Source organism: Parafrankia irregularis (assembly GCF_001536285.1).
In the GTDB taxonomy this organism is placed as follows: domain Bacteria; phylum Actinomycetota; class Actinomycetes; order Frankiales; family Frankiaceae; genus Parafrankia; species Parafrankia irregularis.
The window spans coordinates 57,672-288,357 of the sequence record NZ_FAOZ01000004.1 but is presented as its reverse complement, the minus strand read 5'-3'; the positions used below and the strand labels follow the sequence as shown (position 1 = coordinate 288,357).

Below are 230,686 nucleotides of genomic sequence, written 5' to 3'. Positions count from 1 at the left end.
ACGGCCTTGTAGCGCCATTCGCGGCTGAGGTAGTCCAGCGCGTTCTTCAGCGAGCCGGGGAAGCTGTGGTTGTACTCCGGGGTCACGATCACGAACGCCTGCGCGCGGGAGATCGTGGCGCTCCACCGCTTCGTGTGCTCGTGTACGTAGTTCCCGGTCATCGGGTGGTTCGGCTCGTTGAAGATCGGCAGATCGACGTCGACGAGGTCGACGACCTCGACGTCGAAGCCACCCTGCGCCCGTGCGGCGTCGGCGATCCACGCCCCCACCGCCGCACCGGCTCGGGTCGGGCGGGTGCTCGCGATGATGATCTGCAGGAGGGGCCTGGACATGGGGGATCTCCACTCTGGGCGAGGCTGTTCCGTTGAAGGCTCAACCGAATCGGGAAGGTCGCCCATTCCCGCCGACAGCCCTCACCTCGCGAGGCGAACCCCACACTCGTACAGAGCTTTACAGGATGTCAAGTAAACTTTCACACAGAAAGATCGGACAGCGTTACCGATCTTGACCGGGCCCGCCGGGATCCCACATCACCACACGGCACCAGCAATTCACGCCAATAGGTACAACCGGGGCGCGAAGTCGTTTGACAATCCGCAAGATGGGAGGATTTCGGTTGTCCTCGCAGCCGAAATCACCATCTCTTGCTCGGAAGCAGCTGCCGTGGCTGCGGTCCCGTGAGGTGTGTGTGCACGCCGTGGACCTGCGGCTCAGCGCCTCGTTCGGCGAGCTGTCCGCCTACTTCCTCGCCGCGCTGTGCGACGACGTGGTCGAACGACGCGGCGGTTCCGCGGAACCGCCACCCGCCGCAAGCTCGTCCGTCGCCGCCTCGTTCGCCGCCGCCTCGTCCGTCACTGCTGCCGGCGTGCTCGTCCTGGCGACGTCCGATGCCTCGCGGCGCTGGGAGCTGCCGGGAGCCGGCGAGGGTGGGCCGGGCCAGACCGTCGTGACCGGCCCACCCTCGCCGACAGTGCGCTGTGGCACGTCGACGGCGTCCCGCGGCTGCAGCGCAACGTCATCCTGCGGTCCCGCGACACCTACGACTACAGCTTCACCGACTGGATCCACGGCCCGACCGCCCTGACGCCGGAGCAGGAGCCGCCGATGTTCCGCACCATCCCGCTGAACTCGGTGGCACCGAGCTCGGTGCAGCCGGCCGAGTGCTCCCCTGGCCGGCAGCCGGCGCTGGCCGAACGTGGGGCGCTTGCGCGGAACCGCCCGGCTGTCAGCCGGTGGTCGGCGTGAGCGGCCAGCCCGGCAGGTTGCGGACGACCGTCCACGCCAGCGCGGCACCCGCGATGCCGTGCGCAAGCGGGCGCGGGAGGGGCGCGCGCACGCCGCGCTCGTAGGCACGGGCCTGCCGGACCACGAGCGCGGCCAGCAGCGGTGCGCACACCAGCAGGAACAGGTTGTCGTGCGCGGCGGCCGCCGGCATGCCGTGGAGCAGATCGTGGGCGAGCCGGAGGCCGCCGCAGGCCGGGCAGTCCAGGCCGGTCAGCGCCTTCGTCGGACACGTCGGCATCGCGGCGGCCGGGTCGTGCGGGTCGACGGCTGCCAGGTAGACCGCGCCCGCCACCAGGCACCCGGCCGCGCCGGTGAGAAGGAGACGCCGCCGGCGGCGCCCCGCGGGCCCGTCGGTGGTGCCCGCGTCAGTCACGCAGCGGGCGGCCGTACTGGTCCCGGACATCGCTGGTGAGGATGATGATGCCGTCGATCAGTGCCCAGATTCCGAGCCCGCCGCAGGTGAGCAGCTGGGCGATCGCGATGCCGTTGCTTCCCATGTACCACCGCCCCGCACCGACCCCACCGAGGAAGAACTGGAGCAGCCCGGCGACGAGCTTCTGCTTGTCCGAGAGGGGCTCACCAGTCACCGGGTGGCGTCCGTAGGGGGCTGTGGGGTCGAACCACCCGCCTCCGTAGCCCGGTGGGGGACCGTAGCCCGGCGGGGGCCCGTAGGCCGGCGGCGGCCCATAGCCCGGCGGCGGACCGTACCCAGGCGGTGGGCCGGGTGGAAATCCACCGGGTGGCGCGCCGGGTGGGAATCCGCCGGGTGGCGGGCCGAAGCCCGGCTCCTGTGGCCCCGTCTCACCGAAACCGTGTCCCTGCCTGCCCGGGTCCGGATACGGCGGCTGTCCTGGCGTGGTCATGGCACATCTCCGTCCGAACCGCCGGCCTGCATGGGAGTTCCGGCCGCGGCATGTCGAAATGGGGGCTTCGGACAGTATCGTCCGCCGGGCTCCCGAACGACCACGGACCACGGCGCAGACCGCGCGGGCGGGATTGTCAGCGCCCGGCCCGGCGGTAGCCGAGCCCGGCGCGGTTCCGCTGAACCGGACGGGTCGCCGTCGGGCGGGCTCCGCCCGCCCGGCACCGCCACGCCGGCGGACGGCCCAACCTCGGCGAATGCCTCTTCGTGTTCCGCCAGGACCATCCGGCCGCCGCATAGCCGCTTGCGCTCCGAAAGTCACGAGTTGACCGGACGGCCGGTTGAGACGTGAATTGTTCAGAGCGCCGACGGCGCGTGGAAGGAGCCGACTGATGGCCGATGAGCCCGCCCGGCAGTTCTTCTTCGATGTCAACCAGCTTCCGGGGCACACGAACGCCGAGCTCTTCGGTGATTCCGAAGAGGCACAGGAGTACCTCGACCTCTTCGGACGCGACCTTGTCACCAGGACGATCCTGCAGTCCCCGGAGCTGTCTGTTTTCCATGAGACAGCCGCTCCCGGCGAGAAGGTCAAGCCGCACCGGCACGGCACGCACCAGCTGAACTACGTCCTGCGCGGCGAGCTGATATTCGGCCGGCGCAGGGTCGGTGCGGGAATGGGATTCTTCACGCCCGATCTTCTTTACGCCTGGCGGGCCGGCGACGAGGGCGCCGAGTGGATCGAGATCCATTCCGGGCAGCCCGGCGTCTTCACCGACCAGCGGAAATCCTGACACAGAGTTCGGAGGATTCACCAATCATGACTGCTTCGTTTGAGGGCAAGGCGGCGCTCATCACCGGCGCAGGGTCCGGCATGGGCCGTGCGATCGCGTTACGGCTCGCTGGGCAGGGAGCGTCGGTGCTCGGCATCGACATCGACGAGGGCCGGCTCGCCGAGACGAAGACGCAGGCGTTGGCGCTGACGACCGGACGGTTGTCGGTGCGCCAGGCCGACGTCAGCGACCCGGCCGCCTGCGCCGAGGCGGTCGCCGCGGCCGTCGCCGAGTTCGGGCGGCTCGACGTGCTCGGCAACGTCGCGGGGATCTACCTGGCCGAGCACACGACGAAGATGCCGGTCGAGCAGTACCGGCGGGTCATGGGCGTGAACCTCGACGGCTGCTTCTTCCTCGCCCAGGCCGCGATCCCCCACCTGCTGGAAACCGACGGCACCATCATCAACATCGCGTCGAACTCCGGCCTGCAGGGCGTTCCCTACTCGGCGGCCTACAGCATGAGCAAGGGCGGGCTGATCGCGCTCACCCGGTCGCTCGCCGTCGAGTTCCTCAAGACGAGGCTGCGGGTCAACGCGATCGCGCCCGCGGGCACGAACACCAACATCGCCACCTCGGGCACCTTCCCGAGCGACATGGACCCCGACCTCGTCGGGCGGATGGCCGGCATGCGCGGGCTGGCCGAGCCCGAGGAGATCGCCGCCCTGTTCGCGTTCCTCGCCTCCGACGAGGCGCGTTCGATCACCGGCGCCGTCTACACCGTCGACAACGGCCTCACCGTGAGCTGACGGCCTCACCGTGAGCTGACAGTGGACGTGATATCCACGGCGCATGACTGCGACGGCACAGTCGACCGATAACACCACCACCGTCCCGGAGCTGGACCACGAGGCGCTCACGCGCCTCGTGGACTACTGGAAGGCCGCGAACTATCTGACGGCCGCCCAGATCTACCTGCTCGCGAACCCCCTGCTGCGCCAGCCCCTGCGGCGTGAGGACATCAAGCCGCGGCTGCTGGGCCACTGGGGCACCTCACCCGCGCTGAACCTCATCTACGCGCATCTGAACCGCCTGGTGCGGCTGACCGGCCAGGACGTCCTCTACGTCACCGGCCCGGGGCACGGCGGCCCGGCGCTGGTCGCCAACACCTACCTGGAGGGCACCTACTCCGAGATCTACCCGGCGGTCTCGCGGGACGTCGCCGGGCTGACCAGACTCGTGCGGCAGTTCTCGACACCTGGCGGCATCCCGAGTCATGTCAGCGTCCCGACCCCGGGGTCGATCCATGAGGGCGGCGAGCTCGGCTACGCCCTGGTCCACGCCTTCGGCGCGGCGTTCGACAACCCGGATCTGCTGGTCGCGGCCGTGGTGGGCGACGGCGAGGCCGAGACCGGCCCGCTGGAGGGCAGCTGGAAGGGCATCAGCTTCCTGAACCCGCGCCGCGACGGCGCAGTCCTGCCGATCCTGAACCTCAACCAGTACAAGATCGCCAATCCGACGGTGCTGGCCCGGCACAGCCGCGAGCAGGTGACGAACCTGTTCACCGGGCACGGCTACGACGTCCACTGGGTCGAGGGGTCGGACGTCGAGCAGGTCCACCGCGACTTCGCGGCGGCGCTGCGCACCGCCTACGGGCAGATCCGCGAGTTCCAGGTCGCGGCACGGCGGCCGGGGGCGACGGTGACCGACGCGCCCCACTGGCCGATGATCATCCTGCGTACACCCAAGGGCTGGACGGGTCCGCGCGAGGTCGACGGCGTTCAGGTCGAGGGGACCTTCCGGGCCCATCAGGTGCCCCTCGCCGGAGTCCGGGACAACCCGGCACATCTGGCGCAGCTCGAGGCCTGGCTGCGTTCCTACGAGCCGGAGCGCCTCTTCGACGCCGGCGGGCGGCTCATCGCGGACCTGGCCGCGCTGGCGCCGGACGGCGACAGGCGCATGGGCGCGGCGAGCTACGCCAACGGCGGCCGCCGGACCGAGCCGCTGCGCCTGCGCGAGTGGCGTTCCTACGCCCTCCAGATCGACCCGGCGCGCCGCGGCACGCTCCTGCACGAGACCACCCGGCCGCTGGGTGAGCTGCTGCGCGACGTCTACCAGGACAATCCGACCACATTCCGGGTCTTCAGCCCGGACGAGCTCAGCAGCAACCGTCTCGGCGCGGTCCTCGACGTCTCCGACCGCTGCCTGGTCGCCCCGATCGAGCCGACCGACGACCGGGTCTCCCCCGACGGCCGGGTGATGGAGGTGCTCTCCGAGCATCTGTGCGAAGGCTGGCTGGAGGGCTACACCCTCACCGGGCGCCACGGCCTGTTCGCCACCTACGAGGCGTTCGCGATGGTCTCGGCCTCCATGGTCGTCCAGCACACGAAATGGCTGCAGGAGGCGTCGAAGCTCGACTGGCGCGTGCCCGTGCCGAGCCTGAACGTGCTGCTGACCAGCACCTGCTGGCGCAACGACCACAACGGCTTCTCGCACCAGGGCCCGGGGCTCATCGACACGGTCGTGCCGCTGTCCCCGGGTGTCGCGCGGATCTGGCTGCCGGTGGACTCCAACACGCTGCTCTCCGTCGCGGACCACTGCCTGCGCAGCCGCAACCACGTCAACCTGATGGTCGCCGACAAGCAGCCGCACCTGCAGTACCTGACCGCGGACGAGGCGGCCGAGCACTGCGCCCGCGGCGCCTCGGTCTGGGAGTGGGCCGGTACCGAGGCCCGGCACGGGCGGGACCCGGACATCGTGCTCGTCGGCATCGGCGACGTCCCCACCATGGAGATCCTCGCCGCGGCCGACCTGCTCCACCAGTTCGTTCCCAGCCTGTCGGTACGGGTGGTGAACGTGGTCGACCTGATGGCCCTGCTGCGGTCCGACCTGCACCCGCACGGGTTCTCGAATCCGATGTTCCGTGCCCTGTTCACGAATGAGACGGATGTCGTGGTCGGGTTCCACGGATACAGCCGGGCCGTCCACCAGCTGCTGCACGGCCGGCCAAACCCGAGCCGTTTCCACGTGCGCGGCTTCATGGAGGAAGGCACCACCACGACGCCGTTCGACATGGTCGTGCGCAACGGCGTCAGCCGGTTCCACCTGGCCCGCCTCGCCGTGGAGTTCGCCCGCACCACCCACCCGGGCACCGACCGGCTCGTCGACCACTGCGAGCTGTCGATCGAACGGCACCACGCCTACGTCACCGAGCACTTCGAGGACCTGCCCGAGATCCGCGACTGGACGTGGCCCGGGCGCGGCTGAACCCGCCGTCAGGCTTCGGCCGTCAGGCGTCCCCGCCGGAGACTCGGACCGCGTCGAGGGTCAGCCTGAGCAGCCGAACGGCTTGGTCGTCGTCGGCGTCGTCGCCGCGGGAGGTTGCCAGCGCGACGCCGACGACGAGCTGGACGAGGTCGTCCGGGCGCAGGTCGGTGCGGGCCGCGCCCTCCCGCTGGGCACGGCCGAGGAGATCTGCCGCGGCAGCCATGATCACCTGGTGGCAGTCGACGGTGACCGCCTCGGATTCCTCGATCATGAACGTGCCGGCCAGGCCATGGTTGACCCGTGCGTGGGCGAGAAACAGATGCAGCCAGGCCGCCAGGGCGTCGTCCGCCGACCGGGTGGCCGACAGCTCCGCGGCCTGTCGGCACAGGGTCTCGATCCGGTCGGCGAGGACAGCGCTCAGGAGCGCCGCCCGGGTCGGGAAGTGCCGGTAGAGGGTTCCCTGCCCGACCCCGGCCCGCCGTGCGATCTCGACAAGGGACGCGTCCGGGCCGGCCTCGTCGAACGTCTCGCGCGCGACGGCGAGCAGGCGCTCCCGGTTACGCCGGGCGTCGGTTCGCCGGGGGCTCCGCACCGGAGCTCGTCCTTCCACCGCCGCCTCCTCACCTGGCCTTCACCTTCGTCCTCATCCTCGTACATGGACAAGCGGACAGCATGTCCGTATTTTGGCGAACGGAATCGGACAGCCTGTCCGGAACCAGGACCGGTGCAGACGAGCGGCAGCAGAGGAGCATGGTGAAGGACCCAGAACGCATGTTGGGCAACGTCGGCGTCTGGACGTTCGCCTTCGACGGCCAGCCCGCCAGCCGGGTGCGGGAGGCCGCGGCGGAGATCGAGGAGCTGGGCTACGGAGCCATCTGGTACGGCGAGGGCTTCGGTCGCGACACAGTGGGCCAGGCCTGGCTGCTGCTGTCGGCCACGCGGCAGGTCACCGTCGCGTCCGGCATCGCCAACATCGCCTTCCGTGACCCGATCACACAGGCGGCCGCGGCCCGCACTCTCGGGGAGGCGTTCCCAGGGCGTTACCTTCTCGGCCTGGGCGGGCACCGGGTTGACGACACCATTCACAAGCTCGACGGCTACCCCGTGCCGGCGGTGGCCAAAGCGGTTTCGACCATGAGCGACTACCTGGCGGCCATGGACGCCGTGCCTGCCCACAGCCCGTCCGCGCAGCCGGCCGTGCGCCGGGTACTGGCAGCGCTCGGGCCGAAGATGCTGTCGCTGGCAGCCGAACGGACCTGGGGGGCCCACCCGTACTTCGTACCTGTGGAGCACACCCGGCAGGCGCGCGCGATCATGGGCCCTGACGCGTTCCTCGGAGTCGAGCAGGCCGTCGTTCTGGACACCGATGCCGACCGAGCCCGCCAGATCGCCACGGCGCACGTCACCGCCTACGTCACCATGGCACCTCACCAGTTGGCGAACGTCCGGCGGATGGGCTTCGGTGACGACGACCTCGTCGGCGGACCGAGTCGCCGACTGGTTGACGCGATCGTCGCCCATGGCGATGCCGAGGTGATCCGTGGCCGTGTCCGCCAGCATCTGGAGGCGGGGGCCGACCACGTGGCCATCCAGGTCCTCACCGCCGACCCGACCGCGCTGCCGGACCGCGAATGGCGCGAACTCGCCCCGGCGCTGCTCGACGTCGCCGGCACCCGGCCACCAGCCGCCGGGCACCGGCGCTGAGCCCCGGTGCCCGGTTACTGGGCGCCCCCCGTTCGCGTGACGAGGTTACCCACGTAAGAGGTTGATCCCGGCCGGATTCGGTGGTGGCTGTCGTCCTGTGTGTCCCGTCCTGTCCTGCCGCCGGGCGGACCTGGGACAATCGCTGTGACACCAGGCGATCGACGCACGGCGCACGAAGGGACGACGACACTGCCACCGTCGGAGGGAGATCCCGGGACACCGGGCGCGGAACCAACGGAGATCTCGAACGACGAGGACCTTCGGGCCGCGGTGGTGCGTCTGCTGGGGACGTCCGACGATCGTGCGGTCGAGCGGCGCGTCGGGGTGTCGAAGACGACGGTGAACGACCTGCGCAACGGGCGTCGTCGGCTGACGCTCAAAACCCTCACGCTGATCGTGGCGGCCTACGACCCCGAGCACAGTGAAGCCTGGCTGGACATCTGGCACCGGCTGCACCCGAGGGTCGCCAGGAAGGCACCCCCGGCGCCGCCCCCGACTCCGCCGGCAGCGCCGTCGGCGGCGCCGTCGCCCGCGGCTGCCGCCGAGCCCCCGGCAGTCGCCGAAGCCCCTGCGCCTACCGAGCCCGCGGCGACTGCCGATTCCGCGGCGCCCGCCGAAACCACGGCGCCTGACGAAGTCCTGGCACCGCCGGTGCCGCCCGCGGCGCCAGCGCCGCCGGTGGCGGGCGGGCTCTCGCGCCGAGCCGCCCAGGCATTGACCGGCTCGGCGCTGATCGCCGCCGTGGCGGCCGTCGCTGCGATGATCTTCATCCTGGCCGACGGCGACACCCCCGCCGCGCCGGCACCGTCGGCCCAGTCGGCCCAGTCGGCCCAGTCGGCCCAGTCGGCGCTGTCGGCGCTGTCGGCGCTGTCGGCCCAGTCGGCTGGGCCGGTCGCGCCGAACGGGGCTCGGCTCGGTGCTGCTCAGCCCGGCGTCGCTGTGCCCGGTGTTGCCCTGCCCGGTGCGGCCGCGCCGGTGGGCGGGCCGGGCCCGCCGGCGAACGCGGGCCCGGCGCCGGCCGGCGGGCCGTCGGCCGGCAGCGGCTGCTACCGGCTGGAACTGCCGACGGAAGCGGCAGTCGTCGACGGCCCGAGCAGTGCGGCCACCGGGCTGCGGGTCACAGCTGGGGCCTACCAGTACTTCGCGTCGTGGAGCCCCTCCGCCGCGGTGGGCGGAAAGATCAGTGGCCGGCCCGCGGCTGGGCAGATGCTGATGGGGGCCTCCTGGGCGGACCCGGCGACAACGGACTCCACCGCGGCCCACAACCCCGGAAACGGCCTGTTCTACCCAGGCCAGGTGCTGGAGCTGACCACCGAGAACTGCTTCACGGTCCAGCCCTACAACCTCGGCTACGGCGGCTACACCGGGATCACGACACGCATCTACGTCCTGCTGGTGGACGCCGCCGAGGTTCCGGCGCTGCCCCGGGACGCGCATGACCGCGGCGGGCTGACCGAGCAGGACCTCGCGGCGCATGGCGCCGAGATCCTCGGCTATCTCACCATTCCGTCCCCATCCTAGTTTCTCCGCGAGATTTTTAGGTTAGGCCAACCTCACGTGCCGGCGCTATTCTGCGACACTCTCCTCCCGTCTTGACGAGACCTCGGGCCGACTCTAGGAAGTGCCCGAGAGGATTTCCTCTCGAGGTATTTCCACAAGGAGAGGCAGCCAATCATGGACCTTCCCGTCATCACGAAGTGTGCCGTCGACGCGTGCGCGTACAACGGCAAGCAGGCCTGCCACGCCCCCGCGATCACCGTCGGGGACTCAGGTGCTCTGGTGGCGCACTGCGACACCTTCTTCGTCGCTCCCTCGAAAGGCGGCAACCCGTCCGACAAAGGCCGCGTAGGCGCCTGTAAGGTCACCGACTGTCGGCACAACAAGAACTTCGTCTGTCAGGCCGACGGAATCAGCGTCGGTTTCAACCTGAACGGCGTGGACTGCCTCACCTACCAGAAGTGACACCCAGCGAGCGCACAGCAGTCGCCTGACGATCCGCAGGAAGTGAGGATTTTGGTTGTCCTCGCAGCCGAAATCCTCACTTCCTGCTCGGAAGCAGCAGCGGCAGTAGCAGGCCGGAGGTCGGGATTCCGCGACGGGCTCCAGACCACGGTGAGCATCCAACCCGAGCCGCCGGCCGGCCGGAGCACCCGCCGGCCGGCAGTCGGACCGGGTCGGCAGCCCGACCGGGTCGACAGCCCGACCGGGTCGACACGTCTCGTGTGTCGCTACCGGGCCACCGGGACTCGCCAGGCCACCATCAGGCCCGTGGCACGAGGCCTGTACCGGCGCCTGACCGTGATGGTTCTTCTGGCCTCGTTCATACTCGTGGCCCTGTCTCCGGCAGCGCCGGCGGCGCCCGGGCCGTTGCCGGCCGAATATCTCACCGGGCCCGGCCCGGTGGCGGCGGCGACCGAGGAGCTCTCCGGCGACGGCATCGTCGACGTGGCCGTCGTGAACACCGGGAACAACACCCTTTCGATACTGTTCGGCAACGGCGACGGAACGCTCGGACCGCCACAGATCTATCTCACCGGCTCCGGGCCGGCCGGGGTGCGGTCGAACTACCTGGACGGGGACGATTTCCGGGATATCGCCGTCACGAACCGATACGACGACACGGTGCTGGTGTACCTGAACAACGGCAACGGTACCTTCCGGCTCCCAATTCCCTATTTCGCCGGCAGTGGGCCGGGTGGCCTGCGGGCCGAGGACATCAGCGGCGACGGAATCGTCGATCTTTCGGTCGCGAACAGCTTCGACGGCACGGTGTCGGTGCTGCTGGGCAACGGTGACGGAACCTTCCAGCCCGCCGTCCCGTACCTCAGTGGCCCGAGCCCCGCGTCGCTGGGAGTGGGCGATTTCAACGGGGACGGCGTCGGCGACGTTGCCGTCTCGAACGCCGGCAACGGAACCGTGTCGGTGTTTCTGAGCAACCACGGCATCCTGCTCGGCCCGCAGGCCTATGTCACCGGGCCCGGTCCGGCCTCGGTGACGGTGGGGCTGATGAACGGCGACGACATCAACGACGTGGCCGTCGCGAACTCCGGGGACGCCACCGTGTCGGTGCTGCTGGGCAACGGTGACGGGACCTTCCGTCCGCCGGTGGCGTACTTCTCCGGTCCGGGCGCGACCGGGGTGGAGATCAGCGACCTCACCGCCGACGACGCGGACGACCTGGTCGTCGCGAACCAGGGAGACGAGACCGTGTCGGTGCTGCTGAACAACGGACACGGGGTGTTCGGGCCGCCGAAGGTCTACCCCGTCGGCCCCGGTCCGTCCGCGGTGAAGACCGCCGACCTGCTCGGCGACAGCGACGACCGGGCCGATGTGGTCGTCACGAACAGCCGCGGCAGCACCGTGGCGGTCCTGCTGAACCGGGGCGGCACCTGCTCCGGGCCGGCTTGAGCGCGACTATAGAGATTTAGAAGGACGACCGGTCATCATTCGGACCAGTTCACGCTGGGAAAGGAATGACATGACCGAGGTGGCAAGCGGCGACCGGGTTCAGGTAGTCATCCCGGAGCAGGATGCCCGCACTCCCCACAACAGGCTCATCCAGTTGTTCGACGCGGGTTCCTTCATCCCGTTTCCCGGCGGGGCCGCCAGCGGTGTGCTGGCTGGTCGCGGCCGGATCGACGGCGAGGCCGCCGTCGCCTTCTGCACTGACGGAACCCGGAGGGGCGGGGCGATCGGAGCCGACGGGGCCGCCCGGATCGTCACCGCCATCGAGGAGGCGGTGCGCCTGCGCCGCCCCGTCATCGGCCTGTGGCACTCCGGTGGGGCGAGCCTCACCGAAGGGGTGCAGGCCCTCGACGGCATCGGCCGCATCTTCGCCGCCATGATCCACGCTTCCGGCCGGATCCCGCAGATCTCGGTGGTGCTGGGGCCGGCCGCGGGTGGCGCGGCGTACGGGCCGGCGCTGACCGACGTCGTCGTCATGGCGCCGGCCGGCCGGGTCTTCGTGACCGGCCCCGATGTCGTCCGCAGCGTCACAGGCGAGCAGATCGACTCCGAAGGCCTCGGCGGCGCCGATGCGCACGGACGCCGGTCCGGTGTCGTACACGTGCAGGCGTCCTCCGAGAGCGACGCCTACCAGCGGGCACGGCGGATCACCAACCTGCTGGCCGGGTCCGGCCCGTTCGTCATCGATCCCGGGCGCACGGCGGAACTCGACGCCGACGAGCGCCGGCGGCCCGACCCGGGCACGCTGCTCCCGCAGCGGCCCCGCCGGGCCTACGACGTCCGGCCGCTGATCCTGCGGATCCTCGACGATGATCCGTACCCGTTCGAGGAGCTCCAGCCGCGCTGGGCACCGAACGCGGTGATCGGCCTCGGTCGCCTCTACGGCCAGCCCGTGGGAGTCATCGCGAACAATCCGATCCGCAAGGGCGGCTGCCTGGACTCGCTCAGCGCCGAGAAGATCTCGCGGTTCGTCCGGATGTGCGACTCGTTCGGGATCCCGCTCGTTGTGCTGGTCGACGTTCCCGGCTATCTGCCCGGTGTGCGCCAGGAGTGGGACGGGGTGGTCCGGCGCGGCGCCAAACTGTTGTACGCGTTCGCGGAGGCCACGGTGCCCCGGGTCACCCTGGTCACCCGCAAGTCGTTCGGCGGGGCGTACATCGCGATGAACTCCCGCTCGCTGGGGGCTACCGCCGTTCTCGCCTGGCCGCAGGCCGAGGTCGCCGTGATGGGCGCCGAGGCCGCGGTCGGCATCCTGCACCGGCGCACCCTGGCCGCGGCGTCCGAACAGGAGCGGCCGGCCGTGCTCGCCCGACTCGTCGAGGAGCACACCCGCACGGCCGGCGGGGTGGACCGCGGGCTCGCCCTCGGGGTCATCGACGCCGTCATCGAACCGGCCGAAACCCGCCGCCGAGTCGCCGAGGCACTGGCGGACGCACCCGCCCGGCGCGGCCATCACGGCAACATCCCGCTGTAGGAACGAAACGCCGGATAACACCGGCTGTCGCCATTGTAGAGTCGGTGAACATTGCCGACATCCGCCGACGTCAACTGCCGGCGGAAATGACGTCCGTGGTCAGTCGAGCGGTTTTATTACTGAATCGCTACCCGGGTGTTGCGAAAACGAGGAGCGGGATGCCCAGCGGATCAGTCGTCGTCACCGGCGGCGCGGCCGGCATCGGCAGAGCCTGCGTCGAGCTGTTCGCAGAGCGCGGGTTCGGCGTCGTCGCCGTCGACGTGTCCAAGGAGGGGCTCGACGAGTTCGCCGGCCACTCCGAGGTCGTCACTCTGGTGGGCGACGTGGCGGACCCGGAGACCAACGACGCGATGGTGGCGCTGGCGGTGGAACGTTTCGGCCGCCTGGACACCGCCGTCCTCAACGCCGGGCTCGGGGGCGCCCCGCCGATCGAGGCCGAGGGTGCCATCGAAAAGCTCGACGCGATCTACGCGGTGAACGTCCGCGGCCTGACGCTGGGAATCCGTTCGGCCGCACCGGCCCTTCGAGCCGCCGGCGGCGGATCGATCGTCGTGACGTCGTCCGGCGCCGGTCTTCGTGGCGACCCCTACACCTGGGCCTACAACACCACGAAGGCCGCGGCGAACAACCTGGTGCGTTCGGCCGCGCTGGACTACGCCTTCCAGGGCATCCGGGTCAACGCGGTCGCGCCCGGGCTCACCCTGACGCCCCGCACCGCCGGCCAGCGCGCGGACCCGGTTCTCTCCGCGGCGCTGACCCGGCGTATCCCGATGGGCCGCTGGGCCCAGCCACGCGAGCAGGCGGAGGCCGTCTGGTTCCTGGCGTCGCCGGCGGCTTCGTACATCACCGGGGTCACGCTGCCCGTCGACGGCGGGCTCACCGCCTCGAACGGGATCCTGCTGCCGCCCACCTATCCCGGCGAGCCACCCCAGTAGAAAGGATCGACATGAGCATCGAGATCCGCAAGGAGATCGCCCGCCGCCTCTACGAGGAGGTCGTCACCGAAGGCAGGACGGAGCTGCTGGAGACGTTCGTCGCCGAGGACGGAACCGATGGTTCCCGGCCGCAGGCCAGCTGGTCCAACGGCCGCAAGGGTTTCCAGGAGCACGTCGACGGACTGCGCACGTCGGTTCCGGACGTACGGGCCACGGTGACCGACCTCCTCGCCGAGGGCGACCGGGTTGTGGTGTTCTGGCGGATCGAGGGCACCCACGAGGGCGAGCTGTGGGGCGTGCCCGGAACCGGCCGGCGCATCGAGGCCGACAGCATCAGCCTCATCACCTTCCGCGACAACCAGATCGTCAACTATTCGGTGCTGCCCGACCGGCTGACCATCCTGCGCCAGGTCGGCGCCGTCGCCGCCTGAGCACCTGGTCAGCCGGTCAGACGATCAGCCACTCAGACCGTGACCCGGCGCATCGTGGTGAATCCGCCGACGAAGAGTGCCACCGTCGCGACGGCGAGGACGCCGGTCAGCCCCCCGGAGCTGAGATCGGTGAAGAAACGACCGATCGCCGCCCATGCGTCCGCCCAGGCCGCGAGCAGCACGCCGACGAGAAGCAGCGCCCCCTGACTTGCGATGAAAGCGGCCAGGCCCGTCACGTTCCAGCGGCGGTAGACGATGCCGAACCACATGCCGTAGACGAACAGCAGCCCCAGGCCGACGAAGGAGGTCAGCCAGGTGAGGTACCACGGCCCGTCGAGAAGGTAGGAGATCCGGAAGAAGTGCAGGTCGACCCACCAGCCGCCGCTGGCCCCCTCCAGGGCGTACAGCGCGGTGAGGGCGACGGCGTCGGCCGCCGAGAGGGCAACGGCGAGGCCGGCGGTCCCGAGGTAGTAGGAGCGCCGGCTGAGACCGAGGGCGAGCCCGAACGGCAGCGACCGGTGCGTCGCCAGCAGGCCGCCGACGAACATCCAGATGTACAGGGTGGCCAGCCCACCGGTGTGGATGCTGGTGGGAGTCACCGTCGAGATGATCAGGTTGATGAACAGGCTGAACACCGTCAGGGCCCAGGGCAGGGTCAGGTAGAACGGCTGCTGGGTGAGGTGGTAACGCCCGACGTTGACGATGGTGCTCCAGCTGGTCACGCGCTCGCCCTCTCGGATCGCTCGCTGTCGGATCGCTCGCTGTCGGATCGCTCGCTGTCGGATCGACCCGCGGCATGGACCAGGACCTGCTGCAGCGACAGGGGTTCCAGCCGCAGGTGCAGGTCGCGGGCGCGCTGCAGGTCGGCGCTGTCGAGCGGGCCGGCGAGCACCACCGACTCGTGGGCCGCGACCCGGCGCCGGTCCTGGCCAGGCCGGTCGGGCCGGTCGGCCAGCAGCTGCGCCACCGCGGCAGCCGGGCCGCTCACGGACGTGTACGCACCCCGCAGGTCATCCGCGGGCGCGTCGAGGACCACCCGGCCGCGGTCGACCATCACCACCCGCTCCAGCAGGGCGGCGGCCTCGTCCACCAGGTGGGTGGACAGCAGGATCGTCCGAGGATGCTCGGCGTACTCGGCGAGCAGCCGGTCGTAGAACAGCTGGCGGGCGACGGCGTCGAGCCCGGCATATGGCTCGTCGAACAGGGTGATCTCGGCCCTGGCCGCCAGGCCGATCACGATGCTCAGTGCCGAGCGCATCCCGCGGGAGAGCTTCTTGACCGCGCGGTCCGGCGGCAGGTCGAACTCGCCTGCCATCGCCGCGGCCAGGTCACCATCCCAGTTCGGGTAGAACCAGGACGCCGCTTTCAGCGCGTGCCGCACCTTGAAATCCGGAAAGGTCTGGTCCTCGCGGATGAGGACCAGGCGGCGCAGTATCGCGTCGTTTTCGAGCGGGTTCACGCCGAACACCAGAACCCGGCCCCGCGACGGCAGCTCCTGGGCCGCGATCATGCGCAGCAGGGTCGTCTTGCCGGCACCGTTACGCCCCAGCAGGCCCGTGATGGACGGACCGTCGATGTCGATCGTGACGTCGTCGAGGGCACGGTGGCCGCGGTAATGGCGAGTCAGCCCGCGGACCGAGATGGCGGCCGTCACAGCGAAACACCTCCCTGGACTCCGCTGGCCTCGCGGACCAGCTCAACCAATGACTCCCCATCGATGCCGAGGCGCTGGGCCTCGGCGACGAGCGGCCGCACGAAGCGCTCCGCGAAATCCCTGCGGCGGTCGGCCAGCAGCCGCTCCCGCGCCCCGGCCACCACGAACATGCCGATACCGCGGCGTTTCTCCAGCAGCCCGTCGTCGATCAGCACATTGAGCCCTTTCGCCGCGGTGGCCGGGTTGATCCGGTAGAAGGCCGCCATCTCGTTGCTGGACGGCACCCGCTCGCCCTCCGCGAGCGAGCCCTCGGCGATCTCGTCGGCCAGTCGTTCCGCGATCTGGGTGAACAACGGGGTCCCACCATCGAGCACTGCCACCCCCCACTCCGTCAGGACCATCGGTTCGTTACTCAACTAATGTACCGACGAAGTGAGGCCCGGTCCAGACCGCGGCGCCGCCGGCAATTGAGGCAAGACCCATTGCACTAAATGGGCTACGCTGACCCTGTCGATGTCCGACATCCACCAAATGCTCAACGCATCAGCAACTGGAGTGGGTTGTGACCAGTACCGTGCCCGTGCCCTCCGCGTGCCCGATCGACCCGGCGCGCGACGACCGCAAGTCGGCGGTGCTGGCAGCACAGCGGGTGCATGCCGATCCCGGGGCGCGGGTCGTCGGCAAATTCGCCTTCGGCCGCGAGATCCTGCGCAGCGGCAGCATGCTGCAGGCCGGAGCCGGCTCCGACCAGATGAAGGCCGCGGGCGAGTTCGCCTCGGTCTTCTTCCTCGACGGCGAGATCCACAAGCGCCGCCGCACCGCGATCGCGCGCTACTTCACCCCCAAGGCCATCAACACCCGCCACCGCCTGGTCATGGAGAAGACGTCCGACGAGCTACTGGGCAAGCTCCAGGCGGCCGGGGGCGGGAACCTCGACGAGCTCAGCTACGAACTCGCCGTCGCGGTCGCCGCGGAGATCGTCGGACTGACGAACAGCGACCAGCGGGCGATGGCGAAGCGCATCCAGGCGACGCTGCTCGGCACCCGGCTGCGGGGCATGCATCCCGCCGTCCGGGTCCCCGCGCAGGCGGTGACCGCCGTGCACGCGCTGCGGTTCTTCCGCAACGACGTGCGCCCGGCGGTCAAGGCGCGGCGGGCGGAGCGGCAGGACGACGTCATCTCGCACCTGCTCGACGAGGGCTACCCGGACAAGCAGATCCTCATCGAATGCATGACCTACGCGGTCGCCGGCATGGTGACCACGCGGGAGTTCATCGTCATGGCGGCCTGGCACCTGTTCGACCACGCCGAGCTGCGCGCCCGGTTCACCGCCGGTGACGAGGCCGAGCAGACCACGATCCTGGAGGAGATCCTCCGACTGGAGCCGGTCGCCGCCATGCTGCACCGGCGCGCCACCGAGGACGTCGAGCTGGGACCCGGCTCCGCCCGCCGCGACGAGGTGCTCGCCGTCGACATCCGGGCCGCGAACGTCGACCCGGAGACCGTCGGCGAATGCCCGTACGCCCTCGACCCGGACCGGGCGAAGCGCATGCGGACGGTCGGCACCTTCATGAGCTTCGGTGACGGCAGCCACCGCTGCCCCGGAGCCCAGGTCGCGATGGCCGAGACCCGGGTGTTCCTCGACCGGCTGTTCCGCCTGCCCGACCTGCGCCTGGTGCAGACCCCCGAGATGACCTGGTGCGACGGGCTGATGAGCTATGAACTGCGCGGCGCGAAGGTGACCTGCGGCAAGGCATGACCGACCGCCGCGAAGGTGATCCGCCCGCAGGAGGCAGGGGCAGGCAGCAGAATCCCGAGCTTCGGATTTTGGCTGCTACCGAGCAAGAGTGGAGGATTTTGGTCGTTCTGGCAGCCAAAATCCTCCACTCTTGCGGATTGCTAAACAGACCTGCGCCCCTTTTGGCTCTCTTGAGGGGAATTGCCGGCGCGGCGCGACGGTGCCTTCCCGGCCCCGTCTATTTCTATTGGCAGTGTTGACTTATATGTACCTCGCGGCTCGCCATCACCGCCGCACGCGCAGCGGATGTCAGCCCCCGAACTCCTGACCGGCGGCCGCGTGGACGATGATGACCTCCAGGGTGCGGGGGCCGTGGACGCCTTCGACCCGGTTGAGCTCGATGTCGCTGGTCGCGCTGGGGCCGCTGATCCAGGTGAGCGGGCGGGTAGCACCGGCGCCGTCCAGGTGGGCGATGGCGTCGGCGACGCTGGCCACGATCTGGTCCTCACGGACCACGACCAGGTGGTAGTCCGGGATCAGGGTGAGCGCGCGGCGCCCCTGGCCGGGGCCACCGTCCAGGACGATCGTCCCGGTCTCGGCGATCGCCAGCACGCAGCCGGTGATGACCCCGTCGGCGGCGTCGAGGTCGCGCACGGACAGCGGCGGGTCGTCGTCGAGCAGCTCGACCCCCTCAGGCAGCTCGGCCAGCTGCGCCAGCTCGGCCAGCCAGGAGGCGGGTAGCCCGGCCGGGCGGACGAGGCGGCGCACCCCCCGTTCGGCGAGGGCCGCGGCGACGGCTCCGGCCACGCTCGGCGGTTCCGCGGAACCGCCCGTGGCGAGCCCCGAGGGGCCGGCGGACGAGGCTGCCGTGGCGGCCGGTAGCCGACGTACCAGTGCGTGGTAGTCGAGGAGGCGGTCTATCAGCACCTGGACCGCGGTGCCCGGGGCGGCGCCGGCAGGCAGGCTCGCGGAGCCCTGGCCGGCCAGCCGGTAGTCACGCGACACCGGCGCCGGATCCGGCCGGTCGCCGAGAGCGGTACGCACCCGAGCCAGAATCTCGGCACGGGCCGCGGCGGTCGGACCGGTCGCGCGGGCCGCAGCGGCCGGACCGCCCAGGCGGGCCGCAGCGACAGGGCCGGTCGGGCCAGCGGGCAAGGCGCCTGATCCGGCGCTCCGGCGGCGCCAAATTCTCATCGGTCACCGCCCTCGGTCCGCCGGGCCCACCGCTCGCGGAAGGTCTCCGCCGGTGGGAGTGGAAGATCCCGGCTGGTGGTCCAGGCGGCGAGTGGCGGCGGGAGCAGCGTGATGCGGCCGCGCCGCCCACCGAGGAACCGGCCCAGCCGGGCCATGCGCAGGGCCACCGACCATCGGCGCGGGGAGGCCATCACCCACGCCGCCGTCCTCATCACCCCCCGTTCGACCGGATGCTCATGCCCCGCCTGCTCCACGGTCTGGCCGCGCAGATGGACCAGCATCGACGGGATGTCGATGGCGACCGGGCAGGCCTCGAGGCAGGCACCGCACAGCGTGGAGGCGTACGGCAGCGACGAGTTGTCGGCGACACCGGTGAGCTGCGGTGAGAGCACCGCCCCGATCGGGCCGGGGTAGATCGACCCGTACGCGTGCCCGCCGGTGCGCTCGTAGACGGGGCAGACGTTCAGGCAGGCCGAGCAGCGGATACACCGCAGCGCCGCCCGCCCGGCCGGGTCGGCGAGGGTGGCGGTCCGCCCGTTGTCGAGCAGGACGAGGTGGAACTCGCGTGGCCCGTCACCGGGGGTGATGCCCGTCCAGAAGGAGGTGTAGGGGTTCATCCGCTCGCCGGTGGACGAGCGGGGCAGCAGCTGCAGGAAGATCTCCAGGTCGCGCCAGGTCGGCACGATCTTCTCCACGCCCATCACGGTGATCAGTGTCTCGGGCAGGGTGAGGCACATCCGGCCGTTGCCCTCGGACTCCACCACTGCCAGGGTTCCGGTCTCGGCGACCGCGAAGTTGGCACCGCTGATCGCGACCCGGGTGCGCAGAAACCGTTCGCGCAGGTGGCCGCGGGCCGCCTCGGCCAGCTCGGCCGGGGAGTCGGTGAGGTCGGGGCTGGCCGGCACACCGCCCGCGGCGCCCATCCGGCGCAGGAAGATCTCGCGGATCTCGGCCCGGTTGCGGTGGATCGCCGGCACCAGGATGTGGCTGGGCCGGTCCTCGCCCAACTGGACTATCAGCTCGGCCAGGTCGGTCTCCCACGCCGAGATGCCCGCCTCGGCGAGCGCCTCGTTGAGGCCGATCTCCTGGGTGGCCATCGACTTGACCTTCACGACCTCCTGCGCGCCGGTGGCGCGGACGAGCCCGGTAACGATCGCATTGGCCTCGTTCGCGTCGCGAGCCCAGTGCACCGTGCCGCCCCGGGCGGTGACCTGCTCCTCCAGCTGGCACAGGTACTGGTCCAGATGGGCGAGGACGTCGTCCTTCACCGCCGCGCCGGCGGCCCGCAGCTCGGCCCAGTCGTCCAGCTCGCCGACGACGGCCGCGCGCTTGCGGCGGATCGTGCCGGTCGCATTGGCGATGTTGCGGCGCAGCTGGGTGTCGGCGAGCGCCCGGCGCGCGGCCTGCGGGAACGGCTCGTCACCGCGCAGCGCGCCGACACCGCGCGGCGCGGTCGGCATGCCGAGAAACGTCGAGGCCGAAGCCGGGGCCGCGGCCGAAGCCGGGGTCGAGGTCGAGGTCGAGGTCTTCATGCCACCTTCGCAGGCTCGCTCGCGAGGATCTCCGCCAGATGCACCGGCCGCACCCCGGCGCGCAGCCGGGACAGCCCGCCGCCGATGTGCATCAGGCAGGAGGAGTCGCCGGCGGTGATGATCTCGGCTCGGGTGTCGAGGATGCCGCGGATCTTGTCGGTGAGCATCGCGGTGGACGTGTCCGGGTTCTTCAGCGCGAACGTGCCCCCGAAGCCGCAGCACGACTCGGCCGCCGGAAGCTCCTCCAGCTGGATGCCCCGCACCGCGCGCAGCAGCCGCAGCGGGGCCTCGCCGACACCGAGCATCCGCAGCGAATGGCACGTCGGGTGGTAGGTGACCCGATGCGGGTAGTGCGCGCCGACATCCGTCACACCCAGGACGTTCACGAGGAACTCGGAGAGCTCGAACGTCCGGGCGGCCAGGTCCGTGGCTGCCGCGGCGAGGGCGGTGTCACCGCGGGCGGCGGCCAGCCCGGCGTACTGGTGCCGGACCGATCCGACGCACGAGCCGCTCGGCGCGACCACCGCCTCGTAGCCCTCGAACGCCGCCACGGTGCGGCGGACCAGGCGCAGCGCGTCGCGCCGGTAGCCGGTGTTGATGTGCATCTGGCCGCAGCAGGTCTGGGCCAGCGGCACCTCGACCTGGTGGCCGAGCCGTTCCAGCACGGCGACGGTGGCCTGGCCGACGTCCGGGAACATGCCGTCCACCAGGCAGGTGACAAGCAACGCGACCCGCATGGACTCAGTCTCCTCCCGGCCGGACCAGCACGGGGGCAGCGGCCGGCGCCGGGCGAGACCGCGCCGGGACGTACCGCGCCGGGCGGGTGGTCCGGCGCACCAGGGCGCGCAGCGCGTCCAGGCTGACGTCACCGCCCCGCCCGCCAGGGCTGCTCAGCGCGCCGTGCGCCCGGGCCTGCACCAGGATGTTGCCGATCGCGGTGGCCTCGGCCGGGCCGGCGAGCACCGGGCGGCCGAGCGCGTCGGCGGTGAGCTGGCACAGCAGCGCGTTGCGCGAGCCGCCGCCGACGATGTGCACGACGTCGACCCGGCGCCCGGACAGCGTCTCGGCGGTTTCGATGGTGCGCGCGTACGCGGCGGCGAGGCTGTCGAGCACGCAGCGGACGGTCTCCGCCGGCGTCACCGGCTCCCGCTGCCCGCTGGCTCTGGCCGCGGCGGCGACGCGGGCCGGCATGTCGCCCGGCGGGAGGAACTGTGGGTCGTCCGGGTCGATGACCGGCCCGCCGGATGCCAGCGCGCCGGCCTGGCCGAGCAGGTCGGCGAGCAGCGCCGGTCTCTGGTCCGCGCGGGGGGCCCACTGGCGTAGGCATTCCTGCAGCATCCACAGGCCCATCACGTTGTGCAGGTAGCGGATGCGGCCGTCCACGCCGGCCTCGTTGGTGAACCCGGCGCGGCGGCTCGCGGTGGTCAGCACCGGCGCGTCGAGCTCGACGCCGACCAGTGACCAGGTGCCGCAGGAGATGTACGCCCAGTTCTCGCCCTCGGCGGGCACGCCGACGACCGCCGAGGCGGTGTCGTGGGAGCCCACCGCGGTGACGGCGGTCGACGTCGGCAGGCCGGTCTGCTCGGCGATCCCCGGACGTAGCCCGCCGATGACCGTGCCCGGGGTGACAAGTGGTGCGAGCAGACCAGGTTCGATACCGGCCAGTCGGGCGAGGGCGGCGGACCAGGTCTGGTCACGGACGTCGAGCAGGCCGGTGGTGGACGCGTTGGTCAGCTCGGCGACCTGGGCACCGGTCAGCCAGTACCCGAACAGGTCCGGGACGAGCAGCAGCCGGGCGGCTCCGGCCAGGGCTGCCGAGGTGCGGGGGCCGGGTTTCCCGGCACCGACCCCCGCACCGGCCTCGGCGGCGAGCTGGTAAAGCGTGGTGAAAGGCAGGAACTGCAGCCCGTTGGCGCGGTACAGCTCGTCGGGGTCGCTGGCGGCGTGCACCGCGGCGATGACCGCCGGGCTCGTCCGGGCGTCCCGGTAGTGGTACGGGAGCCCGAGCAGCCGCCCGGCCGGGTCAAGAAGACCGTAGTCCACCGCCCAGGAGTCGATCGCGACGGAGCGGGGAACGTCACCCGCCGCCGCCACCGCACGCAGGCCCTCGACCACCTCCGAGTACAGATGGCCGAGGTCCCAGTGCAGTCCGTCCGGCAGCGCCAGCGGCGTGTTCGGGAAGCGGTGTGCCTCGGTCAGGTCAAGCCGGTCGGGACCCACCCGGGCGGTGAGCACCCGGCCGCCGGACGCGCCGATGTCGACCGCCGCGACCAGTGTCATCGGAGGAACGCCGCGGCGACGCCGGCGTCGACGGGGATGTGCAGGCCGGTGGTCTGGGCGAGGTCGCCGCCGGTGAGGGCGAAGACGGCCGCCGCGACGTGGTCCGGCAGGACCTCCCGCTTGAGCAGGGTGCGCTGGGCGTAGAAGGCGCCGAGCTCCTCCTCGGGCACCCCGTAGACGGCGGCCCGCTTCGCGCCCCAGCCGCCGGCGAAGATGCCGGAACCGCGGACGACTCCGTCCGGGTTGACGCCGTTGACCCGGATGCCGTGCTCGCCCAGCTCGGCGGCCAGCAGCCGCACCTGGTGGGCCTGGTCGGCCTTGGCGGAGCTGTAGGCGATGTTGTTCGGCCCGGCGAACACGCTGTTCTTGCTGGCGATGTAGACGATGTCGCCGCCGGTGCCCTGGGCGATCAGGGTGCGGGCGGCGCGCTGGGAGACCAGGAAGGAGCCGCGGGCCATCACGTCGTGCTGCAGGTCCCAGTCGGTGACGGTCGTCTCCAGCAGCGGCTTCGAGATCGACAGGCCGGCGTTGTTCACCACGATGTCGACACCGCCGAAGGCCAGGGCGCCGGCGGCGAAGGCCTCGTCGATCTGGTCGGGGCTGGTCACATCGGCGGTCACCCACACCGCCCGGTCGGAGGTGCCGATCTCGGCGGCGACCTTCTCGGCGGCGCTGCCGTCACGGTCCGCGACGACCACGCAGGCGCCCTCGGCGGCCAGCCGGTGCGCGATAGCCCGGCCGATGCCCGAGCCGCCGCCGGTGACGAACGCGACCCGGGTGGCCAGCGGGCGCGGCTTCGGTCGCCGGGCCAGCTTCGCCTCCTCCAGCGACCAGTACTCGATGCGGAACTTCTCGGCCTCGCCGATGGGCGCGTAGGTGGAGATGGCCTCCGCGCCACGCATCACGTTGATCGCGTTGACGTAGAACTCGCCGGCGACCCGGGCCGTCTGCGCGTCGGCGCCGAAGGAGAACATGCCGATGCCGGGGACGAGCACGATCGCCGGGTCGGCACCGCGCATCGCCGGGCTGTCGCCGGTGGCGTGCCGCTCGTAGTAGGCGCGGTAGTCCTCCCGGTAGGCGGTGTGCAGCTCCCCCAGCCGGGCGATGACGACGTCGAGCGGGGCGTCGGGCGCGGTGTCGAGCACCAGCGGGCGGACCTTGGTGCGCAGGAAGTGGTCCGGGCAGGAGGTGCCGAGGGCCGCCAGGGCCGGGTGCCGGTCGTGGGCGAGGAAGTCCAGCACGACGTCGGTGTCGGTGAAGCGGCCGATCTGGTGGCGGTCGGTGCTGGCCAGGCCGCGGATCACCGGGGCGAGCTCGGCGGCGCGGCGGCGGCGCTCGGCCGGTGCCAGCGCGGCGAAGGCGGGCACCGGCGCGCCGAACGGCGCCGCCCTGCCTCGCTCGGCGATGAAGCGGGTCGCCGTCTCGATGATCTCCAGCGAGTTCGCCTCACAGGTCTCGGAGGTCGGCCCCCACGCCGTGATGCCGTGCCCGCCGAGGATCGCGCCGATCGCCTGCGGGTTGTCCCTGGCGATCGCCGAGATGTCGAGGCCGAGCTGGAAGCCCGGGCGGCGCCAGGGGACCCAGACCACCCGGTCACCGAAGCACTCGCGGGTGAGGCGTTCGCCGTCGGCGGCCGTGGCCAGCGCGATTCCGGCGTCCGGGTGCAGGTGGTCGACGTGCGCGGCCTCGACGAGCCCGTGCATGGCGGTGTCGATCGACGGTGCGGCGCCGCCCCGCCCGTGCAGGCAGAAGTCGAACGCGGCGACCATCTCGTCTTCGTGCTCCTCGCCCGGGTAGACGTCCACCAGAGCGCGCAGCCGGTCGAGGCGCAGGACGGCGAGGCCGTCCTCGACGAGGGTGCCGAGGTCTCCCCCGGAGCCCTTCACCCACATCAGCTCGACGGGGCCGCCGGTGACCGGGTCGGTCGCGGCCCCCTTCGCGGAGGTGTTCCCGCCGGCGTAGTTGGTGTTCCGGGGGTCGGAGCCGAGCCGGTTCGACCGTTCCAGCAGGTCGGCGACCACGTCGGCGTGCTCACTCATGATCTTCGGGTTCCCTCCGCCAGGCGGCGGCTGGGCGGGTGACCCGCCGCCGCACCACCAGAATATGAAACGTTTCATGAGCGCTTTCGGTCAAGCGCCTGCGATCGGTTTCCTTGGGTCAGATCAGATCAGGTCAGGCGTTCCAGCCGGCCTGCTGGCCGCCCACCCGCTCGGCGACGACGCGCTCGCCGTAACCGGACCGCCGGTAGGCGCCGACCGGGTCGGGGTCCAGGCCGTCCTCCGTGCGCAGCTCGGCGAGCAGCGGGCGGACGTCGGTGTTGTAGGCGTCCATCAGCACCGCATTCGCGCCCAGAACGTCGCCTTCCAGCTGGGCGGCGCGCAGCGCGTCCCGGTCCACCAGAAGCGCCTTGGCGGTCGCTTCCTGGACGTTCAGAACAGAGCGGATCACCGCCGGGACCTTCGCCTCGATGTTGTGGCACTGGTCGAGCATGAAAGCGATGCCGCTCGACAATGCATCAGCCCGGACGATCTCGTACATGATGCGGAAGAGCTGGAACGGGTCCGCCGCGCCCGCCATCAGGTCGTCGTCGGCGTAGAAGCGGGAGTTGAAGTCGAAAGCGCCCAGCCGACCGGCCCGCAGCAGGAAGGCGACGATGAACTCGATGTTCGTGCCCGGCGCGTGGTGGCCGGTGTCGATGCAGACCGTGGCGCGCGGGCCGAGCTCCACACAGTGCGCGTACGAGGTTCCCCAGTCGGGGACGTCGGTCGCATAGAAGGCCGGTTCGAACAGCTTGTACTCCAGCAGCATCCGCTGGTGCGGGCCAAGCCGGTCGTACACCTCGCGCAGCGCCTCGGCGAGGCGGTCCTGTCGGTCGCGCAGGTCGTCCTGGCCGGGGTAGTTGATGCCGTCGGAGAACCACAGTTTCAGGTCCCGGGAGCCGGTGGCATCCATGATGTCGACGCAGTCGAGCAGGTGCCGCACCGCCTTGCGCCGAACCCGGGGATCCGGGTTGGTGACGCTGCCGAGCTTGTAGTCGTCGTCCTGGAAGACGTTCGAGTTGATCGCCCCGAGCCGAACCCCCTGGTCGTGCGCGTGTTTCGCCAGCTCGGTGAAGTCGTCCACCCGGTCCCAGGGGATGTGCAGGGCGACGCTGGGAGCGGAGCCGGTGAACCGGTGCACCTGCGCGGCGTCGGCGATCTTCTCCTGGGGCGTCCGCGGCACACCGGCCTGGGCGAAGACCTTGAACCTCGTCCCGGAGTTCCCGTACGCCCAGGACGGCGTCTCGATCTCCAGCGACCGCAGTGCGGCCTTCACATTCGCCGGGTTCGACATGGTCAGCACTTTCCTTGCGTCAGGGACATCAGTCGGGCGGTCGAGTCGGGAGCGTCGGGGGTTTCGGGAGCGTCGGGTGTTTCCAGGGGGTTGGTGGAGTCGAGGTGGAAGACCTCCGGAACGAGCTGCATCGCCTCGTCGGGCATATCCGTGCCGAGCTCGACGAAGAAATCAGCCATCTCGGCCTGCCAGCGGGCGTTGACCTCGCTCGCCGCCATCCGGGCCTGGGCCAGGGCCAGGTCGTCCGTCTCGACATAGCCGATGAGCAGGCCGTCCGGGCGGAGGAAAAGCGAGTAGTTGTGCCATCCGGCGGCGCTCAGTGCCGCGCGCATCTCGGGCCAGACGGCGCTGTGCCGGCGCGTGTATTCGGCCGTCCGTTCTGGTTTCACCTGCAGGCAGAAGCAGTAGCGACGCACTGGCGCAGCCTCCTTGGACGATCCGGGTTCCGCCGGGCCGAGAGGGCGGGCGGCCGAGCGGCCGGGCAGGGGCCGGCGCAGGGCAGGCTCACCGGCCCGGCGGAACCTGGGGCTCGGCGTGCCTCAGAAGTCGAAGTCGCCGATGTTGGTCGAATCGAAGATCGTCGGCAGGCCGAGAACGATCTCGCCCTTTGCGCCGATCGTGTACTTGCCGAGCCGACCAGCTTGGAACGTTTCACCTTCGGCGCCGGTGATCTGGCCGGACGCGAGCGCGACGCCGGCGTACGCGGCGAGGTAGCCGATGTCAGCCGGGTTCCACAGCGCGAACTGCTTGACCGTGCCGTCGTTGACGTACTGGCGCATCTGGTTCGGCGTGCCGAGACCGGTGATCACGACCTTGTCCTTGTAGGACGAGGTGCTCACATAACGCGCCGCGGCGGCGATACCGACGGTCGTCGGCGACACGATCGCCTTGAGGTTCGGGTACGACTGCAGCAGGCCCTGGGTCTGCTGGAACGAGGTCTGGTCGTCGTCGTTGCCGTAGGCGATCTTCACGAGCTTGATCTTGCTGTTCTCCGGCTTGGCCAGCTCGGTCTTCATCACGTCGATCCAGGCGTTCTGGTTCGTCGCGTTCGGCGTGGCGGAGAGCACCGCGATCTCGCCCTCGCCGCCGATCTGCTCGCTGGTCATCTTCACCAGGGTCTGGCCGATGCCCTCGGCGGTCGCCTGGTTGATGAAGACGTCCCGGCAGTCGGCCGAGGCGTCGGAGTCGAACGCCACGATCTTGATGCCGCTGTCGCGGGCCTGCTTCAGCGACGGGCAGACCGCGTTCGGGTCGTTCGCCGCGATCGCGATGACGTCCTGCTGCTGCTGGATCAGGGTGTTGATGTAGCTGACCTGCGACGACGCGGAGGCGTCGTTCGGGCCGACCAGCTTGTACTCGCCCTTGAGCTCGCCCAGGGCCTCCTTGCCGCCACCGGTCTCGATGTCCGAGTACGGGTTGTTGAGCTGCTTGGGCAGGAAGGCCATCCGGACGTCCGACTTCAGCTCGGCGTTCGGGTTGGCGGTCGCGGCGCTGCCACCGGCTGAGGTGGCCTCGCTGTCGTCCTTCGACGTGCCGCCACAGGCAGCTAACGCGACGGCCAGCACGGCCACCGCCGCGCTCAGGACCACCGCCCGTGACCTGCGGACGCCGCTGACGCCGCCGGCCGACGTCCGGCGACGCGACCGGAACCGGGACGACTCCGGTGACATGGATTCCTCTGACATGAGCTGTTGTCCCTTTTCTCAGTGAGGGAGCCGCGGACTGCGAACTCCGGAAGATCTGCGGGTCGCTCGGGCCGTCGGGGGCCGCCAGGGCTGTCGGGGAGCCGCTCGGGCTACCGGGGAGCGGCGGCCAGGGGCGGGCTGCCCGTTGGGTGGCTGTGCCGGCGCCGGAACCGGTCGGTGCCGGTGCGGACGGCCTGGGTCACGTTGGGCAGCAGGACGGAGGCGACGAGCAACGCGCCGACGACGATGTTGAGGGCCTCGTTGGAGACGTCCGACAGGCGCAGTGCGTTCTGGAGCGAGGCGAGCAGGACCACCCCGCCCAGCACACCCGGCAACGTTCCGCGCCCGCCGAAGATGGAGACCCCCCGAGCAGGACCGCGGCGACGACCGCCAGCTCCAGCCCCGAGCCGTTGTCGGCCCGTGCGCTGGAGTAGCGCAGCGTCCACAGCACACCGGCCAGGCCGGCGACCGCGCCGGTGGCGACGTACAGCCAGAACTTCAGCATCGGGATGCGGACACCGGCGAACCGGGCCGCCTGCTCCCCCGCACCGGCGGCGAACGTCCAGCGGCCGATCGGGGTCGCGTGCAGGAGCACGCCGAAGACCACAGCAAGCGCCACGATGATGATCGCGACGTTGGGTATCGACGTGCCGTCGATGGTCCCGGTGACCCATGAGGTGTAGCTCGACGGGAAGTCCGCGACCGCGGTGTCACCGAGCACCACGAACGCGAGGCCCCGGTAGAGGGCGAGCGTGCCGATGGTGACGGCCAGCGACGGCAGCCCGAGCGCGGTGACGAACAGGCCGTTCACCGCCCCGAGCGCCGCGCCCAGCAGTACGCACAGCGGGATGATGGTCTCGATGGTCAGGCCCTGGTTCCACAGGTAGCCCATCACCGCGCTGCTCAGGCCGAGCACGCTGGCCACCGAAAGGTCGATCTCCCCGGTGGCGATGACGAAGGTCATGGGCAGTGCGATCAGCGCGATCGGCAGCAGGTCGAGGACCAGGAAGGTGAAGTTCCGAGACGACCCGAAGTTGTCGACGAACACCGAGGCGAGCACGATGACGAGCGCGGCGAGCGCGATCACCGCCACGTCCCAGCCGGCGAGCCGGGCGAGCACCGCGGTAACCGGACGCACCGGGCCGCCCGGACGCACCGCACGTTCCGCACGCTCCGGCGCACCGGGCCGCCCGGGCCCGGAGGCGCCGGCGGACACGGGCACGTCGGCGGACACGTCAGCGGACATTCGAGCCCTCCTTCTTCAGCGCCGCCGCGACCCGCAGGGCGATCAGCCGGTCGATCCCGATGGCGAGCAGGATCAGCGCCCCGACGATGGCCTGCTGCCAGAACTGGTTGATGTTGAGGACGGCGAGCGCGCTGCTGATCGTGGTCAGCAGGAGCGCGCCCAGCGCGGCGCCCCAGACGGTGCCGACGCCGCCGGCGACGGCGACACCGCCGACGACCGCCGCGGCCACCACGTTCAGCTCGTAGCCGTTGCCGGCGGAGGCGTCGATCGTGCCGAACCGGGCGGCGAACAGGACTCCGGCGAGCCCGGCCAGGGTGCCGCTGACGACGAAGGCGCCGAGCAGCCGCCGGCCGACCGGGATGCCGGCCAGCCGTGCCCCCGGCGGCGAGGAGCCCATCGCGTAGAGCTGCCGGCCGACCGGGTAGTTCCGCAGGACCACACCGACGACCACCATCACGATCAACGCGATGACGACGAGGTACGGCACACCGAGCAGGCTCGCCGTCCCCAGCTTCAGGAACCCGCCGGGGAGCTCGTCGGCGTAGATCTGCTCGCCGTCGGCCCACAGGTAGGCGACACCGCGGAACATGTACAGCGTGCCGAGGGTGACGACCAGCGCCGGAACGTTGCCGAACCGGACGAGCAGCCCGTTGATGACGCGCAGCAGGCACCGACCGCCATCCCGAGCACGAGCACGACCGGCAGCCCGGGATGGTCGGAGAGCACCGTCCCGGCCGCGTAGGCGGACAGGCCCAGGATGGACCCGACCGACAGGTCGACACTTCGGGTGATCATGACCACCGTCTGGCCGACGGCGAGCACGGCCACGATCGCCGCGCCGAGCAGGATGTCCCGGATGCTCTGGGAGTGCACGAACGCCGGGCGCACCCCGGCCGTCACCGCGACCAGCACGGCGAGCGCGAAGACGATGCTGATCTCCCGGGCGGTCAGCACCCTGCGCAGCGCCGACCGCCGGGCGGCGGTCCGCCCGATCCGCGGATGAATGTCCTGCATGGTGGTCACCGCGAAACCTCCAGCTCCGGTGCCGGTTCCGATTTCCCCGTCGCTGCCGAAGCCGCCGTCGCCGCCGAAGCCGCTGTGGCCGCCGGCTGCGGCCCCTGGCCGACCGCGGCGAACATCACCGACTCCTCGGTGGCCTCGTCCCGGTCGAGCTCCCGTACCAGGCGACCCTCGCGCATGACCAGCACCCGGTCGGCCAGGCTGAGCACCTCGGGCAGTTCGGAGGAGACCACGACAACGGCCACACCGTCAGCGGCAAGCCCGGAGATCAGCCGGTGGACCTCGGCCTTGGTCCCGACGTCGATACCGCGGGTGGGCTCGTCGATGATCAGTACCCGGGGCATCGTCGCGAGCCACTTGGCGAGCACGACCTTCTGCTGGTTGCCACCGGAGAGCGTCGACACCGCGTCACTGAGCCGGTGGTACTTGGTCTGCAGCCGGGTGGTCCACTCCTCGGCCGAACGCCGCTCGGCTCCGCCGAGCAGCAGGCCCACCCGGGCGAGCGAGCCGGCCCGCGGCAAGGTGACGTTGCGCTGGATGGAGGCGTCCATGACCAGCCCCTGCAGGCGGTGGTCCTCCGGGACGAGCGCGAGCCCGGCGGCCATCGCGGCCCGCGGCGAGTTCGGCCGCAGCCGCTGACCGCCCACCCGGACGGTGCCGCGATCGCGACGGTCGACGCCGAAGACGGCCTGCACCACCTCGGACCGGCCCGAACCGACCAGACCGGCGAGCGCCACGATCTCCCCCGACCGGACGGTGAACGACACGTCCTCGAAGACACCGTCCCGGCCGAGCCCCTCGACCTGCAGCATGACCTCGCCGGGGGCGGCGGTCCGCTGTGGGTGCAGGGCCGACAGGTCGCGGCCGACCATGCGCCGCACGATCTCGTCGACGTCGAGGTCGGCCATCAGATCGGTGGACACGTGCTGGCCGTCGCGCATCACCGTCACCCGCGCGCACAGCGCGGTGATCTCCTCGAAGCGGTGCGAGATGAAGACGATGGCCGTCCCCTGCTCCAGCAGTGACCGGGCGACGGCGAACAGGCGCTCGACCTCGACGCTGGTCAGCGCGGCGGTCGGCTCGTCCATCACCAGCACGCGGGTGTCCATCGACAACGCCTTGGCGATCTCGACGATCTGCTGGTCCGCGATCGAGAGCCCACGGGCCGGCCGGGCCGGGTCGATCTCGACGCCGAGGCGGGCGAACAGGTCGGCGGCGGTGCGCGCGGCCCGGTGGCGGTCGATCATCCCGAACCGGCCGCGCGGCGGACGGGTCATGGCGATGTTCTCGGCGACCGAGAGGTCCGGGAACAGCGTCGGCTCCTGGTAGATGACCGCGATCCCGGCGGCCCTCGCGTCAGCCGGTGACCGCAGGTCGAGCGGCTGCCCGGCCAGGTCGATCGAACCGGTGTCGGGGCGGTGCACGCCCGCGAGCATCTTGACGATCGTCGACTTGCCGGCCCCGTTCTCACCGACCAGGGCGTGCGCCTCGCCGGCGTAGACAGGGATGGACACGTCGCGGACAGCCGCGACCGCGCCGAACGACTTGCTGACGTTGTGGACGTGCAGCAACGGACCCGTCGAGTCGGGAGGCATCTTTCCCCCGGTTAGTGAAAGGTTTCAAAGCGGTTGCTGCAAGCTAGCTGTAGTGCTAGATCTGTGTCAAGCGTCATACAAGGTCGGTTAGCTGGTAGCTTTGTGGTGCTTATAGCCATCTGTCGTTTACCTTCCGTGGCATCGTCCGACCCCCGACGGCGGAGCGATGGACTTGGGACGGTTCACACCGACTGGTATGTTTTGCACGTTTCAAGGAGGATGTCGTGGCGGACGAAGAGCCGACGCCGGTTGACCCGGCGGCCCCGGCGCGCCCGGCCGCCCGGCGGGCCCCCCGGCGTCAAGGACGTCGCGGCGGCCGCGGAGGTCTCGCTCGACACCGTCTCCAACGTCCTGAACCGGCCGCAGCTGGTCAGCCCGCGAACGCGGCAGAAGGTCGAGCAGGCCATGGCCGACCTCGGCTTCGTCCGCAACGAGTCCGCCCGGCAGCTGCGCGCCGGCCACAGCCGCAGCCTGGCCTACGTGATGCTCGACGCGGCGAACCCGTTCTTCACCGACGTCGCCACCGGCATCGAGGAGGTCGCCGCGGCGGCCGACCTGGTGGTCTTCCTCTGCAACAGCGGCGAGGAGGCCGGCCGCGAGGCGCGCCACCTCGATCATCTGCAGCAGCACCGCGTGCACGGCATCCTGATCACTCCGGTGAACGCGGCCGACGAACGGCTGAGCCGCCTCCAGGAGCAGGGCACCCCGGTGGTCCTCGTGGACCGCACCGCCGGGGCCTTCCACGGCTGTTCGGTCTTCGTGGACGACGTCCTCGGCGGCGAGCTCGCCGTGGCCCATCTGATCGAGCACGGCCACGAGCGGATCGCCTTCGTCGGCGGACCGGGCACGCTCAGCCAGGTGCGCCAACGCCGCGCCGGCGCACTGCGCGCGCTGGAGAACGCGGGCCTGCCGCCCGACCGCCTGATCGACCTGTCCACCAGCGCGCTCACCGTCGCCGAAGGCCGCGGCGCGGCCGAACGGCTGGCCGGGCTGCCGGCGCAGCGCCGGCCCACCGCCGCCTTCTGCGCGAACGACCTCGTCGCGCTCGGCCTGCTCCAGATGTGCGTCCGGCTCGGCATCGCGGTGCCCGACGACTGCGCCATCGTCGGGTACGACGACATCGACTTCGCCGCCGCGGCGACGGTTCCGCTGACCTCGGTACGCCAGCCGCGCCGGCTGCTCGGCTCCACCGCCGCCGAGCTGCTGCTCGACGAGGCGAACAACCCTCGGCATCAGCACCAGCAGGTGCAGTTCACCCCGGAACTGGTCGCCCGCGCGTCGACACTCGGTTATCCGGCGCGGTCACACATCGGCACGAACACACCCGCCGCCGTTATGTGATCAGTCGATCAGTCGTCAGATCTTGCTCGACAGCAGCAGCGGCCCGAAGCCATAGCTCGAACCTCGATCCTGCCCAGCAGCGACACCGATACGAGGCCACAGGTCAAGCTTTGGGCCTCCGCTGCCGGAGCTTCCGCGCCAGCGGAGCTTCCGCTGACGCAGAGCAAGAAGTGAGGATTTTGGTCGACTGGACAACCAAAATCCTCACTTCTTGTCGATTACCAAGCTACACTGCGCACCTTTTGCCGCTATTAATGTGATTTGCTGGCGCTGTGCGGCGCGGCGGACACCAGCCGGGGCAACGTCAGGCCAGGGCAGCGTCAGACCAGGGCAGCGTCAGACCGGGGACTGCTGCGGGTGGTGCGGGACGGATGGGCAGGCGGGCCGGTGGGCGTCGATCCAGGCGTCCACCACAGCCCACTGCAGGGTGAGCCAGTCCGTCCGTTCCGCACGGGCGGTCGGCAGCCTGCCGGCCGGGAACCACCACCAGCGCATCGTCATGGGTGTCGCCAGGGGCAGGGCCCGCCAGAGAAGCCCCGGGCTGACCAGACCGTCCAGGCCGGTGTGGGCGACCACCACCGTCCCGGCAACGGTGCCCGGGTCCAGCGCGGCGAGCACTCCGGCCGAGCGCGGCGGGAGCACATGGGTGAGGTTCTCCGCCACCTCCGCCCGCACGTTCTGCCCGCGCCGGCGCAGGCCCGCGATCACGCGGCGGCGACGCCGGACGGTGAAGTTCGCCCCCTCAGGGAAGATCACCAGGGCATCACCGGCGGTCAGCCCGCCCGCCAGGGTGTTGATCCGGGCCACCGCGGTGGCGTCGGCGCCATCGGCCCCGGCCCGCAGGAAACAGGCACCGAGCCGGCCGAGCAGGATGTCTATCCCCGGATCGAGCTGGAGCGTGGCGAGCAGGACGACCCGCGGCGTGCGCCGGTAACGGTTGGCGACCAGATCGATGAGCGCGAACGAGTCGCCGGCGCCGGCATGCCTGCTGGCGACCAGCACGGGTCGACCGGCGCAGTCGAACGACCCCGCGGGCGGCTCCTGCACCGCCAGCCGGAACCGCGTCAGCCGGCCCGCGGCCGCCATGAGAAGCGCCAGCGTCGCACGCAGCAACGCGAGATTGGCCTGCTCCCACCGCGCGCGCAGCAGCGGACGAACCAGCCATAACCCGAATCCGATGATGATCACGACCGTCTCGGCGACCAGGTAGACCGCGGCGAGCGCGGCGGCCCGACTCAGCCGCAGCCGCCGGTCCAGCGGAGCGCTGGCCAGGCCCAGCACCGCGACGGCGGCGCCGAGCATTGCTCCCACGACGGCGAACAGAACGAACAGGGGGTCGATGAGAAGGCGGCGCACAGCGCGCGGCGGCACCCTCACCTCGCGCTCACCTCGCGCTCTTCGCGTTCACCTCGGGCCGGCTCGGCGGCGGCCTGGGGCCGGCCGACCGGCGCGGGCCGTTCGAGGTAGGCGGCGGTGGCCTCCCGGGCCCGCTCGATCCGGCGACGGACACCGGAAGCCGACCGGTAGCGCAGTCCGAGCAGCGGTGCCCCGTTCCCGTCACCGACCGGCAGGACGTGCACCGTCACCCCCGCCGGCAGGTTGGCCATCGCATCGGCGAAGCCGCGGCGCCGGGCGATCTCGAAGGCGACCAGCCCAGCCTCCCACGGCCAACGGCCTGGTCGCAGCGGTCGCTCGATCCTGCCGACGTGCAGCACGTACACCGTGCGCGCGCCGAGCGACACCGCCCGGCCCACCGGCGTGCTGTCGATCAGACCCCCGTCGACGTAGTGCTCGTCATCGATCCGCACCGGCGGGAGCAGCGCGGGCACGGCACAGGAGGCCAGTACGGCATCGACCAGCGGCCCGGCACCGAACCAGTGCGCCGCCGCCCGTTCGATGCTCGCGGCCACGCATTGGAAGCGCACCGGCAGCTCCTCGAACGTGGCGGGTAGCTGCTGGCGCAGCAGCCGCCGCAGCGGGGCGTTCGAGTGCAGGTAGCCATGCTGGACGACCGTGGCCAGACGCTTCGCCGGACCGCCCGCGAAGATTTCCGAGCTGCCCAGGTCCGACCACAGCTCGGTCAGTCGATCGAGCGCGGCGACCGTCGGGTCGGCGGCGACCGCGGCGCCGTTGATGGCACCGACCGACGTCCCGACGAGCAGATCGGGCCGGCATCCGGCCTCCAGCAGCGCCCGGAGCATGCCGATCTCCGCGGCGCCGAGCATCCCGCCGCCGCCGAGCACGAAGGCGACCGGGCCCGTTGCGGCCGCCGGCAGACCCGCTGCGGCCGCGGGCGGAATGGTCGTCACCGAACGCTGCTACCCACGCGATCGCACGGCGAATCCAGAAACCACTTCGGGCCAGGCGTCACGCTCCCCTGCCGTAGCGGTCCCGCTGTGGCGCCGGACGGCACGCCATCCACCGCAGCCGCGCGAGGGTGCAGCGGGCCGGGGTGGCGAACATGGTCACCGCCCGCATGACGGACGGCTCCACGGCGCGGATCGGCTGCGTCCACCGGACGGTGACGAAGCCGAGCAGGCCGCCTTCGTCCGGCATGGGAACCACCATCGCGGAGCCGATCTTCAGCCGATCCACCCGCTCGTTCGGGATAAGCGGGGTACCCGCGGGATCCGGGACGAACAGCGGGGCCCGCAGCTTCGACAGCGCACGCAGCGCCGCCTCGTCGTCGGGCGTGGCCCGGGCCCCCACCTTCGTCATCGGCTCGGTTCCCGGTGCGACCGACCAGCCGGCCGCCTCGAACACGGTCGCGCCCGGAATCTTCGCCATCATCACTCCGACCGCGTCCGCGCCGACGAGGGCACGGATGACGTCGGCTATCAGGGTGGCCGCGGCGGGCAGGTCGTCGGGATGCCAGAACTGGTCGAGGCGTTCCAGCCCGCTCGCGGCCTGCTCGCTCATCATTCGGTCCCGGCGTGCCTCGCACAGCCGCATCGTCTGGGCGGCGAGGTTGCCCAGCGCATGCCGCTGGCCCGGGGCGAGCTGGCGAGGCATCCGGTCGGCGACGCACAGCGCACCCAGCACATGCCCGTCGGATGTCCGTAGCGGCGCCGCGGCGAAGAAGCGCACCGGGGCGGGCGGATCGGATTCGACCACGTGCGCGAAACGCACATCCCGCGCCGCGTCGGCGATTTCCAGGTATTCGCCGGACCAGACCGCATGGGCCGCCACACCCGACCGGCCGGGAATGCTGACGATCTGCCGGCCATGACTCGATTTGAACCACTCCCGGTCGGCGTCGACGAACACGACATAGGCGTTGGCGCAGTCCGCGATCTGGGCGGCGAGCACGACCACCTCGTCGAACTCGGGCTCCGCGGGCGTGTCCAGGATGTGATAGCGCCGCAGCGCCGCCAGCCGGGAGTCCTCATCGGCCGGGACGGGCGCGGGGAGACCGCCCAGCGCCCAGCGGTCCTGGAGGCTCGGTGTGACGCCTCGGACCGCCGCGTGTTCGTCACCGGCATCCGTCCTGGTTGCCGAGGTGGCCCGGGCTGGCTTCCCGTTCGGCGAGACCTGCCCGTTCCGGGAGGTCTGCCCGTTCCAGGGGTCCTGACCGTTCCGGGAGGCCTGCCCGTTCCGGGAGGTCTGCCCCTTCCGGGAGGTCTGCGCAGTCGGGCATGCCCGCCGGTCTGGGCTGTCCGGCCCAGGCCCCGCGGCCGGAGCCGAACGACTGCCGGCGGCGAGCAGTGGGGTCAGCTCCCGCGCAGGCAACGGCACCGACACCGCGTAGCCCTGCAGGACGTCACAGCCGAGCTCGGTGAGAATCCGCTCGCTCGACTCGTCCTCGATGCCCTCGCCGACCACACGCAGGCCGAGGCGGTGCCCCAGGTCGACCACCGACCGCACGATCGCCATGTCCGGGAGGCTGCCCTGGGCGTCCACGACGAAGCTTCGGTCAATCTTGATCTCGTCGAAGGTCAGCGCTTTGAGGATCTCCATGGAGTTGTAGCCGGTCCCGAAATCGTCCATCGACAGCTTCACGCCGGAGACCCGCAGCTCGCTGAGCATCGCGGCGGCCCGGGCCGGCTGGGATACCAGCGCGTTCTCGGTGATCTCAAGCGTGAGCACGTCAGGGGGGAGATCGTAGGCAGCCAGCCGCCCGGCGACCACCTTCGGGAGCGCGTCGACGACCAGTAGCCGGGGCGACAGGTTCGCGGAGACGGCCACCGGTATCCCCTCCGCCCGCCAGCGCGCGCACTGATGCAACGCCTCGTCGAGCTCCCACCAGGTCAGCTCGACGATCAGCGAGGAACGTTCGGCCATCGGCAGGAACGATCCGGGCGGAAGCAGCCCACGGGACGGATGGCGCCAGCGCATCAGCGCCTCGACCCCGACGATCTGCCCGGTCGCCGCCTGCGCCATCGGCTGGTAGTAGAGCTCCAGCTCGCCCTGGTCGATCGCGGAACGCAGCTCGGCGTGCAGCGCGAGCTCCCAGGGCCGCACCGCGGCCATCCCGGTCGTCCACACCCCGACCCGTTCGCCGCTGCGCCTGGCGTCAGCGAGCGCGGCGTCCGCGCACGACAGCAGCTCGATGACCCGCTTCCCGCAGGCGGGCGCCGACGTGAGTCCCGCCGTCGCCTCCACCTCGACGTCCACACCGCCGATCCGCAGCCGGCCGTCGAGTTGCCGCAGGACGTCCCGACCGAGGTCGGCGAGCGCTGGATCGGCTGTCTCCGGCCCGGGCGACACCCAGCCGGCTCCGGCCGCCCCGGGCGGAGCCGGCTCACCGGGCAGCAGCAGTGCGAACTTGTCCCCGCCCAGCCGGGCGGTGAGCAGCGGCGGCGGCCTGACCAGGCGGAGCCAGCGGCCGAACGTCCGCAGGACGTCGTCGCCCGCCTCGTAGCCGAACGCGGTGTTGATCTCCTTGAAGTGGTCGAGGTCGACGACCATCAGCACGGTCTGGCACCCCGCCGCCGATCTCCCGGCGATGAGCGGATCAGCCGCCTGGATCAGGCCTGGGCGGCTCGCCAGCGCCGTCAGGGAGTCGGTGAAGGTTCGGGTGCGCCCCCACCGGAAGGACCCATGGGCCAGCGGTCCTGCGGCCAGCACCCCCAGGACACTGCCCACCGCGGCGAGCGGGTACTCCGTGAGACGCCCGTTCACGCTGAAAACGCCCAGAACGAGGGCCGTCATGACGACGGCCTGCGCCATGACGACGCCGAGCCGGTTCCACGCGAGCCCGGCCTGGCCACCCGCCCATGGGAACCAGAACAGCAGGGTGATGGCCAGTTCGTCGGATCCCGCCATGGCCAGCATGGCCGCCACCACGGAGGTCATCCCGACGCACGAGGCCAGAGTCAGCCGCCGGAGCCACCGCGCCGGCGCGGCGCACGTCGCGGCCACGGTGACCGCCCCGAGGCTGGCCGCCGCCAGGGCGCCGGGTTGCAGATAGTCCGGGGAGCCGGGCATGACCGCCAGCAACAGCAGGAAGATCGACCCGATCAGCGGCGGACCGACGAAGAAGGCTCGATCGCCGGCGGCCCTGTCAGGAACCGCGCCGTGAGTCCACAGCCAAGCCACACACCCCCTCTACCCGGCACCGGCCCGGTAGAGCACGCCACCCCGCGCCCCTTCGACAACCCGTACCGGCGCCATTCGAACACGAAGCGCGATCGTCAGACCTGCGCGCTTTCTCCGGACCGGGCATCGTGGGAGGCCAGGTATCGAAGGAGGCAAGCCCTTGGAAGACGGGGGCATCGAGACACGATCAGGCCGAACACCGCGGATGGACGACTCGCGCAGAGCCGGCGCCGCGGGAGGCGCGAGCGCCGTCGCCACACAGGTCCGGCCGGTAAATGAGCGGACCTTCCATGTTCTGTTTGTGCCGGTCCTGACGTTGCTCGCGCTGTCGGCCACGGGCCAGCTGGCGCTGCCCGGCCAGCCGCGTCTGATCGCGCAGGCGGCCACCGTGCTCACCTGCAGCGTGGTGACGACGTCTCTCGCGATCATCGGAATCGTGCGCACCCGGGGGGTGGACCGGCGCTGGCGGCTGCTCGTCGCGGCGGGCCCGCTGTCCTCGATTCCCGCCGCCGTCGAGTGGACGATCCAGTACTCCTCCGGCAATCCGATGACGCTCCAGTTCACGCCGATCGAAGGCCTGTTCCTGCTCGCCCCGGTTCTCACGACCGTCGGCCTGATCTGCATGCCGGCGGCGCCGGTGGCCGACGGCCGGCCGACCCGAGCACCCCCGCAGCACGCCACCCGCTGGACCCCGCGCTACTCCCACACGATCATCACCCTGGACAGTCTCCTGATCGTCCTGTCCATGCTCCTGATCGCCTGGTACGCCCAGCTGCGGGACCTCACCCCCACGGTGGTCACCGGGACGTCGTTCATCATCGCTGTCGCCTTCATCCTCACCGCGGCGATGATGCTGGTCGTTCTGATCCTGGTGGCCGCGTTCCGCCAGCCCCACAACGGCCGCGCGCTCGCCCTGCTCGCCTGCGGCATCATCGCGACCGCGGTCTCCGAGACGGCGCTGGTCCGGCTCAGCCTGCCCGGCGAGGTCGACGTGCGGGCAACCGTGCAGCAGTGGATCGGTGCCGCCGCCGGCCCGCTCCTGGTCGCCTTCGCCATGATCGCCCCCGAGCGGGCGCCCGCGCAGCCACCGCTGCGGGGCCGTGGCACAGCGCCGACCAGTCGCCGCCGGCGGCGACCCGAGATCCGCCCCTGGCTGCACGCCTATCTGCCCTACCTGCCGCTCAGCCTCGCCGCCTCCCTCGTGCTGGCGACGGCGGTGCGCGACGGCGCGCTACGCGACCTCCCGCTGTACCTGGCGATCGGACTCGCCGCGCTGGTCAGCCTCCGGCAGATCGTCAGCGTCACCGAGAACCGCCGGCTCGTCGCCGACGTGAAGCTGGCGCACCATCGCCTCCAGTATCAGGCGGACCACGACGGACTGACCGGGCTCGCCAACCGCGCCCTGTTCACCCGGGAACTCGAACACGCGGTCGCCACCCATCAGGACCATGGCCGGCCGGTGGTCGTCCTCTTCTGCGACATCGACCATTTCAAGGCCGTCAACGACACCCACGGCCACCACGCCGGCGACCAGCTCCTGCGCACGGTGGCGGCCCGGCTGCACACCGCCGTGCGCCAGGACGACCTCGCCGCCCGCCTCGGCGGCGACGAGTTCGCCGTCCTGCTCGCCGACTCCGGCCCCGACCCGGACACCAGCCCGCGGGTCGCCGGCGAGCAGTGCGCACGACGGATCAAGGCGGCCATGGCCAAACCGGTGGCGCTCTCGGGCCACACCGCGCAGATCCAGATCAGCATCGGCCTCGCCCTGGCCGACGGCCGGCCCACCAGCGCGGAACATATCCTGCACCAGGCTGACACCGCGATGTACCACTCGAAGCGCCGCCGCAAGGAGAAGAACGGAAGCTCCCGGTCGGTACACCCTGGTTAGGTACGTCCCGGTCGCATCCCCTCAGGTACGCCCTCCGCAGGTACGACCTCGCCGGTACGTCCTCGCCGGTACGTCCTCGCCCGGCGACGCCTTCACCTCCGCGGGCGCACGTGGACATCCACGTAGTTCTACGGATGCGGGTCATCGGCCTTCTCATCGAAGCTGACCGGGAATCCAGGAGATCTTAAGGAATAGCCAAGCCTCGTCGCCGGCTCAGGCTCTTCCCTCAGGTCGACGGATGCGCAGAGTCGTCGCACGGTCGCGCGCCTCTACCACCAGCCAGCGTTTGGGAGGCAAGTTGATGAAAATCAGCGGATTATGGTCGGGCCGCCGTCGAGGTAGGCGCCTGATGGTCACCATCGGCGCGATGTGCACCCCGCTTCTGCTCCTCGTGGCTGCCCCCTCCGCATCCGCCACCATGGCGCCGGTATCGCTGCCGATCGACGAGGCCGCGCACCCTGACACCACCATGGAGTGGTGGTACTTCACCGGCCACCTCCAGGGCACCGACGTCTTCGGCAAGAAGCACGAGTACGGGTTCGAGGTCACCCACATCCGCCTCGACGCCCTCGCGACCGAGCCGGTGGCAGCCGCCTACAACGGGCACCTCGCGATCAGCGACATCACCCGTGGGACGTTCACGCAGAACATGTCAATGGTGGGCCTGCAGCCGGACGTCGTGCCCAGCGGCGGCGGTTTCAACAACACCGTCGGCACGACGCACATGGACGGCAAGAACGGTGTGAACCACCTCTTCGCCGGCTTCTCGGACCTCAGCTACTCGTCGATCAACCTCACGCTGACGCAGTCCACCCCGACCGCGTTGCACGGTGACGCCGGGGTGATTCCCTACGGCCCGTTCGGCGAGTCGGCGTATTACTCGCAGACCAACCTGAAGGTCAAGGGGACGCTGTGGGACCACGGCGTGCTGGTAAACGTGACAGGTATCGCCTGGCAGGACCACCAGTGGGGCGACTTCGCCCCCGGCACCGGCGGCTGGGACTGGTTCGCCATCCAGCTCTCGAACAACACGCAGTACATGCTGTACTTCATCAAGGACGAGAACGAGCAGATCGTCGAGACGGTCGGCACCCTCGTCAAGGCCGACGGCAGCACCGTCAAGCTCAACCCGACCCAGGTCAGTGAAACCCCGTTGGGCACCTGGACCAGCCCACACACGGGGTACACCTACGACTCGAAGTGGACCGTCACCGTACCCGGCGGAACGCTGACCATCACGCCCAAGCTTCTTGACCAGGAGCTGTCGATCTCGGGTCTGTCGAACGGGTCGTACTGGGAAGGCGCCTCCAGCGTCACCGGCACCATCAACGGCCAGGCCGTCACCGGCCAGTCGTACGTGGAGCTGACGCCGACCTACACCATGTTCCAGCGCGGCTTCGTCTTCGATCTGATCAAGGACGCGCTCGGCCTGTAGCTGCCGAGCAGCCGGGGCGGGGACACGAACCAGGCCGGACCGACCGTCACGGTCCGGCCGTCACGGACCCCCGCCCCGGCACATCGCGCTCACGCGCCGTCGACATCGAGAATGATCGTCTGCGGGCCGACGTTCACGCTTTCGACCAGCATGTGCGCGCGGAAACGACCCGTCTCGACCCGCGCGCCCAAGGCGCGCAGCCTCTCGACGACGGCCATGACCAACGGCTCGGCGATCTGCGCCGGCGCGGCGTCCTGCCAGCCTGGACGCCGGCCGCGGCTGGTGTCCGCGTAGAGAGTGAACTGGCTGACGACCAGTACGGGCGCGTCGATCTGCGCGGCCGACCGTCCGCCATCCAGAATCCGCAGATTGTGGATTCTGCTCGCGAGCTTCTCGGCGGTTGCCGTGGCGTCAGTGTGGGTGACGCCAACCAGAACCAGCAGGCCGTTCTCCACCGAGCCGACGACATCGCCGTCGACGGTGACCGACGCGCGGCTGACCGTCTGCACCACCGCCCGCATGACCTTCAGTCTGACATGTCCGCACCGAGGACCTCGTTGGCGAAACGGGTGTTGGCGGACAGTCCTTCGAACGGCGGGCTCGCGGCATCCTCGGTGGCCAGCAGATCGGGCTGATCCCCGAAGCGCAGCGGCGACACCGGATCGGTCGGCTCGGCGCCGGCCCCGACCGAGGCCAGTGCACCACCAGGCGCTCTTCCCACCGGGGCGCGCGCACGAGTGATGCGCCCGCCGGCGAAACCCGCCCCGAGCCCCGCCGCCAGCAGCAGGGCTGACCGGACCCGTCCGTTCCGACGGCCCAGGTCACTCCGACGGCCGACGTCACTCCGACCGCCGAGGTCACTCCGACGATCCGGGTCACTTCGACGGCCCAGGTCACAGGGCCTCCGCGGCCCAAAAGCCATCATCGGCGGAACCTCCCACGTCGCGGCCCGGCGTCCTGCACCTGACGCAGGTCTGTTCGGAAGTCCCCGGGCGTAAACGCAGCCCCACGGGAGACCGCTGATCAGCAGCCCGATGGCCCTGACCTGCCCCGATGGGATACCCCACGCCCCGGTCTGGTCGATATAGTCCGCGAACCTCGAACTGACAGTTCTGCGACCAGCATCACCAGGTGGGGGGCTTCCTGTGCACACGCCGCGTACCGCCGCGCCGGAAGAGGGGAACGGTGCCCGTAGTCGTACCGTCGGCACCGGCTCTCCTCGGGACCGACGACGAAGGTTACGCAGGTCGGTGACTGCCACCCTGCTCAGCGCGGCAGTGATGGTCGCGGGCGCCTGCACGGGCGGCGGCGCGGACAAGGACGGTGGCGAAGCCGCGCAGGCATGCACCTCACCGGGGGTGACACAGGATGCCGTCAAGGTCGGCGTCATGTACCCGGACACGGGGCCTTTCTCGTCGTCGTTCCAGGGATTTCGCGGCGGGATCACGGCCCGCTTCGCGCTCGAGAACTCCCGCGGTGGGGTCCACGGCCGCGAGATCAGCACCATCTGGGCGGATGACCAGGCGTCCGCGGACAGCAACCGCACCGAGGCCCAGCGACTCGTCGAGGGGGAACAGGTCTTCTCCGTCGTGGAGGCGTCGGTAGCCGAGGGCAGCTCAGCCCAGTACCTGGAAGAACAGGGCGTGCCGGTCACCGGAGTCGGGCCCTCCGTCGCCTGGACCCAGCACCGGAACATGTTCACCTGGAGCTCGCTGCTGAGCCAGGGCGCGGTGACCAGCGCGTGGGGCCAGATCGCCCACAACCTGGGTGGCACCCGGGCGGCGGTGCTCGCGGTGGTAGGAGTTCCCTCGTCGCAGGAGCTGGCCACCACCATCGCCGCCAGCATGCAGCGGGAGGGCATCCAGACCGTCTACCAGAATCTCCAGCTCGACCCGCTCCTGAGCATGACCACGTTGGCCAGGGCCATCGCCAGCAGCAAGGCCGACATCGTGACCGGTGTCATCACCCCTGAGATCTGGGCCGGGCTCGCACCGGCGCTCAGGGCACAGGGTGCGCAGATCACCGTCCCGCTGTTCCCCAACGGGTACGACAAGGAGACCCTGCGGTCCGGCGGCAGCGCGTACGCGGGCATGTACGTCGCGCAGGTGACCGCGCCGTTCGAGCTGCAGCTGCCCGCCCACCAGGAGTTCTACGCGGCGCTCACGCAGTACGCCCCCGAGGTCTCCACGCAGCAGGGCCAGCTGGCACTCAACGGCTGGCTGGCAGCCGACCTGATGCTGCGCGGCCTGAACGCGGCCGGGGCCTGCCCGACCCGGGACGGCTTCATCGGCGCGCTGCGCTCGGTCCTGCAGTACGACGCGGGCGGCCTGGTGCGCCCGGCCGCGAACCTGACCGACTACACGCTGCCGAGCGCCTGCCTGAACCTTGTCCGGGTGGACTCCAGCGGGCAGAACTTCGAGGTCGTCGGAGACGCCCCGATCTGCGGGCAGGTGCAGCCCGTGTCCTGACACGTCCGGTGTCCGCCCGGCCCCTGACCAGTACGCACCGGGCGGACAGCCTCAGCGGCGCGATAGCCCCCGCGTAGCCCTGGGTAGGTCCCGATGGATGGGAAACCCGGCGGGGCGGCGGGAGGAACAGTGCGATGGCGCAAGCTGGTCGACGACCTGCCGGTCGGCGTCGTAGTGGTCACCCCGCCGGACGAGCGCATCTCCTATCTCAACAACCGCGCGGTCGCCCTGTTCGACCGAGACCGGCCCGAACTGCTCGGCACCCCGCTGATGTCCCAGCTGTCCTTCGACGAGTGGGACGAGCTGCTCCCTCGCGACCAGCACTCCTCGCCAGACCGCCACGCCATGGTGATCCGGCGGCCGGGCGGCTCCGCGATGCCGGTCGTGATGACCAGACTGGCATCAGGGCCCGGACGCGCTGACTGCGCGTGCTTCCTCCAGGACCGCGCCGACGGCGACCTGCTGCGCGAGCAGGTGCAGACGATCCTCGCCCACAGCCCGGTCAGCTTCGCGTTGCTGGACGCCTCCGGGCGGGTGCTGATCGGTGGCGGTGGTATCGCCCCGGGAGCTGTCGCCGGGCTGGCACAGTCGACGGTCTCCTCCGTCTTCGAGGTCTTCGCCGACGAGAAGGAGCTCATCGAGCTTCTGCGCGACGCGCAGTCCGGCCACGTCGTCGCACGTACCACCGCCGCCGCCGTCGGCGGCCAGGTCGATGTCAGCCTCACCCCGTTGTTGGACGCCCACGGCAAGGTGACCCGGATGGTCGGGGTGGGGGTGGATGTCACGGCCCGTGAGCGGACCCGCACCCGACAGGCCGTCGTCGCGCGGTTCGCCCATCAGGCTCTTGAGACCGCCGACTCGGCCGCACTGTGGCGCCTGGCAGTGCGAACACTCGCCGGTTCACTGAACGCGCACGTCTCACTGTGGGATGTCGGCTGTACGGCTCCGATGGCCTGCACGGTGCCCGGAGCGGCGCTGGGCCCACCCCCCGGCTGGGCCAGCCTCGTGGCCGCCCACCTCGCCGGAACCAGTGACACCCCCGCGGCCGGCGACATCCGGTACGCGTCCGTCGTCCCAGGCTGGCAGACACTGGTGGCGGGCGCGGGGCAGGGCCGCCGGTCGGCACGGGTCGTCGTGGTGCAGCGGCCCAGCACCGGCGCCGACACCGACACCACTACCGACACCGCCGGCGCACCCGCGGACGTTGTGGACGTCGCGGACGACGAACAACATGTTCGGGCCATCGCGGACGTCCTGGTCTCCGCCACCACGCGGCTGGCCGCGGAACGCCAGCTACGGTACCGGTCCCAGCACGACGACCTGACCGGGCTGGCCAACCGCGCAGCGCTCCTCGACCACCTCGGCCAGGCCCTCGACCCCTCCCGCGGCCAGGGCCGTTCCGTCGCGGTTATCTTCCTCGACCTCGACGGCTTCAAGACAATCAACGACAACCACGGCCACACAGCCGGGGACGCCGTTCTGCGCGCCGTCGCCAACCGCCTGTCAGGGGCCGTCCGGCCCACCGATCTCGTCGGCCGGCTGGGCGGGGACGAGTTCGCCATCGTCTGCACCGAGGTGCGCGACCGCGGCCAGATGGAGCGGCTGGCCCGCCGGGTCATCGCCCGCCTGGGCGAGGCGATCTCGGTGGAGGGCGTCCTCCACACGGTGACCGCCAGCGCGGGAGTCGCCATCTCGGACGCGGGCCGCACCAGTCCGGACCGCCTGCTGAACGCCGCGGATATGTCCATGTACAAGGCCAAGCAGGCCGGGGGCGGGCAATCCGTCACCACCCACCAGGTATGACGACCGGCCTCAGGGCGCCCGAACCGACCGCGGCGATCCGGGATTTCCGAGTCGTCCACTCTCACCGAGCCGATGCGGTTTCACCTCGATCATCGGCGGACACCGGCGATCTTCTGAGGCTGTCGTCCGCCTGCGGAACCGCGCGCCGCCGACACCTGTCGGGATCTCCTGACGCTCCCACCCGCGGAGTCACTACACCCCAGCATCATCCCGCCATCGCGGGCGCACCCGCCGGACCCGGCGAGGCGGTGGATCGAAAAAATACCGTTCGCGCGGCAACCACCGAAACGGAGTCGGGAGAGCGGGGTATCGGCACGATGAGCGCGGGTGAGCGGTGGATCCTGGCCTACGAGTACGAGCCCGGCCGGTCGTGTGTGCCCGTCGGGCTGTCCGTCGAGGTCGGCCGAACACTTGTCGTCGGCCGCGAGGGCGAGCTCAGGCTCGGCGTCGAGGTCCTCAACCGGGGGATCTCCCGAAAGGCGATCGAGGTGACGGCCGCCGAGGACGGCTGGGACATCAACGTGCTCAACCTCAACGGCGCGATGCTGCACCCCTGGGGCCAGGCGCCGCAGCGCATCACCGGGCGCCAGTTCCTGCGCTGGCCGCGGCTCGCGATCCGCCTGCTCGGCGGGGCGAAGCGCCAAGGGCCCGACACCAGTGATCCGGCCCATCACTGGCTGCTGCTGGAAGCGGACACCGCAACGGTGACGACCCAGGGCCCGCGGGCCCAACCGCCCACGACCACCTGGACCGTCAGCCCCGAGCCTCCGCTGCCACTGTCCGGCCCGCAGGAGGAGGCGGTGCGGCTGGTCTTCAACGAGCTGCTGCAGTGGCCGCCGCGGCTGCCCGCACAGCCCATGCAGCTCGACGCCGCCGCCCGCCGCCTCGGTATCGGCGAGAGCGCGGTACGGGAACGGCTCCGACACGTCCACGAGCGGGCGGTACGGCTGGGCCTGCACCGCCGGGTGGGGCTGACCAACCCCGACTACCTCTACGTCCTCGTCCAGGCCGGCTACCTCGCACCGCCCGCGTTCGCGGCCTATCGCCGCACACCGGCCTGGTTGCGCTGACCGGACACTGCGCCAGCGCAGCCTTTCGGAACAGGCCACGAAAAGGTGTGATCGTAGTGTCCACCGACGGTGGTCCGGAGCCCGCGAGACTCGCTCCGCCTCGGCCGATCGTCCCGGCCTTCCATCAAGGAGTGTTCATGTTCCGCCCCGCGCACCTGGACAGCGCGTCGCATCCCGTCACCTCCGCCCCCGCCGCTGCCGCTGCCTCCGCCGACCGCGCCTGGCTGCGCAGCAGCTTCTGTCAGGGCGCCGCGGACACCTGTGTGGACGTGCAGCTCGAGCCGGGTGGTGTCGGCGTGCGCGACTCGAAGGACCTCGACGGGCCGGTCCTGCGCTTCACTCCCGAGGAATGGGAGGCGTTCCTTCGCGGCGTTCGTAACGGTGAGTTCGAGCTGCCGCTGATCTGAGTCACCTGAGGGCCGGCCAACCCGGCCGGTCGCACAGTTCATCCGGCCACGACCGGCATTTCGTTGAGATCGGTGGACGCATCCGCAATACTGCAGCTTGCAAGTTGCATCTCGCAAGTTGCGCGAGGCTTCCGCCTGGTCGGCAATCTGGCCAACCGCCACCGAGACGTCCGGCCGGACGCAAGGCTCGCCGCCGTCCCACACGGGGAGAGGGACGGCGGCGAGCCCAGGTACCCCCGGCGGGTCAAGAGGCAGGCCGCAGGTCAGCGCCGGTCCGTACAGGTCTGTGCAGACCGGCACAGCCCGGCGGGTCAGCGCAGCCCGGCGGCCCGCGCGGCGATCAGCTCGAGGGAGCGCTCCGGCGTCAGCGCGGCGCTGCGCGCGCCGGCAAGCGCGGTCCGGTAGCCGCCCGCCTCATCAGGGTCATCGATCAAGGTGCTCCGGCTCAGCTGCTCGGCGAAGACGACCGGAGTCATCACATCCTCCTCGCCGTCGAACTCGAAGATGATGAAACCGACGCCCTCCGCGGCGTGCGTGGCGGCGTCGAACGGCACCACCCGGAGGACCACATGCGGGGCCGCGGCACGCGCGAGCAGATGGCGGCACTGGCCAGCCATCACCTCGGCGCCACCGATCACCCGGCACAGCACGGCCTCGTCCAGGACGATGTCCAGCCGCGGGGGCTGTGGACGGTCCAGCAGGTGCTGGCGACGCAGCCGCAGCGCCAGGCGCCGCTCAACCAGGTCGGCGGTGATCCCCTCCACCGAGGAGATCAGTGCGCGGGCGTACTCGGGGGTCTGCAGCAAGCCGGGCACGATCGACGTGCTGTGCTGGCTGATGGCCGGCGCGCCGTCCTCGAGGCCGAAAAGCGTGGCCGACCCCTCGGGGACGATGTCGGCGAACTCATGCCACCATTCCCGACCTCGGGCCTGGCGCACCAGCTCGATCATCGCCTCGTGGTCGGCCGGCCCGAGCCCGAGCACGTCGGCGATCATTCGCAGGTCGGCGACGCGCACGCCGGTGCGCCCGGTCTCCATCCGACTGATCTTGGCTGGCGAGCACTCCATCCGGCGGGCCATCTCCTCCAAGGTCAGGCCGGCCCGCAGCCGCCGTTCCCGGAGGCTCAGCGCAAGTCGTCTGCGCGCGACGACGGCGTTGGTCGCCATGGCGGCCGCCTCACCTTCCCTGCCCTGGGTCGGTACTCATCCTGACGGATTCAACTCCACCGGGAGGCCGGATGCGCAATTTGCATACGACAAATTGCAGCGTGCCAGGAAGGGTGCCGGCGCGGCAACCGTTCGTGACGATACGTCCGCCCGACCCACGGGCGGCGCCCGCCCCACGCGGCCACACCCGACCCACGGCCACCACCCAACGATGATCCCGCCGCACCGCCGCGCAGCACCGACATTTCATCTCAAAAAGGGCAGAGATTCACTTGGTGATCCGCAAGAAAGAAGGATTTCGGTCGCCGGAACGACCCGAATCGTTCACTCTTGCGACTTGACAAACGGGCTACCGGGCTACCGGGCAGGCGTTAGTCGAGGAGCTCCTGCAGCAGGCTGGTAGTGCGGCGCAGGGAGGCGACCCGCGCCTCCCGGGTGTCTCCGACCGGGACGATGTTCACCCAGACCTCGGTGGCGCCGGCGCTGATCAGCGCTTCCAACTGCGCCCGGACGGAGGCCTCGTCGCCCACGATGGCGGCGTCGCTGGGGGTGTCGGCGCCACCGAGAGCGAGAATGCGCTGGTAGTTCGGCATGCCCGCATACCCGGCAGCGGTCGCGGCGGTGGCCTCCCGGGCCTCGGCAAGGTCATCGTGGACGGCCACGGGCAGGCCCGCGACAACGCGGGGAGCCGGTCGCCCGGCAGCCGAGGCCGCGGCGGACAGCCGGGGCACGATGTGCGTCTCGATGGCCTTCGGCGGGGCCATCCACAGCACCACGCCGTCGGCAAGCTCACCGGCGATGCGCAGCAGGCGCGGCGACAGGGCGGCGAGCAGGACCGGCACCGGATGGGTGAGCGGCGTCATCCGTCCCGCGCTGCGGGTTGACCAGTCCTGCCCCTGGAAGTCGACGTCCTCGCCGCGCAGGAGTGGGCCGAGGATCGTCAGGTACTCCTCGGTGCTGCGCCCCGGATGGTCGTAGGACATCCCGTACGCGTCGCGCACGACCGATTCGTGCGACGGCCCGAGGCCGAGCGTGAATCCGGGCCGGCCCATGGTCGCGACGACCGAGGCGGCCCGGTTCGCCTGCAGCAGCGGATGGCACGGGTAGGTCTGCAGCACGGCGGTGCCCAGCTCGATCCTGGACGTCTCCCGCCCGGCCAGCGCCATCGCGACGAGCGGGTCCCCGGTGACGACGCTGGCGTACCAGAGCGCGTGGAACCCGTCCCGCTCCGCCTGGCGGGCCTGCTTGACGATCTTGTCGGGCGTCGACGCGCCTCCGGTCAGACCGATACGCATGGCTGCCTCCCGGGGCCGGGCCGAGCGCGTTCGCGGGCCCGCGGTCTCATCGGAGCCCGCGAGCGCAAGAGAATCACGCTCTCAAAATCGTGGACGCATCCTTTTATACATGTGTATGGTCCCGATGTGCAGGGCTGAGGGCCCGCACCCCGCCGGAATCCCGCCAGCGACTCCGGCCATCGAAGGAGCGCGCATGCCCGACGACGAGCACGGCGAGAACGGCAAGCACAGCAAGCACGGCGAGAACGGCAAGCACGGCGAGAACAGCGAGCACGGCGAGAACAGCGAGCACGGCGAGCTCGACGGCCTCCGCCGTCAGGTCCAGTACCTGACCGACCGCACAGCGATCATCGACTGCATCGCCGACCATGCCCGTGGCTGCGACCGCCACGACCTCGACCTGATCTCGGGCACCTATCACCCGGACGGCGTCGACGAGCACGGCGCGAAGACCAACCCCGGGCCGGAGTACGGCGCCTGGGCGAACACCGTGCACGCGGCCACCTCACAGCAGCACCTGCACAACATCACGACCCACAGCTGCGAGATCGACGGAGACGTCGCGCACGCCGAAAGCTACGTGCTGGTCACCCTGCTCAGCCCCGACGGCCGGACCGCGACCCTGATCAACGGCCGCTACCTCGACCGCCTCGAACGACGCGACGGCACCTGGAAGATCAGCCTGCGGCGGTCGACCGTCGAGCTCATGCTCACGGCCGACGCCTCGGCGCTGCAGACGCCGGCGTTCCAACGGCAGGGCTACCTGAAGGGCACCCGGGACCAGCACGACCTGGCCTACCAGCGACCGCTCCGCCTCGACTCCCCCGCACCCGCGCGCTGGTAGCCGGCAAAAGCGGCGAGCGACGAACGGCGAAGCGACAGGAAAGCGGCGAAGCGACAAGCCGGAAGGAGCCCTGAAGAATGGCACGAGTCGAACCCATCCCGCCCCGGCAGTGGCCGGCGCGGATGCGGGACGCGCTGGCCGCGATGACCCCGCCCGAGCCTCGCCACCCGGCCACCTACCGGGAGGGTCGCCCCAGGGCGCTCAACTCGCTGGGGACGTTCGCCCATCATCCGGAGCTCGCGCGGGCGCTTTTCACCCTCAACGGCCACGTCATGCGGGGCACCACCCTCACCGCGCGGCAGCGGCACCTGCTCATCATCAGGGTGGCGGCCGTCCGCGGGTGTGGCTATGTCTGGGCCCAGAACGTTCCCGTCGGCCTGGACGCCGGCCTCACCGAGAGTGAGATCGGCCGTATCGCCCTCGGGCCCGACGCCCCGTTCTGGGAGCCCCTCGACGCCGCGCTGCTGCGCGCCGTCGACGAACTGATCGCCGGCGGCACGATCACGGACCCGACCTGGGCGGCCCTCGCGGCCGAGCTCGACACGCAGCAGCTCCTGGACGTCGTTCTCACCGTCGGCGCCTACGAGATCTCCGCATTCATGATGGGAGCGCTGCAACTCGATCTCGACGACGACCTGAAACCGGCATCCACCCCCACAGCGACGTGAAGGCGAACGCCGTCGGGGCTAGCTGTCCGACTGGCGGGGCTCGACTCGGTCGAGGTAACGCTCGACGAACTCGAGCGTCTCGGCATGGGACGTCGACATGCCCACCGACTGCTCGGTGATTATCGCCCGCGGGCTGCTGGTCACCAGGAAGACGAGCACCTCGACCGGGATGTTCTCCAGCGGAACCGTGTAGTCGTTCGACGATCTGGCCAGCGCCTCGAGCGTCAGCGCACGGACCTTCTCCCCGACCGCCGCCATCTCGGCCCTGATTATCTTGCGGTGGTTCGCCAGTGCCGTCAGCTCCGCGATCAGGGCTCCGGCCGTCCGGTTGTTCGAGAACTCCCAGAGCGCGCGTAGCGGCTGACCCGTCTGCAACGCCTCGACCAGCGTGCTCAGGGTCTGCTCCGTCCGGCGCCGGACCAGCGCGAGGAAAAGGTCGTCCAGCGTCGGAAAGTAGTACTGGACGAGGCCGGAGGTCACCCCGGCCCGGGCTGCCACGCCGCGGTAGGTGACCGCCGCGTACCCCTCGCCGAGCATGAGACGCTCGGCGCTGTCCAAGAGCACCGCGCGCGTCTTCGACGTCTCCGTGCCAACCCGGCGGGGTGTCGTCATCTGGAACCTCTCAGTGCCGTCTCAAGCCAGTGCCGCCTCAAGCCCCAGCCCACAATGCTATACGTGCGTAAAAGATGGGCGGGTCCGCGGACCATGGCGCCGCTGGCCCCAGTCTCGGACTCGGTCTCGGACTCGGACTCGGCCGGAGGCGGCGGCTCGATCTCGCTAAGGTGTGGCGAGGAGCCGATGATGACGATGAGAAGCAGAACCCACAGGCTTGCCGCCCCCGCTCGGCGAGGCCGGTCCGGCTCCCGCACCGGTTCGTCGGCGCCGGTGAGTACGTCGGCAGTGCGACCACAGTGAGCGTCGACCTCACCAGCACCGCGGACGCACCCGAGGTGCCGGCCCATCCGGCCTTGGCGGTGCGGCTCGACCAGCACGAGCACCACGACGACGGCACCGGGCAGCGGCGTCCGGTGCTTGTCTGGCGGTTCGCCGCGCCGGTGCGGATGATTTCCAGCGCGGTGCTCGGCGGCGGGCTCACCCGCGGCCAGTGGGTCATCAACGCCGAGGTGGCGCTGAACTACCGCCGTGACGACCCTGCCATTCATCTCGGCGAGATCGCCGCCGGGCTCGGCCTGCCGGCGGGAGCCGGTGCAGGGCTGATGACCGCCGCGAACACCCGGCAGATGACCAGTGCCAGTGACGGCGCTGTCCGCTGCGACGCGACGGTCGGGCTGTCGTACCCGACCTGGGCCGCCGCATCGGAAGGCCTGTCGCTGCCGGCGGCCAGATGGCGCCCTGGCACGGTCAACCTGGTCTGCCTGCTGCCGGTGCGGCTGAGCGACGCCGCGATGGTCAACGCCGTCATCACGGCGACCGAGGCCAAAAGCCAGGCGCTGCTGGAGGCCGGCATGCCCGGCACCGGCACCGCGTCGGACGCCATCGTGGTCTGCTGCCCAGATGGCCCAGGAGCCACGGACAGCCCACAAGTCACGCGTGCGAGCCGGGCGCAGGCCGAGTACTGCGGCCCGCGCTCCGAGTGGGGGGCACGGCTGGCCCGCGCCGTCCACGCCGCGGTCGCCGACGGCACCGCCCGCTACGCCGCTGCCGCTTCCACGCCAGGCTGACGCGCCAGGCTGAGCGGAGCCCGGCCCTGCGCGCGCGGTCTCCGATCGCGCCCCCAGCGCTCATGCTTCCAGGCGGGGGTGCTCCCTCACAGGCGGTGTTCGGCGAGCCAGGCGGCGACCCGGGCGCGGGTGGGGAGGCCGAGCTTGTTGAGGATCTGCTGGACGTGCGCCTCGGCGGTTCGGGGCGAGACCTTCAGGGTGTCCGCGATCTCCCGGTTGCTCAGGCCGCGGGCCAGCAGGTCGGCCACCTGGCGTTCCCGTGCCGTCAGCGGGGCGGTCACGGTCGGGGCACCGCCGCTGGTGACCGCTGGCACCGCGACGATGGGACTCCGGCCGCTGACCGCGTGGGCACAGGCCTCCTCCAGCTCCAGCACAGCGCCGCGCGCCCAGGCCGTTTCGAACGCCCGCCGGCCCAGCGACCGCCGGGCGGTGGCTTCGGCCCGCTGGCGGCAGCGGAACAGCCCGGGCAGGGCGGTGGTCGAGGTGCCCATCCGCTCCCACAGACTGTCCGCGGCGCCGAACAGCAGGGCGGCGGTGGCGTGCTCGTCGAGGCTGCTCTCGAACCAGGCCACGGCCTCCAGCAGCAGGACGATACCCAGCCTGTCGAGGCTGCCACGCCCGTCGGCGAGGGCTGCCCGCGCGATCTCGCGGGCGCACCGTGCGTCACCGGCCTTCCAGGTGGCGATCGAGTAGGCCCAGTCGGCGTACGAACGCAGCCGAGGTTCGTCCAGCGCGGCCGCGATGGTGGTCCATTCGCGGTGGTAGTCCTCCGCGTCGCCGGAGTCGGCGCCGAACGCGACCGCGAGCATGAGCAGGGACAGCGTCTCCTGCAGATGGTCGAGCTCGCCGTCCCGGCGGAACTGCGCCAGCGCGAGTGTCAGCGCCTCGATCGCTCCGGGCCGGCCGGAGTAGAGCGCGCCGAGCCCGTCGAGCTGGGTGATGAGCGCCTCGCCGCCGCTTTTGCCCTCGCGGGCGGACAGCCGCGCGGCGTCGAGCCGGAGCCGTTCGGCGGAGGTGATGTCACCGCGCATGGCGGCCAGCCAGCCCGCGGTGTGCAGGGCCTGCAGACAGCCCGGTCCCTCGCCCTCGGTCTGGTCGACGAAGGTGGTCAGCCATCGCTGGCCCTCGGCGAACCGGCCGTCGGCCACCCAGTAGCGGTGCAGCGAGCTGGCCAGCTCCAGCCCGGCGTCGCCGTCACCCGCGGCGGCACAGTAACCGAGGGCCCGGTCAAGGTTCGCGTGGTCCCGACGTAATCGGCTCAGCCACCGCGACCACCCGGCACCGGCACCCTCGTCCCTGGCCTGACTCACGACGGCGGAGAACCAGTCTCGGTGCCGGCGCCGCAACGCCTCCGTCTCGCCCTGCTCCGCGAGTCTGTCCTGCCCGTACTCCCGGTACATCTCCGGCAGCCGCAGGCGGCCGCGTTCCGGTCCCGGCTCGAACGTCAGGACGGATTTGTCCACCAGGGTGAAGACCAGGTCCAGTGGAGGCTCGGCAAGCCCGTCACCGCCGACACCTGCGGCCGCGTCGAGGTCGAAGCCGCCGGCGAACACCGACAGGCGAGCCCACAACTGCCGTTCCGGCCCGGTGCACAGTTCGTAGCTCCAGCCGGCGCAGGCCTGCGGGGAGCTCTGCCGGACGGTGGTGACGCCCCGGCCGTCCTGGCGCAGGATCCTGGTGTTGGTACCGGTACCGGTACCGGCCCCGGTGGCGGTGGCGGTGGCGAGATGGGCGAGGATCTCCGCCGGTGACAGCGCCCGGGTCCGTATCGCGGCGAGCTCGATGGGCAGGGGCATGCCCTCCAGCCGGCGGCAGATCTCCCAGACCGCGGCCCGGTTGCCGTCGGTGAGCTCGAAATCGGACCGGACCGACTGGGCCCGGTCCAGGAACAGCATCATCGCGTCGCGATCGGCGGCGCGGCCGGGCGCATGCTCCTGCGCGACGTCGAACGGCTTCACCAGGTAGGTGGCCTCGCCCGGGATCCGCAGGGACTCCCGGCTGGTCACGGCGAGACGCAGGTCGGGGCACCGGCCCATCAGCTCGTCAGCCAGGTGGGCACAGGCCGCCACGAGATGTTCGCAGTTGTCCAGGACCAGCAGCAGCCTGGACGCGAGGTGCTCGCTCAGCGCCTCCATGGCGGACGCACCGTCACGCGGCCGGCTGTCGAGCGCCGCCGCTACCGTGGGAACCAGCAGGTCGGGGTCGTGGAGCTCACCGAGCTCCACGGCGTGGACACCGCCCGGGTACGTCCGCTGGGCCTTCGCCGCCGCGCGCAGGGCCAGCCGCGACTTGCCCACTCCGCCGGGGCCGGTGACCGTCACCAGCCGGTGCCGCCCGAGCAGGCGCCGAAGCTCCGTGAGCTCCGGCCCCCGGCCCACGAAACTGGTGCGTTCCCCGGGCAGTGCGGGATTCAGCGGCCGTACGGGCATGGGTCATCCTCGGGCCCGCCGGCAGGGGCGTCAACTCACCGCGAACTACCTATCAGCCGTGCGGATCGTCCGTAGTTTCACTGAGGACTTCCCGCATCGCCCTCGGCATCCTGATCCCCACGTTCCGCACCGGCGGGGAAAGAGCGACATCCGCCGGCGGCCGGGACCGCATGCAGCGCGGGGCGACATGACCTCTCGCTCCCCTTTTCACCACCCTCCAGGGAGGCAGTAAATGAAACTGACCAAATTATCGCCCGGGCGGCGTCAGCGCAGGCGATTAGGGCTGGTCCTCGGCGCCCTGTGCACTCCGCTCCTGCTCGTGCTGAACAGCCAGAGCGCGACCGCCGCGATGCCCGCGGTCGTACTGCCGGCGGACGAGGCGGCGCACCCGGACTCGTCCATGGAGTGGTGGTACTTCACCGGGCACCTGCAGGGCTTCGACACCTTCGGCAAGTACCACGAGTACGGGTTCGAGCACACGATCATCCGCTCGGACGCGCGGGGAACCGAGCCGGCGACCGCCGACTACAACGGCCAGTTCGCCATCACCGACCTCACCCGCAAGACCTTCAAACAGGACATCATGACGGTGGCGACGCAGGCCGACGTCGTGCCGGCCGGCGGCGGCTACGACAACACCGTCGGCCTGCTGCACGCGGACGGCAAGAACGGCGTCAACCACCTGACCGGCAGCTTCGCCGACAACAGCTACGCCCTCGACATAACGCTGTGCCAGTCGACGCCCACCGCCCTGCACGGAACCGCCGGCGTGATCCCCTACGGCCCGTGGGGCGAGTCGGCCTACTACTCCCAGACGAACCTGTTGGCCCTGGGTACGGTCACCGACCACGGGGTGAAGGTGTACATCACCGGTATCGGCTGGCAGGACCACCAGTGGGGTGACTTCAACAACGGCATCGGCAACTGGGACTGGTTCAGCATCCAGCTGACGAACAACACCCAGTACATGCTGTACTTCATCAAGGACATGTACGGCCAGGTCGTCCAGGTTGTCGGAACAAAGGTCAACGCGAACGGCTCGACCACGAACCTCGCGCCGACGGCGATCAGCGAGACCCCGCAGGGCAGCTGGACCAGCCCCGACACCGGGGCCGTCTACCCGGCGAAGTGGACGGTCAACGTTCCCGGCGGCACGCTGACGGTCACCCCCCGGCTCGCCGGCCAGGAACTGTTCATCCCGGGTATTCCGCAGTCGTCCTACTGGGAGGGCGCGTCGACGGTCACCGGCACCATCAACGGCCAGTCCGTCACCGGCAAGTCATACGTGGAGCTCACGCCCGTCCACATCATGCCGACCCCGTTCGCCTGAGCCCGACATCCACAGCGGACTGCTGACGATCTGATCTGAACTGAACTGTCGGGGCGGTACGGAGAACGACGTCCCGCCCCGACACCTGTCCGTCAGAGCAGGTCTCTCTGTCAGAGCAGATCGAGGGTGCCCAGCTCGCGGATCGCGGCGGCGCAGTTCGTCGCCATCGACAGGAACATCTGGTCCGAGCTCTCCGTCGGCGTCCCCGGCGCGTACACGCAGCCGATCATCGCCGTCATCGGTCCGTGCAGGGTGCCGAGGCGGTAGTCCTCGAAGCAGGCGTCGAGCGGGTAGTCCGTGACGCCGTGCCGCAGGAGCCGCTCATGGTAGGCGGCCACCAGTGACGTCTCCTGTCGACGGCGCTGCGGGGCAGGGAGCGCCGTCGACAGGAAGTACGCGAGGTCGCGGCCGGGAAAGCCGGCCTCAAGGGTCTGCCAGTCGACCGTCACCACCTGACCGTCGGCCGTGAACAGGAGGTTGTCGAGGCGGTAGTCGCCGTGAATGAGCGACGTGCGGTGCCGGATCCGCCGGCCCCACCGCGCGATCTGGTCGGCGGTTCGGAGCAGTACGTCGGCGTCCGCCACCGAGAGGTCGGCACGGAAGCGGGCGACGAAGGTGTCGGCCGCGCTGACGAGCACCTCCCGCATGGAGCGCAGCGCCGTCTCACTCGTCCGCCGCAGCCAGGTCGCCTGTTCGGTGAGGGTGTCGTCGTTCCAGAACGGCGCGTGCAGGCCGGCGAGGTTGCGCACGGCAGCGGTCGCCTGGTCGGTCGTGCACCCCTGGACCTGTCGTCCCGGGCTCGCGGGATGGGCGTCCTCAAGGACCAGGGTGAAACTGAGCCCGTCGTCGGCGAGGCCCGCATACCAGCAGCGCGGCACCCGGATCCGGGCCGACGGGGCGAACACGCGGTAGAAGCCGGTCTCCTGCCGATAGGCCGTGGCGATCAGCGACCGGGTCCTGAGGTCACCGGCGGCCATCTTGATGACGACGGTGCTCGGGGCGCTCCCGTCCTGCCCGGGGCGGGCCTGCAGGTGGAAGCGGTAACTGGCGCCGAGCTGGCCGGTACCGATGGCCTCGTGACTGACAGCGATGATCTCGGCCTCGGTGCCGCCGGCACGCAGCGCCGCGGTCAACCACTGCGGGGTCACCGCGGCCGGATCGTCGACGACCGGCACCCGGTCGCCGGCGTTCCACCCGTGATTCGGCTCGTCGTGATCCGGCTCGTGATCCGGCTCGTGACTCGGCTCGTGACTCGTCGGCATGGTGGCTCAGGCCTCCGGGCGCGCCGGGGCGCCGTCGAACAGCTTCCGGAAGCCGCTGGGCGCGTGCGGACCGATGACGAGCTGTTCCAGCACGCCCAGCCCGGCCCGGTCACCCCACCTGGCCCGCATCACCTGCTGGACGTGGATGCAGTCGGGAGCGAGGGTGTCCAGCTCGGATTCCTTGTGCATCTCCGCGCCGACGACCAGCTCACCGTGCCACCGGCCGTGCCCCCAGACCGGATGCAGGTAGCCGACGCCCTTCATCCGGAAGGTGCGCAGCGGTTCCAGCTCCACCGCCTCGCCCGGCCCGAGAACCAGGGTGGCTCCTTCGGAACGGCGCAGGCCCGCCACCCACCGCACGTCATGCCGCACCCCGCGTAGCCGTCGGATGCCGAGGTCCGCCTCCGTCCCGAAGACCGGGCTGCCGTCGCCGAGCACGGGCAGTACCGCCGCCGTCTCCGTCCAGGGCCGCCCGTTCTCGTCCTCCATCACCGTGTAGTGCAGGCACTGGTCCGGGAAGTTGAGCGGAGCCCAGAGGAAGAACGTCTGGGGCTTCATGCGGCGGGGCGCGCCGGGAATGGGATCGCCCAGACCGCGGACGCCCCACGAGCGGTCCTTCGTCCCGACGACGCCGACCTCACCGTCACCGGTGCCCGCCGCGCCCAGCTGGATGGACTGCCCGCCGACAGTGAGCTGCCCGCTCCAGCTCACCATCTGGGTTGCCCGCGTGACGTCCATCAGCGGGTAGGTCCCGTCGTTACGGGTGGCCCTCGGCTCCTCGTAGGCGGCGGTGCGGGCGGTGGCGGTGAGGTCGGCGACCAACCCGTGCTCCGGCGCGTCGACCCGGATGCGGCTGACCCGCATCGGCTCCACGATGTCCACGGCGATCGGGCCCACGCTGGTCCGGGTCCGGTCGAGCGGGACCCGCCCCGAGGCGAACACGGACCGCTGAACACCATCGCGGACCACGCTGAAGGCCGCGTCGATGATCCCGCGGTTCGGGTAGAGCCCGAGCGCGACCGCGAAGAACATGTGCTCGTCGTAGCCGTTGAACCAGAAGCGGTCGTAGTGATCAGGATGCCCGCCACCGACGTGCGCGACCGGTTGGGCGGTCTGGTGCACGGGGTAGTCGTCGAACGGCGTGAGCATGCGGGCATATCCCTTCGGGAGGGCGGCCCTCCGGGAGGGCGGCGCGGGCATGGTGTCGCGCCTGCTGGCAGGCAGCCCCCCCTCCAGAGCTGTGCAGGGCGAGCTGTGCAGGGCCAGACACACGATGCACCGCAGCGCCACCCCAAGTCCTCCGTGAAACTACGGAGCGCCCCCTCCCGCGGATTGGTAGCAGTACGAGCGGCGGACGAGGCCGTCACCGAGGATCGCGCGGCCGAGGATGACGACGTCGGATAGCGGATGACGACCTCGGATAGCGGATGACGACGTCGGATAGCGGATGACGACGTCGGATGCCGGTGCCGGTGGTGTCACAGGTGACGAGACCCTGGCAAGCCCGGTTCCCACCGGAGACGCTGGTCTCCGATGGGAACCGGATGGTCTGTCCGCGTGCGCGGGTCACGAAGGGACTGGCTGTCTGGTCACCAGCCCAGCGGCAGGACGGTCCAGTTGCTGGTGGGAGTCAGGCCGCTGGGGGCGGCGGGCAGCTTCCGGTACGAGAGCAGCGGCAGGTTCACCACCGACCGATGATCGGCGGTCCGCTGGATCTGGTAGCCGCCACCGGTGAGGCTGGCCTGCTGCGCGGCGGTGTAGGCGCAGGGCTGCGGCGTGCCGAGGAGACCACCGCAGTCGTCGGAGCTGGCCTGGGTGCTCAGGACGAGCCGGAGAGAGTGCCCTGGCGCTACGCTCCACAGCGTCGGATTGATCTTGATGTCGTACCGGCCCACCTCCCCGGGCCGCACCGTCGTGTCCTCGGTGTACGGATGGACCGGAAGCGTCAGGTCGCCGTTGCTGTCACGCCAGGAGGAGTCCTCGTCCAGTGCGCTCATGCTGCCGACCAGCGATCCGGAGGTGATCCTGGTCGCGGCACCGCCTGGTGCGACGTCCTCCAGGGTGGCGATCAGGCCGATGTTCGCGTTGGTCGAGCTGGCGTAGATGCTGGCGCTGACGGGACCGGCCAGCGTGGTGCCGGCGGCGAAGGCCGCGGTCGTGTAGGTCAGCGTGTTGCCTGCCTGGTCCGGCTGGCCCCAGGAGACGGTGTCCGTCCCGCCGGATCCGGACGGCCTCGGAGTGAACCCGGACCGCTCGTCGAGGTAGTAGGGGCTGTAGTCGGCGACGAGCGGGTAGCTGGCGGCGTTGACCCACCGGTCGCTGCCCTTCTCGTAGAGGTGCAGGGGCGTCCGGGTGGCTGCGATGCCGGTGTTCTGGCCTCGCAGCCAGGTGTCGTACCACTCGAGCTCGATGCTCTTGTCCAGCCCGCTGCCGTGGCCCCAGTTCCCGACGAGAAGCTGGTAACGGCCCGTGGTCGGCTGGCCGGGCCGCATCGACGCATCAGCCGGGCGGCCTTGCGCGGCGTTCTGCAGGGCGGTCCAGAACTCCAGGGCGCCGGTGCTCTCGGAGGCCTGCCATCCGGTCCACAGCAGCGCCGGGATGCCGTTGCGGACAATCTGCTCGGCCATGTCGGCGGAGGTGGTGCGCTCCTGCCAGAAGGTCCCGTTGTAGGCGCGCGGGCCGCTGGCGCTGATCTCGTCGACGAGGGCCTCACCGAAGGCCGTGTTCTCGGGCAGGTGTTTGGAGCCGCCTATCGCACCCAACGCGGAGTTGGCGAAGAGCGGGACCGTGGCGGAGGGCACCCCGCCGGCGAAGTAGATGTCGTAGCCGTTCGAGGCGCAGGCGGGGATGATCGCCTTCACCGGTGAGTCCGGGCCCACCGCGGCGGCGGTGAACAGCTGGTTGATACCCAGCTGGGAGCAGCCGTACAGGCCGATCGTTCCGTTCGAGCCCGCCAGGTCATGGGCGGCCCAGTCGACCACCGCCGCGCCGTCCCTGGCGATCCGCGGGCCGAAGAGCGGGTTGACCAGCGGGCCGTTGTCCGGCGCCTGGGAGTTCGTCGTGCCCCGCACGTCCACCGAGACGAAGATGTAGCCCCGGCTCACGAAGAAGCTGTCCGGCTCCCCGCCGAAGATGTAGGGATTCTGCTGGACGAGCACCGGGAACCGGCCCGGCAGGCGCTTTCCGGTCAGCGGGTTCGCCGGGTACCCGATGTCGGCGGTGAGGACGACACCGTCGTCCATCCGCAGCGGGACGTCGGAGACCACGGTCATTCCGTACTGGGCCGGCCCGGGCTGCCAGCGGCCACCGGGCCACGAGGTGGCTGCCTGCGCCGGTGCGGCGGCGACCAGCCCGACCAGTGTCGCCGCCGCGAACGTCGCCCCGGCGGCGAGAACAGCCACCAGCGCGCGGCGGCGGCGGAGCTGCTGGTAGGGCCGCCGGTGGCGGCGGTAGTGGTGGCGCACCGACAGGTTCCGTCTCGTGGATGTCGCTGGACAGGCCCCGTCCGCGACCGGCGGTAAAGGTTTTCCCCTGGTGTGGAACATGGTCTCCTTCTTCGCTGTTCGCCTGCCTTCAGGAAGGCACATCGATGCACTGCGGGGGACGCTTCCGCCCGCAGCCGATCACCGGAGCAGTAATGCTGGGAGACGACGCACGGACGTTTTCTGCCCCGCCCCTGGCAGCCGTTCATCCGTCGCTTCGTCACGGCACAGAAGGGCGAGCCGAGAAACTTCCGAAGCACATCCGAGAAAGCATCGCGCCACATACGTTTCCGGGATGCCTACGACTGGCCCGAGACTTTTTGGAACGGCCGCGAACGAGTCGCCCCGCGGACACCTGGAAATCCTGTCCGTGTTCGTGTCAGCGTCGGCACCCACGCCCCGGCCCCTACGGACGTCCAACGCGAAGGAGGTGATTACTCCGCACGCGGCGGACTACGTTCAGGATGCTGACACCGGCAGCGCCAGGGGCACGGAGTTCCTTTGAGATGGATACAACAGCCTATCCGGCCGCAATACAAGTCGTCTGAAATTCCCGACCGACCGCGGCAGCACTGTCGCATCACGCCTCATCGGCTGGTGGGTGTACTGACGGGCCGCACCGACACACTGCAGAAAACCGCGTCCCGGTGAAGCGGGTCACCGCGTTCTCCGATATGTCCACCACGCCCTGGTCGGCTTTGGCCCGCGGCGGCTGTCGTCGGCAGAGACCGGCGCGATCCTCGTCGGCCCGATCAGGAAACCTGGCCATCGTCGCAGGCGGTACTGTCCACAGCCATTCCAATGGCTACCGGCTGGGCGACGACGTCTTCCCGCGCAGGTGGTCGGTATGCCGATCGCCCTCATCCACCGCAGCGCGCGGGATCACATTCCCATGACCCCCGGATTCGCCTACTGCCAACCGAGGATCGACGGCGAGTTCCGGCGCGCCCGAACAGCCACCGTCTATCCGTTCCACTGCCTGCCCCTTTTCCGCCCGGCGCATCGCATGGAGCGGTGCCCGAGGCCGAGGAACGCACCGCCGCAGTCTGGCGTACGGCTTGCTCAACCCGGCCCCGGGGGCGCCGAGGCAGGCGGCGGGTCAAGTCCGGGTTTGCCCCCGAATTCCGACGCGCTCCTGAAACAGTTCCTAGCCTCCGGCGGCGACCAGGCGGGCGGAGATTCTCCGCCGCAGCTCCGCCTTGATGATCTTTGCGGTGGAGGTGCGGGGGAAGTCGTCGACGGTGTCGAGATACTCCGGCAGCTTCTGGCGGCCCAGCCCGGCACCGAGGAGCAGCGCGCGGACTGCGTCGAGGTCGGGAGCGGGCGCCGCTGGCGTCATCCGCAGGACGGCGCCGACCTTCTCCCCGAAGCGCGCGTCCGGAACCGAGATCACCGCGGCTTCGGCGAGGCCGGGAACGACCTGCAGGAGCAGTTCCTCGACCTCGGCGGCGCTGATGTTCTCGCCACCCCGGATGATGATGTCCTTCTTCCGGTCGGTGATGGTCAGGCAGCCGGCGTCGTCGAGAACTCCGACGTCCTCGGTGCGGTACCAGCCTTCGGCGTCGAACGCGCGGGCGGTGATCTCGCTGTCGGTGTAGCCGACGCAGCAGTCCGGCCCGCGTGACCAGATCTCCCCGGGCGTGCCGGGCGGGACGGGCTGGCCGTCGTCGTCGAGCAGCCGGATCTCGACACCGGGCATCGGCCGGCCGTCGGTACGCAGCCGCGACCAGGCGTCGTGATCGTGCTTCGAACCGGTGATGGACGGGTGCTCGGTCGCGCCATAGCTGCGCAGCACGGAGATGCCCGCCGCCGTCGCCCGCTCCGCGACAGCCACCGGCACCGCGGAACCGCCCAGGCCGACGTACCGCATGAGGCTGAGGTGCTCGGGAGTCAGGTCGGGGTGGTCCAGCAGGCTGGTGAGGAAGAAGGTGGACCCGGACCCGGCCGACAGCCCCCAGGTGCGCATCGTGGACAGCACCCGGGCGGGGTCCCAGACATCGATCAGATGCACCGGCATGTCGTTCACAGCCGGCACGAGCAGCGCGCCAAGCATGCCCATGAAATGGCCGACGGGGGCGCCGACGAGGGACGGCAGTCCGCCGCCGGCGTTCATGTCGTCGAGCTGCACGATCTCGGCGCCGAGCGTGTTGTGGGAGTGCACGACCCCCTTCGGGTCCGAGGTCGTGCCCGAGGTGTAGGCGACGACCGCGGGCCCGTCCGGATCGGTGTCGACCGGGCCGGGCAGGGTGGGCCCCGTTTCGAGCCCCTCGAAGGGGATGGCACCCGCCGGCAACGCGAGACCGCCGGCACCGTCACCAGCACCGCCACCCTCACCGCCCTGGCCGCTGCTGCCGACCACGGCGACCACCCGCACCGATGGTGCGGCGTCGACCACGGCCGGGAGATCCGCCAGATAGTCCCGCCGGCCGAAGCGCGCGGCGGTGACGAACGCGACCACCTCGGTCCGGCGCAGGATGTACGACACCTCCTTGACGCCGTAGAAGTGCACGATCGGCACGACGACGGCGCCCAGGAACGAGGTGGCGTAGAAGGCGACGGCGGCCTCCGCCCAGTTGGGAAGCTGGAAGGCGACCGCGTCGCCCGGGCGGACTCCGCGCTGCGCCAACCCGCCGGCGACCGCCAGGGCGCGCTCCCTCAGCTCGCCGAAGGTCCCCTCCCAGGGCCGCTCCAGCGAATGGACGTGGAACCGCTGCTCGGGGTGGTTCCGCAGCGCCCTGTCGATCTTCACGCCGAGGGTCGTGTCGTCCCACAGGCCGGCTCGCCGCCATTCGGTGGTGACCTCGCTCGGCACGGGTCGGATGGGCCACCGGTGCGCAGACATCTGATCTCCTCAGGTAACGGCGGCGCCGGGTGAGACGGCGCGGCAAGGCCTCGTCGGGGTGGACCGCGCCGCGAGGGTGCGCCGCGGTGTCCAGGAGGTGTGTCCGGCCGTGTCCAGCCGTGTCCGGCCGTGTCCAGCCGTGGTCGGGCGGCCCGGCGGCCGCGGGCGCAGGTGTGGACCAGGTGGTGCGAGCGTGGACCGGGCGGCCGGCGTTCGGCCGCCGGTGTTCGCCCGCCGGGCGTTCGGCCGACAGCTACCCGGCCGACAGCTACGGGGTGGTGTTCTGCTGTTCCTCGGCCGGATGGCCACCGGTTTCCAGGCCCGCCGAGGCCCCCGGTGCGACGGTGAGGGCGGTCAGCCGGGGGTTGTCCGCCCGGCTGATCCCGCCCAGGCAGAACTCCCAGAGATAGTCACCGATGTCCTGCGGCGACCAGCGCCCATGGGCGAACGCGTAGTGGTGGAACACGGACATGACGACCCGGGCGACCATCTCCGCGTCCCGGCCCACATCGCTCGGCGGCAGCAGGCCGGCGTCCTGGGCCGCCCGCAGCTCCCGTTCGATCAGGTCGGTGAAGGGCTGGTCGGCGTCCGCTATCTCCTTCGGGAAGCGCTCGCGCAGCCGCCAGTGCTCGGAGGTGACGAACCGGGACCAGCCGATGTCCTCGAACAGGCCGTCCACCGTGGTAGTCAGGTAGTAACGCAGCCGCGACAGCGGATCGGGAATGGCCCGCGCGGCCTCCTCGAACCGCAGGGCGCTCTCCGCCACGACGTCCTCGATGACGGCGAGAAGCAGCTGGTCCTTTCCCGTGAAGTGCCGGTAGAACGTCTGCATCGCGACGCCGGCCTCCTTCACGAGCTCCTGGGTCGTGAAGGAGGATCCCTTGACGGCGATCAGGCGGCGCGCGGCGTCCACGATGCCCCGCGTCTGCTGGATGCTGCGGGAGCGGGAGCGATGCACCACCGGCGACCGGTCGGCGGCACGTTCAGCCCAGCCCATGGGAGGAACAGTACCCGCGCTCAGACCGGTGACAGGACCACCACCGGAATGGGCCGCTCGGTACGCGCCTGATAGGCGTCGTAGTTCGGCCACACCTTCGTCACGATCTCCCACAGCCGTGGTTTCTCCGCGTCGGACGCCGTCGCCGCACGGACCGTGAAGCGCTCCGCCCGCACCTGGATCTCCGCCGCCGGGTTCGCGAGCAGGTTCCGGTACCACTGGGGATGCTCCGGCGCGCCGCCCATGGAGGCCACGACCAGGTAGTCGTCCCCGTCCCGGGCGAAGATCAGCGCATTGGTGCGCGGCTGGCCGCTGCTCCGCCCGGTGGTGGTGAGCAGCAGGATGTGCACTCCGTTCCACTCGTAGCCGACCTCGCCGCCGGTCTCCCGGTAGCGCCGGACGTGCTCGGCGCCGACAAGAGCGAGGTCGGGCGCCTGGTAGCCCGGTGAACTCATGGTGTCGCCTCTCGGGTAGGGGATAGGTGAGTTCCGGCGGATCAGCCGAACCGCGGTCGTCAGCCGAACAGCACGGGGATCTCGGTGGCTCCGCGCTCGTACATCCCGATCAGCCGCGGCGGCGCCGCGTCCGGGTCGAGCCGCAGGTTCGGCAGCCGGTCCAGCAGGGCGCCGATACCGACCGCCATCTCGGCGCGGGCGACATGCATGCCCAGGCAGATGTGCGGCCCGCCACCGAAGCCGAGGGAGCGCTTCATCGGCCGGTGCAGGTCGAACTCGTCGGGGCGATCCCACCGGGCCGGGTCCCGGTTCGCCGCTCCGATGCACAGGTGCAGCACCGACCCCCTGGGCAGGTGCACACCGTGGAAGTCGACGTCCTCGGTGACCCACCGGGAGAACATCGGGTCGGTGGGCGTCCAGCGCACGGCCTCCTCGATCGCCGGCCGCAGCAGCGAGCGATCCTCCCGGACGGCGGCCAGGACCTCGGGGCGGGTCAGCAGGGCGGTCAGCGTGATGCCCATCTGCTTCCAGGTCGTCCCGGAACCCGCGAGCAGCAGCAGGACGGCGAACGTGTAGATCTCGGCGTCGGTCAGCCGGTGCCGGACGCCGTCCTCGTCGGTGACCTCCGCCTCGACCAGGATGCTGATCAGGTCGTCCTGCGGCTGTTCGCGGCGGGCGGCGACGATCGGCGCGAGGTGCTGGATCACCTTCGCCGGCTGGTGCAGCGCCTCGCGGATGTCCAGCGCCTCCTCGACCGGGACGCCGAAGCTGCTGGTGATCGTCAGCACCGGGATGGCCGCGCAGAAGTCGACGTTGAGCTCGGCACGGCCGTCGTCGACGAAGCTGTCGATCAGCAGCTGCACCGTCTCCTCGATGTACCGGCTGATCCACCACTTGGCCTTCGCCGGCACGAACGACGGCTGGACGAGGGCGCGGTAGCGGCGGTGCCGGTTCCCGCCCATCGTCAGCAGGCTGGCGCCGACGCCGACGTCGCCCTCCAGGCCGAGGCTCGTCGACGAGGAGAACAGCTCCTCGTTGCGGTAGGCCTCGTCGCAGACGGCGAAGCTGAACGTCGAGAAGTGCGGGCGGTCCGGCTCCGGCAGGCCGTGGAAGCTGGCCTGGCCCTGGTAGCCGGTCAGCTCGTGGACGGTGCCCTCGTGCACCGGCGCCTGCTCACGCAGCCGCCGCCACGCCGGGTACGGGTCGTCGGTGTAGTCGCCGCCGGCGATCGCGTTGTAGCTGCTGCGCAGGTCGAACAGCCGGCGGACCCGGTCGCGGTCGAGAAGGTGGGTCGTTGTCATCGGTCCGTCACCTGGCCACGTATCCGCCGTCGATGGGCAGCAGCACACCGGTGATGTTGGCGGCGCGGTCCGAGGCGAGGAAGACCGCGGCCTCGGCGCAGTCCTCGGCGGTGATCGGGCGGCCGAGCGGGTGCGAGGCGCCGACCTGCCGGGATGTCGCCTCCAGCAGCTCCGGGCTGGACGGCATGCCGCCGGCGGCCATGAAGTTCGTCGCCGGCATGCCCGCCGGGCAGATGGCGTTGGCGCGGATGCCGTACTGCGCGCCCTCGATGGCCACGGCGCGGGTCAGCTGGTGCACCCCGGCCTTGGTGGCGCCGTAGACGGAGCCACCCCAGGAGACGAGGCCGGCGACCGAGCCGGTGTTGACGATGACCCCGCCGTCGCCCTGCTCGCGGAACCTCAGCACGGCCTGCCGGGAGCCGAGGAACACCCCGCGCAGGTTGACCGAAACCAGTCGGTCGAAGTCGGCGACCGTGTGGTCGGTGAAGCCCGCCCCGAGCCGTGGCGTCGGGATCCCCGCGTTGTTGAACATGATGTCGAGCCGGCCGAAGCTTTCCACGGCGGCCGCGACCGCCGCCGCCACGTCGTCCTCCTGGGAGACGTCGCAGGCCACGGCGACAGCGGTGCCGCCGGCGGCCTCGATCAGCCCGACCGTCTCCTTCGCCGAGCCGAGGTCGATGTCGGCGCACACGACCCGGGCGCCCTCCTCGGCGAAGCGCAGCGCGGACGCCCGCCCGACACCTGAGCCGGCGCCGGTGACGATCGCGCTCCTGCCGTCGAGCAGTGCGGTGGAACTCATGCTTGTTCCCTTTCTAACGGGGAGGCGTCAGCCGGGACGAGGGTCAGTGCGCCGGTGGGGCAGGCGTCCACCGCGTTCTCCACGGTCTCGGGAGAGTCGCCGATCGGCTCGACGAGTACGACCTTGGCCGTGTCGTCGTGCTCGAAGGTCGCGGGCGCGTACATCACGCACATCCCGCTGCCGATACACCGCCCCCGGTCGATCGTGACCGTGACGGCGCCGCTCACCGCCACCTCAGACCCCCGCGAGCACGGGCGGCTCGGCAGGCGTGAAGCGGTAGAGCCGCTCGGCGTTGCCCCGCAGCAGCTTGTACTGGGTCTGGGCCGGCAGGTGGCTGATGATGCCCTTCACCGTCTGGATGCAGTTGGGCCAGGTGGAGTCGGAGTGCGGGTAGTCCGTCTCGCACATGATGTTGTCCTCGCCGATCTCGGCGATGCTGGCGATGCCGTGGTGGTCCTCGATGAAGCAGCCGAAGACGTGGTCCCGGAACGTCGCCCGCACGTCGAAGGTGTCCAGATCGACGCTGGTCACGGCACCGTGGTCCCCGAACGTCGCGCCCCGCTGGACCCAGTAGCGCTGCTTGTCGACGACCTGCGCGGCCCGCTCCAGGTAGTAGGGCATCCAGCCGACCTCGCCCTCCGAGAGCGCGATCTTCAGGTTCGGGTACCGCTGGAACAGGCCGGAGAACAGCCAGGACAGCATGGTTCCCGAGGTACGCATGGCACCCCAGGTCAGGTTCGCCATGAACGGGGTGTTCGACGCGATCTTCGGCACCTGCGACGACGAGCCGACGTGCATCGACACGACCATCTCCAGGTCGTTGGCCGCGGCCATCACCGGCTCCCAGTAGCCGGACGGATCATGGATCGTCGGCAGGCCGAGCGGCTCCGGGTTCTCGGAGAACGCGAACGACGTCGCGCCCTTCGCGGCGCAGCGCTCCAGCTCCTTCACGGCCAGCGCCGGGTCCCACAGCGGGATGAGGACGAGCGGGATGTACCGGCCGGGGGCCGCGCCGCACCATTCCTCGAGCATCCAGTCGTTGTAGGCCTTCAGGCAGACCAGCCCGAAGTCCCGGTCGGAGGCCTCGTAGAACAGCTGCCCGCAGAACCGGGGCAGCGTCGGGAAGCACAGCGACGCGAGGACGCCGGCCTGGTCCATGTCCTTGATCCGCTCGGCGGCGTCGTAGCAGCCAGGGCGCATCTCGCTGTAGGCGAGGGGCTCCGGGGAGAACTCCTCCTTCGACTTGCCGGCCACCGCGGACAGGCCGGAGCTGGGGAACTTCTTGCCGTCGTAGACCCAGAAATCCATCCCCTTCTCGTCGATCTCCATGTGCGGAGCGCGGTCGCGGTCCTTGGCCGGGACGCGCTCCACCCACAGGTGCGGCGGTTCGAGAACGTGGTCGTCGACCGAGATCAGCCAGTCGAGGTTCAGGCCGTTCGGGTCAGAGGTCATGTCTCCTGCTCTTGCTCTTGCTCTTGGTCAGGTCCGGGCGAGGCGAGGCGAGGCGGGACGGGCGGGCCCGCGGCCTCCGGGCGAGCCGCTAGCGCAGCTCGCCGACGGCGATGTGCTTGACCTCCTGGAAGGCCCGGATGCCGTCCGGTCCCCGTTCGCGGCCCAGGCCGCTCTGCTTGTAGCCGCCGCTCGGGGCGTACGCGCTGAACAGGCCGGCGTTGACGTTCACCGCGCCGGTGCGCAGCCGGCGCGCGACCGAGGTCGCCGCCGCGAGGTCGGCGCCGTAGACCTGGCCGGCCAGCCCGTAGGGGCTGTCGTTGGCGATGCGCACGGCGTCGTCGAGGTCGCGGTAGCCGAGCACGCTCACGACCGGGCCGAAGATCTCCTCCTGCGCGGCCGGGTTGCTGTTGTCCGGCAGGTCGAGGACGGTCGGCTCGACGTAGTAGCCGCGGTCCAGCCCGGCCGGGCGGCCGCCGCCGAGGGCGACCTTGCCGCCGTGCTGCTCGGCCGCCGCGATGATCCGGGCGCAGCGCTCGCGGGCGGCGGCGTTGATGAGCGGGCCCATCGTGGCCTTCTGATCGGACGGCGGGCCGACGGTCAGCGCGGAGTAGGCCTGCGCGACGATCTGGACGACCTCGTCCTTGCGATCGGCGGGCACCAGGATGCGGGTGGCCGCGACGCACGCCTGCCCGGCGGTCATCGCCACCACCGCCGCCGCGCCGGCGGCGACCTTCTCCACCGCGTCCGGCAGGTAGATCTGCGCCGACTTGCCGCCGAGCTCGAGGGCGACCCGCTTCACCGTGGGCGCGGCCTGGGCGAGGATGCTCCGGCCGACCGCGGTGGAGCCGGTGAAGGACACCATGTCCACCGCCGGGTGGCTGGTGAGCAGCTCGGCGCCGGCCGAGCCCTCCTCGATCACGACGCTGAGCACGCCGGGCGGCAGGCCCACCGCCTCCGCCGCCGCGCCGAAGGCCAGCGACGAGATCGGTGTGAGCGGGCTCGGGCGCAGCACGACCGAGTTGCCGGCCATCAGCGCCGGGATCAGCTTCTGGAACGCCATGATGATCGCCCCGTTGTAGGGGGTGATCGCCGAGACGACCCCGACCGGCTCGTGGCGGCGCACACTCGCCTTGAGCCCGCCGCGCACCAGCTCGTCGAGCGGGACGGGGCTGGCCTGCTCGTGCGGCATCGACAGGTACAGGTCGATGGTGTTGCGGGCGAGCATGAGCCCGGCCGCGTACTGCGCGAACTCGGCGAAGAGCACCGGCTGGCCGGCCTCGGCCACCATGCTGGCGACCAGCGGCGCGTGCAGTGTCTCGATGTGGTCGAGCAGGGCACGCAGCACCCGCGCCCGCTCGGCCACCGGGATCTCGGCCCAGGTGCCCTGGTCGAAACTGTCCCGCGCGGCGAGGATGGCCCGCTCCACATCGGCCGGCGACGCCGACGCCACGCTCGTCACGACCGACTCGTCGGCCGGGTTCTCGACGTCGAACGACTCTTCGCCGTCGACCCAGCGTCCGGCGATGTACGAGCGGCGTTCGGCGAGGATCTCCGTCACGGTGCTCGCTCCTTCCTGTCTCGGGCCCTGTCTCGGGCTGCCTCTCAGGCGGGCTCGGTGGTGTAGACGACCGCGCCGCCGAAGTGGGGCGAGGACTGGCAGGCGACGCCGACCGTCGCCCGTTCGCGCTGGCGCGGCCCGGCCCGGCCGGACAGCTGCAGGTAGCACTCGAGCATCTGGGGGATGCCGTGCATCCGGCCGTTCCCGATGGCGCCGCCACCGGAGAGCACCGGCAGCCCGTCGGGGCGGTCGCTGTCGATGCGCCCGTCCTGGACGAAGCGGTGCGCCTCCCCCACCGGACACAGCCCCAGGGCTTCGAGCCAGAAGTAGACGAACGGCGAGAAGCCGTCGTAGAGCTGCGGCAGGTCGACCTCGCCCGGCCCGACCCCGGCCGCCTCCCAGAGCCGCCCGGCCAGGCCGGTGCCGGCGGCCATGATGTCGTCGAGCGGCCAGTGCAGCGGCAGCCGGCGGCGCGGCGGCGCGGCGGTGGCGATCCCGGCGATGTGAACCGGCCGGTGCGGCAGGTCCCGGGCCCGTTCGGCGGAGGTCAGGACGAACGCCGCCACCCCGTCGACCGGCAGGTCGCAGTCGAAGCGGCGGATCGGGTCACTGATCATCGGCGCGGCGAGGTACTCCTCGGCGCTGAGCGGCCTGTCTCGCCAGTAGGACCACGGGATCCGCGCGCCGTTCTTGCGCGCCTCCGTCACCACGGCCGCCATCGCCTCCTGGCTGGCGCCGTAACGCTGGAGGTATTCGTTGTAGGGCAGCGCGATCATCGGCAGCGGGCCGAAGAAGCCCTGCGGGGCCGTCCACTGCTGGGAACCCGCCGCCTCCCGCATGGGGTTGCCGTGGTAGCGGCCCGGCGGGTTGTGCAGCGCCCGGTGCAGAAGCACGTAGTCGGCGGCGCCGCTGGCAAGGGCACCGACCGCCAGGCCCAGCGCCCCGGGAAGCTGCCCGATCCCCGAGAATCCCGACGTGTAGGCGGGGGTGACACCGAGATGCTCGGCGAGCCACTGCGCCGTCACGGTGCTGACCCCGTCCTCGACGGCGTGCGCGCCGGCGGTCGGGAACAGCGGCGCCGTCACGAACCCGTCGACGTCGGTGGGCTTGAGTCCCGCGTCGGCGATGGCCTCGCGCGCGGTGTCGACGGCGAGGGCGCCGAGCGGCCGGGGGGCGTGGCGCCACACGTCGCTGTGCGCGTAGCCGACGATCGCGACCTGGCCGCGCGCCGCGAACCGGCGGCTCATGACGCCTCCCCAGACCGCCCGGACGCGTCCGCGAGCTGGAAGGCCGGTACGGCCACCCCGGGAGCGACGTCCTCGAACGCCGCCGTCACCTGGGCGCCGAGCCGCAGCCCGGGGGCCGCGGGCCCGTCCAGCAGCCGGCCGATCATGCGCAGTTCAGGCTGTTCAGCGAGCTCGACGTCGACGAGGACGAACGGCACGTCGGCGGAGAACCCGGGCAGGAACGCCTGACGGACGACGGTCCAGGACCGCACCGCGCCCCGCCCGCTGACCGGCTCGAAGCCGTAGTCGGGGTCGGTGCTGCCGCAGGACGGGCAGACCTGGCCAGGTGGGATCGCGTAGGCAGCGCAGCGTCCGCAGCGGGCCGCGGTGAGCACTCCCCCGGCCGCCGCCTCCCAGTAGCCGGCCGACACCGCGTCCGGAACCGGCAACGGCCGGGTCGGCTGACCTTCGGTCGTCCGCGGCTGTTCCGTCACGGGATCACTCCGGCGTCCTTGAGCTCCACGATCTGCTCCCAGGTGTAGCCGAGGCCGAGCAGCACCGTCTCCGTGTGCTCGCCGTGCTCCGGGGCCCGGCGCAGTGCCGGCGGCGCGCCGTCGAGCTGTACGGGCACGTTCGGCAGCGAATACCTGGGCCCGCCCTCGACGACGACCTCCCCGAGGTAGTCGTTGGCGAGCACCTGCGGGTCGGTGAGCAGCTCCTCCACGGCCTGCACGGGAGCCCACGGCGCGTCGATCCGGCCGAGCAGCTCCTTCCACTCGTCGAACGACCGCTTCGCGAACTCGGCCTCCAGCTCGGCGACGCAGGCCTCGCGGTTCTCGGCCCTGGCCCGCAGGTCCGCGAAGCGCGGGTCGGTGGCGAGGTCGTCGCGCCCGACGAGGCGGCAGAAGTCGGCCCAGTAGCGGTCGGCCTCCAGGAAGACCAGCTGGATGTGCCGCCCGTCGCTGGTCCGGTACGCCCCGACGAGCGGGTTGACGTAACCCTGCCGCCCGGACATGGCCCGCGGCCGCCCACCCGCGAGGGCCGCCAGCACGTCTGAGGACAGCGTCCACATCGCGGTGGCCAGCAGTGAGACGTCGACGACGGACCCTTCGCCGGTCCGTTCGCGGCCCAGCAGCGCGGTGGCGATCCCGAACGCCAGGGCCATCGCGCCGTTGCGGTCACCCATCGCGCCGCGCTGGCCGATCGGCGCGTCGCGGTCCGGTGGCGTCAGCACGTGCGCCATACCGCCCTGCGCCCAGAAGGCCGACGAGTCGTAGCCGGGCCGGTCGGCCCCCGGGCCGCGGGCACCGAAACCGTGCCCTCGGGCGTAGACGAGGCGGGGAAAGCGCCGGGTGAGCTCGTCGGCGCCGAGGCCGAGACGTTCCAGGGCGCCGGGCCGGAAGCTGGTCAGGAAGACGTCCGCCGACTCGAGGAGCTGGTCGAGCGCCGCCCGGCCGGCCTCGGTGCGCAGGTTGAGGGCGACGGAGCGCTTGCCCCGGTTGGCCAGGGCGACCGAGAGGTTCACCCCGCCGCCGCCATCGGTGCCGATGCCCTGGGTGGCCAGCGCACGGTAGGGGTCGCCCTCGGGCCGCTCGACCCGGATCACATCGGCGCCCCAGTCCGCCAGCAGCGCACCGGCGACGGGCACGAACACCCACTGGGCGAGCTCGACGACACGTAAGCCGTCGAAGGCCCCCTTCGCCACGCGGCACCTCCTCCTCTGCGTCGGTTCAGTCGGTCGTTCGGTCGTTCGGTCGTTCCGTCTGCCGGTCGGTCTGTTCGGCCGGGACGGGTTCGTAGGCGAGACGGCGCCTCCCGCGGGTGACGCGGAGTCCCGTGCGGGCAGGGCGGCCCGGCCCCCGCGAACGATCAGGGGCTTGCGATCAGGGGCTGGGGCGCGACCGGACGAGCGAGGCGCCGTAGTCAGCTGACGACCCGAATGTAGGCCGGCTAGGCGCGATTTGGGAAGACCCCATCTCGTTTTAGGTAGAACGTTGACTTCTCTCGGAGGTGTTGCGATCCTCCTCACAGTCATCCGGCGGCCGGCATCGCAGGTCGCGGACCTCGGGACTCGCGAACCCGGGCCGCGAACCGCACGGCCCGGCGTCGTGGCCGATCACACCCAGCCGATCGGAACAGCCGATCGCACCTCACCGATCGATCGCACCCGCCGATCGATCGACCTCCCGATCCCCGGAACAACCGGCCGCCGGTCCTGATCGTCGACCGCTGACAAGCGAAACGAGGTACTCCGCCCATGCGGCAGAACGGCTTCCGCCGAGGGACAACACGTCGGCGAGTGGTGGCACCGCGGCCGGCCGCGGTGCGGTTAGGCGCTGTGGCGGGCGGATTGGCCGCCTGCCTGCTGCTGGTCGCGGCCTGTGGCAGCGACAGCTCCGACACGGCCGGTGGCGCCAGCGGCACCGGCGATGCCACGAACGCCACCGAGGTACTGGGACCGGTGGCGAAGGCCGCCGGCGAGCCGGTGAAGATCGGGCTCGTCTCCGACGGGAAGGCGGCGACCGTCGACCAGTCCGTCGAGATCGAGGCCGGCAAGGCGACCGTGGCCTACCTCAACGAGCACCGCTCCGGCATCGCGGGCCGGCCGATCGAGCTGGTGACCTGCGCGTCCCAGGCCGATCCCGGCATAACCGCCGACTGCGCGAACCGCATGATCGAACAGGACGTCACCGCGGTGATCATCGGCGGCGTCGCCGCCCAGGAGAGCGCCTGGACGCCGCTGCACGAGGCCGGCATCCCCGTGGTCCTCTACTCCACCAGCGCCACCGCGTTGCTGGCCGACTCCAAGAGCACGTTCTCGTTCGCCGACGCGACCTTCGGCACCATCGGGCTCCCGCTCAAGGTGGCGCAGAAGGAGGGCGTCAAGAAGGTCACCGCCGTCGTGATCGACGTCCCGGCGGCGAAGGGAGCGCTCGAGGCCAGCGCGCCCGCGATCTACAAGAAGGCGGGCATCGAGTTCGAGCTGGTCGCCGTCCCGATCGGCACCGCCGACATGACACCGCAGATGCAGCAGATCGCGAAGGACGACGGCGAGGTGTTCATCCTCGGCAACGACTCGTTCTGCATCAGCGCTCTCAACGGGCTGAACGCGGTCGGGTTCACCGGCCCGATCAGTGCCATCGCCCAGTGCGTCACCGACTCGACCCGGACCGCCATCTCCGGCGACCAGCTCAAGGGCATCAGCATCTCCGCCATCGCCCCGGTCGGTACGGACAACCCCTCGACCCGCCTGTACAACGCGGTCGCCGCCACCTACGGCAAGAACATCGACACAAGCAAGATCGCCGGTATCAACATCTTCACGGCGGTCGCGGGCCTGCAGACGGCGCTGGCGGACCTCACCGGTGAGGTCACCCCCGCGACGATCATCAACGCGCTGAAGACGATGCCGGAGAAGGAGCTGCCCGGCTCGGGTGGGCAGAAGTTCCAGTGCGGCGGCAAGGCGTCCTCCGCAGCGCCCGCCTCCTGCGTGCAGGGCGGCCTGATCAGCACGCTTGACGACAAGGGATACCCGACGAGCTACGAGGTCGCCGGGGCCTGACCGGCGCCGGGCCTGCCGGGCCCGGCGCGCCGCCGGCCCGCCGGCTTCACCGGCCCGGCGGCCGTCGGGCCCGGCTGCGCCCCCACCCGCCTCCGCCCCAGCACCCGTTTCCGAGCCTGCCTGACCAGGGCGGGCGCGCCATGCCCGACAAGCGCTGTGCCCGACAAGCGCCATGCCCGACAAGAGGGGAAAGCCGTGTCCGCTGAATCCGCATCCGTGGTCGCCTTACCCGACGAGCTCCACGAGGTGCTCTCCCCTGGATGGCTCAACAAGGCGCTGGCGATCCGCTACCCGGGGATCGAGATCGTCGAGGTCACCCCCGGCCCGGTGGTCAGCCGGGTCTCGACCAACGCCCGGTTCCGGATCGACTGCACCGGCGGGGTCCCGAAGGGCCTGTCGCCCCACCTGTGCGCCAAGGGCTACTTCAGCGAGATCGGCCGGTCGGCGAGCCCCGCCGGGGTGCCCGAGACCAGCTTCTACCGGGACCTCGCCGACCGCACCGGAGTCCGCACCCTGCGAAGCGTCTTCGCGGACGTCGACGCGCGCACCGACGCGAACATCGTCATCACCGAGGATGTGGTGGCCGAGGGCGGTGTCTTCCTCGACGGGCTGAGCGACTACACACCGGACCAGGCCGCCGACAGCCTCGACCAGCTGGCCACCCTGCACGCGGCGACCTGGGCCGACCCGTCCCTCGCGGACGTCGGATGGCTGCGGAGCCGCCTGGACGGATACCTCCGGAGCCGCGGCCTGCCCGAGATCTCCGCCAACTTCGCCTGCTGGATCGGTGCGGGAGTCCCCGACGAGACGCGCGACGCCGAACGCCTGGTGGCGGCCTACCGCAGGTTGGCCGCCGAAACCGCCGCCGCGTCACCGTGGGCCGTGATCCACGGGGACCCGCACATCGGCAACGTCTTCCTCGACGGCGCCGGCCGCCCGTCCTTTCTGGACTGGCAGCTGGTCCAGCGCGGCCCCTGGTACATCGACGTCGGCTATCACATCGCGTCCGCGCTGACCGTCGCGGACCGCCGCCGCAGCGAACGCGACCTCCTCGCGCACTACCTCGACCGGCTGCGGGCGGGTGGCGTGCGGGCGCCGGAGTGGGACGAGGCGTGGCGCGCCATCGGCCGCGGGATCCTGCACGGCTTCTACCTCTGGGGCATCACGGTGAAGGTCGACCCGCCCATCACCGCGGCGCTGCTGGAGCGTCTCGGCACGGCGGCCGCCGACCACGACGTCTTCGCCGCGGTCGGCGCCTGAACGTCAGCCCAGCCCGTCAGACCTGATTCGTCGGCAGGGAACGATGGCCGCACGCCGGTTGCCGGAGCAGCCCTGACGGGCCTCGAACGTTCTTCACATCAGACCCACATGTGAGACGTCCAGGGTGACGAGTGCCCGAACCGCGCTCCGCCCTGGAGGTTGCCACCGTGCCGGTCTCGGCCAGGCCTGATCCCTGTCCCGACCCTGCCGCCACCGACAGCTTCGCTTTCGGTTCCGCCACCGAGACGCCGGCTGAAACCGCGGTTTCGGCGGGCGTCTCGGTGGCGCGGCGACCATGGTGGCGAGTCCGCCGGGCGACCGTGATCATCGGGAGCCTGGTCGTGCTGATGGTGGTCGTCGCCGCGCTGGCGATCACGGGCAGCGGCGTGAAGGGCGTTTTCGCCGCCGCCTCCTCGCCCCAGGCAGGCTCGCCCCAGGCCGGTGCTGCTCCCACCGACGACGGCCAGGGCCAAGGCCCGAGCGGCTCGTCGTCAGGGTCGACCGAGGTGGAGCCGCCGGCCGGAACGCCCACCCCCGGGGATCCCGCGCAGCCGCGGTCCGCCGTGGTCGTCCGAGGCTCCAACCTCGCGGATCCGTACCTGCTGACGATCGACGGCGTCACCTACGCCTACGGAACCAACGCCGACGGCGCGCACGTGCCCGTCCTCACCAGCACCGATCCGAGCCTGCGCAGCTGGGTGCGCGCCGGCGACGCCCTGCCGCACCTGCCCGGCTGGGCGCAGGACACCGGCTTCACCACCTGGGCTCCCTCCGTCGCCGAGGTCGACGGCGGATACGTCCTGTACTACGTGACGAGGGTCGCCGCGACCGGCCACCAGTGCGTCTCCACCGCGCACGCGACGAGTCCGACCGGGCCGTTCATCGACGTCTCGACCAGCCCCGCGATCTGCCAGGAAGCCGAGGGCGGAAGCATCGACCCCAGTCCGTACGCCGTCGGGGCCGAGCGGTACCTGACGTGGAAGAGCGAAGGCATCCTGCCCGGGACCACACCGACCATCTGGGCTCAGCGCCTCGCCGCCGACGGCCGCACGCTGCTCGGCGAGCCGACCGCCCTGCTCAGGCCGACGCTCGACTGGCAGCACGGCCTCGTCGAAGGCCCGGCGATGCTGGTCCGGGGCGGAAGCTACGACCTGCTGTTCTCCGCCGGCGACTGGCACAGCCCCGACTACGCGACGGGGAGCGCGACCTGCGCCGGCCCGCTCGGTCCGTGCACGGTGCGTCCCGAATCGCTGCTGCGTACGGGCACCGCGGGCGTCGGCCCGGGTGGCGCGGAACCGTTCCGTTCGATCGACAGGGCCTCTGGCGAGGAAACATGGTGGCTGGCGTTCCACACCTGGAACCGGCGGGAGCCGGCGGAGAATCCGCATGCCGACCGGCAGCTGGTCGTCGTTCCGCTGCCCGACGCCGGAGCGTTGACGCCCGCCGACCGCTCCGCCGTCCGCCTCGGCCGGGTCACCACTGCTCCTTAGAGCACCGCATCATTGGAGCAGCGCGTCCTTGGAGCAGCGCGGCAACAGTGGGCGAACGCGGACCGACGCGGCATCGGACCGACGCGGCATCGGACCGATGCGCGATCATGCGCCCTCGCGGTGCCGCGGCTGCCGCTGCGTCTGGCGGGTCTCCACCGAATGCGCGCCGGCCGCTCTGGCGGCGGGTTCGTTGTTCGCGGTGAGCCGGTAGGCGGCGCGTTCGAGTGTCGGGAGGATGGCCGTGATGTCGAGCTCTCCGGCGGCGAACCTGGCGACGACGGCGTAGGCGACGTTGGTCAGCAGGAGGCCGATGTCGCTGACGTAGCCGGGCTCACCGGCCGCGAGCACGGCACGGCCCGCGGGCTCGATGATGGTCATGGTCTGCTGTTCGAGCCGATCACCGGGCGGTGTGGCACGGGCCTTGTGGTAGGCCTCGAGCAGGCGCGGGCTGTGCTCCCATGGTTCGAAGACGTGCCGGAACACCCGCATCAGGCCGTCGTAGAGGCTCTCGCCAGGTGGCGGGGCGGGCACCGGCGCGCAGTTGTTCCGCGCCATCCACCGTTCGACGGCGGCGACGATCAGTTCGTCACGGGTGCCGAAGAGCTTGTAGATCGTGGCAAGCGAGACGCGGGCCTCACGGGCCACCAGACGTAGCTGGACCGCGTCGTAGCCCTCGGACTCCAGCAGCCCGACGACGACGTCGATGATCGCGTCGGCCGACCGTGACTCCGCCACCGCGCCGGCCCCCTCGATGTGTTCCCAGCGTCCGTCTCCCCGCCAGCACGCCCCCTGCGCCCAGCCGCCGCATCAGCCGCATCAGCCGCGACGATCTCGGTTGACGCCTTCAGAGTAACACGGTTACTCTGGTAACCACGTTACTCGGGTGGTTGGTCCAGGTTTCGACGGTTCCGTGAGGCACCAGCTCGACCGGCACCTGCGATCTCGCCAGCACCATCAATGCGGAGGAGAAGGCATCAATGGCTACATACGTCCTGGTACACGGCGGCGGCCACGGTGGCTGGTGCTACCAGCCGGTGGCGCGGCTGCTGCGGGCGGCCGGGCACGAGGTGTACACGCCGACGCTGACCGGCTTAGGTGAGCGGGCGCACCTCGTCGGCCCGCACGTCGACCTCGACCTGCACATCCACGACGTTGTCGCGATGCTGCACCACGAGAACCTGCGTGACGTGATCCTGGTCGGGCACAGCTACGGCGGCATGGTCATCACCGGCGTCGCCGACCGCGCCGCGGACCGGATCGGGCGCCTCGTCTACCTCGACGCGGCGAACCCGGTCAACGGCCAGTCGCTGCTCGACGTCGCCGGGCCGATCATCGCCGCCACCCGCCCGATGGGGAAGATCGTGGACGGCGTCGAGCTCGTGCTCATCCCGTTCCCCGAGGCCGGCGCCTTCTACGGGGTGACCGACCCGGACGACATCGCCTGGATGGCCGACCGGCTGACCCCGCACCCCTGGCGGTGCTTCGAGCAGCCGCTGGCCCTCACCAACGAGGACGCCCTGTGGGCGATCCCGCAGTACCACATCGTCTGCACCTCCACCCTGGCGACCAGGGACCCGGAGCTGACGGCGAAGGCCCGCGCGGCCGGCCGGCTCTGGGACATCGACACCGGGCACGACCTCATGATCACCGAGCCGCGAGCTGTCACCGACGCTCTCATCGACGTCGCCACATCCTGATCCTCCGCCGGGCGCCGACGCGACAGCCCGTCAGAGGATCTGCCAGACCATGGCGGCTCCGTCGGTGCTTGCGGTCACCAGCCACCGCCCGTCCGGAGACCACCCCACCGTGAGGACGCCACTGTGATGGCGCCTCGGGATTCCCCATGTCCCAGAGGGCCACGCTACGGTCGGTGCTGCCGGTGGCGAGCCAGCGGCCGTCCGGCGACCAGGTCATTCCCATTACCGCGTCTGGCGGTGGACCCGCAGGGCTTCGCCGGCAAGCTCGTCCCGGTCCGGGTGACCGACTGCCCGCGGCCGGGCCTGCTGGGGCGGATCGTGTCGTTCCGAGCCCGACAGCCCGGTGGCTGGTTTGGCGAGTCGCAAGAGTGAAGGGTATTCGTCGTTCGGACGACCAAAATCCTTCACTCTTGCGGGCCGCCAGGTGGTTTGATGCCCCTTTTCCGCTTATTAGTACGATATGACCGTGGCGCTGGATCCCGGGTGTGCGGCCGTGCGGGCGGCGGGGCGGTGGGGCGGCCGCGTTCCGATCGGTGCCGGCTTCGGATCGTCGGCGCCAGCGGTCAACCGGAGAGGCCGGCCTGATCACTCACCTGTCGGTGGTGCGCAGGTACTCCCGTGTCACGCTGGCGCCGGCCACGGCCTCGGCGGGAACGACAGCCTCGATTCTTTCGATGTCAGCGCTGGAAAGCTCGACATACACGGCCGCGGCGTTCTCCTCCAGGCGCGGGATCCGTTTGGTACCCGGAATCGGCACGACGTCGGGGCCCTGGTTCTGCAGCCAGGCCAGCGCCAGCTGTCCGACCGTCACCCCCCGCTCCTCGGCCAGTGCCCGCAGCGCGGCCACGATCCGCAGGTTGTGCGGCAGGTTGTCGTCCGTGAACCAGGGAGACCGTCGGCGCGAATCGGTTTCGTCCAGATCCGCCCGGTCGGTGATGCTGCCGGTGAGCATTCCCTTGCCCAGCGGGGAATACGGCACGATGCCGATTCCCAGCTCCCGGCAGGTCGGCACGATCTCGTCCTCGATCCGGCGCGTCCACAACGACCATTCGCTCTGCAGCGCGCTGACCGGGTGCACCGCGTGCGCGCGGCGGATCGTCGCCGCGGACGCCTCGCTGATGCCGAGGTGACGGACCTTGCCCTCGGCGACCAGTTCAGCCATCGCACCCCAGGTCTCCTCGACGGGAACTTCGGGGTCGACCCGGTGCTGGTAGTACAGGTCGATGTGGTCGACACCGAGCCGGCGCAGTGATCGCTCGCAGCACCGTCTCACGTAGGCGGCGTCGCCACGGGCGCCCATACCCCCACCTGCGCCGGTGAGGACGATGCCGAACTTGGTGGCCACCACCGCCTGGTCGCGGCGGCCGGCGATGGCCCGCCCGACGAGCGTCTCACTCTCGCCGTAGATGTCGGCCGTGTCCAGGAGCGTGACACCGAGGTCCAGCGCCCGGTGGATGGTCGCGAACAGCTCGGCGGGGTCACCCACCGCGCCGTAGGCGGGGCTGAGCGACATGCACCCGAGCCCCTGCGCGCCGACCTCCAGGCTGCCGAGCCTTCTGGTCGGGATGACGTCAGTCATGTGCGGCGACCAGCCTCTCGCCGGGCATGAAAAGGATCGGGACGGATATCGGCGCCCGGTTGAACGTCGACATGAAACCGACGTCCGCGCCCGGTTGGAGCCTGATGTCGTGTAGTCGCCGGACGATCTCGTCGAGAGCGATGCGCAGGTTCATCCGGGCGAGATTGGAGCCGGCGCAACGGTGTGGGCCGGCGCCGAAGGCGATGTGGGAGTTCCTGGTCCGATCGAGGTCGAACAGGTCCGGGTTCTCGAACTCGGCCTCGTCGCGGTTCGCGGAGACCCAGTACATGAGTACCTGTTCACCCGTCCTGATGAGCTGGCCGCCGACCTCGGTGTCCTGCCGAGCCGTGCGCGCGATGCAGACGAACGAGCCGTCGAGCCGCAGGAACTCCTCGACGGCGTTCGGGATGAGTTCCGGCCGCTCCCGCAGCGCCGCCAGGATCTCCGGATGCTCGCACAGGCGCAGCATCGCCATCCCCAGCACACCGGCCGTCGTCTCGAGACCACCGAGAACCAGCAGGTGGATGGTCCCGACCGCCTCCTCGTCGGTGATCGGGCGGCCTTCGATCTCGGCGGCCAGCACCGCGTCGACGACGTCTCCCCGCGGGCCCTCGCGGTGCCGCCTCTCGATGAACTGACCGATCCAGCCGGCCAGCTTCATCAGGCAGTCCATCGCCTCCGGACGGTGCAGCTGCGACGCCATGATGGCGTACCCGTTGACCTCGTCAAGGTCCTCGGCGGGGGCGTGCAGCGCCAGGTCGAAGAAGGCGAGCCCCGGGAACGGCCGCGCGAACGCCTCCATGAAATCGCAGGAGCCGTCCTCGATGAATCCATCGATGAGACGGTTCACCAGGTCGCGGGTCGGCGCCTCCCATTCACTGACAACCGCCGGACGGAAATACGGATTCGTCAGCTGCCGGAACTCCCGCTGCAACGGCGGGTCAACCGTCACCGGAAGGATCTTCATCGGCGGACCGGGTGGGACCGGTACGGTGATTCCGTCTTCGGAGCTGAAGGTCTTCCAGTCCTGGGCAACACGGAGGATGTCCTCCTTCCGGGTGGCGACCCAGAAGCCTCCATGCTGGTCGCTGTGTGCCACCGGGCACCGGGAACGTGCCCGGGCCAGCGTCGCGTGTAAGTCTCGGCCGAGTTCGGGCGACAGATGGTCGAAATGTTTCTCGACCCATTCGTCGTCAATCCGGCCCGGGCCGGTCTCTGCAGACTCCATCTCGCACCTCGTGCTCTTGCGGGCCGGCGTGCCACCCAGACGGGTCGGACCGTCCAGCGGTTCGGCCCGAGACCTGACGCAGACCTCTCAGCATTCGCTGGGCGCTCACCCAGACCAGTCAACATAGTGAACACTTACTTGTAACGCCATGATTGCGGTGGCGACGTCCCGCTGTCAGCCGGCGGCGTTGGTGCCGTCCTCGCGCAGCACGCCGCGCCGGGTCAGCTCGCGGATCACGTCCTCGCCCGCGGCGCGGGTGTCCTGCAACCGGGCCCGGGAAGCCTCCGAAGGGTCACCCGCGGCGATCGCGTCGATCACCAGCCGCTGAGCCTCGACGATCTCCTCCCGGGTGCGCCGGTCGCTCTGACGCACCGCCCACGCCAGGAAGCCACCCACCCCCTTCAGCTCCGCGAGCAGGCGCGGTGTGGATCCCGCGCGGTGCTGGACCAGCACGATCTCCTCGGCCAGGTCCAGCAGCTGGACGCCGGTCGCCTCACTGTTGGCCAACGTCCGTAGGAGGTCCTGCAGCTGGGCGAGCACCTCGGGGTCCCGGTCCTTGGCGACCCGCGCCGCCGAGACCCCACTGAGCAGACCGAGGACGTGGAAGTCCGCGCGGAGCGTGCGGGCGTCGAAGTGCTGAACGAACGCCACCCGGTGAACACGGGTCGCGATCAGACCGTCACGTTCGAGGAGCACGAGGGCTTCGCGGACCGGGGTGGGGCTCACCCCGATGGTCGCGCCGATCCGCTCGACGTCGACGCGGTCGCCGTAGCGCAGGTTGCCGGCGAAGATCTCCTTCTGCAGGTACTCCACGACCACAGCACTGGTCTTGGTGCGCCTGAACGCAGCCTCAGTCACCACGCCACCCATGGTGGTCGGCACGGCCTCCGATCGTCAATAAAAAATCAAAAATTGGCGATTGGAGATTGCAGGGCACCGGTAAGTGAGCCTACGCTCAGTGCCTCGCGAGCATGACCGTGATCCAACCGACCGAAGGAGGGCCCGACGTGAGCGGACTGGCTGGTCTGCGCGTGGTGGACGCCGACGCCCACATGACCGAACGCCACGACCTGTTCACCGAGCGCGCGCCGAAGGGGTACGAGGACCGGGTCCCCCACGTCGAGAAGATCGACGGGGTCGACATGTGGGTCATCGAGGGCAAGACCTTCGGCAAGGCAGGCTCCGGTGGCACCGTCGACCACGACGGGAAGAAGCACGCGTTCCGCGACTCGCAGGGCGGCTCGTGGGGCATCGGTGACGTGCACCCCGCGGCATGGGACCCTGCGGCGCGGCTGGCCCTGATGGACGAACTCGGCATCCACGCGCAGGTCCAGTACCCGAACGCGATCGGCATCGGCGGCCAGAACCTGCGCAACTCGGTCAAGGACGAGGTACTTCTCCGGCTGTGCGTCGAGCTGTACAACGACGCGATGGCCGAGGTGCAGGCCGAGTCCGGCAACCGGCTGCTCCCCATGCCGATCATGCCGGCGTGGGACATCGCTGCCTGTGTCCGCGAGGCCGAGCGCTGCGCCGCGCTGGGCTACCGCGGGGTCAACATGACCGCCGACCCGCAGGACTCCGGCTCCCCCGACCTCGGCCACCCCGACTGGGACCCGTTCTGGGAGGTCTGCGCCGGGCTGAAACTGCCGGTGCACTTCCACATCGGCGCCAGCCAGACGGCGCTGTCCTACTTCGGCACCACCTACTGGCCAAGTCAGGACACCTACGTCAAGCCGGCCATCGGCGGCGCCTCGCTGTTCCAGAACAACTCTCGGGTGCTGCTCAACAGCGCCTACTCGGGCATGTTCGACCGGCATCCCACCCTGCAGATGGTCTCCGTCGAGAGCGGCATCGGCTGGATCCCGTTCATGCTCGAGGCGATGGACTACGAGCTTGAGGAGAACGCTCCCAAGCACGCGGAGAAGCTGAACAAGCTGCCGTCGGAGTACTTCCGCGACAACTGGTACGCAACGTTCTGGTTCGAGACCGGCCGCGGCGACCTGCAGCACCTCATCGACCAGGTCGGCGAGGACCGCATCATGTTCGAGACCGACTTCCCGCATCCCACCTGCCTGCACCCGGACCCGCTCAGCATGGTCAGCGACAAGATCTCCAGTCTGCGTCCGGAGACGCAGGAGAAAGTCATGGGCGGGAACGCCGCCAGGCTCTACCGGATCTAGCAGACGAATGACAGTCATCAGGACGAGCTTCCGTGGCACCGTCTCGATATCGCCAGCGCGAGATGTGTGGCCCTTACGCGACGTGGATGAGACATGATGACGACAGACGATGAACCGGTGTACTGGGATCCGTACGACCCGGCGTTCGCGGTGGATCCGTACCCGATCTACCGACGGTTACGCGAAGAAGCTCCGCTTTACTACAACGAGAAATACGACTTCTACGCGGTCAGCCGGTTCGCCGACTGCGAGCAGGGCCTGCCGGACTGGCGGAGGTTCAGCTCCGCCCGCGGCGGCATTCTCGAGCTGATCAAATCCGGCCTGGAGATTCCCCCGGGCACACTGATCTTCGAGGACCCGCCCATCCACGACATCCACCGCCGCCTGCTCGTGAGGGTGTTCACCCCTCGCCGCATCGCCTCGATCGAGGACAAGGTGCGCGACTACTGCCGGCTCGTTTTGGACCCGCTGGTCGGCGAGAGGCGGTTCGACCTGATCAAAGAGGTCGGGGCCGAGATGCCGATGCGGGTGATCGGCATGCTGCTGGGTATCCCCGAAAGCGACCAGGCGGCGCTGCGCGACCAGTTCGACGACAGGCTGCGGACCGAGGACGGCGGGCAGATGGACCTCTCCGAGGGTGCCATCCTGTCCGGCGAGGTCTTCGGTGAGTACATCGACTGGCGCCGGGATCACCCGTCGAACGACCTCATGACCGACCTGCTCACCACCGAGTTCACCGACGAGAACGGTGCGACCCGCACGCTGACGCGTGACGAGGTACTGGGCTACGTCACGGTGGTCGCGAGCGCCGGCAACGAGACGACCGGCCGTCTCATCGGCTGGATCGGGTCGCTGCTGGCCCGGCAGCCGGAGGCACGCCGCGAGCTGGCCGCCGACCCGTCGCTGATTCCCGACGCGATCGAGGAAATCCTGCGGATGGAGCCGCCGGCCCCGTTCATGGCGCGCCACGTCACCGAGGACGTCGTTCTCCATGACACGACGGTTCCCGCCGGCAGCGCCCTCATCTTCCTCGTCGCCTCGGCGAACCGGGACGACCGGCGTTACCCCGACCCGGACCGCTTCGACATACGCCGCCGGATCAGCCAGCAGGTCTCCTTCGGTTTCGGTGCCCACTACTGCCTTGGCGCGGCGCTGGCCCGGCTCGAGGGCCGGGTGGCGCTCGAGGAGATGCTCACCCGCTTCCCCGACTGGGACGTCGACTGGGCCGACGCGAAGCTCGCGCAGACCTCGACCGTTCGCGGCTGGGAGACGCTTCCGCTGACCATCGGCTGAGTGGCCCACAACGGAAAAGGAAGATGTCGAGACTCTCGACGAGGTGACGATGAAGTTCTTCTTCCACTACCCGGAGACCTCCGGGCTCGAAGGCGACATTCTCGACCCGGGATCGCCGGGTGATATCGCGGCCGAGGCCGAACGAGCGGGTTTCGAGGGCTTCGCCCTCACCGATCATCCCATTCCCGGTGCCAGGTGGCTGACCTCCGGCGGTCATCAGAGCTTCGATCCGTTCGTCGGCCTCGCGTTCGCGGCGGCGGCCACCGAACGGCTGCGCCTGCTCACCCACCTCACTGTGGCGCCCTACCGCAACCCGTTCATCCTCGCGAAGGCGGCGGCCACCCTCGACAAGCTCTCCGGCGGGCGGTTCGTCCTCGGCCTCGGCGCGGGCTACCAGAAGTCGGAGTTCTTCGCCCTCGGCGTGGACATGGAGGAGCGCAACGCCCTTTTCGACGAGGTGCTCGACACGCTTCCGCTGCACTGGAGCGGAGAGGCCTTCAGCTACACCGGGCGGCATTTCGACGCCCGCAACGTCATCGCCCTGCCCCGGCCCGTGCAGAATCCGATCCCGATCTGGATCGGCGGGAACTCGAGACTGAGCCGGCGGCGCGTCGCCGAGCGGGCGCAGGGCTGGATGCCGATGTCCGGTCCGCCGTCGCTCTCGACGACCGCCCGCACCGTCGCGATCGGCTCGACCGCGGAACTGGGCGAGATGATCGGCGGGGTGCTCGAGCAGGCCGCGGCGAACGACCGCACCGAGCCACTGACCTTCCTGTACTCGTACCACGAGATCAAGGACCCGGCCCTCGACGCCGACCGCCATCGCGAGGCCATCGCCGAGCTGGAGCGCATCGGTGTCACCGATCTCATGATCACCTGTTTCACCCGGGAACCCGCCGCCACCGTCGACTTCATCCGGGGCTTCGGCGAGACGTACGTGTCCTGAGCGCCTTCGGTTTCCGTCAGGAAGGAATGAAATGGCTGCCGTCATGAAAGGTGTGCGCGTGCTGGAGGTCGCTGAACAGACCTTCGTGCCCGCCGCCTCGGCACTCCTCTCCGATCTCGGCGCGGAAGTCATCAAGATCGAGCACGTCGAGCGCGGCGACGCCATGCGTGGGCTGGCGACGACCGGGACAGCGATCGTTCCTGAGAACGTGCACGTCCTGCTTGAGCACTCCAATCGCGGGAAGCGAAGCCTCGGGCTCGACATCGCCTCGCCGGAGGGCATCGAGATCCTCTACAAGCTCGCGGCGACCTCGGACGTCTTCATCACCAACAAGCTCCCCCGGGTCCGGAAAAAGCTGAAAATCGACCTCGAGGACATCCGCGCCCACAACCCGGACATCATCTATGTGCGGGGCACCGGGCAGGGTGAACGCGGCCCCGACGCCGACAAGGGCTCCTACGACGGCCTCGCCTTCTGGGCCCGCGCCGGTGTGGCGCTGGGCATCATGCAGCCCGAGTACGGCCACGTGCCCTTTCCCCCGGGGCCGGGCTTCGGTGACTCGATCGGCGCGATGACCATCGCGGGCGGCACGGCGATGGCGTTGTTCCACCGCGAGCGCACCGGCGAGGCGACGGTGGTGGACGTCTCGCTCATGTCGTCCGCCATGTGGGCGATGGGGCAGGCGATCGGGCTGTCGGTCACGCTCGGCCAGGGCTGGGCACCGCCGCCGAGCGACGCCCCGCGGCGCAACCCGCTGGTCGGCAACTATCTGACGAAGGACGGCCGGTGGCTTGCACTCACCTGCCTTCAGGCCGGCCGCTACTGGCTGCCGTTCTGCGAGTGCGTCGGACGTCCCGATCTGGCCACCGACCCCCGCTTCGCCGACTTCGAATCGCTGATGGCGCACAGCGCGGAGGCCACCGAGGCCCTGCGGGAGCTGTTCGCGCAGCGCACCGTGGACGAATGGCGTGCGGCGCTGGCGGACTTCATCGGGCAGTGGGCCGTGGTGCAGGACACCCTGGAAGCCGCGAACGACCCGCAGTCCGTCGCCAACGGCTATCTGCAGCCGTGTGAGACCGCGGATGGTTTCCCGTTCTCACTGGTGGCCTCGCCGGTGCAGTTCGACGAGGAGCCCGCCGCGCCCGGCCGGGCACCCGAGTTCAACGAGCACGGAGACGAGATCCTCGCCGGCCTCGGTCTCGACATCGAAGAAATCCTCGACCTGAAGGTGCGTGGCGTCGTGGCGTGACGCCGGCTCACGTTTTCGAGAACCGGAACAGGAAGGCAGGAAGGTCAGCCATGGTCGATCCGTACTGGGACCCGTTCGACAAGGACATCGATGTCGACCCGTACCCGGTCTGGCGCCGGTTACGTGACACCGAACCTCTCTACCACAACGAGAAGTTCGGCTTCTACGCCCTTTCCCGGCATGCGGACGTCGAGCGCGCCCATCGCAGCCCGAAGCTCTACAGCTCGGCCTACGGCACCCTGCTCGAAATCATGGGGCCGGAACCACTCCAGTCCAACTTAATGATCTTCCAGGATCCGCCGAGCCATGACACGCTGCGGGGCCTGGTGTCCCGGGCCTTCACCCCGCGCCGGGTCGCGGCGCTCGAGGGGAACGTCCGGAAGATCTGCGTCGATCTGCTCGAGCCCCTCGTCGGCTCGGGCGGATTCGACTACATCCAGGACTTCGCCGCCCAGGTTCCCTCCAGGGTGATCTCCGAGCTGATCGGGGTTCCCGAGGAGGACCGCGAGGAGGTCCGGAAGACGATCGACGAGACCTTCCACATCGTGGAGGGCGGCGGGATGGCCAACGACATCTCCCGGCAGGCCGCGACCAGGCTGCGGGAGTACTTCTGCGAGCAGATCGACGCCCGGCGCACGGCCCCGCGCGACGACATGATGACCGCGCTCGTCGAGGCCGAGGTCCCGACGGAGAACGGGCCGCGGCGCCTGACCACCGCCGAGGCCGGAGCTGTCACCAACGAGCTGGTCAGTGCCGGTACCGAGACGGTCGTACGGCTGCTCGGCTGGATGTGCCGGCTGCTGGCCGAGCACCCCGACCAGCGCGCCGACCTGGTGGCCGACCCGTCGCTGGTGCCGGGCGCGGTCGAGGAGTCCCTGCGCTACGAGCCGCCCTCCCCCGTCCAGGGGCGGACGCTGCTCGACGAGGTCACGCTCTACGACACGACACTCCCCGCCGGCTCGAAGGTTCTGCTGCTCACCGGGTCCGCCGGGCGCGATGAGCGCAAGTACCCCGACCCGGACCGCTACGACATCCACCGGCGGTTCGACAGCCACGTCACGCTCGGCCACGGCATCCACTTCTGCCTCGGGGCCTCCCTCGCCCGCCTGGAGGGGCGCGTCGCGATCGAGGAGACGCTGCGGCTGTTCCCGACCTGGGAGGTCGACACCGACCGGGCCGTGCGGCTGCACACCAGCACGGTGCGCGGCTACAACAACCTGCCGGTCGTCGTCTGAGATCAGGTAGCGAGATCCCGGGCTCGGGGCTCCGGACTCCGGACTCCCCCTTTGCCGCCGAGCAAGATCTGAGGGTTTTCGTTGTTCCCACGACCAAAATCCTCAGGTTTTGCTTGGAGGCAGCCCCGGATTCACCCACCAGCATCGATCTCAACCCCGAAGGAGGATTTTGATGGGAAAGCTTGACGGCAGGGTCGCGTTCATCACCGGCGCGGCGCGTGGGCAGGGCCGCAGCCACGCGATCCGGTTAGCGGAAGAAGGCGCCGACATCATCGCGGTGGACATCTGCGCCCAGCTGGATTCGGTGCCCTACCCCATGGCCACCCCGGACGACCTCGCCCAGACCGTGAAGGCCGTGGAGGGCCTGGGCCGGCGGATCGTCGCCCGCCAGGCTGACGTCCGGGATTTCGACGCGCTGCAGAAGGCCTTCGACGAAGGCACGGCCGAGCTGGGCCCGGTCACGATCGTGCTGGCGAACGCCGGTATCGGGCCGGGCGGGCAGATCGCCGCGCAGCAGCAGTGGGACGACGTCGTCGCCGTCAACCTCACCGGGGTGTGGAACACCGGTCGGGTGGCGATCCCGTCGATGATTGAGAACGGCCAGGGCGGGGCGATCGTCCTGACCAGCTCCACCGGTGGGCTCGTCGGCGTCGGGATTCCCGATGTGGGCTTCCTGGGCTACACCGCCGCCAAGCACGGCGTCATCGGCCTGATGCGGTCGTGGGCCAACTACCTGGCCGAGTTCAACATCCGGGTGACCAGCGTCGCCCCGACCACGGTGAAGACGCCGATGGCCGCCGACGGCGACCGCGAGGCCGTCGTCGGCCACGCACCGCCCGCGCTCGCCCGCGCGCTGGAGAACGCGCTGCCGGTCTGGGCGGTGGACCCGGTCGACGTCTCGAACGCCATCGTCTGGCTGGTGTCGGACGACGCCCGCTACATCACCGGGACGATCATCCCGGTCGACGCGGGCCAGCTCAACCGGCGGTAGCAGCAGCACGGGAGAAGGCAGTGGCGGCCCGGCAGGAGAGGACGGACAAGCGGTGCGGGTGTTGGTGGTGGGCGGAACCGGGCCGACCGGTCCGCACGTCGTGCGCGGCCTGCTCGGGCGCGGCGACGAGGTCACGATCTTCCATCGGGGCACCCATGAGCCACCCGAGCTGGCCGACGTCGAGCACATCCACGGCGACCCGCACTTCCGGGAGTCAATCGACGAGGCTCTCGGCACCCGGGTCTTCGACGCCGTGGTGGCCATGTACGGGCGGCTCAAACACCTGGCGCCCGCGCTGGCGGGGCGGTGCGGCCAGTTCGTCGCCGTTGGCGGAGTCCCGGTCTACCAGGGCTTCTTTCCGCATCCGAGCCAGCTGGCACTGCCTGTCCCGGTGACCGAGGATCATCCGGTGGTCCGGGACGGCTCCGACGCGACCGCGCTGGCGTTCTCCCACCGGCTCGCCCAGGCCGAGGCGGCTGTCCTCGCCGCCCACCCGGAGGCGACGATCCTGCGTTTCCCGACGCTGTTCGGCCCGAACAACGCCCGACCGGCCGAGTGGTCGGTGGTGCGGCGGGTGCGCGACGGCCGCCCCTTCATGATCCTTCCCGATGGCGGCGGCCAGCTCCAGAGCCGCTGCGCCGCCGCCAACGCGGCCGCGTTCGTCCTGGCCGTGTTGAACGCCCCGACCGTGGCCGCCGGCCAGGTCTACAACGCGGGCGAGGCGACGAGCTGGTCGCTGCACGACTGGGCCGCGACGATCGCCCGGCTGATGGGAGGCGACCTGGAGCTGGTCGGGCTGCCCCGGGAGATCGCCGTCGAGGCCACCACCACGCTGCTTCCGCTCGCCGGCACGACCGCGACCCATGTCGTCGTGAGCACCGAGAAGGCCCGCCGGGAGCTGGGCTACCTCCCGGTCGTCGACCCGGTCGTCGCACTGGCCGAGCTCGTCGACTGGTACGCCGAGCACCCCGATTTCGACCCGGCTGCGAGCCCCTCGTTCACCGACCGGTTCGACTACCGGACGGAGGACGCGCTGCTCACCGAGTACCGCACGGCGGCGCGGCGGCTGGCCGCCAGGGTCGAGCAGCATGCGGCCCCGCCGATTCACAGCATGCCCCACCCCAAGGAACCCGGAAAGGCGGACCACCGTGGCCGGTAGGAGAGCGACGCAATCGTCCGGTGGTCGCCACGATGCCTGACCAGCGAACCGCCCGGGTCACCGTCGTGACCGGCGGGGCCAGCGGGATCGGCCGGGCGACCGTGCTGCGCTTTCTCGCCGAAGGCGACCAGGTGGTCTTCGGCGATCTCAACGAGGCGAACGCGCAGGCACTGCTGGACGAGGTCGCGGACCCTGCGCGCCTGCGGTTCGTGCCCACCGACGTCACCGACGAGGCGGACGTCGCCGCGCTCGTCGGTGACGCCGTCGACGGGTTCGGCCGGATCGACGTCATGTTCAACAACGCCGGCATCGGCGGCGCGTTCGGGCCGCTGGTCGAGACCGAGGCGGCCGACTGGGACCGGACCTTCGCCGTGATCGGCCGCGGGGTGTTCCTCGGGACGAAGCACGCCGCCCGCGCGATGATCGCCCACGGTGGCGGTGGGGTGATCGTGAACAACGCCTCCGTCGCGGGAGTCGGTGGAGGCGGCGGCCTGACCGCGTACTCGGCGGCCAAGGCCGCGGTCATCAACTTCACCGCCAACGCCGCCGTCGAGCTCGCCGCACACCGCATCCGGATCAACGCCGTCTGCCCGGGCCTGGTCAACACCCCGCTGGTGATGGGCCGGGACGCCGCCGCGATCGAGGCCCAGCTGGCGACCTTCCAGCCGTGGCCGGATCTGGGCCGCCCGGAGGACATCGCGGGCGTCGTCGCCTTCCTCGCCGGCCCGGACAGCGTCTTCCTCACCGGAACCCACGTGCTCGCCGACGGCGGGATGGTGGCCTGGGGCCCACGGATGACCGGGACGTCCGATCCCCGCGGCCGGACCAGGCAGTACGTCGGTTTCACCGAGGGCACCACCGGCCGGCGCCCGACCCGGCGACCCGTCCATGACATCTGACCCGGAGCCGGTGGCGACAGCACCCGGCACGGAGCCGGTCGCAGTGGCCGGTGCGCCGACATCCGGCACACCGACGCCCGGCACACCGACGTCCCTCGACAGCCGTGAGCTGGCCCGGCATGTAGGGGCGGTCTTCGTCGCCGAGCCGGCGCTGGTGGTCGGTCCGGACCTGGTCCGCGAGTTCGCGACGATGACCGGCGCCGACCACTGGATGCACGTCGACCAGGAACGGGCCCGGGCAAGCCCGCTCGGCCGGGCGACCGTGCAGGGCCTGCTCACCCTCTCCCTCGGGGCCGAGCTCGAACGGCGGGCGCTGGCCGTCCGCGCGTCCGACGCGGTGTTCTACGGCTTCGACCGGGTGCGCTTCCCCGCGCCGATGTTCGTCTCGGACCCGCTGGGCCTTCGCGTCGAGATCCTCGCCGTCGAGGAGGTGGGCGGTGCCGTCCAGGCCCGGCTACGACACACCTTCACCTCCGTCGGCCCCAGACCGGTGTGCGTGTCCGAGCAGAACATCCGCTACATCCACTGACCGCGCGGCCCGCGCCAGAGGAGAAAGAGACACAGGAGACGAAGGTGGACAGGACAGCGCTGGAACACGACATCGCGCGCCGGCTGCTCGACCACATCGAGCGGCGCACGACGGACATGGCCGAGGACGTCATGAAGCTCCCGGCCGACGCCTACTCGGCGGCGCGCCAGCGTGAGGAGCTCGACGCGCTTTTCCTCGATCAGCCGCTGGTGCTGTGCCTGTCCGGCGCGCTGCCCGAGCCGGAGACCTATCGGGCCGTCGACATCCTCGGCACCCCGGTGCTGCTGACCAGGGACGCCGACGGCCAGGTGCACGCGTTCGTCAACGCCTGCCGGCACCGCGGGGTGCGGCTGTGCGACGGCGCCGGCGAGGCGATCCGGCTGACCTGCCCGTTCCACGCCTGGAACTACGGCCTCGACGGCAGGCTCGGCCGACTGCCCGTTTCCGAGGGCTTCGCAGGGATCGACCGCGCGGAGTACGGCCTGGTCCGCCTCGAGGTGGCGGAAGGCCACGGGCTGATCGTCGGCCGGCTGCGCCCCGGCTCGCCGATCGACATCGACGAGTACCTCGGCCCAGGCCTGGCCGAGGAGCTCGCGATGCTGGACTTCGCCGACTGGCGACCGCACGGCGAGCCGCACGTCCACCAGGTCTGCGCGAACTGGAAGGTCACCCTGGACACGTTCCGGGAGAACTACCACTTCAACTACCTGCACAAGGACACCCTCGCCGGCTACGCCGTCGGTGGCGTGCTGACCTTCGACCCGTTCGGCCGGCACCTGCGCAACACCTCGGCGTTGAAGTCGATCGTCGAGCTGCGGGAGCGCCCCGAGGCCGAGTGGGGGGACGTCTCCGGGCACTTCAGCTACCAGTACGCGCTGTTCCCGAACGTCAGCCTCACCTTCGACACCCGGCACATCGATCTCTGGCAGGTCCTGCCCGTCGACGAGACGTCCTCCGAAGTCGTGCACACCTCCTACCTGCGACCCGGGCTGAGCGAGGCCGAGCATGCCAAGGCGGTCGACATGGCGCCGTGGATCTGCGAGACGGTCGTCGACGGCGAGGACTTCTGGGTCGCCGGCCGCACCGAGCCCGGCCTGCGCCTCGGGATGGTCGACCACGTGCTGTTCGGCCGGAACGAGCCGGCCCCGCAGCATCTGCATCGCGGCTTCGAGGAGGAGCTGATGGCCTACCGCACCCACCAGGCCGAGATCGTGGCGTGGCACGGCTGAACGACGGCGCGGCGAGGGCAGGGGCAGGCACAGGGAGACCGGGGACGAATGACGGGAGTCGATGCGATGACGACGAGTTTTGATCTCGGGCTGGCCGGCACGGCAGCGGTGGTGACCGGCGCGGGCGCCGGTATCGGGCAGGCGATCGCGCGCGGGCTGGCCGCCGCCGGAGTGCGGATCGGGCTGGTCGAGATCGACCCGACCCGGGCGGCCGCCACCGCCGAACTCATCGAGAAGGAGGGCGGGCGGGCCGTCGCGCTGCCCGCCAACGTCATGGACACCGCGGCGCTCGCCGACGCCATCACCGCCACGCACGCCGAGTTCGGCCGGCTGGACATCCTCGTCAACAACGCGGGCGGGGTGAAGGCGAGCCGGTTCCTCGACCAGAGCGAGCGCAGCTGGCGGCGGCACATCGACATCAACCTCGTCAGCATGCTGGCCGCCACCTCGACCGCGGCCCCGCTGATCGCCCAGACCGTCGCCGCCGGGAACGAGGGCGCTCGGCGGGGCGGCGGCTCGATCGTCAACATCACCAGCATCGAGGGGATGCGGGCCGCCCCGATGTACGCGGTCTACGCCGCCTGCAAGGCCGGAATGATCAACTTCACCCGCACGATGGCCCTGGAGCTCGCCGAGGCCGGCATCCGGATCAACGCGATCGCCCCTGACATGACCGCCACCGCCGGCATCCGCGGCATCATGCGCGGCCCGGTCGACCCCGACACGCTGCCCCCTCCCCCGGCCGAGCGCCTTCCCGGCATCGAGCGTTACGTCCCGCTCGGCCGCGAGGGCATCGCCGCCGAGATCGCCGACGCGGCCGTGTTCCTTTGTTCCGACCGTGCCGCCTACATCACCGGCACCACCCTGAGCGTCGACGGCGGAACCGCCGCCTCCGCCGGCTGGCTGCGTTCCGGCCCCGGCTGGACCCTCCAGGGTGCCCCCACCCCCTCCGCCTTCACGCCGACACCGGCACCGACACCGGCACCGGCACCGGCACCGACGCCGGCAACCGGCTCCGAATGACGGACGTCAGGGAGTCCGGGCTACGTCTCGACGGCGTCTCCGTGGACAGGTGGCTTTCCGCACGGATCTCCGAGCTGTCGGCGTCGATCGTGATCGAACTGTCCGAGCAGCTGTCCACCTGCGCGTCCAGGCCGCCCGCGGGACTCCACGGAGACACCTCCGGACTGGTGCGGTCGTGCATGCGATTGTTCATCGACACACTGCGCACCGGCGAGCCTCCCGGCCGCAGGCAGCTTCGGGAGATCCGGGAGTCGGCGAGCCTTTGGGCCGACGAGGGCATCCCGCTGGAGGTGCTGGTCAGCGCCTACCACCTCGGCGTCGACGTCTGCGCGCAGAGCGTCGTCACCGCGGCCGAGCCCGAGGATCTTCCGGCGGCGCTGCAGGTCGCGTGCCTGTTGCTGCGGTTTCTCGGTCAGGTCATGCCGGAGGTCCTCGCGGGCTACCTGGAGAGCCGACTGGCGACGGCCGTCGAGGAACACGGGGAACGCCGGGCTGTCCTGTCCGCCCTGCTGGCCGGACAACCACCGGAAGACGCCGCCGCCCGGGCAGCGGTCCAGCTGCCCGCCCGTTACGCCGTGATCAGCCTGGAGATCGGGCCGCATCCGGACGAACTCGGCACGAATGATGGCGATCGGGCCGCCGCCGCGCGCCGCAGGCTGCGCCGGATGCGCACGGAGGTGGAGCGCACCGCCTCCGGAACCGTGCTCCACATGCTGTCCGCGGACGGAGGCCTCCTCCTCATCCCACTGGACGAGACGGCCGGAGGGACAGCCTCGGACACACTGGCGCCGCACGAGCGGGACCGGCTGCTCGTCCTCGCCGACCGACTCGGGTGTGTGACGCGCGCGGAGGTCATGGCCGGAGCCGTACCGGCCCGCCCGGACGCCGTCGCCTCCGCCGCCCGCCTGGCAGCCGAGATCCGCCATGTCGCCCGCGCATCCAGCCGGCCGGCCGGGATCTACCAGCTCGGCGACGTGGCCTTCGACTACCAGATGACCAGGCCCGGCCCCGCTCGCGACCACTTCGCGACCCTGCTGCGGCCACTGGCCACCCGGCCGCACCTTCTGGAGACGCTGCGCGCCTTTCTCTCCTGCGGGCTGGACCGCCGCCGTACGGCTGACCGACTCCACGTTCATCCGAACACCATCGACTACCGGCTGCGCAGGGCATCGGCGCTGACCGGGCTCGATCCCGCCCGGGGGTGCGATCTTCCGGTGATCTACGCGGCGTTCGCCGCCGGGGAGTCAGGGCCGACAGGCCCCTGCCCGCCCGACTGAAACGAGGTGGACGTCCTGAGCAAGGCACTCCGCAGCTGATGGTGAACGAAATCCGCCGGGTCGCCGCCAAGCGCTGCCGCACGGTCACCATGCCGGAGCTGCCGCAGCTGGAAGGGCTGCCCAGCTACCATGTTCTTTCTGGAATCCCACACGGGACAGCCAGTCAGCGTCGCCGTCCGTGGCGCGAGCATGGGTCGCGGTATCGGGGAGAATGCCTCCATGGCCACCCCGCGCCGTACCGGCACCGAGAGCTCTGCGACCCGCGCGTTCCTGCTCGACGTCACCGAGCGCATCATGCGCGAGGACGGCTACGCGGCCGTCAGCTCACGGACCGTGGCCAAGAGCGCCGGGGTCACTCCCGCACTGATCCACTACTACTTCCCGACGCTCGACGATCTGTTCGTCGCTCTCTTCAGGCGTGGCGCCGAACGCAACCTCGAGCGGCAGGAGGCCCTCCTCGCCTCGTCGCGGCCGCTGCATGAGGTCTGGGCACTCGTCACCGATGCCGGCCGCACCGCCCTGTTGACCGAGTTCATGGCACTGGGAAACCACCGAAAGATCATCCGCGACGAGATCGCCGCGTACTCGAAGCGTTCCCGGCGGCAGCTGACGGACCTTCTGACGAGCCGGATGGCGCAGTATGAGCCCGGCCTTGCGGAGATCCCGCCGCCCGCGCTCATCTTTCTGATCGGCGCGGTCAGCCGTGCGTTCGTTTCGGAGCAGGCCATCGGTGTCTCCGAGGGCCACGCGGAGATGCTGGCACTCGTGGAGCGGTTGCTCGCACAGCTCGAACCCGGCCAGCCGGCCGCCACCGACGGTTCCTGACCCCGATTCGCCGCCCCTGACGGATCGCGAGACGAGGCCATGACCACGGATCGCTTGACTGCTCGCCGGCGAACGCGCTAAACAGTCGTTCAGCACGTTGTGATGGCCGTCGTGGACCATCGGTGCGCAAGCGCCGCCGCGATCGGCGATCGCGCACATCGCCGCCGTATCCGGGCGGGCATGCCGTCGTGAACATCGTTTGACGGCGCCGACGTCCGACGCCCGTTGTGCGTACACATGTCGACCTGCCGCCGGGGCGTTCGCGGGATCTCCTCCACGAGGGCGCGACGAGGCAGCTGAAGACGGAGGCCCGATGACCATCACGACGGACGAGGCAACGGACGAGGCGCACGAGGACCCACAGCGCGGTGCGGTAGGTACACGCCCACTGGCCGGGCTGCTGGTGGTCGGGCTGGAACAGGCGGTGGCGGCCCCGATCGCGACCCGCCATCTCGCGGACATGGGCGCACGGGTAATCAAGATCGAGAATCCGCGCGGTGGTGACATGACCCGCCACTACGACAGCGCGCAGGCCGGCATGGCGGCGCACTTCGTCTGGTGCAACCGCGGCAAGGAATCACTCGCGCTCAACATCGCCGACCCGCGTGGCGCGGCCGCCCTGGAGCGCCTGCTCGCCCGCGCCGACGTGGTCATCCAGAACTTCGCCCCCGGCGCGGCGGCACGCCGAGGGCTCGCCGCGTCCCAGCTCGTCGCCCGTCACCCCCGACTGGTCGCGGTCGACATCTCCGGCTACGGCGAAGGCGGCCCGCTCTCCGGCAAGCGTGCCTACGACCTGCTCGTGCAGTCCGAGGGCGGTTCCTGCACGGTCACGGGCGGGCCGGGCCAGCCCGCGAAACCCGGCATCGCCATGATCGATCTCGCCACCGGCATGTACGCGCTGAGCTGGATCCTCGGTGCGCTGCACGCCCGCCACTCCACCGGGCGGGGTGAGGCCATCACGATCGGCATGTTCGATGTCGTCGCGGAATGGATGGGATACCAGGTCAACTACACGATGGGAACCGGCCTCGAGCAGGAGCCGGCCTGGGTGGGGTCGCCCGCGGTCGCGCCCTACGGGACATACCCGACCTCCGACGGGCAGACGGTGGTGCTCGGAACGACCAACGACGGTGAGTGGCAACGCCTGGCCCGCACAGTTCTCGAACGCCTCGACCTCGCCGACGACCCCGCCCTGGCCGGCAACGCCGGCAGGGTGGCGCAGCGTGCCCGGGTCGACGAGGCCATCGCCGCGTGGACGAGCACGGTCACCCTCAAGGAAGCCCAGGACGTTCTGGACGCCGCCGGGCTCGGCAACGCCCGGCTCAACGGTGTCCAGGACCTCATCGACCATCCACAGCTGGCTGTCCGCGACCGCTGGCGGGAGGTGGCGACCCCGCATGGCGCCTTTCGCGCGGTGCTGCCGCCGCCGGTCGCAGCGGGCTGGACGCCGCCCATGGGCCAGGTGCCGGGTCTGGGTGAGCACTCCACGGCGGTGCTGGGTGAGCTCGGCTACTCGTCCGCCGAGCTCATCGACTGGCGCCGCGACGGCGTCATCTGACGAACTTCTCGTTGGCTATGACCGGCTGCGCGCGTGCGCGTGCGCGTGCGCGGGACCGGCGAGCGGTGAGTGTTCGGTCAGCCCGCGTGCAGGATCCGCAGGGCGCGGGCGGAGAGCATCGCGGAGCTTCGGCCGCGTGACGCCATCCGTTCGTCGGTGGACTCGCCGCGGGCGTAGCGGGCGTAGAGCTGCTGGCGGATGATCGCGATCCGCCAGCAGGCGAACGCCTCGTACCAGCCGATGACAGCCAGGTCGAGGTCACTGTGCGCCGCGTAGCGGTCGACCACCTCACGGCGGGTCGGCAGTCCCAGCGTTTCCATGCCGGGGTCGTGCGCGGCGTGGTCGTCATCCGTGTCGGCGGGGTCGGGCCAGTAGTTCAGCAGGGTGCCCAGGTCGACCAGCGGGTCGGCGAGGGTGGTCATGTCCCAGTCGAAGACGGACGCGACCCGCTCCGGGTGGCCCGGGAGGAACTGGCAGTTGTTGATTTTGAAGTCGTTGTGCACGAGGGCCGCGGCCTGGCTGACCGGCAGGCGCTCGGCGAGCAGTTCGGCTGCGGCCGTCATCGCGGCGTCGTGCGCCCGGTCGGCCCACGGCGCGACGCGCCCCCAACGGTCACGCCATCCGGACAGCTGCCGTTCGAGGAATCCGTCCGGGCGTCCGAGCCGGTCCAGGCCACAGGCGGCCGGGTCGACCGTGTGCAGGTCCGCGAGGGCATCCACGGTGGCGAGGCCGAGGTGGTGGGCCACGGCGTGCCCGCCGAGCTCGTCGGGAATCACACCCCACACCACGATGCCGGGGCGGTACTGCGAGACCAGGAACTCGCTGCCGGCCACGTCGAGGTCGTCGCAGAGCAGAAACGCGCGCGGCGCGCGGTCATAGGCCTGCCACAGCTGGGACAGCACCCGGTACTCACGCCGCATGTCGTGGGCGCCGGGCGCGATCACGCCGAACGGTGGGCGGCGCAGGACGAACCGGTGGTCACCGAAGCGCACCAGGTAGGTGAGGTTCGCCGCCCCGTTCGGGAACTGCAGCACGTCCATCGGCCCGTCCGCACCGAGCCGCGGGGCCAGGTAGTCCCTGATCCGTCCCCAGGGCAGGTCCTGGCCGGGACGGACCGGCGCGACCTCGGGCGGGATGCCGGCGGCGGGGCCGGTCATCGGTCCGCCTCCCGGGGATCCCCGTACCCGGACCGGTGCCGGTCGCGCAGCCTAGCCGGCATGGACGGCCCGTTCGATCCGCGCGGCGAACTGCTCGCGCGCGGCGGCACGGCGGGCGGGCAGGTGACCGGACGGGAACAGCCCCGCGGCCGGCTGGTACTCCGCCAGCAGCGAGCGCGCCAGGTTCGTCTTGTGGATCTCGGTGGCGCCGTCGGCGAGGCCCATCTGGAAGCTCTCCAGCACCCAGGCCCCGAACGGCATCTCGTTGGAGACTCCCAGCGAGCCATGGATCTGCAGAGCCCTCGCGGCGACGTCGTGAAGAACCTTGGGCATCGCCGCCTTGACCGCCGAGATGTCGGCGCGCACGCGTTCGTAGTCGTTGTAGCGGTCGATACGCCAGGCGGTACGCAACACGAGCAGGCGGAACTGCTCGATCTCGATCCACGAGTCGGCGATCATCGCCTGCACCAGTTGTTTGCGGGCCAGCGGCTCGCCCTTGGTGACACGGCTGAGCGCCCGCTCGCACATCATCGCGAACGCCTCACGCACCAGCCCGACGGTTCGCATCGCGTGGTGGATCCGGCCACCACCCAGCCGGGTCTGCGCGACCGCGAACCCCTGCCCGCGCCCGCCGAGCAGGTGATCAGCCGGAACGCGCACATCCTCGTAGCGGATGTAGGCATGTGCCCCGCTCTCGGCATCCTGGCCGGCGACGGCCACGTTGCGCACGATCGTGATGCCGGGTGTGTCCGCCGGGACGACGAACATCGACTGGCGTCGGTGCGGGCCGGCGTCCGGTTCGGTCACCGCCAGCACGATCAGGAACGACGCGTACCGGGCGTGGCTGGAGAACCACTTCTCACCGTTGATCACCCATTCGTCGCCGTGCAGCTCGGCGCGGGTGACGAACTGGGTCGGGTCGCTGCCGCCCTGGGGCTCCGTCATGGAGAACGCCGACACGATCCGGCCGTCGACCAGCGGCTCGAGATAGCGCTTCCTGAGCACGTCGGTGCCGAAGCGGGCGAGGATCTCCGCGTTGCCGGAGTCGGGTGACTGGCAGCCGAAAACCACCGGCGCCGTGTGCGACCGGCCGAGGATCTCGTTCATCAGCGCAAGCCTGAGCTGGCCGTACCCCAGGCCGCCGAGCTCCGGGCCGAGGTGGCAGGCCCACAGCCCGCGCTCGCGCACCTTGGCCTGCAAGGGTGGGATCAGCTCCGCCCGCAGCGGGTCCCGGACGTCACGCGCATTCGAGACCAGCATGTCGACCGGCTGTACCTCGGCGCGTACGAACCAGTCGATCCAGTCGAGCTCGGCCTGGAAGTCGGGATCGGTCTCAAAGTCCCAGCCCATACCTACTCCGCTTTTCTCATTCGCGCCCGCCGCCGGACCGGCCACCACGGCGCCAGACCGACCGGCCAGGTGCCTCACCCGGTGCCGGACGGTGCCCGCCGGACCGGCGAGCGGAGCCGATGCTAATCGACCGTTCAGCACGATGCGAGAAGTTGTCGCCTGGCCGAGCCGGACGGCTGATCACCGTTGACTGTGCTGAAGACGACTGCTAAACAGTAGTTCAGCACATTTGGTCGCGGTCAGCCCCGCCCTGGACCGGTGGAGCTCATCAGGCGCCGACCCGTCGTGTTCGTCGTGAAGGACGGTAATCATTTTGTCTGTCGAGGCCGAGAAACAGGCGACCAGGTCGAACCGCATCGAAAGCCTCGTCGAGATCCGGCAGACACTCGCCCGCCACGCGGTGACCACCCAGGGCGACGTTGAGCGGATCGGCCGGTGAGCGCGACAGGGCGGTCCGCGGTGGCGCTGGTGCCCGAGGGGTTCGTCCCGCCGGTTGATGCCGAGACCGTGACCGTCGAGGAGTTCCGGGCCGCGGCCGGCGCCTGGCTCGACGAGCACGCCGCCGAACTGGCCAAGCCCCTCGACGACCACTCGCTCGACGCGGAGATCACCCAGCTGAGCAGGATCCGCCGCGCGCTCCACGACGCGGGCTGGATGCGCTACGGCTGGCCGGTCGAGGCCGGCGGCCTCGGCGGTCCGGACATCCTGCGGGCGGTGCTCGGCGAACAGATCGCCGAGCGGGACCTCACCGACGCGACCAACTTCTCCCTGGTCGAGGTGCTGGCCCCGACGATGATCTCGTACGCGGCCCCGGAGCTCGCCGCGGAGATGCTGCCCCTGTTGCTGTCCGGGCGCGAGCACTGGTGCCAGGGTTTCTCCGAGCCCGGCTCCGGCTCCGACCTCGCATCGCTGAACACCCGCGCCACGCGGCGCGAAAACGGCGACTGGGTGGTCAACGGCCAGAAGGTGTGGACGTCACTCGCCCAGTACGCGCGGCGCTGCGTCCTGCTCACCCGGACCGCTCCAGGCCACGGCGGAATCACCGCGTTCTTCGTCGACATGGACACCCCCGGGATCACGGTCCGCCCGCTGCGCACCATGCACGGCATCGACGAGTTCGCCGAGGTCTTCTTCGACGACGTCGTCGTACCGAACGAGCGGATGCTCGGCGGTCCAGGCGACGGCTGGCGACTCGCGAACGACCTGCTCCCGTACGAGCGGTCCACCTGCTTCTGGCACCGGATCACCTACCTCTACACCCGGCTCGACCTGCTGCTGGCGGACGTCGAGAAGGAGGAGACCGAGCCGACGGCGACAACCGACGCCGCGCTCGGCGCCGCCTACCTGGCGCTGCACACGATCCGCAGCCGATCACGCGACACGCAGCGTCGGCTCGCCGCCGGCGAGCACCTCGGCCCGGAGACGTCCGTCGACAAGATCCTGCTCGCGACGGCGGACCAGAAGCTGTTCGACACCGCACGCGACGTCCTGCCCGGCGCCGTCGAGCTGACCGACACGCACTGGCGCACCGAGTACCTGTACTCGCGGGCGGCGACCATCTACGGCGGCACCGCCGAGATCCAGCGCAACATCGTCGCCCGCCGACTCCTCGACCTGGGCAGGGAATAGCCATGGGCGCGGCGGACCGGATGGGACGGGGTAGCCGAAGACAGCGGTAGTTGCGCGAAGTACCAGGTCGGCCGACAACTTCGTGACCTTCGCCAAATTGCATGGCAGACTCTGCCAGACATTTTGGAGGAGTCTCATGGCCGTCCGCACACGCACGCTCGTCCACAGCCTCGTTCCGATCACCGTCCTCGCGCTCGCCGCCTGCTCGTCGTCGTCGACCGGGGGCACCGACAGGCCGACACCGGCGACATCCGCGACATCGGCACCGACGCCGGTCGCCGCCGCACCGTTGTCGGACGCCACCAAAGCGTGGTGGGACTACGACCGGCCGGCCACCCATCAGGCCGTCTCCACCGAGATCACGGTGCCGACCCAGGACGGCACACCGCTGAGCTGCACCCTGGTCCGCCCGGCAACCGACGGCTCACCGGCCTCGGGAAAATTTCCCGGCCTGGTCGTCGAGTTCACCCCGTACGCGATCTTACGGACGTCCTATGTAGCCGGCGAGGGCACGTATTTCGCGACCCACGGATACAACGCGCTGATCTGTAACCTGCGCGGCACCGGCGGGTCCGGGGGAACCTGGCAGAACGCCATGTCGGCGCAGGACGGAAAAGACGCCCGCGACCTGGTCGAATGGCTGGCCACCCAGCCCTATTCGAATGGCCGGATCGGAATGACCGGCGAAAGCTACGGCGGCCAGACGACCTACGGAGCAGCCATCAACCAGGCGCCGCACCTGGTGGCCATCACCCCGCTCCAGTCGCCCGCGAACCTTTACCAGGACGTCATCTACCCGGGTGGCATCAAATCCACCGAGGGCGGCAGCATCGACAACTGGCCCGGGATCGCCCAGACGATCACCGGTGGCGCGGTCAACACCGAGGCCGAATACGCCGCCAACCGCGCTCACCCCACCTACGACGAATACTGGCAGTCGCGGTCCTTCGCCGACCGCTACGACTCGATCAAGGTTCCGGTCCTCACCATGGGGGGCTGGGTCGACCAGTACTTCCGCTCCGGCCAGTTCACCAACATCGAGGGCGCGCTCGACCGGACCTGGTCGATCTACGGCCAGTGGCCCCATCTGAGCCCGCTGCTCTACCCGAACTGCGGGGGTGTCTGTAACTCCGAAGGGCTCTCCCCGGGCATCGCGCTCGCGTGGTTCGACAACTGGGTGATGAAGCTGCCGAACATCCCGATCCCGGCCCAGCCGACACTGGTCAGCCATGCCGGTGCCGGCAGCGGCGCGACCTCGCCGGGCTGGCGGGAGATCACCGGTTACCGGCCGACCGGCACCGTCACGCAGTCCTTCGCCCTCAACGCGGACGGCTCGCTCGGCACGGCCGACCCCACGGCCGGTACGAAGACGTTCCACCAGCCGCAGGATCCGTCCACGACCGGCGGGTCCGTCCTGTTCAGCACCAGCGCGCTGACCGCACCGACATCCCTGTTCGGCCGGCCGGTTCTCACGCTGAAGGCGACCCTGTCCGGCCCCGACGCGAACCTCTACGCCGAACTGCTCGACATCGGGCCGGACGGCAAGGAGACGCTGGTCAACAACGGCTTCCTCCGTGCCAGCCACCGGTCGTCCAGCGTCACGCCAACATCGGTGCCGACCGGTTCACCCGTCACCCTCACCATCGCGATCCGGCCCGACGACTGGCAGTTCGCGGCCGGTCATCGCATCGCCGTGCGCGTTTCCGGCGGCGCCTCGGACATGCTCACCCAGAACGCGACGCCGGTCGACGTCACCGTCGCGACCGGCGCGGGTGGATCCACGCTGACCCTCCCCACGGTCAGCTGACCAGTCGCCTGACCTGGGCCTGCTCGGGGCCTGACCTGGGGCCTGACATGGGCCTGCCTGGGGCCTGATCCCGGAGGTCGGCCGTCGCCCGCTCCGCGGCGTTCACCTGGAGTTATCCGGCTGGATATCTCCAGGTGCGCCTGGCGCGCTTTGCCTCGGGAGGCGTGAACCGAAAAGACCCCGGCTCACCATAAATGGCTCGGTTTTTATTGGCGTGTTTCATAGCTGGCTCACAGGCGAGCCAAAGGCTAGCGCCAGCCTCCTCGGCAACGCTGGCACCATGATGCTGGACGATGTCGAGTCGCGGCCACTTTCGGGCGTGACCTCAGGGCCTGCGACCGCAGGCACCGACGCGACAGGCCCGGATGTCGAGATCGTCATTCCGGTCTACAACGAAGAGAACGATCTTGGCCCCAGCGTCCGCAGGCTGCACGCCTTCCTGGGGCAGTCCTTCCCGTTCAGCACCGTCATTACGATCGCGGACAACGCCAGCACCGACGGGACCTGGGCGTGCGCGTCCCGGCTCGCCCAGGAGCTGACCGACGTCCGGGCCGTCCACCTGGAGCAGAAGGGCCGCGGTCGGGCGCTGCGGCAGGTCTGGCTGGCCAGCACCGCCCGCGTCGTCGCCTACATGGACGTCGACCTGTCGACCGATCTCGGCGGGCTGCTGCCGCTGGTGGCGCCGCTGATCTCCGGGCATTCGGACCTGGCGATCGGGTCCCGGCTGGCGCGTGGGTCGCGGGTGGTGCGCGGGCCCAAGCGTGAGGTGATCTCCCGGTGCTACAACCTGTTGCTGCGCACGACACTGCGCGCCAGCTTCTCGGACGCGCAGTGCGGCTTCAAGGCGATGCGGACGGAGGCCGCCCACCGTCTGCTACCCCTGGTGCTGGACAGCGCCTGGTTCTTCGACACCGAGCTGCTGGTGCTGGCCGAACGCTGCGGCCTGCGGATCCACGAGGTCCCGGTGGACTGGGTGGACGACCCCGACAGCAGGGTCGACATCGTCGCGACCGCGCTCGCCGACCTGCGCGGCGTGGCGCGGGTGGGCCGGGCCCTGGCAACCGGCCGGCTACCCATCGGTCAGCTGCGCGCCCAGCTCGGCCGCGCGCCGCTGACGTCTGATCTGCCAGAGGTTCCGCCCCGGCTGGTCCGGCAGCTCGTCCGGTTCGTGGCCATCGGCGTCGCGAGCACGGTCGCCTACCTGATCGTGTTCGTCCTGCTGCGCGGGTGGCTCGGCCCGCAGGCCGCGAACCTTCTCGCGCTGCTCCTCACCGCGGTCGCCAACACCGCCGCCAACCGCCGGCTGACGTTCGGCGTCCGCGGTGTCGGCGCCCGGAGCCACATCGAGGGCCTGGTGATCTTCGCGGTCGGGCTGGCGCTGACCAGCGGCGCGCTCGCCGGCCTGCACGCCCTCGCCGACGAACCAGGCCGCGGGGTCGAGCTCGCGGTGCTCGTCATCGCGAACCTGGTGGTCACGGTGCTGCGCTTCGTCGCCTTCCGCGTCTGGGTCTTCCACCCGCGCCGCGGGACGCCCGGAAAGGTCGTGTCCTCGTCCGGGCCTGCCGTTGCGCCCGCTCCGTCGCCACCCACGTCGCCGCGAACGCCGCCGGCGGCCACCGTTGTCCAGCCCCAGCCCCAGTCCCGTCCCCCGGCCCAGTCCCAGGCCCGTCCCCGGAATCCGGAAAAGGATCGATGACAGTCAACAGGAATGTCGAGGCGCCGCGTTCCGGCGAGCCGAACGCGGGTGCGCTGCCCGGCGGGCCGCCTTCCGGTGGTCCTGCCTATGGCCAGCCATACGCGAGCCGGCCCCTTTCGGCCACGCAGTACGGGGGCGACTCTCCGGCGGCGGGCTCAGCGGCGGCCGGCCAGGCCGAGGTCATCCCGCCGCCGGTGCAGCGCGGTCCGGAGGACGAGGACATCCGGGCGGCGGAGCAACCGGCCCAACCGGAGCGGCCGGCCCAGCCCGACCCGCGAAACCCGGGTGCGGGGCACCGGGCGGGTGGCGCGACCCCAGGTGGGCGGTTCGCCCGGCTGGTCCGTGGCCGGCCGGACGATCCACGCTGGGTGCGCCCGGCGCTGTTGGCGCTGCTCGCCGCCACCGCCGTGCTCTATCTGTGGGATCTGGGCGCCTCGGGCAACGCCAACAGCTTCTACGCGGCGGCCGTCCAGGCCGGCACGCTGAGCTGGAAGGCGATGTTCTTCGGGTCGCTGGACTCGTCGAACTTCATCACCGTGGACAAACCTCCGGCCTCGCTGTGGATGATGGCGCTGTCCGGGCGCATCTTCGGTTTCTCCAGCTGGAGCATGCTCGTCCCGAACGCGCTGTGCGGGGTCGCGACGGTCGGGCTCCTGTACGCCACCGTCCGCCGGGTCGCCGGGCCGGTGGCCGGCCTTCTGGCCGGGGTGCTGTGCGCGCTCACCCCGGTCGCCGTGCTGATGTTCCGCTTCAACAACCCGGACGCCCTGCTCGTGCTGCTGCTGGTCGTCGGCGCCTACGCGGTCACCCGTGCGCTGGAGGCCGCGTCCTGGCGGTGGCTGGTCGCCGCCGGTGTGGCCGTCGGCTTCGCCTTCCTGACCAAGATGATGCAGGCGTTCCTGGTGGTTCCCGCCTTCGGGCTGGCGTACCTGATCGCCGCTCCGACCGGCTGGTGGCGCCGCGTCGGCGGGGTGCTCGCCGGCGTCGGCGGCATCCTGGTCGGGGCCGGCTGGTGGGTGCTCGCCACCGACCTGTGGCCGAAGAGCTCGCGGCCCTACATCGGTGGCTCCGAGGACAACAGCGTGCTCGGCCTGGCGTTCGGCTACAACGGCCTGGGCCGGATCTTCGGTGAGAGCAACGGTCCGGGCGGCGGTGGCGGCGGCCGAGGCAACCTCCCCGGTGGCCAGGCCGCGCTTACCGAGATCGAGCAGTACTTCAGTGCGAACGGCGGCCCGCCGGGAGGCGGCGAGTTCACGATGAACGGCCCCGGTGGGGGTGGCGGTGGCGGCGGCTTCGGCGGCGCCACCGGCATCGACCGGATGTTCGGCGACAACTTCGGCGACCAGATCTCCTGGCTGCTGCCCGCCGCGCTCGTCCTGCTGGTCGGCGGTCTGTGGGCGACCCGGCGGGCGCCGCGTACCGACCGCGCCCGCGCCGGGCTGGTGCTGTGGGGTTGCTGGCTGCTGGTGACCGGCCTGACCTTCAGCTACATGGAGGGCATCGTCCACGAGTACTACTCGGTGGCGCTCGCCCCCGCCATCGCCGGCACCATCGCGATCGGTCTGCATGAGCTCTGGCGCGCCCGCGGCGAGATCATCTCCCGGGTTTTCCTGGCGGCGGGCATCGCGGCCGCCTCGATCTGGCCGTACGTCCTGCTCGGCCGCAACGACGAATGGCAGGGCTGGCTGCGGCTGCCGGTGCTGGTCGCCGGCCTGGTGGGCGCGGTCGCGGTGCTCGCCGGCCCGCTTCTGCTCCGTGTCGGGGCGGTCGCCGCGCGCGCAGGCCAGCGTGTGGTCCGCAGGACGGCGGTCGCGCTCGCCGTGGTCGTCGCCTTCGGCGCGCTGGCCGCCCCGGCGGGCTACGCGCTGGAGACCGCCTCGCAGCCGCACACCGGTTCGATCCCGCTGGCAGGACCGTCCGGCGGCGGCATGGGCGGCCTCGGACGCATGGGCGGCGGGCCGGGCATCGCGGAGGCGAACGGCGGTCAGGGCTTCCCCGGCGGCGGTCAGGGCTTCCCCGGCGGAGGCGAAGGCTTCCCCGGCGGCGGTCAGGGCTTCCCGGGCGGCGGGACGACCGGGAACGACAGCGCGACCGGGAACAGCGGAACGACCGGGAACGGCGGCGCGACCGGGAACAGCGGAACGACCGGGAACGGCGGCGCGGGCGGGAACAGCGGCACGGGCGCGGGCGGCGGCATGCGCGGCGGGGGCATGGGCGAGGACGTCAGCGACGAGCTGGGCAAACTCCTCGCCGAGGGCGCCGAGGGCTACCGATGGGTCGCCGCGACGAGCACCTCGCAGTCGGCCGCGTCGATGGAGCTCGCCAGCGGGGGCAGCCCGGTGATGGCGATGGGCGGCTGGTCCGGCAGTGACCCGGCGATCACCCTGGAGCAGTTCAAGCAGTACGTCAACGACGGCGAGATCCACTACTTCATCGCCGGCGGCATGGGTGGCGGCACGTTCACCAACATCGCGACCAGCGGCACCGGAGAAACCGCGCAGTCCGGAGGCACCGGAGGCACGCAGTCCGGGGCCAACGGCGGCACGCAGTCCGGTACTGGTGACCAGAACACCGGCGGCGACGCGGCAACGGGCACCGGCGGCATGCCCGGCTTCGGCGGCGGGGGCGGCGGCTTCGGCGGCAACAGTGAGATCTCGACGTGGGTCACCGAGAACTTCACCGCGCTGACCGTGGGCGGCCAGACCGTCTACGACCTCACCCAACCGGTGAACAGCTAGAAACGAGCAGGTCCAAACCCGTAGGTCCTCTCTCCACGCCTGACCGTGGAGAGAGGACCTGCCACGGTCGGATCCGGGGAGTCCGGGCAAACCCGATCTCGCGATGGTCAGTGCCGCGACGTCAGCCGCTGGCTAGACTCGGTCACGATGCGCCTGATGCTGCTCCGACACGGCCAAACCCCTTCCAACGTCGCCGGTGCCCTCGATACAGGGCTGCCGGGAGCCGGGCTGACCGCGCTCGGTCACGCGCAGGCACGGGCACTGCCCGACGCGCTCAGCGGGGAGCCGATCTCGGCGATCTACACCTCGCTCCTGGTCCGCACCCAGCTCACAGCGGCCCCTCTTGCCAACGCATGCGGCCTGCTGGCCAAGGTCGAGCAGGGCATCGAGGAGATCGCCGCCGGCGACCTTGAGCTGCGCAGCGACAGGGAAGCCGTCACGACCTACCTCGACGTCATCAGCGACTGGATCCACGGCGATCTGGACCGCACGATGCCGGGTGGGTACGACGGTCGCCGGTTCGTCGCCGGATACGACACCGCGGTCACGAGCATCGCGGCCGCGCATGACGATCACGACACCGTCCTGCTCGTCAGCCATGGTGCCGCGATCCGGGCCTGGGTCGGCATTCGGGTCGGTGGCGTCGGTTCCGTCGAGGATCGGTGGCTCTCGAACACCGGAATGGTCACGATCGAAGGCGATCCCGCGGCCGGCTGGAACCTGGTTCAGTGGCACGGCGAGCCGCTGGGTGCGTCCGCTGCCCCTGAGGTCGCCGCGCAGGATGTCACCGGCGCCCCGGTGCGCGAGGCCGTCGCCGAGAACCGCACAGCCGGGTAGCCCTGCCCGCCCGGCATCGGTCTGGCGGCCCGTGTCCACTCGCCGCCTGGCCACCCCCCGGGATCCGGCACCGTCGCGCCGAACCGGCAATTCATCTCAAGAGAGACAAAAGGGGCGGAGAGTAGTTTGGCGTTCCGCAAGAGCTGCGGATTTTGGTTGTTCGAACGACCAAAATCCGCAACTCTTGCTTGGCAGCAACCGAAATCCGAAGCCCGGGATTCCGCTACATGCTCCAGAAGCCAGAGCAACCAAAATCCTTAGCACTTCCTACTCGCCCGCCGGGCGTCTTCTGGGCGACGGCTTGTTGACGACTCCACAGGCGGCTGCGATGCTTGATCCGGCTCAGCGAGCCTTCTCCATCTCACGGTCCACGGTCAGGGATTCCGCGGGTCCGTGTCGACGATGAAAAAGGCTCGGTCGTCGAGACGGCGGTAGAACGCTGGGATGTGAGCCACCGGGCCGGCGTCGCAGGATCCGCGCGTCGCCGCCTGCATGTGATGCGGTTGCACGTCATCGCTTCAGGGCCGGTGGTTGACACCACAACGTTGTACCGCCCGACCGGCGCGGAGCCATTTCAACCTGGCTCCCTGCGGAAGGTCGACAGAAAATGAACATCGCATTCGTGGGCGACGTCCACGGTTGTGTGCTGCATGCGCTGGGTGCGGCGGTGCTTCTCCAGGAACGGCGCGGAATCAGGCTCGACGCCGTGGTCCAGGTCGGGGATCTGGGCGCCTATCCGTCGGCGGACCGGCTCGACGAGCCCAGCCGCCGTTTCGGGCGGGATCATCCCGCCCAGGGCGACTTCCTCCGGCTGCTGGATCCATCGCCGTCGCTCGCCGAAGGCGTGCGGCTCGCGCTCGAACGCATCCCCTCGGTGCTGTTCGTCAGCGGCAACCACGAGGACCACGACTGGCTGGCCTCGCTGCACGAGGCGGCCGCGGGCGCGGCGGTCGTGCCGGTGGACCCGCTGGGCGCCTACCACCATGTGGCCTGCGGGAGCGTGGTGACGGTCGCCGGAGCAGGAGTGGCGTTCCTCGGGCTGATCGAGTCCGCCGGGAAGATGGATCTGGACGACGTCGCCTACGCCCGGCTCGTCGACACCGCGCCGGGCACCGTGGACGTCCTGGTCACCCACGACGGCCCGTACGGGATGTCACGCGACCGGCGCGGGAACGTGCAGGGCTCGCCGAAGCTCTCCCGGCTCATCGAGCACCTGCGGCCACGGCTGCATGTCGGCGGCCACTACCACCACTCCGGGGAGCCGCGGCACTACGGCCCGACGACCTCCTACGTGCTCCACCAGCTGGTGCGGCCCAAGGCCACCCGATGGGACCCGAACCCGGTCAACCCCGAGCAGCGGGTGACGGCCGACAGCATCGGTCTGTTCGACACCGAGACCGGCGAATTCGCCTACGTCCGCGACGAGTGGCTGACCGAGGTGAGCGGAGACGCACTCGACCTCGCCGAGCTCGTCGCCGCCACGGCCCGCTGATCGGCGGGCATGCCGTTCTCCAGCCGGGCGACGTTCTCCAGGCGGGCGACGTGGTGCAGGTAGCCGAACGCCTGCCGATAGGTGTCCAGCAGGGATGTGTGGGTGTAAGGAATCTCGTTGGCCCGGCAGAAGTCCCGCACCAGCGGCCGCACCCGGCGCAGCGACCTGCGGGGCATGCTCGGGAAGAGGTGGTGCTCGATCTGGTGGTTGAGGCCGCCGAACAGATAGTCGACCACGCGCCCACCGTCGACGTTGCGCGCCGTGGCCGCCTGCCGCCACACGAAGTCCGTCCGCGGGCTGCCGTGGACGATCGGCATGCCCTTGTGGTTCGGCGCGACCACCAGCGCGAAATAGGTGCCGAACACACCCTGCTGCACCAGGACGAAGACGACCGCGTGTACCGGGTCGAGCACAGCCACCACGAGTCCGGCGTACACCAGCGCGAACAGCGCCAGCGCGAGGAACTCGGGCCCGCGATGACGACCGCCGCCCCGCACCAGGAACTGCACGCTTTTCACATGCAGCACGAATGCCTGCAGGGGAAGGGCGACGCAGATGACCGCCACCTGATGGCGGACGACCAGTCGGGCAATCCGGCCGCGCTGCCGCGCCGGCTTCGGATAGAACGAGACCATCTTGTTGTCGATATCCGGGTCGAGCCCCACATGATTCGGGTTGAGGTGGTGGCGCCGATGCTTGTCGACCCACCAGCCGAAACTCAGCCCGATCGCGAGATTCGCGGCCAGAATGCCGAGGGCGTCGTTCCCGCGCCGTGAGCGGAACACCTGGCGGTGCCCCGCGTCATGCCCGAGGAAACCGATGTGCGTGAACGCGATCCCCAGCCAGGCGGCGACGAGCACCTGCCACCACGAACGGCCGACCAGCACGAAGGCGGCCCACCCTCCGACGAGCAGCGCCAGGTCGGCGGCGATGCGCCCGGCGTAGTACCTCGGGTCGCGCTGTAGATACCCGGCGTCCCGCACGAGGGTCAGCAGCTCGGAGCCGCGGGCCCGGTCCGGTGGCGCCGCGAGGGTGCCCACCGGTCTGATCTCGATGAACGTGGACATCGACACGCCCCTTTGCGACCCCGGCCGTCGAGGAGACGGGCTCCACGAAGCTCGGCGTGCCGTGAGTGTGACAGCCAGGTGGGATGACCGAAATGCGCGCGCGCCGGGTTCGTCTGGAATCCGAGAATCTCGTCGCCCAGGGTTCCACCGGCGGCCATCAGCACCACAGCTGGGCTTTCCAGCGCATCCGGCGTGCCGCGACGCGAGGCCTCGGCCGGACGGACCTTCTCAATATCGATTTCCCGATAACGGGCGACCTGCCCGGCGTAGGCGGCGTGCGGGACGGGTGCTGAGGCCTGTGGCCCGCACGCGTGCTGTCGCCTCGCCCGCTTCGGAGTTCGCTGGTTCCGGCTCTCGCCGGAGCTGATCCTGCCGGCTGCGCGGTGAGACATCCCGGCTACATGGCGAGCCGTGACGGTAACCACGAGTTTGCAAGCATACGCCCTAAGTGGTGGTTTCCACGGGGCGCGACCGGCTCAACACCCCCCGACTGAGTCCTCTAGTTTGCAGCTGCGAATCATAGGCAACTACTGTTCAGTTGCAGGTCGACCGAGGGGAGCAGGATCCGTGGGAAGCGTCCCTACCGACCCGATGGCCGCGTGCCTGCCGGTGGCGATCGAGATCATGACCGCGTACACCGACTCAGCCGACGACCCCGCCTTCTTCTGGGAGAGCGTCCAGCGGGTGATGGCCGACGGCGCGCAGCGCACCAACCCGGCAGCGGCCATGGCCGAGCTCGTGCTCGGGCTGGCGACGCTGTGCGGCATCGCCCTGAACGACCTCGCCGACCGCTCCGGATCGGACGTGGCCACCCGCGACGTCCTGCGCGCGATCCAGCGCACGTACGTCTCCGGCGCCGCCGGTCCCGCCCGGCCAGCCGGCCCGGCCGAGAGCAGCTGAGAACGGCTGAAAACGGCTGAGAGCGGCTGAGACGGCGAGGCGTCTACTCGCCCACGAACCGCACCACGGCGCGGTCCGCGCACAGCGGGCCGCCAACCACACACCCACCACCAACCAGTGAAGGACGACCAGGTGAGCGTCTACACCCTGCCCGATCTGCAGTACGACTACGCCGCGCTGGAGCCGGCGATCAGCGGCCAGATCATCGAACTGCACCACGACAAGCACCACGCGACCTACGTCGCCGGCGCGAACACGACCCTGGAGAAGCTGGCCGAGGCCCGCGACTCCGGCGACTTCGGCGCCATCGTCGGCCTGGAGAAGACCCTCGCGTTCAACGTCTCCGGCCACATCCTGCACTCGATCTACTGGCAGAACCTCTCCCCCGACGGCGGCGACAAGCCCGACGGCGCCCTCGGCGACGCCATCACCGAGTCCTTCGGCTCCTTCGACAGCTTCAAGGCCCAGCTCACCGCCGTCACCACCACCGTCCAGGGCTCCGGCTGGGGCATCCTCGCCTACGACCAGCTTTCCGGACGTCTCCTCGTCGAGCAGGTCTACGACCACCAGAGCAACGTCGGCATCGGCAACACCACGCTGCTCGCCTTCGACGCCTGGGAGCACGCCTGGTACCTGCAGTACAAAAACGTCAAGGCCGACTACGTGACCGCCCTGTGGGACATCGTCAACTGGGCCGACGTCGCCGCCCGCTACACCGCCGCCAGGCAGATCACCTCGGTCTGACGCGGCCCGGCCCGCGCGCAGGCTCCGCGCACACCACCCGGCCGGCCGGGACGGCACCCAGCCACCTGGCCGGCGGGGTGGCAACGCGCCATCCGCCACGGCAGACGCCACCGGCGGCGAGGCTCCGGGCACCCTTCCCGACGCCCGCGGAGCACCGGGATCGAACTGGTATCCGAGCTGGTATCCGGACTGGTATCCGGCCGTTGAGCAGGTCAGCCGCGCAGTGCGTCCACCAGCGCCCCGAGCTCGTCGTCACGCACGGTGCCGGACAGACCGATCTGTACCCGGTCGACCAGCCCGCCGTAGCGGCGGGCCACCTCACCCGGAAGATCCTCGGGCGCGCCGACGATGGCGAACGCGGCCAGGACCTCGTCGTCGATGGCGTCGCCCATCTTGTCCCACGCGCCGAGCTTGGAAAGCCGGGTGAGCTCCTCGCCGAGTTCGCCCCAGCCGTGATGGTCCAGCACGGGCCGGTAGGCAGGCGTCGAGGCGTAGAAGGCAATGGTGGCGCGGGCACCCCGGGCGCTGGCCGTGACCTCGGCGTCATCATGCCCGAGCGCGGTGAAGATCGGGACGCTGACCTCCATCCCGCCACGGGAGCGCCCGGCCCGGTCAAGCCCACGCTGCAGGTTGGCGAGCGTGACGTCACGCAGATAGGCCGGCGTGGTGAACCCGTGCGCGAGGTAGCCGTCGGCGACCTCGCCGGCGACCGCCGTCATCGCCGGTCCCACGCCGGCGAGATAGATCTCCGGGTCGCCGTGCTCGCTGGGGCCATGGTTGAACATCGGGGTCATCAGCGTGTGCTGGTAGAACTCGCCTTCGAACCGCAGTGGGCCGCCGGTCTGCCAGGAGGCCCAGATCGCCCGAAGAGCCTGTACGTACTCCCGCATCCGCGCCGCCGGGCTGGACCAGGGCATCGAGAACCGCCGGACGATGTGCGGCCGGATCTGGCTGCCGAGCCCGAGCACGAACCGGCCGTGGGACTGGCGGTGCAGGTCCGCCGCCGTGACCGCGACGGTCATCGGGCTCCGTGCGAACGCCACCGCGATACCGGTTCCCAGCGAGATCCTCGTGGTCGCCGCGGCCGCCAGCGTCATGGGCAGGAACGGGTCGTGCGCCACCTCGGCGGAGATCATCCGGTCGAATCCGCATTCCTCCGCGCGCAGCGCGATCCTGGCGGCATCAGCCAGATCGCACTGGGTGATCGCGTCAACCTTCATCGATGTTCCCTCCCGCCGGTGGTTCGCCGGACGCATGGCGATGCCCGTTCTCTACAGTGCTACTACGGTGCGACCTGTGGTGCGCCGGTTCTCCATCGCCTCCAGCCACTCGGGGACCTCGGGGAGCTCGATGGTCCGGCTGACGACCGGGCGGACAACCCCCTTTCGCACCAGCTGAAGTGTGCTGTTCCAGATCTCGATGCACTTCGCCGTCGACATGAAGTTCATTCCGAACGCCCGGGAGGGGCGCGGGTCCTCCACGGCCATGAAGCACACACCGCAGATGTCGAAGTTGCCGTAGATGCTGGGCTGAAGATTCACCCCGGCCTTCTCGGCGGCGGCGTCCGCGGAATAGCCGATGATCAGGTGGCGCCCGTTGAACGCCATGACACGGAACGTGTCCAGCGTTGTCTGCCCGCCGACGGTGTCGAACGCGACGTCGACGCCTCTTCCGTTGGTGACGTCGAGGACCTGGGCGACGAAGTCATCCTGCACGTAGTTGACGGCGTAGTCCGCGCCGAGCTCGCGGGCCAGTTCGAGCTTCTCCGCCGAACCGGCCGTGGCGATGACGGTGGCCCCGAACGCCTTGGCGAGCTGCACCGCACCGGAACCGATCCCACCGGCCGCGGCATGGATCAGCACGACGTCACCTGCGGCCGTGCGGGCGCGTTCCTTCAGCGCCAGCCAGCTGAGCAGGTACGGGAAGTACATCGCGGCCGCGTCGGCGGCGGTGAGCCAGGACGGGATGAGCTGGATGGTGCGGGTCGTCAGAAGAGCGGTCGACGCGTAGCCGCCCTGGCCATTCGCCGTACAGCCGACGACTCGTGCGCCGAGAAGATGATCCGCCCCCGGACCGACGCTCTCGACGGTGCCGGCGGCGAGCATGCCCGGGACGAAAGGCGGCTCGGCCCTGAACACCCAGCGCCCGTATATGGAGTCGATGTCGTTGAAGTCGAGGCAGAACGCCTCAGTCCTGATGCGGACCTCGCCCGGAGCTGGTTCCCGCACCTCCACCTCCCGCAGCTCAAGCGCGGTCGTCGGCGCGGCGTGCCGGGTCGCGACCCAGCTTTTCGCCAGGGCGGCCTCGTTCTTCGTCACGGTTCTGCTCTGCTCCTCGTCTGTGTCTGTCTGGCGTGCCCGTCGGTGATGCGGCCGCGCGTCACCGGTTCACCCAGCGAGGCGCGCGTTTCTCGACGAAGGCCATCCGGCCCTCGTAGGAGTCCTCGCTCGTGAACAGGTCGTCCATCGGCCGGGAGTAGGCGCTGACCGCCGCGACCGGATCCGGGAACGCGGCGGCCTCGGCCATTGCGTCCAGTGAGACCCGGATCGAGGTCGGTGACGACGCGATGATCTGCGCCGCCAGCTCCCTGGCCGCCGGGAGCGCCTGTCCGGCGGGGGCGACCCGGTTGACCAGCCCGCGGCTGTGAGCCTCCTGGGCACCGATCGGCCGGCCGGTGAGGACCAGCTCGTTGGCGAGCGCCGGGCCGACGGCCCGCGGCAGCCGGACCAGGCCACCCTCACCGGCTGCCAGACCGACCTTGGCCTCACTCAGCGCGAACCGCGCCAGCTCGTCCGCCACGACCAGGTGGCACGCCAGCACGATCTCGAAGCCCCCGGCGAAGGCGAAGCCGTTGACGGCGGCGATGACGGGCTTGTTCATCCCGGCCCGCCGGGTCAGGCCGCCGAAACCGCTGACCGGTACCCACATCGGGTTCCCGCTCGCGTGGTAGATCATGTCGCTCCCGGCGCTGAACGCGGTGTCACCGGCGCCGGTGATGATCGCCACCCAGAGGTCGCGGTCGGCGAAGTACGCGTCGAAGACGTCCTCGAGCTCGTCGTTCGCGGGCGGGTGCAGCGCGTTGCGCCGCTCAGGCCGGTTGATCACGACCTCGAGAACGTGATCGTCCCGCCGGACTTCGAGGAACTCGTAGCTCCCACGCAGCGTGGGAACACGCCTCGGCAGGAGCCGCTCCATCCGGGCGCTCGAGACCGCGACCCGGTTACCGACCCCCAGGGCACGCGCGTAGACCCGGGTACCGATCGCGGTGCCGGCGGCGAGCCGTCCGGTGAGATCGTCGTCGCCGTCGGCCACGAGCGCGAGGAACCGGCGGCCGTCGTCAAGCCGGCCCACGACGATGCCGGTGTCAGGCCGGCCGTCGCGATGGTAGGTGAGGGTGCCGGTCTCGACGGTGCCCCAGCCTTCGGCGTTGCGGGCGATGCCGGGCACGGGCACGGCGTCCAGCTGGTCCTGCCGGGTGGCGGCGCGGTCGGGCGCCCACGGCCGCGGCACGCGGGAGTAGACGCCGACCGAGTACTTGCTCAGCATCCCGCCGTTCGCGCCGACCAGCCCGGACGCGGTGGGCCCGGCCACGCGCAGCCGCTCGACCGTGGTGGCGATCGCGTGCATCGCGTAGTTGTTGCCCGCGCCGCCGAAGAACGGCAGGCCGCCGGTGACGGTCAGGCCGCGGGGGTCGTCCGGCGCGAGCCCCAGCTCGTCGCAGATCGCCGACACCGCGATCGGGAAGCAGCTGTACAGGTCGATGGTGGTCAGGTCGGCCAGCGTGATCCCGGCCATCTCGAGCGCGAGCTCGACCGCCGCCACCCCGGCCGGGAACCGGCTGAGGTCCTGGCGGTCGAGCAGGTCCCGCTCGCGCAGGTCCGCGTGGCCGTGCAGGAAGACCCAGCGGTGTTCCGGGACCCCGAGCCGACGGGCCGCCTCGATGGAAGTGATCAGCACGGCCGCGCCCTGGTTGACGTTCTCGCGAGCCATCAGTGCCCTGGTGTACGGCTCGACGACGAGGCGGTTGCGTTCGGACGGCGTCGCGAGCTCGTCGACACTCCGGGCCGTCGGCGCGGAGGCATGCGAATGGCACGCCGCGGCAGCCGAGAACGGAGCGAACAGCGCGCCCATGGTGCGCGCGTAGCTCGCGCGGTCGAGTCCGAGGCGGGCGCGGCGCGCCTCCTCGAACAGCGCGTACTGGTGAGCGGGCGTCGCGAGCGCGTGGCTGGTGAGGTAGCGGGAGAACAGCCCTCTGCGGCCGTGGCCGCGGTCCTCGAGATCACCGTCGACCTGCTCGGAGAAGTCCGGCGGGTCGTCGCCGGCGACGAGATGTCTGACCGTCGAGATGGCTTCGGCGCCGACGAGGAGCGCGACGTCGACCTCGCCGGTGGCCACCATGGCGCCGATGTCGTTCACCAGATGCTGCGGCGAGTGGCCTCCGGCCACGTCCAGGAGCGCGCGGCGAGGCGCCGCGCCGAGACGGCGCGCGACCGCGCGCGGGAAGTTGTTCGGGCGTCCCAGCGGTGCTGTCGTCGTGGGTGACGAGTTGTCGAACTGGCGCACCCCGGCCACGAGGTCGATCGCGCCGCGGAGCGGGGACGCGTCCGGGCCGCCCGCGTCGGCCAGCGCCCGGCACGCGGCCTGGGTCGCGAGCCCGACGGGCGAGATCCCGCGGTAGTCGGGCTCGCCGATCCGCTCCGAGGACTGCCCGACGCCCACGATCACGGGCGTCCTGGGGCCGACACTTACGTACGACATACGTATGAAAATAGGCCACGCGGGCCGTTCGTGTCCCAACCGGCCGAGAGCCCCCCGGACCGAAGCGTTCGGCCGTGCGCGGTCGGCCGTGCGCGGTCAGCTCTGCGCGGTCAGCTCTGCGCGGTGAGCGCGCCGAGCAGAAACCCGATCAGGTCTTCCACATAGGTGTCGATCTTGGCGGCGACCTCCGGCTTCAGTCGCTCGGGGGTCGATGTCGCGTGCATCGTGATCGCGCCGATGAACGTGTCGAGGAACAACGTCACGGATGTCCTGGCCGGTAGCTCACCGCGGTCGATCGCCCGGTGCACCATGGCCCGCGCGGCGTGCACCTGCGACTCGCGCAGGTGATCCCAGCGCTCCGCCACCCCGGGGATCTCCCGCGCCTCGAGCCCCATCCGCTCCACGGCGCGCCGCTCCGGGCCGAGCCGCAGCACCGAGAGCTGGCGCCCGAGCTCACGCAGATCACCGCGCAGCTCGCCGGTGTCGATGTCCCTGATGTCGGCGATGCCCGCGGCCAGAGCCGCGGAGAGCAGCTGCTCCTTGGTCTGCCACCGCAGGTAGAGGGACGGCTTGCCGACGCCCGCCTCACGCGCGACGGCTTCGAAGGTGAAGCCCGACCAGCCGACCCGCCCGAACAGCCGCGTCGCCGCGGCGAGGATCCGCCGGTCGATCTCCCGGTCGCGGGGGCGGCCGGGAGCCGGGCCGGTGGACGCTTCCGCAGCGGTCACATATTCCCCTTTTACGTACGGAACTCGTACAGTAATGTCTCTCGTCGTCGGGCGACCCGGCCCCGCCGGGACCTGCGCACGGAGGTTGACGACACGTGGCTCCCACGATCCCACGCGAGCAGATGGCGGCGCTGTTCCAGCCGCGCTCCGTCGCCTTCATCGGTGCCAGCGAGTCGTCCGGCTTCTTCCGGATCTCGTGGGACCTCGTCGAGCGGTTCGGCGCGCGGGCGCGCACTCATCTGATCAATCCGCGTACCGCGAACGTTTTCGGGCAGCCCGCCTACGAACGGTGCGTGGACGTGCCCGGCGGCGTCGACTGCGCGTACATCATGGTGCACCGAGGCATGGTGGCCCAGGCCGTCGAGGACGCCGCCGCCGCGGGAGCCCGCTCGGCCGTGGTCCTCTCCGCCGGTTACGCCGAGACCGGGCCCGAGGGGGCGCGGGCGCAGGACGCCCTCGTCGCCCAGTGCCGCGAGGCCGGGATCACTCTGCTCGGCCCGAACATGCTGGGATTCGCCAACGTCGCGGCCGGTGTCGCCGCCGGCGCGCTGCCCGGCATCCAGCCACGCCGCGGCCAGGTGGCGCTGGTGTCCCAGAGCGGCGCGGGAGCCGGGTCGCTCACCCGGTTCGCCGCCACCCACGGGATCGCGCTGAGCTTCGCCGTCACGACCGGCAACGAGGCCATGGTCACGGCCGAGGACGTCCTCGACTACCTGATCGACGACGACGACACCCGCGCCATCGCGGTGTTCGCGGAGACGCTCCGCCAGCCCGCGCTCTTCCGGGAGGTGGCGCGCAGAGCCGCGGCGGCCCGCAGGGCTCTCGTCATCCTCAAGGTCGGCTCCAGTGACCTCTCCGCACGCACGGCGCTGGCACACACCGGCGCCCTCGTCGGCGACGACGCTGTCATCGACGCCGTGTTCCGCCAGGACGCGGTGCTGCGCGTCGACCACCTGGAGGAGTTGCTGCATACCGCGAACCTGGCCGCGGCGACCGGGCCCTGGCGCTCCCCGGGAGTCGGTGTCGTCTCCCTGTCCGGTGGCGCCTGCGACGTCGTCGCGGACCGTGCCGAGGAGGTGGGTCTCCCGCTCCCGGCACTGTCCGCACGCACTGAGCAGGACCTCGCGGCCGTCGTGTCGGATCTCGGCCACGTCCAGAACCCGCTCGACGTCACCGGCGCAGGCATGAGCGACCTGTCGCTGCTGCCACGGGCAGCGGAGATCGTCGCGTCCGACCCACGGGTCGGTTTCGTCGCGGTGATCGGCGGTCGCCCGACACCGGCACCGATGCCCGCGATCGCGAAAGCGCTCCAGTCCGCCGGTGCGCCCGGCGCCTACGTGGCCACGGTCGACAGCGCGCTGGACGAGGAGACAGCCCAGGTGCTGGCGGAGTGCGAGCTGCTCTACCTGCCGAGCATTCGCGACGCGATGACCGCGATGGCCAGGGTCTCGTGGTGGGGGCGGCGGCTGACCGAGCTCGACCACCAGTCAGCGGACGCCTCAGGTGACCTGACGGCCAGCTCGAGTGACCCGACGGCCAGCTCAGGTGACCTGACGGCCACCACGCGCACGGTGGTCGCCGGCTCGCCGCTGTCCGAGGCCGAGGTTCGCGACCTGCTCCGCTCGGCCGGTGTTCCCGTGGTGCCCGCCGACTTCGTCAGCACGCGGGCGCAGGCGGTCGAGGCCGCGGTGCGGTTTGGTGTCCCCGTCGCGCTGAAGGCCGTGTCGCGCGACCTCGCGCACAAGAGCGACGTCGGTGGTGTCCGCCTCGACCTGCGCGACGCCACGCAGGTCGGCGAGGCCTACGACGCGATCTTCGACGGGATCGCGGTGGCGGCTCCCGCCGCGCACGTCGACGGGATCCTGGTGTCGCCGATGCGCACCGGCGGCATCGAGCTGATCGTCGGGGTCACCCACCATCCGGGCTGGGGCCACGTTCTCGCGGTCGGCCTGGGCGGCGTCCTCGTCGAGGTCATCCGCGACACCGTCCTGCTGCCGCTGCCGGCCGGCGACGACGAGATCCGGCGTGCCCTGCACAGCCTGCGCGCGGCCCCGCTCCTGCGGGGGACCCGAGGCCGTCCTCCGGTGGACCTCCCGTCGCTGGTCACGGCGATACGTGCGATCGCGGACCTGGCGACCGCGCTCGGGGACTCGATCGACACGCTCGAGATCAATCCGCTCCTGGTCGGCCGCGACGTCGTCGAGGCACTCGACGGACTGCTGACCTGGCGCGGCGGATCAGGAAGCCCCCGTTCATGAACCCGATCGTCCGCGCAGGAACCGATCGCTCCCGCACTCGGTGAACTCCGGCGCACCTGAACTCCTGAAGGGATGAAGCCATGGCGACCAGCACCGCGCGGGCCGAGAGGCCACCTGCCGTCGACGCGTCCGCCGACCTGCAGACCGACATCCTGCGCCGGCAACGGGCGGCGTTCCTGCGCGAGGGGCCGCCGAGTGTCGAGGTGCGCCTCGAGCGAATCGACCGTTTCGTCGCGGCCGTGCTCGACCATGCGGATGACCTGGTCGCCGCGCTGCACGCGGACTTCGGCAGCCGGCCCGAGTCGATCAGTCTCAGCTCGGACATCATGTCGATCGTCCTCGCGCTGCGGGTGGTCCGGGAGAACCTGCGGGACTGGATGCTGGACGAGGAGGTCCCCGGCTCCGCGGCGCGCGGAACACCGACCTTCATCCAGGCCAGGCCCAAGGGCGTGGTCGGGGTGATCGGCCCGTGGAACTTCCCGGTCACGCTCGTGGCCGTTCCCGCCATCGAGGCCCTCGCCGCCGGCAACCGCGTCATGATCAAGGTTTCGGAGATCCCGTCCCGCACCGCCGACGTGCTTGCCGGCGCGCTCGCCGCCCGCATGCACCCGGACGAGGTCGCCGTCATCCGCGGCGACGCACGGACCGCGGCGGCGTTCGCCTCCCTGCCGTTCGACCACCTGATCTTCACCGGATCACCGGAGGTCGGAGCACTGGTGGCGGAGGCAGCCGGGCGCAACCTGGTCCCCGTGACGCTGGAGCTCGGCGGGAAGAACCCGGTCGTGCTCGGCGGTGACGCGGACGTCGCGCTGGCGGCGCAGCGGATCGCGGCCGGCCGGCTGCTCAACGGCGGGCAGGTCTGCCTGTGCCCCGACTACGTGTTCGTACCGCGGGCCCGCCTCGACGAGTTCGTCGCCGCCTACGGGTCCGCCGTGCGCCAGCACTTCCCCAGCTACCTTCACGATCCGCAGGCGGTCTCGCTGGTCAACGACCGCAACTTCGAGCGCGTTCGGGCGCTGATCGACGACGCGGCGGCCCGAGGGGCACGCGTCGTCCACATCGCCGCGGAGGGCGAGCAGGGAACCCTCCCGCCCGGCTCCCTGTCCGACCCCGGGCGGCGGCTGATACCGCCGACGGTCCTGCTGGACGTCACGCCTGACATGCGGGTGGCGCAGGAGGAGATCTTCGGCCCGGTCATCGCCGTCCACGGGTACGACCAGCTCGCGGACGCCCTGGACCACATCGCGGCCCACCCGTCTCCGCTCGCGGCGTACTGGTTCGGACCGGACGACCAGGAGTTCGAGGAGTTCCTTTCCCATACGACGTCGGGTGGCGTGACCCGCGACGACGTGCTGGCGCACTGGGGCGTCGACGGCGCCCCGTCGGGCGGCATCGGGCGCAGCGGAATGGGCGCCTACACCGGGAAGACCGGCTTCGACACCTTCAGCCACCGGCGCACGGTCACGACCGCGACGGCTTCCGTGGGCGTCGCCCAGGGGCTGCTGCCACCCACGGCCGAATCCCGGCTCCCCGGCATGCGAGCGCTGATCTCGCAGACGCACGCGGCGATTCTGTCGCGCCTGGACGACTGACGGGCGACGGACGGACGTCGTGGCGGTTCGTCGGGTTTCAGCTCCCACCAGAGTTGATCACACCGGCAGCGCAGTGGGATCAGATTGGTATCGTGTTCCCATGGAAGCTGTTGTGGATCAGGCGGGCCGCATCGTGCTGCCCAAGTCCATCCGCGACGCACTGGGCCTGCTCCCCGGCACGAAGGTGGACATCTCGCCTTACGGGGCCGGCGTGCAGGTCGTGCCAGCCGGCAGAACCGCCCGCCTCGTCGAGGAGAACGGGGTGCTCGTGTCCGCCGGCGACACACCTGTCGACGACGACGTCCTGTTCGGCCTCATCGACGCCACCCGCAGGTGACCATCGCCGTCGACACCAGTGTCGCCGTCCCGCTGCTTGTCCGCTCCCATCAACACCACACGGATGTGGCGCGATGGTGGGGCGGACAGCAGCTCACGCTCAGTGGGCACGCCCTGGCCGAGACCTACTCGGTGCTCACCAGACTCCCGGGCGACGCCCGCCTGTCCGGGCCGGACGCCGCACGCCTGCTCGACGCGAGATTCACGGCACCGCTGGTGCTGAGCGGGCCGCCCGCCCAGCAGATCCACACGACCTTGAGCCGCCTCGGCATCGTCGGGGGCGCCGTGTACGACGGTCTGGTGGCGCTCACCGCCAAAGAGCACGGCCTGGCCCTTGCGACCAGGGACGCACGTGCCCGCGGCACCTATGACGCGGTCGGCGTCAAGGTGATCCTGGTCGGGTGAATCCGTGCCGGTGAAGCCCGCACTCCGCCAACGCGGTTGAACCCACGATCCCGACAGGACCCCGACCCGGGGCTCAGCGCGGGCGTACGGCCCACCAGCCAGCCACGATGATCAGCAGTGCGCCGATCAGGGCCAGGACGCCGGCGACGGCGGCCTCGAAGGCGACGGCGCGCAGTCCACGGGAGTCCTGCGTCGCCGCCGCGGCGGCCGCGACGCACGGCACCACCGCCACCAGCACGCCCGTGGGCAGGATGACGACCTGGGACGGATGCCGCCGCGGCCGGCGCGACCCCCGCGGCAGGGCCCGCAGGTGGGCGACGACCGCCACCGTGACGACGGCCAGCCCTGCCAGGCTGCTGCCGTACTGCAGCCAGCCATACCCGGGCAGGCCCGCGTGCTCGGCACGCAACCAGGCGAACTGATGGAAACCCCACCGGTCGCGGTGGGTGAACAGGTCCCAGCCCACATGCGTCAGCCCGCCCACCATCGCGGCCGCGGGAGCGAGCATCCACTGGCGCCGACTCAGCCGCGCTCGGGGAGCGAGCCGCAGCCGGACCGCATCCGGCGCCAGGTCGACCAGGGCGTCACGCACCAGGTGACTCCACACCAGCAGCACCACGATGCTCAGGGCGGGTACGACGGTGACGACCCCGAGCAGGCTGTGCGTGAGCCGGTACAGATCCGCCCACCGGCCGAAGACCGGCACGTCGGGAACCATCGAGCCCACGACCATCGCACTCATCGGCAGACCGAGCCCGCGCAGCGGCAGGACCGCCGCGGGATGGCTCGCAGTGAACGGCACCCAGCCCCCTCAGCACCTGTCGCCCCGAATGTACCGGGCGACCACTAGGGGAACCCGCCGACTCATGCCTCCAGGACCCATCGGTCCGGTTTACAGCGCCGATGGGGGTCATCTAAAGTGGATGAGCGTCTACTACAGTTGTCCGCGGATGCGCCGGAGGACCCCATGGAGAACGGTGACGTCATCGAGTCCGCCGTGGCCAGCCAGCAGACAGCGGTGACAGCAGTGACAGCAGTGACAGCCGTGGACAAGGCGTTGCTTCTCGTCCGTTCTCTCGCAGGCGAGGGCCGCGAGATCGGTGTGAGCGAACTGGCCCGACGCACCCAGATGACCAAGTCGACGGCCTTTCGCCTGCTGGCGATCCTGCAGCGCAACGAGTTCGTCGAGCGTGTCGGCAGCGACTACCGGCTGAGCCCGCACGTGTCCGACCTGGGATCCTGCGTCTACGGCCCGACCACCTCACTGGTCCACGACAAGCTGCTCCCCTATCTCGTCGATCTCTACGAGCACACCCACGAGACGGTGCATCTCGCCGTGTTGCACGGCGACGAGGTGGCGTACATCAACAAGATCCACGGCCATCGGGCGGCGCGATCACCCTCCAGGATCGGCACTCGGCTGCCCGCCCACTGCACCGGCGTCGGCAAGGCGATGCTCGCCTTCGCTCCCGCCACCGCCGAGATCATCGCCAGGGCGGCCGCCCTGCCGGCACGTACCGAGTACTCCATCTCCGACACCGGGCTGCTCCGCGCCGAACTGGGGCGCATCCGTGAGGACGGGATCGCCTACGACCGCCAGGAAGCGGCGCTTGGGCTCTCCTGCGTCGCCGTGCCGGTCATGGGCCTGGCGCGGCAGCCACTCGCGGCGCTGTCGGTCGCCGGCCCGCATCAGCGGTTCGATCCCGCCAGATATGCCCCGATCTTACGCCGGGTGGGATACGAGGCATCTCGCGCCGTCGCGGCGGCGACGTTACGCAGGGGCGCCGATATCGGAGTCGGCCCCAGGATCTAGGCCCTGACAAATACGTTCGCCCTCGCTCACCGGAGCAGCGGACGGGGACAACGCCTTTTCAGACAACGCCTTTTCAGGAGTCCTCGGCCTGTTCGTGTTCTTCAGCCGGGGCCCAGGACTCCCCCATCCGGCGACGGAGGCCGCCCCCGTGCTGGGTTCCCATGACACCCGTGCCGGGCTGGACACGGGGAACACTGACCACGATGTGTACCAGGCTCTCACCTGACAGCGACTCGTACCTGTGTGGCCGGTCACCGGCATATCGCGCGAAATCTCCCTCGCGCAGTTCGATGGGGCTGTCCACCGGACCGACACGGACACTTCCGACGATGACGTAGAGATGCTCGAGCGTGCCCGCCGGGTGGAGCTCAGGCACTCCACCGCCGCCCTCCGGTACCGGGTGGATGCGCATCAGGTAGTTCTCGATGACCCCGGACCCGTAGACGTGGTCCAGCAGGCGGACCTCGTGGCTGTCGTGCCGCTGCCAGACGACGTCGTTCGCCCGCTGAACGGCGACGATCTGCTCGCGCTCGGCAACCAACCGGGTGACCGGGACGCCGAGTGCGGTCGCGATCGAGAACAGGGTGTCGACGGTCGGGTTGCCGTTGCTCTGCTCCAGCTTCGACAGCGTCTGCTTGGCCAGCCCGGACTGACGGGCAAGCTCGGCCAGCGAGAGCCCCCGCTGCTGTCTGAGGAGACGGATGTTGCGCGCGACAACGGCATGACCCGACTCCACGCCTTCACTGTATTGCGGCGTCACCGTCCGCACCTTCGGCCTGGCGGTGATGGAAGCCACGCGGCGGGGCGCGTCGCGGCCGCCGGTCCAGGTGGGGTGCGCGCAGGAGCATCAGGCCGTGCCGGCGGCATCCGCCTTTGCCAGCAGATCAGCGTGACACCGACAATCGCGAAGCCGCAGATGAGATCTGTGCTGGCGGAGGACCCGGCCGCATTGCCGCCGAGACGGCAGTCCGTGAACACGCAGGAGAGCCGGTTCTGTGGTCCGCACAACGTTGCGCGCGGACCACAGAACCGGCCGGGGCGCTCGTCAGGCAGCGCAGTGGTAGCTGCTCGCCAGCTTTCGGTCGCCCTGGCCGTTGTAGCGGGCGACCTCGGGGTAGAGGCAGATGTTCCGAGTGATCGTGCCCTCGGTGAGGCTGGTGGTCGAGGAGGTCAGCGTGGCCGGAGCCTGGCCGTTCTCGACCCAGTTCACCAGAGAGGCGAGCACGTTCGTCGGAACGGGCCCGTTCCCCCCGATGCCACAGTGCCCGACCCCCGGAGCGAGGAAGAGACGATAGAAGTCATTGGTGCTCGCCGCCCCGCCCATGGTGTTCTGCACCCGCTTGTAGTAGTCGACCGTTCCCTGCGGGAAGATCAGCTGATCCGCGAGGCCGTGCCAGCCGAGAATCTTTCCGCCGCGGTTCTTGAATGCGGTCAGGTCCGGATCTCCGGTCCCGATGACCTCCTTGTACTCGGCCTGGGACTGCCCGATGAGCGACACCAGCTGGGTGGGTGTGACAGCCGCGATGTCTGCCGACGGCTGCTTCAGAAGGAAGTACCTGACCCAGTCCGCGATCAGCGAGTTCGGTGAACCGCTCCGCCGCCCGAGCAGGTCCGAGGTTGTTCCGGCGACCATGTCGATCGCGGCACCCTTCGGAAGTCCATACCAGACCTGTTGGCCGTCCGCCGACGTCGGCCCTTCCCAGATCCTCCGCACGACCTCGGCGTCCTTGGCGGTAATCGTCTGGAACGTGAGATCACAGAAGATTACTTTGCCGATCAGGCTCTTCGGGTCGAACCCGCAGGTCTCCGGCTGGCTGATGAGGCCGCCGGCCACCGTGTCGCCCCCGTTGCAGGCGGCGATCGCCGCATCGGTGAACACCTTGAACTTGCAGGCGCTCGGGTATGTCTTCAGGTCGTTCATCACGACCTGCGGCCACAGCTCGGCCGGGACGAACGTGTCCCAGTTGATCGCCGGAGCCGACGCCATGATGCCGTCGTAGTCGCCCGGATACCGCTGGGCTTCCATCATTCCCTGGCGGCCGCCGGTCGAGCAGCCGTTCCAGTACGAATAGGAGGCCTGGCGGCCGTAGAAGCTCGCGACGATCTGCTTCGCGGCGACCGTCATGTCGTGGATCGACCGGTGGGCGAAGTTGGTGAGCAGCCCGGTGTTGACGGTGCCGTCGGCCTTGAGCGCCCACGCCGTGGGGCTCAGCGGGTTGAAGCCGATACCGGCATCCGTCGCCGCGGCCGCATACCCCTCCTGCACAGCCGAGGGAAGGGTGGAGACATTCGGGCCCAGGCTGAGGTCACCGAGCTGCAGGCTCGCCGCGTAACCACCGCCGCCGGTTCCCTGGAACCGCCCGTTCCACCCGTTCGTCGGCAGCCAGACCGCGACCTGGACCTTGTCGCCGTCGCCGGGGTGGGTCAGGTAGAGCGTGACCTCACAGTGCGCCGGCACATTCAGCAGAAGGTCGGCTCCCTTGTCCGCTGTCGACATCGACTGAATGGTCGCGCCGGCAACGGTGGGCTGCGCGACGGAACCGCATCCCGTCCCGGTGGCGGCCGATGCCGGGCTGGCCAGCACCGCTCCCTGCACGGCCATCGCCGCCGCGGTGCCGACCGCAGCGAGGATGGATAACAGGCGTTGTCCCGATTTCCTCATTTTTCTCCCTGTGTTTCGCACGGCGTGGCACCCGCCACCCGGCCATGCCCCCCCGGGCTTCCGATTGATCGAGCCATCCAGCAGAACCAGCCGGTGCTCTCAGAGTTGGTCGCCACCCGCACCGGAGGTGAATCCGCGGACGCCGATGCCGCCGTCCGCCTGGATCGCCTGACCGGTGATGGTGCTGCTCTGCGCGCGAGCCGCCAGCAGCACATACGGACCGGTCAGGTCCGCCGGCTCGACGCTGGCGCTGTGGAGCGGAATGGGTGGTGCGGGCGCGTCGGCGGGCCTGCGGTCGAAGGAGGCCGCGAGCGAGCGGTCCGCGAGCGCGAGCGCTTCGGGGCCGCGCAGGTCGGTGCGCATGGCCCCGCACGCCACCCCGTTCACCCGCACCTTCGGCGCGAGTTCATAGGCCAGCTCGCGCATCAGGCCAAGGCAGGCATGTTTGCTCGCCGTGTAGAGCGGGCCTCCGCCGTTGACGTAGAACGAGGCGTTGGACAGCGTCATGACGATGCAGCCGTGCGCTTTGACAAGCTCCCGCCAGGCGGCTTCGGCGGCGAGCAGGTAGCCCTTGACGTTGATCGCGAAGATCTCGTCGAAAGCGGCGTCGAGCTCGCCGGCCGACAGGCGGGTGAGCTGGCGCTGGTAGTCCCAGACTCCCGCGTTGGCGACGAGGATGTCGAGCCGGCCGAACCGGTCGACGGTCTCGGTGACCGCGCGGTGCAGGTCGGCGCTGGACCGGACGTCGCCGGTCACGGTGTGGACGCGATCCGGGTCGGCCGACTTCCCGCGGACGAGGTCGAGCCGGGAGGCATCGCGATCGAAGATCACGACAGCGGCATCCTCGGCGACGAAACGCTCGGCGACGGCCGCACCGATCCCGGAGGCACCGCCGGTGATCAGGGCGACGTCCCCCGAAAGCCATCCACTCATGTGGCGGCCCGCAGGAAATCGGTGACCAGGCGCTCGAACTCCCGCGCCCGCTCCAGCTGCACCCAGTGACCGCAGCGGCCGAACACATGCAGCTGGACGTCCCGAATCTGCTTCAGCATGATCTGGGCCCCCTCCAGGGTGATAGTCCGGTCGTCGCGCCCCCACAACAGCAGCGTCGACGCGGTGATCCGGTGCAGGTCACGCCACAGCGGATCCATGCCGCCGCGCTTGGCGAACGCCGCGTTGTAAAGGTGGTAGAAGGCGATATGGCTTTCGTCCAGCGAAGCCTCGTAACGTGCCCGGACGACATCCTCGCCGAACTGACGGTGGTCGAAGACCATTGTCCGGATGAACGCGGCCATCTTCTTTTCGCTGGGGCCGCCGCCCTGGTAGTAGCGGAACATCTCCTTCTGGCCCTCGGTGGGCGTGGGCCCGAACGGGAGCCAGCCGCCGCCCGGTGCCATCAGCACCAGCTTCTCGACCCGGTCGGGGTGCTGCTGCGCGAGCGCGAGGGCAGCGGCTCCGCCAAGGCTGTTGCCGAGCAGGTGGAACCGGTCGACGCCCAGTGCGTCGAGTGCCTGGAGCAGCGCGTCCGCCGTGATGGCGGTGATGGACCGGGCGGCCAGATCACTCTCGGTGGGCCGATAGCTGCCGCCGAACCCAGGCTGGTCGGGCAGCACCACCCGGAAATGGGCCGTCAGTGCGGGGAGGTTCTGGTGGTAGTTGCTTACGCCGGAGGCACCGGGCCCGCCGCCGTGCAGCATGACCAGCACTGGGCCGTCGCCTGCCTCGGCAACGGCGATCTCGCCGAGTGCGGTGGGCACCCTATGCGTCCTCAGCGCGACTTCACTGGCGGTTGTCACGATGGTTCCTTCAACAGGTCGGCGGTGGGATCAGAGATCGACGAAGCGGAGATCCGCGTGCGCGCGGAAATCAGAAGAATGTGCTGATGTTCTTCGCGAGCAGCACGTTCTGATCGAGCAGAACCGTGCGGCGCGCGATGAGCAGCCCGCCCCCGGCACGTCGCAGCAGATCGGTGCGCTCACCGGCGAACACGTTCTCCTCACGCTGGAGCCGGTTGCGGTAGACGAGAAAGTTCGAGCGGGCGACCAACACCGCCTCCGCGGGTCCCAGGCCCGGCTCGGCCAGATCCGGCCCGGCCAGGTCGTCACCCACGACGGCGTGACGTACCCGAACGTTCGTGATCAGATGCCGGGTCCGTGACGGCGGGTCCTCGGACCAGGCCGAGCCGGATTCGAACCGGCGGATCCGCCACTGCAGGCTGGCCTTCGTCTCGTCGTAGTAGGCGGCCTCGCCACGGGCGGCGACGGAGCGGTCCTGCTGCCTGCGCAGCCGGTCCGTCCGGGTCGGCATCCAGTACACGAGGTCGTCCGCGAGCAGATCCAGCCATTCCACGAACCGGTGTTCGTCGAGCAGGTCGGCTTCGCGGTAGTAGAGCTGTTCGACCTCGAAATGGGTACCGAGGTCGGCTCGGCGGTCAGCGACGGCCGCATCCGGTGTCGCGACACGGTCGGACGTGGTGCTCACGCCTCATTCGATCCTTTCAGGAGCGGGGCCGGCCAGGTGTCGTGCCGCCCAGCGGCACGGCTGCCCGCGAGTCAGCCGCCGCGCAGCAGCCGGCGAAGATTCGTCGACGGGTCGGCCAGCTGGGCGGCGTCGACGGGGATGGCGCCGGCCACCAGCCGGCGCGCGGTACGCGCGGCGAGGCCGTCGTCGACGGACGCGGCACCGACCACCAGGTTCCCGCGCAGGCCAAACACCGCGAACGGCTCGTCGCCGAAGCACCCGCGCGCGACGGTGTGGTCCGCGTCCGCCATCCGGCCGACCACCTCGACATGCCGGCCGTGGCGGTCGCTCCAGAACCAGGGGGTCGGCCGGGCCGGCGCGGGCCGGCCAAGCAGTGTCGCCGCCGCGCATTCTCCGTCAGACCGGGCCGCATCCCAGTGCTCGACCCGGGTACCGTCCGCGCGAGCGCGGGTCGCGTCACCGACGGCCAACACCGCGGGGTTGGAGGTGCGCTGACCGGCATCCACCAGCACCCCTCGGTCGACGTCGAGGCCGGCGGCCTCGGCAAGCCCGGTGTCCGAGACCATGCCGACCCCGAGCACGACGAGGTCGACCACCCGCGCCCGCCCCTCGCCGACCAGCGCGGCCTCGACACCGCTGGACGTATGCGTGAGCGTGGCGAGGCCGGCGGCGACGGTGTGGATGCCGCGGGCCCGGTGCTGGTCGTGCAGCCAGGCCGCGAGGTCTGGTCCGACGGCAGCGGAAAGCGGCCTCGCCACCGGGTCGGCCAGCACGACGTCGCATCCCAGCCCGGCCAGCGTGGAGGCGACCTCCGCGCCGATCAGACCGGCGCCGACCACCAGGACCCGCCGCGCCGAGGGCAGGGCTTCCCGGAGGCGATCCGCGTCGTCGACGGTGCGCAGCACATGGACGGCGCTGCCGCGCGCACCAGGGATCGGCGGGCGCGCAGCCGAGCCGCCGGTGGCCAGGACGACCCGGTCGGCGGGTAGTTCGGTGCCGTCGGCGAGCTCGACCTGCCCCGACGCGGGCCGCAGCGCCGTCACCCGGGCTCGGGTGACCAGGCGGACCGACTGCGTGTCGTACCACTCGGGCGGCTGCAGGGCGATCTGTTCGAGGCCTCGCCTGCCGGCCAGGTAGTCCTTGCTCAGCGGCGGCCGGTCGTGGGGAAGCCCGCCCGCGTCGACGAGGGTCAGCGAACCGTCGTAGCCGCCGGCACGTAGGGCGGCCACCGTGCTGACGCCGGCGATGCCGCCACCGACGACGACGACCTTGTGCGCCACGCCGCTCACGACGCCGCCGCCCCGTTCGGGGGCGCGTCGGGGGGCTCGTTCGGGAAGAGGTACACCTCTCCGCCCCGGACCTCCGTTCGGTGGGCGACGGCATCGCGGGTCGCGGGCAGCCCCTCCACCTTCCCGTCACGCAGGCAGAACCGGCTGGCGTGCAGCGGGCACTCGACGTACCCCTTCTCCACCCAGCCCTCGGCGAGGGATGCCGTCTCATGGGTGCAGGTGTCGTTGAGCGCCCACACAGTGCCGTCGTCGTCACGCAGCAACGCGATGTCGTCGTCGGTGCCGGTGACGGCACGGTCGATCGCGATGCCCTCGCCCTCGGGAATGTCGTCGAGGGCCGCGACCCGGATGCCCGTCGTGCTCATACGTCCCCCTCGTACCAGGCCGGGGTGTTCATCAGTCGCTGCCAGCGCCGGTAGAACGCGCGGCCGGCGGAATCGCTGTAGAGCTCACTGGTCAGGCCGGGATATCGCCCGTCCTCACGTTCCGAGCCCAGGCCCATCTGGTAGTTGAGCGGGACGCTGTTGGTGACGAACCCGCGCGAGATGGCCTGCACCTCGCTCCAGTTCTCGCCGTCGTCCTGCTCGAAGACGCCGCTGGGCCCGAAGGTGCGCAGGTTGTAGAGGCGCTGGGCTTCCTTGACGTCGTCGGGCATCGAACGGTCCACCAGCGTCCAGGCCCACACCTCCATCCGGTCGGGGCCTTTCGGATGCCAGACCCGGACACTGCCGTTGACCGGCAGGTACGAGAAGTTGGGGAAGACGGTGGCATGGCCGTTGGTCAGCGGGCCCTCGACCCGCGCGTCCCCGAGGCGGGCCCGGGCCGCGTCGTAGTCGAACCACTGGTGCACCGGCTGGGCGTCGAAACGGTTCCTCGGATGGACCGGGAATCCCGCGCCGTGACCGTTCGGGTCGGCGTACTGGCGGCCGCTGCGATGCACGATCTCGTCCCGGGGGCCTTTTCCCTCCGGCGACAGAAGCATCAACGCCGACGCGTGGCTCATGTTCACGTGGTACCAGTCGGTCGCGAACTGCTCGGCCGCCAGTTTCCAGTTGCCGTCCAGGACCCATTTGTGGACTCCACCGACGACCTCGGTGCCCGAGCCGTCGTGGTCGAGCATCGCGTCCATGTACCAGGCCATCGTGCCCAGCGCCTCGCTCAGCGACGGCGCCTGCGGATTCCAGGTGCCGAAGATCAGGCCGCGGTGGCTGTCGATGAGCGGGACCTCGACCAGGCCCCAGTCGGCGGTGTCGAAACCATCCGGGTACCCGGCCTTGTTCGGGACGCTGACCAGCCCACCGTCGAGGCCGTACGACCAGCCGTGGTAGGTGCAGGTGAAGTTCCGGGTGGTGCCGGCGTCGGCGCGGCACACCCGAGCGCCCCGATGCCGGCAGGAGTTGAGGTAGGCCCGGATCTTCCGGTTCCTGTCCATCGTGACGATGACCGGGTCCTCGCCCATGTAGGTGCCGAAGAAATCACCGGGCCTGCGGAACTGGTCCGTGTGCGCGAGAAACAGCCAGCTGGGCGCGAAGACCCGACGCAGCTCCTGCTGGTAGATCTGGTGATCCGTGAAGATGGCCCGGTCGACAAGGCCGCCGTCGGCGTCCACCAGACCGGACGTGTCGATGGTCGAGGCCAGCTCGGGCGGGCGGCTCAGGGGGCCGAACGGAGTAGGGGTGGGCCGACCCAAGCGGCCGGCCAGCTCAGGGCTCGACGTCATAGGAGCTCCTCTCCCGTGTCCGGTGGGGCCGCCACCGTGTTCGCCAGGCCTCCTCCTCGTCCAGCCCCGCCGCCCGGGGGCGGGGCATCGGCGTGATCCACGAGGCTGGACGAGGCCGGACCGCGCCCCCCGGAGGCCCTGCGGGTGCGGTCACAGCAACCAGGAAACGAGCCGACGCCCGCTTCGGCCAGCACCCGTGCCGCAGGACGGCACGGGTGGTATCCGGCCTGACATCGGCCGATGCATCGTGACGGCATGCTCGCAGCACGCGCCGTCGCGCAAAGCGCCACCGACCCGCTGTCGGGGCTGAAGGTCGGTGATGTTCCCAGGCCCGCGGCCCGACCCGGCTGGTCGGTCGTCCGGGTGGTCGCCTCGTCCATCAACATGCACGACGTCTGGACCCTGCGCGGGGTGGGCCATCCCGCCGAACGGCTACCGATCATCCTGGGCTGCGACGCGGCCGGCCTCGACGAGGACGGCAACGAGGTCATCGTCTACCCGGTGATCGCCGATCCGGATGCCGGCGGCGGTGACGAGACCCTCGATCCGGACCGGGCGCTGCTCTCCGAGCGCCACGACGGCGCGTTCGCGCAGTACCTGACGGTGCCGACCCGCAACCTGATCCCGAAACCCGAGTGGCTGACCTTCGAGCAGGCCGCGTGCCTGCCGGTCGCCTGGACCACCGCGTACCGGATGCTGTTCACCCAGGCCAGGATCACCGCCGGCGACCGGGTGCTGGTCCAGGGCGCCGGCGGCGGGGTGGCGTCCGCCGCGATCAGCCTCGCCGCCGCGGCCGGAGCGGTCGTCTACGCGACCAGCCGCAGCGAGGACAAACGAGAGAAGGCGCTGTCCTGGGGAGCCCGCGAGACGTTCCCCAGCGGCGCGAAGCTGCCGGAGAAGGTCGACGTCGTCATCGAGACGGTCGGCGAGGCCACCTGGTCGCACTCACTCCGGTCGCTGCGCCCCGGCGGGACGCTCGTCGTCGCCGGTGCCACCAGCGGCACGAACCCGCCGGCGGACCTGGCCCGGGTCTTCTACCTGCAACAGCGCATTCTGGGCTCCACCGGCTGCACCCGTCCGGAGCTCATCGCCATGCTGCGGATGATGGACGCCACCGGCGTGCGGCCGGTCATCGACCGGGTCCTGCCCCTTGACGAGATCGACAAGGGCTTCCAGCTCATGCTCGACGGCGAGCTCACCGGAAAGATCATCGTGTGCCCACCCGCGCCGCGCCCGTAGCCAGCGCAGCGACAAGCATGTGTGAAGGGAACCTGATGCCCGCCGCGCTCGTGGGGATATCCCACTCCCCGCTGATCGGGAAGAACGACCCGGCACCCGACGTCCTCGCCGCCGTCGACGAGGCCGTGACGGACGCCCGCGCCTTCATCGCGGCCTTCGCCCCCGACCTGGTGGTCCTCTACGCGCCGGACCACTACAACGGCTTCTTCTACCGCGAGATGCCGCCGTTCTGCCTGGCCACCGAGGCCAACGCGGTCGGGGACTTCGGCTCCGCGGCGGGGCCGCTCTCCGTCGACGGCGAGGCCGCGCGAACACTCGCGGACGGAGCGCTCGCCCGGGGCGTCGACCTGACGGTCTCCGCGCGGATGACCGTGGACCACGGGTTCGTCCAGCCGCTGCAGGTGCTCTTCGGCGGCATCGACCAGGTGCCCGTCGTCCCGATCTTCGTCAACGGTGTCGCGGCACCGTTCGGGCCGGTCAGCCGGATCCGCGCCCTGGGAACCGCCATCGGCCTGGCGGCGGCCGACCTTGACCGCCGGGTCCTGTTCATCGGCTCCGGTGGCCTCTCCCACGACCCGCCGGTGCCCATCCTGGCCGGCGCGCCACCGCGGGTCGCCGACGGCCTGATCGAGGGCCATCCGCCCACCCCCGAGCAGCGCGCCCGCGGCGAGGAGCGGGTCGTGCAGGCCGGCCGCGCCTACGCCGGCGGATCGACCAGCATGATTGCGATCAACCCGGCCTGGGACGAGCTGGTCCTCGACACCTTCGCCGGCGGCCGGCTTGAGGACGTCGACGCCTGGACCGTCGAATGGATGGGTGCCGAGGGCGGCGGGTCCGGGCATGAGACCCGCGCCTGGATCGCCGCCTTCGCGTCTCTGGCCGCCACCGGCGCCTACTCCATGACATCCCGCTTCTACCGGCCGATCCCGGAGTGGATCGCCGGCTTCGCCGTCGCCACCGCGCTCCCTTCGGGCCAGCGGGACGAGGGGCTCACTGCTCGGCCCGGCGGTCTCCCGTCGAAGCCCTGAGAAGCCTGGCCGGGAGGGCTCGCGGAAGGGGCGGCGGAAATGTTCCGTATCGCGGCACAGCCGCTGGAAGCACACCCCGCAGCCAGCGTCTTATGTCCGCACGCCGCACCGCGGCGGGGGCATGGCAGGCGTCAGCTGCGGGGACGACTGGACGTCGGAGACAGGGGGAGGCGGCGGGCCCGGACATCGTGTCGAGAACACCGAGCCCTCCCCGTCGCACCTTGCACGGACGAGACGGCTCACTCACCATTCACCCTTCCGTTCTCTCGCATTGCCCGACCGCCGTTCAAGGAGCCCGTCATGAACTCCGTCGACATCAGCCCGGCGGCTGCGCTCTACCGTCGAGCGCGGTACGCCCCGGGGGCCGCCGCCCTCCACTACGAAGGCCGCACGACGAGCGCGGGTGATCTCGCCCGGACGGTTCGTCAGCTCGCCGCCGGGCTCGCCCGCCACGGTGTGCCGCAGGGCGGCCGGGTGGCCTATCTCGGTTTCAACAGCCCGGTCCTGCTGGAGACCATGCTCGCCGCCGCGCATCTCGGCGCCGTCTTCGCGCCGCTGAACTTCCGGCTGGCCGCGGCCGAGATCCGCCAGGTCCTGACCAACTGCGACGCCGAGGTCCTGATCGTCGAGGAAGGCCACCGTGAGGTGGTGGAGTCCGTGCGCGCCGAGCTGTCGATCAGGCACTACGTTCTCGTCGACACCGACCCGGCCTGCCCCGCGCCCGACCGGCCGGTCACGGGGTGGATCCCGCTGTCGGTGCTGCTCGCCGGCCCCGACGACGTCGCGGAACCGGTGGCCCGCCACGACGACGACATCGCGGCTCTGCTGTACACCTCGGGAACCACCGGCCTGCCCAAGGGCGTCATCCTCACCCACGGCAACATCTGGTGGAACGCCGTCAACGTCGACAACGTCGTCGACACCCGCCACGACGACGTGACGCTGGCCGTCGCGCCGCTGTTCCACATCGGCGGGCTGAACGCGCTCACGCTGCGGACCCTGCTGCGTGGCGGCCTCGTCATCATCCGCCGCTCCTTCGATCCACAGCGGTTCCTGGACGACCTCGTCGGTTTCAAGGTGACGGTCCTGTTCGCGGTACCCGCCATGTTCGGCGCGGTCGCCAGGCTGCCCGGGTTCGCCGCCGCGGACCTCACCGCCCTGAGATCCGCGATCGTCGCCGGTGCCCCGGTACCGCCCGGCCTGATCCGCGAGTACGCCGACCGGGGCGTTCTGTTACAGCAGGCCTGGGGCCTGACCGAGACCGCTCCGTTCGCCACCTACCTGCCGGCCGGCCTGACCCGGGACAAGCTCGGCTCGGCCGGGGTTCCGATGCCCTTCACCAGGGTCTGCCTGGTCAGGCCGGGTACCGGCATTCCCGTCGAGGAGGCGGACGTCCGCGGCGAGCTCTGTGTCCAGGGCCCGAACGTGACCCCCGGCTACTGGCGGAACCCGACGGCCACCGCCGCTGCGTTCGACCACGGCGGCTGGTTCCACACCGGGGACATCGCCTACCGCGATCAGGACGGCTTCTACTACGTCGTCGACCGCCTGAAGGACATGATCATCAGTGGTGGTGAGAACGTGTACCCGGCCGAGGTGGAACGGGTCCTCATCGAGCACCCCGACGTCCTCGACGTCGCCGTCGTCGGCGTGCCCGACGCCCACTGGGGAGAGACCGTGGTCGCGATCCTGAGCTGCCGTCCGGGCGCCGAGCCGACGATCGAGGAGATTCGGGACTTCGCCGCTCGCCACCTCGCCCGCTACAAGCTCCCGACCCAGCTGCGCCGGCTCGACCAGATTCCCCGGAACCCCAGCGGAAAACTGTTGAAGGGCCCACTGCGGGAATGGGCCGAGCAGAACCAGATCCCGTCCGGAGCCTCCACCTGACGCAGTTCACCTCCCATAACCGCGTAGTTCTTACGGATCGAGGACGCCCGGCGAGCCTTTTCCGCCTCACGACGCACGGCCAGGGATTCCGCCGGCCCGAGTCGACGACGAAAAGGCTCAGCCATCACCTCCGCGGGACATCGGGATGACGACCGTTCCACCTCCCGGCCGGAACGACGAATCCGGAAGACCATATCCCGCACCCTGAGTTCGCCGCCGTACGAGGCATGCCGAAAACCTCGCCATCCTCCGGTTCCTCTATTTTCAAGAAACCACCTTTCAATACTCCGAAGAGGTTTCACGTGTTGGAAGTCGCCGGCCTTTCAGTAACCTATGGCGGCGCCGTCCAGGCACTGCGGGATGTCTCGCTGCGGGTCCCCGAACGCGGCGTTCTCACAGTGTTGGGAAGCAACGGCGCGGGGAAGAGCACACTGTTACGCGCGGTCTCGGGAACTCTCGATCGCCACGGCGGCCAGCGGGATGCCGGCACCATCACCGTGGACGGTACGGCCATCCACCGACGGGACGCGGCGTCCATCGTGCGGGCCGGGGTGGTTCAGGTGCCCGAAGGCCGCCGGGTGTTCGGCCACCTGACCGTCGACGACAACCTGCGCGCCGGTGCCGCCGGGGCCCGCAGCCGTGCTGCCGCGGCCCGTGCCCGCAGCCGCGTCGAGGAGCTCTTCCCGATCCTGGTCACCCGTTCGCGGCAGCGGGCCGCGCTGCTGTCCGGCGGCGAGCAGCAGATGCTCGCGATCGGTCGGGCGCTGATGTCGGATCCGCGCCTGCTGCTGCTCGACGAGCCGTCGCTGGGGCTCGCACCGCTGATGATCCAGCGGGTGGGCGAGATCGTGGCGGAGATCCACCGCCACGGCGTCTGCGTCGTCCTGGTCGAGCAGAACGCCACCATGGCCCTCGCGCTCGCGGACACCGCGGTGGTCCTCGACGTCGGCCAGGTCAGTCTCGCCGGCAGCGCCGCCGAGCTTGCCGCCTCCGAACAGGTACGGCAGCTCTACCTCGGCCACGGGGGACCGGCGACCCCCGTGGCCGAGTCCACACCCACCGGCGCCGGCCACGGGGCTCGGCCATCCGAGGCCAGGACTCTCACCAGGTGGCGGTCATGACCGGCGCCAACGCCACGTCAGCAGGGACGCCCACGACCACGACCGACGACGCGCCGCCATGGCTGCGCGTCCAGGGCGTGTCCGTCACCTTCGGTGCCCTCAAAGCGCTCTCGGACGTGTCACTGTCCGTCGAGCCCGGCCATATCCATGCGATCATCGGACCGAACGGGGCTGGTAAGTCGACACTGTTCAACGTCATTTCAGGCCTGTACCGGACCACTGCGGGAGAGGTCTGGCTCGGCGATGACGAGCTCACCTCCCTGCGCCCCCACCAGATCACCCGCCTCGGCCTCGGCCGGGCATTTCAGAACATCGTTCTCCCGCCGCATGCGACCGTTGAGCGAAGCATTATGCTGGGCCGCCACCACCTGACGAGCGCCGGATTCGTCCGGACCGGCCTACGGCTCCCCTCCGCTGTCCGAGAACAGCGGCTCCACGCCGCCCGCGTCAGGGAGATCGCAGATTTCCTGGAGCTCGGCGACCTTTTCGACGCCGAGGTCAGTGGCCTTTCCTACGGCGATCGCAAACGGGTCGAGGTCGGCCGCGCCCTGGCCACCGAGCCGCGCGTTCTCCTGCTGGACGAGCCGGTGGCGGGAATGAATGCCACGGAGTCCGCCCTGATGGCCGAACAGCTGCGCTCGATCAGGGCGGGACTGGGGATCACGATCCTGCTCGTCGAGCACGACATGGCCATGGTCATGGCGATCGCCGACCGGGTGACGGTGCTCGACTTCGGCACGGTCATCGCGAGCGGGACCCCCACCGAGATCCAGCGCGACCCCGAGGTCATCCGCGCCTACCTGGGCTCGTCGGACGGGATCTCCGAAGCCGCGCCCACGGCCACCGACCTTCCCCGGAGGGAACAGCCTTGACGACCTTTCTCTCGCTGCTGTCCAACGGTCTCGCGGTGGGCGCGGTCTACGCCCTTCTCGCCCTCGGGTTCGTCATCATCTTCCGGTGCAGTGAGGTGCTGAACTTCGCGCATGGCGCGGTTGTTCTCCTCGGCGCGTATGTCATCGCCCGGACGCACGAGGCCTTGGGCTTCGCCGCCGCCGTGGCCCTCGGTATCGCCGCCGCGGCCGGAATGTCCGCTCTGATCGAGCGGATCCTGGTCCGCCGGCTGCGCAACGCGCCGACGATCAGCCTCACGATCATGCTCCTCGGCGTCGACATCCTGATCGCGACGGACCTCACCCGCCGGATCGGCTCCGACATTCTCGGCCTCGGCCATCCCTGGGGCGCGGACGTCGTCGAGGTCGCCGGGGTGAGCATCTCGGCGAACCGGCTGATCGCCTTCGCCGTGGCCGCCGTGGTGATCGCCGGCCTGTTCACCGCGTTCCGGCTCACCTCCTGGGGAGTCGCCATGCGGGCCGCCGCCGAGGATCCGGAGGCAGCCCAGCTCATGGGCATCAGGCTGGGGCGGGTGGCGCTGGCCTCCTGGCTGCTCGGAGGAGCGCTGGCCGCCGTCGCCGGAGTCTTCCTCACCGGCAGCCCGACCCCGGGGCTCGAACCGGGCATTCGGTGGGTGGCGTTCGCCGCCTTCCCCGTCGCCGTCCTGGGCGGCCTGGACTCGCCCGGCGGCGCGCTCGTCGCCGGGCTGCTGATCGGCGTATCCGAGTCACTGGCGGCGGGATACCAGGATGACCTGCTGTTCCTGGGACGCGGGATCGGAGAGGTCGTCCCCTACTTCGTCATGATCGTCGTCCTGTTGGTACGGCCGACCGGGCTCGCGGGAACAAAGGAGCTGAACCGTGTCTAGGGCGATCATCACGCGCCCCGTCACCAGCGCCGGGAATGTCAGGCGGTCGCTGCTCGCGGCCCTGGCCGTCGTCGCGGCCGTGATCCCCTTCTACGCCGACGAGTTCTGGCTGCGCACCGGATTCGCGGTCTTCGCGGCGGTCATCGGCGCCGTCGGGCTGAACCTGCTCTGCGGAACAACCGGACAGCTCTCCCTGGGACACGCGTTCTTCCTCGCGGTCGGCGCCATCTCCTACTCACTGCTCGCGGGGGAATCCACCGGAAAGGGCTCGGATCGCGTCATCGGGCTGGGCCTTCACCCGATGCTCGCGATGATCGCGGCGGTGGTCGTCTCGGGGCTGGCGGGGCTGCTGTTCAGCCCGGTGGCGGCCCGCGTCCGCGGGCTGTATCTCGCCGTCGCCTCGCTTGGTCTCGTCGTCGCCGGCCAGCACATCCTCAACACCGCCACACCGCTCACCGGCGGTTTCAACGGCCGGCCCGTCGAGGACTTCGCACTGCCCGGCTTCTCCTTCAGCGACTCCGATCCGGATCTCGTCCTGCTCGGCGTCCCCTTCGGCCAGGCCGAGCGACTCTGGTATCTCGGTCTGCTGCTCGCCATCCTGGCCATGGTCTTCGCGGGCAACATCATCCGTGGCCGCAGCGGAGTCGCGCTCGAGGCGGTACGGGACAATCAGCTCGCAGCCGCGGTCAACGGGGTGGACGTCGCCGCCTACCGGTCACGCGCATTTCTGCTGTCCTCGATGTACGCAGGTCTCTCGGGCGTTCTCTACGCGCTTTCCGTCGGCAGTGTGGCGCCCGAGTCCTTCACCATCGAGATCTCCGTCCAGTACCTGATGATGATAGTCCTGGGCGGGCTCGGATCCGTCGGTGGAGCCGCCGCCGGCGCCGTTCTCGTGACCGCGCTCCCGCCCGTTCTCCAGCAGTACAGCGACTCCCTTCCCTTCCTTTCCGCGCCGGGTAGCGGCGGGGTGAGCTACGCCGACGCGGCACGTTATCTCTACGGCGCCGCGGTGGTGCTCATAGTGCTGCTGGAACCGAGCGGGGCTGCCGGCCTGGCCCGGCGCGCGCAGTCACGCCCGAAGGGCCAGGCCACCCCCACCCGACGGCTGTGGCGCGGCGGCTCACCAGCTGGTCAGCCTGAACCGACTCAGCCTGATCAGGCGAGAACAAATGCCTCCGCGAAGGCCTCGACGGTACTCGCGGCAGCGCATGAGAGCGCGCCCGAATCCTGAGGTTTCAGCCCAGGCCCATCCCGACCCGAACTCCTTGCGATAGCTGGACCCGTCATCCACACCGAGAGGCAGAGAACTTCCATGACCGAAACCGGGCACGCACCCATCGATTTACAGGTCGCGCGACAGTCAGGGGGACGACTGACGCCGGGCCCGCGGCGACGTCACCTGCGGGGCGCGGGGATATGCGCTACCGCCGCGGCGCTCGTGCTGGCGGCCTGCAGCAGCAAGAGCCAGAACTCCACGCCGGATTCCAGCAGTGGTTCCGTACGGGTCGGGGCCGGCATCGAGGGTGACACGATCACCCTCGGGGTACTGACCGACGCCACCGGCGTCTTCGCCGCTCTCGGAAAGGAGCTGACCTCGGGTCAGCAGATCTTCTGGGACGCGCGGAACGCCGAAGGCGGAGTGTGCGGCACCTACCAGGTGAAGCTTGAGATCAAGGATCACGGGTACAACGTCCAGAACGCCACCTCGTTGTATTCGGGCCTGCGCGGCGACGTCCTGGGCATCCAGCAGCTGCTCGGCTCGGCGATGACCGCGGCGCTGTCCGACCGGATCGAGCAGGACTCCATCGTCACCGTTCCGCTCACCTGGGCGGCAAGCCTCACCGACAACCCGGACATGGCCGTTCTGGGCCCGACCTACGACGTCGAGGTCGTCAACGGCCTCGACTATCTCCTCGAGGAAAAGAAAATCGCTCCCGGGGACGCGATCGGTGTGATCTACCTGGAGGGCGACTGGGGAGCAACCACGCTCGCGGGTGCCTCCTTCTTCGCCAAGCAGCACGACATGAGCGTCGTCGAGCAGAAGGTGACCCCAGGCGATCAGGACATGACCGCCCAGATCACCGCGCTGAAGGCGGCGGGGGTAAAGACCATTCTCCTGGCAAGCTCCCCGGGCCAGACCGCCTCGGCGGCCACGGTCGCCGCGACGCAGGGACTGAACGTCCCACTTGTCGGCAACAACCCGACCTTCTCTCCGGGGCTGCTCAAGACACCAGCCCGGGATGCCCTCATCGCCAACTACTACAACATCAGCCCCTACCCGGCCTATGACGAGGACGTCACCCAGGAACCCCTCGCCGACTACCAGAAGAAGTTCCCCGGTTCCGCGCCCAGCGTCACGATGCTCTCCGGATTCGCCTCCGCGCACGTGATGTCGGAGATCCTGGAAAAGGCCTGCCAGGCCGGCGATCTCACCCGCGAGGGAGTCGTCCACGCCAAGCAGAGCCTCACTGACATCGACACCGGCGGACTCCTCGGCAAGATCGACTACAGCAGGCCCGGCGTCAGCCCGAGCCGGCAGAACTTCATCCTCCGGGCCGCGGACACCGGCGGCGGCCTGACGACGGTCAAATCGCTGTACGAGGGACCAACCGTGCGCCAGTACAGCCGCGGCTGATCGCGCCGGTTCAGGCCAGCCGACGAGCGAGTCGTGGTCCGCAGCCGACGTCGGTTCCGGACCACGACGGCCCCTCCTCCGATTCGCGCGCAGGAGGACATCGAGGCCCCACCAGTTCCAGCCCGACGACGAGCCATCCGCTCCACAACCCGGGTGGTCAGGCCCTGCAGGTGCAAGGCTGGGAAGGTGCAAGGCTCGGAAGGTGCAAGGCTGGGACGGTGCAAGGCTGGGACGGTGCAAGGCTGGGAAGGTGACAGTGGCCACCGGTGAGGACATGGACCACCCTCACGGCAGCGGTCCGGGGAGTCCGATCGGAGCGGTACCGGCGGAGATCCACCGTCCTGGGCTGGGCGCGCTGCTGCGGCCACCCCATCGGGCGGACGCCCGGCGCAACTACGAGGCCCTTCTCGCCGCCGCGGCGACGGTCTTCGCGGCCGACGGCCCGCAGGCCTCACTGGACAAGATCGCCCGGACCGCCGGGGTGGGCAACGCAACGCTCTACCGCCACTTCCCGACCCGCCGCGACCTGCTCGTCGGCGTGTGCGTCGAAGAGGTCGAGGCGCTGTGCGCGCAGGGCGAGCAGCTTGCCGTCGACCAGGACCCGGGCCCGGCGCTGCTCGGCTGGCTGCACGCCTTCATCGAGCACGTGACGTCCAGGAAAGGCCTCGCGGAGGCGCTGATGACCGGGCGCAGCGAGGACTCCGCGGTGATCGCTGCCTGCCAGGGGGCGATCGGCGAAACCGCGGCGGCCCTGCTCGCCGCCGCCCTGCGGGCCGGCGCTGTCCGCGACGACCTCGAGGTGGCCGATCTGCTGGCGCTGGTCAACGCGATCGCCCTCACCACCGAGTCCACCGGCGCCCAGCACGCCGACCGCCTGCTGCGTCTGCTCTACCAGGGCATCGGGCCGCGGGGAGCTCAGGCGCTCAGTTAGTCGAACCCGCCGCGGCCGGCAGGGGCAGCGGCAGCGGCAGGCCCCAGTGCTCGACGATCTGGCCGCCCCGGACCCGGAGCATGTCGAGGGCGAACCCGATCGGCTCGCCCGTCGCAGCGTCGCGCAGGGCGTACCGGGTGGCCACCGTGTCGCCGGTCGTCACCCGCTGCTCGACGGTCGTCCGGATCTGCGCGGCCTGGGCGCCCAGGGCCGCCCACTTCTGCCGCCAGCCCTCGTGGCCGGTGGGCGCCCCGGGCAGTGCGGAATGGTCGACGGCATCGGGCGCGATCAGCGCCAACGCACCGTCGAAGTCTCCTCGGAGCACGGCGTCCGCCATCCGCTCAACGATCCCGACGGCAGGCGTCATCACTGACGAAGCCATGAACGACCTCCAGAGCAAGGCGATACGGGGATATCCCCGCTTCCACCTCGGCACGATAACCGGGGAAGTCCCCGGTTCGCAAGGTCGAAAACACCTGGAATGGCAGCTACTAGGCTCCGTGAATGCTGCCCGACGCCACGGTCGCCGGGGGGAACCTCCCCATCCGGGCCGCCCTGCCGGCGCTCATCGGCGCGCTGACCGCCCGCGACCAGCCCCGGCCGGGCCACGCCGGTGGGGCCGCGGTGCTGGTGGCGCCGCCAGGCACCGGCAAGACGACGCTCGTCCCGCTCGCGCTCGCCGACCACGTCCCCGGCCGCGTGCTGGTCGTCGAGCCGCGGCGGATCGCCGTCCGCGCCGCGGCCCGGCGGATGGCCAGCCTCACCGGCGGCGGCGAGATTCGGGGTAACGACGTAGGCGGTGGCGAGGTAGGTACCGGCGAGGTGGGGGGCGCGGTCGGTTACACGATCCGCGGCGAGCGCCGGGCCGGGCCGTCGACCAGGGTCGAGGTGGTCACGACCGGCGTCCTGGTGCGGCGGCTGCAACGCGACCCCGAACTGCCCGGGACCGACGCGGTCGTCCTCGACGAGTGCCACGAGCGCCACCTCGACGCCGACCTGGCGCTCGCGCTCCTGCTCGACGTCCGAGCCGTGCTGCGTCCCGACCTGCGTCTGGTCGCCGCTTCCGCGACCGCCGACACCCGGCGGCTGGCCGCGATGCTCGGCACGCCCGACCAGCCCGCGCCGGTCATCGGGACCGACGCCTCGATGTACGACGTCGAGGTCGTCTGGGCGCCCCCACCAGGTGTGATCACTCCGGCGCACGGGCTGCGGGTCGACCCGAGGCTTCTCGACCACGTCGCCGCGACAGTCGGGCGCGCGCTGCGGGAGACATCCGGGGATGTGCTCGTCTTCCTGCCAGGGGCCGGTGAGATCACCGCCGTCGCCGGGCGGCTCGCCGGCCGACGGGAGGCCGGACACCGGGACGCCGTCGACGTCCTCACCCTGCACGGCCGGCAGACCGGCGGCGCGCAGGACGCGGTGCTGCGCCCCGGCCCGCGTCGCCGGGTCGTCCTGGCCACCGCGGTCGCGGAGAGCAGTCTCACGGTGCCCGGTGTGCGGGTCGTCGTCGACGCCGGCCTGGCCCGCTCCCCGCGGATGGACCATGCCCGCGGGCTGGGCTCGCTGGTCACCGTGCGGGTGTCCCGGTCGTCCGCCGGGCAGCGCGCGGGCCGGGCCGGGCGGGAGGCCCCGGGCCGGGTGTACCGCTGCTGGTCCGCCGCGGAGCATGACCGGCTGCCCGCCCAGCCGGAACCGGAGATCGCCGTCGCCGACCTCACCGCCTTCGCGCTGGAACTGGCGGTCTGGGGCAATCCCGGTGGGGTGGGCCTGCCCCTGCTCAGCGAGCCGCCGGCCGGCGCGATGGAAGCTGCCGGGGCGACGCTGCGGGCCCTCGGAGCTGTCGACGAGACCGGCCGGGTCACCCCGCGAGGACGTTCGATCGCCCAGGTCGGGACCCATCCGCGGCTCGCGCGAGCGCTGCTCGACGGCACCCGGTCCGTCGGCGCCCGCCGCGCGGCGGAGGTCGTCGCGATGCTCTCCGGGGACGGCCCGGTGGGCGGCTCGGTCGGTGGATCGGTCGGTGGATCGGTCGGCGGCCCGTCCGACGACCTCGTCGCCGGGTGGCGCCGCCTGCGGGGCGACACGGACCGGGCCGCGTCCGCCCGCTGGCGGGAGGAGACCCGCCGGCTGCGCTCAGCCGCGCAATCCCCACCCATCGGGACCGGGGAGCCCGGTGGACCCGGAGAACCCGGCGGACCCGGGGAGCTTGCCGGGCCCGCGGCGCGGGATGCGGGTGGGATCACCGACGATCTCGCGGCGGGGCTGGTGGTCGGTCTCGCCTTCCCCGAACGGCTCGCGCGGGCCCGCGACGCCGGCAGCACGAACTACCTGATGGCCGGTGGGACCGGTGCCGAGCTCGCCGCGGGCTCGGCGTTGACCGGGGCGGGCTGGCTCGCCATCGCGGTCGCCGACCGCGGGCCAGGCCGGACGTCCGCCCGAGTGCGCCTGGCCGTCGCCCTCGACGCGGCGACCGCGCGGGAGGCGGGCGCGGCGCTGCTGCGCACCGAGGACGAGGTCGCCTGGTCCGGCGGCGACATCGTCGCCCGCCAGCTCGAGCGCCTCGGCGCGATCATCCTCGCCGAACGCCCGGTGGGCAGGCCCGATCCGTCCCTGCTGCGGGCCGCGGTGCTCGACGGGCTGCGGGCCGCGGGCCTGCCGGTGCTGCGATGGAGCGCCGACGCGCTCGCCCTGCGCGACCGGCTCGCGTTCTGCCACCGGCTGCTCGGCGCCCCCTGGCCCGACGTCACCGACGCCGCCCTGCTGGACTGCGCCCCCGACTGGCTCGGGCCGGACCTCGACGGTGTGCGACGCCGCGCCGACCTCGGGCGTATCGACGCCGGCCACGCGCTGCGCCGGCTGCTGCCCTGGCCACAGGCCGGCCGGCTGGACGAACTGGCACCCGAACGGGTGACGGTGCCGAGCGGCTCCCGGGTGCGTCTCGACTACAGCGGCAGCAGCGGCGCGGCCGGCCCCGTGCTCGCCGTGAAGATCGCCGAGGTGTTCGGGTGGGAGCGGGTGCCCGCCGTCGCCGACGGCCGCGCGCCGCTGGTGCTTCACCTGCTGTCACCGGCGGGGCGCCCGGTGGCGGTGACGAGCGACCTGGCGTCGTTCTGGCGCACCGGCTACCCGCAGGTCCGCGCGGAGCTGCGCGGCCGCTACCCCCGACACCCCTGGCCGGACGACCCGACCACTGCCCCACCGACCCGCCGCGTCGCCCCCCGCACCCGCAGCCGCTGACAGGGTCGGTGGCGGCGCCCGCCTCAGCGCCGCCACCCAGCCGCCACCGGTCTTCGGAGTGGACGTCGATCAGGGCAGCCGCACCGCGACCCGGAGCAGGCGGGTCACCTGGGTGGCACCGAAGTTGTCGTCGCTGAGCACGCTGACGGTCACCAGCCCGCGTCCGAGGCGCCCACGGGGATCGATCGCGAGAGCCTCGTAGTTGTCCATCAGCGGGTTGATCTGGGTTCCGGGGTTGGTCGCACCCAGCGTCGGGCAGGCGGTGAGGTCCGCGACAAGCTGCTTGCCGGCGAGGGCACGTGCTGGGAGCGCCGAGAGGTTGGGTACCGCGGTGACATCCGCGCTGCGCCCGGTGTCCGGTACCGCCCACAGGGCGTTGCGGTTACCCACCCCGGCGGTGAACGAGGCCTCCAGAACGAGCAGCCCGTCTTCGCCGTAGGCGGCGATCTCGGAGATCCGCTGCCCGGGTTCGACCCGGTAGCCCAGCTGTCGGCTCAGCTCGTACGAGCCGGTGGCGGTACGCCGGTAGACGAGGATCCGCCGGGTCTGGGCCTCACCGGCCGCGGAGACGTCGCCGGCCAGGGTGCCTTCCATCGCCGCGTAGATGAAACGCCCCGACGGGGAGATGGAGAGGCCTTCGAGCGTGGCGTTGTCGGTCGCCTCACCCGCGGGCGCCACCCGGAAGCGACCCGGTACCGGCAGGGCGCTCTGCTCGGTCCCGGCCCGGTCGAAGATCCTGATCGAGGGCTCCGTCTCCGAGCTGACGACATACCGCCCGTCGGGCAGGACCGCGAGGCCTTCGCCGTCGAAGTTGCCGCCGTCGTACCCGACGCCGGTGGACGTCCGCAGCACGATGCTGCCCACCACCGTCGGCCGGGCGGTGTCGGAGAGGAACCAGATCCGCGCGGGTCGGGTGCCGGAGCGATCCACGACCGCCGCGTACGCGTGCCTGCGTGCGTCGTAGGCGAGCCCGGAGAGGCCGCCGACCGTCTCACCGTCGACGACGACCTTGTTCAGGGCGTCGCTGAAACCGATCGCGGTGCCGCGCGGAGGGCAGTCGGCTTCCGGCCCGCCGAAACCGGGCACGGGACGTCCGTCGGCCGCCGGCGAAGACGCCGCGCTCGCGGCGGTGCCCACGGTCGCGACGGTGAGGCCCGCCAGCACTGCGGCGGCCAGCCCGGCGCGGGCCCGCCGCGGTCGGGGGTGGGGCTGGGGCTGGGGCCGGGGCCGGGTTCCCGCTGGTCCCGCGGTTCGGATCACCCAGCGGGTCGGGAGACGGGTCATGAATGCTCCTCCGGTTCTGATTCTCCTCCGTTTCAGTTCCACACTGTCGAGCCCGGCGAACGGCAGCGAAGCTTCTCGGTGTCCGCCACCGGTCAGGTGCGTAAACGAATTTTGCCCCGGCCTGTCGAGCTGCACCGATGAAAAACGGCCGGATCCATCTCCAGCACCGCGCACATACGTCACTTGACCCCATTACGGTGGGCCTCTAGCTTGTGTGGCGCTTCATTCGTATTCGACCCCAGACATCCCCTCGCCGCCCAGCTTTCTTCACTGTTCACGTACTCGCCATCCTTCGGCCACGTGACAGGACCCGTTATCTTGCGGTGAAGAAAATCAGCACAGGAGGTTCTTGTGGCAATGTCGAGATCCATTTTCCGGAAAGTGATCGTAGCCCTGGCGATCGCGACCGCGGCCGTCGGCTTCGCGCCGGCCGCGGCGCAGGCGTCACCCGGCGTCCCGCGGGGCGCGTTCATCCTCACCGTCTCCGAAGGAACCACCCCCTATCTGGGCGAACCCGTTCTGCTGACCTGTCCGCCGATTCCCCTGGCAACCCATCCGGACCCGGCGGGGGCGTGCGCGGCCATCGCCGCCGCGGGCGGCGACTTCAACCAGCTCCCCGTGGACCCCGCGGTGCTCTGCCCGGCCATCTACGCCCCGGTGACGGCGACGGCCGACGGCCGGTGGGGAGGCAGGAAGGTCCACTGGACGAAGACCTTCGAGAACAGCTGCCTGCTGTACGTGGAGACCCACCCGGTCTTCTGACGACGGTTCTCGTGGCCGTGGTGACCCCGGGAAAAGTGGCCAGGGTCGCCACCGCCCACGATGCGCGGCCAGCAGCCGCATTCCCAGCGGCTGTCACCCGCGACCGGACGTCTCCCCGGACCTCACCCGAGGTCAGCACAGCATCGGAGGAACTCGCGGGCTCGACGATGTACCGTCCGACGACGGCATCCGGCCGAGGCTCCCGTGCCGTTGCGCGGCGCCTTGCTGAGTAAGGAGACGTCGTATGACCGGCACTCTGCCGACCGGAATCGGCCTGTGGGCAGGCTTCCTCGACCAGCTGCCGGCCGCCGAGGCAATCGCCGCCGTGCGCGACCTGGAAAAGGCCGGCATCACGACGATCTGGCTGCAGGAATACAGCAGCCTGGACCCGTTCGTCCGAGCCGCGCTCTACCTGCAGGCCACCGAACGGCTCACCGTCGCGCTCGGAGTGGCGACGATCCACGCCCGGGACCCGCGCGCGATGGTCGGTGCGGCGGCGACGCTGCACGAGGCGTTCCCGGGGCGGTTCGCGCTCGGTCTCGGCACCAGCCATCGTCATCTCGCCGAAGCTCGCGGCTCCACCTACGCCAAGCCCCTGACCGCCCTGCGCGACTACCTCGCAGCGATGGACACGGCCGCTGGGCACCGGAATCCTCTGCCGCCACGGTTCCTCGGCGCACTCGGCCCGAAGATGATCGAGCTCGCCGGGACCGCCACCGATGGTCTGCACACCTACTTCTGCCCCGTCGCCCACACCGCCGCCGCGCGCGCCGCCGTCGGCGCCGGCCCGTGGATCGCGCCCTCGCAGATGGTCGCGCTCGGCGCCACCGAGACGACCGACGAGCTACGCCGTTACCTCGGGCTGTGCCTCGGGATGCCCAACTATCGCGCGAACCTCGCGCGATACGGCTTCACGGACGCCGATTTCGCGACGGCCAGCGACGCCCTTGTCGACGCCCTCGCCGTCCCCGACGAGCCGGCCGCGCTGCGCGCACGCCTCGACGACCAGCGCGCCGCCGGCGCCGATCACGTCGTCCTCCAGCTCGTGCCGCCGCCTCCGGCCGCCCGGGTCCTCGACCGGGTCGCCGAGGGCCTTGGAACGGCAGCCCCCTCGAACACCTGAGCTCACCGATGCTGTGCCGTCAGTGACGACGCGTGTAACTTACAGGGCAGGTAAGTTACGGGTGGTGTGAGTAGACCTGAGAGGCGGGGTGGCGGTGGCCTTTGTGAACCGCACCGACGAACTCGCCGCTCTTGAGGCGTGGTGGCGCTCGACCGACCCTCGGCCGGCGGTGGTGTGGGGGCGGCGACGGGTCGGCAAGACCGCCCTGTTGCAGCGTTTCGCCCAGGGCCGTCGGTCGGTGTCCCATACCGGAGCCGGGCGGGCGGCAGCCGGGGAGCTGGCGCAACTGTCCCGCCAGGCGGCCATCGCACTACCGGGCCGAATCCGTGATCTCGCCGCGCGCCCCTACCTGGACTGGGACGACGCGCTCGACGACCTCGCCGCGGCGGCTGAGCAGGAGCCGCTCCTCGTCGTCCTGGACGAGTTCCCCGAGATAGTCGCCACCTCACCCGAACTGCCCGGCGTCCTGCGGGCCTTCCTCGACCGGACAGCCGGGCGGACCAGGCTACGGCTGCTGCTGTGTGGGTCGGCCGTGCGGCACATGACCGCGCTACAGGAGCAGCGGGCGCCCCTGTACGGCAGGTTCGACCTGTCACTGTCACTGCATCCGTTCCGTCCGCACGAGGCCGCACTCATGCTGCCCGGGCTGACACCCTCCGACCGTGCGCTCGTGTACGGGCTGGTCGGCGGGGTTCCGCTGTATCTGTCGTGGTGGGACCAGGACGCCGACCTCGCTGACAACCTGCTACGGCTCGCCTGCCGGCCCGGAGCGCCACTGCTCACCGAGGGGCAGCTGGTCCTCGCCACCGAGGTGGAGCACGGTGAATACCCGGCGGCCGTGCTCCACGCGATAGCTGAGGGCCGCACCCAGTACAACGAGATCAAAGACCACATTCGCGCTGAACCGGCCCGCACTCTGGATCGGCTCGTCGAGCTGCGGCTGGTCGAACGACAGATGCCGGTCACCGAAACAGCGCGCAGCCGGCGTCGGGCCTACCGAATCGCCGACAACTTCCTGGCCTTCTACCTCGGGCTGCTTTCTCGATACCGCGCGGAGATCGAGCGTGGACTGGGAAAAGCGATCCTGCCCGTACTGATCGAGAGTCTGGACGATCATCTCGGCAAACCGTGGGAGGAAGCGTTTCGCGAACACCTGCGCCGACTCGCGGTCACCGGCGCACTGGGCAGTGACATCGTCGCGGTAGGGCCCTACTGGAACGCTGGCGGGCAGAACGAGATCGATGCGGTCGTGCTCGCGGGCAGAGACCGACACCCGATCCTGTTCGGCGAGGCGAAGTGGGCTCGCTCTGTCGACGGCCGGCGGATCGCCGGCCGACTTTCGGAGAAGGCTCGTGCCGTCGCAGCAGCCGCTCCATCCGTGACAGCCGTTCCAGCGGCCTCGGGTCGCCCGCCAGACGACTGGACTGCCGACCCGGCCGACCCGGCCGCCGGCCCTGGCAGCAGCGGGATCGACGGCTCCGCCACGGTGCGCCTCGCTCTGTGCGCTCGCGTGGAGATCCGCAACGCACCACCGGAATGTCTCACCGTCACTGCCGCCGACATCTTCGACTAGCGGTATGTGCTCATCGGCTTGCTCATCGCCTCAGGTCCTCTGCTCGTTCGGGGCCGGGCTGCTCCGCGTTCCAGGAGGTGAGAATGCGCAGGGCGTCGTGGGACGGGCTGCCGGCTTCGGCGGTGAGGACCATCAGGCGTTGTCCGGAGCCGTCGGGGCTGGCCCAGGTGTCGCAGTCGAGGGTGAGGTCGCCCACGAGGCGGTGCCGGTAACGCTTCGTCCCGTAGCTGGCGTTACTGACGCGGTGCTCGGCCCACCAGGTGCGGAAATCGAGGTCCTGGACGGACAGTTCCCCGACGAGGCGGGCGAGCTCCGGGTCGTCGGGATCCGCGGCGGCCTCCGTGCGCAGCGCGGCGACCGCTTCGCGGGCGTCGTGTTTCCAGTCCTGGTGCATTTCGCGGATCACCGGGTTGGTGAACAGCAGGTTCACATAGTTGCGGCGAGCCGGTGAGAGCGCTGAGAAGTCGAGGTAGAGAGCGGCTGCCGCCGGATTCCAGTCGAGGACGTCCAGGCGTCTGCCGAGGACCAGCGCGGGCGTCTGGGTGAGCTGGTCCAGCAGGCGGCGCATGGCAGGCCGTACCCGCTGGGCCGGCCGGCGCCGATGCGGCAGGGCGTCGCTCCTGCCCGCGAGCTCGTACAGATAGCTCTCCTGGTCGCCGTCGAGGCGCAGGGCGCGGACGAGGGTGGCGAGCACGGAGGCGGAGGCCCGGACGCGCCCCTGTTCGAGCCGGGTGTAGTAGTCAACGCTGATCGCGGCGAGCTGAGCCACCTCCTCGCGGCGCAGCCCCGCGACCCGGCGGGTGGAGTCCGTCCCGGGCAGGCCGCATTCCCGCGGATCCAGCTGGGCCCGGCGGGCTTTCAGGAAGGCGCCGAGGTGGGAGGCCGATGCCGAGCTCATGGTCTCCAGTCTGCGGTTTCCGCCGCGGGAACGGCACCGGTGTGAGGGGCCAGGTTCCTTCCCAGGCAGAGACCTTCCTCTTTGCCACCTGCGGGCCGTCGTCGATGGTGAGGACACCGCCCGACAGGGTGCGCTCAGCCGGGACAGACCGTCACCGGACGCGCCAGACGGCGGGCACCCAGCGACTGATCGACAAGGGAGAGCCGTCCTCATGGCCAGGACCAGCGTCACGTTCGACAGTGCCGGCATCGAGATCGCCGCGCACCTCTACGTTCCAGACCACCCGACTGACGGCGCCACGCTTCCGGCGCTGGTGGTCGGTCACCCCGGTACCGGGGTGAAGGAGCAGACGTCCGGTACCTACGCGCGGCTGATGGCCGATCGGGGGTTTGTGGCCCTGGCCTTCGACGCCGCCTACCAGGGTGAGTCCGGTGGTCTGCCGCGTGGTCTGGAGGACCCCGCCCAGCGAGTCGAGGACTTCAAGGCCGCCGTCTCCTACCTCACGACCCGGCCCGAGGTCGACGCCGACCGGATCGGCCTGCTGGGCGTGTGCGCCTCCGGCGGATACTCGCTCGCCGCCACCGGTGACGACCACCGGGTCAGGGCCGTGGCGACCGTGTGCACCGCCGAACCCGCGCGCCAGTTCCGCTACGGCGCCGACGGCACCCAGGACCCGGCCGTCTTCCAGTCCCTGCTGGACGCCGCCGCCCAGGCCCGCACGGCCGCCGCCCGCGGCGAGGACCCCGGTGTGATGACCATGTTCCCCGAGACCGCCGAACAGGCCGGTGCTCTCGGCGGCCAGCACGGCGTCGAAGGCTGGGAGTACTACTGCGGCCCCCGTGGCTACCACGAACGCTCGGCGAAGTTCCTCGCCTGGGAGAGCATCGACAGGATGGCGTCCAGCGACGTCTTCCACGCCGTCCCGCTGATCGGCCCCCGCCCGATCCTGCAGATCCTCGGCGAGCACGCCGTCACCGCCTGGATGGGACTGGAAGCCCACCGGCGTGCCACCGGCCCCGCGGAGATCCACTGGATCAGGGGTGCCAGCCACGTCGACCTCTACGACAAGCGCGAGTACATCGACCTCGCCGTCGACAGGCTCGCCGACTACTTCACCACCAATCTGAACAAATGACCGACCTCGCCGCATAACCGACGAACCTGCAGCGAAGACCAATGGCCCCTACGGCCGAGGAAGCCGACGATGCGGCCGGCCACCGCGCTCAGGCGTTGGGGGGCTGGTCCCGGCCGGGCTCGCGGCCGTGGTCCGCTGAAGCAGCTGAGCGCGTTCCCGCAGCTGTTCGAACTGATCCCGGCGATCAGTGCTGCTCAGGCGCGAAAAGTCGACCTCCAGCAGTACCGATACATCCTCTCGGATCTCACGCCAGCCGATGGCCTGCTCTCGCGCCCGAACAGCGCCCACGTCGGGCTGCAGGAATGTCTGGATGGTTGCGAGGACTCCGGAGATGAGAGCACCGAAGCCGGCGAGCACCGGAAACAGCTCGGCGAGGGTGGCGGCCCCGGCCAGGGACGCCAGAATCGCGGCGGGGACGCCAACGCCGTAGTGGAGCCTGCGGCGGCGGTCCGCGAGTCTGCTCCAGACCTGGACCCGCTCGGCCGCGTCCCGGCGGAGGTTCTCGAGCTGGGTCCGCAGTGGCCCGTCATCAGCCTCAGCCGCCTCAGCCCGACCGGACTGGTCATTCAAGGGACTGCGTTCCAGGTTCATGACCTGCAGGTCTCCCGGTAGGGCAGGTTGGGGATATACAGCGCCCAGTCGTCCCTGCCGGGTCCGCCGCCGACCCGGCTGCAGGCCGTGGCCGCGACGTCGTCCGGCACCGCCGTCCGCAGCGACTCGGTGCCCCAGAGGCGAATGGTCCCGTCTGCGCCCGCGGTCGCCATCAGAGCCTTGTCGCGGGCCACGTTCGTGTCGACGACAGCGCCGAAATGGCCAGCGACGTCCGGCCCGAGCTGACGCGGCCGGCGCCGGTCCCGGACATCCCAGAAGCTGACCGCCTGACCCTCACCCGCGACGATGAGGATGTCCTCGCCGAGAAATGTCAGGTCGTAGACCGGGCTGCGGGTTTCCCTGTCGAGGCGGCCCATGAGTGTGGCAGTTTTACCGCCACTCTCGATATTCCAGATCCAGACATTTCCGTCGTCGCCGCCGGCGAACAGTGTCTTCCCGTCCATGCTGAAGGTGACGTCGTTTACCGGTCCCAGCGGGGGGCTGCGCAGTTCGGACAGTTCCTGTGGCTTCGCCGGGTCGTTGACGTCCCAGAGCCTGACCGCGTTGTCGTCACCGGCGGTGGCGAGAAGACCTTGGCCAGCGCGACCGAACTCCACGTCGCGCACTGCCCCCTTGTGAGCGGTGGGGATGCCGCCGACCTGGACCGGCTGACGCGGGTTGGTCACGTTCCAGAGAGCCACCTGGCCGTCCTGGGCGCCGGTGACGAGGAGCTTCCCGTCGTCGCTGAACTGCATGTCATGTATGGCTTTACCCGGGTGAGCAGACTGATCCACGAAGAGCTCGGAGTTCCCACGGTCGGTGATATCGAAGATCGCGAAGCGTCCGGTGTCGCTGGATACGGCCAGCCGGCAGGTGAAGGTGGCACCCGCGCCACAACCGGCGACTGTCGTCTCCAGCGCCGTCCCGAATCCGTTCAGCGGAATGGTTTCGCCGATGTTCTGCGGGCTGGTCGGATCCGCGACGTTCAGAACCCTGATGGTGTTCTGCACGGCGGCGAACAGAGTGGTGCCGTCGGGAGCGAAAGTCATGTCGGCCGCATACAGGCCGGGAATGAGCCCGCCGAGGATGTGCGGCTGGCCGTCCGGAGCCAGGCTCCACAGCAGGACACCGCCGTGCTCGCCGGCAACAGCCAGTGTCTTCCCATCCGGGGCGACGGCGGCGGCAAGCGCCGAGGCACCGTGGTCGTATGTGAACGAGGAAAGGATCCAGTTCGGGTTGGCGGCGTCCCGCACGTCAACCCAGTCTCCCTCATTGACGGTGATCAGCCGACCGTCAGGCGCAAAGGCGAGGCCGGTGATCGGGCCCGAGTACTCGGTGTTGCGCGGCGCCAGCACGACGGGTGCGCCGGGCTGACCGCTGCCAGCGGTTTTCCAGACCCTGGTGGTGCCACCGCGGTCCGCCGTCGCGAGGCTGTCGCCGCCTGCCGAGAACGCGACGGCGCTTACCGGTTTTTCATGGCCGGGAAGGATTGTCGGCTGGCTGTCAGGGATGGAGAGGTCCCAGAGGAGCACCCCGTCCTCGCCGCCGGTGGCGAGAGTCCTGCCCTTTCCGAAGGCGACCGCGTTGACCGACCCTCGATGGCCGAGAAGCTCGGTCGGCCGGCTGTCGGGGCGCAGGATGTCCCGAAGGAGCACCCGCCCGGCGGCATCGGCGGTCGCGAGGGTCCGCTTGTCTTCCGCGAAAGCGATCGCCCTGACCGGATTCCTGTCATGGCCGAGAAGCTCGGTTGGCTTGCCGCCGGCGCTTTCGACGTTCCAGAGAAGAACTCGTCCGTCCTCGCCGGCGGTCACCAGGGTCCTGCTGTCCGCGAAGGCGATCGCGTTGACCCGGGCTCCGTGTGAGAGTGTTATCGGATCTCCGCCGGGCCGGCCCCACGGCAGGCCCTCGACGATGACCTCTCCGTTGTCGCCGCCGAAGGCGATCCGCTCGCTTTGCGGAGAGAACGCCACGGCGCGCAGCACGCCCTTGTGCTCGATGGAGCCCCGATACCCGGTACTGGTCAACGTTCTCTGCAGGGCGGCCCGCGTTTCGTCATTGTCCACGACACTGTTCGCGGCCAGTGCGAGCCGGATGGCCAGCTCCGGGTCGGAGTCCACCAGGCGGTCGGCATGGGCCAACAGTCCGCCCACCACCGCCGCCTGCCTGCCTGCGCGTTCCTTCCGCGCGTCCGACAGCGCTGTCACCAGCCAGGAGCTGAGCCCGACCACGACGACCAACACCGCCACGAGCAGCGCAGCCACCGCCGCGAGCGGCCTCGCCCGCCACCCGGAGGTCGGATGCCTCGGCACCGCACTCCGCCGAACCTCGGGATCAAGATGCAGTCGTACACCGGAACTGGAGATCCAGTCCGGGCCATAGGTATGCGCAGCGGCGGCAGCAAGATCTCGCGCGAACTCAACCGCGGAGGGACGCGCGGCCGGGTCCTGAGCAAGGGCACGCCTGACTACGTCCGGCACGGATCTGGCGGCCCCGGCAGGTTGCGTCAGCGCCGCGGCGGGGTCGGGGTCGGGTTGCTGCTGGCCAGGTGGCGGCATGGTCGCAGAGGGCGGCGATCCCGTGAGCATCTCGCGCATGACGACACCGAGCGCGTAGACGTCGGTGTAGGGCCCGAGTCTGCCGCCGAACATCTGCTCCGGCGCCATGTAGATCGGAGTACCCGTGAGTCCCCGCACGGTGCCCCCCGACGCGGGGATGATCTTCGCGATGCCGAAATCAGCGACCTTTACCTGGTTACGCTCGTCGAAGAGGATGTTGTGCGGCTTGATATCGCGGTGGATCACATCCTGCGCATGCGCGTACGCCAGCGCCTCGGCGACGGCGACGCCCACAGCGCAGGCGAATTCCCCCCGGCTGCGCTGACCCCTCAGGCGGGAATGAAGGGTTTCCTTCTCCAGCAGCTCCATGACAATCAGGCGCAGCTGCCCGCCTTCGTCCACGCCCTCGATGTAGTCATGGATCTTCACGATGTGCGGGTGGTTCATGCTGGCGAGCACCCGTGCCTCCGAGGGGCGGGCCGGTAGCTCACCCTGCAAAGGCAGCAGATGCTTGATCGCGACATCGCGGCCCAACAGGCGATGCCTCGCGGCAAAAACCAGCCCGTACGCGCCCTGACCTAAGGCCTCGCCCACTTCATAGGCCGGCAGCGCCGCCTGTATCCGCTCACGCTCAGCACTCACCATTTCTTGCGAGGCAGCAAGCATTCGGCTGCTACCGCCCAGGTCCGATTCGACCGCGGGTCCGGCCAGCGGAGCACAGTTCCCGCCACAACCACCGGTCGCCATGCGCCTCGCCGCAGATCCGATTCCCACCCAGTGCGCTGCCCGTGCCTGTCAACCCCCGCCCCCTTCGGGTCCCGTGCCCCCGCAACCCCGAGTTTTCGGGTAACTCGTCGTAAGTAAACGGAATGGACCGTACATCGAGGAGTCAGCGCCTCCGCGCAGAGCGACTCTACCCGGGATGCTCAGCATGACGGGTAGAGCCTTCCCCTTCACCTCCACGCATCACCCTGTGTGATAACCCCTGGTGGTTCGGGGTAGGCCGGCGTTTCGCCGTGACGTGAAGTGACCTGCCGCCAAAGCAGCGCGGCCCACCGAAGCGGAAAACGAGCCGGCGGACAACCCGGTAGCCCCCAATAGTCGACGCCGTCGTCAGCCAACCAGCCGGTGGGTGACCATTCCGCGCCGATGGTCCCGCTTTGCGTCATACATAGCATGGTCGGCCTGTTCGAGGAGGGAGTCGACCCGCTCGGTGCTGCGGGTTCCCTGGAAGGCGGGTGGCGCGGAACCGGTACTCAGGGCTGGGCTGTCTGCGAGGACAAGACCGAAGCTTGCCTCAGGGCTGTAGAAACTGCCGCCTAGCGCGAGCGGTGCATGGATGGCGTCCGCGACCCGGTCAGCCAGCCTGGCCAGGTCCTCGCCGCCTCCATCGAGCAGGACCGCGAACTCGTCACCGCCGAGTCGGGCTACGGTGTCGCAGGCCCGGGTGGCGACGCACAGCCGTTCAGCGACATGCCGTAGAAGGGCGTCGCCGGCAGCGTGCCCGTATCGGTCGTTGATGCTCTTGAAACCGTCAAGGTCGCAGTAGAGCAGGCCCACCGGGGAGTCGCCACGGGCCTGGCGTTCGAGCGCCCACGAGGCCCTGTCGAGGAACAGCGCGCGGTTCGCGAGGCCGGTCAGTGGGTCGTGAAACGCCAGGTACTGGAGGTCGCGCTGGCTTTCGCGGAGCCGGGAGAGCAACGTGGTGTTGTCAACCACGGTGATCATCTGGCGGACCAGGGTGATCGCGAGCAGGCTGATGATGGCGACGACCTCCACCTGGCCGAGCCTGGTGCCTGCCAGCGCCTCGCCGGCGAGGAACGCTCCCACCGCCACCAGCGGGAGATAAGGGAAGACAGCGTGGCCCCACATCAGAACGGAGTTCGCCCGCCCGGGAACAGACGCCTGGACGTGCGCCGCCTGGACTACCAGGGCGAGGAGGACCAGCGTCCATCCGAAAGGGAAGCCGAGCAGCTGAGCGGGCGCCGTTGACCCGTGGTCGCCGAGCTGGGAGGCCAGGCCGACGCAGGTCGAGATCGCGAGGGCGAAGAGTCCGCCGCCCAGGAGAACGGGGCGTGGGCCATCGATCGGGCGGCGAAAGGTCGCCAGCAGTATCACCGCCACCGCGACGAGCAGGTTCACGGCGAGTATGAGCGACAGGGACGCGACGTGCGGCGTGCCGGCCCGCAGGGCCGGCTCCAGCACGGTCGACCAGGCGCCGACGGCAAAGGCCCCGACCACGATCACGCTGTCCAGCACCGCCGTGAGCCAACGGCGGCCGCCACCGCAGGTGTCTCGATGCGTGCCGCTGTCGGCCGCCACCGGTCGCGTCGGAACGGACAACAGGCTGGCGAGCGCGAGTCCGTACGTGGTCAGATAGCCGGCCAGCGGCGGCGGCGCCAGTGCCATCCGCGGACTGGACCCGGCGACCACGGCGATCTGCACGATGCCGGGAACCGCAGTCAAAGCAGCCAGACCGAGCAGGAGACGCCATGCACGGGCATGACCGTCATCCCTCGCCTGCCACCATGTCCACCCCCCGGCCACAGCAGCCAGACCGGCGGCCAGCGCGGCGCCGCTGTGGACGGCACGAGCCGCCCGCGCCTCGGGGGCCACGACGGCGATCACTGCCAGAGCGGCCAGAAACACGACACACACGGCCACCAGCCACTCGACCCGCCACGGCCGTGATCGCCGAGTTCGGGCCGCCCGCCGCTGTGCCATGGCTCCCGTGCCCAGCCTCCCCCCGTACCTCTCCTCGGCCTCGCCACGGTGTGGCAGGACGCGGTGTGGCAGGAAAAGGTACAGCCGGTCCAGAACGCTCTGCCGTTGACTACCTACCCCGCATCCGCTACCCCGCATCCGCCCCGGCAGCAACGCTGCCCGACCAGCCGTCGGTCCACCGGGATCCGGATCAGCGCTCAGGGGCTGCGATCTTTCCCACGGCCGCGTTCTCGACTCGACCCCCTGGACCGGACCGGCGACCTCCTGGACCGGACCGGCGAGCTCCTGAAGCGGACCGGCGAGCGGATGTTCGGGAGCGGGGCGGAAACGGCTGTGGGGCCGGGCTTGTCGCGCGCCCGGCCCCACAGTCACCTCTCTGGTCTACCTAGCCGACGAGCTTCCAGGCGCCCTTGGAGTTCGTGGGCACCTGGGCCGCGTTGTACCACTGGGCCTGGTAGGTGTGGCCCTCGTAGGTCACCTTGTCTCCGGCCACGTAGACGGAGTTGGCGATCCAGGGGGCGGGGTTGGCGTTGTCGACAACCACCTTCCACGAGATGTTCGGGCTGGACCCGGGCACCTGGCCGCGGCTGTAGTACTGCGCGACCCATCGGATGCCGTCGTGAAGAACGACGTCGCCGGCCTTGAAGACCCCGGTCGCCGTCCACAGCACGTTGCCGGCCGCGTCGGTGGCGTACTCCGCCCAGGCGCCGGCGGCCCTCGAACCGGGCGTCTCGCCGCTGGTGTAGTAGAGCGCCAGGTACGTCCGGCCGTTGTAGCTGACCTTGTCCCCGGCGTTGTACGCCTTCGTCTTCACCCAGGTGGCCGGCAGCACCACGAGGGCCGCCTGGGCGGTGATCCCCGACGTCTGCCCGGTGAGGACGATCTCGTCCGCACCGAGGACGGCACCCGCCGGCACCGTCACCGTCGTGCTCAGGCCACCGGTCGAGTTCGCGACGGCCGTGTCGAGGGAACCCGGCGTGGCCGTCAGGGCGACGTCCACCGTCTCGCCAGGCGCGAAGCCCTTACCGGTCACCGTGATCTGGCTGCCGACCGGCGCGCTCGAAGGCGACACACCGGCGGTCGGGACGCCCTGCGCACCGAGGCCGAGGTCGACGTTGAGCGTGCCGGCGTAGAGAGCATGGCCGTTGGTGGCGCTGCCGACGCCGGCACCGTAGATGCCGTCGTCGCCCCAGACGACCTCACGGGTCTGGCCGCCGGCGGAGCCGACCGGCGCCACCGCGAAGCCCTCGATGTTGTTGTCAGGCAGGCCCGCGGGACGCGAGAAGACCTTCTCCGGGACGATCGACCCGGTCGAGTCGATCTTCAGCAGCGTCGAGGTCACCGCGCAGTCGTTGTCACAGAGCGCCCAGATCCGGCCCAGGTCGGGGTCGTACTGGACGTCCTGCACCTTCGGCAGACCGGTGGAAACGATTGCGATCCGGGTGAACGATCCGTTGCCGCCGAGGGCGTAGGCGTAGAGGTTGCCGTTGCTCTCCAGCGCGGCGAAGAAGAGGCCGGCGCCGTGGCCCGGGTAGTTCGCCGGGTCGTAGGCCGCACCGGTGTGCTGGTCGACGAACCCGTTCGCCGTCAGGTAGCTGTCCGGGACGTAGGTGACGCCCTCGAAGCCGAGGTTCGCCTCGGTGGAGTTACCGGTCGAAAGCCACGGGTACTCGCTGGTGAGATCCCACTGCGCGGTGGCCGTGAGGGTGCTGCCCGCGGCCGACGGGTCGATCCGCAGGATCGAGTTGAGCGCGATCTTGTTCGAGGCGTTGTCCCGCTCGGTCGTCACATAGATCGCGCCGTCGGGGCCTTCGGTGATCCCCTCGGAGTCCGGCTGGCCGGTGCCGCCCGGGAAGAAGATCTGCTTGCCGCCCGTCCAGCCGGGCGCCGCGACGTAGACGCCGCCCTGCCTGACGAGCTTGAACAGCCAGCTCTTGTTCTTGACCGCCCACAGGACGCCCGGCTCGGTCCTGGAGAAGACGAGGCCGGAGACGTCACGCCCCTCGGGGCCGGTGCTGGTCTCGAAGTAGCACTGGTTGTCCGCGGTGGTGACTTGCGCGCTGCCCGGCCAGGGCAGCGCGCTCGCCGGCAGGTACCGGTCGCTGAGGCTCGGCCCTTCGGGTGCGCAGGGTGCAGGCAGGTCGTTCGGGGTCGGCCCGTTCGGGTTCACGACCTGCTGCTGGCAGGCCGTCGCGTTGGACGCGCCGAAACTGCGCGAGGCGACCGAGGCGAAGACACCGGTGCCGTCCGGGCAGCGCGCGACCGAGGCGGCGCCGAAGCTCGCCGGGTCTTCCGTGCCCGCGGCGCCGGCACTGTACGTGACGCCGTCGACCTCGGTCCCGGCGGCACCCGCCGCGGCGTCCGGCAGGTAGACGTGCACCGCGTCGCCGCTGCTCGACAGGCCCGGCAGCGACTGGAACCACACGAAACCGTGCGCGGGGACGGACGTCGTCAGCGTGCCGTCAGCAAGGTGGACGCGGTCGGAGAAGCCCGTCGCGGAAGACGGGCCGCCGCTGTCGCCCTGCAGCCAGCCGGTGATGTCCACGGCCGTGCCGCCGGTGTTGACGAGCTCGACCGTGTCGCGGATCGGCGCGGGAGCGTTGTCCGAGGAGACCTCGTTGACCTTGATCTTCGCCCAGTTGGGGTCGGGCGTGAAGGTGCCGCCACCCGTCCCGCCGCCGGTGCCCCCACCGGTGCCGCCGCCGGAGGTGGCACGCGGGTCGATGCCGCTGCCGAACTGGCTGGTGCCGGGAGAGCCGAGGTCACCGCCGTTCGGCGCCGCCCACGACTTCGGGTCGTTGGTGAGAGTGGAGAGCTGCCACTGAGTGATGTCGTTGGCGCCGAGAGCCGCCACCGAGATCGGCACACCCGTCGTGCCCTGCGTACGCGGGCTGGTTCCGTAGACGAGGTTGTCGACCGCCGTGCCGGACGCGTCGTAGACGTGGAGCTCGTCGCCGTTGCCGAGGCCGACGTTCTCGCCGCCGAGCACGACGATCGACTCCGCGAGGCCCCACTTGGTGCGGAACGCCGCCGCGGTGGCCTCGGTGACGACCACGGACTGGCCGGGAGCGACGGTACCCAGGCCGGTGAGGCTGAGGTTGAAAGCTCCGCTCGTGGCCTTGTGGCTGTCCGAGAATGACCAACCGGTCAGGTCGGCGGCGGCATCACCGACGTTGGTGAGCTCGAAGAACTCGTACTTCGCTCCCGAGACGCCGCCTGCCTCCTGGGCATCCTGATATTCGAACTCCGTGAACACGATCTTCGCCGACGCTGCGGCCGAAGCGGCGGTCGCGGGCAGCACTGCGGCCGCGGCGCCTACAACGGTCGAGCAGGCGACTAGGGCGGCAATGCCGCGGGGGCGCCAGGTCATGGGCGGAGTCTTCCGGGCCACTTGTTCCGCCGGCATCCGCGCAGGCGACACCCACACGAACACTCCGACAATTAATAATCAATTAACACTGTCAACGTTCAGCCAATATGCCTCGGCGTGAGGGCTCGAGACTCTTGCGTGGCCACAGCTTGACGGAAAGGGATGATTCGTCCGTTTCGAGTGCACCACGGCGGGCGAGCACCGTCGCCGGACGGACTGGAACCCGAGTGTCGCCACCCGGGGCCCGGCCGGCGCACGGGCGGGGCGGCAAGCCACCCACCAGAGCGTAATACGCCGTGTTACGATGACGGCATGCCGAACGTCCGGTTCACGATCTCGACAGCCTCAGACGTCCAGGCCGCGATCAGGACGCATGCGGAAGCGGCAGGAATGGACGTCTCCGCCTACATGATCGCGGCGGCCGTCGCCCAGATGGCACGTGACGACGCCGCCACAGCGGCCTTCGCGGCATTGGACGCACGCAACCAGGCCGCCCTGGAGCAGACCGCCGACCTCCCCGAGGCGGACCCGCCCCCGTTCGACGCCCTGACCACGGACGCGCAGGCCCTCGTCCACCGGGTCCTGGCCAGCGCGCTCGGAACGGATACCGCGAGCGTCGCGTGACCACCCGCACCGTCATCTACGACACCGGGATGCTCGTAGCGCTGCTGCGCGACAACCCCACAGCGCGACTAATCCACCACGGCCTACGCGCAGCGCCACACCGGCCGGTTCTCATCGGCCCGGTCCTCGCCCAATCGTGGCGACCGGACCCGAAAACGGTCCACGCCTTCAGCCAGTACCTGAAGGACTGCACCGTCCCACAAACCCGGGAAAGCACGCCACCCATCCGCGGCGCGGCGAACATCCCCGCCGGCTGCGTCGCCTGCGCGAAAACCTTCACCCTCGACTCGTACAAACGGGCCGGGGCCATGCTCACCGATGCCAGACTTCCCACGAAGAAACGGCTGGACGTCATCGACGCCCTGGTCGTCATCACCGCCGCGCTGCACGCCCCCGCCCAGATCCTCACCAGCGACCCAGACGACCTCACCGCCTACACCGCCTACACCGCCACACTCGACCGCGCCGACATCCTCATCGAACAGATCTGACTACCGCCGACGCGGCTCGCAGCCATTGGGCGCATATCCCGCCGCGAGGAGGCGGCAGCAGGTGGGGTGGCGTGAGGAGATCGTCGCGGCGGCCTGACCGAGTCCGCGGGTCGCGTGGCCCGTTCCGGGACGTCGACCCCGTTCTGACCGTGCCGCCGCGAAGTCCATCCGGTCAGGACGCGGCGGGTCAGTCCTGGATCAGGCTGTCGAGAGCGGCCGGGTTGAACGAATAATGGCAGCGCCATTCGACGATCTTGCCGTCCCGGTCCAGTCGGATCGAGTCGGCGCCCGTCTTGATCTGGCCGTCCGTGAAGCTGCAGGTGTAGACGAACACGACCGTCTGAGTACTGACGAAGGACGACTGGATCGCGTAACGGATGTCCGGGACGCGACGCATCGAGTCGTCGATGTATGCCCGGAAGGCGTCGTAGCCCTGGATCGTCACCTTCTCGGGGTCGCCTGTCAGGCGGGGCACGAACGGCGAACTGAACACAATGTCCGCGGCGACCGGCGCCATGACGAGGTCGAGGTCGTATTGGTTGAACCCGTCCTCCCAGTGCCGCTGGAGTTCCACCACAACCTTGTCTTCGACCATGCGGGCACGCTAGTGCTCGCGAGGCAGGCACACAAGAGCTGAGTGAATGTTCGCTTCAGTAGGGCGATGCCCGCCCCGACGAGGACGCCGACCGCGCTTGCCGGCCTGCCCACACGGCCCGAGGGTCCGCGGACCGCGGAGTGTCAGACCTCGACTCGCCCCACTGACCCTTGACAAATAAGTGAGCATATACTCACGATGTCGCTATCGGAAGGGGTTCCGCAGTCGAAAGGTCAGCCCGCGTGAGGAGCAACGCATGAGCATCGACGCCGCGCAGACCCGCCCGGACCCGGGCTACCAGCTCATCGACGCCGACAACCACTACTACGAGCCGTACGACTGCTTCACCCGCTTCATCGAGCCGTCGTTCGCCGACCGTGCGATCAACGTGCGGGTCGATGCCAGAGGTCGCGGCAAGCTGTACTTCGGAGAGCGCCAGTTCCGCTTCATGCGGGTGATCCAGACCGACTACATCGGCGCGCCCGGGTCGCTGCGCTCGATGCTGGACGACCCGGACAGCAAGGAGGGCTTCGTCCACCACGAGGTCATCCGCGGCTGGGACTATCCGGACATGATGCTGCGCGACGCGCGGATCGCGAAGATGGACGAGCAGGGCGTTCAGGCCGGGCTGATGCTCGGGACGGCGATGCTGCAGGCCGAGAACGAGCTACACGACGACATTCCGGCGTTGTACGCGAACATCCGCGCCTACAACCGTTGGCTGGACGAGGAGTGGGGCTTCGACCGGGACAACCGGATCATCACCGCGCCGATGATCTCCCTGATGGACCCCGAGCGGGCCATCACAGAGCTCGACAAGGTGATCGCCGCGGGGGCCCGGGCCGTCGTCATGAAGCCCGGTCCGCTGTGGGGGCGCTCGCCGGTCGACCCCAGCTACGACGGGTTCTGGGCCCGTCTGCAGGACGCGGGGGTCAAGCTCGTCTTCCACAGCACCGACCCGCGGTATCTGGCCACCCTCGGCGTCCAGTTCGGGGAGTCGCCGACGCCGCCGCTGCAGGGGCAGACGCCGTTCCAGTGGTACCTCGTCTCCGGAAAGCCGGTTGCCGACACACTGGCGTCCTACGTCCTGAACAACCTGTTCGGGCGGTTCCCCGGGCTGACCATCGTCGCGCTGGAGTGCGGGATCAACTGGGTTGTCCCGCTGCTGCACGACGTCGACCACGCCGCCCACATGGGGCGCAAGGGGTTCTGGCCGGGCGGCGAGGTGACCGGGCGACCCAGCGAGGTCCTGATGGAGCACCTCTACGTCTCACCGTTCTACGAGGAGGACGTCGTCGGCCTTGTCGAGGCGATCGGGCCGGACCGGGTCCTGTTCGGTTCCGACTACCCGCATCCCGAGGGTGTGCTGTGGCCCACGGAGTGGCTGAACAAGCTGGACGGACTCAGCCCCGAGGCCATCCGCATGATCCTGCGCGGGAACGCCGCGCGCCTGCTCGGTCTGCAGGACTGACCGCGCGGTGGTCGAAGAGGTCAACCGGCCGGTAGGGATGCCCGACCCCGTGGTGGCCCCGGTCAATGAGCAGCTGTGGCGCGCGGCCGCGGCCGGCCGGCTGGAGGTGCAGTGCTGCACCGACTGCGGCGCGCACCGCTACCCGCCCACCGACGGCTGTTACCGCTGTACCTCGCGGGAGTGGGGATGGTCCACACTGCCCGGCACCGGCACCGTCTACTCCTACATCTGGGTGCCCGACCGGGCCCGGTCGGCTGGCCGGGACGAGCCGGTGCTCTACAACGTCGCGGTCGTGACGCTGGATGGAACGCAGGGAGATCCCGTGCGCATCCTGAGCAATGTGATCGATGCCTGGCAGCAGCATGACCTGCAGGTCGGCCAGCGGGTGACCTTCGCGTCGATGCCCTTCACCGCGGCCGAGGCAGCGGAGATGGCACTGCCCTGCTTCCGGATCCTGCGGTGAGCGGCTTCCTCCGGGATGCCGCCTGCATCGTGGGGATCGGACACTCGCGTTACGGCAAGGCCGGCGAGCTGGCGCCGCTCGGACTCACCCGCATCGCGCTCGACGCCGTGCACGATGCCTGCGCGGACGCCGGGCTCGATGTCCGCGACATCGACGGGTTCGCCGGCTACTGCGACGACCCGACCATGCCGTCCGATCTGGCGGTCGCACTCGGCACACGGGAACTGCGCCACGCCGGGATGACCTGGGGCGGGCGCGGGTCGGGGCTGCCGGGAGCGGTCGCCGGGGCCTACGCGGCAATCGCCACCGGTCTCGCGGACTACGTCGTCGTCCTGCGATCGATCATTCAGACGGCCCGGCTGGGTCGATCGGTTGCCGCCGGTGTGCAGCCGGGGCAGGCGATCCCGCTGTCGGCGTCCTACAGCGCGCCGTTCGGCATGGCGCTTCCAGCGGCGATCTACGCGATGAAGGCCCGCCGGCACATGTCCCTGTACGGCACCACCACCGAGCATTTCGCGCAGGTCAGTATCAACGCGCGGCGCAACGCGGCGAACAACCCCGAGGCCCGCTTCCGCAAGGAGATCACCGTTGCCGAGCACCAGGCGTCCCGGCTGATCTGCGACCCGCTGCGGCTGCTGGACTGCTGCATGGAGTCCGACGGTGCCGCGGCGGTCATTCTCACCACCCCGGAACGGGCCCGGGACCTGCGCCAGCCGGCGGTCGTGGTCAGCGCGGTCGCGGCTACCGGCGAGTACAAATGGGCCACCGCGTCGTTCAACACCATCGACGAGGACTTCGTCAGCACAGGTCACCGCCGCGCTGCCCGCGACCTGTACGCCCGCGCGGGGGTGGGGCCAGCGGACGTTGACGTCGCGCTCATCTACGACGGGTTCACACCCTCAGTGATCATGAGTCTGGAGGACTGGGGGTTCTGCCCCGTCGGGGAGGGCGGTCCGTTCGTCGAGGACGGCGGGATCTTCCGGGAGGGAAGGCTACCGGTCAACCCCCATGGCGGGAACCTCGCCGAGGTGTACCTGCAGGGCATCACCCACGTTCTGGAAGGCGTCCGCCAGCTGCGCGGGACAGCCGTCAACCAGCTCCCCAACGCCGAGGTCGCCCTGTACGCGTCCGGTGTCGGTGCCTCGCCGGGCGGCGGGATCCTGCTACGCACCGGATAAGGCGGATGGCCGGATGGCGGGATGGCCCTCGCGGTCCCGCGACGTCCAGCAAAGTAAGCGAACGTTTTCCAGCTTCGCGACGTCCGTCGCGGGGGCTTGAGGTGAGTGATCGGAGTGGCGATGGAGTTGCGACCGATCGACGACGCGGCCGCGTTGTCCGGGCTACGTGTGGTGGACGTCTCACTTGGGACCAGCGCGGTCGGATCGGGCCTGGCCAGCAACCTGCCCGGAGTGCTCCTGCGTGACCTTGGCGCGGAGGTGACGCGGGTGCGGTCGGCGCACCGTTCGACTCTGGACGCGGGCGTCGACTTCGAACGGGTCTGGCAGCGCGGCACCACGGTGATCGAGGTCGATCACGAGTCTCCGGAGGCCGCACCGAGAATCCTCGCGCTGGCGGCCGAGGCAGACGTGGTGTTCCTCTCCGGCCCGGAGGAACTGCTGGAGGGGCGCGGGATCGGCTACGCCGAACTGGCCGCCCGCAACCCGCGGACCGTCGTCGGTCGCGTCCGGCCGACGCACACCGCGCGCGGGTCACTGCCCGACCTGGAACTGCTGGTCGCGGCCCGCGCCGGGCTGCCGACCCAGATCCGCGGGCACCGGGGCGGGGCGGTGTTCCCCGACCTCGCCGTGGCCAGTGCCGGCGCCGGCCTCGCGGTCACCGTGGGGGCGCTGGCGACACTGTACGAACGGGAGACGACCGGTGTCGGCGGGTGGGTCGAGACGTCCCTGGCCGACGGGCTGCGCGCCATCCTTCCGATGATCATCGGACGGGTCGAGGTGTCCTCGCCCGCGACCGACCTGCTGTGGCGCGACCAGGGTCCGGCGGACGGCTTCGCCTACCGGTGCGCCGACGGCGACTACATCCAGCTGTGGTTCGGAGCCAAAGGCGCCTACGAGGCGTTCCTTCAGGAGGTCGGCGACGAGCCCAGCGAGAAGGGCTACACCGCGGACCTGGTCAGCGGCGCGCTCACCGAACGCGGCCGGCGCTGGGCGGCGACGTTCGCCACCGCGGAACGAGCCGACTGGCTGGACCGGCTGTCGCGGGCCGGGATCCGCTGTGAACCGGTCCTGCGGCCGGGCGAGGCCCTGACCGACCCGCATGTACGGGAGACCGGCCTGAGCGTCACATCGGAGGACCCCGACCTGGGCCCGGTCACCGTACTCGGGCCGGTGGCCCGCGTCACTGCGACGTCCACCCTCACGGCGGCTCCCGCCGATGCTGCCTACCCCGGCGGCATCGCCTACACAGGCGGGATCGCCGACACCGGCGCCAGGCCCGGCGCGAGCACGCGCCTGCTGTCCGGAGTGCGGGTACTGGACCTTGCCGCCTACCTCGCCGGCCCGGTGACCGCGCAGGTACTCGGCGACCTCGGCGCCGACGTGGTGAAGGTCGAGCCGATGTCGGGCGACGTCCATCGCAGCATGGAACCGATGTTCGCCGCCGGTCAGCGCGGCAAGCGGGCCGTGGCCGTCGATCTCAAGGCCCCCGGGGCAGCGCAGGTCCTGGAAGGGCTGTTCCGGTGGAGCCACGTCCTCCACCACAACGCGCGGGTCGGGCTCGCCGACCGTCTCGGCTACGACGAAGCTACCGTGCGGATGTCCAATCCCGATGTCGTCTACAGCCATTCCAGCGGGTTCGGGCCGACGGGACCGCGGGCGCCGCTGCCTGCGAACGACCATCTGATGCAGGCGTTGTCCGGCATCGAGGCGGGCCAGGGCGGCGCGGACAGCCCGCCGACCTTCATGGCCTGGGGCGCGATCGACGTCACGGGCGGCTGGCTGTCCGCGTGCGCGGTGATCGCCGCTCTGTATGCCCGCAAGCGCTCCGGGGCGGGGCAGTCGGTGTCCACCTCGCTGCTGGGTTCCGCGCTCACTCTGAAGTCCGGTGCCTATGTGCGCGGCGGCACCGCCGTCGGCGGTCCGGTGCTGGATGGGGAACAGACCGGTTACGGCGCCGCCTATCGGCTCTACCAGGCCGGTGACGGGGAGTGGTTCGCGCTGGCCGTGCCGGATGCCGGTGCCTGGGAGCGGCTACGGCAGGTGGTCGCGATCTCCGGACTGCCGGACGCGCCACCGCCGCTGCGGCGGGCCGGCGAGGGGCGCCAGGACGCCGAACGCCTTTTGGAGGAGGTGTTCCGGGCGGAACCCGCGGAGGCCTGGGTGCGCAGACTCACCGCGGCTGACGTGCCCGTCGAGGCGGTCGCGCAGGTGGACCGGCGTGGTTTCGTCGCCCGGGTACTGGACGATCCGCTCACCCGGCAGTCCGGCCGGGTCGCCAGCTTCGACTGGGGCGCGCGCGGTCGCACCGAGACGCCGGGCTGCCAGTTCGGTGTCGGGCCGGCGCCACGCCCGACGGGACGTCCCGGCATTCCCGGGCTCGGCGAGCACACCGCCGAGGTGCTCGCCGAGCTGGGCTTCGACGCCGACGCGCGGGCGGCACTGGCGGCCTCACGCACAGTGCGGTCCGATGGCTGAGACGGGATCCGCTGAGGGCGTCGGCCCGCCCCGGCTGTCGGGCGTTCAGTGACTGATGTAGACGGCCCTTGGTGGTGAGGTAGGCCTCGATGCCCTTCCAGCCCCGCTCGCCGCCCCAGCCTGACTCCTTATGGCCGGAGATCGGCATCGCCGGGTCCGCCGCGATCGAACAGTTCACCCAGACCTGACCGGCGCGCAGCTCGTCCGCGAACCAGTGGGCGCGGCCGAGTTTCTCGGTCCAGAGGGAGGCCGCGAGCCCGTAGCGGGTGTCGTTCGCGGCGGCGATGACCTCGAGAGTGGACAGAACCGGGCACAACCCGAATCGCCAGCCCGCCATCCCCGGCCCCGCGATCACCATCCCCAGCCGCGTAAACAGGTCGCCTACCAGCGGAAAGGCACGACCGCGTCGTCGTACGTCCACCACCGACGCATCGACTGCGACTGTCAGATGACCCGTAGGGACGGGGGGCCAGGGCGCGGCAACAACCCGTCGGCGACCGCATCCTCGACGTGCTCACGGATCCGCGGGCTTCGGATCGCCAGGAACCCCCGGACGAACTCCCCATAGTCCCGCACCGGCCGGTCACGCACCGTAGATGCGTCCGCTGGCGCACCCCCACAGCACCCCGTACTCGAACCTGGACGGGTCGGCGGCACCCACCGGCCACGCCCTCGAGCCCGACCACGAGCCGGTGCATATTGATCACACAGCCGTCCATCGCGAACTGACCATGCCGCCGCCCGACTCACCCGATGCAGCACGCCGGCTGCACGTCGGGGGCGTCGAGGCTGCGATGCGCCTAGGCCAGGGCGGGCAAGCGCACGACGTCGGACCAACACGTGGCGGTCAAGAGGACGGTCGACCCGCTCGTTTGACATCTGGCCTCGGCGTTCCCGTATAGTAAAAGGCGCCGACGCGGGGTGGAGCAGCTCGGTAGCTCGCTGGGCTCATAACCCAGAGGTCACAGGTTCAAATCCTGTCCCCGCTACTTTAGTATAATTTTCTAGGGCTATTTCTACTGTGCCCGCCTCAAATATCTGTCGAGGCCTTGCGCGCCTCGGATCAGCTGCGATCAGCCGATCGTGCTCATTGTCCGGCCATAACCAACGGCGGGTTGAAGAGCCACCGGCTCAGCTGCGGCTCCCGCTATCGGTCCTGTGATGGCAGGGCCCGGTGTCAGACGCCGAACTCGTCGTCGCGCACGCCCGAGACGAACCCGGCCTACTCGTTGGCTGTGAACACGACGGTCGAGCCGTTACGGTCCCTGGAGTCGCGGGCAGCCCGGCCGCCATCGGGCAGCTCAGCGAGAGCGTCCCGTCGGCACGATGGCGGCCAACCGGGGAGCTGGTGCACCGGCGGGGGTCACAAGCCCAAACGAGACCAGGATTGAGACCACAAAGCCCGCCAAGATCCTTGGCGGGTTTTACTCTGCCTGGTGCTGATGGTGGACAGAACCGAGCGCAAGCCGAACCGCCACCCCCGGCCCCACGATCTCCATCCCCGATCGCACAAACAGGCCGTCTACCAGCGGAAATGCGCGGCGACGCCGTCGTCTAGCGCCGCCCACGATCCCGGCCGCCGCGCGCGGCTGACCCGAGGGCCGGGGCTGCGGTCGACCGCAGCCCCGTCGCCCGACTCCGGGGATCCATTCCTGCGACGACCGCACGGGCACAACAGATGATGCTTGATGGTGCGCTCTGCCGATGAGGTCGCTGGCCGCGCGAGTTGGTCGCAGCCTTGGCCTCGCTCCCGGATTCGTCGCCCATATGAGCACCGTTCTCACCGGATCGATGGACCCGCGGACGCTGGCGTCCTCGTCGCGCACTCGTCATCACCCAGGCGGCCGATCACCGGGGGCGCAGGGAGGCGGGTGACAGCCGCGCCGCCAGCCGCCGGCGCCAGGGCAGGCCCGTCTGCAGCTCGCGCCTGAGCGCGGCGACCAGCGCCCAGGCTCGATCTGACGACGGCACGGCGCCCGGTGTGGGTGCGAACACGGCGTACTCGTGTACGGCGACCAGTTCGGCAACCGGCGCGGCCACCCGCGGGGAGCGGTGCCGTTCCACCACAGCGGCGAGTTCGCCGCCGGTGTGAGTCGGTCGCACCGGCAGACCGGCGTCCCGCAGCTGGTCGACCATTTCCCAGTAGGCACCGACGATCTGGGCGGTAGTACCAGGACGGCTGCGCCGGCGTCGTCCACGCACCCCCTTGACGACCGGGACGACGCCGATCGCGAGCGCTCCGACGGCGGCGAGGGCGGCAGCGGAAACGACAACCGGGGAGACGCCACCGCCGCGGGCCGCGGCCGGGCCGGGCGAGCCGTCTTCGGAGATCTCCGGCCGGCTGGCGCCGGTGGCACCGGCTCCGCCGGAACCGTTGGCGACGACAGCGGCCTGCTGATCGCCGGCCGGGTCCGCGGCGGGCGGCACCTGACCCGCGGGCCGTTCCACGGCGTCGATCTCGTCGGTGGACTGCTGGTCGCGCGGCGACGGATCGAACGCGACCCATCCGGCCTCGTCGAACAGCACCTCGGCCCAGGCATGAACGTCCCGGCCGGTGACGCGGTAGTCGCCGGTCCGTCGGTCACCGGCCGGTACCCGGTAGCCCAGCACGATCCGCGCCTGGTAGCCCAGCTCGCGCACCATCACGGCGAAGGCACTGGCGAACTGCTCGGCTGTGCCGCGGTGGCGGGCGATCAGCTGGCCGATCTGGTAGACGCCATGGCCACCCGGTGGCTGGGCACTGGTGTCGTAGCGGAACCCACCGCCGCGCAGGAACAGGTCGCGGATCGCCTCGACCCGGCCCAATGGAGTGCGCGCCGTCGCGGCGGCCTGGGTGGCCGCCGCCCGAACCGCGGCCGGGAGGGTGTAGGTGGGGCGCCGCGGCGCGGGAGTCGGTGCGTCGACGATCAGCCGGGTCTGGTCCACAGCCTGGACAGCACCGAGGGCGGTGTAGCTTTCCGGCGCGGGCCGGTCGGACGGCACCACGACGTCACCGGTGGACTCGTCGACCCCGAGGCCACCGACGGAAAGCGCGAGCGGACGGCCCACGGTGGGCAGCCACGCGAGCGCGTCGGCGTTCTCGACGTGCACCGAGATCTCCTGCTCCCGGTATGACACGCGGTCCGGGGGCGGGGGCAGTCGCTGGTCGGCGCGCCGGTAGGCGGCCGAGGTCGTCCAGTGGACGCCGTCGAAGTCCGGCAGGGTGACGGCACGCAGCAGCTCGACGGGCTGCTCTGACCGGACGATGAGGGTGGGCCCGGCCTCCCTGCCGGCGGCCAGTGCCGGGAACTCGACGAGTGGGCTGACAGTGGCCCGCGGCGACACGGTCTGTGTGAAGAACGACTGGGCATCGAACCGCGGCCGAACGGCCGGCCCGCCCGTGCCGACCACCGGGCTGTTCGGGCCGGCGGCCTCGGGCAGGAACGGCACGACCGGGGTGAACAGCAGGCCGAGGGCGGCGGCCGCCGCGGCGGCGGCCACGGTGACGAAGGCCCGGCGGATCCGCGCGGGCCGCGGCTGTTCGCCGTGGTCCGTCCCGGCGAGCCGCGGCCCGGCCGAGGCCCGGCGCCCGGGCCGGTTCGCGCCGGCCCGCCGTGCCCCTGCCCGTTTCGTCCCACTGCCGGGGGCCGCCGGCTGTCGCGGTGCGCCGGCTACGCCTGTTCCCGGAACATGCCGGGACAACGCGAGTTCGGCCAGCGCGGCGAGCGCGAACGCCGGGCCCAGCCACCAGGCCGGCGGCCCTGCCGAGGCGCCGAGCGCCAGGGCTGTGGCGGCGCAGGCGAGCGGGGGCAGCGCGGGCAGCAGTGCCGTCCGTCCGCCCAGGACCAGCTCGGTCCCGGCCAGCGCCGCCGCGCCCACGATCAACAGCACGGCGGCGAGTTCCGGCCCGGAGGCCCGGACCGGCAGCGTGGTCGTCAGCAGCCGGCGGGGCCCGTCGAGAACGGCCCGGCCAGGAGCGGCGGCGAGCAGGGCGTAGGCGATCAGCCCCGCGGCCGCCACCGCGGTCCGCTGGCCGTTTCCGAGCCGGTTCCGCACGGCGACGGCACCGCTGAGCACAACCGGAATCACGGCCGCGCCGATCACGAGGAGTTCGAACCGGCCGACCGGCCCGGCCCGGTGGTAGCCGCCGAAGACCGGGGTGAAGGCCAGTCCGGCCAGCGCGGACTGCGTCCCCACCGGCAGCAGGGCGAGCACGGTGCCCCGCTGGGCACGGCCCGCGGCGGCCGTTGCCCGCGGGCCGGCCGCGGCCGGAGCGGTCTCGGCGGTGGCGTGGGCGGTGGTCACGGTGTACCCAGCCGGCGCCAGGCCGCGATGACGGCGACGGCGGTCGCGGCGCGGAGCACCACCGTGCCCGGCCGTGGAACCGCCACCGGCGGAGCGGTCGCGGACCGGTCCTGGTCGGCCCGCAGCTCGGCGACCACGACCAGCCGGTGCCGCCCTGACCGGGACAGTAGCGCCGCCGCCGTACCGTCGTCGTGGCCGGTCACGACCACGACGCAGCCACCGGGGTCGATCCGCTCGAATGTGTGCAGCACCGGGGTGAACGAGTCATCCGTGGTCGGCAGGGCCGCGGCGAGCCGGTCCAACGGATCGCTGCCCGCTGTCTGCGCCGGGTCCTCGCCGAGGATCCGCAGCGTCGCGCGCTCCGGGCGGTCCCGCGCCGATCCGGCCAGCCGGCCGAGCGCGAACGAGGCGGCGACCTCGACCGCCTCCTCGAACCGCTCGGGGTCATAGACCCCGGCACGGGTGTCCAGCACCACAGTGACGGTCGGCTCGTCGCTGTCCACGTGTTCCCGCACCATCAGCCGGCCCGTCCGGGCGCTCTGCTTCCAGTGGATGCGCCGGGGGTCGTCCCCCTGCGCGTACTCCCGCAGCGAGACGAAAGCCGCACTGCCCGCGTTCGCTGATGGACGGACCTGGCCCTCCATGTCGAGGACGACCCCGGCAGGGGCGTGGCGCAGCGGGTGGACCCGCGGGCGTACCCAGACCGTCAGCTCGCCTGCGACCACCCGTGAGCGGCGAAATATTCCGAGCAGGTCGCGCCGCTCGACCGTGACCGGACCGAGACGGAGGACACCGCGCCGGACCCCGGTGACGGGGTAGCGGACGGTCCGCCGCCCGCCGCGGGCCAGACCGGCGATGGCCACCTCGACCGGTTCGCCCTGGATTCGGTCGACCGCTACCAGCCGCGGGCTGGGCCACCGGGAACTGTTACTGGCGGTGATACTGCCCAGGGTGACGTCGCCGACGGTGAGATGACCTGATCGCACCGTGCGGTCCACCGTGAGTCGGGGCCGGACCAGCACGGATGCCCCAGCCAGAAGTACCGCGGCCGCCCAGGTCCCCGCCAGGGTGACCAGGAGTGGGAAGCCGGCGGCCATCCCGAGAGCGCCGGTACCGGCCGTCGTGGCCATGACTCCCCAGCCGACCCGGGTGACCACCGGCTCGCGTGCCGCTGTCGCGAGCGCCATCGAATCAGACCGCGTCGGTGGTGGTCGGCACCGGGACACTGGCGAGCACATCGTCCACGACGTCGGCCACCCGCGTGCCGCGCACGTCGGCGTCGGTGGTGAGCACCAGCCGGTGCGTGAGAACCGGCCGGGCAACCGCCTTGACGTCGTCAGGGACGACATAGGGCCGCCCCTGCCCATAAGCCAGGGCCTGCGCCGCCCGCAGCCAGCCGAGACTGCCGCGTGGGCTGAGACCGAGGCGTAGCTCGGGCCGGGTCCGGGTTCGCGCCGCCAGGCTGGCGACATAGCGGACGATCGACGGCGCAGTGTGCGCGGCCCGGACCATACCGATCATCTGGTTGACCACCCCAGGGGAGGTCACCGCGCCGAGGTGCGGCGCCTCGGCTGCCGGGCCGCCAGAGAGAATCGCCATCTCGGTGTCAAGGTCCGGGTAGCCCACCGAAATGCGCATGAGGAAGCGATCCAGCTGGGCCTCCGGCAGGCGGTAGGTTCCCTCCAGGTCGATCGGGTTCTGAGTGGCCAGCACCATGAACGGTCGAGGCACCGGATGCGTTTCGCCGTCCACGGTGACCTGCTGTTCCTCCATCACCTCCAGCAACGCGGACTGAGTTTTCGGTGAGGCCCTGTTGATCTCGTCCCCGACTACGACGTTCGCGAAGACCGCGCCTCGCCGGAATTCAAACCGACCTGTCTCGGCCCGCCACATCGAGATTCCGGTGATGTCGGACGGGAGCAGGTCCGGCGTGAACTGGAGACGCTGCCAGGTGCCGCCGACGGAGGTGGCGAGCGCCTTCGCCAGCGAGGTCTTACCGACTCCCGGGACGTCTTCCACCAGCAGATGGCCGCCGGCGAAGAGGCACGCGACCGCCAGCCGAACCACATCCGTCTTGCCGTGGACGACTCTCTCGACGTTCGCCACCACGGCGTCGTGAACCTGGCGGAAGGCGGTTCCGTCGTCGGAGTAGTTCGGGTCACCGGAGTAGCCCAGGTCACCGGAGTAGCTCGGGTCACCATGACGGTCGGGGCCGCCGTGTGAGCCGAACGGCTGGCGGGCGTCTTCCGACCGGGGAAGGTAGGTCATTCTTTCCTCGCGAGATCGGGCGTGTTCGGGTTGGTCATCGGGCGGTTATGTCCAGGCACTCCGGTGCCGGAACGGTCGGGCTGGGAGAAACCTGCGCGGTCCGGACCACGGCCGCCGCGCGAAAACAGTGCTGGCCTTCGGCCAGCCCTGGGAACAGGCGGGAGCGCTGGCCGGCGGGCAGCGCGATGTCGGATTCCTGGTTCAGGTACACGCGGTACTCGACCGCGCCGGGAAGATCCGTTCCGGCCGAAAGCGAGACCCTGGCGACATCCGGGCCGGCCGCCTCGACCATGATGGCGACGGGCACCAGGGACCATTCGGCGGCCGCGGTGGGTGGTGGGGCGGCCGGTGGGCGTTCGCGCATCGCGAGGCCCACCCCGGCACCGGCGCCGGCGAGCAGCGTGACCAGCACGGCCACCGCGAGCCTCCACCACCTCCGCCGCGACGACGGGACATCCTCGGCCGGTGGGCGCGGTGGGACGGCGACCGTGGCATCCGCCGTCAGCAGCGGTTCGACGGTCCGCCTCTCCGCGGCCGGCGCCGACCGCTCCGGACCAGCGTTGTCGCCTCGGCTGTCGATGCTGGTGAGCAGATGTGCCAGCTCGGCGGCGCTCGGTCGTTCCTCCGGATCCTTGCGCAGGCATCGCTCGACAGTGCGCCAGAGCGGGCCGGGCAGGTTCGCGGGTCGTTCTGGCCGCTGCTGGAGATGCGCGAGCATCAGCGCGGCCTCGTTGTCGGCGTCGAACGGCCGCCGGCCGGCGAACAGCTCGTAGGCCAGGACCCCGAACGAGTAGACGTCCACCGCTGGTGTCGGCGGCCGCGCCGCCGCGAGTTCCGGAGCCAGGTAGGCCATCGTTCCCATCAGGCGGGACGAACGGGTGAGCGACGAGTCGCCGGCCACCCGCGCCAGCCCGAAATCGGTCAGCCGGGCGACCGCGGCCACGCCGCTCCGGTCGATCAGTACGTTCTCGGGCTTGACGTCCCGGTGCACGATGCCGGCCTCGTGCACGGCGGCCAGGCCTTCCGCCACCTGGGCGAGCAGGCGGCGGGCCTCGTCCCGCGGGAGCCGGCCGGCCGTGATCATCCCGCGGAGGTCGGGGCCGTCCACCAGCTCCATGACGATCGCGAGCGTCTCGCCCTCGATGACCAGGTCGAGGACGCGCACGACGTTGGGGTGGCGCACTTTGGGCATCGTGTGCCGTTCACGGACGAACCGTGTCACCGTCTCCGGCTGCTCCGCGAGATCCGAGCGCAGCACCTTCACGGCGACCGCGGAGCCGGTGTCACGCCGCCGCGCGCGCCACACCTGGCCGGTGGCACCTCGACCAATAGGCGTGTCGAGCAGGTACCTGCTCCCGAGCTCTTTCCCTCCCCCGTCCCCGTTGTTCCCGCCGTCCCTGGTGGGGCGCGCGGACGCTCCGGGTGCCGGCGCCACCGGGAGTGGAGCGGTCGGCGGCCGGGTTTCGAGCTGTTCGAACGAGCGGGCCAGCAGACTGCCGAACTCACCGGCCGACGCCGGGCGCTGCCTGGCCTGCGGTGACATCGCCTGGCGGACGACGTCCACCACTGCCGTCGGGACTCCGCAGCCGGCCAGGTCCGGAACGGGGCCGGTCAGGGCCCGGAGGGCCACGTCGTCATCCCCTGCCTCCAGCCCACCAGTCGCCGCGTAGGGCATCCGGCCACACAGCAGGGTGAACACGGTCGCCGCCAGCGCGTACACGTCGGAGGCAACGGTCCAGTCGTCTCCCCCGATCACATCCGGTGGCCGGTAGCCGGGGTTCGGGCCCGGACCGTCCGGGGCAAGCGCGGGCAGCAGTGGGTGGGCGAGGACGATCTCCCCGGCCGGCACTGCAAGCAGGTTCGCCGGCGTGATGTTCCCGTGCAGGATGTCGGCCTGGTGCAGGGCGTCCAGCGCCGGGCAGATCGCCGCGACGACACGCAGGATGTCGTGAGCGGCCAGCGGGCCGTCCGCGCGCAGCCGATCGGCGAGCGACCCGTCGGCCCGGCCGCCGACCAGGAAACAGGAGCCGTCGTCGGCAAGGCCCGCGGCCAGCAGCGGCCAGAGCCGGGCGTGGTGCGGGGCGGAACGGAGATCCTCGGCCTGGTCGAGAACCCGGCCGGCGGTGGCCGGATCGAGCTGGCCGACGAGATGCACGGCGACGGCGAGCTCGTCGGCGAGGCGGGTACCGGCGACGACCGGCCCCAGCCGGCCGGAGGCGAGCTCCGGTCCGAGGCGGTAGCCGGGGAGCCCGTCCGCCGGGTAAGCCCGGGAGTGTCCCGTGTTGCCGGTCCGCCCGACCTGCCCGGTGCGCCCGCCCCCGGCCCGCCCCGTGTGACCTGGGTGCGGCGGAACGTGTCCGGGCTTGGGTACTTTCACGATCCGGCGGTCCTCCCGGTCACGCGACGAGACCGGCAGATGGCCGGAATCGGAGGAGCCGGGACGACTGGATCCGGACCACTCGGAACGAAAAGGTAGCGCGGCGGCGGAAGGCGGTCGGATCGCGCCGTTGAGTGAGAGCGTCACGATCTGACTCCCGCTCCCGCTCCGGTGGTGGCGGCGGCGGTTCGCGGGTCGCCATGGTCCAGCACCTGGACGAACTGGTGGCGCCCGCGTTCCACCAGCAGCGCCCGGCCCGCCGGCCACTGCCCGAGCACCGACCGGGGCAGCCGCAGGTCGAAGACTTCGCCATCGGACGGCTGGGCCGGACAGAGCAGCAGGCCGGACCTGGAGCGCCGAGTACCTGCGATCCAGCCGCGGTAACGGGCTGCGACCAGATCCTCCGTGGTGCCGGCGAGTACCAGCAGCGAGCCGGTGTCACGGGCGCCGCGCAGGAACGCTTCGAGCAGGTCCGACACACCGAGTTCGTCGACAAGCTCGGCGTCGTCCACGACGACCGCGACCGCCGTGCGCGCGTCGCGCGCCTCCTCCAACCGCCGGGCCAGCTCCGCGGAGTTCTCGACGACCGCCCGGACACCGGGCAGTCCGGCGAGCCCGCGCAACGGCGACGGTCGCGGGGCGAGCGCTATGACGGGCAACTCACCGCCGGCCCGACCCCGCAGGGTCGTGACGATCGAGACGAGGGCCCCGCTGCGGCCTGAGCCCGGCGGGCCCGCCACCACGAAACAACCACCGAGGGCGGCCAGGTCGATGTCGACCGCGGCGAGTTCGTCGCCGCCGACGGCCGGCGCACAGACCCCGGGGCTTCTCGCGGGGCCGGCCGGCCCGGCCAGTTCTGTCTGGATGACCCGCTCGGGGAGCGGGTCAAGGCGCCGCGGCCCGCGACCCGCCGGGATGGGCGGGCGCCCGGCGAGCCCCGCGGCCAGCGCGCCGATGTCCGCCGGGTCATGGCGGGCGATCTGCACCTGCTCGCCGGTGGCGGCCCAGAGCGCCCGCCCCGTCGGCATCCGCGTCGGGACCCCGCGCCGGTCCACCCCGCAGATGCTGTAGTCCTCCCGATCCGCCTGGCGCAGCACCAGCCGGGACTCGACCAGCCCGCTGAGGCGGTAGCCGAAACCAGACCGGTCCGTGCTGAACAGCACTGTGATTCCGACGGATGGCCCATGGCGCAGCAGGCGCTCCACGGCCTCGACGAGCCTGCCGCCGTCGATCTCGTTGTACCGGGCCTGGAACGCCTCGATCTGGTCGAGCAGCACGACCAGATAGGGCAGCCGGTCCGCTGGGGCGGCCGCGGACCGCTGCTCGGCCAGCGAACTGTGACCGGCCGCCGCCAGGCGTTCGCGACGGCGGGTGATCTCCTGATCCAGGAAGGCGACCAGCCGGTCGAGGCGGGCGGAGTCCGCGCCGTCGATGACGGCGCCGGTGTGCGGCAGTGCCGCCAGGCTGCGCAGGCCTCCGTTTCCGCAGTCGATCACGTACAGGTGCGCGTCCTCCGGGCCGGCCGCCTGGATCAGGCTCGCGGCAACGGTGCGCAGCGCCGTCGACCGGCCGCTGCGCACCGTGCCGATCACCGCGACGCAGCCGGTGCGTTCCAGGTCGAGAACGAAGCGGCGCTGAAGCTGTTCGGATGGCAGATCGGCCAGACCGATCGCCAGCCGGACAGTCGTGCCGGCCCCCGTCCCAGTTCCAGCCTGGGCGTCGGTTCCAGCCCCGGCACAGGCCGCGGACGGATCACCGCCGGTGGGGAATGCCGCGAGCTCGGCGCCGGTCAGCACCTCGGGCAGCGGATCCAGCCAGGGCCGCCGCGGTCCGGTGAACCCGTCCCGCTCGGCTGCCACCCGGAGATCAGAAATGATCACATCGAGATCCGTCCGGTTCGACGTCGCTTCCGGCGCGACCGCCCGGCAGACCGCGCCGGCCTCGGCCAGACCCCGGGCGACCACCCGCGGGATTCCAGCGCCGGCCGGACCCGCGGTTCCGGCGGCTTCACCTGGCCGCGCCGGGTCTGCCAGGGCCGGGCCCCCGACCCTCGCCGCCTGGAACAGGGCGAGCTCACGGTGACCGGTGCGCAGGTAGGCGCGCCCAGGCTGGGCGCTGGACAGCTGGGCGGCATCCGGCACGCCGATGACGTCCGTGCTGTCCTCGCCGCTGGTGACCCGAAGGCAGATCCGGAGATTGACATTCGCCCGCAGGTCAGGGGTGACGACGCCGGCCGGCCGCTGGGTGGCGAGAATGAGGTGGATCCCCAGGCTGCGCCCGCGCATGCCGATGCCGACCAGCCCTGGTACGAAGTCCGGCACCTCCTCCACCAGGGTGGCGAACTCGTCGACGATCACGACGAGCCGCGGCAGGCCTGGCCCCGCCCGCCCCGGCCCGGCGACCGGTTCACGCTCCGCCAGCGCCCACAGCTCGTCGATGTCCCGGGCACCGGCCACGGCCAACAGCCGTTCCCGCCGGCGGAGCTCAGCTCCCAGCGAGTCCAGAACCCGGTTCGCGTGGTGGCCGTCCAGGTCGGTGACAAGGCCGACGCAGTGTGGGAGGGCTGCGGCCGCCGTGAACGCGCTGCCGCCCTTGTAGTCAACAAGCAGGAAGGTCAGGGCGTCCGGTGAGTTCGTCTGCGCCAGCGAGGCGATCATGGTCTGCAACAGTTCGGACTTCCCCGCGCCGCTGGTGCCGGCGACAAGCGCGTGCGGGCCGTCCCGGCGCAGGTCGGCGCTGACCGGCCCGTCCACGCCGACACCGAGCAGCATCCGGGTCGATGGTCCGGCCGGACGGGCCAGCGCCGTCACGCTGGCCGCCTTCGCAAGCTCGGTGTATCGCACCGTCGCCGGCAGCTCGGCACCCTGGGCGGAGCCGAGCAGGCGCAGCGGCCGCAACGCGCGGGCGATCCGCCCGGCCAGTTCGGCGGAGACGCCGTCGGCGAGCACGCTGTCGACGGGCTCGGCGCCCGGCTGGCTGACCCGCAGCCGGCTGCCGCCCGCGCCCCGAGCGGCCAGCGTGGCGCGGCACTCGTCGGGCAGGCCCTCGGGCTCGTCGTCCAGGCACAGCACGTACACGCGAGCCGTGGGCCCGTCGCGGAGCAGATCGGTGAATCCCCGCAGCGACCGGGCCTGCCGGGCACCGTCGACCACGACCACGTAGGTGCGGCCGTCCGTGGCCGGTCCATCGACCTCGGGCCCGTCCACCGTCGCGCTGCCGGCAAGCGCGCCACCGGCCGCGGCGCGGCGCCCGGCGATGATCGTGCGCAGCTGGGCGATTCTCGCCTCCGCCTGGTCCGTGTCCGCCCCGACCAGGCGCCACGGCCCCCCTGCGGCGGTGGCGCCCGGCCGAAGGTGTTCGAGCCACAGCAGCCACTCCCAGGCGGGGGCGGCGTCCGGGCGGCTGGTCAGCAGAACCAGGCCGACTGTGTCCGGGTCGTGCAGGACCGCGAGCTGGACGAGCAGCGCCCGGCTCAGGGCAAGCACCGTCGGCCGCGGGCCGGCCAGGCCGACGACCCCGAGCGTGGGCAGGTCGACGAGCTCCGGCACAAGCCGGCAGGTGGGCATCGTGACTGCGGGGGCGGCTCCGGTGACCCGGGCCGCCAAAGCACGGTCGACCAGGCCGCAGCGCAGCAGCAGGAAGTCCTCGTCGCGCGGGCGGCGTTCCCACAGCCGTCCGCCGGGGCCCTGGGCAATGGCCAGCAGCGTCGCCGGGTCAGGGAATTCCGCCCGCAGCCTCCGTCCGCTCTCGGTGGCGTGAGCGCGCAGATCGGCGTCCAGCCGCTCGAGTACCTGGTCGTGCTCGGCGGTCAGGCGCCGGTACTCAGCCCGGCCACCGCGCCGGTCGCTCCACGCGCTCACCAGTAGCATCACCGGCGACAGCACCATGAAAGCCAGGTAGTAGCGGGCACCCGGCATCACCAGGAACATCACCGCGGCGGCGATCAGCGGTAGCACCACCGACGCGACCGGGAACCGGAACGCCCGTGGCTCGGTGGGCGCTGCCGGAGCGTCGAACACCGGCTCCGCGCGCGCTCCGGGGATGCGCGGCGGCCGGTTCACCAACCAGCCGAACTCGCCGGGGTCCGGGCTGAGAAGGGCCGCGGGGTGAGCTGGCCGCCGCAGCGCAAGCACCGTCTCGCCCAGTTGGAAGACGTCGGCCTCCCGCAGGACTGCGGGGCCGTCGAGCCGGAAACCGTCCCAGGCGACGCCGTTGCGGGAATCCAGGTCGCGGAGCTCCACCGTCTCCGGCGCCGTGATCGTCAGACCGGCGTGTTCCCGACTGACCTCCGGGTCGTCCAGCACGATGTCGCTTGCGGGGCCACGCCCGATCCGCACGTCGCCCCCGGCGGGCAACGGCACCGTCAGCCCGGCGTCCAGGCCACCGACCACCGCCAGCTCCCAGGGGCCAGGTGCGTCCGCGGCCGCAGGGCTGGTGGGTTCGGCGGCCGGGTGGCCCAGGCCGACGACCGCCCCCGGCATCAGCCCGGCGTCGCGCAGCGTGCTGTCGTCGTCCAGCTGGGTCCCGCCGAGGAAGAGCGCCCGGTCCGCGGCCTGGAGCGCACGCACCGCTGCCCGGACATCACCGACCCGGGTGCGCGGCCCGGCATCGACCCAGACACGGTGCCGCCCGCCGTCGCCGTCGACGAGCTCAAGGTCGAGATCCATCGCGCTGCCGCCCGCCGCTGCCAGTCTCCGCCGCCCCGACCGTCAGGAGCCGGCAGCCGTCAGCGCTTCGGCCCGGCGGCGGACCTCGTCCGCGGCGGCGGTCAGCGCAGCCGACAGACTGCGCAGCGCCGGCCGGTACTCCGTCTCCCAGGAGGCACGGAACCTGTCCGCGGCGCCGCCCTTCCAGTGGGCGTTCTGCAACTGGGTGGTCAACTCCGACAGCAGCGTGTCGACAGATCCACTCTGCCGCCTGAGGCTGGTGTTCAGAGCATTGAGATCACCGATCTCGGCACCGATGACGGCCATGCGACACACCTCCGGACTCCTCCCGCGGCGGATCCGCGGGACGTGACCGACGGTAGGGATCACCGCCCGGCGCGGGAATCGGAAACCCTCCCCATTGACGGCGTCGCGTGGTCAGCGTCGCAGCAGCCGCAGGTCATCCCGGGTGATCAGACGGGTGGTGATGGCGTACTCGGCAAGCTTGGTCAGAGCGTTCCACCCCATCAGGTTCGGGACGCCGGCGTCGGTCAGCCTGACCCGCAGATGCTCGATCCGTTTCACCAGGGTGGTGCGCGGGACATCCAGCCGCTTCGCCGCCGCGGCGTAGCTGCGTGGGTACGGGTCGTACCGGGGCGGATCCTCCAGGTAGCCGGCGAACAGAGCGACCAGAGCGAGCCGGTCCGCACTGTTGATCATCACGTTCTCGCCGGCGGCGGTGAGTGTGCCCGTCGCCGGCACCGGGGCGCCGACGCCGTCTCCTCCGCCGTCGACTCCGGCGCCACCGGCGCCACCGGCGCCACCGGCGACCGCTCGGCCCGGTCCGGCGACGGCCACCCGCAGCGAATAGACCCGGTCGGCGCCTTCGAGGACGACGCGGACCGGGCTCTCGACCGCGACCCGCCGGCCCGGTGGGACGACACTGCGCAGGCCGAACTCGTCCACGACCGCGAACAGCCGCTTGTCGCTGTCGTTCGACAGCCACCACAGGCTGCCGTCGACCTCGCTCTCGACCGAACCAGCGATCCGAGAGATCGCGGCGTCGCCGGCGGCCAGCCGCACTGTGCATTCCAGCGAGCGGCCGAAGGTCAGCCGCCGCCCGGCGGACAGCGGGAACACCTGACCGTCGTATTCGACCTGACCGGTCATCTGAGGGAAGCCCTTCCCATTGCGGTTGTGATGGTTCGTGTCCATATCATCGCGCCGAGCATCACTGAGCCAAGCGCCGACAGGGAGATCCGTGAGCCCGCGACCGCGAACCGCAGCCGCCACCTCCGCCACCGCGGACCGCCGGCGGCGGAGGCGGCGCCGATCAGCACCGCTCTCGCGGCTGTCGTCCTCACGGCGGCCCCCGGCGCCGAGCCTCGCGGCGCTGCGTGGCGGCGGCCGGCCGCGTACCCGCCTGGCGCTGGCCGTGTTGCTCCTGGTCGGGGTGGCCGCGGTCTCGACCGGAACCGGCTACCGGGCGTCCCAGGCCGTGCTGGGCGACGCGAGCACCTACCTGCCGAGCGGTCACACCGTGGCGCACGTCAACGGCCTCACCGGTGAGGCGGACGCCCAGGTCCAGGGCTCCCTCGCCGCCGAGCGGGAACGTCTGCAGACGGTGGAGGTCGGCGGCCAGCTTTACGTCGTCAACCAGAACACCGGCGTGCTGTCCCAGGTCGACACCGCGGCGATGACCGCCTCCCCGGTGCCCGGCGCGGCACCGGACGGATCGCAGCGTGCCCTTTCGGCCGGCGGCGGGAGCGCGTACCTCACCGGTACCACCCCCGCCGAGGACGCACCGGCCGGTTCGGATCAGGACGCGGCGACCGACAGCGACGCGAGCCGGACCGGCGCGGCCCAGGACCAGCCGGATTCGAACGGTCCGAGCTCGAACGGTCCGGGTTCGAGTGGTCCGGGTTCGAGTGGTCCGGCCCACAGCTCGGTGTCGCGACTGGGCGGCGGTGGAGGTATCGGGGCTCCGGTCCACCTGGACGGCCGGATCGTCGGGCAGGCCGCGGATTCGACCGGAACCCTCTGGGTCCTGCTGGAAGACGGGCGACTCGCCCAGATCCGCGGCTCCGAACTGCTGCGCACGGTGAACGTCGGATTGGACAACCGCCTCGGGCTCACCCTGGTGCACGACCGCCCGGTGGTCGTGCGGGCCGACGCCGGCGAGGTCGTCCTCGTCCGATCGGACGGTGGAGTCCGCACGACCCCGGTCAGGCTGCCGGCCGGCGCCGAGATCCAGATCTCCGCCCCGAGCGAGACCGCGGGCGCGCTGTGGCTGGTCGTGGTTCCGCGGCGACAGATGATCCGGGTGGATGTCGAGCAGGGCACGGTGGGCGCACCGATCGCGCTCGGCAGCGATGGGCAGCCTCGATACGGCCGCCCGCTGGAGGCCTACGGGCGGTTGTACGTACCGGACACCACGCATCAGAAAGTTCTCTGGCTCGACGCAGCCACCCCCGCCGCCGCAAGTGAGATCGCGATGCCGGCAGGCAGTTCCGGTGACATCGAGCTGAAGATCGACGGTGGCCGACTGTGGATCAACAACCAGTACGCCAGCTGGGCCGCCACGGTCTCGCCGGACGGCACCAGGTCCAGCGTCAACAAGGGCGACGGCTCCGGGCCCGCCGGCACCGCCGATGCGGCCGGCCCGGCGGGCGGCGCCGGTACCGGAGCGACCGGGCCGCCGGCCGCGGCGGGCATCCCGAGCACACCCCCGACGCAGCCGTCGTCCACCCCGCGAGCACCCGTCGGCCGCGCCCCTTCGAGCTCGTCACCCGCCCCGCCGGCGCCGTCGACCCGCTCCACCCCGCCGGCCCCACAGCCGGCGCCGGCCGGTCGTACGCCACCTACCGGCGGTGGTCCCGTCGGGCAGTCACCGGCTGGCGGACCGGCCAACGGCGCACCGTCGCGCACGACCCCGGCGGTACCGACCGTCACGGTGCCCGACGTCCGGGGCCAGCAGCAGACCGCTGCCTGCGCGGCATTGCGCGCCGTGCGCCTGGAATGCCGGCCGGTGGCATCCGGCCAGCTGGACGGCGGGACCGTCGGCACCGTCATCAGCACCGACCCGGCGCCGGGGAGCCAGGTGCAGGAGCGGTACATCGTCGAGGTCCGCTACCGCGACCGCGCACAGGTGCCCGACCTGGCCGGCAGAGACGTCACCGCGGCCTGTAAGGAAGTCACCGACCTCGGGCTGACCTGCACCCCGACCGCGGAGGGCCTCGCGAATGCCGCTACCGGCCTGAACCTGGTCACCCGGCAGGATCCGGCGGCCAAGAGCCCGCTCGACCGCGGCGGCCAGGTGAGACTCGTCTACCCAGACAAGGTCGCGGTTCCCTCGGAGGTCGGCACCGACGCCGCGGGCGCCTGCGGGCGGCTGGCGGCCGCCGGATTCACCGCCTGCACCGCGACCGACCTCGGGCTCGCGCCGGCCGGGACGACCCCCGGGGTCGTGATCGACCAGCAGCCGGTCGCGGGCAGCGCCGCGGGGCCGGCCGACCCGATCACCGTCCGGTACTACGGTGGTGCGCCGGTCGCGGTGCCCAACGTGGTCGGGATGGACCCGGCGACCGCCGCGGCGACGATCACCGCCGCTGGTCTCACCCCGGTGCCGTCCACGGACTACCCGACGAACCAGCCGAACTCCGTCCTCGCGCAGGACCCGGCGGCCGGCACCGCGGTGGCCCCGCAGGCCTCCGTCACCTACGCCTACGAGGACGCCGCCCCCGTGCCGCTGTACCTGCACAAGCGCAACGGGGAGCCCTACTACCTGCTGAGCACCAACGCGAGCGAGGCCGGCTACACCTTCAACCGGCAGCTCGGCAGCGTGTTCTCCGCGGCGTCGCCGGGCGGTGGCACCACCGCGGTCTACCGGTCCCGGTGCGACAGCGCCTGCGGCAAGGGCACGACCTACTACTTCTCGATGAATCCCAACGCGCAACCGGGCTACGTCAACGAGGGGATCGCCTTCTACACCTACGCCGCCGCCAGCCGCCCGGCCGGCACCCTGCAGGTCGACGCGATGTTCGACCCGGGGGACGTCTCCTGGGTGTGGGCGGTGAACCCGTCCGGGGCCTACTCCGAATACGCGGCCCGCGGTTACACCAGCTACAACTTCGTCCTCGGCTACATCTGGCCGTAGGCGTCGGCGCGGGAACGGCCCGGGCGGGGGCGTCGACGGACGGCCCCGCCCGGGGGCGGATCAGGGAATCTGTACGGATCAGGGAATCGGCACGATCGGCGGCGGCACGGGGAGCGGTGGCATTCCGCCGCGCGGCTGGTCACCCGGAGCGGGAAGATCCTCGAGTACCTGCCGGGCCCCGTCGACGACGTCGTCCACGGCTCCGTCGACAGCGTCGGCGACCCGCTCAAGCAGCCCGGGCGGCGGCGGTGGGGGCGGCGGTGGCGGCAACGGCTCGGGCAGTTCGACGGGTGGCTGACACTGATCGAGGTTCCGGTTGACCCCCTCCCGCAGACGGTTGGCGATCTCGCCGTCCGCGACGTCGTTCAGGGCCTCCTGCAGCTGCCCGAGGCCGGCCTTCGCCCCACCGGCCGCACCGCCCGCGGCCGCCGCGGTGGACTCGTGAATCAGGTTGCGCACCGGGTCGTCCAGCGGGCATTCGAAATCCTCCACGATCCGGCGCAGCCTGTCCGCCAGACCGGCCGGTGCGGCACCCGGGCCGCCGCCCGCGCCTGCTCCCGGCTTCTCCGCGGCGTCCGCCAGCTCGGCGAGGACCGCCCGCGCCCGCACATCGCGCCCGAGTCCGTGCAGGGCCCCGCCCGCCCGGGCCATCACCCCTCCCAGCCTGCTCAGCTCGGCCTGCGCCTGCCGCCCGAGCCCCAGGGGCAGGTCGTACCCGGCCGTCAACGTCGGCAACGCCGAGCTCATCCGGCGGCCGACGTCAGTCGCCCGGTCGAGGTCGGCGGCGACAGTCCGCATCGCCGCCGGGTCGAGTCGCAGATACTCGGTCACGTCCGCCCCCACCGGGCCCGGTCACGGAGGGCCGCCTCGTAGCGGTCGGATCGGCGCTGCCAGTCCGTCTGCGCCAGGGTGAGCTCGTCGGCCGCCCGCCGCAGCTGGGAGGCGAGCCCGCGCAGCGAGCCCTCGGCGTCGTGGGCCGAGCCCTGCCAGTCGCTGATCGCGCCACGAACGAAGCGGGCCGACCGGCCCGTCCAGCGGTCCGAGCCGACGATTCCGTAAATCGTGCCGGCCGCGCGGATCTCGTCGCCGAGAACCTGCGCGTATGCGTCGCACACCGAGGCCAGTGCCCGGCAGTCCCCGGGTGATCCGGGTGGTTTTGGTCCAGGAGGAACATCCATACCGGCGACGTTAGAAATCGCCCGGCCACGATGTCGATGGCAAGCCCTTCCCTGCGGAGGCCCTTCCGGGTGGGGCGTGCGTGTCGAGGTGCGCACAACGGCGTCGGCACGCACAGTCGCCGAAAAGGAACAGATTCGTGACCAGGTCGCCATGGCGGAGCCGCTGCCCGATGGCGGTGTTGCGTGGCAACTGGCGTTCGTCGTCAGGCCTCGCCGGGCGTGGCCGAACCTGTGGAAGGCGACGATCGATGCGCTGGGCGCGATCCTCGGCCGCGACAACGGCGCCTGCGAATGGAACGCCCGTGACAGCCGTGTCACCGATCTCGGGCTGCACCGCACCGTCGACCCCGCGGCCGGCAACAGGATCACGATTCGGTCATCCGCAGGCAGCGAGAACACGACCGGATGACAGACGCCGGGTATTCGTGTTTCACAGATCCACCGGCCGCGCCCCTCCACGACCCGGTGGTCCTGGCTCCCGCCACGGCGTGGCCGTGGCTACTGAGAGGCTATGTGGCATGGATGCGCAGGTATGCCCCTTCCACTCGGACGAGTTCGTCCGGCCCGCGCGGATGGATGACGGCTCGTGGATGTTCGTCTGCGAGGTGGGCGGCGGGCATCCCCAGCCGGGTCCGCACCGCTGGCTGGCCGCCGCCCCACAGGCCGCCGGGCAGCCCGGGTTGAGCGGGTTGGCGGACGAGTTCGGCCTGGATGTCGAGCTGCCCGCCGCGCTCACCGAGCACCGGGGCCAGTGGGTGGAGTACGGCCTGGTGGAGCGGGCGTACGCACGTCGCAGGCCGCAGGACTTCGCGCGCCTGGTGACGCACTACGGACATCGGGAACTGGCGCCCAGCCAGTACACGGTGTCGGCGTTCCTGGCGCACACGCTCGGGCGGCTGGCGAAAGGAGGCGTGGTGGCGCTGCGGTTCGGTCCGGCGACCGGGCGCTGGTCGTACAACTCGACGATCTCATGGTGGACGCTGCTCCCAGCCCCGGACTGGACCGAGCGGCTCTCCTGGGCCGACGCGGGCGTGGAGATCGACTACCTTCCGGCGCATCGCTGAGACGATCACCTCCTATCGAGATATCGAGGAGCATGCCCGTGACCCGGCCTGAGGAGACGACCAGCGAACGCGGACGCAGAGTCATCGAGACCCTGTGCGTGCACGGCGTACGGCTGGGTTTCGAGGTGGCCCGCGAATACCCGGTTCAAGGTGGCCGGCTCGACGTCGTCTGGCTGACACCCCAGGGCCTCGCGATACCGGGTTTCGAACGCCCGCTACCGGCGGTCGGTTTCGAGGTGGAGTCGAGCAGACGGACACGCAAGCACATCAAGGGCGACTACCTGAACCTCGCCGACCTGAGCGCCAGCCTCGGCGTCATCGTCCTTCTCGGAGACGGCGAGAAGGTGGAGGCCACCCGCCGGTTCACCCAGACCCTCGTCGACCGCCCCGGACCGCGGATCCTCGTCTGGTCCGAGCAGGACGTCGACCGGCTCGCCACACACGACCCCCAGACGCCGGTCCTGGCACCGCAGGACGCCAACCCGGCCGGCGGCTGACCCCAGGGTTGGGGCTGCGGTCCGCAGCCCCAACCCTGCCGAGTCCGGGAATCTAGACGCGTCCGGCTCCCGTGCCGCCCCGCCCCAGCCGGCGACGGAGGCGGCAACCGCCGGTCTGACAGCGTCGTCGGCGTGCTCGGCGACGCCCGGCCGTCTCCCCGCTCATCGGCGAACTCGCCTTTCCGGCAGTGGGCTGTTCAGGCGTGTTTCACGAGCACGGCCCGGGTGTAGAGCAGGTCGAATCCCTGGCGCTGCGCGTTCTGCTGGGATGTGGAGCCGGGCTGGGTGGTGACGACCGCGATGTCGCAGCCGGCGGTGACCGCGTCGGCGAGCCGGGCGGCCAGCAGCGCCGACTGCACACCGCGGCGCCGGTGCGCGGGCGCCGTCGCCGCGCCGGTGAGCTGCGCGACGCCGTCAGCCGTACGCATGCTGGCACCACCGGCGACAGATCCGTCGCACAAAGCGAGGTAGCGTCGGACACCGGATACCGCCATGTCGCGCACGGCGTCCGCAAGCACCTCGCGCGGGAAGTCCTCGTGCGAGGGCACCCCCTGCGTGTCGGGGTGGGCGAAGCCGTCGAAGACGACGTCGAGCCACAGCTCGAACTCGTCGTCGCCGCTCGGCCGGACCTCGACGCCTGGTGGCCTCGTCTGGTCCGGGCAGCCTTCCAGGACACGGCCGAGCACGTTCTCGAATGACACCAGCCGGTAACCGCGACCGGTCAGCAGCTCGCCGACCGCCGGGTCGGCGAGATGGGCCAGTTCGACCTGGACCGGGGAGCCACAGGCCGCGAACGCCCGCTCGACCTCGTCGAGGTCGGCTGCCTCGGGCGTTCCGGCGAAGCCGAGTCCGGCGATCTTGTTCAGCGGTGAGCCCTCGTCGGCGAAGCTCGCCACGCCGCCGGCAAGGGGCGTGGCGAACCCGGTGGCACCCGGTCGACGGCGGCGGGCTGCCTCGCTGCTTTCAGTGATGAGGTGGGCTTCGGCCCGCTCGATGCGCTCGGCGAGGGCGACGGCGCAGAACAGCGGCTGCCCGTCAGGACGGTGTGGCATGGGGACTCCCAGAGCTGAGGCCTGCGGTTCGCCGGCGGTTGGAGAAGCGAGCACGACCGGGTACGCCAGCGGCGGCATGACGCCCAGGCCGCGGGGAAACATGATCATGGCTCCTTTTCGTGACGTCCACGCGCACCGGAGTGGACCTCGACCATGGCCGGGGGTTCACCGGTGGTGCGACCGGTCAGGTCGTCGAGCGGATGTTGCCGGGCATACGCCGAGCCCCTGAGCAGGAGCATTGCCAGACCGACGAGGATGGCTGTGCCTCCTGCCCACTGCAGCGTCGTCGGGCGCTCTCCGAGGAAGGCGACGGACGTGGCCGTGCCGACCACCGGTGTCAGATTCAGCAGCTGACCGGCACGGGCGGCGGGCACCCGGCCGATGCCCCGGTTGAACGCGACCCCGGCCACTACGCCGCAGAGCGCGACGGCGGCACACGCGGCCCAGGCTGTGATGCCGGCAGTACCCAGCCGGCTGCCTCCCTCGGTCCAGGCGACGGCGGCAAACGGTGCCGCGCTCAACGTTCCGCCGGTCGTCTGCCAGGCGCTGGCGTTGACGCCGTCACCGACATCGCCGTAACGGCGGGTGGCGACGAGGAACACCGCCGCCGCGACGACCGCGCCGAGGACGAGGAGATTGCCGGCCGTCATGTTCCCGCCCGGTCGGTCGACGCCAGGCTCCAACGCCACGAGCGCGCCGCCCGCGAGGCCGACGACGAGCGCGACTACTCCCCGGCCGGGCAGTCGTTCCCTCAGGACGGTGACAGCCAGCAGCACCGACAGCAGGGGTTCGGCCGCCAGAAGCAGGCTGCCGTTCGAGGCGCTGGTGCGGGCCAGCCCCAGGTCGCCCAGCAGAAACGCCAGGCCAGGCACCAGCGCGCCGAGCAGCAGGTGCCGCCCCGCTCCGCGCCGGTGCAGCCGCCCGGTCGCCGCCGCCGTCCCGAGCAGTACCGCGGCGGCACCGCCGAGTTCGACCGCCAGCAGGTCGGCCGGGCGCACGGCCTGCAGGGCGGCCACCGAGACGGTGGTGCCCACCCCGTCGACGGCGGCGGCGACGATGATCGACAACTCGCCGGCTCGGGCCTGGATGCCGGTCGTGGTGCCGCCGTGCGGTGCCACCGAAGCCTCCCGTCCTGACACTGCCCCACCGGTGATGTAACCGCTGTAACGGTCACACTGGTTATCCAGATGGTCAACCGATTAATCTCGTACGGTGGTTAGGTGATGCAGGAGCCGGGGTGGCCAGGCCTTTCAGACGAAGAGCTCCTGGTGGCGGTGGCCAACACCGGGCACGGTGAGCACGACGAACTCGCCGATCCGCCCGCGATGCGGGCCTGGTGGGCGGCCCTGGACGCGCCGGCCGACCTGGGATCCGTGCGGCCCGACACCCCTGAGGACCTGACGACGCTTCGCGCTCTGCGCGCCGTGGTCCGCGGCCTCGCCCTGCGTAACAATGGCGTCGACATCCGGGTAGACCCTGCCGGGCTCGACCGGCTCACCCTGCGTCCGGATCTGCGAGGTAGCCCGTCCCTGCTTGCGGTCGGCCCCGACGGGCTCGTTCGCGACGTCTGCGCGGCCACCGTCACGGCCCTTCTGCGTGCCACGGCGCGACCCGGCTGGCCCCGGTTCAAGGCCTGCCGGGGGGCGGACTGCCGATGGGTCTTCGTTGACGGTTCCCGCAACACCTCGCGGCGCTGGTGCGACATGGCCGCGTGCGGGAACCGCGCCAAGAGCGCGTCGTTCCGCGTCCGCCACCGCGCCTCCGAGGCGGCTGGCTGAACCGCCCGACCAGGTCGAGCCGGGCGGTCCCCGTGGCGTTTGCGCCCTCTTCCGAGCGCGGCGCCCAGGTCAACCAGCCAGCATCTCCTCCAGCCGGACCGGGTCGGCCAGGTACACCGAACCGGCGCGGGCCGAGGCGTCGTCAGGCCACACGACGCTGTCACCGTCGGCGACGCCGTCGAGGATGCGCGCGGCGACGACCTCGGGCGCGGCCTTGTCGGCATCGACCCCGGCGAGCATGTCAGTGCCGATGCGCGTTCGTTGGGATCGCGCGGCGCTGGGATCACGGCCGCCAACCTGCTGACGGCACCGACTCCGCGGCTGACGCCGGGACGGTGGAGGACATCGCCGACCATTGCCGCCGGTTGACCGCTGGATTCCGGTGCTCGTCGCTGCGGCTGGACGCGGTTTAGAGATCGCAGGTCTCGATCCAGATCGCCCCCGCATGATCCCGAGACGTGCAGCCGAAAGCGCGGCCGAGGTGACATGACTGGCTCGCGTGACGGCGCGAGAGCAGTACACTTGGGTACTGAACCCTCTGCCCCAAGGGGACGTGTCATGACCTACCGCCTGGAGATCGTCAGCGAGGTCCGGGAATGGCTGCATGACCTCCGTCGAACAGACCGAGATACCGCGATCCTCGTCGGCCAGGCCGTGACCGCGCTTCTCGACGAAGGCCCCAGCCTGGGCCGACCGCTCGTTGACAGGATCAAGGGCTCGCGACTCCACAACCTCAAGGAACTCAGACCCGCCTCGAGCGGAACCAGCGAGGTTCGCATCCTGTTCGTCTTCGATCCCGAGCGCCGCGCGGTCCTGCTCGTCGCCGGGGACAAGGCCGGGCGGTGGTCGGCCTGGTACGACCGGGCGATCCCACTGGCCGAAGCCCGCTACGCCCTCTACCTCAAGGAGCGTGACCTATGAGCACCGCCCACGGGTACGACAGAGACGGGTTCCTCGCCGAGTTCTTTCCCGAGGAGCAGGACCGCCGCGAGGTCGAAGCAGGGGCCGGGCGGCTCGTGGCGGAGAACCGCGCACATCGGCTCGCCGAGATGCGTCGACGCCTGGGCCTCACCCAGGCAGAAGTCGCTGACCGCATGCATGTCCGGCAGGAGCGCGTCTCCGCCATCGAGCGGGCCAACGTCGACGCCAGCGAGCTACGCACCCTCGCCGCCTACGTCAAAGCACTCGGCGGGCAGCTGGAGATCATCGCGGACTTCGGAGGGGAACGGCTCGTCATCGGCTGAAGGACCTCAGCCTGCCCGACCGGCACCCCAAGAGGTTCCAGCACCTTCCCACCGAGACTCTCATCGCGTCGCCGTTCCGGTCGACGGGCGGTTTCTAGCAGGCAACGCAGCGAGAGCGTCCCGTCGGCACGATGGCGGGCCAACTGGAGCGCTGGTGTCGACGGGGTAACAAGCCCAAAGAGACCAGGACTGAGACCACAAAGCCCGCCAAGATCATTGGCGGGCTTTACTCTGCCTGGTACAGATGGTGGACAGGACCGGGCACAATCCGAACCACCACCCCGTGATCCCCGGCCCCGCGATCTCCATCCCCGATCGCATAAACAGACCGCCGACCAGCAGAAACACACGGCCGGGTGCCGGGCGCGGTCCGGCCCCGCACACCACTGTCCAAGTCGGGAACAGCGGTTACTCCTCGCCGAGAATCCGTAGACCGTGATGATCCCTGAAGTACATGTAGTCCTTCAGGTTCAAGGTGGCGAGCGGCAGATTGTGGGCAAGGCAGCAGGCAGCGATCCACATGTCGTTGACCGGCCGGGGCTGTCCGGCCCGGGTGGCAGCCGCGGAGAGTATGCCCCAAGTAGCGGCAACTGCTTCGTCGCCAGGCAGTACAGGGATTCCTGAAAGCCAGTCCGCGAGTTCCTGACGTCGGCGGCTACCCCAGTCTCGCAGGTCTGTCCACTTGGTGAGCTCACCAAAGGTCACGAACGTGATCAGTGGCCGGCGGCCGATCAGGCGGGTTGCCAAGGGTCCGCCGAGCCTGCGCTTGTGGCTCAGGGAGACGATGTCGGTGTCAAGGACGACAGGCTGCACGGCGACGACTCAGGCAACGTCGCGACGACGCTCGGCATAGGTGAACGCGAGGAACTCGTCGAGCTCCTCGTCAGAATCGAAGGTGTCGGCGGCCAAGTCGTCGAGGGACCGGATCGGTTGGGTGCCTCTCGCGGCCAAGAGCTCCTCGACGCTGACCGTGGGGCGCAGCGGCGGGTACAGCGGATGGCCGATCTCTGGAGCGCCCATAGACGAGTCCTCCTCGCTGGTGTCTCCGCCACGCTACGAACCGAGACCAGCATACGGCGCTACGCGCAGGTCGCGACCCGAACGACCCCCAGATGCCGGCGATACCCCGCGGAGGTCACAGCGGAGCGCGGCCGCATCGTCGACGAAGCGGTGGACAAGTGGCAGGCGTTTCTGCCGGTCGCTATCGGGTCTCACCATCCTGGTTCACTCCCGCCGATCGGGTCTGCCGCATCCGGGCGGTGCTCAGGTGAGGCTGTCCTGCCAGGCCGTGTGCAGCTCGGCGAACCGGCCCTGCTCATCGATGAGGTCGCCGGGCGTGCCGTCCTCGACGATGCGGCCGCCGGCCATCATCAGCACCCGGTCCGCGATGTGCAGCGTGGACAGGCGGTGCGCGATGACCAGGGCGGTGCGGCCGTGCAGCACGGTGTTCATCGCCTGCTGGACCAGCCGCTCGCCGGGGATGTCCAGCGACGGCGTGGCCTCGTCGAGGATCACCACGGCCGGGTCGGCCAGCAGCGCGCGGGCCAGCGCCACCAGCTGCCGCTGCCCGGCGGAGACACGGTGCCCACCGGCCTGGATGTCGGTGTCGTACCCGTCGGGCAGGGCGCTGATGAACTCGTGCGCCCCGATCACCTCGGCCACCCGTTGGATCTCCGCGCGGTCGGCGCCGGGGCGGCCCAGCGCGATGTTCCCGGCGATCGTGCCGGAGAAGATGAACACCTCCTGCGTCACCATCACCACAGCGCGGCGCAGGTCGGCGGTGGCGAGGTCGCGCAGGTCGACGCCGTCGAGCAGGACCCGCCCGTGGGTGGGGTCGTAGAACCGGGCCAGCAGCTTGGCCAGGGTGGTCTTGCCCGCGCCGGTGGCTCCGACAACGGCCACGGTCTGCCCGGGGGCCAGCGTGAGGTCGAACCGGGGCAGCAGCAGCCACCGCCGGCACCCTCAACCGGGGCCTGCGTGCTCTCCTCGCCCACCTGGTGATCTTCCACTGGAACAGGCTCGGCCTGCCCGCAGGCGCACAGGCGACCCTCACCCGCGCGGCGGCCCGCGCATGCTTCCCCGAGGACTAACCCATGAACAACCTGAAGCCCGCAACGATCCACCAGATTCACCGAATCTCGCGGACCGCTCTGAACGAGGCCGAGCAGCGTCGCCGGATCGTGAAGAACCCCGCGGCCATCGCTAGGCCGCCCCGGCTAGTCGAAGCGGAGATCGAGCCGTTCGCCTTCGACGCGACCGACTAAGGCAAATGGCGCAGCCTGCGCCGAGGCCGGCGCGGCTCTACGATGTCCGCCGAAGTCAGAGGCGAGCACGGCTACCCGGTAGCAGCCCGTGCACAGGGAGGTCCGAACCGGCATCGCCGATCTGGTCGGTGATCTGCTCCGGCACACGCGAAGCCCGGACGACGAGGGAGACGACGGCACGGCCGGCACTTGGCCCTGACCGTAGCAAGGTAGCAAAGAGCAACTGAACCCAGATTTGAGACCAATGAGGCCACCGGCGCTGCCGGCGGCCTCTGCCTTTGCCCGCACATGAAAGAAGAAGCCGCTCGCGCGAAGCGCAGCGGTCGGGGGGTTCGGGGGGCGAAGCCCCCTGAGGCGGGGGTTCCAGGGGGTAGCCCCCTGGGCCAGCATGGCGCGGGAGCCCGGGAAGGTGGTCAAAGACCACCGAACAGAGGAAGGCCGATCGCGTGGACAGAACCGGGCACAACCCGAACCGCCACCCCACCATCCCCGACCATGCGATCACGATCCCCGATGACACAAACAGGCCATCTACCAGTGGAAACGCGCGGCGAAGCCGTCGAACGTCCACGGCCGACGTGTCAACTACTGCTGCTGGATAACCCGTCGCGGCGGGGCGCTGAGCGCACGACGCGGTGGCACGGGCGTCCTACGCCTAGGCCAGTTCAGGCAGAAGCTCCGCCGTTGTCGTTGCCGCCGTCGCCGCCGTTGTCGCCGTTTTCGTCATGGAGCGACTCGACGATCTCTTCGAGGAGGAACTGGACCTTCACATCGATCGGGCGGGTTCGTCGTTGAGCTCCTGGAGCAGGCTCGTCATCGACTCACGACCGAGACCCGGGCTGGTCATGTCACTCATTCTTGCCTGTATATGACGGTGGGCAGGGGCGGGTCGAACCGCCGACCTTTTCTTTTCAAATGGCCGCTACTTCCGTCTTTTCCACCGTCGTCCCTGGGTCTGTGTCTCCCGGCCCGGTCATCCATGCCCGTTCACCAGCGTCCACGCCCATTGCCGTCAGATCCCCGAGCCGGGGAGCCGTCTTTGCAGGAGAGATCGCTTGCTCGACAAACCTGGTCCACGACAGCACTCAGAACTTGCACTCGATCCTCGAAGAGTTCAGCCATCGCCTACCTCGACGCCTCCTCGCAGTCCCCACTCATCAAGGCCGGAGTAGATCAATGCGATACGACCCTTGGGAAACTCGAGTGACATGGCCTCCCCTGTATAGAGCGCCACCAGCGAGTCGCTCCCCCTCCACCAGGTGTCCGCCAGGCCCATCACCTCGCGCACCGGCTCGTAGCCGTCCAGCTCGATGCCATTGACGTCATCGCCGACGAGCCTGGTGACCTGTTTTGCGCACATGGACACGTGATGCGCGAGTGCGAGCGATTCCACCCAGCCCTCGACGGTCGCATGGAGAGGCGCCCATCTGCCTGCTTGAATGCCAAACTCACCAGACGGACTAATCATGAACGAGTATGGGACTGCGGTCCGCTGCATCCCGGCTTCAAACCACCAACCCGCGGAATCCGATTCGGGCGAGTCCGGATCGAGGTACTTGGGGCCACCGTCGTACTGCAATGCGGGTGGCAGAACCAGACCGCCCCATCGCTTCTGATAGGCAGCCATCCGGTCGATCACTACTGCGGGAATGTCTCGCTCAAGCCACCACTGCCTGTTCCTCTCAACGGGCCGAACGTCGATCCTGATGCCATGCGTGGCTACAAACGTTCGAGCTCGCCGGGTCAGGCCGTCGGGTATGTCGTTGATGAGGTGGACATCCACCAAGGAGACGCTACCCGGTAGCCGTTGAGCGAGCTGCCGGGGCCAGTCCGCACCCTCGGCGGCGCTCGTGGCCCGATCGATAGCCCTCTGTTCCGAACAGCTGCTCTCCAGCATGTGCCCAACGAGGTTCGAACCGGCAGAGCGGACCTAGCCTAGTCGGCGGACTGCTCTCGCAGACGCCGAACGAGGCCAGCGAGGAGGACGACCCGCCGGCAGCCGCGCTGCCACCTAACGGGTGGCGAGGGGTGTCTGAGACCAAGACTGAGACCACAAAGCCCGCCAAGATCTTTGGCGGGCTTTACTCTGCCTGCTACTTATGGTGGACAGAACCGGGCACAACCCGAACCGCCACCCCACCATCCCCGGCCCCACGATCTCCATCCCCGACCGCACGAACAGGCCGCCTACCAGCGGAAACGCACGGCGACGCCGTCGTACGTCCACAGCCCACCCATCGGCTGCGGCTGCCGGATGACCGGTATGGCCGGGTCGCCGGGCGTGTCCCTGGCCCGCGGCCTGACGTACGGGCCCACGGCGCGCCGATGTCTGGGGCACCGGGTGGGCTGGATCTCGATCGCCGAGCCCCTCAGGATGTAGCCCGGTCAACCCGCGTGAAGCCCCATCAGGGAAGAACTCCGCATCCCGGAGGCTTCAGGGCTCGCCCGACAGAACTGTCGGTACTGGGGGATACGTTCCGCGTGTGACTACTCCTGTCTTCTACGCGCAGCCGCCGGGTGAAGGCGTCGTGCTGGGTGTCGAGCCTGCGCTCGCGAGCTGGGACAGGGCGAACTCCCCCGGCCAGGTGCGGTCAGCCGCCTTCATCGGCGACGTCCACGGAGCCGTCACCGATCCGATCCGTGCGACACCGGGTCCGCTGGCATTACGGCTCGACATCGGGTTGGCGGGCGATGCGCCGCTGCACACGGCGCATGATCTCGACAACTACCTGTTTCCGCTCGTGCCGAAACTGATCGCGCGAACGGGGCGGGATTTCGTCAGTGTGTGGGCGACCAAGCGTCATGCGGCGACCTCGTCGGTCGAGGTCACCACTGCGGTACCGGCCGAGGACCCGGGTGGGGTCTGCGTGTTCGAGGTGCGCACAACAGCATCGGCGAGCACGACCGCCTACAAGGAACAGATCCGTGACCAGGTCGCCGCGGCGGAGCCGTTGCCCGGTGGCGGTGTCGCGTTGCAACTGGCGTTCGTCGTCGGGCCTCGCCGGGCGTGGCCGAACCTGTGGAAGGCAACGATCGACGCGCTGGGCGCGGTCCTCGGCCGCGACGACGGCGCCCGTGAATGGAACGCCCGCGACGGCCGTGTCACCGATCTCGGACTGCACTGCGCCATCGACCCCGCGGCCGGCAACGGGATCACGATCGCGATTCGGGCATCCGCAGGCAGCGAGAACACAATCGGGTGACAGACGCCGGGTATTCGTGTTTCACAGATCCACCGGCCGTGCCCCTCCACGACCCGGTGGACCCCGCTCCCGCCACGGCGTGGCCGTGGCTGCTGAGAGGCTATGTGGCATGGATGCGCAGGTATGCCCCTTCCACTCGGACGAGTTCGTCCGGCCCGCGCGGATGGATGACGGCTCGTGGCTGTTCGTCTGCGAGGTGGGCGGGCATCCCCAGCCGGGTCCGCACCGCTGGCTGGCCGCCGCCCCACAGGCCCCCGGGCAGCCCGGGTTGAGCGGGTTGGCGGACGAGTTCGGCCTGGATGTCGAACTGCCCGCCGCGCTCACCGAGCACCGGGGCCAGTGGGTCGAGTACGGCCTGGTGGAACGGGCGTACGCACGTCGCAGGACCTCGCGCGCCTGTGACGCACTACGGACATCGGGAGCTGGCACCCAGCCAGTACACGGCGTCAGTGTTCCTGGCGCACACGCTCGGACGGCTGGCGAAGGGCTGCGCGGTCGAACCGATCACCGAGCCTGGCCGCCTCACCTACCTCAACATCCGTCGGCCCGACCTCGCAAACTGACCTGCCCGGTCGTACTTTCGGCTGGTATAGCCACACCTGGGTGTGGCCACTCCGAGCAGGTTACCAAGCCGGTCACGTACCCTGGAGCCAAAGTGCGGTGACCGCAAGCATCAGAGTGAACGCCCCGCCGAAGGCAGTTGCGCTCCGCTCCACAGCCGTCGCAACCGAGGCTCCGTCCCGGCGCACCAAAAGGGCAGCGATCATCGCGATCAAGATCGAAACAAGTACCTCGATAGCAAGGACGAGCGCTAGCAGCAAATGGGTGGTCATCGGACTCTCCGAGTTGCAGTGGGATGGTCCCGCTACAATCGCCGTGCGGATGTTCAACTTCGTATGTACAGACGAGTCTGAACGAACTCGGCGCGCCAACAGGAGGTAGTCCATGGGGGAGCCGTCGTCGGCCTTGAGGAGCCTCAAGTCAATTTTGCGCGGGGAGTTGCACAGGCGTCGGTGGACAATGGAGAACCTTGAGCGGCGCACTGGACTCAGTCATGTGACCGTTAGCAATGCACTCAACGAGAAATCCGCAAATATCCCCTCAGAGAGAACAATTAACCTTCTTGCGGATGCCCTAAAGCTCGACCGGGCAGAATTGCTGAAAATTCACCAGGAAGCTCTCAGACTTAATAAACAGAGCACTCGGGCATCGCCTGACGCGAACCCGAGCGGGAGCGGCGGCCACGGGAATAGAGGCGGCACCTCCGTCGATCGCGATGCTACTGTCAGATCGGTGGCTCGATCGGGCTACCGCGAGCAGGTAGCACGAATCGCTCCGCCGCGCCTGGTCGGTAGAGATGCGGAGCTGGAGGAGATACGGGAGTTCTGTATCCTGAAGGAATCGCCCGAGGTCTACATGTACTGGCGGGCGCCGGCCTGGTCGGGGAAGTCGGCGCTGCTGGCGTGGTTTGTACTGCACCCCCCGCCCGGGGTAAGGGTGGTTTCGTTCTTCGTAACAGCGCGGTTCGCGAGCCAGAACGACCGGGTCGCGTTCGCCGACGTTGTGATGGAACAACTGGCCAATCTACTGCTTGAACCGATACCGAAATACCTTTCCGAAGCGACTCGCGATGCGCATCTCTTTAGAATGCTTGCCGAGGCCGCCGAGATATGTCAACAGCGCGGCGAGCGGCTAGTGCTGGTAGTCGACGGCCTAGACGAGGACCGTGGCGCGACCGGTCCACAGGGGCACAGCATCGCCGCGCTCCTGCCTGCTCGCCCGCCCGCCGGAATGCGCCTCGTGGTATCCGGTCGCCCCAATCCGCCGATCCCTTCCGATGTGCCGGATGAGCACCCACTACGCGACCCTCACGTTCAGCGCCCGCTGGCTGTTGCGGGCGCGGCGCAGGTGGTCCGCGCTGATATGGAGCGCGAGCTCGACCGCCTGCTAGAGGGCAGCCCGTACGAACAGGATCTACTCGGCTTGCTTACTGCTGCCCTCGGAGGCCTAAGCGCGGAAGATCTGGCGGAATTGTCGGGGCGGACAGCCCGACAGGTCATTAGACACCTGGGCACCGTTGCGGGACGTAGCTTCACCACCCGCGCTGGTCGCTGGGCCAACGTAAGCTCGAACGTCTACATTCTCGGTCATGAAGAACTGCAGGACACTGCGATCGAGGAGTTCGGCGACAGGCGGCTTGAGGGTTACCGGCAGCGCCTACACGCATGGGCCGATAGCTACGGCCAGCGGGGCTGGCCTCCCGAGACACCCGAATACCTGCAACACGGCTATTTCAGGATGCTGACCGCTACGCGTGATGTCCCTCGAATCGTGGCCTGCGGAACATCTCGCGCCCGCCACGACAGAATGCGCGATATCACCGGTGGCGACACCGCCGCCCTGACAGAAATCACGGCAGCGCAGGACGCACTCTTTGACCTGCCTGACCCGGACCTGAAAGATTTGGGGCGGCTGGCGGTACACCGCTATTCTCTCGTCGACAATAATTCCCATATTCCGCCACAGCTGCCAGCCGTATTGACCATGCTCGGTCAACCCACCCGGGCCGAAGCACTCGCCCGGACGAACCCGAAGCGGATAGAGGCACTAGCAGGCTTACTTGGAGCGCTGACCAGCACTGGAGACTACGAGCGCGCCGAGACTCTCGCTGATTCCCTTACCTGGGATCCCACCTCGTTGGCGAGGGCAGACGTGGTCGAGGCTCTAGCTAAGGCCGGCGACTACGACAGGGCCGAGAGCATCGCCGGAAAGATAGCGAAGCCATTCGAGAAAGCGAAGGCACTGGCAGGCGTCGCTCGCGCGCTCGCACAAACCGGACAGCAGCAGCGGGCATCATCGGTAGCAAACCTGGCCGAAGAGGCGACTCATTCGATCCCCGAGCCGTTCGAAAAGATCCAGGAAATTATAGAAGTCGCTCGCGTGCTGGCTCGAAATGGCGAGCACGAGCGGGCATCGTCTCTGGTTGAAATAGCCAGAAAGATCGGCGGGCTCGGAGATCCTCTCTTGATCACTTGGGCCAGGGTCAAGATAATAGGAGCAATTGCCCATCTCGGGGACTATGACAGGGCCGAAAACATCGCCCGTTCGATCTCCGATGACGAAGATATGCGGTCGCGGGCTCTAGGTGAGGTCGCAGAAGGAGTCGCCCAAGCCGGCGACTACGACCGAGCCACAGCGATCGCCCGCTCTGTCATCTACAAGGATCTTTGTGCGCAGGCGCTCGGTGATGTTGCAATGGCGGCCGCCCACGCCGGCGAGTTCGCCACGGCGCAGGCGACCGCCGATACCATCACTCATCCGGCCGTGAGGGCACAAGCACTTGTCGAGATCGCTCGGATGCTAATCCACAATGACCAGGTCGCCGAAGCGTCGTCACTCGCCAGGCTGGCTGAGGAGGTCGCCCGGTCGGCACCGGACTACGACGTGCAAGCGAGGACACTAGCCGCCGTCGCCAGAGCGGCGGCCCAAACAGGTGACCACAGTACAGCCAGGGCCCTTGCCGATCTGGCCGAGCCCATAGCTCGTCAGATCGGCGGTACGACATCGCGGGCACGTGCGCTGTTCATGGTGACAACGGTTCTAGCCGACATCGGTGAGTACGACAAGGCCGAGACGATCGCCCATTCGATTCCCTATTCGGAAGTTACGGACGACTACCCGAAGGAATGGGCACTGACCGCTGTCGCCGTGGCGCTGACCCAGGCCGGTGACTACGACCGAGCCGAAGCTATCGTCCGTTCGATCACCTTCCCGCTGGTAGCGTCCCGGATGCTGGCCAAGTTGGCTGGGGCGCTGGCCCGAGCAGGGGAGCACAAGCGGGCCGCAGCCTTGGCCGATGAGGCCGAGGAGCACGCGCGCTCAATTCCCAACCGAACGCTACGGATGGAAGCTCTGGCCGAAATGGCGGAAACGCTTGCGCAATCAGGCGAATATGAGCGGGCTGCGTCTCTGGCCGGCCAGGCCGCGATAACCGCCCGTTCGATCACTCACTCGGGCCGCCCGGAGTCTCTGGCCCAGATCGCGGCGGCCAAAGCACTCGCCCGAACCGGCGGTTACAGCCAGGCCGAGGCCATTGCTCGCTCAATCATCGAGCCATTCGACATCCGGGTACGGGCGCTGGCCGCTGTCGCTGGAGCGCTCGCTCAGGCCGGCGACCAGGTCCGAGCATCTTTGCTGGTTAGCATTGCCGGCGCTGACGTACGTTCGATTATCGACCCAGACGAGCGGGAGCGGTTCCTACACCCTGTCGCCGCAGCACTTGCGCGGACCGGTGAATATGGGCAGGCCGAGGCCATGGCCCGTACGATCACCTGGAGTAGTAGGCGCGTACGGGCACTAATCGACGTCGCAGACCAGGCAGATCCGGCGGTTGCGCGAAAAATCCTCGTGACCCTGCTGCGTGACGACGACTGGTCCGAGTCACTGACGACACTCGTACGTGTCGATCCCGGTGCGGTGTCCGCGATCGCCGAGGAGTTCACAGCTCTCCTCGTCTAGCCAGAGCCCTACCCGTGCGCCTTGGGTTGGTACATGTGCGACACTGCAAACCTGTGATGCCCAGCCAGTGGTACGCGATCCCGACCCCTGCCGGTGACTGACTCCATGGTTATGGCTCCGACCCAGGTCCCAACCACCCGATTTCGCCGACCCACAATTCTATTCGACTAGGCAGTATGGGTATGGCGAACCGCATTCAAATCCGCGGACATCACAGAGGAATTTCTTCCGGTCTCCACGCACGGACAGTGTTACAGATTGGAAGCCGACTTCTTGGGGCGCGCGTCAATGAAGCGCGGCGTCACGGTGCATCCAGATTTTGCCTCGTAGGCTTTACAGACTTCACGGACTAACGCCTTTCGACCGTCCGAAAGGTCACTGTCAGTAAAACCGACGCAGACATAGTAGGCGCATGAGATATGTTCACTCTTCAAGTATTCGGGAAGCTGCGCCTCTGCGCCTTGACGGAACTTTCTGTTCGACATGAGTTTGACTTCAATCAATGCGCGACGCCGCCATCCTGCAGAGAACTTGAAGTCGACGGGCCCGCGGCCCATGTTCGCCTCGCGACTGATGTCGACGTTGGCGCGCTCGCAGAGCAAGGCCCACATCTGGCCGGCGACGGCCTGGACGATCTTCTCCTTGCGTGGTTTCGTGAAATCGTCGTTCCACAGGACCCGCCACAGGTCGCTGTGTTCCACAGCATGAGTAAAACGGTCCACCAAAGTTCCAAGCCAGGCATGGAAATCTGATTGGTCGGGTTGGTCAACGGGATCGACGGTCTCGATGTGCCTACCATGACGGGCAGCCTCATACCAGCGCACAAAGAGTTCGGGGTCCTTGCTCACATCGTACGGTGTCAGGTCTGCCTGCGCTGCGACATCGTCCACGTAGTCGAAGGCAATGTCCGGCCGTCGTTTGGCGATGTCTCGGCCTCGTTCCGCGCGCTCGGCCTCCTTGAGCGCGGTCGCGAGATCATAGTTGAGGTCGTCGCGTAGTGCCGCGTTACGGTTCGCCTCAGCCCATCGATAGAAGCCACTGGCGGTGATCCGCGGCGGGATGTCTTGCAAGAACCGGTCCGGGGTGAGTAGGACCGCTTCACCGGTAACGGGGCTGCGCGGCAGTTGGAGTCGCGCGTCGGACCACCGAGCTGCCTCGGAGTTCCACGACGCATGCCGCACACTGATCGTTTCGGTAGCTATCCCGTGGCGTTCGCAAACCTCTTGCGTGAATGATATGAAGCGGGATTTGAGAATGTTACAGAAGATGTCGCTAATACGGTCGACACCCAAGCCGGGTACGAACAGGGAAAACATCTCTACATACGCGACGCGTCGTTCGACAGCACGGCTAATTGTTTCCAGGGCATCGGCCATCTGCTCGGCGAAGTGCTCGTCGGTACCGGAGCCGTTCGGTGACCCCATGGACAGACCAAGCGCGAACTCCTTCGGCTCCGGGAAGGTCAGCAGGCGCAGCGCCTTGTCCCAGTACCTCCCGCGGCGTCCGTCGTCGAGGTGGACCAGGTCGCGACAGGTGGCGAAGAATCGGACGACGGCTTCATGGGCGTCGACGAACATCGGCGAGGTGTCCTCGAAGACGAGGAAGGGGTCGACGTATAGGGGTGTGTCCTCCGTGAGGACCGGGTCGAACCAGTCGTCGGCGCCGCCGACACTGATGCCGGTGAGTTCGGTGAATCGCACATTCTCCTACTGACTGTCGGTCAGACGAGACGGAGACGCGGCCGGCTGCCCGCGTCGGGTTGGCCCAGCAGCAGGCGCAGGCGGGGCAGCGGCCAGGCGAGTTCCGCGGCAAGAGCGGCAAGGGTGAGCCCATGTTCTTCCGCAAGGGCAAAAGCCCGGCTAAGGAGCACGGGAATCTCGCCAGGGTAGCCGTCAACAGCCTCGTGCTGGAAGAGGCCAAGGTTCCGAAGCTGGCTGAGCCGCTGGTAAGCGCGGCGGTACGCCGCGTCTGAGACCGCGCCGACCTCGCGGCAGCGGTAGATGAGCGAGCCGACGGACACCCCCCACTGCCTGCTGAGCCTGTCGAGAGCGTGCAGGTCGACCCGGCCTGGCAGAAGCGATGTGATCTCACTGCTCGGGGTGAGGAACTCAGCAGCGAACGCGTCCGCCTCTTTCTCTTGGACCGCGTCACCGGGTGCAGTGTCGGGGTGGAGCAGGAGATGACCGAGTTCGTGGGCCGCGGTAAACCGGTGTCGGTAGACGTCGTCGGCCCGGTCGGGGGTAAGCACGACGACGGGTCGGGGCAGGTGCGAGGTGGAGAAGGCATCCACGGTCGCGGTGGCCATACCGGCGAACGGAACAAGAGTGACGATCAACCCGTGGTGCTCCATCGACCGCACGAGGTGAGGGATCGGTCCGGTGCCCAGGTTCCACGCCTGCCGAAGGGCTCGCGCGGCCGTGACCGGGTCGGCGCTGGTGGCGTCGGTGACAACCTCGCCAGCTGAGAAGCCGGGAAGATCGATAGGGGGAAGCTGCACACGTTTCTCCAACGCATAGGTCAGCTCCCACAACTGTTCGGTGAACGCGATCGCCTTCTGGCGCTCGCCGACCGGGGTTCGCCGCAGGCTCCGGAAGTGCGCCGCCGAGCTCTCCAGCCGTGCGTAGGGCCGACCGGCTGCCAGGAATGCGGGCGGCACCCCCAGCAGGTCCGAGAGCTTGGCTACATGGTCAGGGCGGGGTGCGTGGGTGCCCGCCTCCCACTGGCCGACGGCGACTGGCGAGACCAGAAGCTGGTCGGCGACTGCCCGTTTCGTCAGCCCAGCCAGGCGACGGGCCTGGGTGAGTCGGGCTGGATCGAACCCCACCGCGATCGCCGCCAGGGCGGAGGTACCGATGGCAGGGCGCGGAGAGTGCAGGTCCGGCAAGCACAGCTGCTGCGGATCGTCCACGACCGTCGCTCTCTAGTTCTTCTCATCGCTACCGGTGAGCCGCCGCGGCGGCTCCGGCTCGCTGGTTGGGGGTTCAGCAAGCGGCGAGCGTGGAGCCAGATTGAACCTGTCCTTCAGCGGAGCGTCATCGAACCGGCCCGCGTGGCTGAAACCGTCGACAGGCTGCACCGGACTCGGCTCGACCGCACCGCCGGCGCTGCCGTGACCCCAACGCCGCAGCGGCTCCCAGCTGTGCCAGATCACCTCGCCTGTTTTGTCGTCGACCAGTTCCAGGTCTCCCCATCCCAGGTCGAAGACGCCTAGCGACGGATTACTGGCATAGCCGATGGTGACGACCTGGCCGAAGGCCGCCAATTGGTCGAGCACCGCCTGCTCATCGGCGAACTCGGCAGCAAGATCTTCCGGATCGAGGTTGATGTGGTCGATCGTGAGCTGCGGAGTGACCGTTCGCGCTGTTAGCGTCAACAGATTCTTTCGCAGGTCTGACACAGTGCGGAACTTGGCCTGTGTACGCGGTGTCGCCCGGTCCGTGGCGTACCGCCAGGGATACAGAACCACCGCTGCAGTATCAAGGACGACCAGCTCGAAACGGCTGCGCACGCCAAGGGGTTTGCGAAGACGAACCCCGTCGAGCCCATCTGTCTGATCGGCCAGCTGCTGGTGCTGCTGGGCGTGCAACGTCGCGCCGTAGGCATCGTTCGTCGCGAGCGCACCGCTCACATGCGCGGCCAGTGCCAGCTCGTGCGCGCGGTGGATCGCCTCGGGCACCGCCCGGCATAGCTCACCAGCCACCGCCCCGAACCGCGCCACAGCCCATCCCGACGGCTGCGAGTCTTCCACGCGACCACCTTGCCCACTTCACTGGATCATCGACAGTGCGATCCTACACTTTACTTTCCTACATCATCTACCCAGTCTGTTTCGGCTAGCAGATCCGGATACCCGGCTGTCGACTCGCGCTGACACCGACATGGGGCTCGCCCCTCGGTTCGGCCTGCCACGCAGCTCATCCGGCGGCGAGCAGGTTGACCTGGATCAGGAGCCCGGTGGGGACCGGTCGAGGTCGAGTGGGTGGGTATGGATGCGCGAGACGGCCATATCGCCTTTGGCCGGGGCTGCTGGTAGCGGCCCCACCTTGAGCCTTTGCCACTGGCGAATGCGGACCGCGTCGGCGTCAGCCCATCAGCGCCACCGAACTCGTGAGGGATCCAGACCATAAGGACCACCGTGCCAGCCGGCAGGCGACGATTAAGATCGTCATCGGAGTCGGAGTCGGAGTCGGACGCGGGCGGGTGGACCAGGCAGAACTCGGCGGCGGCGATGGACACGGTGTCGGCCGAAATCGTCCACCTCGCTCAGCACCAGAAGTATCGATGCCCTTTGAGTCCTCCCGGGGAGAGCGGAGCCGACCCAAGTAGGGTGCTGGTGCACGTATCGCAACGTATGCGGGGCGCCGCTTTGCATCCCGCGGGGGTCAGGGGGAGTCACACGGTGTCCACAGCCACGACGGTGCATGACGTAATCAGGGCGATCCGTGACGGCTCCACTTCGAATCGGGATCGCGGCACCCGGTTCGAAGAGCTGATGCGCCAGTACCTGAGTACCGACCCACAGTGGACGGAGCAGTTCACCCAGGTGTGGATGTGGGTGGACTGGCCGGGCGCGGAGGTGGACAAGCGGGACGCGGGCATCGACCTGGTGGCCCAGGATCGTGAGACCGGCGGGTTCTGCGCCATCCAGTGCAAGTTCTACGAGCCTCAGCACACGGTCCGCAAAGAGGACATCGACTCGTTCTTCACCGCTTCGGGAAAGGGTGTCTTCACCCGCCGGATGATCATTTCGACGACCGAGAAGTGGTCCGTCCACGCCGAGGCGGCGCTGGACGACCAGCAGGTACCGGTCACCCGGCTTGGGCTGTCCGACATCGCGGGCAGCCCGGTCCAGTGGCAGCTGCCCTCCCCGGGCACCCCGATCGAGATTGGGCTGCGGGCGAAGAAGGCCCCGCGTCCTCATCAGCGGGCGGCGATCGACGACGTCTTCGCTGGGTTCGCCGGCCACGACCGCGGCAAGCTGATCATGGCCTGCGGGACAGGGAAGACCTTCACCGGCCTGAAGCTCGCCGAACGGCTGCGCCGGGAGCGCGCCGAGACCGGGCAGGGCGAGCACACCACCGTCCTGTTCCTCGTCCCCTCCATCGCGCTGCTGTCCCAGGCGCTACGGGAGTGGTCGTACGAGGCGGAAGTGCCGCTGCGGGCGTTTGCGGTGTGCTCAGACATCAAGGTCGGCAAGCAGCGGGGCGCCGGGGACGACGGGGACATGGCCACCCACGACCTGGCTCTCCCCGCTACCACGGACCCGGACCGGCTGATCGCGCAGATCGCCGCGGCCGAGAAGGTCGCTGGGCTGACGGCGGTGTTCTCGACCTACCAGTCCATCGCCACGATCTCCCAGGCGCAGTCCCGGGGAATGGGCCGGTTCGACCTGGTGCTGTGCGACGAGGCGCACCGAACCACCGGGGTGACTCTCTCCGGCCACAACGAGTCCGCGTTCGTGCGCGTCCACGACGACAGCTATCTGGCCGCCGACCGCAGGCTGTACATGACGGCCACTCCGCGGCTCTATAGCGAGGACACCAAGGCCGACGCCCGGCAGGCGAGCGCGGTGCTGGCGTCGATGGACGACGAGGCTATCTTCGGCCCGGAGTTCCACCGGCTCGGCTTCGGCCACGCCGTGGAGCAGGGCCTGCTCACCGACTACAAGGTCCTCATCCTCACCATCGATGAGGGTGTGGTCGCCAAGACCCTGCAGGAGGGGCTGGCCGCCGGCGAGTCGGAACTGACCCTCGACGACGCCGCGAAGATCATCGGATGTTGGAACGCGCTGGCCAAACGAGCCGGCACCTTCGCCGACGGCTCGGGATTCGCCGACGGCGAGCCGCCGATGAAGCGAGCGGTGGCCTTCGCCCGGTCGATCGCGGACTCCAAGACCATCGCGACCCGGTTCAACGAGGTCATCGACGCCTACGACGACGCGGACGACGAGGTCCTGCGCTGCACCGTCGACCATGTCGACGGCACGTTCAACGCTCTGGAGCGCAACCGGCTGCTGGACTGGCTGCGGACCGACCCCGGCCCAGGTCAGGCCCGAATCCTGTCCAACGCCCGCTGTCTGTCCGAGGGGGTGGACGTTCCGGGCCTGGACGCGGTGCTGTTCCTGCACCCCCGCAACTCCGTGGTGGACGTCGTGCAGTCGGTGGGGCGGGTGATGCGCCTGGCCCCGGAGAAGAACTACGGCTACATCATCCTGCCGGTCGCGGTCCCCGCGGGCATGGAGCCAGCGAAGGCACTCGCGGACAACCAGCGGTTCAAGACGGTCTGGCAGGTCCTCCAGGCGCTGAGGGCGCACGACGATCGTTTCAACGCCACGGTCAACCAGATCGAGCTGAACACCCGCCGACCCGACAACAAGATCGGCATCGGGAGCATCGGCCCCGCGGACGAGACGACCGGCGAACAGGACGGCTCCAGCACCCCCGACAGCGCGCGGGCCGCGAAGGAGAAGGAGGCGCAGACCGCCGCGCACGTCCAGGACGCACTGTTCTCGATCGCGAACTGGCGGGACGCGATCTACGCCCGGATCGTGGACAAGGTCGGCGAACGTCACTACTTGGAAGACTGGGCCCGCGACATTGCCGGAATCGCCGACCGGCACATCACCCGGATCAAAGCCGGGCTGAAAATCCCCGCCAAGCGGGCGGTGTTCACCGAGTTCCTCGGCGAACTGCGGGCCACCATCAACCCGGGTGTCTCCGAAGCCGACGCGATCGGGATGATCGCTCAGCACATCGTCACCCGACCGGTGTTCGACGCACTGTTCTCCGGCTACGCCTTCACCGCGCACAACCCGGTCTCCCGGGCCATGCAGCGAGTCCTCGACGTCCTCGACGACCAGGGCCTCGACGCCGAGACGAAGACACTCGAAGGCTTCTACCAGTCGATACGGGTCCGCGTGGAGGGTATCGACAACTCCGAGGGCCGCCAGCGGGTCATCGTCGAGCTGTACGACAAGTTCTTCAAGACCGCCCTACCGAAGACCGCGGATGCCCTCGGGATCGTCTACACCCCGGTCGAGGTCGTCGACTTCATCATCCGCGCCACCGAGCAGGCCCTGAACCTGCACCTCGGTAGCTCGCTGTCCGACGAGGGCGTGCAGATCATTGACCCGTTCGTGGGCACCGGCACCTTCCCGGTACGGCTGTTGCAGTCCGGGGTGATCCGTCCGAACGACCTGGCGCGGAAGTACACCAGCGAGCTGCACGCCAACGAGATCGTTTTACTGGCCTACTACATCGCCGCCGTCAACATCGAGGCGGCCTTCCACGACCTCGCCGGCGGCGACTATCGGCCGTTCGAGGGCATCGTGCTCACCGACACCTTCCAACTCGCTGAGGGCACCGCGAAGCTCGACGGGATGGACGTCCTCGAAGGCAACAGCGAACGGGCAAAACGGCAGAAGCAGCAGGACATCACCGTCGTCCTCGGTAACCCGCCTTACTCGGTCGGACAGGACAGCCAGAACGACAACAACCAGAACCTGAAATACCCCGCGCTCGACGAACGCATCCAGCAGACCTACGTCGCACGCTCGACCGCCACAAACAAGAACTCGCTGTACGACTCCTACATCCGTGCAATCCGCTGGGCGTCCGACCGGATCAAGGACGAGGGAGTCGTGGCCTTCGTCTCCAACGGCGGCTACATCGACGGCAACACCGCAGACGGCCTGCGCAAGTCCCTCGTCGACGAGTTCGACGTGATCTACTGCTACAACCTGCGCGGCAACCAGCGCACCGCTGGCGAACAGTCCCGCCAGGAGGGCGGGAAGATCTTCGGTTCGGGCAGCCGGAACACCGTCGCCATCCTCATCCTCATCAAGGGCGCCAAAGCGGTGGACGCGGCGGCGGGCTGCGCGTTGCACTACCGGGACATCGGCGACTACCTCGACCGCGAGGAGAAGCTGCGCATCCTGGGCTCGCAGGCCCTCGACACGGTTCCGTGGCAAGAGCTCACCCCGAACACGGACGGGGACTGGATCAACCAGCGTGACGAGCGGTTCGCAACCTTTCAAGCGATAGGGGAAAAGGAGAAGACGGCCCGCGTCAAGACCGTTTTCGATCTGTACTCGTCTGGCCTCAAGACCGGGCGGGATGTCTGGGCATACAACTTCTCCGAGCAAAAACTCGAAGAGAACATGCGATCGATGGTCGACTTCCATAATGCTCAAGTCGCAGATTTTGCAAAATACTGCAAGCTGCAGGGCATCCTCGATCCAACGGCAGACGATGCGGGAAGGTACATCGACCCCGATCCCGAGAAGATCAGCTGGAATCGCGCCGACAAGTACAGCGTCGCCCGAGGCGCTCAATACTCCTTCGACCGCGAACGCATTTTCGCATCCGCATATCGCCCATTCACTAAGCAGCGCGTCGCCTTCGATGCACGGCTGAATGACATGGTCTATCGGATTGGTCGCATCTTCCCGGCATCTGAAAATAAGAACTTCGGCTTCTACATCACCGGCGTTGGATCGGACAAGCCCTTCTCTGTACATGCCGTCGACGGCATTCCCGATCTTGCGTATTGGGGTTCGAGTAACGGCCAGTTCTTCCCTCGTTACACCTACCGAGCACTCGGCGCGGGCGACGACATGTTCGCCGATGCCGAGGGCGAGAGCTACGAGCAGGTCGACAACATTACCGATGTTGCACTGGGTGACTACCGTGAGACCTACACCGACCCGACGGTCACCAAGGACGACATCTTTTACTACACGTACGGGCTCCTGCACTCCCCGGAGTACCGGGAGCGGTTCGCCGCGGACCTGAAAAAGGCGCTTCCGCGTATCCCCCGGGTACGGGACTTCCGCGGCTTCGCCGAGGCCGGGCGCACACTGGCTGATCTGCACATCGGCTACGAGCAGGCGGAGAAGCACACCGGCATCGTCGAGACCGTTACAGGAGACGCCAACGACGTCACGCCGCGCGAGCTGTACCGGGTCGCCAAGATGAAGATCCCCAAGGTGAAGGGTGAGCCGGACCGCTCGACGATCATCTACAACACCCGGGTCACGCTGACCAACATCCCGGCCGAGGCGTACCGCTACCAGCTCGGTGCTCGCTCCGCGATCGAGTGGATCATCGACCGCTACCAGGTCAAGGTCGACAAGGCCTCCGGCATCACCAACGACCCCAACGACTGGTCCGAGGACCCGCGCTACATCATCGACCTGCTCAAGCGGATCGTCACAGTCAGTCTGGAGACGACGAAGATCGTGGACACCCTTCCGCCGCTCGACATCCTGGATTGACATCCTGGAGCTCGCGGGATTGAACGCCTATTCGCCTGTACTCCGCACGCCTGCTCTGGGCGAGGCGGAACGGTCCATAGCAGTTCGACCGGCGCTGTCGGTCATCACCACGGCGACGGCGTTTGGAGATCGTCGGGTCTCATCGGGCCGAGGGTGCGCCGATCAAGGAGATCTCCCAGCGGCTGGGTAGCTCCGAACCGTAGTCAGGCCTTGACAAAAAGTGTCCGCATGGTTAAGTGTGCCGGAGTGGCCCACTTCGGCACACTCCTGAGTTCGGAGGCCTTGATGCGGCTAAGTTTCGTGGGTATCGATCCGGGGTCGCCTGACAACGGTTGCCCGGCGGTCTTCGTCGATGAGGACACCGGCGACCTGTGGTTCCAGGGCGAGTCGGTCACGGATCGGGAGGCGCTCGCGGAGGTCGCACGGCACAGCCCGATCGGGTCGACCGAGGCCGTGGTCCGGCTCCCGGCGGTCATGAAGGCGTTCATCGTGGAGGCGGCGAGTGGGACCTACGAGCGAGGCAAGCAGGGTCCTGGGCCGCATCCCGGGCGTAGCTGAGGAGCCCGACCCGCCGTTCGACACGCTGCTTCGCGCGTGCGGGTCGTCCGCCGTGCATTTGGAGCTGCGGGATTCCTATGACGGCGGGGACCCGTGGTTTCGGGCGTGGCTCGCCGGCGACGAGGAGGAGTTTCGGCGGCGGCTCGCGCCGCGGCCATGGCTGGATCTGATCGCCGAGGTGACCGGTCGCGGGGTCGACGTTCGCCGGGTCCGGGTGGTGTCGGAGCCGGTGAGCGACTACATCAGGTTCGAGCATGCGACGACGGCGTCGAACGTCGCCGCGGGTGAGCAGATCCGCTGGCTGCCCCGGCATCTGGCGACCGGCCTGCTAATCCCGGCGAACGACTTCTGGGTGTTCGACGGCCAGCGGGCGCAGTTCAACTACTTCTCCGGTGGTGGGGAGTTCCTCCAGACCCGGCTTTCGCCGGACCCGGAGATCGCCGCTCAGTGTGCGGCGGCGTTCGAGGCGGTGTGGGAGCGGGCCGTGCCGCACGAGGACTACGAGCTGGTCTGACGACGGTCTTCGCGTCGTCGCGGCAGTCTTGCTCCTGTGCAGCCGTCGTCGTCTTCCAGTGCCCAGCAGGCCCGTCAGCTTCTCGCGGGCCGGCTTCGTGACCTGCGCCGCGATGCTGGTCTGACCGCGATCGAGCTGGCTGCCCGTGCTGGGTGGGAGCGTACGAAGGTCTCGAAGATCGAGCATGCCACCCGGCCCCCATCGGCGGCGGACGTCCGCGCGTGGTGCGAGATCTGCGGCGCCGAAAGCGAGACCGCGGATCTGCTCGCGTCCCTGCACTCGGCGGAGGGGATGTGGGTCGAATGGCGCCGGATGGAGCGTTCCGGGCTGCGGCACGCACAGGAGGCGCGGCTGCCGCTGTATGAGCGGACCCGCCAGTTCCGCGGCTACAGCTGCTGGGTTGTGCCCGGCCTGATCCAGACCGAGGACTACACCCGCGCTGTGCTGCGTGCCTACCAGCAGCGCCGTGGAGTCCATGACGATGTGGAAGCTGCGGTCGCGGCTCGGATGAAGCGTCAGCGTGTCCTGCGTCGTCACCAGCGGACCGCCGCGTTCCTCGTCGAGGAGTCCGTGCTGCGTAATGGTTTCGGCGGGTCGGCAGTCATGCGGGGCCAGTGCGCGCATTTGGCCGAGGTCACGACGTGGCCGGCGGTGTCCCTCGGGGTCATCCCGGTCTCTGCCGATCGTGGCATGGCCAGCCCTGTCGAGGATTTCTGGATCTTCGACAACGACCAGGTGAACGTCGAGCTCGTCTCGGGATATCTGACGGTGACCCAGCCCACCGAGATCGCCCTCTACGCGCAGATGTTCGCCCGTCTGAGCGAGATCGCCATCTTCGGCGGCCGGGCCCGTGATCTCATCGCCGCCGCGCATCAGTGACCGTGGTCCTGCTTGCCACACTCGGGCACACTCCTGGCCGTCGTGATCCCGCCGGTCCTACGGTGATCGCGCCCCCGACGACCACCACTGGAGCGTGACGTGACTCAGGCGCCCGACGCGACCAACCCCGACCTGGCGGACGAGAGGCGGGCTGCGATGGTCGACCGGCTCGTCGCCGACGGCTGGATCAGCGGGCCCGAGGTGGAGGCCGCGTTCCGGACCGTTCCACGGCACCTGTTCGTACCGGAGGGCACCCCGCTGGAGAAGGCCTACGACGCCGACCAGTCGGTGGTCGCAAAGGCAGGCCCGCACGGGGTAAGCATGTCGACGGTGTCGGCGCCGTGGCTGCAGGCCCACATGATCGCCCAGGCGGGTATCGCCCCGGGGATGAAGGTCCTCGAGGTGGGCAGCGGTGGCTATAACGCGTCCCTGCTCGCGCACGTCGTAGGTGATCAGGGCCAGGTGGTGACCGTGGACATCGATCCGGAGGTGACCGCCCGCGCGACCGCGGGGCTGGGCGCCGCCGGCTACGGCGACCGGGTCATCGTTGTCACCGCGGACGCCGAGCACGGCGTGCCGGCGTACGCGGACTACGACGCGATCGTGGTCACCGTCGGGGCGTGGGACCTGGCCCCCGCGTGGCTGGAACAGCTGACCGATGGCGGCGTCATCGTCGTGCCGCTACGGATGAACACGTTCACCCGGTCGCTGGCGTTGCGCCGGTCGGGCGAGCACTGGGTAAGCACGTCGGCGCAGCTGTGCGGGTTCGTGCCGATGCAGGGCCTGGGAGCGCGCAAGGAGCGCCGGCTTCAGATGCGCGATCCCGCTGGCGGGGTGGTGACGCTCCTGTTCGACGAGACTGAGATCGACAACCCGCATTCCCTGGCCGGCGCACTGGAGCACGGCCCGGTCCACGCCTGGTCTGGAGTCACGATCCCGGACCAGGGCGAGTTCGGCGACCTGCACCTGTGGCTCGCAGGCTTCCTGCCCGGGTTCTGCCGCGTCGAGGCCGGGCCCGGCACGCCGATGGCGGCCGAGGGCGTGTGCAGAACCTGGTTCCCCTTCGGAGCGGTGCTCGACGACTCGTTCGGCGTGATGGAACTACGCGAAAGTGACCTGCCCGGCGGGGACCGCGAGTTCGGCGCCCGGGGATATGGGCCGCACGCCACCGAGGCGGCCGAGGCTCTGGTCGCCCAGATCAAGGCCTGGGACGTCCACGGCCGGCAGATCCCCGACGACGCCTTCGCCTACTGGCCCGCGGGCACCACCATTCCCGCCTCCGACGCTCCCGTAGGGCAGTTCCACAAGATCCACGGCACGGCCACCATCACCTGGCCCCCGGTCAGCTGACGTTCCGCCTCCAACGTTCACAGCCCCTTCGCCAACGCACATTCCGGTACTCCGTCCGCGCCCCCACCTGCCCAGGAAAGGTAGCCATGACACCGACCTCAGCAGTTCTCGCGCCCGCTGCGACTCCCAGCGACCTTGACCCGTTCGACGTCGACCTTGATCTGCGAGTGATCGAGGCGGTCGGCCCGCTCGTCATCACGATGTGCGCCACAGACGACAACTGCGGGACGACCTGCAAGCCGAGTGCCTGCTCCACCTCCTCCGACAACCCGTCCTGACAACACCCCGCCCAGACGGCCCGCTCCGCCGGTGTCCCCGGGGACACCGGCGGTGCCGGAGCCTGATGACCTTGTTGTCGCCTGACCGAGGAGCCCGGCATGGCCGCGCGATACCGGCATCACGGCGTGGTTCTGCTCCGGTCGACGACAGATCCCGGAGATCTTGACCTGCCACACGACCTGGATCTGGCCGATCTCGGGGCTGTCGAGACCGAGGGCGGTGCCTGGCTGACGAAGACCTGGTCACGGGACGACGTCCGCGCTGCGGTCACCGCCGCGAGCAGTGACCTCGCCGCCTGGGTCAACGGTGTCGTCTCCGAACCTGGGCAGGGCACTGCCCGGGATCTGCGGCGCACGGCGCTGTCACTGGCGTCCTACCTGCTGCGGTGGCAGCGGCGCGTCACACCGTTCGGCCTGTTCGCCGGGGTCGCACCCGCCCACGTCGGACCAGCGAGGGCGACGATCGGCGGCGCCCACCGGGTGATCGCGCGCCCGGATGCCGAATGGATCGCGACCCTGGCGCGCCAACTCGCCCGCACCCCCGCCTTACGAGACCGGCTCACCGTCACGGCGAACTCAACCGCGACCTTCCGGGACGGCCGGCTGATCCTGGCCCGCCGCGCTCCGCTCGACGCCCGGAAGCCGGGCCCACTTCGCGAGACGTCGATCCGCGCAGCCGACCCCGTGCGGGCCGCCATCGATCTGGCCAGAACACCGGTCAGCATTGCCGGGCTCGCCGCCGCCCTTACCGAACGGTTCCCCAGGGCGGCGCCAGACCGCGTCCGCGCACTGCTCGACCAGCTCCTCGACGAGGAGTTCCTGCTCACCGACCTGCATCCGCCGATGACAGCCGGCGACCCGCTGGAGTACCTGTGCGCCGCGCTCCGCGCCGCCGCCGGTGCCGGTGGGGTGCCGCAGGTCGCCCCAGTGCTGGGCGAGCTGGCGGACATCGCCTGCATCCTCGCCGCGCACAACGACTGCGCGAACCCGTCCGACGCGACCGCGCTACGCGCGGCGGCCGGCACGCGGATGGCCACGCTGACGCCCGCCATGGACCGCCCGCTGGCGATGGACACCCGGCTCGACGCAGACGTGACGATTCCCGACGCGGTGCTGAACGAGGCCACCGCCGCGGCCGAGGTGCTTCTCCGCCTGACAACCTGGCCGTTCGGAGCGATGTCCTGGCTGGAGTACCAGGCACGGTTCAAGGAACGCTACGGCCCCGGAGCACTGGTGTCGGTACGGGAGCTGGTCGCCGACTCCGGCCTCGGCTATCCGGACGGCTACCTCGGTGCGCCAGCGCCACGTCCGGTGTGGCGGACGCTGACCGAACGCGACGCGGCCCTGCTGGCACTGATCCACCAGGCCGCCCTGGAGAGCAGCGACGAGATCCGTCTAACCGGTGACGACGTACGCGCCCTCACCGTCGGTGATCCCGGCGCGGTCGTGCCGCCAGCACGTATCGAGATCGCTGTCGCCCTGCACGCCCGATCCACCGAGGCGATCAACGCCGGGCACTTCGAGCTGCAGGTGACCGGGACGGCCCGCGTCCCCGGCAGCATGGCCGGCCGCTTCACCCACCTGCTCACCGCGACGGAACGCGACGCACTCGCCGCGACCTTCCGCACAGCCGACCGGCAGGAGGGCAACCTCACGGTGCAGGTGTCGTTCCGGCCGCGGGTGCCCCGGACCGAGCACATGACCCGGGTCGCACCCCTGGCCGACACGATCCTTCCGGTCGGGGACCATCCCGACGGCACCGCGATGATCGTCTCCGTCGACGAGCTGGCCGTGACCGCCGACGCGGCGCAGCTCTACCTCGTGCATCTGCCCACCGGTCGGCGCGTGGTCCCGCACATCCCGCATGCGCTGGAGATGACCGCGTTCACCCCACCGCTTGCCCGGTTCCTCGCCGAGGTCGCGGACGCCCGCTGCGCCGAACTGCGCCCTTTCGATGTCGGCGCGGCCCGCGTCCTGCCCTACGTGCCTCGCGTCCGCTACCGCAGGACGATCCTGTTCCCCGCCCGCTGGAACCTCGAGAAAGCCGCCCTCGACGGCTCTCCCGGCACCAGCTTCGAGACGCGGCTGGCCGCGTGGCGGCGCCGGTGGAGACTTCCCAGCCGCGTGGTGCTCTGCGACGGCGAACAGCGGCTACCGCTGGACCTCGAGCACCCCCTCGACCGGGAACTCCTGCACGCCCATCTGACCCGCGCCTCGCGCGCCGAGCTCCGTGAGGACAGCCCGGCCGGCTCCGACGGCTGGCTCGGCCGGCCCGCCGAACTCCTCATCCCGCTGACCCTGGCCAGCCCACCACGGCGCCCCCTGCCGGTCACCGCTACGCCCGGCGACGTGCACCACCCCGGGACAGGCCTGGTGGTCTGCGCCCGGATCACCGGCAACCCGGCCCGCTTCGACGATCTCATCGCCGTTCACCTGCCCCGACTCGCCGACGGCCTGCGCCCCGAGGTCGCGCACTGGTGGGTTCGCCGCTACCGCGACATGATCCACCCGGAGATCCCGCAGCACATCGCCCTGCACCTACGGCTGACCGACCCGGATCGCTTCGGCCTGCTCGCCGCCGAACTCGCCCGGTTCGCCGCCGACCTGGAGGACCGGGGCCTGCCCGCGACGCTGAGCTTCGTCCCGTACTACGAACAGCCCGGCCGGTACGGCACAGGCAGCGCCCTCGCCGCAGTCGAAGAGGTCTGGGCGGCCGACACCGCCGCGGCCGTCGCCCAACTCGCCACCGCCGCCGACGGTGTGCCGGGCCAGGCGCTCGCCGCCGCGTCGATGGCCAGGATCGCGGCTGCGTTCGCCCCCGACGCCACGACCGGCTACGGGGCCCTGATCCGCTGCCTGAACCAGGGAAGCGGGCCGCTGGATCGTGACCTGCGTGATCTGGCCTGCGACCTGACCGACCCGGCCGGCGGCCCCCGCGCAATGGCCTCGCTGCCCGGCGGTGACACCGTCGCGCAGGCCTGGGCCGACCGCGACACCGCGCTCGCCGCCTACCACGGACAGCTTGCCGCACAGCGCGACCCGAGCACCGTGCTGCGGACCCTGCTGCACGAGCACCACATGCGCGCGGTCGGACTTGATCCGACCTTTGAGAAGCAGACCGGACGGCTTGCTCGCGCCGCCGCTCTCCGCCAGCTCGGAAAGGCCGGCCACCTGTGACATCACCGACGATCAACGCCGATCAGGCGGCTGCCCAGTCCCTCGCTCACGGCGCGGCCGGCCTCGCGCTGCTACGCGTCGAACTCGCGCTCACCGGCTCCGGCACCTGGCAGGACGCGCACGACGCTCTGGTCCTCGCCACATCCGAGCCAGTGGACGGCAGCCCGAGCGGATGCCTCGTGCACGGCGCCCCAGCCCTGCGCTTCGTGCTGCACACCGCCGCCGCGGACGGGCAGCCCCGCTACGCGCCCGCCGCGAGCGCGCTCGATCACCACCTGCACCGCATCACCCGCGGGCGGCTGGATGCCGCCCGCAACCGCATGGCCGACGGCGCTCCCGGCACGTTCGGCGAGTACGACTTGTTCTACGGGCTCACCGGCCTCGGCCTCATCCTCCTGCGCACCGCCCCCGCCAACGACACCCTCGCCGACATCCTCACTTACCTCACCCGTCTCGCCACCCGGCCCCTCCCCCTCGATGGGCTCCAGGCGCCAGGCTGGTGGGCAGCTCGCGACCCCGACCCGCTGTCTCCAACCCCGGGCGGCCACGCGAACCTGGGCATGGCCCACGGCGCGGCCGGCATCCTCGCCTTCCTCGCCCTCGCCGCCCGGCGAGGGCGCACCGTGGAGGGGCAACAGGACGCGATCAAGATTCTCTGTGCCTGGTTTGACCGATGGCAGCAGCACTCGGACGACGGGCCGTGGTGGCCACAATGGCTCAGCCGCAAGGATCTACGCGCCGGGTACCCAGCGCAGTTGTCTGCCGGACGGCCGTCCTGGTGCTACGGGACGCCCGGGATCGCCCGCGCCCTCCAACTCGCCGGCATCGCCACCGCCGACCCTGCCCGCCAGGCTGCAGCCGAGCACGCCCTCGCCCACTGCCTGGCCGGGCCCCAGCTCGCCAGGCTCCCCGACGCGGGCCTCTGCCACGGCCTCGCCGGCGTCTACCAGACAGCCGTCCGCGCCGCCGCCGACGCGATCACACCCGGCCTCAGCACCCACCTGGCTGAAGTCGCCGCCGGGCTGAGGAGACAGGCAGCCATCTCCGACGGGACACCCGCGCTTCTCACCGGTGACACCGGAGTCCGGCTCGTGCTGGAGACCGCCCGCCGCACCGCCCCGCCCGTGTCCGGATGGGACTCATGTCTTCTGCTCACCTGACCGCACCAGCCGCCGGCCAGGTCGCCGACGCCATCCGCGTTCTCCTCGCCGGAGGAGACCTCGCCACCACCGCGGCCGAGGTGGGCCTGGAACCGGCGGACCTCGCGGACGCGGCAGACGTCTACCATCTGGCTGGGCTCGCCGCCCTCGAACGACCCGCCCACGGGCGATGGCACCAGGTGCACGTCCATCCCGCCGGCCCCGAACCCGCCGACCGCACCCTGGCGGCCCGCCTCGGCCCCCGGCTCGACGCGCTCGTCACGGACCACGCCGCAGCCGGCTGGTGGTACATGAACAAGAGCCCAGGCTGGCGCATACGCCTCCTCGACGCCGACACCGACGCTGTGTCCGCGCTGCTGGACGACCTGGCGGGCGCGGGCACCATCGCGGCGTGGAACCCGGCCGTCTACGAGCCGGAAGCGGCCGCGTTCGGCGGGGAGGCCGGGATGGGCATCGCCCACGCCCTGTTCTGCGCCGACTCGGCCGGAGTCCTCGACTACCTCCGCCAAGAGAACCCGCCGCTGGACCGCCGAGAACTGTCTGTCCTGCTGATCAGCGCCATGTGCGCCGCCGCCGGCCTCGACTGGTACGAGCGCGGCGACGTCTTCACCCGCATCGCGTCGATGCGCCCCGACCCGCCCGCGGCCGCCGCGCGGGCCGCACTCACCGCCCAGCTCCGCGTCATGCTCTCAGCGCCTGCCCACGCCGGATCGCCGCTGTTCGCAACCAGCGGGCCGGTCGCGTTCGCCACCCCATGGCGCGACGCCTTCGCAAAGGCAGGGCAGCGCTTGGGCTCGGCAGCCACCGCCGGCACCCTCAACCGGGGCCTACGTGCTCTCCTCGCCCACCTGGTGATCTTCCACTGGAACAGGCTCGGCCTGCCCGCAGGCGCACAGGCGACCCTCGCCCGCGCGGCGGCCCGCGCATGCCTTCCCGAGGACTAACCCGTGGACGTTCAGTCGAACTCGTGGCCCTGTACGCCGGCGAGGAACGCGGCCCATTCGGTGGCGGTGAAGTGCAGGGCCGGTCCGTCTGGGTTCTTGGAGTCGCGGACGGCTCGGCCGCCGTCGGGGAGGGTGGCGACCTCGACGCAGTTGCCGCCGGTGCCTCCGGAGTAGCTGCTCTTGCGCCAGGTCAGTGGGGCGTCCGCACCGTGGGTGGTCATCGTTGGAGGTCCTCACGTGCCGCTTTGATGATCGAGAGGGTGTTGGGGGTGGGCGCGAGGGCGGAGCTGCGGAGCTGGTTCATCCAGGCTTCGTAGCGTCGTACCTCGGCCTGTTTCTCCAGGTAGAGGCTGCCCGTGGGAGCTTCGATGTAGACCGTCTCGGAGGCTCCGCCGGTGTCGGGGAAACCCAGGATCGTGAAGCTTGCCATCATGCCGGCGTGGGCGCCCGCGGTGAACGGCACGACCTGGATCGTCACCGCGGGTTGCTCGGCCGCCTCGATCAGCCGGTCGAGCTGCCGGGCCATGACGGTGGGGCTTCCGACGTGGCGGCGGATCACGGCCTCGTCGAGGATCGCCCAGAGCTGCACGGGCTGGTCTCCGGTGAGGATCTTCTGCCGGTTCATCCTGACTTCCACGGCCCGGTCGACTTCGTGGGCGGGTAGCTCTGGTGAGGCGGCGCGGATGACGGCGCGTGCGTAGTCCTCGGTCTGGAGCAGGCCGGGGACGAGCAGGCTCTCGAACGTCGTGATCGTGGAGGCCTCGGCTTCCAGGCCGATATAGACCTGGAACCAGCGGGGCACGAGATCGCCGTAGGAGTGCCACCAGGCGGGTCTGCGGTTCTCCTTCACCAGCGCCAGCAGGGCTTGGCGCTGCTCGTCGTCGGTGACGCCGTAGAGGTCGAGCAGGTCCGAGACGTTACGCAGGACGAACCGGAACTGGCCGGTCTCCATCCGACTGATCGTCGGCCCGCTGCGGTGGATGTGTTCCCCGGCCTGGTCGACGGTCAGTTCCTTGGCCTCCCGCAGGCGGCGCAGCTCCGCGCCCAGGCGCCGGCGCCGCACGGTAGGGCCTGGTGTGCTCGGCATCGCCTTCCCTTCTCCCGGTAGCAGTCTGCCAGCCCCTGTCTCGGGCCGATCAACGCCGACTCACGTATCTGTCATACGTACTTGCGTATGAGAGTTCCATGGGTGCATCCTGCCAGTACCCCGGCGCCGCCCGTCACCGCGTGGGGCCCCGGAACACAAGGCACGCCAGGAGATCGCTTCCAGCCGGCGAGGGAGAAGAGCTATGGAGGAACGCCGCTTCGTGGTGTGGGACGCGGAAGGACGGCCGCTGGGCGCGTTCGGCGACTTCGACACCGCCCACGAGTGGGCGCACCGCCGTCTGCGGCAGGCGCTGACCCGCCTTCCCCTGACCGTGGATGACCGGGTGGCGAAGGTCAGCCGCCGCCTGTCACGGGCGCGCTACGAGCTGGTGGCCTGGGTCGAGTTCGCCGTTCTCCCCGGCTGCGACCTCCCCGGCCTCACTCCAGCCATGGGCGACCCGTCGCGCCGCCAGCCCGCGTGGCCTACGAACGGATGAACACCACGATCACCAGCCACCGCATGCCCAGCGCCACGCGGGGATCGGTATGACCGGCGGAATCTCGGATGCGATCCGGGTGGACGTAGCGCACTTCCCGCCCACGGCCGCTGCCGTTCCCGACGTGCGCGCAAGCACAGTCCACACGCTCACCAGATGGTCCGTCGATCCGGACGACGTCGACGTCGCCGAAGTCGTCGTGTGCGAACTCGCTTCCAACGCCGTGAAGGCCAGCGGCCCGGACGATGTCGTGGCGCTACGGCTGACCATCTGCGACGCGGTGCTGACGATCGAGATATGGGACGCCAGCACAGCCCCACCAATCCTGATCGCGGCGCGTCCGGACCAGGAGAGTGGGCGTGGCCTGGTGCTGGTGGACGCGGTGAGCCTGAGATGGGCCTGGTACCCCGGCCGCACCGGTGGCAAGGTCACCTGGGCCCAGCTTCCAGCGGCGACAACTCCGGCCGTCCCCACCGACAACTCGGCAGCGTTGCCGACCCGCGCGGCCACGCCTGTGCCGGCCCCCGCCGCTCCGGTCGCCTTCCACGACGACCCTGCGACGTTGCGACGCGTCATCGACCGTCTACGCGCGCTCGACGACTGGCACCGCCCACCACCCGGGCGTGGCGTGAGGGACCGGGCACCCGGCGGCCAGACACCGAAGGTCCCTGATCAGTTCGTCTCGCCACTCGACGCCGAGACCATCGGCTTTTTCTCGCCCGGCATCAGCAGGACGTGGCCGGCTGAGCTGTCCGCATGACCCCGCGTTCCCCTCTCGTTCCCGTCGCGCTGCGCCCGGTCGTGCTGATCGCGCGCATGGCCGCCCTGCCCGAGCTCACACAACCGGAGGACATCGCACGGATACTCGCCACGTTCACCCCACCCATCGACCCGGCCTCGCCGGAATGGGCCGCCCTGCGCGCCGCCCTCGACCGCTACGACACCGCGCGGGACCAGACCGCCTGCGACGCGGCCCGCAGACAGATCGTCCTTGCCGCCGTCACCCTCCTGCTCGGCCCGCCGGGCCACAGCCCGCCTGAAACGCCCGCCCGGTGTCGCGTGCCCGCACAGCGCACACCGTCCCCGGGCCGCCACGGATGACGACCGACAGCGGCCCCGACCACGGGCACACCGTGCGCCCGAGAAATCGCTGATTCACCACACGAAACGAACCGCCAGCTTTCTGGACGCATTCAGTAACTCGATTGATCCAATCCCGCCAGTCATCACCCGACAGTCAGCAGTGGAAGGCTTTACCATGCCCGAACATCCCACAGAGCCTGCCATCAGGGCGGAAACCTCATCCTTTGATGCCCACATCGACGGCCACCCGCGCTCTCCCACCGGAGGAGATAGGCCTGCCGACCCGGGCCACACGAGAGATCTCGGCCCCAGCAGGCGACCAGCTCCGCAGGCAGACCCGGCCGCCGAACGACCGCCCGGGTCGCAGAGCGGAAGCAGCGGTAAGGGGCCATCACGGCGCACGCTGCCCGGGCTGGAGCGGGGGGACGGGAGACCACTGGGCACTGGCCCGGTCACTAACGGGGCCGCGGTGACGCAGCACTACGACGGCCCGGACCGCACAGACGGAGCACGGCCGGCACGACGATCTGCTCCCAGCGGTGGCATCGTGATGTCCTCCACCGCGGACGCCTCGCCCGTGCGGCTGCGGAACGCGATGGTCGATCAGATCCTGGCCGCCGAACCGGTGTCGGCCCCGGTCGAGGCGGCGGTGCGTACTGTTCCGCGGGAGCTGTTCCTGCCGGACACTTCGCTCGAGGAGGCGTACCAGGACCTGGTCATGGTGACCAGACGCGACTTCGACGGCAATCCTCTAGGCTCGGTGTCCCAGCCTTCCGTGGTCGCGGCGATGCTCGAAATGCTTTCCGTCGAGCCCGGCCACCGGATTCTCGAGCTGGGTTCCGGGGGTTATAACGCCGCGTTGTTGGCGAGGCTGGCCGGTCGGACAGGTTCGGTGGTGAGCCTCGACATCGATGAGGCCGTGGTTCACCGGACGCATGAGTGCCTGCGAACGGCCGGCTACACCGGTATCACGGCGCTGATCGGTGACGGACGTTTCGGTTTCCGACTCCGCGCCCCCTACGACCGGATCATCGTCACGATCGACGCGCTGGACGTGCCACAGGATTGGACAGATCAGCTCGTCGAAGGCGGCAGGATCGTCATCCCGCTGCAGTTGCGTGGTCTTACCCGCACGGTCGCTTTCAGCAAGGTCGGTGGAGCCCTGACATCCGACGTGATCAGACCGTACGGCTTCGGGCAGATGCAGGGGCTCGGTGTCCCCCGGCGGACCGCCGTGACCGTGGCTGGCGGGGTACGGCTCGACGTCGGCACCGACCAGGATGTTGACGTCGACGTCCTGGGTGACGCGCTCGCCGGGCCGCGTCACACGGTGCGGACCGGTGTCATCCTCGCCCCTGACGACAGCCTGCTGCCGAGCCTGGATCTGTGGCTGGCGACGGTCCAGCCGACCTACGGCCGGCTCCACACCGACGCCATCGCCGATCAGTGGACCCCGGTCGCACCGGCCATCCCAACCGGCGTGTCGGCGGTCTGGTCCGACGACACGATCGCCTTCCTCGCCCTCGGGCAGACGACCGATGCAGAGCTGGAAATCGGTGTGATCGCCTACGGGCCGGATCGGGGCGGGCTCGCGGACCTGCTCGCTCACGATGTCCGTGTCTGGGACGCGGAGCGCCGCGGCGAGGACCCCACGATCCAGGTCTACCCCCGCGGGACCGTCTGGAAGTCCCCGCCACCCGGCCGGCTCTTCGACCTGCCCTCCGCGCACATCCTGATCGCCTGGGACTGATCCATGGCCTCCCCACGTCCTTCCAAACCCGCACGGAGCGGCCGGCTCACCGGCCGCTTCGCCGCCGGACACGCCGATGCGAATCTTCTGATCGTGCGCCGTCATCAGGATCATCCCGACGCCCAGCGCCGGTTGTCTCCTGTCGAGACCACGGTCCTCGCGGGTGCGCGAGTCCGTCCCGGACAGGACCTGGTCGACCTGAGCCAGGCATCGACCCTGACGCGTGCCGCGCTCTGGACCGTCCTCCCCGGCGGCAGCGTCACGACCCTCACCCCGACGGCCGCAGCGGAGCACCGGATCCGGCCAACCCCGGAGAACGGCCACACCTGGGGGTCGGTCTGGGACCTCACCGAACGCCCCCTGCCCCTGCCGGACGCGAGCGTCGACGCGGTCATCGGCCGCAGCGTCCTCGCGCCGCTCCTGCACCCCCGCCGGATGCTGATCGACATCGCGCGTGTCCTCAAACCGGGTGGGCGGCTGTCGGTCTGCGAGCTCCTGCTGGGCCAGAGCAGGCCCGTCCCTCTGGACGGGCTCAGCGCACACGAGGTGGCCCAGGCCGAACGGGTCCTCGCCGGGGTTCGGCCGGCCGCCCACGCCTTCACCGTGCCGCACGCGGTCGGGAATGCGCGCCTCGCCGGCCTCGCCCAGATCGAATACACCGAGGAAACGGTCACCGTCCCCCTGGTGGGGGTGGCCGCGGCCGACGCCGCGCTCCGCACTGAGGGCCCGGCGGGCGAGTCCGCCTACCAGGCGATCAGTCGCGTTCTGGGCGTTGCCTTCGCCCGCCGGTACGCCGAGGCGTGGCGCTCGACCGCCCGCCGACGCCCCCTCATCCTGGAAACTCCCCTCGCCTACCTCACCATGGCCAAACCAGATACCACCAGCTGACGGCACGGCTGCGACCGCGGATGGCCCGGCGGGAAGCCGCCGAGACTCTGAAAGCAGACCGGCGCCGCCGGCGGCCTGGGTCCACGTGGCATCGCGGGCAGAGGCCGCCGACAGCACCAAGAACCGGCGCCCTGCCAGGCCTGATAGCCGCCCGGATGCGGAACACCGTGGTGGCCCGGTGTCCGCCCCCAGCGCGGGCGCCGGGCCGCCGCACGAGTTTTCCAGGCCCCGGGCGGCGTAGCCTGGCCGACCATCGGAGGGGGCCGCAGGCCGGCTGACCTGTGCTTTTACCATCCAACTCCCCCTCCGCCCCTAATTGGAGGGAATATTGGAGTAGATATCCGCAGGAATAATGGAGGGTACAACGGAGGGTGGGGGTTTCGCTTCGCCCTGCATGGCAGGAGAGGACTCCGGTACACGCGGCTCGCCGGGCCGACCGAGGCGGGAAAATTTCCCACGAAACAGCGAGCCGGGCACCCACGCCCATCATATTCATATCGCGTTCGCGTATACGAATTCCAGCATGGGTAATGCCCGTGACGTGCGGGGCGTGGAACACGAATCTTCGTTCTCCGGGGTTGCCCCTGGGCGCCCCAGCGCCCAGAGGCGGCCTCGACTGCGCCAACAGCAGCCAGCACGGTGCGCGGCGTGTCCAACGGCAAGGCGGCTCACGCCGGACCGAGGGGCGACCGCGGCCC

193 protein-coding genes, 1 tRNA gene and 4 pseudogenes (2 of these 198 only partly in view) are annotated in these 230,686 nt (G+C 70.3%); 103 read left to right on the top strand and 95 right to left on the bottom strand.

The features are described from left to right. Nucleotides 1–332: the 5' portion of an NADPH-dependent FMN reductase gene (locus tag AWX74_RS08285; RefSeq protein ID WP_091273337.1), read on the bottom strand. It extends 250 nt beyond the left edge of the window; only the first 332 of its 582 coding nucleotides appear in the window; the start codon lies at nucleotides 330–332; its stop codon lies off the left edge, out of view. 424 nt (nucleotides 333–756) lie between these two features. Between AWX74_RS08285 and AWX74_RS40665 the strand changes: the two genes are divergently transcribed. Then, nucleotides 757–1,245 (top strand): hypothetical protein, encoded by a 489-nt coding sequence (locus AWX74_RS40665; RefSeq protein WP_091273336.1) that lies wholly within the window; start codon nucleotides 757–759, stop codon nucleotides 1,243–1,245. On the opposite strand, the gene AWX74_RS08275 is transcribed toward AWX74_RS40665, so the two are convergent. Next, nucleotides 1,226–1,657: a DUF2752 domain-containing protein gene (locus AWX74_RS08275; protein ID WP_091273335.1), complete on the bottom strand. Its 432-nt coding sequence runs from the start codon at nucleotides 1,655–1,657 to the stop codon at nucleotides 1,226–1,228. The genes AWX74_RS40665 and AWX74_RS08275 overlap by 20 nt on opposite strands. Next, nucleotides 1,650–1,871: a TM2 domain-containing protein gene (locus AWX74_RS42270; RefSeq protein WP_311984281.1), complete on the bottom strand. Its 222-nt coding sequence runs from the start codon at nucleotides 1,869–1,871 to the stop codon at nucleotides 1,650–1,652. Before AWX74_RS42270 ends, AWX74_RS08275 begins: the two co-directional genes overlap by 8 nt. Before the next feature lie 667 nt (nucleotides 1,872–2,538). Between AWX74_RS42270 and AWX74_RS08265 the strand changes: the two genes are divergently transcribed. Genes AWX74_RS08265 through AWX74_RS08255 form a run of 3 tightly spaced genes read left to right on the top strand, consistent with a single transcriptional unit; the run spans nucleotide 2,539 to nucleotide 6,180 of the window. Further along, a complete protein-coding gene (locus AWX74_RS08265; protein WP_091273333.1) occupies nucleotides 2,539–2,937 on the top strand; it encodes a cupin domain-containing protein in 399 nt (132 codons plus the stop codon). 26 nt (nucleotides 2,938–2,963) lie between these two features. Then, the gene (locus AWX74_RS08260; protein WP_091273332.1) at nucleotides 2,964–3,722 is read left to right on the top strand and encodes an SDR family NAD(P)-dependent oxidoreductase; all 759 of its coding nucleotides are present in this window, start codon (nucleotides 2,964–2,966) and stop codon (nucleotides 3,720–3,722) included. Nucleotides 3,723–3,765: 43 nt separating this feature from the next. Beyond that, a complete protein-coding gene (locus tag AWX74_RS08255) occupies nucleotides 3,766–6,180 on the top strand; it encodes a phosphoketolase family protein (protein ID WP_091273331.1) in 2,415 nt (804 codons plus the stop codon). A 22-nt stretch (nucleotides 6,181–6,202) separates the two neighbouring features. Here AWX74_RS08255 and AWX74_RS08250 read toward each other — a convergent pair whose 3' ends face one another. Beyond that, nucleotides 6,203–6,790, bottom strand: a complete 588-nt coding sequence (locus AWX74_RS08250; protein WP_091273330.1) for a TetR/AcrR family transcriptional regulator — start codon at nucleotides 6,788–6,790, stop codon at nucleotides 6,203–6,205. Nucleotides 6,791–6,951: 161 nt separating this feature from the next. Here AWX74_RS08250 and AWX74_RS08245 point away from each other — a divergent pair, with 161 nt between their 5' ends. The 7 genes from AWX74_RS08245 to AWX74_RS08205 all read left to right on the top strand — a co-directional run bounded on the left by AWX74_RS08245 (nucleotide 6,952) and on the right by AWX74_RS08205 (nucleotide 14,189). Beyond that, nucleotides 6,952–7,884, top strand: coding sequence for a TIGR03620 family F420-dependent LLM class oxidoreductase (locus tag AWX74_RS08245; RefSeq protein WP_226931139.1), 933 nt, complete (start codon nucleotides 6,952–6,954; stop codon nucleotides 7,882–7,884). Nucleotides 7,885–8,028: 144 nt separating this feature from the next. After that, on the top strand, nucleotides 8,029–9,405 hold the full coding sequence (locus tag AWX74_RS40660; protein WP_193209777.1) for a helix-turn-helix domain-containing protein: 1,377 nt from the start codon (nucleotides 8,029–8,031) through the stop codon (nucleotides 9,403–9,405). Nucleotides 9,406–9,558: 153 nt separating this feature from the next. Continuing rightward, complete coding sequence (locus AWX74_RS08225) at nucleotides 9,559–9,846, top strand: DUF1540 domain-containing protein (protein WP_091273327.1); 288 nt, start codon at nucleotides 9,559–9,561, stop codon at nucleotides 9,844–9,846. Between the two features lie 306 nt (nucleotides 9,847–10,152). Then, entirely contained in the window at nucleotides 10,153–11,292 is a 1,140-nt protein-coding gene (locus AWX74_RS08220; RefSeq protein ID WP_131799429.1) for an FG-GAP repeat domain-containing protein, read from the top strand. 70 nt (nucleotides 11,293–11,362) lie between these two features. Further along, on the top strand, nucleotides 11,363–12,823 hold the full coding sequence (locus tag AWX74_RS08215) for an acyl-CoA carboxylase subunit beta (protein WP_091273324.1): 1,461 nt from the start codon (nucleotides 11,363–11,365) through the stop codon (nucleotides 12,821–12,823). A 158-nt stretch (nucleotides 12,824–12,981) separates the two neighbouring features. After that, nucleotides 12,982–13,758, top strand: a complete 777-nt coding sequence (locus tag AWX74_RS08210) for an SDR family NAD(P)-dependent oxidoreductase (RefSeq protein WP_091273323.1) — start codon at nucleotides 12,982–12,984, stop codon at nucleotides 13,756–13,758. A gap of 11 nt (nucleotides 13,759–13,769) precedes the next feature. Continuing rightward, the gene (locus AWX74_RS08205) at nucleotides 13,770–14,189 is read left to right on the top strand and encodes an ester cyclase (RefSeq protein WP_091273322.1); all 420 of its coding nucleotides are present in this window, start codon (nucleotides 13,770–13,772) and stop codon (nucleotides 14,187–14,189) included. A gap of 32 nt (nucleotides 14,190–14,221) precedes the next feature. Here the strand turns inward: AWX74_RS08205 and AWX74_RS08200 are convergent, their stop codons facing one another. The 3 genes from AWX74_RS08200 to AWX74_RS08190 are packed head-to-tail and all read right to left on the bottom strand — an operon-like array spanning nucleotide 14,222 to nucleotide 16,244. After that, nucleotides 14,222–14,911 carry an ABC transporter permease gene (locus AWX74_RS08200; protein WP_091273321.1) on the bottom strand — a complete coding sequence of 230 codons (690 nt, stop codon included), beginning with the start codon at nucleotides 14,909–14,911 and terminating at the stop codon, nucleotides 14,222–14,224. Next, nucleotides 14,908–15,843, bottom strand: a complete 936-nt coding sequence (locus tag AWX74_RS08195; RefSeq protein WP_091273320.1) for an ABC transporter ATP-binding protein — start codon at nucleotides 15,841–15,843, stop codon at nucleotides 14,908–14,910. The genes AWX74_RS08200 and AWX74_RS08195 overlap by 4 nt, the downstream gene beginning before the upstream one ends. Continuing rightward, nucleotides 15,840–16,244 (bottom strand): GntR family transcriptional regulator, encoded by a 405-nt coding sequence (locus AWX74_RS08190; protein ID WP_207550287.1) that lies wholly within the window; start codon nucleotides 16,242–16,244, stop codon nucleotides 15,840–15,842. The genes AWX74_RS08195 and AWX74_RS08190 overlap by 4 nt, the downstream gene beginning before the upstream one ends. Before the next feature lie 161 nt (nucleotides 16,245–16,405). Between AWX74_RS08190 and AWX74_RS08185 the strand changes: the two genes are divergently transcribed. Continuing rightward, a complete protein-coding gene (locus tag AWX74_RS08185) occupies nucleotides 16,406–17,602 on the top strand; it encodes a cytochrome P450 (protein ID WP_091273319.1) in 1,197 nt (398 codons plus the stop codon). Nucleotides 17,603–17,890: 288 nt separating this feature from the next. Here AWX74_RS08185 and AWX74_RS08180 read toward each other — a convergent pair whose 3' ends face one another. From AWX74_RS08180 to AWX74_RS08130, 11 genes and pseudogenes are all read right to left on the bottom strand, one after another. Beyond that, on the bottom strand, nucleotides 17,891–18,736 hold the full coding sequence (locus AWX74_RS08180; protein WP_242666136.1) for a LutC/YkgG family protein: 846 nt from the start codon (nucleotides 18,734–18,736) through the stop codon (nucleotides 17,891–17,893). 35 nt (nucleotides 18,737–18,771) lie between these two features. Beyond that, nucleotides 18,772–20,307: a LutB/LldF family L-lactate oxidation iron-sulfur protein gene (locus AWX74_RS08175; protein ID WP_091273315.1), complete on the bottom strand. Its 1,536-nt coding sequence runs from the start codon at nucleotides 20,305–20,307 to the stop codon at nucleotides 18,772–18,774. Beyond that, nucleotides 20,304–21,044, bottom strand: a complete 741-nt coding sequence (locus AWX74_RS08170; protein ID WP_091273314.1) for a (Fe-S)-binding protein — start codon at nucleotides 21,042–21,044, stop codon at nucleotides 20,304–20,306. Before AWX74_RS08170 ends, AWX74_RS08175 begins: the two co-directional genes overlap by 4 nt. Nucleotides 21,045–21,048: 4 nt before the next feature. Further along, nucleotides 21,049–22,587 (bottom strand): rhamnulokinase, encoded by a 1,539-nt coding sequence (locus AWX74_RS08165; RefSeq protein WP_091273313.1) that lies wholly within the window; start codon nucleotides 22,585–22,587, stop codon nucleotides 21,049–21,051. Further along, complete coding sequence (locus tag AWX74_RS08160) at nucleotides 22,584–24,626, bottom strand: bifunctional aldolase/short-chain dehydrogenase (RefSeq protein WP_091273311.1); 2,043 nt, start codon at nucleotides 24,624–24,626, stop codon at nucleotides 22,584–22,586. Before AWX74_RS08160 ends, AWX74_RS08165 begins: the two co-directional genes overlap by 4 nt. A gap of 133 nt (nucleotides 24,627–24,759) precedes the next feature. After that, nucleotides 24,760–25,920 (bottom strand): L-rhamnose isomerase, encoded by a 1,161-nt coding sequence (rhaI, locus tag AWX74_RS08155; protein WP_091273308.1) that lies wholly within the window; start codon nucleotides 25,918–25,920, stop codon nucleotides 24,760–24,762. Between the two features lie 2 nt (nucleotides 25,921–25,922). After that, a complete protein-coding gene (locus AWX74_RS08150) occupies nucleotides 25,923–26,336 on the bottom strand; it encodes an L-rhamnose mutarotase (RefSeq protein WP_091273307.1) in 414 nt (137 codons plus the stop codon). A gap of 123 nt (nucleotides 26,337–26,459) precedes the next feature. Further along, on the bottom strand, nucleotides 26,460–27,605 hold the full coding sequence (gene rhaS, locus AWX74_RS08145; RefSeq protein WP_226931140.1) for a rhamnose ABC transporter substrate-binding protein: 1,146 nt from the start codon (nucleotides 27,603–27,605) through the stop codon (nucleotides 26,460–26,462). 199 nt (nucleotides 27,606–27,804) lie between these two features. Continuing rightward, nucleotides 27,805–28,851: an ABC transporter permease gene (locus AWX74_RS08140; RefSeq protein WP_242666135.1), complete on the bottom strand. Its 1,047-nt coding sequence runs from the start codon at nucleotides 28,849–28,851 to the stop codon at nucleotides 27,805–27,807. Continuing rightward, a pseudogene (locus tag AWX74_RS08135) lies at nucleotides 28,841–29,646 on the bottom strand (ABC transporter permease). Before AWX74_RS08135 ends, AWX74_RS08140 begins: the two are co-directional and overlap by 11 nt. A 224-nt stretch (nucleotides 29,647–29,870) precedes the next feature. Then, nucleotides 29,871–31,466 (bottom strand): sugar ABC transporter ATP-binding protein, encoded by a 1,596-nt coding sequence (locus AWX74_RS08130; protein WP_091273306.1) that lies wholly within the window; start codon nucleotides 31,464–31,466, stop codon nucleotides 29,871–29,873. 249 nt (nucleotides 31,467–31,715) lie between these two features. On the opposite strand from AWX74_RS08130, the gene AWX74_RS08125 reads away from it, so the two are divergent. After that, on the top strand, nucleotides 31,716–32,807 hold the full coding sequence (locus tag AWX74_RS08125) for a LacI family DNA-binding transcriptional regulator (protein WP_207550273.1): 1,092 nt from the start codon (nucleotides 31,716–31,718) through the stop codon (nucleotides 32,805–32,807). A 336-nt stretch (nucleotides 32,808–33,143) separates the two neighbouring features. On the opposite strand, the gene AWX74_RS08120 is transcribed toward AWX74_RS08125, so the two are convergent. From AWX74_RS08120 to AWX74_RS08110, 3 genes are read right to left on the bottom strand one after another with little or no spacing between them, the layout of a single operon-like run. Next, a complete protein-coding gene (locus AWX74_RS08120) occupies nucleotides 33,144–34,184 on the bottom strand; it encodes a 1-acyl-sn-glycerol-3-phosphate acyltransferase (RefSeq protein WP_091273303.1) in 1,041 nt (346 codons plus the stop codon). Continuing rightward, nucleotides 34,181–35,116, bottom strand: coding sequence for a patatin-like phospholipase family protein (locus tag AWX74_RS08115; protein WP_091273302.1), 936 nt, complete (start codon nucleotides 35,114–35,116; stop codon nucleotides 34,181–34,183). The genes AWX74_RS08120 and AWX74_RS08115 overlap by 4 nt, the downstream gene beginning before the upstream one ends. A gap of 58 nt (nucleotides 35,117–35,174) precedes the next feature. Next, entirely contained in the window at nucleotides 35,175–38,345 is a 3,171-nt protein-coding gene (locus tag AWX74_RS08110) for an EAL domain-containing protein (protein WP_091273301.1), read from the bottom strand. Nucleotides 38,346–38,646: 301 nt separating this feature from the next. Between AWX74_RS08110 and AWX74_RS08105 the strand changes: the two genes are divergently transcribed. Together AWX74_RS08105 and AWX74_RS08100 are read left to right on the top strand one after the other, a co-directional pair. Further along, nucleotides 38,647–40,233, top strand: a complete 1,587-nt coding sequence (locus tag AWX74_RS08105) for a GGDEF domain-containing protein (protein WP_193209778.1) — start codon at nucleotides 38,647–38,649, stop codon at nucleotides 40,231–40,233. 349 nt (nucleotides 40,234–40,582) lie between these two features. Then, complete coding sequence (locus AWX74_RS08100; protein WP_091273296.1) at nucleotides 40,583–41,668, top strand: lipocalin family protein; 1,086 nt, start codon at nucleotides 40,583–40,585, stop codon at nucleotides 41,666–41,668. 89 nt (nucleotides 41,669–41,757) lie between these two features. Here the strand turns inward: AWX74_RS08100 and dtd are convergent, their stop codons facing one another. After that, nucleotides 41,758–42,189: a D-aminoacyl-tRNA deacylase gene (gene dtd, locus AWX74_RS08095; protein ID WP_091273293.1), complete on the bottom strand. Its 432-nt coding sequence runs from the start codon at nucleotides 42,187–42,189 to the stop codon at nucleotides 41,758–41,760. A gap of 5 nt (nucleotides 42,190–42,194) precedes the next feature. Further along, nucleotides 42,195–42,389, bottom strand: coding sequence for a hypothetical protein (locus AWX74_RS41170; protein WP_226931142.1), 195 nt, complete (start codon nucleotides 42,387–42,389; stop codon nucleotides 42,195–42,197). A 529-nt stretch (nucleotides 42,390–42,918) separates the two neighbouring features. Here AWX74_RS41170 and AWX74_RS08085 point away from each other — a divergent pair. The 4 genes from AWX74_RS08085 to AWX74_RS08070 all read left to right on the top strand — a co-directional run bounded on the left by AWX74_RS08085 (nucleotide 42,919) and on the right by AWX74_RS08070 (nucleotide 47,416). Next, nucleotides 42,919–44,136, top strand: a complete 1,218-nt coding sequence (locus AWX74_RS08085) for an ABC transporter substrate-binding protein (RefSeq protein WP_091273291.1) — start codon at nucleotides 42,919–42,921, stop codon at nucleotides 44,134–44,136. A gap of 129 nt (nucleotides 44,137–44,265) precedes the next feature. Continuing rightward, nucleotides 44,266–45,939: a sensor domain-containing diguanylate cyclase gene (locus AWX74_RS08080; RefSeq protein ID WP_165615519.1), complete on the top strand. Its 1,674-nt coding sequence runs from the start codon at nucleotides 44,266–44,268 to the stop codon at nucleotides 45,937–45,939. Nucleotides 45,940–46,256: 317 nt separating this feature from the next. Beyond that, entirely contained in the window at nucleotides 46,257–47,009 is a 753-nt protein-coding gene (locus tag AWX74_RS08075) for a mediator of RNA polymerase II transcription subunit 31 (protein ID WP_091273286.1), read from the top strand. Between the two features lie 137 nt (nucleotides 47,010–47,146). Beyond that, entirely contained in the window at nucleotides 47,147–47,416 is a 270-nt protein-coding gene (locus tag AWX74_RS08070; RefSeq protein WP_091273284.1) for a DUF397 domain-containing protein, read from the top strand. Nucleotides 47,417–47,727: 311 nt separating this feature from the next. Here the strand turns inward: AWX74_RS08070 and AWX74_RS08065 are convergent, their stop codons facing one another. Both AWX74_RS08065 and AWX74_RS08060 read right to left on the bottom strand, forming a co-directional pair. Beyond that, nucleotides 47,728–48,582, bottom strand: coding sequence for a helix-turn-helix domain-containing protein (locus AWX74_RS08065; RefSeq protein WP_091273282.1), 855 nt, complete (start codon nucleotides 48,580–48,582; stop codon nucleotides 47,728–47,730). A gap of 371 nt (nucleotides 48,583–48,953) precedes the next feature. Further along, complete coding sequence (locus AWX74_RS08060) at nucleotides 48,954–49,877, bottom strand: TIGR03564 family F420-dependent LLM class oxidoreductase (protein WP_091273280.1); 924 nt, start codon at nucleotides 49,875–49,877, stop codon at nucleotides 48,954–48,956. A gap of 193 nt (nucleotides 49,878–50,070) precedes the next feature. Here AWX74_RS08060 and AWX74_RS08055 point away from each other — a divergent pair, with 193 nt between their 5' ends. Together AWX74_RS08055 and AWX74_RS08050 are read left to right on the top strand one after the other, a co-directional pair. Then, nucleotides 50,071–50,721, top strand: coding sequence for a nuclear transport factor 2 family protein (locus AWX74_RS08055; RefSeq protein WP_226931143.1), 651 nt, complete (start codon nucleotides 50,071–50,073; stop codon nucleotides 50,719–50,721). Nucleotides 50,722–50,798: 77 nt separating this feature from the next. Further along, entirely contained in the window at nucleotides 50,799–51,389 is a 591-nt protein-coding gene (locus tag AWX74_RS08050) for a carboxymuconolactone decarboxylase family protein (RefSeq protein WP_091273277.1), read from the top strand. Nucleotides 51,390–51,407: 18 nt separating this feature from the next. Here AWX74_RS08050 and AWX74_RS08045 read toward each other — a convergent pair whose 3' ends face one another. Then, nucleotides 51,408–52,001, bottom strand: a complete 594-nt coding sequence (locus AWX74_RS08045; RefSeq protein ID WP_091273275.1) for a TetR/AcrR family transcriptional regulator — start codon at nucleotides 51,999–52,001, stop codon at nucleotides 51,408–51,410. Between the two features lie 299 nt (nucleotides 52,002–52,300). Here AWX74_RS08045 and AWX74_RS08040 point away from each other — a divergent pair, with 299 nt between their 5' ends. Next, the gene (locus AWX74_RS08040; protein ID WP_091273739.1) at nucleotides 52,301–53,071 is read left to right on the top strand and encodes an adenosylcobinamide amidohydrolase; all 771 of its coding nucleotides are present in this window, start codon (nucleotides 52,301–52,303) and stop codon (nucleotides 53,069–53,071) included. An 86-nt stretch (nucleotides 53,072–53,157) separates the two neighbouring features. Here the strand turns inward: AWX74_RS08040 and AWX74_RS08035 are convergent, their stop codons facing one another. Continuing rightward, nucleotides 53,158–55,500: an ATP-binding protein gene (locus tag AWX74_RS08035; protein ID WP_091273273.1), complete on the bottom strand. Its 2,343-nt coding sequence runs from the start codon at nucleotides 55,498–55,500 to the stop codon at nucleotides 53,158–53,160. A 232-nt stretch (nucleotides 55,501–55,732) separates the two neighbouring features. Here AWX74_RS08035 and AWX74_RS08030 point away from each other — a divergent pair, with 232 nt between their 5' ends. Then, nucleotides 55,733–56,830, top strand: coding sequence for a lipocalin family protein (locus AWX74_RS08030; RefSeq protein ID WP_091273271.1), 1,098 nt, complete (start codon nucleotides 55,733–55,735; stop codon nucleotides 56,828–56,830). A 110-nt stretch (nucleotides 56,831–56,940) separates the two neighbouring features. On the opposite strand, the gene AWX74_RS08025 is transcribed toward AWX74_RS08030, so the two are convergent. The 14 genes from AWX74_RS08025 to AWX74_RS07960 form a co-directional block, all read right to left on the bottom strand. Beyond that, nucleotides 56,941–58,092: a phosphotransferase gene (locus AWX74_RS08025; protein WP_091273269.1), complete on the bottom strand. Its 1,152-nt coding sequence runs from the start codon at nucleotides 58,090–58,092 to the stop codon at nucleotides 56,941–56,943. Between the two features lie 6 nt (nucleotides 58,093–58,098). Further along, the gene (locus AWX74_RS08020) at nucleotides 58,099–59,241 is read right to left on the bottom strand and encodes an Rv3169 family protein (protein WP_091273267.1); all 1,143 of its coding nucleotides are present in this window, start codon (nucleotides 59,239–59,241) and stop codon (nucleotides 58,099–58,101) included. Between the two features lie 440 nt (nucleotides 59,242–59,681). Continuing rightward, a complete protein-coding gene (locus AWX74_RS08015) occupies nucleotides 59,682–61,556 on the bottom strand; it encodes a CocE/NonD family hydrolase (RefSeq protein ID WP_165615518.1) in 1,875 nt (624 codons plus the stop codon). Between the two features lie 1,165 nt (nucleotides 61,557–62,721). Beyond that, nucleotides 62,722–64,416: an AMP-binding protein gene (locus tag AWX74_RS08010; RefSeq protein ID WP_091273263.1), complete on the bottom strand. Its 1,695-nt coding sequence runs from the start codon at nucleotides 64,414–64,416 to the stop codon at nucleotides 62,722–62,724. Between the two features lie 268 nt (nucleotides 64,417–64,684). Then, nucleotides 64,685–65,413, bottom strand: a complete 729-nt coding sequence (locus tag AWX74_RS08005; protein WP_054570769.1) for a TetR/AcrR family transcriptional regulator — start codon at nucleotides 65,411–65,413, stop codon at nucleotides 64,685–64,687. Between the two features lie 20 nt (nucleotides 65,414–65,433). Beyond that, nucleotides 65,434–65,868 (bottom strand): nitroreductase family deazaflavin-dependent oxidoreductase, encoded by a 435-nt coding sequence (locus tag AWX74_RS08000; RefSeq protein WP_091273261.1) that lies wholly within the window; start codon nucleotides 65,866–65,868, stop codon nucleotides 65,434–65,436. Between the two features lie 59 nt (nucleotides 65,869–65,927). Continuing rightward, nucleotides 65,928–67,169 (bottom strand): cytochrome P450, encoded by a 1,242-nt coding sequence (locus AWX74_RS07995; RefSeq protein ID WP_091273260.1) that lies wholly within the window; start codon nucleotides 67,167–67,169, stop codon nucleotides 65,928–65,930. A 7-nt stretch (nucleotides 67,170–67,176) separates the two neighbouring features. Then, nucleotides 67,177–67,968 (bottom strand): SDR family NAD(P)-dependent oxidoreductase, encoded by a 792-nt coding sequence (locus AWX74_RS07990; RefSeq protein ID WP_091273257.1) that lies wholly within the window; start codon nucleotides 67,966–67,968, stop codon nucleotides 67,177–67,179. After that, a complete protein-coding gene (locus AWX74_RS07985) occupies nucleotides 67,965–68,195 on the bottom strand; it encodes a ferredoxin (protein WP_242666134.1) in 231 nt (76 codons plus the stop codon). Before AWX74_RS07985 ends, AWX74_RS07990 begins: the two co-directional genes overlap by 4 nt. 7 nt (nucleotides 68,196–68,202) lie before the next feature. Then, the gene (locus tag AWX74_RS07980; RefSeq protein ID WP_091273255.1) at nucleotides 68,203–69,420 is read right to left on the bottom strand and encodes an amidohydrolase family protein; all 1,218 of its coding nucleotides are present in this window, start codon (nucleotides 69,418–69,420) and stop codon (nucleotides 68,203–68,205) included. Between the two features lie 88 nt (nucleotides 69,421–69,508). Further along, nucleotides 69,509–70,978 carry an aldehyde dehydrogenase family protein gene (locus AWX74_RS07975; RefSeq protein WP_091273252.1) on the bottom strand — a complete coding sequence of 490 codons (1,470 nt, stop codon included), beginning with the start codon at nucleotides 70,976–70,978 and terminating at the stop codon, nucleotides 69,509–69,511. 44 nt (nucleotides 70,979–71,022) lie between these two features. Then, the gene (locus tag AWX74_RS07970) at nucleotides 71,023–72,225 is read right to left on the bottom strand and encodes a thiolase family protein (RefSeq protein ID WP_091273249.1); all 1,203 of its coding nucleotides are present in this window, start codon (nucleotides 72,223–72,225) and stop codon (nucleotides 71,023–71,025) included. Further along, complete coding sequence (locus AWX74_RS07965; protein ID WP_091273246.1) at nucleotides 72,222–72,698, bottom strand: Zn-ribbon domain-containing OB-fold protein; 477 nt, start codon at nucleotides 72,696–72,698, stop codon at nucleotides 72,222–72,224. The genes AWX74_RS07970 and AWX74_RS07965 overlap by 4 nt, the downstream gene beginning before the upstream one ends. Continuing rightward, the gene (locus AWX74_RS07960) at nucleotides 72,695–73,909 is read right to left on the bottom strand and encodes a CaiB/BaiF CoA transferase family protein (protein ID WP_091273243.1); all 1,215 of its coding nucleotides are present in this window, start codon (nucleotides 73,907–73,909) and stop codon (nucleotides 72,695–72,697) included. The genes AWX74_RS07965 and AWX74_RS07960 overlap by 4 nt, the downstream gene beginning before the upstream one ends. A 552-nt stretch (nucleotides 73,910–74,461) precedes the next feature. On the opposite strand from AWX74_RS07960, the gene AWX74_RS07955 reads away from it, so the two are divergent. From AWX74_RS07955 to AWX74_RS07945, 3 genes are all read left to right on the top strand, one after another. After that, nucleotides 74,462–75,766, top strand: coding sequence for an ABC transporter substrate-binding protein (locus AWX74_RS07955; RefSeq protein WP_091273241.1), 1,305 nt, complete (start codon nucleotides 74,462–74,464; stop codon nucleotides 75,764–75,766). Nucleotides 75,767–75,961: 195 nt separating this feature from the next. Further along, nucleotides 75,962–77,026: a phosphotransferase family protein gene (locus AWX74_RS07950; protein ID WP_091273239.1), complete on the top strand. Its 1,065-nt coding sequence runs from the start codon at nucleotides 75,962–75,964 to the stop codon at nucleotides 77,024–77,026. Nucleotides 77,027–77,346: 320 nt separating this feature from the next. Then, nucleotides 77,347–78,516 carry a glycoside hydrolase family 43 protein gene (locus AWX74_RS07945; protein WP_242666132.1) on the top strand — a complete coding sequence of 390 codons (1,170 nt, stop codon included), beginning with the start codon at nucleotides 77,347–77,349 and terminating at the stop codon, nucleotides 78,514–78,516. A 105-nt stretch (nucleotides 78,517–78,621) separates the two neighbouring features. Here the strand turns inward: AWX74_RS07945 and AWX74_RS07940 are convergent, their stop codons facing one another. After that, nucleotides 78,622–79,251: a TetR/AcrR family transcriptional regulator gene (locus tag AWX74_RS07940; protein WP_091273237.1), complete on the bottom strand. Its 630-nt coding sequence runs from the start codon at nucleotides 79,249–79,251 to the stop codon at nucleotides 78,622–78,624. Nucleotides 79,252–79,493: 242 nt separating this feature from the next. Here AWX74_RS07940 and AWX74_RS07935 point away from each other — a divergent pair, with 242 nt between their 5' ends. Further along, nucleotides 79,494–80,213 (top strand): alpha/beta hydrolase, encoded by a 720-nt coding sequence (locus AWX74_RS07935; protein ID WP_091273236.1) that lies wholly within the window; start codon nucleotides 79,494–79,496, stop codon nucleotides 80,211–80,213. 30 nt (nucleotides 80,214–80,243) lie between these two features. Here the strand turns inward: AWX74_RS07935 and AWX74_RS42455 are convergent, their stop codons facing one another. The 5 genes and pseudogenes from AWX74_RS42455 to AWX74_RS07910 all read right to left on the bottom strand — a co-directional run bounded on the left by AWX74_RS42455 (nucleotide 80,244) and on the right by AWX74_RS07910 (nucleotide 83,881). Continuing rightward, entirely contained in the window at nucleotides 80,244–80,354 is a 111-nt protein-coding gene (locus AWX74_RS42455; protein ID WP_397313097.1) for a hypothetical protein, read from the bottom strand. Between the two features lie 19 nt (nucleotides 80,355–80,373). Beyond that, a pseudogene (locus AWX74_RS42450) lies at nucleotides 80,374–80,436 on the bottom strand (hypothetical protein); the annotation flags it as partial. Nucleotides 80,437–80,802: 366 nt separating this feature from the next. Continuing rightward, nucleotides 80,803–81,792: an aldo/keto reductase gene (locus AWX74_RS07920; RefSeq protein WP_091273232.1), complete on the bottom strand. Its 990-nt coding sequence runs from the start codon at nucleotides 81,790–81,792 to the stop codon at nucleotides 80,803–80,805. Beyond that, complete coding sequence (locus AWX74_RS07915) at nucleotides 81,785–83,020, bottom strand: cytochrome P450 (protein ID WP_091273229.1); 1,236 nt, start codon at nucleotides 83,018–83,020, stop codon at nucleotides 81,785–81,787. The genes AWX74_RS07920 and AWX74_RS07915 overlap by 8 nt, the downstream gene beginning before the upstream one ends. Nucleotides 83,021–83,194: 174 nt before the next feature. After that, nucleotides 83,195–83,881, bottom strand: a complete 687-nt coding sequence (locus AWX74_RS07910) for a GntR family transcriptional regulator (protein ID WP_165615516.1) — start codon at nucleotides 83,879–83,881, stop codon at nucleotides 83,195–83,197. 191 nt (nucleotides 83,882–84,072) lie between these two features. Here AWX74_RS07910 and AWX74_RS07905 point away from each other — a divergent pair, with 191 nt between their 5' ends. The 14 genes from AWX74_RS07905 (at nucleotide 84,073) to AWX74_RS07840 (ending at nucleotide 99,413) form a co-directional block, all read left to right on the top strand. Further along, nucleotides 84,073–85,200 carry an amidohydrolase family protein gene (locus tag AWX74_RS07905; RefSeq protein WP_423212964.1) on the top strand — a complete coding sequence of 376 codons (1,128 nt, stop codon included), beginning with the start codon at nucleotides 84,073–84,075 and terminating at the stop codon, nucleotides 85,198–85,200. A 93-nt stretch (nucleotides 85,201–85,293) separates the two neighbouring features. Next, complete coding sequence (locus AWX74_RS07900; RefSeq protein WP_091273224.1) at nucleotides 85,294–86,493, top strand: cytochrome P450; 1,200 nt, start codon at nucleotides 85,294–85,296, stop codon at nucleotides 86,491–86,493. Nucleotides 86,494–86,542: 49 nt separating this feature from the next. Next, on the top strand, nucleotides 86,543–87,439 hold the full coding sequence (locus tag AWX74_RS07895) for an LLM class F420-dependent oxidoreductase (protein ID WP_091273221.1): 897 nt from the start codon (nucleotides 86,543–86,545) through the stop codon (nucleotides 87,437–87,439). 31 nt (nucleotides 87,440–87,470) lie between these two features. Beyond that, a complete protein-coding gene (locus tag AWX74_RS07890) occupies nucleotides 87,471–88,688 on the top strand; it encodes a CaiB/BaiF CoA transferase family protein (protein ID WP_091273218.1) in 1,218 nt (405 codons plus the stop codon). A gap of 50 nt (nucleotides 88,689–88,738) precedes the next feature. Next, a complete protein-coding gene (locus AWX74_RS07885; protein WP_091273216.1) occupies nucleotides 88,739–89,923 on the top strand; it encodes a cytochrome P450 in 1,185 nt (394 codons plus the stop codon). 172 nt (nucleotides 89,924–90,095) lie between these two features. Next, nucleotides 90,096–90,914, top strand: a complete 819-nt coding sequence (locus AWX74_RS07880; RefSeq protein WP_091273215.1) for a mycofactocin-coupled SDR family oxidoreductase — start codon at nucleotides 90,096–90,098, stop codon at nucleotides 90,912–90,914. A gap of 52 nt (nucleotides 90,915–90,966) precedes the next feature. Beyond that, nucleotides 90,967–92,073, top strand: a complete 1,107-nt coding sequence (locus AWX74_RS07875; RefSeq protein ID WP_091273214.1) for an NAD-dependent epimerase/dehydratase family protein — start codon at nucleotides 90,967–90,969, stop codon at nucleotides 92,071–92,073. Nucleotides 92,074–92,105: 32 nt separating this feature from the next. Beyond that, entirely contained in the window at nucleotides 92,106–92,972 is an 867-nt protein-coding gene (locus AWX74_RS07870) for an SDR family NAD(P)-dependent oxidoreductase (protein ID WP_091273728.1), read from the top strand. Beyond that, entirely contained in the window at nucleotides 92,962–93,501 is a 540-nt protein-coding gene (locus AWX74_RS07865; protein ID WP_091273213.1) for a MaoC/PaaZ C-terminal domain-containing protein, read from the top strand. The genes AWX74_RS07870 and AWX74_RS07865 overlap by 11 nt, the downstream gene beginning before the upstream one ends. 44 nt (nucleotides 93,502–93,545) lie before the next feature. Further along, nucleotides 93,546–94,730, top strand: coding sequence for an aromatic ring-hydroxylating oxygenase subunit alpha (locus AWX74_RS07860; RefSeq protein WP_091273212.1), 1,185 nt, complete (start codon nucleotides 93,546–93,548; stop codon nucleotides 94,728–94,730). 66 nt (nucleotides 94,731–94,796) lie between these two features. Next, nucleotides 94,797–95,753 (top strand): SDR family NAD(P)-dependent oxidoreductase, encoded by a 957-nt coding sequence (locus tag AWX74_RS07855; protein WP_091273211.1) that lies wholly within the window; start codon nucleotides 94,797–94,799, stop codon nucleotides 95,751–95,753. Beyond that, nucleotides 95,750–97,030, top strand: coding sequence for a PucR family transcriptional regulator (locus AWX74_RS07850; protein ID WP_091273208.1), 1,281 nt, complete (start codon nucleotides 95,750–95,752; stop codon nucleotides 97,028–97,030). The genes AWX74_RS07855 and AWX74_RS07850 overlap by 4 nt, the downstream gene beginning before the upstream one ends. A 219-nt stretch (nucleotides 97,031–97,249) precedes the next feature. After that, nucleotides 97,250–97,855, top strand: coding sequence for a TetR/AcrR family transcriptional regulator (locus AWX74_RS07845; protein WP_091273725.1), 606 nt, complete (start codon nucleotides 97,250–97,252; stop codon nucleotides 97,853–97,855). Between the two features lie 313 nt (nucleotides 97,856–98,168). After that, nucleotides 98,169–99,413, top strand: coding sequence for a CaiB/BaiF CoA transferase family protein (locus AWX74_RS07840; RefSeq protein WP_091273205.1), 1,245 nt, complete (start codon nucleotides 98,169–98,171; stop codon nucleotides 99,411–99,413). 77 nt (nucleotides 99,414–99,490) lie between these two features. On the opposite strand, the gene AWX74_RS07835 is transcribed toward AWX74_RS07840, so the two are convergent. Together AWX74_RS07835 and AWX74_RS07830 are read right to left on the bottom strand one after the other, a co-directional pair. Further along, nucleotides 99,491–100,570, bottom strand: coding sequence for a phosphotransferase family protein (locus tag AWX74_RS07835; protein WP_091273202.1), 1,080 nt, complete (start codon nucleotides 100,568–100,570; stop codon nucleotides 99,491–99,493). 51 nt (nucleotides 100,571–100,621) lie between these two features. Beyond that, nucleotides 100,622–101,920: an acyl-CoA dehydrogenase family protein gene (locus AWX74_RS07830; protein WP_091273200.1), complete on the bottom strand. Its 1,299-nt coding sequence runs from the start codon at nucleotides 101,918–101,920 to the stop codon at nucleotides 100,622–100,624. 313 nt (nucleotides 101,921–102,233) lie between these two features. On the opposite strand from AWX74_RS07830, the gene AWX74_RS41995 reads away from it, so the two are divergent. The 7 genes from AWX74_RS41995 to AWX74_RS07800 all read left to right on the top strand — a co-directional run bounded on the left by AWX74_RS41995 (nucleotide 102,234) and on the right by AWX74_RS07800 (nucleotide 112,119). Continuing rightward, nucleotides 102,234–102,359: a hypothetical protein gene (locus AWX74_RS41995; RefSeq protein WP_278184622.1), complete on the top strand. Its 126-nt coding sequence runs from the start codon at nucleotides 102,234–102,236 to the stop codon at nucleotides 102,357–102,359. Next, a complete protein-coding gene (locus AWX74_RS07825) occupies nucleotides 102,356–103,549 on the top strand; it encodes an acyl-CoA dehydrogenase family protein (RefSeq protein ID WP_242666130.1) in 1,194 nt (397 codons plus the stop codon). The genes AWX74_RS41995 and AWX74_RS07825 overlap by 4 nt, the downstream gene beginning before the upstream one ends. Nucleotides 103,550–103,685: 136 nt before the next feature. Further along, nucleotides 103,686–105,356 carry a CocE/NonD family hydrolase gene (locus AWX74_RS07820; RefSeq protein WP_091273198.1) on the top strand — a complete coding sequence of 557 codons (1,671 nt, stop codon included), beginning with the start codon at nucleotides 103,686–103,688 and terminating at the stop codon, nucleotides 105,354–105,356. Between the two features lie 280 nt (nucleotides 105,357–105,636). Then, entirely contained in the window at nucleotides 105,637–107,052 is a 1,416-nt protein-coding gene (locus tag AWX74_RS07815; protein ID WP_091273197.1) for a bifunctional glycosyltransferase family 2/GtrA family protein, read from the top strand. Next, a complete protein-coding gene (locus AWX74_RS07810; protein ID WP_091273196.1) occupies nucleotides 107,049–109,790 on the top strand; it encodes an ArnT family glycosyltransferase in 2,742 nt (913 codons plus the stop codon). The genes AWX74_RS07815 and AWX74_RS07810 overlap by 4 nt, the downstream gene beginning before the upstream one ends. A gap of 156 nt (nucleotides 109,791–109,946) precedes the next feature. After that, complete coding sequence (locus AWX74_RS07805) at nucleotides 109,947–110,627, top strand: histidine phosphatase family protein (protein WP_226931145.1); 681 nt, start codon at nucleotides 109,947–109,949, stop codon at nucleotides 110,625–110,627. A gap of 607 nt (nucleotides 110,628–111,234) precedes the next feature. Beyond that, nucleotides 111,235–112,119, top strand: a complete 885-nt coding sequence (locus AWX74_RS07800; protein WP_091273194.1) for a metallophosphoesterase family protein — start codon at nucleotides 111,235–111,237, stop codon at nucleotides 112,117–112,119. On the opposite strand, the gene AWX74_RS07795 is transcribed toward AWX74_RS07800, so the two are convergent. After that, nucleotides 112,038–113,186, bottom strand: a complete 1,149-nt coding sequence (locus AWX74_RS07795; RefSeq protein ID WP_091273719.1) for a fatty acid desaturase family protein — start codon at nucleotides 113,184–113,186, stop codon at nucleotides 112,038–112,040. The genes AWX74_RS07800 and AWX74_RS07795 overlap by 82 nt on opposite strands. 83 nt (nucleotides 113,187–113,269) lie before the next feature. Between AWX74_RS07795 and AWX74_RS07790 the strand changes: the two genes are divergently transcribed. From AWX74_RS07790 to AWX74_RS07780, 3 genes are all read left to right on the top strand, one after another. Continuing rightward, the gene (locus tag AWX74_RS07790) at nucleotides 113,270–113,479 is read left to right on the top strand and encodes a hypothetical protein (protein ID WP_091273193.1); all 210 of its coding nucleotides are present in this window, start codon (nucleotides 113,270–113,272) and stop codon (nucleotides 113,477–113,479) included. Nucleotides 113,480–113,753: 274 nt separating this feature from the next. Next, the gene (locus AWX74_RS07785; RefSeq protein WP_054570736.1) at nucleotides 113,754–114,086 is read left to right on the top strand and encodes a hypothetical protein; all 333 of its coding nucleotides are present in this window, start codon (nucleotides 113,754–113,756) and stop codon (nucleotides 114,084–114,086) included. Nucleotides 114,087–114,218: 132 nt separating this feature from the next. Continuing rightward, complete coding sequence (locus AWX74_RS07780; RefSeq protein ID WP_091273192.1) at nucleotides 114,219–114,830, top strand: superoxide dismutase; 612 nt, start codon at nucleotides 114,219–114,221, stop codon at nucleotides 114,828–114,830. Between the two features lie 212 nt (nucleotides 114,831–115,042). On the opposite strand, the gene AWX74_RS07775 is transcribed toward AWX74_RS07780, so the two are convergent. The 4 genes from AWX74_RS07775 to AWX74_RS07760 form a co-directional block, all read right to left on the bottom strand. Beyond that, entirely contained in the window at nucleotides 115,043–116,050 is a 1,008-nt protein-coding gene (locus tag AWX74_RS07775; protein WP_091273191.1) for a TIGR03617 family F420-dependent LLM class oxidoreductase, read from the bottom strand. Between the two features lie 51 nt (nucleotides 116,051–116,101). Beyond that, nucleotides 116,102–117,148 (bottom strand): zinc-binding dehydrogenase, encoded by a 1,047-nt coding sequence (locus AWX74_RS07770; RefSeq protein WP_091273190.1) that lies wholly within the window; start codon nucleotides 117,146–117,148, stop codon nucleotides 116,102–116,104. A 61-nt stretch (nucleotides 117,149–117,209) separates the two neighbouring features. Continuing rightward, the gene (locus tag AWX74_RS07765) at nucleotides 117,210–119,555 is read right to left on the bottom strand and encodes an enoyl-CoA hydratase-related protein (protein ID WP_242666129.1); all 2,346 of its coding nucleotides are present in this window, start codon (nucleotides 119,553–119,555) and stop codon (nucleotides 117,210–117,212) included. 143 nt (nucleotides 119,556–119,698) lie between these two features. Next, nucleotides 119,699–120,316 carry a TetR/AcrR family transcriptional regulator gene (locus tag AWX74_RS07760; RefSeq protein ID WP_091273188.1) on the bottom strand — a complete coding sequence of 206 codons (618 nt, stop codon included), beginning with the start codon at nucleotides 120,314–120,316 and terminating at the stop codon, nucleotides 119,699–119,701. A 95-nt stretch (nucleotides 120,317–120,411) separates the two neighbouring features. Here AWX74_RS07760 and AWX74_RS07755 point away from each other — a divergent pair, with 95 nt between their 5' ends. From AWX74_RS07755 to AWX74_RS07740, 4 genes are all read left to right on the top strand, one after another. Then, nucleotides 120,412–122,574 (top strand): acetate--CoA ligase family protein, encoded by a 2,163-nt coding sequence (locus AWX74_RS07755; RefSeq protein WP_131799427.1) that lies wholly within the window; start codon nucleotides 120,412–120,414, stop codon nucleotides 122,572–122,574. An 80-nt stretch (nucleotides 122,575–122,654) separates the two neighbouring features. Beyond that, entirely contained in the window at nucleotides 122,655–124,166 is a 1,512-nt protein-coding gene (locus AWX74_RS07750) for an aldehyde dehydrogenase family protein (RefSeq protein ID WP_091273186.1), read from the top strand. 100 nt (nucleotides 124,167–124,266) lie between these two features. After that, a complete protein-coding gene (locus AWX74_RS07745; protein WP_006544239.1) occupies nucleotides 124,267–124,503 on the top strand; it encodes an AbrB/MazE/SpoVT family DNA-binding domain-containing protein in 237 nt (78 codons plus the stop codon). After that, a complete protein-coding gene (locus tag AWX74_RS07740; protein ID WP_006544238.1) occupies nucleotides 124,500–124,907 on the top strand; it encodes a type II toxin-antitoxin system VapC family toxin in 408 nt (135 codons plus the stop codon). The genes AWX74_RS07745 and AWX74_RS07740 overlap by 4 nt, the downstream gene beginning before the upstream one ends. 73 nt (nucleotides 124,908–124,980) lie before the next feature. On the opposite strand, the gene AWX74_RS07735 is transcribed toward AWX74_RS07740, so the two are convergent. Continuing rightward, on the bottom strand, nucleotides 124,981–125,709 hold the full coding sequence (locus AWX74_RS07735; RefSeq protein ID WP_091273185.1) for a DUF4184 family protein: 729 nt from the start codon (nucleotides 125,707–125,709) through the stop codon (nucleotides 124,981–124,983). 165 nt (nucleotides 125,710–125,874) lie between these two features. Between AWX74_RS07735 and AWX74_RS07730 the strand changes: the two genes are divergently transcribed. After that, the gene (locus AWX74_RS07730; RefSeq protein WP_091273184.1) at nucleotides 125,875–126,720 is read left to right on the top strand and encodes an IclR family transcriptional regulator; all 846 of its coding nucleotides are present in this window, start codon (nucleotides 125,875–125,877) and stop codon (nucleotides 126,718–126,720) included. A 73-nt stretch (nucleotides 126,721–126,793) separates the two neighbouring features. On the opposite strand, the gene AWX74_RS07725 is transcribed toward AWX74_RS07730, so the two are convergent. The 8 genes from AWX74_RS07725 to AWX74_RS07690 all read right to left on the bottom strand — a co-directional run bounded on the left by AWX74_RS07725 (nucleotide 126,794) and on the right by AWX74_RS07690 (nucleotide 134,872). Next, a complete protein-coding gene (locus AWX74_RS07725) occupies nucleotides 126,794–127,480 on the bottom strand; it encodes a helix-turn-helix domain-containing protein (protein ID WP_207550272.1) in 687 nt (228 codons plus the stop codon). Between the two features lie 285 nt (nucleotides 127,481–127,765). Then, nucleotides 127,766–129,382 carry a tannase/feruloyl esterase family alpha/beta hydrolase gene (locus AWX74_RS07720; protein ID WP_091273182.1) on the bottom strand — a complete coding sequence of 539 codons (1,617 nt, stop codon included), beginning with the start codon at nucleotides 129,380–129,382 and terminating at the stop codon, nucleotides 127,766–127,768. Nucleotides 129,383–129,481: 99 nt separating this feature from the next. Continuing rightward, the gene (hcaB, locus tag AWX74_RS07715; protein ID WP_091273181.1) at nucleotides 129,482–130,315 is read right to left on the bottom strand and encodes a 3-(cis-5,6-dihydroxycyclohexa-1,3-dien-1-yl)propanoate dehydrogenase; all 834 of its coding nucleotides are present in this window, start codon (nucleotides 130,313–130,315) and stop codon (nucleotides 129,482–129,484) included. After that, nucleotides 130,312–131,139, bottom strand: coding sequence for an alpha/beta fold hydrolase (locus AWX74_RS07710; RefSeq protein ID WP_242666128.1), 828 nt, complete (start codon nucleotides 131,137–131,139; stop codon nucleotides 130,312–130,314). Before AWX74_RS07710 ends, hcaB begins: the two co-directional genes overlap by 4 nt. Nucleotides 131,140–131,248: 109 nt before the next feature. Then, nucleotides 131,249–131,863, bottom strand: coding sequence for an aromatic-ring-hydroxylating dioxygenase subunit beta (locus tag AWX74_RS07705; RefSeq protein ID WP_091273179.1), 615 nt, complete (start codon nucleotides 131,861–131,863; stop codon nucleotides 131,249–131,251). 71 nt (nucleotides 131,864–131,934) lie between these two features. Continuing rightward, a complete protein-coding gene (locus AWX74_RS07700; RefSeq protein ID WP_091273178.1) occupies nucleotides 131,935–133,152 on the bottom strand; it encodes an NAD(P)/FAD-dependent oxidoreductase in 1,218 nt (405 codons plus the stop codon). After that, the gene (locus tag AWX74_RS07695; protein WP_091273177.1) at nucleotides 133,149–133,517 is read right to left on the bottom strand and encodes a non-heme iron oxygenase ferredoxin subunit; all 369 of its coding nucleotides are present in this window, start codon (nucleotides 133,515–133,517) and stop codon (nucleotides 133,149–133,151) included. The genes AWX74_RS07700 and AWX74_RS07695 overlap by 4 nt, the downstream gene beginning before the upstream one ends. Further along, nucleotides 133,514–134,872, bottom strand: a complete 1,359-nt coding sequence (locus AWX74_RS07690) for an aromatic ring-hydroxylating dioxygenase subunit alpha (RefSeq protein WP_091273176.1) — start codon at nucleotides 134,870–134,872, stop codon at nucleotides 133,514–133,516. The genes AWX74_RS07695 and AWX74_RS07690 overlap by 4 nt, the downstream gene beginning before the upstream one ends. 255 nt (nucleotides 134,873–135,127) lie before the next feature. On the opposite strand from AWX74_RS07690, the gene AWX74_RS07685 reads away from it, so the two are divergent. The 9 genes from AWX74_RS07685 (at nucleotide 135,128) to AWX74_RS07645 (ending at nucleotide 145,472) form a co-directional block, all read left to right on the top strand. Then, a complete protein-coding gene (locus tag AWX74_RS07685) occupies nucleotides 135,128–136,111 on the top strand; it encodes a zinc-binding dehydrogenase (protein ID WP_091273717.1) in 984 nt (327 codons plus the stop codon). Nucleotides 136,112–136,146: 35 nt separating this feature from the next. After that, nucleotides 136,147–137,139: a 3-carboxyethylcatechol 2,3-dioxygenase gene (locus AWX74_RS07680; RefSeq protein WP_091273715.1), complete on the top strand. Its 993-nt coding sequence runs from the start codon at nucleotides 136,147–136,149 to the stop codon at nucleotides 137,137–137,139. Nucleotides 137,140–137,439: 300 nt separating this feature from the next. Then, on the top strand, nucleotides 137,440–139,026 hold the full coding sequence (locus tag AWX74_RS07675; RefSeq protein ID WP_091273175.1) for an acyl-CoA synthetase: 1,587 nt from the start codon (nucleotides 137,440–137,442) through the stop codon (nucleotides 139,024–139,026). A 302-nt stretch (nucleotides 139,027–139,328) separates the two neighbouring features. Further along, nucleotides 139,329–140,147, top strand: coding sequence for an ABC transporter ATP-binding protein (locus AWX74_RS07670; RefSeq protein ID WP_091273174.1), 819 nt, complete (start codon nucleotides 139,329–139,331; stop codon nucleotides 140,145–140,147). Further along, nucleotides 140,144–141,019 carry an ABC transporter ATP-binding protein gene (locus AWX74_RS07665; RefSeq protein WP_091273713.1) on the top strand — a complete coding sequence of 292 codons (876 nt, stop codon included), beginning with the start codon at nucleotides 140,144–140,146 and terminating at the stop codon, nucleotides 141,017–141,019. Before AWX74_RS07670 ends, AWX74_RS07665 begins: the two co-directional genes overlap by 4 nt. Continuing rightward, the gene (locus AWX74_RS07660) at nucleotides 141,016–141,906 is read left to right on the top strand and encodes a branched-chain amino acid ABC transporter permease (RefSeq protein WP_091273173.1); all 891 of its coding nucleotides are present in this window, start codon (nucleotides 141,016–141,018) and stop codon (nucleotides 141,904–141,906) included. Before AWX74_RS07665 ends, AWX74_RS07660 begins: the two co-directional genes overlap by 4 nt. Beyond that, nucleotides 141,899–143,137: a branched-chain amino acid ABC transporter permease gene (locus tag AWX74_RS07655; RefSeq protein WP_091273172.1), complete on the top strand. Its 1,239-nt coding sequence runs from the start codon at nucleotides 141,899–141,901 to the stop codon at nucleotides 143,135–143,137. The genes AWX74_RS07660 and AWX74_RS07655 overlap by 8 nt, the downstream gene beginning before the upstream one ends. A gap of 207 nt (nucleotides 143,138–143,344) precedes the next feature. Next, nucleotides 143,345–144,541 carry an ABC transporter substrate-binding protein gene (locus AWX74_RS07650; RefSeq protein ID WP_207550271.1) on the top strand — a complete coding sequence of 399 codons (1,197 nt, stop codon included), beginning with the start codon at nucleotides 143,345–143,347 and terminating at the stop codon, nucleotides 144,539–144,541. A gap of 250 nt (nucleotides 144,542–144,791) precedes the next feature. Then, nucleotides 144,792–145,472 (top strand): TetR/AcrR family transcriptional regulator, encoded by a 681-nt coding sequence (locus tag AWX74_RS07645; RefSeq protein WP_242666127.1) that lies wholly within the window; start codon nucleotides 144,792–144,794, stop codon nucleotides 145,470–145,472. Here the strand turns inward: AWX74_RS07645 and AWX74_RS07640 are convergent. Then, a complete protein-coding gene (locus tag AWX74_RS07640) occupies nucleotides 145,465–145,854 on the bottom strand; it encodes an ester cyclase (RefSeq protein ID WP_091273169.1) in 390 nt (129 codons plus the stop codon). The genes AWX74_RS07645 and AWX74_RS07640 overlap by 8 nt on opposite strands. A gap of 122 nt (nucleotides 145,855–145,976) precedes the next feature. Here AWX74_RS07640 and AWX74_RS07635 point away from each other — a divergent pair, with 122 nt between their 5' ends. Beyond that, a complete protein-coding gene (locus AWX74_RS07635) occupies nucleotides 145,977–148,709 on the top strand; it encodes an ATP-dependent RNA helicase (RefSeq protein WP_091273166.1) in 2,733 nt (910 codons plus the stop codon). A 69-nt stretch (nucleotides 148,710–148,778) separates the two neighbouring features. On the opposite strand, the gene AWX74_RS07630 is transcribed toward AWX74_RS07635, so the two are convergent. Further along, nucleotides 148,779–149,993 carry an esterase-like activity of phytase family protein gene (locus tag AWX74_RS07630; RefSeq protein WP_091273163.1) on the bottom strand — a complete coding sequence of 405 codons (1,215 nt, stop codon included), beginning with the start codon at nucleotides 149,991–149,993 and terminating at the stop codon, nucleotides 148,779–148,781. Nucleotides 149,994–150,350: 357 nt separating this feature from the next. Here AWX74_RS07630 and AWX74_RS07625 point away from each other — a divergent pair, with 357 nt between their 5' ends. From AWX74_RS07625 to AWX74_RS07615, 3 genes are all read left to right on the top strand, one after another. Then, complete coding sequence (locus tag AWX74_RS07625) at nucleotides 150,351–150,755, top strand: SSI family serine proteinase inhibitor (protein WP_091273160.1); 405 nt, start codon at nucleotides 150,351–150,353, stop codon at nucleotides 150,753–150,755. 244 nt (nucleotides 150,756–150,999) lie between these two features. After that, on the top strand, nucleotides 151,000–151,878 hold the full coding sequence (locus AWX74_RS07620; RefSeq protein WP_091273157.1) for a TIGR03620 family F420-dependent LLM class oxidoreductase: 879 nt from the start codon (nucleotides 151,000–151,002) through the stop codon (nucleotides 151,876–151,878). A 103-nt stretch (nucleotides 151,879–151,981) separates the two neighbouring features. After that, entirely contained in the window at nucleotides 151,982–153,451 is a 1,470-nt protein-coding gene (locus AWX74_RS07615; RefSeq protein WP_242666126.1) for an ATP-binding protein, read from the top strand. A 22-nt stretch (nucleotides 153,452–153,473) separates the two neighbouring features. Here the strand turns inward: AWX74_RS07615 and AWX74_RS07610 are convergent, their stop codons facing one another. Then, nucleotides 153,474–154,349 carry a helix-turn-helix domain-containing protein gene (locus AWX74_RS07610; protein WP_091273155.1) on the bottom strand — a complete coding sequence of 292 codons (876 nt, stop codon included), beginning with the start codon at nucleotides 154,347–154,349 and terminating at the stop codon, nucleotides 153,474–153,476. Between the two features lie 211 nt (nucleotides 154,350–154,560). On the opposite strand from AWX74_RS07610, the gene AWX74_RS07605 reads away from it, so the two are divergent. Next, nucleotides 154,561–155,484, top strand: coding sequence for an alpha/beta hydrolase (locus AWX74_RS07605; RefSeq protein WP_091273152.1), 924 nt, complete (start codon nucleotides 154,561–154,563; stop codon nucleotides 155,482–155,484). 69 nt (nucleotides 155,485–155,553) lie between these two features. Next, on the top strand, nucleotides 155,554–156,096 hold the full coding sequence (locus tag AWX74_RS39435; protein WP_131799426.1) for a hypothetical protein: 543 nt from the start codon (nucleotides 155,554–155,556) through the stop codon (nucleotides 156,094–156,096). Here the strand turns inward: AWX74_RS39435 and AWX74_RS07595 are convergent. The 4 genes and pseudogenes from AWX74_RS07595 to AWX74_RS42440 all read right to left on the bottom strand — a co-directional run. Then, nucleotides 156,072–159,296, bottom strand: coding sequence for a WD40 repeat domain-containing serine/threonine-protein kinase (locus AWX74_RS07595; RefSeq protein WP_165615515.1), 3,225 nt, complete (start codon nucleotides 159,294–159,296; stop codon nucleotides 156,072–156,074). The genes AWX74_RS39435 and AWX74_RS07595 overlap by 25 nt on opposite strands. Nucleotides 159,297–159,743: 447 nt before the next feature. Next, nucleotides 159,744–161,279: a GGDEF domain-containing protein gene (locus AWX74_RS41990; RefSeq protein ID WP_165615514.1), complete on the bottom strand. Its 1,536-nt coding sequence runs from the start codon at nucleotides 161,277–161,279 to the stop codon at nucleotides 159,744–159,746. 460 nt (nucleotides 161,280–161,739) lie between these two features. Next, complete coding sequence (locus AWX74_RS42445) at nucleotides 161,740–162,168, bottom strand: carbohydrate-binding protein (RefSeq protein ID WP_423212963.1); 429 nt, start codon at nucleotides 162,166–162,168, stop codon at nucleotides 161,740–161,742. A gap of 2,094 nt (nucleotides 162,169–164,262) precedes the next feature. Beyond that, a pseudogene (locus AWX74_RS42440) lies at nucleotides 164,263–164,724 on the bottom strand (lamin tail domain-containing protein); the annotation flags it as partial. Nucleotides 164,725–165,036: 312 nt separating this feature from the next. On the opposite strand from AWX74_RS42440, the gene AWX74_RS07580 reads away from it, so the two are divergent. Then, entirely contained in the window at nucleotides 165,037–165,348 is a 312-nt protein-coding gene (locus AWX74_RS07580) for a hypothetical protein (protein ID WP_226931146.1), read from the top strand. After that, nucleotides 165,345–165,839, top strand: a complete 495-nt coding sequence (locus AWX74_RS07575) for a hypothetical protein (RefSeq protein WP_091273139.1) — start codon at nucleotides 165,345–165,347, stop codon at nucleotides 165,837–165,839. Before AWX74_RS07580 ends, AWX74_RS07575 begins: the two co-directional genes overlap by 4 nt. A 187-nt stretch (nucleotides 165,840–166,026) precedes the next feature. Here the strand turns inward: AWX74_RS07575 and AWX74_RS07570 are convergent, their stop codons facing one another. Further along, complete coding sequence (locus AWX74_RS07570) at nucleotides 166,027–166,434, bottom strand: nuclear transport factor 2 family protein (RefSeq protein ID WP_091273137.1); 408 nt, start codon at nucleotides 166,432–166,434, stop codon at nucleotides 166,027–166,029. A 256-nt stretch (nucleotides 166,435–166,690) separates the two neighbouring features. On the opposite strand from AWX74_RS07570, the gene AWX74_RS07565 reads away from it, so the two are divergent. The 4 genes from AWX74_RS07565 to AWX74_RS07550 all read left to right on the top strand — a co-directional run bounded on the left by AWX74_RS07565 (nucleotide 166,691) and on the right by AWX74_RS07550 (nucleotide 172,021). Beyond that, a complete protein-coding gene (locus AWX74_RS07565; protein ID WP_076827932.1) occupies nucleotides 166,691–167,905 on the top strand; it encodes an amidohydrolase family protein in 1,215 nt (404 codons plus the stop codon). Nucleotides 167,906–167,912: 7 nt separating this feature from the next. Beyond that, nucleotides 167,913–168,368, top strand: a complete 456-nt coding sequence (locus AWX74_RS07560; protein ID WP_242666125.1) for a Zn-ribbon domain-containing OB-fold protein — start codon at nucleotides 167,913–167,915, stop codon at nucleotides 168,366–168,368. Continuing rightward, complete coding sequence (locus AWX74_RS07555) at nucleotides 168,365–169,546, top strand: thiolase C-terminal domain-containing protein (RefSeq protein WP_091273135.1); 1,182 nt, start codon at nucleotides 168,365–168,367, stop codon at nucleotides 169,544–169,546. Before AWX74_RS07560 ends, AWX74_RS07555 begins: the two co-directional genes overlap by 4 nt. Nucleotides 169,547–169,666: 120 nt before the next feature. Next, nucleotides 169,667–172,021 carry a CoA transferase gene (locus AWX74_RS07550; RefSeq protein ID WP_091273702.1) on the top strand — a complete coding sequence of 785 codons (2,355 nt, stop codon included), beginning with the start codon at nucleotides 169,667–169,669 and terminating at the stop codon, nucleotides 172,019–172,021. A 127-nt stretch (nucleotides 172,022–172,148) separates the two neighbouring features. On the opposite strand, the pseudogene AWX74_RS42435 reads toward AWX74_RS07550, so the two are convergent. Beyond that, nucleotides 172,149–172,358 (bottom strand): annotated as a pseudogene (locus AWX74_RS42435) (aldehyde dehydrogenase family protein); the annotation flags it as partial. A 578-nt stretch (nucleotides 172,359–172,936) separates the two neighbouring features. On the opposite strand from AWX74_RS42435, the gene AWX74_RS07540 reads away from it, so the two are divergent. Beyond that, nucleotides 172,937–173,010: transfer RNA gene (locus AWX74_RS07540), tRNA-Met, on the top strand. Nucleotides 173,011–173,869: 859 nt separating this feature from the next. Here the strand turns inward: AWX74_RS07540 and AWX74_RS07535 are convergent. The 7 genes from AWX74_RS07535 to AWX74_RS07505 all read right to left on the bottom strand — a co-directional run bounded on the left by AWX74_RS07535 (nucleotide 173,870) and on the right by AWX74_RS07505 (nucleotide 186,766). Then, nucleotides 173,870–176,305, bottom strand: coding sequence for a transglutaminase TgpA family protein (locus tag AWX74_RS07535; protein WP_091273134.1), 2,436 nt, complete (start codon nucleotides 176,303–176,305; stop codon nucleotides 173,870–173,872). Continuing rightward, nucleotides 176,302–177,492 carry a DUF58 domain-containing protein gene (locus tag AWX74_RS07530; protein ID WP_165615512.1) on the bottom strand — a complete coding sequence of 397 codons (1,191 nt, stop codon included), beginning with the start codon at nucleotides 177,490–177,492 and terminating at the stop codon, nucleotides 176,302–176,304. Before AWX74_RS07530 ends, AWX74_RS07535 begins: the two co-directional genes overlap by 4 nt. A 4-nt stretch (nucleotides 177,493–177,496) precedes the next feature. Beyond that, nucleotides 177,497–178,573, bottom strand: a complete 1,077-nt coding sequence (locus AWX74_RS07525; RefSeq protein WP_193209781.1) for an AAA family ATPase — start codon at nucleotides 178,571–178,573, stop codon at nucleotides 177,497–177,499. A gap of 34 nt (nucleotides 178,574–178,607) precedes the next feature. Further along, on the bottom strand, nucleotides 178,608–180,950 hold the full coding sequence (locus AWX74_RS07520; protein ID WP_165615511.1) for a protein kinase domain-containing protein: 2,343 nt from the start codon (nucleotides 180,948–180,950) through the stop codon (nucleotides 178,608–178,610). 143 nt (nucleotides 180,951–181,093) lie between these two features. Then, the gene (locus AWX74_RS07515) at nucleotides 181,094–185,617 is read right to left on the bottom strand and encodes an FtsK/SpoIIIE domain-containing protein (RefSeq protein ID WP_091273128.1); all 4,524 of its coding nucleotides are present in this window, start codon (nucleotides 185,615–185,617) and stop codon (nucleotides 181,094–181,096) included. Between the two features lie 42 nt (nucleotides 185,618–185,659). Then, nucleotides 185,660–185,923: a WXG100 family type VII secretion target gene (locus tag AWX74_RS07510; protein ID WP_006538973.1), complete on the bottom strand. Its 264-nt coding sequence runs from the start codon at nucleotides 185,921–185,923 to the stop codon at nucleotides 185,660–185,662. 111 nt (nucleotides 185,924–186,034) lie between these two features. Next, a complete protein-coding gene (locus AWX74_RS07505) occupies nucleotides 186,035–186,766 on the bottom strand; it encodes an FHA domain-containing protein (protein ID WP_114476373.1) in 732 nt (243 codons plus the stop codon). 91 nt (nucleotides 186,767–186,857) lie between these two features. Here AWX74_RS07505 and AWX74_RS07500 point away from each other — a divergent pair, with 91 nt between their 5' ends. Continuing rightward, a complete protein-coding gene (locus AWX74_RS07500) occupies nucleotides 186,858–189,752 on the top strand; it encodes a PASTA domain-containing protein (protein ID WP_091273123.1) in 2,895 nt (964 codons plus the stop codon). A gap of 78 nt (nucleotides 189,753–189,830) precedes the next feature. Here the strand turns inward: AWX74_RS07500 and AWX74_RS07495 are convergent, their stop codons facing one another. Together AWX74_RS07495 and AWX74_RS07490 are read right to left on the bottom strand one after the other, a co-directional pair. Further along, nucleotides 189,831–190,583: a hypothetical protein gene (locus AWX74_RS07495; protein ID WP_131799424.1), complete on the bottom strand. Its 753-nt coding sequence runs from the start codon at nucleotides 190,581–190,583 to the stop codon at nucleotides 189,831–189,833. Beyond that, a complete protein-coding gene (locus tag AWX74_RS07490; protein WP_091273118.1) occupies nucleotides 190,580–190,867 on the bottom strand; it encodes a hypothetical protein in 288 nt (95 codons plus the stop codon). Before AWX74_RS07490 ends, AWX74_RS07495 begins: the two co-directional genes overlap by 4 nt. A gap of 139 nt (nucleotides 190,868–191,006) precedes the next feature. On the opposite strand from AWX74_RS07490, the gene AWX74_RS07485 reads away from it, so the two are divergent. From AWX74_RS07485 to AWX74_RS07475, 3 genes are all read left to right on the top strand, one after another. After that, nucleotides 191,007–191,339 (top strand): hypothetical protein, encoded by a 333-nt coding sequence (locus AWX74_RS07485; RefSeq protein WP_193209782.1) that lies wholly within the window; start codon nucleotides 191,007–191,009, stop codon nucleotides 191,337–191,339. A 109-nt stretch (nucleotides 191,340–191,448) separates the two neighbouring features. Beyond that, nucleotides 191,449–191,994: a hypothetical protein gene (locus AWX74_RS07480; protein ID WP_091273116.1), complete on the top strand. Its 546-nt coding sequence runs from the start codon at nucleotides 191,449–191,451 to the stop codon at nucleotides 191,992–191,994. Between the two features lie 38 nt (nucleotides 191,995–192,032). Beyond that, the gene (locus AWX74_RS07475) at nucleotides 192,033–192,491 is read left to right on the top strand and encodes a hypothetical protein (protein ID WP_131799422.1); all 459 of its coding nucleotides are present in this window, start codon (nucleotides 192,033–192,035) and stop codon (nucleotides 192,489–192,491) included. A 197-nt stretch (nucleotides 192,492–192,688) separates the two neighbouring features. Here the strand turns inward: AWX74_RS07475 and AWX74_RS07470 are convergent, their stop codons facing one another. Together AWX74_RS07470 and AWX74_RS07465 are read right to left on the bottom strand one after the other, a co-directional pair. Then, nucleotides 192,689–193,543: a GNAT family N-acetyltransferase gene (locus AWX74_RS07470; protein ID WP_165615536.1), complete on the bottom strand. Its 855-nt coding sequence runs from the start codon at nucleotides 193,541–193,543 to the stop codon at nucleotides 192,689–192,691. A gap of 104 nt (nucleotides 193,544–193,647) precedes the next feature. Next, nucleotides 193,648–194,661, bottom strand: coding sequence for a DMT family transporter (locus AWX74_RS07465; protein ID WP_091273109.1), 1,014 nt, complete (start codon nucleotides 194,659–194,661; stop codon nucleotides 193,648–193,650). Between the two features lie 150 nt (nucleotides 194,662–194,811). Between AWX74_RS07465 and AWX74_RS07460 the strand changes: the two genes are divergently transcribed. Next, nucleotides 194,812–195,321, top strand: coding sequence for a CGNR zinc finger domain-containing protein (locus AWX74_RS07460; RefSeq protein WP_242666124.1), 510 nt, complete (start codon nucleotides 194,812–194,814; stop codon nucleotides 195,319–195,321). A 69-nt stretch (nucleotides 195,322–195,390) separates the two neighbouring features. Here AWX74_RS07460 and AWX74_RS07455 read toward each other — a convergent pair whose 3' ends face one another. Then, nucleotides 195,391–195,561, bottom strand: a complete 171-nt coding sequence (locus AWX74_RS07455; RefSeq protein WP_226931147.1) for a Rossmann-fold NAD(P)-binding domain-containing protein — start codon at nucleotides 195,559–195,561, stop codon at nucleotides 195,391–195,393. 318 nt (nucleotides 195,562–195,879) lie between these two features. Between AWX74_RS07455 and AWX74_RS07450 the strand changes: the two genes are divergently transcribed. Both AWX74_RS07450 and AWX74_RS07445 read left to right on the top strand, forming a co-directional pair. Then, nucleotides 195,880–196,242, top strand: coding sequence for a type II toxin-antitoxin system RelE/ParE family toxin (locus AWX74_RS07450; RefSeq protein WP_006538957.1), 363 nt, complete (start codon nucleotides 195,880–195,882; stop codon nucleotides 196,240–196,242). Further along, on the top strand, nucleotides 196,239–196,565 hold the full coding sequence (locus AWX74_RS07445) for a helix-turn-helix domain-containing protein (protein WP_091273106.1): 327 nt from the start codon (nucleotides 196,239–196,241) through the stop codon (nucleotides 196,563–196,565). Before AWX74_RS07450 ends, AWX74_RS07445 begins: the two co-directional genes overlap by 4 nt. A gap of 408 nt (nucleotides 196,566–196,973) precedes the next feature. On the opposite strand, the gene AWX74_RS07440 is transcribed toward AWX74_RS07445, so the two are convergent. The 3 genes from AWX74_RS07440 to AWX74_RS07430 all read right to left on the bottom strand — a co-directional run bounded on the left by AWX74_RS07440 (nucleotide 196,974) and on the right by AWX74_RS07430 (nucleotide 198,467). After that, nucleotides 196,974–197,378, bottom strand: coding sequence for a type II toxin-antitoxin system VapC family toxin (locus tag AWX74_RS07440; protein WP_091273104.1), 405 nt, complete (start codon nucleotides 197,376–197,378; stop codon nucleotides 196,974–196,976). 9 nt (nucleotides 197,379–197,387) lie between these two features. Beyond that, on the bottom strand, nucleotides 197,388–197,585 hold the full coding sequence (locus AWX74_RS07435; RefSeq protein ID WP_054570701.1) for a hypothetical protein: 198 nt from the start codon (nucleotides 197,583–197,585) through the stop codon (nucleotides 197,388–197,390). 243 nt (nucleotides 197,586–197,828) lie between these two features. Beyond that, entirely contained in the window at nucleotides 197,829–198,467 is a 639-nt protein-coding gene (locus tag AWX74_RS07430; protein WP_242666123.1) for an ATP-binding cassette domain-containing protein, read from the bottom strand. Between the two features lie 191 nt (nucleotides 198,468–198,658). Between AWX74_RS07430 and AWX74_RS38855 the strand changes: the two genes are divergently transcribed. Next, a complete protein-coding gene (locus AWX74_RS38855) occupies nucleotides 198,659–198,829 on the top strand; it encodes a hypothetical protein (protein ID WP_193209783.1) in 171 nt (56 codons plus the stop codon). A gap of 1,114 nt (nucleotides 198,830–199,943) precedes the next feature. Here the strand turns inward: AWX74_RS38855 and AWX74_RS07425 are convergent. Further along, nucleotides 199,944–200,456, bottom strand: a complete 513-nt coding sequence (locus AWX74_RS07425) for a hypothetical protein (protein ID WP_207550270.1) — start codon at nucleotides 200,454–200,456, stop codon at nucleotides 199,944–199,946. A gap of 856 nt (nucleotides 200,457–201,312) precedes the next feature. Here AWX74_RS07425 and AWX74_RS07420 point away from each other — a divergent pair. Together AWX74_RS07420 and AWX74_RS39865 are read left to right on the top strand one after the other, a co-directional pair. Continuing rightward, entirely contained in the window at nucleotides 201,313–202,032 is a 720-nt protein-coding gene (locus AWX74_RS07420) for a hypothetical protein (RefSeq protein WP_165615510.1), read from the top strand. A gap of 398 nt (nucleotides 202,033–202,430) precedes the next feature. Continuing rightward, nucleotides 202,431–202,595: a hypothetical protein gene (locus AWX74_RS39865; protein WP_165615509.1), complete on the top strand. Its 165-nt coding sequence runs from the start codon at nucleotides 202,431–202,433 to the stop codon at nucleotides 202,593–202,595. A gap of 72 nt (nucleotides 202,596–202,667) precedes the next feature. On the opposite strand, the gene AWX74_RS07410 is transcribed toward AWX74_RS39865, so the two are convergent. Continuing rightward, on the bottom strand, nucleotides 202,668–202,865 hold the full coding sequence (locus AWX74_RS07410; RefSeq protein WP_091273097.1) for a hypothetical protein: 198 nt from the start codon (nucleotides 202,863–202,865) through the stop codon (nucleotides 202,668–202,670). 112 nt (nucleotides 202,866–202,977) lie between these two features. Between AWX74_RS07410 and AWX74_RS39430 the strand changes: the two genes are divergently transcribed. After that, nucleotides 202,978–206,550, top strand: coding sequence for a helix-turn-helix domain-containing protein (locus AWX74_RS39430; RefSeq protein WP_131799421.1), 3,573 nt, complete (start codon nucleotides 202,978–202,980; stop codon nucleotides 206,548–206,550). A gap of 251 nt (nucleotides 206,551–206,801) precedes the next feature. Here AWX74_RS39430 and AWX74_RS07400 read toward each other — a convergent pair whose 3' ends face one another. The 3 genes from AWX74_RS07400 to AWX74_RS07390 are packed head-to-tail and all read right to left on the bottom strand — an operon-like array spanning nucleotide 206,802 to nucleotide 210,298. Next, complete coding sequence (locus tag AWX74_RS07400) at nucleotides 206,802–208,250, bottom strand: hypothetical protein (RefSeq protein ID WP_091273093.1); 1,449 nt, start codon at nucleotides 208,248–208,250, stop codon at nucleotides 206,802–206,804. A 20-nt stretch (nucleotides 208,251–208,270) separates the two neighbouring features. Beyond that, a complete protein-coding gene (locus AWX74_RS07395; protein WP_193209784.1) occupies nucleotides 208,271–209,458 on the bottom strand; it encodes a helix-turn-helix domain-containing protein in 1,188 nt (395 codons plus the stop codon). Nucleotides 209,459–209,470: 12 nt separating this feature from the next. Beyond that, on the bottom strand, nucleotides 209,471–210,298 hold the full coding sequence (locus AWX74_RS07390) for a hypothetical protein (RefSeq protein ID WP_131799420.1): 828 nt from the start codon (nucleotides 210,296–210,298) through the stop codon (nucleotides 209,471–209,473). 651 nt (nucleotides 210,299–210,949) lie between these two features. On the opposite strand from AWX74_RS07390, the gene AWX74_RS07385 reads away from it, so the two are divergent. From AWX74_RS07385 to AWX74_RS07345, 9 genes are all read left to right on the top strand, one after another. After that, nucleotides 210,950–215,824 carry a DEAD/DEAH box helicase gene (locus AWX74_RS07385; RefSeq protein WP_242666122.1) on the top strand — a complete coding sequence of 1,625 codons (4,875 nt, stop codon included), beginning with the start codon at nucleotides 210,950–210,952 and terminating at the stop codon, nucleotides 215,822–215,824. 285 nt (nucleotides 215,825–216,109) lie between these two features. Next, on the top strand, nucleotides 216,110–216,382 hold the full coding sequence (locus AWX74_RS07380; protein ID WP_091273688.1) for a hypothetical protein: 273 nt from the start codon (nucleotides 216,110–216,112) through the stop codon (nucleotides 216,380–216,382). Continuing rightward, a complete protein-coding gene (locus AWX74_RS07375; RefSeq protein WP_242666121.1) occupies nucleotides 216,327–216,896 on the top strand; it encodes a DUF6879 family protein in 570 nt (189 codons plus the stop codon). Before AWX74_RS07380 ends, AWX74_RS07375 begins: the two co-directional genes overlap by 56 nt. Nucleotides 216,897–216,932: 36 nt before the next feature. Further along, nucleotides 216,933–217,775, top strand: a complete 843-nt coding sequence (locus AWX74_RS07370; RefSeq protein WP_091273085.1) for a helix-turn-helix domain-containing protein — start codon at nucleotides 216,933–216,935, stop codon at nucleotides 217,773–217,775. A gap of 99 nt (nucleotides 217,776–217,874) precedes the next feature. Next, on the top strand, nucleotides 217,875–219,125 hold the full coding sequence (fxlM, locus tag AWX74_RS07365; protein WP_091273082.1) for a methyltransferase, FxLD system: 1,251 nt from the start codon (nucleotides 217,875–217,877) through the stop codon (nucleotides 219,123–219,125). Between the two features lie 86 nt (nucleotides 219,126–219,211). Then, a complete protein-coding gene (locus AWX74_RS07360) occupies nucleotides 219,212–219,403 on the top strand; it encodes an FxLD family lanthipeptide (RefSeq protein ID WP_076830173.1) in 192 nt (63 codons plus the stop codon). A 99-nt stretch (nucleotides 219,404–219,502) separates the two neighbouring features. Further along, nucleotides 219,503–222,580 carry a lantibiotic dehydratase gene (locus AWX74_RS07355; protein ID WP_091273080.1) on the top strand — a complete coding sequence of 1,026 codons (3,078 nt, stop codon included), beginning with the start codon at nucleotides 219,503–219,505 and terminating at the stop codon, nucleotides 222,578–222,580. Continuing rightward, on the top strand, nucleotides 222,577–223,740 hold the full coding sequence (locus AWX74_RS07350; protein WP_091273078.1) for a lanthionine synthetase C family protein: 1,164 nt from the start codon (nucleotides 222,577–222,579) through the stop codon (nucleotides 223,738–223,740). Before AWX74_RS07355 ends, AWX74_RS07350 begins: the two co-directional genes overlap by 4 nt. Next, a complete protein-coding gene (locus tag AWX74_RS07345) occupies nucleotides 223,722–224,684 on the top strand; it encodes a thiopeptide-type bacteriocin biosynthesis protein (RefSeq protein WP_091273076.1) in 963 nt (320 codons plus the stop codon). The genes AWX74_RS07350 and AWX74_RS07345 overlap by 19 nt, the downstream gene beginning before the upstream one ends. 11 nt (nucleotides 224,685–224,695) lie before the next feature. Here the strand turns inward: AWX74_RS07345 and AWX74_RS07340 are convergent, their stop codons facing one another. Beyond that, on the bottom strand, nucleotides 224,696–224,905 hold the full coding sequence (locus AWX74_RS07340) for a DUF397 domain-containing protein (protein ID WP_091273074.1): 210 nt from the start codon (nucleotides 224,903–224,905) through the stop codon (nucleotides 224,696–224,698). Continuing rightward, a complete protein-coding gene (locus tag AWX74_RS07335) occupies nucleotides 224,902–225,771 on the bottom strand; it encodes a helix-turn-helix domain-containing protein (RefSeq protein ID WP_091273072.1) in 870 nt (289 codons plus the stop codon). The genes AWX74_RS07340 and AWX74_RS07335 overlap by 4 nt, the downstream gene beginning before the upstream one ends. Before the next feature lie 202 nt (nucleotides 225,772–225,973). On the opposite strand from AWX74_RS07335, the gene AWX74_RS07330 reads away from it, so the two are divergent. The 5 genes from AWX74_RS07330 (at nucleotide 225,974) to AWX74_RS07310 (ending at nucleotide 229,988) form a co-directional block, all read left to right on the top strand. Next, entirely contained in the window at nucleotides 225,974–226,267 is a 294-nt protein-coding gene (locus AWX74_RS07330; RefSeq protein ID WP_091273070.1) for a hypothetical protein, read from the top strand. A 49-nt stretch (nucleotides 226,268–226,316) separates the two neighbouring features. Next, nucleotides 226,317–227,027: an ATP-binding protein gene (locus AWX74_RS07325; protein ID WP_091273068.1), complete on the top strand. Its 711-nt coding sequence runs from the start codon at nucleotides 226,317–226,319 to the stop codon at nucleotides 227,025–227,027. Beyond that, on the top strand, nucleotides 227,024–227,368 hold the full coding sequence (locus AWX74_RS07320) for a hypothetical protein (RefSeq protein ID WP_091273066.1): 345 nt from the start codon (nucleotides 227,024–227,026) through the stop codon (nucleotides 227,366–227,368). Before AWX74_RS07325 ends, AWX74_RS07320 begins: the two co-directional genes overlap by 4 nt. A 532-nt stretch (nucleotides 227,369–227,900) precedes the next feature. Beyond that, the gene (gene fxlM, locus AWX74_RS07315; protein ID WP_091273064.1) at nucleotides 227,901–229,100 is read left to right on the top strand and encodes a methyltransferase, FxLD system; all 1,200 of its coding nucleotides are present in this window, start codon (nucleotides 227,901–227,903) and stop codon (nucleotides 229,098–229,100) included. A gap of 3 nt (nucleotides 229,101–229,103) precedes the next feature. Beyond that, nucleotides 229,104–229,988, top strand: coding sequence for a class I SAM-dependent methyltransferase (locus AWX74_RS07310; RefSeq protein WP_091273062.1), 885 nt, complete (start codon nucleotides 229,104–229,106; stop codon nucleotides 229,986–229,988). Nucleotides 229,989–230,656: 668 nt separating this feature from the next. On the opposite strand, the gene AWX74_RS07305 is transcribed toward AWX74_RS07310, so the two are convergent. Beyond that, on the bottom strand, nucleotides 230,657–230,686 hold the 3' portion of the coding sequence (locus tag AWX74_RS07305; protein ID WP_091273059.1) for a replication-relaxation family protein. Its footprint extends 966 nt past the window's final position; 30 of the gene's 996 nt are visible here — the last part of the coding sequence; the start codon falls outside the window, past its right edge — the gene reads right to left on this strand; the stop codon is at nucleotides 230,657–230,659.

Coding starts and splice junctions, on each gene's coding strand:
- AWX74_RS07970 (WP_091273249.1), bottom strand. CDS start 72,225: ATGAGCCGCCGGTTCGCGGCGCGCGGCCAGGTCGCGATCGTCGGCTAC.
- AWX74_RS07685 (WP_091273717.1), top strand. CDS start 135,128: ATGCTCGCAGCACGCGCCGTCGCGCAAAGCGCCACCGACCCGCTGTCG.
- AWX74_RS07325 (WP_091273068.1), top strand. CDS start 226,317: ATGACCGGCGGAATCTCGGATGCGATCCGGGTGGACGTAGCGCACTTC.
- AWX74_RS07990 (WP_091273257.1), bottom strand. CDS start 67,968: ATGAGTTCCACCGCACTGCTCGACGGCAGGAGCGCGATCGTCACCGGC.
- AWX74_RS07865 (WP_091273213.1), top strand. CDS start 92,962: ATGACATCTGACCCGGAGCCGGTGGCGACAGCACCCGGCACGGAGCCG.
- AWX74_RS08205 (WP_091273322.1), top strand. CDS start 13,770: ATGAGCATCGAGATCCGCAAGGAGATCGCCCGCCGCCTCTACGAGGAG.
- AWX74_RS08210 (WP_091273323.1), top strand. CDS start 12,982: ATGCCCAGCGGATCAGTCGTCGTCACCGGCGGCGCGGCCGGCATCGGC.
- AWX74_RS07790 (WP_091273193.1), top strand. CDS start 113,270: ATGACCGAAATGCGCGCGCGCCGGGTTCGTCTGGAATCCGAGAATCTC.
- AWX74_RS07435 (WP_054570701.1), bottom strand. CDS start 197,585: ATGGGCGCTCCAGAGATCGGCCATCCGCTGTACCCGCCGCTGCGCCCC.
- AWX74_RS08010 (WP_091273263.1), bottom strand. CDS start 64,416: ATGTCTGCGCACCGGTGGCCCATCCGACCCGTGCCGAGCGAGGTCACC.
- AWX74_RS08075 (WP_091273286.1), top strand. CDS start 46,257: ATGAGCGCGGGTGAGCGGTGGATCCTGGCCTACGAGTACGAGCCCGGC.
- AWX74_RS08020 (WP_091273267.1), bottom strand. CDS start 59,241: ATGCTCACGCCGTTCGACGACTACCCCGTGCACCAGACCGCCCAACCG.
- AWX74_RS07830 (WP_091273200.1), bottom strand. CDS start 101,920: ATGGGCTGGGACTTTGAGACCGATCCCGACTTCCAGGCCGAGCTCGAC.
- AWX74_RS07995 (WP_091273260.1), bottom strand. CDS start 67,169: ATGACAACGACCCACCTTCTCGACCGCGACCGGGTCCGCCGGCTGTTC.
- AWX74_RS07425 (WP_207550270.1), bottom strand. CDS start 200,456: ATGGCTGCCTATCAGAAGCGATGGGGCGGTCTGGTTCTGCCACCCGCA.
- AWX74_RS07850 (WP_091273208.1), top strand. CDS start 95,750: ATGACGGACGTCAGGGAGTCCGGGCTACGTCTCGACGGCGTCTCCGTG.
- AWX74_RS08025 (WP_091273269.1), bottom strand. CDS start 58,092: ATGCCGACGAGTCACGAGCCGAGTCACGAGCCGGATCACGAGCCGGAT.
- fxlM (WP_091273064.1), top strand. CDS start 227,901: ATGTCCTCCACCGCGGACGCCTCGCCCGTGCGGCTGCGGAACGCGATG.
- AWX74_RS08245 (WP_226931139.1), top strand. CDS start 6,952: ATGTTGGGCAACGTCGGCGTCTGGACGTTCGCCTTCGACGGCCAGCCC.
- AWX74_RS07525 (WP_193209781.1), bottom strand. CDS start 178,573: ATGACCTACCTTCCCCGGTCGGAAGACGCCCGCCAGCCGTTCGGCTCA.
- AWX74_RS07635 (WP_091273166.1), top strand. CDS start 145,977: ATGCTGCCCGACGCCACGGTCGCCGGGGGGAACCTCCCCATCCGGGCC.
- AWX74_RS07505 (WP_114476373.1), bottom strand. CDS start 186,766: ATGACCGGTCAGGTCGAATACGACGGTCAGGTGTTCCCGCTGTCCGCC.
- AWX74_RS08055 (WP_226931143.1), top strand. CDS start 50,071: ATGCCCGACGACGAGCACGGCGAGAACGGCAAGCACAGCAAGCACGGC.
- AWX74_RS08140 (WP_242666135.1), bottom strand. CDS start 28,851: ATGTCCGCTGACGTGTCCGCCGACGTGCCCGTGTCCGCCGGCGCCTCC.
- AWX74_RS07905 (WP_423212964.1), top strand. CDS start 84,073: ATGACCGAACGCCACGACCTGTTCACCGAGCGCGCGCCGAAGGGGTAC.
- AWX74_RS08035 (WP_091273273.1), bottom strand. CDS start 55,500: ATGCCCGTACGGCCGCTGAATCCCGCACTGCCCGGGGAACGCACCAGT.
- AWX74_RS07620 (WP_091273157.1), top strand. CDS start 151,000: ATGACCGGCACTCTGCCGACCGGAATCGGCCTGTGGGCAGGCTTCCTC.
- AWX74_RS07470 (WP_165615536.1), bottom strand. CDS start 193,543: ATGCCACACCGTCCTGACGGGCAGCCGCTGTTCTGCGCCGTCGCCCTC.
- AWX74_RS07815 (WP_091273197.1), top strand. CDS start 105,637: ATGATGCTGGACGATGTCGAGTCGCGGCCACTTTCGGGCGTGACCTCA.
- AWX74_RS07570 (WP_091273137.1), bottom strand. CDS start 166,434: ATGGTCGAAGACAAGGTTGTGGTGGAACTCCAGCGGCACTGGGAGGAC.
- AWX74_RS07335 (WP_091273072.1), bottom strand. CDS start 225,771: ATGCCGAGCACACCAGGCCCTACCGTGCGGCGCCGGCGCCTGGGCGCG.
- AWX74_RS07605 (WP_091273152.1), top strand. CDS start 154,561: ATGGCCAGGACCAGCGTCACGTTCGACAGTGCCGGCATCGAGATCGCC.
- AWX74_RS07955 (WP_091273241.1), top strand. CDS start 74,462: ATGCGGCAGAACGGCTTCCGCCGAGGGACAACACGTCGGCGAGTGGTG.
- AWX74_RS07820 (WP_091273198.1), top strand. CDS start 103,686: ATGGCCGTCCGCACACGCACGCTCGTCCACAGCCTCGTTCCGATCACC.
- AWX74_RS07845 (WP_091273725.1), top strand. CDS start 97,250: ATGGCCACCCCGCGCCGTACCGGCACCGAGAGCTCTGCGACCCGCGCG.
- hcaB (WP_091273181.1), bottom strand. CDS start 130,315: ATGAGTGGATGGCTTTCGGGGGACGTCGCCCTGATCACCGGCGGTGCC.
- AWX74_RS07320 (WP_091273066.1), top strand. CDS start 227,024: ATGACCCCGCGTTCCCCTCTCGTTCCCGTCGCGCTGCGCCCGGTCGTG.
- AWX74_RS07360 (WP_076830173.1), top strand. CDS start 219,212: ATGACACCGACCTCAGCAGTTCTCGCGCCCGCTGCGACTCCCAGCGAC.
- AWX74_RS07750 (WP_091273186.1), top strand. CDS start 122,655: ATGGCGACCAGCACCGCGCGGGCCGAGAGGCCACCTGCCGTCGACGCG.
- rhaS (WP_226931140.1), bottom strand. CDS start 27,605: ATGTCAGAGGAATCCATGTCACCGGAGTCGTCCCGGTTCCGGTCGCGT.
- AWX74_RS08000 (WP_091273261.1), bottom strand. CDS start 65,868: ATGAGTTCACCGGGCTACCAGGCGCCCGACCTCGCTCTTGTCGGCGCC.
- AWX74_RS07870 (WP_091273728.1), top strand. CDS start 92,106: ATGCCTGACCAGCGAACCGCCCGGGTCACCGTCGTGACCGGCGGGGCC.
- AWX74_RS07510 (WP_006538973.1), bottom strand. CDS start 185,923: ATGGCCGTCATCGGTGCCGAGATCGGTGATCTCAATGCTCTGAACACC.
- AWX74_RS08060 (WP_091273280.1), bottom strand. CDS start 49,877: ATGCGTATCGGTCTGACCGGAGGCGCGTCGACGCCCGACAAGATCGTC.
- AWX74_RS07745 (WP_006544239.1), top strand. CDS start 124,267: ATGGAAGCTGTTGTGGATCAGGCGGGCCGCATCGTGCTGCCCAAGTCC.
- AWX74_RS07680 (WP_091273715.1), top strand. CDS start 136,147: ATGCCCGCCGCGCTCGTGGGGATATCCCACTCCCCGCTGATCGGGAAG.
- AWX74_RS07480 (WP_091273116.1), top strand. CDS start 191,449: ATGGATGCGCAGGTATGCCCCTTCCACTCGGACGAGTTCGTCCGGCCC.
- AWX74_RS08165 (WP_091273313.1), bottom strand. CDS start 22,587: ATGACACTGGTCGCGGCGGTCGACATCGGCGCGTCCGGCGGCCGGGTG.
- AWX74_RS08175 (WP_091273315.1), bottom strand. CDS start 20,307: ATGAAGACCTCGACCTCGACCTCGACCCCGGCTTCGGCCGCGGCCCCG.
- AWX74_RS07625 (WP_091273160.1), top strand. CDS start 150,351: ATGTCGAGATCCATTTTCCGGAAAGTGATCGTAGCCCTGGCGATCGCG.
- AWX74_RS08225 (WP_091273327.1), top strand. CDS start 9,559: ATGGACCTTCCCGTCATCACGAAGTGTGCCGTCGACGCGTGCGCGTAC.
- AWX74_RS07730 (WP_091273184.1), top strand. CDS start 125,875: ATGGAGAACGGTGACGTCATCGAGTCCGCCGTGGCCAGCCAGCAGACA.
- AWX74_RS07900 (WP_091273224.1), top strand. CDS start 85,294: ATGATGACGACAGACGATGAACCGGTGTACTGGGATCCGTACGACCCG.
- AWX74_RS07530 (WP_165615512.1), bottom strand. CDS start 177,492: ATGGCGCTCGCGACAGCGGCACGCGAGCCGGTGGTCACCCGGGTCGGC.
- AWX74_RS07630 (WP_091273163.1), bottom strand. CDS start 149,993: ATGACCCGTCTCCCGACCCGCTGGGTGATCCGAACCGCGGGACCAGCG.
- AWX74_RS07450 (WP_006538957.1), top strand. CDS start 195,880: ATGACCTACCGCCTGGAGATCGTCAGCGAGGTCCGGGAATGGCTGCAT.
- AWX74_RS08265 (WP_091273333.1), top strand. CDS start 2,539: ATGGCCGATGAGCCCGCCCGGCAGTTCTTCTTCGATGTCAACCAGCTT.
- AWX74_RS08255 (WP_091273331.1), top strand. CDS start 3,766: ATGACTGCGACGGCACAGTCGACCGATAACACCACCACCGTCCCGGAG.
- AWX74_RS07355 (WP_091273080.1), top strand. CDS start 219,503: ATGGCCGCGCGATACCGGCATCACGGCGTGGTTCTGCTCCGGTCGACG.
- AWX74_RS08100 (WP_091273296.1), top strand. CDS start 40,583: ATGGTCACCATCGGCGCGATGTGCACCCCGCTTCTGCTCCTCGTGGCT.
- AWX74_RS07675 (WP_091273175.1), top strand. CDS start 137,440: ATGAACTCCGTCGACATCAGCCCGGCGGCTGCGCTCTACCGTCGAGCG.
- AWX74_RS07810 (WP_091273196.1), top strand. CDS start 107,049: ATGACAGTCAACAGGAATGTCGAGGCGCCGCGTTCCGGCGAGCCGAAC.
- AWX74_RS07580 (WP_226931146.1), top strand. CDS start 165,037: ATGCCGAACGTCCGGTTCACGATCTCGACAGCCTCAGACGTCCAGGCC.
- AWX74_RS07895 (WP_091273221.1), top strand. CDS start 86,543: ATGAAGTTCTTCTTCCACTACCCGGAGACCTCCGGGCTCGAAGGCGAC.
- AWX74_RS07610 (WP_091273155.1), bottom strand. CDS start 154,349: ATGAGCTCGGCATCGGCCTCCCACCTCGGCGCCTTCCTGAAAGCCCGC.
- AWX74_RS07835 (WP_091273202.1), bottom strand. CDS start 100,570: ATGACCGGCCCCGCCGCCGGCATCCCGCCCGAGGTCGCGCCGGTCCGT.
- rhaI (WP_091273308.1), bottom strand. CDS start 25,920: ATGTCGAACCCGGCGAATGTGAAGGCCGCACTGCGGTCGCTGGAGATC.
- AWX74_RS07695 (WP_091273177.1), bottom strand. CDS start 133,517: ATGAGCACGACGGGCATCCGGGTCGCGGCCCTCGACGACATTCCCGAG.
- AWX74_RS08190 (WP_207550287.1), bottom strand. CDS start 16,244: ATGGTCCTGACGGAGTGGGGGGTGGCAGTGCTCGATGGTGGGACCCCG.
- AWX74_RS07330 (WP_091273070.1), top strand. CDS start 225,974: ATGGAGGAACGCCGCTTCGTGGTGTGGGACGCGGAAGGACGGCCGCTG.
- AWX74_RS07565 (WP_076827932.1), top strand. CDS start 166,691: ATGAGCATCGACGCCGCGCAGACCCGCCCGGACCCGGGCTACCAGCTC.
- AWX74_RS07795 (WP_091273719.1), bottom strand. CDS start 113,186: ATGTCCACGTTCATCGAGATCAGACCGGTGGGCACCCTCGCGGCGCCA.
- AWX74_RS07800 (WP_091273194.1), top strand. CDS start 111,235: ATGAACATCGCATTCGTGGGCGACGTCCACGGTTGTGTGCTGCATGCG.
- AWX74_RS07595 (WP_165615515.1), bottom strand. CDS start 159,296: ATGCTTGCTGCCTCGCAAGAAATGGTGAGTGCTGAGCGTGAGCGGATA.
- AWX74_RS07310 (WP_091273062.1), top strand. CDS start 229,104: ATGGCCTCCCCACGTCCTTCCAAACCCGCACGGAGCGGCCGGCTCACC.
- AWX74_RS08045 (WP_091273275.1), bottom strand. CDS start 52,001: ATGACGACACCCCGCCGGGTTGGCACGGAGACGTCGAAGACGCGCGCG.
- AWX74_RS07550 (WP_091273702.1), top strand. CDS start 169,667: ATGGAGTTGCGACCGATCGACGACGCGGCCGCGTTGTCCGGGCTACGT.
- AWX74_RS07805 (WP_226931145.1), top strand. CDS start 109,947: ATGCTGCTCCGACACGGCCAAACCCCTTCCAACGTCGCCGGTGCCCTC.
- AWX74_RS07775 (WP_091273191.1), bottom strand. CDS start 116,050: ATGAAGGTTGACGCGATCACCCAGTGCGATCTGGCTGATGCCGCCAGG.
- AWX74_RS08215 (WP_091273324.1), top strand. CDS start 11,363: ATGACCGAGGTGGCAAGCGGCGACCGGGTTCAGGTAGTCATCCCGGAG.
- AWX74_RS08130 (WP_091273306.1), bottom strand. CDS start 31,466: ATGCCTCCCGACTCGACGGGTCCGTTGCTGCACGTCCACAACGTCAGC.
- AWX74_RS07980 (WP_091273255.1), bottom strand. CDS start 69,420: ATGACCTCTGACCCGAACGGCCTGAACCTCGACTGGCTGATCTCGGTC.
- AWX74_RS07690 (WP_091273176.1), bottom strand. CDS start 134,872: ATGACGTCGAGCCCTGAGCTGGCCGGCCGCTTGGGTCGGCCCACCCCT.
- dtd (WP_091273293.1), bottom strand. CDS start 42,189: ATGCGGGCGGTGGTGCAGACGGTCAGCCGCGCGTCGGTCACCGTCGAC.
- AWX74_RS07720 (WP_091273182.1), bottom strand. CDS start 129,382: ATGAGGAAATCGGGACAACGCCTGTTATCCATCCTCGCTGCGGTCGGC.
- AWX74_RS07445 (WP_091273106.1), top strand. CDS start 196,239: ATGAGCACCGCCCACGGGTACGACAGAGACGGGTTCCTCGCCGAGTTC.
- AWX74_RS08050 (WP_091273277.1), top strand. CDS start 50,799: ATGGCACGAGTCGAACCCATCCCGCCCCGGCAGTGGCCGGCGCGGATG.
- AWX74_RS08070 (WP_091273284.1), top strand. CDS start 47,147: ATGTTCCGCCCCGCGCACCTGGACAGCGCGTCGCATCCCGTCACCTCC.
- AWX74_RS07640 (WP_091273169.1), bottom strand. CDS start 145,854: ATGGCTTCGTCAGTGATGACGCCTGCCGTCGGGATCGTTGAGCGGATG.
- AWX74_RS07455 (WP_226931147.1), bottom strand. CDS start 195,561: ATGCTCGCCGGGGTCGATGCCGACAAGGCCGCGCCCGAGGTCGTCGCC.
- AWX74_RS07920 (WP_091273232.1), bottom strand. CDS start 81,792: ATGACTGACGTCATCCCGACCAGAAGGCTCGGCAGCCTGGAGGTCGGC.
- AWX74_RS39435 (WP_131799426.1), top strand. CDS start 155,554: ATGCGGCCGGCCACCGCGCTCAGGCGTTGGGGGGCTGGTCCCGGCCGG.
- AWX74_RS07935 (WP_091273236.1), top strand. CDS start 79,494: ATGGCTACATACGTCCTGGTACACGGCGGCGGCCACGGTGGCTGGTGC.
- AWX74_RS08170 (WP_091273314.1), bottom strand. CDS start 21,044: ATGCGGGTCGCGTTGCTTGTCACCTGCCTGGTGGACGGCATGTTCCCG.
- AWX74_RS08260 (WP_091273332.1), top strand. CDS start 2,964: ATGACTGCTTCGTTTGAGGGCAAGGCGGCGCTCATCACCGGCGCAGGG.
- AWX74_RS07340 (WP_091273074.1), bottom strand. CDS start 224,905: ATGACCACCCACGGTGCGGACGCCCCACTGACCTGGCGCAAGAGCAGC.
- AWX74_RS07855 (WP_091273211.1), top strand. CDS start 94,797: ATGACGACGAGTTTTGATCTCGGGCTGGCCGGCACGGCAGCGGTGGTG.
- AWX74_RS07515 (WP_091273128.1), bottom strand. CDS start 185,617: ATGGATCTCGACCTTGAGCTCGTCGACGGCGACGGCGGGCGGCACCGT.
- AWX74_RS38855 (WP_193209783.1), top strand. CDS start 198,659: ATGAACAACCTGAAGCCCGCAACGATCCACCAGATTCACCGAATCTCG.
- AWX74_RS39430 (WP_131799421.1), top strand. CDS start 202,978: ATGGGGGAGCCGTCGTCGGCCTTGAGGAGCCTCAAGTCAATTTTGCGC.
- AWX74_RS08005 (WP_054570769.1), bottom strand. CDS start 65,413: ATGGGCTGGGCTGAACGTGCCGCCGACCGGTCGCCGGTGGTGCATCGC.
- AWX74_RS07890 (WP_091273218.1), top strand. CDS start 87,471: ATGGCTGCCGTCATGAAAGGTGTGCGCGTGCTGGAGGTCGCTGAACAG.
- AWX74_RS07665 (WP_091273713.1), top strand. CDS start 140,144: ATGACCGGCGCCAACGCCACGTCAGCAGGGACGCCCACGACCACGACC.
- AWX74_RS07915 (WP_091273229.1), bottom strand. CDS start 83,020: ATGGAGTCTGCAGAGACCGGCCCGGGCCGGATTGACGACGAATGGGTC.
- AWX74_RS07410 (WP_091273097.1), bottom strand. CDS start 202,865: ATGACCACCCATTTGCTGCTAGCGCTCGTCCTTGCTATCGAGGTACTT.
- AWX74_RS07840 (WP_091273205.1), top strand. CDS start 98,169: ATGACCATCACGACGGACGAGGCAACGGACGAGGCGCACGAGGACCCA.
- AWX74_RS07885 (WP_091273216.1), top strand. CDS start 88,739: ATGGTCGATCCGTACTGGGACCCGTTCGACAAGGACATCGATGTCGAC.
- AWX74_RS07345 (WP_091273076.1), top strand. CDS start 223,722: ATGTCTTCTGCTCACCTGACCGCACCAGCCGCCGGCCAGGTCGCCGAC.
- AWX74_RS08160 (WP_091273311.1), bottom strand. CDS start 24,626: ATGAGTGAGCACGCCGACGTGGTCGCCGACCTGCTGGAACGGTCGAAC.
- AWX74_RS07880 (WP_091273215.1), top strand. CDS start 90,096: ATGGGAAAGCTTGACGGCAGGGTCGCGTTCATCACCGGCGCGGCGCGT.
- AWX74_RS08030 (WP_091273271.1), top strand. CDS start 55,733: ATGAAACTGACCAAATTATCGCCCGGGCGGCGTCAGCGCAGGCGATTA.
- AWX74_RS08065 (WP_091273282.1), bottom strand. CDS start 48,582: ATGGCGACCAACGCCGTCGTCGCGCGCAGACGACTTGCGCTGAGCCTC.
- AWX74_RS07380 (WP_091273688.1), top strand. CDS start 216,110: ATGCGGCTAAGTTTCGTGGGTATCGATCCGGGGTCGCCTGACAACGGT.